The organism is Pseudomonas sp. CFBP 8772, assembly GCF_014841665.1.
Classification (GTDB): domain Bacteria; phylum Pseudomonadota; class Gammaproteobacteria; order Pseudomonadales; family Pseudomonadaceae; genus Aquipseudomonas; species Aquipseudomonas graminis_B.
Genome location: NZ_JACYUI010000002.1, coordinates 1 through 230,686, shown reverse-complemented (window position 1 = coordinate 230,686; position 230,686 = coordinate 1). Strand labels below are relative to the sequence as shown.

Below are 230,686 nucleotides of genomic sequence, written 5' to 3'. Positions count from 1 at the left end.
GGTTCTGCTCGCGAGTCGTTTCGCCCGTCATCAGGTTTTCAGATTGGGTCAGCGACAACACGTGCAGCTGGGGACCGGTTGCGCCGGCCAGAATCAGGGTGGTGTCGCTCGCATTCAGACTGACGTGCTCGATCGCCCGCCTCCCTTCGTCCAGCACCAGCGGCGTCTCGCCGTAGGGATAGGTAATCGTGGGGGTGATGGTTTTTTTGCTGTCGGGATAGCTGATCGGGTAAGCGTGCTTGAACACCAGCACCTGGCCGTTGGACAGGCCAACCGCGATCAAAGGCTTGCCGGGCTGATCCTGCGCCACCGACGTCACTTTCGCGCCAGCAGGGATCGGCAAAGCCACTCGGGAAATCTCGCCGCCGTCCTTGAGGTGGAAAAACAGCGCTTCGCCCTTGTCGGACACGCGCATGGCGACCTGATTCTGCTCTTCGATGGCCAATACCATCGGCTTGCCGGCATCCTGCAGCCAGGCAGGCGTTTGAGCATCGCTGCGCGTCAGTTTCGCCCCTTGGAACAACGGCGCAACGACGTAAGCCAGATAGAAGAAAATCAACGTGATGGCGGCCAACACGGCAAGACCGCCGACTAAGACGTACCAACGCGTCAGACGGTCTTTGAGCGCACGGATCCTGCGCTTGCGTTGCAGCTCGGGCGCATTGAAATCGATGCGCTCGGGACGGGGGTTTTCGGTCATTGATGAATTGGCCAAATCATTCATGCGCACACCGTAGCCGCTGTGTATGACAAATACATGACAGCGAGGTGACGCAAAAAAGCCCGCCGCCCCTGAATCGGGGCAACGGACTGTTCAGTGTTCTGCGAGCCTCGTTCCATAAGGCCTTTGTCGTTTGTGGCGGGACGAACCTGTCACCCCGCTTCAGGGTTGTCTGGGCAGCGTGCTCGCTACCGTTCTTGTAGCCCCAGATCAGCCAAGGCTTTGCTAGCGACCTTGGCTGGTAACGGAATGTACCCGTCTTTCATGACAACTTCCTGACCTTGTTTTGACAGGATCAATTTGACGAACTCGGCTTCAAGCGGATTCAACGGTTTGTTCGGCGCTTTGTTGACGTAGACATAAAGGAAGCGCGCCAGTGGGTAGGTGCCATTCAGCGCGTTGGCTTCGTTGTCTTCGACGAACTCGCCGCCTTCTTTTTTCGCCAGGGGCACGGTGCGCACGCTGGATGTTTTATAACCAATTCCTGAATAGCCAATGCCGTTCAGCGAATTGCTGATGGAGCTGACCACTGACGCTGAGCCGGGCTGTTCGTTGACGTTGGGTTTGAAGTCGCCCTTGCACAGCGCCACTTCCTTGAAATAACCGTAGGTGCCGGAAACCGAATTACGCCCGAACAACTGGATGGCCTTGCCGGCCAGATCCCCCGTCACGCCCACATCGCCCCAGGTTTTTGCATCGGGTCTGGCGCCGCACAGCCGGGTGGCGGAAAAGATCGCGTCGACCTGCTGCAGCGTCAGGCCCTTGATCGGGTTGTCCTTGTGAACGAACACTGCCAACGCATCCACCGCCACGGGAATCGCCGTCGGTTTGTAGCCGTGCTTCTGCTCGAAGGCCGACAATTCGCCGTCTTTCATCTTGCGGCTCATGGGGCCCAGGGTCGCAGTGCCCTCAGTCAGTGCGGGCGGCGCTGTCGAAGAGCCGGCGGCCTGAATCTGGATGTTCACGCTTGGGTATTCTTTCTTGTAGGCCTCGGCCCACATCGTCATCAGGTTGGCCAGTGTGTCGGAGCCCACGCTGGACAGATTCCCGGAGACCCCACTGGTTTTGACATAGGGCTTGATTGCCGGGTCGACGGCGGCACACGCATTGCCGACAGTCACGCCAGCCGCCACGAAAGTCAGCGCCGTCATCAAACGTTTGAAGGTCATGCATTGCTCCTAGATGTCCAAATTGGCCGTACGAATCGCCCCTGACGGCCTAAAGATATGACTATATTGTGACAAAAAAATGAACAAATCGAGTTCCCTCCTTCTCTCAGGCCTTCGACGGTTTAACCACAGCGTAAGTGAATTGCTCACCCCACATTATTCGAAATAAAAAAATCCACATTACTTCGAAAACATCTAACTCCCCGGCAACCACTATCTACTATAGAAAGTGCAGGGTTTCTTCCAGACGCCAATACCAATTTAAGGAATTCACCATGAACAAGGGAACTTTCAGTAAAACTCAATTGAGATCAACAATATGGCGAGATAAATTTATCAATCGAAATGCTCTAGCCAACTACGAGCAAGATCCTACAATTCCTTTGCTTAAGCACGATGAGACGTTTGGCAATAAGGGAACATTGGTACTTAGCTCAGCCGGGCATCCACTCACAATAGCCTCAAGCATCGTGCCTACAGCCAAAGACAGCTTTTGGGTAACCGCTTATGAAGAAGCCTCATCCGCAGCAGACACGCCCAATTACGCTGCCGTTGCACGCATCACCGCGGATGGGAAACTGGATTTGAGCTTCGGTCCGGAAAAGAATGGCTTCGGGCAAATTAACTTTGACGATGCACACTATACCCGTCTCCGCTCATCGCATGAAACATCTGATGGAGGTTTAATTGTAGTAGGCGACCTTATAAGTCTAGGAGGCGCCCGCTTTAACAAACCCATGATTACCCGGCTTCTGCCCAGCGGGATTAAAGACTCCAGCTACGGAACTCAAGGCGTCGTAGATGTCCGCGAAGTCATCAACGAAATAAGGACTCATGTGCGGGCTGTTCCTGCCATCGAGTATGCAGTGCAAGCAGATGGAGGGGTTTTTATCCTGGCATCGGTCCAGAGACAACGAGGTAAGCTTACTAAACAAGATGCTTTCCTATTTCATATCACGAAAGAAGGCAGCGCAGATCTAAAATTTCACGGGTACGGGTATGTGATGTTTCGTAAGGATGGAAGGAGCGTTGATCCAATTGATATTGATGTAGATACTGATTCTGGAAGAGTGCTCATCACTTGCCAATACGAAAGCGTGAACATGGAAATTATCCCGTACCTTACGTGCCTGACAAATGAGGGTGAATTAGCACAATTTGGAGATTCAGGTTACCTCGACCTGTCGAACGATTTCGAAACCATAAACAGCTGCACGTTTTCGCAGGACAGTAGCCACATCGTTGTTTGCGGGCAACAGTATTCTGCCGACTATGCAACCGCTTATGCGGCATTGGCAAATTACAAGGAAAACGGTTCGCCTGAAATAATCTTTAATTATGGAGACCCTGTTTTTGTGAGCCTTTCAGAAAATAATAATTTGAGCGTTTTCATGAGTGGACAGCAACTGGCTGCCCCCCTCCATACCACCACAGTTAGAGGCGAGTACGGTCATAGTAGCGACTATAAATTCCATCCAGTGATGGCCCGTTTTCTGTCCAACGGATTGCCAGATCCCAGCTTTGGGGGAGAACGAGGAATAGCCGCGCCCCATAGTGGTGAATTGTTTAGTTATGAGAAAAGCAGTTTCACGACGAACGCCTCCGGGACGTTATTGATCGTCGGCGGGTCTAGAGGTAAGGCATCGATTTTCGCCTACAAGGACAAATTCTAAAGGCAACACATGTGTCATGGCTTCTCGCAGTAAACACCGCTATTGGCCACCTTGCTAAATCAAGCGAACATGACGGGCCAGGTTGGCTGGCCCGCCGTCAATCCGAAGACTACATCCCTCAATTACGTCTGAATTCCCGGTTTCTTCTTCAACAAATACACCCCGATTCCCATTCCCAACACACACAAAATCGCCACGTACCACGCCGGCCCCATCGGGTTGGCAGCGAACATCAGGCTGACGACCATAGGCGTTAAACCGCCAAAGATGGCGTACGCCAGGTTGTAGGAAAACGACAGCCCGGAGAAGCGAACCACCGGCGGGAAGGCCTTGACCATCACGAAGGGCACGGCACCGATAGTGCCGACAAACAAACCAGTGATGGCATAGAGCGGATACAGCAGATCCGGGTGCGTGCCGATCATGTGGTAGAAGGTCCACGAACTCACCAGCAGACCAAGCGAGCCGAACAGGAACACCAGGCCCGCGCCAACTCGATCCGCCAGCGCGCCAGCCCCGATACACCCCAGACTCAGCAAGACAATGGCGAGGCTGTTGGCTTTCAGGGTATCGGCAGGTGCGAAACCATAGGCCTTTTGCAGCAGGGTCGGGGTCATCAGGATAACCACCACCACACCGGCAGAGAGCAGCCAGGTCAGGAGCATCGACAGCACAACGGCGCCACGGTGATCGCGCAGGACTGCCTTGAGCGGCACTTCGTCAGCCAGCTGCTTGCGCAGCTGAAGCTCGGCAAATACCGGGGTTTCGTGCAGCCAGCGGCGCAGGTAAACCGACATCAGACCGAAGACACCACCGAGCAGGAAAGGAATCCGCCAGGCGTAGTCCGATACTTCAACGGGCGAGTACACGCTGTTGATCCAGGTAGCGACCAGCGAGCCGAGCAAAATCCCGGCCGTCAGGCCGGACGTGAGGGTACCGCAGGCGTAACCGACGTTACGGGCGGGAACGTGTTCGGAAACGAATACCCACGCGCCAGGCACTTCGCCACCAATCGCGGCGCCTTGAATCACGCGCATCAGCAGCAGCAACATCGGCGCCCAGATGCCGATCTGCGCGTACGTTGGCAGCAGGCCCATGATCAGCGTCGGCACGGCCATCAGGAAAATGCTCAGGGTGAACATTTTCTTGCGGCCCAACAGGTCACCAAAGTGCGCCATGACGATGCCGCCCAGCGGCCGAGCCAGATAACCGGCGGCAAAAATGCCAAACGTTTGCATCAAACGTAGCCATTCGGGCATATCTACGGGGAAAAACAGCTTGCCTACTACTGCTGCAAAGAACACGAAAATGATGAAGTCGTAGAACTCCAACGCTCCGCCCAGGGCAGACAGTGAAAGGGTTTTGTAATCGTTACGGTTCAGCGGGCGCGAAGGCTGTGTGGCGCTTAAAGGCACAGAGGACATGACAATGGCTTCTCTTTTGAGGCTCTCTTTGGGCGAAAAATCAACGGTGACTCAACCGTGGGTAACGGCTTCACACGCGATTTCTCGACTCGAAAAGTTAATCGGGCATCAAAATTGCGTGCCAAAAATGGCGTAGTGCGCCAGGTCGGTCCGGCACGATAGCAAATTGCGTACAAATGCACATGGATTGCAATGACGCGAAGGCATCATGAAAAAGCGGCGGTCGTGTCAAGACGGCGCGCTCGATATACTTGCCGGCCGCGACTCAACCGGGCTCTTCAGGGAAGTTGTGCGAAGCCATTTGCCCAAGTCGTTTTCGCAGAGTTTCCCTTTAAACAAAATGAAGACTTAGTAGAGTCATGGGTCAGAGGGACCCAATAATGATTGAGCTCGAACAAGAAGATCCGATACCGCAGGGCGATCTTGCCCTGCAGATTACCGCCCTGCCCCGCGAAACCAACGGCTTCGGCGATATTTTCGGCGGCTGGCTGGTTTCCCAGATGGACCTCGCCGGTACTGCCATGGCGAGCAAGGTGGCCGGAGGACGTGTGGCGACTGTAGCCATCGACCGCATGGCGTTCCTGGTGCCCGTCGCGGTGGGGGCGCAGTTGTCGTTCTATACCCAGACCCTGGAAATCGGCCGCAGCTCGATTCAGATGATGGTCGAGGTGTGGAGCGATGATCCACTGTCCAGCGAATGGCGCAAGGTGACCGAAGCGGTGTTCGTTTTTGTCGCCATCGACGGCAGCGGCCGTACCCGCTCGGTGCCTGCCCGACGCTGATCCTTAAGCCCGGGTGGGCCGATGTGCCCGCCCTTGGCTTTGCGCAACAAACTCATCAAGCTTGGCGCAGTCTGATTCAGTCACTGTCCTTCGAGTGAGAACCCCTATGCCTACGTCAAACGTCGAATCCTTCCAGCTCGGTGAGCTTAACTGCTGGCGCATCCGCCACGGCCAGGCCGAGCTGGTGATCGCCCAGCAAGGCGCTCATATCATCAGTTACCAGGTGGACGGCGATAAGCCGCTGATCTGGTCCAACCCGGGGGCGTTGTTCAAATCGGGTAAGCCTATTCGCGGCGGGATGCCCATCTGCTGGCCGTGGTTTGGCAATTTGCAGCGCAATCCACAAAGCGTGCAGGCCATGCGCGAGAGCGACGAACAGGCAAAGGCCCACGGTGAAGTCCGGGCGATCGGCTGGGAGTTGATGGGCGTGGGTGAGGACGGCGACGCATTGATCGTCGAATTCATCCAGCCCCAGGCCGAAGGGCATTTGCCGGGCTGGCCGCACGCCGTTGGCCTGAAGCTGCACATCCGCCTGGATGCCGCGCTGAATGTCAGTCTGGTGAGCTTCAACGCTGGAGCAGAAGACGTCACGCTCAGCCAGGCGCTGCACAGTTATTTCGCGGTGAGCGACGTGGCCCAGATCAGCATCGAAGGGCTGGATGGCGTCGAGTACCTGAACACACTGGAGAGCTGGGACACCCAGAACGTCCAGGTGGGTGACATTACGTTCACTGGCGAGACGGACCGGATTTATCAGGACACGCCTAACCTGATCTCAGTGGTCGACCCGACATGGGAACGCCGTATTCAGATTCAGACGGCGGGTTCGCAATCGGCCATCGTCTGGAACCCGTGGATCGACAAGACCCTGACCTTCGACGATATGCAGGCTGATGGCTGGAAGAGCATGGTATGCGTTGAGACAGCCAACGTCATGACTGACGTCGTGACGCTCAAACCGGGTGATATGCACGCGCTGAGCGTCAGCATCTGGGCCGAGCCGTTGGCAGAAGCCTGACGGTAAGCGCTACAGCCAGTCTCACTGAAGGCACGCAGTCTACAAGGACCGGCATTAGCCTGGAAGGGGCCGGTTTGAGCACCATCAATTTTGTGGTGCAACACCCGACGTCTTCCCGGCTAAAGCCAGTCCTACAGTGCGTCGAGCCGGTCCCATCGGGATCTGTGCGCGGCGCCAGTCCCTACAAATCCGCCTCAACCACCACACGCACTTTCGATGCATCCAGCGCGTAGGCGGCGTCGGCGAGATCATTGCTGACCTTCTCGACCTTTAAGGTGCCGACGACCCACAACGGTGTGTAAATGTCGGAGATTTTCAGGCCTTTCGGATAGCGCACCAGCACCAGCTGATTCGGCGGCGGTGGCGGCACGTGGATGCAGGCGCCCGGGTACGGGACGAGGAAGAACAGCGTGCTGTGGCCTTTCGCATCAGTCTCCAGCGGCACCGGATAGCCACCCAGGCGGATGGTTTTGTCGTTCATCGACGCGACGGTTTTGGTGGAGTACATGACGGCAGGCAAGCCCTTGCTCTGCTTCAACCCGCCCTTGCTGTCGAACGTTCCCTGACCTTCCGGCGAGTTGTGGTCGATTTCGGGCATGGATTCGAGGGCTTTCTGATCCGACTTCGGCATCAGTTCGAGCCAGTCGGTTTCGGGTAATTCAGCGGCGCGTACCAGTCCGCAGACCAGCAGCAGTGAAACGAAAAGGAGATGACGCATTGGAGATGCTCGGCGGGAGGAGTTGAGTGCCGGGCATTCTAGCCCTCCGCGCAGCAATAGCGCAGAGGGCCAGCGGTGCTTAACGCTTTTTAATCATGCCGTAGATCACCAGCAGGATGATCGCGCCGACGAGCGCACCGAGGAAACCTGCACCCTCACCTGCGCGATAGATACCCAGCGCCTGACCACCATAAGTGGCGGCCAGCGAGCCACAGATGCCGAGCAGGATGGTCATGATCCAGCCCATGCTGTCGTCGCCTGGCTTCAGGAAGCGCGCCAGCAGACCTACGATCAAGCCGATGAAGATGGTTCCGATGATTCCCATGCCATGTCCCTCTGTTTGAATGAATATGCCAATAGCCTAGCTAGCTATCGGCAACACGCTATGAGAGGGGCAGCGGTGGCGAATGGTTCAACAGGATGTGCAGGACACCGCTGTGATCAGTTTTTGATCAAGGCTTCGACCCGTTTCACCTGACGATCCAGCGTTGCGCGATCTTTGCTGCGCACGGTGGCGTGGCCGACCTTGCGCCCGGCCTTGAAGGCTTTGCCGTAGTGGTGCAGATGGCAATCTTCGACGGCGATGACCTGATCCACTGCCGGCACTTCACCGATGAAATTGAGCATCGCGCTTTCGCCGACCTTGGCCGTCGAACCCAACGGCAGACCGGCAACAGCGCGCAGATGGTTCTCGAACTGGCTGCACTCGGCGCCTTCGGTGGTCCAGTGGCCCGAGTTGTGGACGCGCGGGGCGATCTCGTTGGCTTTCAGGCCGCCATCGACTTCGAAGAACTCAAAGGCCAGCACCCCTACATAATCCAGCTGCTTGAGCACGCGACCGGCGTAATCCTCAGCCAGCACCTGCAGCGGGTGATCGGTGCTGGCGATGGACAGGCGCAGAATGCCGCTGTCATGGGTGTTGTGAACCAACGGATAGAACCGGGTTTCGCCATCACGGGCGCGTACGGTGATCAGCGAGACTTCGCCGGTGAACGGCACAAAGCCCTCCAGCAGGCACGGCACGCTGCCCAGTTCGGCGAAGGTGCCGCTCACGTCTTCAGGGGTGCGCAGGACTTTCTGGCCCTTGCCGTCATAACCCAGCGTGCGGGTTTTCAACACGGCCGGCAGACCGATGCTGGCCACCGCAGCGTCCAGATCCGCCTGGGACTGGATGTCAGCGAACGCTGGCGTCGGGATGCCGAGGTCCTTGAACATGCTTTTTTCAAACCAGCGATCGCGGGCGATCCGCAGTGCTTCGGCACTCGGGTAAACCGGCACGAACTGCGACAGGAAAGCGACGGTTTCAGCCGGCACGCTTTCAAATTCGAAGGTGACCAGATCAACGTCATTCGCCAGCAGGCGCAGGTGTTCCTGATCGCCGTAATCGGCGAGCAGGTGTTCGCCAAGGGCAGCGGCGCAGGCGTCCGGTGCAGGGTCAAGGAAGGCGAAGTTCATCCCCAGCGGAGTGCCCGCCAGTGCCAACATGCGACCCAACTGGCCGCCACCGATTACGCCGATCTTCATGAAAACCTCAGGCCTCGCGTGGGTCTGGATTGTCCAGAACGCTGTCTGTCTGCTCAGCGCGGAATGTCTTCAGCACTGCGTGGAAGTGTGGGTGCTTGGCGCCCAGAATACTGGCCGACAACAGCGCAGCGTTGATCGCGCCTGCTTTGCCGATGGCCAGGGTCGCGACCGGAATGCCGGCAGGCATCTGCACGATGGAGAGCAATGAATCGACGCCCGACAGCATGGAAGACTGAACCGGGACACCCAGAACGGGCAGATGAGTCTTGGCAGCGCACATGCCTGGCAGGTGAGCGGCGCCACCGGCGCCGGCGATGATCACCTCGATGCCACGGCCTTCGGCTTCTTCAGCGTACTTGAACAGCAGATCGGGCGTGCGGTGCGCCGAAACCACTTTGATTTCGTACGGAATGCCGAGCTTTTCAAGCATGTCGGCGGTGTGGCTAAGGGTGGACCAATCGGACTTGGAGCCCATGATCACGCCAACCAGTGCGCTCATCGTCGTGCCTCTCATCGGGCGCCCGCAGGCGCGGCTAAAAACAACAAGCCACGCGGGAGGACCGGCGTGGCTTGTTGTACAAATGATGACCAGTCGAACCGGCCGAAGGCCGCGGAGTATACCGCAAAGATCCTCGTTTGACAGACTGCCGGCGACCTCCCGTCAGCCAACCAGAACGGCCCGTACAAGCCCGGATTTGCTGACTTCGAGGTCAAGCGGCAGGCGAGGTGCCGCCGGCTTCAAGTTTGCGCCACAACAGCCGGACATTGGCCTTGCGAACCAAGGCGCAGCGGTACAGCCGAATCTCCAGCGGGACGTGCCACTGAGTGCCGCCGCAGATCACCAGCTCTCCCCGTTCGAGCTCCGCCGTCACGCTCAGCCTTGGCACCCATGCGATCCCCAACCCCTGCAACGCCATGCCCTTGAGGCTGTCGGCCATTGCCGTTTCGTAAATCGTCGTGAAGCGCACGCTGCGCTGGCGCAACAGCAGGTTCACCGAGCGACCCAGAAACGCACCTGCGCTGTACGCCAGCAGCGGCACGCTCTGCTCCCCTTCCAGGTCGAACAGCGGCCGTCCCTCTTCGTCCGTCGAGCAGACCGGCAGCATTTCGGTCACGCCCAGATGCAACGACGGGAAGATCTCGGCGTCCATTTGCAGCGCCGCGTCGGGGTCGTAGAACGCCAGCATCAGATCGCAGCCGCCTTCGCGCAGCGCGTGCACCGCGTCACCGACGTTGGTGGCGACCAGGCGTGTGGCAATGTTCAGCCCTTCGTTGCGCAATTGCGCGATCCAGCGGGGAAAAAAACTCAGTGCCAGCGAGTGCGCCGCAGCGATCTGCATGACCTCGCCCTGCCCGCTCTCCAGATGGTGCAAATGACGCAGCACTTCGCCGAGCTGGTCGACCACCGTGCGCGCGGTGACGAGGAATAACTGCCCCGCCGCTGTCAGTTCGATCGGCGTGCGCGAGCGATTGACGAGCGTCAGCCCCAAGGCTGCTTCGAGGCTGCGAATGCGCCGGCTGAAAGCCGGTTGCGTGACGAACCGACGCTCCGCTGCCTGGGAAAAACTGCGGGTCGCGGCCAGCGCACTGAAGTCTTCCAGCCATTTGCTTTCCAGGTTCATCGTTTCTCCAACCTAAAAGAAGTTACGCATACGCAGGCGCAAACGGGAGCGTCATACACTGATTCACACGCTTGCAACAATCCCCACGTCACCACGGCATTATGCCGATTGCGCATAGGGCAGCGTTTTACAGCATTGGTCCAGAATAGCCTACAGGCCTAGTATCAAGGGCGTTCCGGCTTAGTCCGTGCCCATCTTGAGACTTTCTCTATCATGTCCTCCGCTGCATCATTTCGCATCGAAAAAGACTTGCTTGGCGTTCTCGAAGTACCCGCTGAAGCGTATTACGGCATCCAGACCCTGCGCGCAGTGCATAACTTCCGCCTCTCTGGCGTTCCGCTTTCGCACTACCCAAAGCTGGTCGTAGCGCTGGCGATGGTCAAGCAGGCAGCAGCGGACGCAAACCATCAGCTGGGCCATTTGAGCAACGAGAAACATGCGGGCATCAGCGAAGCCTGCGCGCGACTGATCCGCGGTGATTTCCACGATCAGTTCGTCGTCGACATGATTCAAGGCGGCGCCGGCACCTCCACCAACATGAACGCCAACGAAGTCATCGCCAACATCGCGCTCGAAGCGATGGGCCATGCCAAAGGCGAATACACATTCCTGCACCCGAACAACGACGTGAACATGGCGCAGTCCACCAACGACGCCTACCCGACGGCCATTCGCCTGGGTCTGCTGTTGGGCCACGACGCGCTGCTCGCCAGCCTCGACAGCCTGATTCAGGCGTTCGCGGCCAAAGGCCACGAGTTCAACCACGTGTTGAAAATGGGTCGTACCCAACTGCAAGACGCGGTGCCAATGACCCTGGGTCAGGAATTCCGCGCCTTCGCCACCACCTTGACAGAAGACCTCAACCGCCTGCGCAGCCTGGCCCCTGAGCTGCTGACCGAAGTTAACCTCGGCGGCACTGCCATCGGTACCGGCATCAACGCCGACCCTGGTTATCAGCACCTGGCCGTTCAGCGTCTGGCGACCATCAGCGGCCAGCCGCTGGTGCCGGCTGCGGACCTGATCGAAGCCACGTCCGACATGGGTGCTTTCGTGCTGTTCTCCGGGATGCTCAAGCGCACCGCGGTCAAGCTGTCGAAGATCTGCAACGACCTGCGCCTGCTCTCCAGCGGCCCGCGCACCGGCATCAACGAAATCAACCTCCCTGCCCGTCAGCCAGGCAGCTCGATCATGCCGGGCAAGGTGAATCCGGTGATTCCGGAGGCGGTGAACATGTGCGCCTTTGAAATCATGGGCAACGACCTGGCGCTGACCATCGCGGCCGAAGGCGGTCAATTGCAGTTGAACGTGATGGAGCCGTTGATCGCCTACAAGATCTTCGACTCGATTCGCCTGCTGCAGCGCGCCATGGACATGCTGCGCGAGCACTGCATCGTCGGCATTACCGCCAACGAAGTGCGCTGCCGTGAGCTGGTCGAGCACTCGATCGGCCTCGTCACTGCGCTGAACCCGTACATCGGCTACGAAAACGCCACTCGCATTGCCCGTATCGCGCTCGAAACAGGCCGTGGCGTGCTGGAGCTGGTGCGTGAAGAGGGCTTGCTGGACGACGTCATGCTGGCGGACATCCTGCGCCCCGAGAACATGATTGCGCCGCGGCTCGTGCCCTTGAAGGCTTGATCGTCCGGCTCTGCAGCACTTGCAACATGATCACCAGGCTGAGGGTCTAGACACCCCTCACCCTTTTGAGGGCCGGGAGCACACGCTTCCAGGCCCTTTTTTTTGCCCAGTGTCATATGGGCTTGATGCAAACCGGATAAAGACTCCAATAACGCGCGCCGGTATAGTGCGCACCCTCTAAGAAAGCGAGGAAACACCAATGCTTGAAGTCATCAACGACTTCCTCTCGGGAAAAGTACTGATCGTGCTCATTGTTGGGCTCGGTGGATATTTCACGATTCGCTCGCGTTTCGTTCAGTTCCGTCACTTCTTTCACATGTTCGCGGTGTTCCGCGACAGTCTGCGCAGCAGCGCGGGCCAGTTGAGTTCATTTCAGGCCTTGATGCTGAGCCTTGCCGGCCGTGTTGGCGCCGGCAACATCGCAGGCGTCGGCATTGCCGTGACCCTGGGTGGCCCCGGCGCAGTGTTCTGGATGTGGGTCACTGCCCTTGTCGGCATGGCGAGCAGCTTTTTCGAATGCTCCCTCGGCCAACTGTACAAACGCTGCGACGCCGAAGGCCAGTTCCGCGGCGGTCCGTCGTATTACATTCAGCACGGGCTGGGCAAACGCTGGCTGGGCATGATCATGGCGGTGTTGTTGCTGGTGACCTTCGGTTTTGCCTTCAACGGCCTGCAATCCCACGCCGTGACCCACTCGCTCAACGACGCCTTCAAGATCTCGCCAGGCTACGCCGGCGTCGGTCTGGCGATTCTGCTGGGTCTGGTGTTCGTCGGCGGGATCAAGCGCATCGCCAAGGTCGCCGACCTGCTGGTGCCGATCAAGACGCTGGTCTATATCGCCGTCACGCTGTATGTCATCGGCGTGCAGTTCGAACACGTTCCGCACATGCTGATGACCATTGTCAAAAGCGCGTTCGGCATGGATGAAGTGTTTGGTGGCCTGATCGGCAGCGCCATTGTCATGGGCGTCAAACGTGGCGTCTTCGCCAACGAAGCCGGGCTGGGCAGTGCGCCCAACGTTGCAGCGGTCGCTCAGGTCGAGCACCCGGTTGCACAGGGTGTGGTTCAGGCGTTCAGCGTATTCCTCGACACTTTCGTCATCTGCACCTGCACCGCGCTGCTGATCCTGCTGTCGGGTTTCTACACGCCTGGCTTCGAAGGCGATGGTATTGCCCTGACGCAGAACTCCCTCGCCGCCGTCGTCGGTGACTGGGGCAGACTGTTCATCAGCGTGGCGCTGGCGCTGTTCGTGTTCACCTCCATCCTCTACAACTACTACCTGGGCGAAAACAGCCTGCGCTTCCTGCTGGGCGAGAACCGCAAGGCGATCTTCTTCTATCGCGTATTGGTCCTTGCGCTGATTCTGTGGGGCGCCGTTGAAGATCTGGGCACGGTGTTCGCCTTCGCCGACATCACCATGACGCTGCTGGCCTTCGTCAACCTGATCGCGTTGGCGATGCTGTTCAAAATCGCGCTGCGGGTGTTGAACGACTACGATGCCCAGCGTAAAGCCGGCATCAAGACGCCAGTCTTCGACTCCAGCCAGTTCCCCGATCTGGACCTGGACCTGAAAGCCTGGCCAAAGCCTGATGCCGCTCAGCCTGCGGCCCACGCGCAAGCGATCAGCGGCAAACCCGTCGCGGACCCGCGTTGATCATTTGAACGTTAATCCAGGGAGACAGGCATGAACCGCGAAAACCACGCATCAGCCCGCCAGGTGATGGTGCTGTATACCGGTGGAACTATCGGCATGCAGGCCAGCGAAAACGGGCTGGCACCCGCTTCCGGCTTTGAAGCGCGCATGGCTGAGCAACTGGCTGCACTGCCCGAAATGGTCGTGCCGCAGTGGACGTTCCGCGAAATGTCTCCCCTGATCGACAGCGCCAACATGACGCCCGCCTACTGGCAGCGCTTGCGTGAGGCGGTGGTCGAGGCAATTGAAGCGCAAGGTTGCGATGCCGTGCTGATCCTGCACGGCACCGACACCCTGGCCTACAGCGCAGCGGCCATGAGCTTTCAACTGTTGGGCCTGAATGCCCCTGTGGTGTTCACCGGCTCCATGCTGCCAGCGGGGGTTCCCGACAGCGATGCCTGGGAAAACGTCAACGGCGCCTTGCAGGCGTTGGGTCACGGGCTCGCCTCGGGGGTGCATCTGTACTTCCACGGCGAGCTGCTCGAGCCCACTCGTTGCGCGAAGATCCGCAGCTTCGGCCGTAATCCGTTCGCGGCACTTAATCGCGCTCGGGGTGGTGAGGCCGCATCGGCGTTGCCAGCGGCACTGGATTATCGTCAGCCCAGGCAACTGGCGAACGTCGCCGTGCTGCCCCTGTTTCCCGGCATTGGCGCCGCTCAGCTCGACGGTCTGATCGACAGCGGTATTCAGGGTCTTGTGTTGGAATGCTTCGGCAGCGGCACGGGCCCCAGCGATAACGCCGACTTTCTTGCCAGCCTGCGGCGTGCGCACCGGCAAGGCGTCGTCGTCGTGGCGATTACCCAATGCCACGAAGGCGGCGTCGAACTGGATGTGTATGAGGCCGGCAGTCGTCTGCGCGGTGTCGGCGTGCTGTCCGGCGGCGGCATGACCCGCGAAGCTGCGTTCGGCAAGCTGCATGCACTGTTGGGGGCTGGACTAAATGGGGATGACGTGCGGCGGTTGGTGGAGCTGGATGTGTGTGGGGAATTGCGCTGAGCGACTAGCGCCGCTCAGATGATGGACTGCAGGCCTTTGTCGGCGATGACATTCAGCAATTTCAACGCAGGTCCTGCAGGACGGCTATCGCCCTGTTCCCATTTGCGTACCGTTGAAGCTGTAGTGTTAAGGTGCAGCGCGAATACAGGCTGGCTGAAATTCAACGCCAGCCTCAAGTTCCGTATATCCCCAGGGCTAAGCTCCCGGACGGGTGCTGGGCATATCGACTCAAACTCGCGCAGGGTGATCTTGCCCACAGCGCCTTCCGCATAAAGCTCGGCGATATCTGCCCGTAGCGCCTCAATGATTTTACTGGTCACAGTGAACCTCCTCTAACGTTCCAGCCCGCAAAGCCAACACCATTGCATCCTCGGGCAGGCCGAGAAAAACTTTGCCCGCATAGCGCAGAGCCTTCTTTTCCTCAGCCGTAATATTTGCTCGGGCGCTTTTCGCAAAACCGATCAGAAACACGTAGCTGTCTCCCGACCTCGCGGATAGCAGGGTACGATAACCGCTGCTCTTCCCTCCGCCGGACCGGGCGACTCGCTTCTTGTACAAGCTTCCTCCCAAATCCGCGTCGACCAAACCCTCTTCCATCTCTGCAACTGCATCGCAGAGCGCGTTGTCGGAAAGATTTTCGCCAGCTTGCCACTTTGCGAAATCCCTTCGCTTCAGCACCATCATCCGATCACCTGATTCTGAGTGTATACCCGTTACGGGTATGATTTATGTCGATAGGGCCATGACTCCGCCCAACGGCTTTAACCATAGTCAACATAGATCAGCAGCACGGGGATAAACGTCACCAGGTGATACAGCTCGCCGACGTCTTACGCCATTTCACATCCGGTAGCGGCTCGCTAATTCAAAACGTCCCACGCTATGTAGCATTTAATGCTGACCTCGCAGAGCCGGGACGCAGGGAATATCTAGATCTACGAATAAGCCACTTCAACCGGCCGCTTATCCATCGCGTCCTGCAGCATCGAATTCAGATTGCCGGAGATGTTTTCGCACAGCGCTTTCATCTGGATCTCGTGCTCGGAGGCTTTGAACGGGCTTTGCAGGTCGGTGCCGATTTTCTCGATTGCCAGCAGCATGAAGCCCACCACGGTGGACGCCAGCGGCGTGAACCATCCCAGCGTGTCTACCAGGCCGATCGGCACAATGATGCAGAACAGCGTGATGAACAGGCGCGGAAACGTCACGTAGGGGTAAGGCAACGGCGTATTGGCGATGCGCTCCATTCCGCCCTGATTATTGGAAATTTCCACCAGCGTCGCTTCGAGGCGCTCCAGACGGATGCTGTCCAGGCGGCCGGCCTTGTATTCCTGCGCGATGATCGCGGCAGACTCATTGAGAATCGCGTTGGGGAAGTTGTTGGTGCGGGTACGGCGCTCGTACTCTTCCCGGGAAATCATCGCGGTCACCTGCTCGGCGCAATCGCTGCCCTTCAAATGGGCCGAGAGGCATTCGACGTAAGCCACGTGACGGCGCAGCAGTGTGGCCTTGACCGGGTTCAGGCCGTCCTCGTCATCAATGAACGTCAGCACCTGCCGGGCGAAACTGCGGGAGTTATTCACCAGCGCGCCCCATAACGTGCGCGCTTCCCACCAGCGGTTGTATGCGCTCGTGTTGCGGAAGCTGGTCAGCACCACCAGCGCAGAACCCAGCAGAGTCAGTGGCATCGATGGCAGGGTGATCTTGCGATCCAGAAACAGCATGAAGTCGGCGGTGACGACAACGTCCCAGATCAGCAGCCAGAACAAGGACCAACCGATGTAGGTAAACGTCCGGATCATTGTCCGGTACTTCTTGACGATAAATTCCTGCAAAAGCCACCCCCGTCGCAATACGTTGAATCAGTCGGCAAAGGCTCGACCCACAGCTTCGAATACCTGCAGGCAAGTTCGTTCGTTACGACCACAGGCTAAATGTAACCAATTACTCTAGGAAAGCTGAATCGGTTCTCCCCCGAGCCGGCTGACAGATTGTTCATGGAACGATAACGCCCTCCCTGTGCTCAACACCTATCTGGATGTTTCAGCTACCCGTCACGAGGAGAACGTTAATGAGCTCGTCTGCCAATACTCCCTCCACCGAACGATCAGGCGCTGCGCGCACGTTCACGCCGCACACCGACCGCGACCAACTGACCATCAATACCATTCGCACCCTGGCCATGGATGCCGTGCAGAAAGCCAATTCCGGCCACCCCGGCACGCCTATGGCGCTGGCACCTGTCGGCTACACGCTGTGGAAAGATTTCCTGCGTTATCACCCGGAACACCCTGACTGGCCAAACCGGGACCGCTTTGTGCTATCGGTCGGCCACGCTTCGATGCTGCTTTATTCGCTGCTGCACCTGGCAGGTGTGATCGAGATCGACGAGCACGGCAAACCATCGGGCAAGCCTGCGGTGAGCCTCGAGGACATCAAGCAGTTTCGTCAGATGGACTCCAAAACTCCGGGCCATCCTGAATACCGCATGACCACCGGCGTAGAGACCACCACTGGCCCGCTGGGCCAAGGCTGCGCCAACAGCGTCGGCATGGCGATGGGCGAGCGCTGGCTGGGCGAGCACTTCAACAAGCCCGGCGCTACGCTGTTCGATTACAGCGTTTACGTGCTGTGCGGCGATGGCGACATGATGGAAGGCGTCACCGCAGAAGCGGCTTCACTTGCCGGACATTTGAAGCTGTCGAACCTGTGCTGGATCTACGACAACAACACCATCAGCATCGAAGGCCATACCGAGCTGGCTTACAGCGACGATGTGCAGAAGCGTTTCGAGGGCTACGGCTGGAAAACCCTGCACGTCAAAGACGCCAACGACGCCAACGCCCTGGCAAAAGCGCTGCAGACCTTTCAGCAAACCAGCGATGCACCGACCTTGATCGTGGTTGACAGCATCATTGGCTTCGGTTCTCCCAATAAGCACAACACGTCTGCCGCCCACGGCGAACCGCTGGGCGATGACGAAATCAAGCTGACGAAAAAAGCCTACGGCTGGGATGAAAACAGCAGCTTCCTGGTGCCGGAAGATGCCCGCCATTGCCTGCGTGATGCATTGCTGGAGCGCGGCGGCAGCGATTACGACGCCTGGCTGGCGACCTTCAACCAGTTTGAAAAGGACCAGCCCGACCTCGCTGATCAGCTCAAGCGCATGCGTGCCGGTGAAATGCCCGAAGGCTGGCAGGACAAGGAGATGCGTTTTGAAGCGGACGCCAAAGGCATCGCCTCGCGCGCTTCCGGTGGCAAGGTGCTGAATGCATTTGCCGAGCAAATCCCTTGGCTGATCGGTGGCTCGGCCGACCTTTCGCCGTCGACCAAAACCAACCTGACGTTTGATGGGGCAGGCAGCTTCGAAGCAGGCAATTACGGCGGTCGAAACCTACACTTCGGTATCCGCGAACATGCCATGGGTTCCATTGCCAACGGTCTGGCTCTGTCATACATCCGCCCGTATACCTCGACCTTTCTGGTGTTCAGCGATTACATGAAGCCACCGATCCGTCTGGCGTCGATCATGGAATTGCCGGTTATCTTCGTATTTACCCATGACTCCATTGGCGTCGGCGAGGACGGCCCGACCCACCAGCCTATCGAGCAACTGACTCAGCTGCGTGCGACACCGGGTGTGCTGACGATTCGTCCGGGCGATGCCAACGAAACGGCCCAAGCCTGGAAAATTGCACTGGCGCAAACCAGCAGGCCGTCGTGCCTGGTGCTGTCGCGTCAGCCGCTGCCAACCCTTGATCGCTCGAAATACGCGAGCGCCGAGGGCTTAACCAAAGGCGCTTATGTGCTGGCCGATGCGGTGGAAGGCAAAGTGGACGTCATCCTGATCGCCACCGGCAGCGAGGTCGGCATGACCGTCGAGGCGTTCGAGAAGCTCAAAGCCGAGGGGGTCGCGGCGCGAGTGGTGTCGATGCCGAGCTGGGAACTGTTCGAGGATCAGGACAAGGCCTATCGCGACGGCGTGCTGCCGCCGGACGTTAAAGCCCGGGTGGTGGTGGAGCAGGCAGGGCCGGTGGGCTGGGATCGGTATGTCGGTCAGACCGGCGCGAAGATCGTGATGAACACCTTCGGTGCGTCGGCTCCCATCGACAAACTGCAGGCCAAATACGGATTCACGGCGGAAAACATCGCCAAGCGGGCGAAAGAGCAAATCGCCGGTTAAATCCTGCTTAAGAGCGCTTGCCCGCAATCGCGGGCAAGCGCCCTCCTTCATTTAGATCACTCGATCAGCATCCGGTCAATACAGCGGGCCGACGCTCACCCGCAAAGAAGAACGGCCGAATCCTCACGCCCACTGCGTTGCCTGCGAAGGCAGCGACCAGCCAAAGCCAGCCGTGCAGGCTGCCTGAGGCGATGCCGCTGAAGTACGCGCCGATGTTGCAGCCGTACGCCAGGCGCGAGCCGTAGCCCAGCAACAGTCCGCCAATCACTGCCGCGATCAACGAGCGTGTCGGGATTTTCAGACTCGGGGCGAATCGTCCTGCAAGACCCGCCGCCACTGCCGCACCCAGCATGATGCCGATGTCCATGACGGTGGTGATGTCCTCCCACACCGGCGCGGCCAACGCCTTGGCGTTTGCCGGCATCTGCCAAAACGGCCAGCTGCCCACATCCACGCCCAAACCACCGGCGACCTTTGCGCCCCACAGCGCGAAAGCCGAGGTGATTCCCCAGGGACGACCTGCCAATGCCAGCGTGGCGTAATTGAGCAGCGCCAACCCTACCGCGCCCCACACCAGCGGCCAGGGGCCACGGAGGAAACGGCGCAAGCCAACGTGCTCACTGGTGACGGCCGCTTCCAGCTCCCCATGCCGACGCTTTTCCAGCGTGACGGTCACAAGGGCGATGACCGCGAACAGGGCCAGGCTCGTGAGCAGCGCGGGCATCACACCGAAGCTTTTGACGATGGAGGTGGCAGGAAACGACGGCAGCGAGAACCACCAATCGACGTGATGGGTGGCGATCAGCGAGCCAATGATGAAGAACAGCAGGGTCACGAGCATCCTCGCATTGCCGCCGCCGACGGTGAACAGCGTGCCAGACGCACAGCCGCCGCCCATTTGCATGCCGATGCCGAAGATGAAGGCGCCGAAGACTACGGACACACCGGCCGGGGCCACGAGGCCGGTGACCGGCGTGCCGAACAGCGTACCGGCACCCAGCGCGGGGAAAAACAGCACCACCGCGACGGCCAGCATCACCATTTGCGCGCGTAAACCGGCACCGCGTCGCTCGTTGATAAATACCCGCCAGGCCGAGGTGAAGCCGAACGCAGCGTGATAGAGCGTCAGGCCCAGCGCGGCGCCAACGATCAGTAATAGCACTTGCCTGCCGCCAACGGCCGATTGCAGGAAAAGAGCGCCGACCACCAACAAGAGGAAGGCGATCAGCGGCGCGCCAAGCTTGCGCTGCGGCGCCGCAGAGAGAAGAAGACTCATGGGCGTATCTCGGAGAAGGATTGCGATGGGCGCGAGTATACGCCGGTGCCTGCGGGATGACGCGCCGACGCCGCCACCGGCTTCAGCACCCTCAAACCCGCCAGACGCTTCGCAACCGCGCCAGCGCCGAGGCGATGTCGGCCTCGGGCACCGCCGCAAATCCCAACACCAGCCCGGCCCGATCATCCATCGGCGTTTCTGACTCCGGCAGCCAGTACTCACTCAACGGCGCGACCTCGACCCCGACACTTTCCGCTTTGGTCACCAGTTCGGTCTCACGCTCTAACGTGTCCACCGCGACCGTGACATGCAGCCCTGCAACCGGCTTGATCATCGGGCTGCAACCCGCAAGTTCATGGGGCCAGTCGGCCAGTAATGCGTCACGTCGACTCAAGGCAGCCCGGCGCATGCGACGGATGTGCCGCTGAAAGTGACCCGCCGCGATGAACTCGGCCATGACCACTTGCGTGCCGACCTCGGAATGACGCATGTCCACGGCCCGTCGCCGGCTGAACGGCTCTACCAGGTTGCGCGGCAACACCAGATAACCCAGACGCAGGGCCGGAAACGCGACCTTGCCGAAGGTCCCGACATACAGCACGCGACCGCTACGATCCAGCGCTGCCAACGGCGCCAGCGGGGCACCGCTGTAGCGGTATTCGCCGTCGTAGTCGTCTTCGACGATCCAGCCCTGATTGCGCTCGGCCCACGCGAGCAGTTCCAGCCGCCGCGCCAGACTCATGGTCACGCCCATCGGGTATTGATGAGAGGGCGTCACGTACGCCAACTTGCAGCCTGAGTCGTCGCGCCCCGGACTGCGCATGCCCTCGACGTCAACCGCCATGCCCTGCAACTGGGCGCCAGCCACTCCGAAGGCATGACCGGCTGCGCGGTACCCCGGATTTTCGATGGCCACTACGTCGCCCGGCTCCAGCAGCAGCTGTGCACAAAGGGTTATCGCCTGCTGCGCGCCATTGGTGATCACAATTTGCTCAGGTGCGCAGCGAAGATCGCGGGACGTCCTCAAGTAAGCCGCGATCAGCTCCCGCAAACGCCATTCGCCGGCCGGATCGCCATAGCCTAGATGTTGCAAGCCCGGCTTACGCCAGAAAGCCGCGTGCAGCTTGCCCCACGTGTCAAAAGGGAACAGATCGAATGCCGGAACCCCTGTTCGAAACGCCTTCGGCAGGCCGCTTTTCGGGGGTCGTAAATGATGCTGTTCCAGCGTGTTCATCGCCGTGCTGTGGATAAGATTGTTTGGCAATTCGGCCGATACCGTCGGCCATTTTGTGGATAAACCTGTTGATAAGCTTGGTGATAACCCTGTGGACAGGTGTGTGGATAGTTTTTTTGCGGCTGACGGTTTCTCCCTCAATTGCGCGACATAGGTGCCGTCCCCAACGCGGGTCTCGGTAAAGCCTTCAGCGTAAAGCTGCTCATAAGCGCGCATCACGCTGTTGCGCGAGATGCCGAGGGACAACGCCAGATCCCGGCTTGCGGGCAAGCGCGTGCCCCCGGACAAGCGACCGTCGAGGATACGCTCGCGCAGGGTCTGATAGAGCTGGCGGCTGAGGCCATGGCGGCGGTTCAGCGCGATGCCGGCGAAATCGAAGGTCAGCGCCGGCGTGGGTACGTGCATGGGATTGGCCCTATGAGATTGACCATAAATGGCTCTTACAACGAACCATTAGGCTGCCTAGGATTGGCCCAGCCGCCAAGGAAAATCTCATGTACACGCCCAGCTATTTCAAACTCGAGGACCTCGCCAGCCTGCACCGGCAGATAGAAGCCACGCGCCTGGCGACACTGGTCACTTTTGACGAGACCGGTGTGCAAGCGAGCCATATACCCTTGTTGCTCGAACCCACTCAGGGTCCACACGGCACGCTGTATGGGCATCTGGCCAAGGCCAATCCGCAGTGGAAAGCCCTGGAGACCGGCGCGCAAGCACTGCTGATTTTCCAGGGCGCAGACGCCTACATCAGCCCTTCTTTTTATGCCGCTAAGGCCGAGCACGGCAAAGTGGTGCCCACCTGGAATTATCTGGCGGTGCATGCCTATGGCCGTGCTGACGTGTTCACTGATCCCGCGCGACTGTTGCGGATAGTCACCGGCCTGACCGACAAGCACGAAGCCAGCCGCGCCGAGCCCTGGGCGGTCAGCGACGCACCCGCCGATTACATCGAGAAGATGCTCAACGGCATCGTCGGCTTCGCGATCCCCGTCGAGCGGCTGGAAGGCAAGCGCAAGCTTAACCAGAACCGCAGCGCCGCAGACATCGCGGGGGTAAGCAAAGGCCTGGCACTCAGCCAGGACCCATCCGATCAGAAAATCGCTCAATTGATGAACCAGGGAGCACCGCGTGTCTGACCTCCACATCCGTCCCGTCACCGCCGAAGACCAAGAAGCCTGGTTGCCGTTATGGCATGCCTATCTGAGCTTCTACAAAACCACACTGGCTGACGCGGTCACACAGAGCACTTGGCAACGGTTTCTGGACAGCAGCGAGCCCACCAACGCCGCCCTCGCCTGGCAGGACGGCAAGGCGGTGGGCATGGTGCATTTCATTTATCACCGATCCAACTGGAGCATCGGCAATGCCTGCTACCTGCAGGATTTGCTGGTGGTGCCGGAACAGCGCGGCACGGGCGTTGGCCGCCAACTGATCGAGTACGTTTACGCGACCGCCAAACGGGACGGCGCCGACAAAGTCCATTGGCTCACCCACGAGACCAACGCAACCGCCATTCAGCTCTACGAGCGCCTCGCGGAGCGCCCGGGCTATATTCAATTTCGCAAACCGTTGTAAGACCAGGAAATCTCGATATGTCGGATCTCACTCAGTGGCAACCGGCCAGACTGCCGAACACGCGCACGCTGCAAGGACGCTTCATCCGTCTCGAAAAACTCAACGCCGCCCAGCATGGCGATGGCCTGTGGGAGGCACTGGAAGGCCCGGCCGCTGACCGAAAATTGTGGGATTACCTGTTTGTGGGCCCGTTTCCAGAGCGCGGAGCATTCGATGACTATCTCGCAGGCCTGGAAGGCTCGACCGATCCGTGGTTCTACACCGTCATTGATCAACAGACCGGCGCCATCGACGGCTTTCTGGGCTTGATGTCCATCTTCCCGAGCGCGGGCCGCATCGAAATTGGCCATGTGACCTTCGGCGCGTCGATGCAACGCACGCCCAAGGCAACGGAAGCGGTGTACCTGCTGGCGAGGGAATCCTTTGCGCTGGGCAATCGCCGCCTGGAATGGAAATGCAACGCCAACAATTCCCGCTCCAAGCGCGCGGCCGAACGCTTCGGGTTCAGCTTCGAAGGCACATTCCGCCAACACGCGGTGTTCAAGGGGCAGAATCGGGACACCGCCTGGTACTCGATCATCGACAGCGAGTGGCCGGCAATACGGGAGGCGTTCGAAGCATGGCTGGCTGTGGATAACTTTAAGGATGGCCAGCAAATCAGGCCGCTGGAGCAACTGCGCGGCAAGTGAGCGCGTTGATACGAAACAGCCGAAGGCGCCCAGCTTCAGGCAAAAAAAGAGGAGCCACGAGAGCTCCCCCAGAGGTAATCGTTCAGCCTGCCGCGTCTGTGCGCGGCAGTCCGTCAATCTTGCAGCGGCTGTGTCAGCCCTCGATTTCGATCAAAATCTCGCCCGGGTTGACGCGATCGCCTTTCGCGACATGGATGGCCACGACCTTGCCGGCCACTGCCGCCTGAACTTCGGTCTCCATCTTCATCGCTTCGGTGATCAGCACCGCCTGACCGGCGCGAACGTCATCGCCCTCCTTCACCAGCACATCGACGATATTGCCCGGCATGGAAGTGCTGACATGGCCCGGCTTGCTGGCTTGCGCACGCTTGCCGATGCCGCTGCCAACGAACTCATTGAGCGGCTCGAACACCACTTCTTCCGGCATGCCGTCGATGGACAGATAGAAGTGGCGCTTGCCCTCGGCCTTGACGCCCACGCCAGTGATATCGACGCGGTAGCTTTCGCCGTGAACATCGATCACGAATTCGGTCGGAACGCCCTCGCCGCCTGCTTTAGCGACTGCGCCCGGCTCTGGAATCGGCAGCAAAGGCTCTGGCGCCAGCGTGCCCGCAGCACGTTCTTCGAGAAACTTGCGGCCGATGTCCGGGAACATGGCATAGGTCAGCACGTCCTCTTCGGTGGTGGCCAACGCGCCGATTTCGCCGCGCAGCTTGGTCATTTCAGGCTTCAGCAGGTCGGCCGGACGCACATCGATCAGCTCTTCACTGCCGATGGCTTGACGGCGCAGGGTCTCGTCCACTTGCCCTGGCGCCTTGCCGTAGCCGCCAGTCAGGTAAAGCTTCACTTCGTTGGTGATGGTTTTGTAGCGCTCACCGGCCAGCACGTTGAAAAACGCCTGGGTGCCGACGATCTGTGAAGTGGGAGTCACCAACGGCGGATAGCCCAAGTCTTTGCGCACCCGCGGAATCTCGGCCAGCACTTCGCCCATGCGGTTCAACGCGCCCTGCTCTTTGAGTTGGTTGGCGAGATTGGAGATCATGCCGCCCGGGACTTGATTGACCTGGACGCGGGTATCGACCGCCGTGAATTCGCTCTCAAACTGGTGATACTTCTTACGCACCGCGTAGAAATACAGACCGATTTCCTGCAGCAGCTCCAAGTCCAGGCCGGTGTCGAATTCGCTGCCTTTGAGGGCCCCGACCATCGACTCGGTGCCCGGGTGGCTGGTGCCCCAGGCGAAGCTGGAGATCGCGGTGTCGATGTGGTCGGCACCGTTTTCGATGGCCTTGAGCTGGCACATCGCGGCCAGGCCCGCGGTGTCGTGGGAGTGAATGAACACCGGCAGCGATTGCTCGGCCTTCAGCGCCTTGACCAGCTCGCCCGTGGCATAGGGGGTCAGCAGACCGGCCATGTCCTTGATCGCGACGGAATCACAGCCCATCGCTTCCATTTCTTTGGCTTGCGCCACAAACGCGCCAATGGTGTGCACCGGGCTGGTGGTGTACGCAATGGTGCCTTGAGCATGTTTCCCGGCAGCCTTCACCGCTTCGACCGCGACGCGCAGATTGCGCACGTCGTTCATGGCATCGAAGATCCGGAACACGTCGATACCGTTGTCCGCTGCCTTGGCGACGAATGCCTTGACCACGTCATCGCTGTAGTGTCGATAGCCCAGCAGGTTCTGACCGCGAAGCAGCATTTGCAGACGGGTGTTGGGCAGCGCCGCGCGCAGTTGGCGAAGGCGCTCCCACGGGTCTTCCTTCAGAAAGCGCACGCAGGCGTCGAAGGTCGCACCGCCCCACACTTCCAGCGACCAGTAGCCGACTTTATCGAGCTTGTCGCAGATCGGCAGCATGTCCTCGGTGCGCATGCGGGTCGCCAACAGAGACTGGTGGGCGTCGCGCAGAATAGTGTCGGTGACGAAGATTTTCTTGGACATGTTCGGATCTCCTTTTAGCTTCAAGCGGCAAGCTACAAGCGGCAAGTCACAGCGGATCGGCTTCAACTTGCAGCTTGCGGCTTAGCGCTTGCAGCTGGCTTTTTTATAAGCCCGCATGGGCAGCGATGGCGGCGGCGATGGCCAGGGCCAGCTCTTCGGGTTTGCGCTTGATCGAGTAATGGGTCAGCTCGGGATGGCTCTCAACGAAGCTGGTGTTGAACTGGCCGCTGCGGAATTCCGGATTGCGCAGGATTTCCTGGTAGTACGCGGCCGTTGTCTTCACCCCTTGCAGACGCATGTCGTCCAGCGCGCGCAAGCCGCGGTCCATAGCCTCTTCCCAGGTCAGCGCCCAGACGATCAGCTTCAGGCACATGGAGTCGTAATACGGCGGAATGGTGTAGCCGGTGTAGATCGCCGTGTCGGTGCGCACGCCGGGGCCGCCGGGCGCGTAATAACGGGTGATCTTGCCGAAGCTCGGCAGAAAGTTGTTCTTCGGGTCTTCCGCGTTGATGCGGAACTGCAACGCGAAACCGCGATGGATGATGTCTTCCTGCTTGACCGACAGTGGCAGCCCCGACGCAATGCGGATCTGCTCCCGCACGATGTCGATCCCGGTGATTTCCTCGGTGATCGTGTGCTCGACCTGTACGCGGGTGTTCATTTCCATGAAGTACACCTCGCCCTCGGCCAGCAAGAACTCCACGGTGCCGGCGTTCTCGTAGCCCACAGCCTTGGCGGCCCGCACGGACAGGTCGCCGATGTAGGCGCGCTGTTCCGGCGTCAGTTGCGGGCTTGGGGCGATTTCGATGAGCTTCTGGTTGCGGCGCTGGATCGAGCAATCACGCTCGAACAGGTGCACGACATTGCCGAAGCTGTCGCCGAGGATCTGCGCTTCGATGTGCTTGGGATTGACGATGCACTTTTCGAGAAAAACTTCAGCCTTGCCGAACGCCTTGGTGGCCTCGGAAATGACCCGGGGGAACGCCTGCTCCAGTTCTTCCCGGCTGTTGCAGCGACGAATGCCGCGACCGCCGCCGCCGGAAGTGGCCTTGAGCATGACGGGGTAACCGATGCGATCGCCTTCGACCAGTGCTTCGGCGATGTCGGCCACATTGCCCTCCGTGCCGGGCGTCACCGGTACGCCGGCCTTGATCATGCTGCGGCGGGCCTCGGTTTTGTCGCCCATGCGGCGGATCACTTCAGCGGACGGGCCGATGAACTTGATACCCCGTTCGGCGCAGATATCCGCCAGCTCTGCGTTTTCCGACAGAAACCCGTAACCGGGGTGCAATGCGTCGCAGCCGGTTTCAACGGCGAGATTCACCAGCTTGCGAGGGTTCAGATAGCCTTCGAGGGGCTCCGAGCCGATGCCGTAGGCTTCGTCGGCACGCTTGACGTGCAGCGCGTGACGGTCCGCATCGGAATAGATCGCCACCGAGCGGATGCCCATTTCGGCGCAGGCGCGCACGATTCGGACAGCAATTTCCCCACGGTTGGCGATCAGGATTTTTCTTATCACTGGTATCTCCTCGACCGATTAGCAGACGGACCAGATGACTGGCCAATACCGCGCGACATTCCGTAACTGCATGTTGCTCGCAGGTGAAGCCACCCTATGACGAATCAGCAATTAACAAAAATGAGTAAATATTTGGTGAACCATAAGTAAAACCTTATAGTTGCCAGTATCAGTTAGCCGATTAAGGGCAGAAGGATGCGTAAGTCACTGATGCGCATGACATTGCGTCAACTGCGTATTTTCAACGAGGTCTGTGATTTGCGTTCTTACAGTCGAGCGGCTGAGGAAATGTCGCTGACCCAGCCGGCGGTGAGCCTGCAGATGCGTCAGTTGGAAGAGTTGGTCGGCCAGCCGCTGTTCGAATACGTGGGTAAAAAGCTCTATCTCACGGAGGCCGCGGAGGCGCTGCAGCTCGCCAGTCGCGACATTTTCGGTCGGCTGGAGAACCTCGACATGCAGCTGTCCGACATGCAGGGCTCGCTGCAGGGGCAGCTCAAACTGGCGATCGAATCCAGTGCCAAGTATTTCGTCCCCCACCTGTTCGCAGCCTTCAAGCGCAAATATCCGGAGGTGATGCTCAACCTCACGGTCGTCAATCGGGCGCAGGTGATTCGGCGACTCTCGGATAACCGCGATGATCTGGTGGTGATGTCGATGGTCCCCCAGGACATGGGGCTGGAGTTCTTGCCCTTTCTGAATAACCCGATTGTGGCCGTCGCGCCGCCGGATCATCCGTTGACCTTGCTCGCCAATCCGACGCTGAAGGACCTGGAGGCGGCAACGCTGGTGGTACGCGAACAGGGCTCGGGGACGCGCAAGGCCTGCGAGGAGTATTTCAAGGAGAAACGCGTTCACTTCGAGCACACGCTGGAGGTGTCCTCGGCGGAAGCGCAGCGTGAATGCGTGGTGGCGGGGCTCGGCGTCGCACTGCTGACGCGCCATGCACTGAGCCTGGAACTTGCCACTGGCACGCTGATTGAGCTGCCAGTGGCCGAATTGCCGCTGTACCGAAGCTGGTGCGTCGTACAGGCACGGGACAAACGTCTGTCGCCGGTGGCTCACGCGTTCCTGTCATTCATTCGGACAGAGCGTACGCAGATCAGCGAGCTGGTCGCGCGCTTTGATGGACACCTTCCGAAGCGCTAGCGCTCTGCCAGAAATGGGCGCTGGCGCTGTCCAGGTAGCTCGAGAGTTCCTGGTTCAGGCGACGCTCTTCGGAATGGCTTTCGATCGCACGCCGGAACGCCATGCGGCGCTGGTCTTCCTGCTGACGGCGGGTCTTGGTGCTGGAGGTGCTGTGCTGCTGCGAGTCATCGTAGTGCCGAGGCATATCCTGTCTCCCATTCGTGTGCGGGAGTACAGAGTGGCGGGATGCGGTGACGATCAGACGTCGGAAGCGTTACAGCTTGGTGAAGGTTTCAGCATTGCGCCGGTTCAGCTCAATCTTCGGACGATTTGATCGATTTCGGCGACAACCGCAGGCTGCGCAAGCTGCGCTTCACGCTTTTCAGGTGGTTGACCAGGCTCGGACCGCGCGCCATCGCGACGCCCATCGCCAGGACATCGATGACCACCAAGTGCGCGATACGTGAGGTCAACGGCGTGTAGATTTCGGTGTCTTCGTGCACGTCAATGGCGAGATTGACCGTGGACAGCTCGGCCAATGGCGTCTGACTCGGGCACAGGGTGATCAGGTTGGCGCCGCTTTCGCGCACCAGGTTGGCCGTGATCAGCAGGTCCTTGGAGCGACCGGACTGCGAGATACACACCGCGACGTCAGTGGGCTTGAGCGTCACAGCCGACATCGCCTGCATGTGCGGATCGGAGTACGAAGCTGCCGTCAGTAACAGACGGAAGAATTTGTGCTGGGCGTCAGCCGCAACCGCACCCGATGCGCCGAAACCGTAGAACTCGACCCGATGCGCCGCCGCCATGACCGTCACCGCTGCCTGCAAGGCATGGGGGTCGAGCTTTTCGCGCACTTCTATCAGCGTGTGCAGCGTGGTGTCGAAAATCTTCAGGCTGTAATCGGCGACGGAATCGTCTTCGTGGATAGCGAACTGCCCAAAGCTCGCGCCGGCGGCGAGGCTTTGCGCCAGCTTGAGTTTCAGATCCTGAAACCCGGTGCAGCCAATGGCGCGGCAGAAACGCACGATGGTTGGCTCACTGATCCCGACCGCATGCGCCAGGTCGGCCATGGAGCTGTGCATCACGGCCGCCGGATCGAGCAGCACGTGATCGGCTACTTTCAGCTCCGACTTGCGCAAGAGATGGCGTGACTGGGCGATGTGCTGCAACAGATTCAAAGGACAGGACTCAAGTGAAGGATGGGCCGGGCTGTAGCTTTCTTGTAGTTATACTACATGACCTGCAAACCGCACAGTTAAACGATCTTCCCGTGGTCAACCGATCGGTGTTGAGGGTCAGGTCGCTTTGTAGTGTAGGGCTTTTCGCACAGGACTCCAGGCTTCAGCCAGACAACTGCGCAGGATGCCGCCCATGACGCTGGCCTCCACCGGGCGACTGATCAAGTAGCCTTGAACCTCGTCGCAACCATGAGCCCTGAGAAACTCCAGTTGCTCGCAATCTTCCACGCCCTCGGCCACAACCCTGAGGTCAAGACTGTGGGCCATCGCAATGATTGCCCGTGTAATCGCCGCGTCTTCCGCCCCTTCGTTCAAACCGCGGATGAAGGCCTGGTCGATCTTCACGCAATGCACTGGAAATCGCTTCAGATAGCTCAACGATGAATAGCCGGTGCCGAAATCGTCGATGGCCAATTTCACGCCGAGTGCGCGCAGTTGCTGGAACGTGGTGATGATGTGCTCGACGCTCTCCAGCAACTGACTCTCGGTGAGCTCAAGCTCCAGGTATTCCGGCTTGAGCCCGGTTTCTTCCAGCACTTGCCTCACGAGGCTGACCAGCTTGCCCTGGCGCATCTGATGCACCGAGAGATTGACTGACACCCTGATCGGCGCGAGCCCCTCCCGCTGCCATTCACAGGCCTGATGGCAGGCTTTGCGCAGCACGAACTCCCCGATGTTGGCGATCAGACCGGTCTCCTCCGCCAGTCCGATGAACTCGCCGGGCGAAATCAGACCGCGCTCGGGATGACGCCAGCGCACCAGTGCTTCTGCCGAGTTCAGGCGCCCGCTTTCCAGCTCCAGCTTCGGCTGATAAAACACTTCCAGCTGCCCTTCTGCGATCGCGCGACGCAGTTGGATTTCCAGCTGCAAACGACCGGGCGTGCCCGCCTCAAGGCTTTCGGTGTAGAACTGAAAATTGTCGCCGCCCAGGTGCTTGGCATGTTGCATGGCCATGTTCGCCTGGCTGACCAGCGCGGCGATGTCTCGAGCGGAACCCGGCAGCAACGCAATGCCGATAGAGGCACTGACCACCAGCTCATGGCCGGACACCGATATCGGCGAGCGCAGCTTGGCCAGCAGACGCGTCGTGATCCGCGCCATTGTGGTCAGGTTGCCGTGGCTGTCGAATAGCACGGCAAACTCGTCCGCCGACAAACGCGCGACGGTATCGGCGTCCGCTACGTGGGCGTTCAGCCGGCGCGCGACGAGGCGCAGCAACTGGTCAGCGATGTCGTGACCCAAGCTGTCATTGAGCAATTTGAAGCGATCAAGGTTGATGTGCAGCAGGGCCAGCGTTCGCCCGCCATGACGCGCACGCTGATTGGCCTCGCGCAGCCGCTCGTTGAACAACGCCCGATTGGCCAGGCCGGTCAGCTCATCGTAATGGGTCAGATAGCGTGTACGCTCTTCGTACTGGCGCGTCAGCTCGCGATTCAGCTCGTCACTTTTGGCCTGGGCCTGTTGAAGGTGCTCGATGAGCGCCACGTTCTGAAACCGCCGGATCAGGCCCCGCTCGATCAAACGGTTGACCTGCGCGGCCACCACGATCAGCGCCAGCAGCAGAATCAGGCCGAGCCAGCCCCAGCCATGGCATTGTGGGTCGCCGGTCCAGAACAGATAGAAGATGGGCGGCAGCAGGCACGGCAGCGTGAAGGTGAGGAATGCCGGAATGCTCACCGCATAGGCCACACTGGCAGACAGCGTCGCGGCGCCGATCAGGCCGAACACCCAGGCCTGTTGCGACAGGCTTTGCGCGGGCATCAGCACCAGCGCGGCGCTGGACAAAGTGAAACCGCTGACACAGGCGCCGGCCAGAAACATGCGATTCCAGATTGGCTGTGAACGACGATCCATTGATGCCGACCTGAACGCTGCGACCTGCAGCACGCGCAGACTGACCAGCGCTGACAGCCATCCCAGCCAGACGCCAACCAGCACGTAACGCTCGGGGCTCCAGAGCAGCCATGCGCAGAGCAAACCATTGATGAACATGAACAGGGTCGGCAGGAGCGATCCCTGATAGAGAAGGCGGGTGCGCTCGGCGGCAAGCTGGGTCGCGAACTGCTTGCAGATGACACGGCGTGTCGCCACGGAGTCGGCCGGGGCTTCGGAGCTTAAGGTCATGGCGTTTCTTATAATTGGTGGCCTTGAACGTTCGCGGAGGATACACAAGGGACCGTCGAGACCAAACAGTCATCAATTAAAATCTACAGACGGCAAAATGCGACCGACAACATCACGACCGGCCAGCGTTAGGGTTTGCCCATGCCCTCACGGCACCCTAGAATGCCCCGATGCGCGATGACCTCTCCCTTCTGCTTAACTCCCTCAACGATGCCCAACGCCAGGCCGTAGCTGCCTCCGTGGGTCGTCAGTTGGTCCTGGCCGGCGCTGGTTCCGGCAAAACCCGTGTGCTGGTGCACCGTATCGCCTGGTTGATCCAGGTCGAGAACACCTCGCCGCACTCGATCCTGTCGGTGACGTTCACCAACAAGGCCGCTGCCGAGATGCGCCATCGCATCGAGCAACTGATGGGTATCAACCCGGCCGGCATGTGGGTGGGCACCTTCCACGGCCTGGCGCACCGTCTGCTGCGGGCGCACTGGCAGGAAGCGGGTCTGAACCAGAGCTTCCAGATCCTCGACAGCGATGACCAGCAACGACTGGTCAAGCGCGTCATGCGCGAGCTGAATCTGGATGAGCAGCGCTGGCCGGCACGGCAGGCGCAGTGGTTCATCAACGGGCAGAAGGACGAAGGGCTGCGTCCCAAACACATTCAAGCCTCGGGCGATCTCTTTCTGACGACCATGAAGTCGGTCTACGAGGCCTATGAAGCGGCCTGTCAGCGCGCCGGCGTTATCGACTTCTCCGAGCTGCTGCTTCGCGCGCTGGACCTGTGGCGCGATAACCCGAGCCTGCTTGCGCACTATCAGCGCCGTTTCCGTCACGTGCTGGTGGACGAATTCCAGGACACCAACGCCGTTCAATACGCCTGGCTGCGCCTGCTCGCCCAGGGTGGCGACAGCCTGATGGTGGTCGGCGACGACGACCAGTCCATCTATGGCTGGCGCGGGGCGAAGATCGAGAATATTCATCAGTATTCCGAAGATTTCCCCGACACCGAGACCATTCGCCTGGAGCAGAACTACCGCTCCACCGCGAGCATCCTCAAGGCCGCCAACGGCTTGATCGTCAACAACACAGGGCGTCTGGGCAAAGAGCTGTGGACGGACGTCGGTGATGGCGAGCTGATCAATCTCTATGCCGCGTTCAACGAACACGACGAAGCGCGCTACGTGGTCGAGACCATCGAAAGCGCAATCAAGACCGGTCTGGCGCGCAGCGATATCGCCATTCTGTATCGCTCCAACGCCCAGTCGCGGGTCCTCGAAGAGGCCTTGCTGCGCGAGCGCATCCCGTACCGTATCTACGGCGGCCAGCGATTCTTCGAGCGCGCCGAAATCAAGAACGCCATGGCGTATATGCGTCTGCTGGACGGGCGTGGTAATGATTCGGCGCTGGAGCGGGTCATCAACGTCCCGCCCCGCGGTATTGGCGAGAAAACCGTCGAAGCGATTCGCGAGCATGCGCGCCATGCCGACGTTTCCATGTGGGAAGCCATGCGCCTGCTGGTCGCCAACAAAGGCTTGACCGGTCGTGCAGCGGGCGCGCTGGGCGCGTTCATCGAACTGATCGAAAACCTCGCCGCCAAGGCTGCGGACATGCCGCTGCATCTGATGACCCAAACGGTGATCGAGCAGTCCGGCCTGATCACGTACCACAAGGAAGAGAAAGGCGAGAAAGGCCAGGCCCGGGTGGAAAACCTTGAGGAACTGGTCAGCGCCGCGCGCGCCTTCGAGAACAGCGACGAAGAGGAAGACCTGACGCCACTGGCTGCCTTCCTCGGCCATGCCTCGCTGGAGGCCGGCGATACGCAGGCGGACGAGCACGAAGACAGCATTCAGCTGATGACGCTGCACAGCGCCAAAGGTCTGGAGTTTCCGTACGTGTTTCTGGTGGGCATGGAAGAAGGCCTGTTTCCACACAAGATGAGCCTGGAAGAGCCGGGGCGTCTGGAAGAAGAGCGTCGCCTGGCTTACGTGGGCATCACCCGCGCCATGCAGCATCTGGTGATGACCTACGCAGAAACCCGACGCTTGTACGGAAGCGAAACCTACAACAAGGTCTCGCGCTTCGTACGGGAGGTGCCGGCCAATCTGATTCAGGAAGTGCGGTTGTCCAACAGCGTGACCCGGCCGTTCGGCGGTTCCAAAACCATGGCCCCGAGCCGCTTGTTCGATGGCGAAGCCATTCCGCAGAGCCAGTTCTCCCTGGGTCAGCACGTGCAGCACGCGGTGTTTGGTGAAGGCGTGATCCTCAACTTCGAGGGTTCAGGCGCTCAGGCACGGGTCCAGGTGAATTTCTCGGAAGGCAGCAAGTGGCTGATGCTGGGGTACGCGAAGCTCGAGCCGGTGTGATCGGCAACTGCCGATGCGTTGATGCCCCACTTGCATTCCCACATCCACCCCCCATCTTTCCTACAGAACTTTCTTCACCTGCCTACAACCCAAGTGGGACAGGCAGGTGAGGATCCACGCAAAAGCCGGAAACATATGGCCGCTGGTCATCCCCATGTGTCCTGTGCAACATGGCGCGCGTGCAATCCACAAACGGGAATTCCCTTATGCAACGTTTTCTTAGCATCGCTCTGGCAATGATTATCGGGCTCACCATGAGCCTCGATGTCAACGCTGCGCGTTTCGGTGGTGGCAAGAGCATGGGCTCGGCGCCAAGTCACCAGGCGCGTCAAACAGCTCCTTCTACTCCTGCCGCAGCACCTAATGCCGCCGGCCGTCCTGCGCCTGCTGCGGGCGGTGCTTCCAAATGGCTGGGCCCATTGGCCGGTCTCGCCGCCGGTGGTCTTCTGGCCTCCATGTTCATGGGCGGTGGCTTCCAGGGCATGCAGTTCTTCGACATTCTGATCATGGCGATCATCGCCTTCGTGATCTTCCGCTTCATCGCGGCGCGTCGACGCAAACAGCAGCCACAGATGGCTCCCGCCGGTGCTCCTTACCAGCGTGAAACCTTCGAACAGCCACAACCGGCCCAGAATTCGATCTTCGGCGGTTCCGCTCCAGCAGCGGCAGCCCGTCCGGTGATCAACGCACCGGCCTGGTTCAACGAAGAACGCTTCATCGAGGCTGCGCGCAGCCACTTCCAGTCGCTGCAACAGCACTGGGACGCGAACGAGATGGACAAAATCTCCGAGTTCGTGACCCCGCAGATGCTGCAGTTCCTGAAGAAGGAACGCGCCGATCTGGGCGACGGTTTCCAGTCCACGTTCATCGACAACCTCAACGTGCAACTTGACGGTCTGGACGATCGTGCCGACAAGACGATTGCCACGCTGACGTTCAATGGTGTGTCGAAAACGTCGCGCTTCGACCAGGGCGAGGTCTTCAGCGAAAGCTGGAACATGGAACGCGCTCAGGGTGACAACCAGCCTTGGCTGGTGGCAGGTATCCGCCAGAACGGCTAATACCGCTGAGCTGCTTCAAATGAACCCCGGACTTGTTCCGGGGTTCTGTTTTTAGAGAAGCCAAGTTAATTTGGCGATGCCTTTGAGCTACTGTATAACCCGCGCAAATCGTTAGAGGATCCACGTCGTGGAAGAAGTCATTGAACAACTCCGTGAAGCCAATGAACCGGTCCCTGTCCCGCTTGAGCTGCCTGATGAAGATCAACTGGTCGAGGTTGAGGAGCAACTGTTCATCAATATCCCCTTCGTCTTCAAAGAGTTCTTGCTGACCGTCAGCGACGTGGTCTACGGCAGCCTTGAGCCCGTCACCGTCACTGACCCGGGCTCGCACACGTACCTGCCGGAAGTGGCGGCGACCGCGTGGGACATCGGCGTGCCGCGCGAGCTGATCCCGATCTGTCAGGACGGCGAGGATTACTACTGCGTTGAAGAAGACGGCACTGTGGTGCTGTGGTCTGGCGAAGAAGAACTGGTCACCGAAGAAAGCTGGGAATCCGTCTGGCACTGGGCGCGCGACGTCTGGCTGGAAAGCTGAGAAGCACAGCCGCCCTCCTCAGTCAGCCTTGAGGCACGAACCTCAAGGCTGATTCAGCGCTCATGACTCAGGGTGATTGCCCAAGGTTTCAAGCAACGCGATCTGCATGCGCGTATGCACCCGGATGAACCAGCGCCACAACACGGCAGCCACCACGGCCGCCACGACCACAATCAGCATCAGCCATTCGCGCGTCGGCAGCATGCTGGATGACAGCAATGCGATGAGCAGAAAAATCACCATCAATGACAGCAGCGGGATCACTTCGGCGATCACCCGACGGACACGCGCGGTGTGCCTGCCCGCCATCTCCGGCTTCACGCTCATCTCTGCCAGCAGCATGGACAGCGCCTTGAGCTTGCGATAAGCCGCGATCAGGAACGGCAGGGAAAGCAGCAAGCACCCACCCCAGATCCAGGCTTTTTGCTGCCCGACATCGCTGACCCAATCGCTGAAATAGACGCCAATACGCTTCGCGAAGAATGCGCCGGTGAAGAAGATGGCGATCACCAAAGCCAGATTGATCCCGACTTGCAGCAGGATCTTGCGGATCATCGCTGCCAGCACGGCGCCTTGCCCCTGCGGCTGAATGCTGCGCAACCACTCTCCGTATAGGCCAAACACCCGCGCCATGCGTGCAGGAACAATAGCGCCCAGTGTGTGGGACAACGGGTCTGCTGCCCGGATGAGGTAAGGCGTCAAGAGCGTCGTTATGGCAGACACCGCCACGGCGACCGGGTAGAGAAAATCGCTGGTAACCTGCAGCGTCATCCCCAGCGCTGCGATGATGAAGGAAAATTCGCCAATCTGTGACAGCCCCATGCCCACCCGCAGCGAGGTCTTGCCATCATTGCCCGCGATAAAAGCACCCAGCCCGCAGGAAATCATCTTGCCCAGCACCACGGCAACGGTGATCACGGCGATGGGCCAGGCGTAATCGAGCAGGATTTTCGGATCGATCATCAAGCCGATTGCGACGAAAAAGATCGCGCTGAACATGTCACGGATGGGCTCGACCAGGTGCTCGATCTTCGCCAGTTGCCTGGATTCAGCCATGATCGCGCCGATGAGAAACGCCCCCAGTACCATGCTGTATTCGAGTTTGACCACCAGCAGGCAAAACCCGAAGCACATGCCCAGCACCGTGATCAGCAGCATCTCGTTGCTGTCGAACTTCGCCACATAAGCCAGCAATCGCGGCACAACCAGAATGCCGATGACCAGCGCGACGATCATGAACAGCGACAGTTTGCCGACCGTTGAAAACACCTCGCCGGAACTGACCGTGCCGCTCACGGCGATGCCTGATAACAGCGCGATGATGCCAATGCCGAGGATGTCTTCGACGATGAGCACGCCGAAGATCAGCTGGGCGAAGCGCCGGTTTTTCATCTTTAGGTCGTTGAGCGCTTTGACGATGATGGTGGTGGACGAGATCGCCAGAATGGCACCGAGGAACAGAGAATCCATGGTATTCCAGGCGAAGAACTGGCCGATTTCGTAACCGATCCAGATCATCAGCATGATTTCGAGAAACGCGGCGATAAACGCCGTCGCACCCACCTTGAACAGTTTGCGCAGGCTGAATTCCAGGCCAAGACAAAACATCAGAAAGATTACGCCGAGTTCGGCGAGGGTCTTGATGGTGTCTTCGTCGTGGATGAGGCCAAAAGGCGGGGTGTGCGGGCCGATGATAAAGCCGGCGACAATGTAGCCGAGTACGACGGGTTGCTTGAGCCGATGAAACACCACCGTTACGACGCCAGCGACGAGCATGATCACAGCCAGGTCTTGAATGAAACTGATGGCATGCATGGGCGCTGCTCCTGCTGGCAATCGGCGAAATATGCGTATCTGCCTGAAAGAGGGACGACTGCTGTACGAAAACTCGCCAACGAGGTCCGATTATTCTGACTGAGACGCAGGATTTACCCCATCCAAGGGCTTCCGCAGGTTAACACCGCACAAAAGCGCGAGAAGCCAGTGCAATATATGGAAACAGATGGGTGCAGGGCGTGACGGCGGAGCGGCCGTTGGCGTCCCGGTATCGATGGTTTTGTAGCCAATCTGCAATTCGAGCACCTGAGCAAGGTGCCTTCTGACCCTTTTAGACCGTGAGCACGCTATGGAACCCGGAAACGCCCAGCTGTCGATGACTGTATTGATGACCCCGGACATGGCCAACTTCTCCGGCAACGTGCACGGCGGGACGCTGCTGAAGTACCTCGATGAAGTGGCTTACGCGTGCGCGAGCCGTTATGCGGGACGCTATGTCGTGACGCTGTCGGTGGATCAGGTGATTTTCCGTGAGCCGATTCACGTCGGCGAGCTGGTCACGTTCCTGGCATCGGTCAACTACACCGGCAATACGTCGATGGAAGTGGGCATCAAGGTGGTGACCGAAAACATCCGCGAACGCTCGGTTCGTCACACCAACAGTTGCTTCTTCACCATGGTGGCGGTGGACGACCAGCGCAAACCTGCCGGCGTACCACCGCTGACGCCGACCAACAGCGAAGACAAGCGCCGTTACGTGCAGGCACAACAACGCCGCCAGATCCGTCAGGAACTGGAGAAGCGTTATCGTGAAATCAAGGATGAGCCCGTTTAAGCCAGCGCCGGGATTCGCTCTACAACCGGACGGCTTCGAACTTGACGCGCGGGTGAGCGATTCGGTCCTGCGCGCGCACCAGCTCCAGCTCGTAGCTGCCGCAGGCCTGGGTTTCCAGCAGCACCTCATGCACTGCTGAGGCCGCGAATTCGAAGGCGCTGCGCAGGTCGTCACCCAGCAGAATCCGGGACAGGAACAGCCCGGACGTCAGGTCGCCCACACCGACCGGCTGCCGAGGGAATGCCAGCAGCGGTCGGCGCAGGTGCCAGGTTTCGTGTTCGGTCACGAGCAGCATCTCAAAGCCGTCTGCAGGTTTCTCCGGATAGGCCAAGTGTTTGACGACCACCGCCTTCGGACCTCGGGCCAGCAACGCCCACGCCATGGCCACGCAGTCGAGCAACGATTCGGGTTTGCGGCCGGAGAAGCTGTCCAGCTCCAGCTGATTGGGGCACAGAAAGTCGGCGACTGCAGCGGCCTCGTCCAGCAGGAAATCGCTGACCTCTTGGGGCACGATGCAACCCTTCTCCGGGTGCCCCATCACCGGATCACACAGATACAGCGCGCGCGGGTTGGCACGTTTGATCTGCGCAACGGCGCTCAGAATCGCCCGCCCCTGCGCTGCGCTGCCCAGATAACCCGACAGCACCGCGTCGCAATTCCCCAACTCGCCTATCGCGGCAATCCCCTCGACCAGCGCCGGAATCTGCTGCGGCGCCAAGACTTCCCCCGCCCAGTGGCCATACTGGGTGTGGTTGGAGAACTGAACGGTATTCAACGGCCAGACATTGATGCCGATACGCTGCATAGGGAACACGGCTGCGCTGTTGCCGGCGTGACCAAACACGACGTGCGACTGGATGGCGAGTAGATGGGGCGTGCGTTTCATGACAGGTTCCTGAGACCGGGAAGGCACAGTAGTGGCGATGCAGGACGAAGTGAAGCGAAATTAAACTTTCGGGCTATGGCTGTCTGTCACCCGACGCAGTTAAGCTGCAAGTCTTCTGTTGGAGTTCCTTTTCCATGCTGACCCTGGGCAACATTTTCGTCCTCATGCTGCTGGCGACCGCCGGCGCCTGGCTGTGGCACGCCCATGGCCTGCGTGAACGGGCGCTCGAACGCGTCAAACAGCACTGCGCCAAACTCGAGCTCGAACTGCTCGACGGCAACGTCGCGCTGAAGAAACTCGCTTTCAAGCGCGACAATGAGGGCCGCAAGCGCCTGGCACGGGTGTATAACTTCGAGTTCACCGTCACCGGTGAACATCGGCATCCCGGCACGATCACCATGTTTGGTGCCCATGCGGCGCAGATCGAACTGGCGCCCTACCCGTTCGAGATCAAAGACCCCAAGCCCACGGCCGAAATTATCCAGCTGAGCCAGTGGCGTCAGGAACACAACAAGTGGAAACAGTGATCCGCTGTGGATAACTCGCTTTAAAGCAGACAGGCCGCCAGTGCTGTCTGCAAAGCGGCCTCGTCCTGGGGCTTCTCGAAGATCAGCTCAAGGCGAGAGTCTCTGCGCCACTCACTCGACGTCCATTCCAGCGAACTCCCGTTTAGCGCATTGCCTGAGATCCACCCCTTCTCGCTGTGGATAACCAGCTTGGCGCGCCGCCAGCCCAAGGGTTGCAGCCAGCCTTGCACCTTTGCCGCATCGAATACCCGCTCAGGGTGCCAGCGCCAGCCAATGCTCCAGCCCTCCGCCTGTTGCTGGCTCAGGCACACCGGCGCCATCGGGTCCGACCACGTTGCGGGGAGTTGCGCCAATGACCGGGGGATGGCCGGATTGTCGGAGCCAGCGTGAGCGTTGACGTCGATGCCGGGCAACGCATTCAGAGACAACGCGCCGTGATCAGTCCAGCGCAGCGGCCGAACAGGCAGTCCATCTGTAATCGCCGTTCGCGTCGACGCGTCCAGTCCATCAGACTTGTTCAACACCAACAGGCCCGCCTGCGCCAGGGCGTCTTGCTGGGTGTCAGGCAGCGTTTTGCCCTGGGCGAGCGCCTGGGCGTCGAGCACCATGACACTGGGCTGGATCGCCAGCACGCCGATCCAGGGCGTTTCATGTAGTTGCTTGATCAACTGAACCGGATGCCCCAGCCCGGAGGGCTCGATGAGCAGGCGGTCCGGTCGGGCCTTGCGCAACAACCGGCCGAGCCCCACCTGAAAAGGCGCGCCGTTGACGCAGCACAGGCAACCGCCAGCCACCTCACCAAGTGCGATACCATCGTCGCCGGTCGTCAGCAGTGCCGCATCCAGGCCTATCTGGCCGAACTCATTGATCAGCACAGCCCAGCGCTCGTGCGCAGGTTTCTGCTTGAGAAGATGCCTGATCAGGCTCGTCTTGCCAGCACCTAAAGGGCCTGCAATGACATGAGTGGGGATGTTCTGCAGCATGTCGGCCATTCTTGAGTTCGCTCCTGAAGTGAGCGCTGACGGAGGTAATTGATGCGAATAATCAGGCTGCCCATAGGGCTGGCGTGGGCGCTGCTGGCGATGACGTCGGCGCAGGTCTGGGCCGAGTCGTGCGTTGTACACAGCCAAGGCGACCGAGTGGATGTCAAGGTCTGTCAGGAAAACCTGAACATTCCGCCAGACCTGTTCCATGACGGCTTCTGCAAACCCCAGCTCAAGGATCAGAAAACCGAGGTCACGTATTCGGAACAGTGCCCTTCCGGTTCATTTGGCCAGTGCAGCAACGCGCAGGTGGCCAATATGCCTTATCGGCAGAACATTCACTATTACGGCGTGGCCAGCGACGCGGCGTTTCTCAAACCGTTCTGCGAGCAGCAGAGCAAAGGCATCTGGAAAACGCAGTAAGTCGGACGGGTTTTAGGCCGCGTCGCCATACCAGTCGCCGAACGGATCAGGCATCGAGCGCCAGCACGCGACGCCGGCCGCCATCTCGGCGTCGGTCAGCAAGCATTCATCCAACTCGGCAGCCAGCCGACCGAAGTCGATGTTCTGACCGATGAACACCAGTTCCTGACGGCAATCACCGGTCTCCGCCTCCCAGCTGCGCATGATCACCTGCGTGCTTTCGTCATCCTGCGGCCACTGCGCTTTGGGCACGAAGCGCCACCAACGACCGGCGAAACCATGACGCATCAAGCCGCCGGCCTGGGACCAACTGCCGGCGTCCTCGTGCTTGCTGGCGAGCCAGAAAAACCCCTTCGAGCGCAGCAGACGGCCGTTTTCCCACGGCGCATTCAGGAAGTCGAAAAAGCGTTGGGGGTGAAAGGGCCGACGCGCCCGATAAGCCGTGGATGCGATGCCATACTCTTCAGTCTCCGGCACGTGTTCGCCACGCAATTCCTTGAGCCAGCCCGGTGCCTGCGCCGCACGCTCGAAGTCGAAACGGCCCGTGTCGAGAATCTTACCGAGGGGCACGGCGCCCATGACCATGGGCAGAATCTCCGCCTGGCTGTTGAGGCGACGCAAAATGGCCATCAGTTCCCGGCGATCGGTAGAGCTGATCAGGTCGATCTTGCTGATCAGGATCACGTCGGCGAACTCGACCTGCTCAATCAGCAGATCAGTGATCGCCCGCTCGTCCTCCTCGCCCAGGGTCTCGCCACGTGTAGCCAGGCTTTCTGCAGCGTTGAAGTCCTGCAGAAAATTCAGGCCATCGACCACCGTCACCATCGTGTCGAGACGGGCAACATCGGCCAGGCTCCGGCCCTGTTCATCACGGAAGGTAAAGGTCTCCGCCACGGGAAGCGGCTCGGAAATGCCCGTGGACTCGATCAGCAGATAGTCAAAGCGGCCTTCATGGGCCAGCCGGCTGACCTCTTCCAGCAAATCTTCGCGCAGGGTGCAGCAAATGCAGCCGTTGCTCATCTCTACCAGTTTTTCTTCCGCCCGATTGAGGCTGACGTCCCGCTGAACTTCGCTCCCGTCGATGTTGATCTCGCTCATGTCGTTGACGATCACCGCGACGCGCAGGTTTTCGCGGTTGCGCAGAATGTGGTTCAGCAGCGTGCTTTTGCCCGCGCCAAGAAAGCCGGACAGAACGGTAACGGGAAGGCGGTTCATGAAGGTTTCACCAGAGTACGGTTGTGATCGCTTTTTACGTTATAGTATAACGATACAAAGGCGCTAATCTTTTTTGAAGGCAGCTTCATGACGCGGTGGTTTGGGTTGTTGGCAGGGTGTTCGCTGGTGCTGAGTACGCAGGCGTTCGCCCTGCCACCCTCGCCCAGGCTGGACAAGTCGTTGTGCACGCGCACTGCGACGCTGTTGGCCTGCACCGATGCCGACGACAACACGTACAGCGTGGCGGTGGCAGGGAAGACGATGTTCGTGCGCGGCTTCGAAAGCGTGGGCAAGCGCCGCTGGGCGCAGACCAACAGCCGTTATGGCTCGCTGACGTTTTTTACCGGGCTGGCATCGGACGGCGAGACGTGGGTGGGTTATACCCGGAAAGTGGGGTGGACGACGATCAGTCGGGTGTCCAGTTCAAGCGGGAGCCGGACCAAGATTACCTGCGACCGAGTGATGGGCTGTCGGTGACCCCGATTCCTCGGCGCTCCCACAATGGGTGTTCAGCCAGGTGCATCTGCAGTGGTGTCAAGTTTGATGAGAGCGAACTTGCACATTCTGCCTCATGATTTAGTCCGTCAGACCAACGCCTCATTCGCCTTTTGCGCTTGGCGCCAAGCCACATATGACCCTGCTGGCGGATTGCGCTCGAAGTAGCGCTTCATGCCATCAAACAAACCATCGGCCACGGCCTGCTGATGACGCGCGGTGACGAGGCGCTGACTGTCACGGCTGTTGGAGATGAAGCCGGTCTCGACCAGAATCGATGGGACATCCGGTGATTTCAGCACCGCAAAACCGGCCTGTTCCACGCGCTTTTGGTGCAGCGTCGTGATCCCTTCCAGGCTGCCCAGTACGGTGTGACCCAGATCCAGACTCGCGGCGATCGTGGCGTTCATCGACATGTCGAGAATCACACCGGCCAGCATCGGATCCTTGTCTTTCAGGTTCAACAGGCTGTTCGCGCCGATCAGGTCGGCGCCGTTTTCACGCTGGGCCATGAAGCGCGCTGTCGCGGAGGTCGCGCCGTTCTCCGACAAGGCAAACACCGACGCGCCGGAAGCCGTCAAACGGGGCGCTGCGTCGGCATGGACCGAAATGAACATGTCAGCGTTGTATTTGCGCGCGACGTCCACGCGCTTGCGCAGCGGAACGAAGAAGTCGTCATTGCGAACCAGGCGCACATCAAAACCCTTTTCGCGCTTCAAACGCTTGGCGAGCAACTGCGCGATGGACAGCACGACGTCTTTCTCCCGCTCACCCTTCGAGCCGACGGCGCCAGGGTCTTTGCCGCCGTGGCCTGCGTCGACGACCACCATGATGTCGCGCTTGGAACGGTCCCTTCCCGCGGACTGAGCGAGAGGCTCCTTCGCTAACGGTGCGGCTGCAGCCAACTGCACCGGCGGACGGGCAAGTACGTCATGCCCCAGATCAAGAACCAGCCGGTTGCCTTGCGCGCCATCGGGACCCAGCAGGAAGCTGTTGATCTGCACGGGGGATGTCAGGTCGAGCACGATGCGCGTATCGCTCTGACCGAAGTGGCCGGAACGAATGGACTTGATCGGCGTGTTTTCCAGCGCCAGCTGACTGAAGTTGCCCTCAAGCCGCGCGCCGCTGACATCAATGATGATCCGCTCGGGCGCGCTGAGCGTGAAGGTCTTGTACTGCACCGGGCCACTCAGGTCGAACACCAGACGCAGCTTGCTATCGGAACGCCACAGTCGAGCGTTTCGGATCTGCGTCGCGTTGACTGAGAATGGAAGCGCAAAGGCGGCGCTGGCCAAAAGCATGTTGAGCAGCATTTGACGTCGGTGCATGGCACGTTCCGATGGCGTTGAGCATCCCGGCTCAGAGATGGAGGGCGATAGTTACAATATAACAGCCGGGCTATCGGACGAAGATGAAGCTTTTTATAAGATCGGCGGGGTTTTAGTGAGCCTCATCAACGCCTAAGGCGGAAAAGCTCATGTGAAACAACACCATGTTCCACGTGGAACACGACCCGCTGTCTGCACCAACAAAAACGCCCTGACAAGTCAGGGCGCTTATGGAACATTGTGAATCAGGTTCTCGGTTTTACCGTTCCGCATTGCTGGCCCAGCCAAACAGCTCGGGTGTCCATGCTGCCGTTCTGCTGCTGCCCTGTAGCGTTGAAGGAGCCAATGACGTGGGTATTGAACTCACGGTCACTCAGGAACTGTGCAGTGCCGGTGCCTTGAGCGCGAGGGCAGCTGAACTTGAATTTCCAGGTAGCGCCGGTACGTTCGGTGATCTGCTGGGTGCAGCCCGACTTCGGATCGGTCAGCGGGATCTGCTCATTCTTGACCTGCTCTTGGGTCAGGCAAATACGTACGCCCTTACCACCCAGAGTAACGCCTTGTTTTTCCAGCATTTGCTCCATGGCAGCGCGCTGCTGCGGCGCCATCATTTGCAGCTGGGACAGCATCACCTGCAGGTCCGGCATCTGCTGACCGTCGACCTGCATGTTGCTAGAACTCAACTCCCACAGCCCCGGCTGCAACACCTGCGCCTGGGCGAAGGGGGCAGTCAGACAAACCATCAACGCCAGTACGCGCTTTTTCATGAATCGGGTTCCTTTATTACTCTTGGGCATCTTGATGCGGCCTGCTTGCAAGCCACTGAACGATGACGGTTAGACGGCAGATCGGGTAGCCAGTTGCACCCGCAATAAAATAGCGACAATCCTGGTGCAGTGTGGTCTGTTAGACACCAATAAGCTTCTAGCACAAGGTTGCGCATGGATTACCACAGCCCGTATTTCTTTGGCTATTTGCTGGGTTTCACTCACCTGCTGGGCATTGTCGCAGCAATCCACGCCTTACTCACCGTACGTACTGCTCAGGGCTCTATTGCCTGGGCGATGCCCCTCATTTTCATCCCTTATGTCGCCCTCCTCCCGTACCTTGTCTTCGGGCGGAGTACGTTCGATGCCTACATCAAAGCACGGCGTCAGGCGAACACCGAGATGCGCACAGCGATCGCCGACTTCAACTGGAAGCCATGGATTGAAGAGGCGGTGGCCGCGCGGCGCTCGGACGCTTATCGCTCGCTGCGCGCGATGCCAAAACTGGGCCGCATGCCGTGTCTGGCGAATAACGAAGTGAAGCTGTTGATCAACGGGGATGAAACATTCGGTGCGATTTTCGAGGCCATCAAAAGCGCCCGGGAAGTGGTGTTCGTGCAGTTTTTCATCATCCATGACGATGATCTCGGTCGCCGACTGCAAGGGCTGTTGCTGGAAAAAGCCGCTGAAGGCGTAGCGATTCATGTGCTCTACGACCGCATCGGCAGCCATGCGTTACCGGCGCGCTACATCGACAAACTGCGTGCCGGTGGCGTTCAGATCAAGGCCTTTGCCACACGGGGCGGCTGGCTGACGCGCTTCCAGATCAACTTCCGTAACCACCGCAAGATCGTCGTGGTGGATGGCATCAAAGGCTTCGTTGGCGGGCACAACGTGGGCGATGAGTACCTCGGCCTCAAGCCGCCGCTGGCGCCATGGCGCGACACTCACGTTAGCGTTGTCGGACCTGTCGTGGCGTGCTTGCAGGAATCGTTCGCCGAGGACTGGTTCTGGGCGACTCGTGAAATCCCCCCGCTGATCCTGCCCGACAGCTACCCGGAAGACGGCGTACTGTGCCAGTTACTTGCGAGCGGCCCGGCCGATGCGCAGGAAACCTGCTCGCTGTTCTTCGTCGAAGCCATTCATGCGGCAACCGAACGGGTGTGGATCACCACACCCTATTTCATTCCCGATGAAGCAGTGTCGGCGGCGCTGAGATTGGCGGTCCTGCGCGGCGTGGATGTGCGCCTGCTGCTGCCGTCGCGTCCAGATCACTACACGGTCTATGCCGCCTCCAGCTTGTTTGCGTTTGAAGCCGTCCGCGCAGGCGTTCGCATCTTTCGCTACAAACCCGGCTTCCTGCACCAGAAGGTGGTGCTGGTGGATAACGCGATCTCGGCGATCGGCAGCGCCAACCTGGACAATCGTTCGTTTCGGCTCAACTTCGAACTCATGCTCTTGACCGTGGATGAGGATTTCGCACGCGAGGTCGAAACCATGTTGATCGACGACTTCGCCCTCTCCCACGAAATCTCCAGTGAAGAGAGCAAAGAGACCCATCACCTTCAGCAGTTGGGAATGCGCGTTGCCAGGCTGATTTCGCCGATTCTGTAGATGTGATTGAGCAGTACGCCAAGTGTGGGAGTGAGCCTGCTCACGAAGACGGTATTTCAACCGCCGATGATTCGATGGATGTACCGACGTCTTCGCGAGCAAGCTCGCTCCCACAAGTTTTAGCAATTACGCGTAGATATCGTCCCTGGTCAGCGGCAAATTATGGCTGCCATCCGCATGCGGCTTGACCGCCAGAATCTGGTGCAGATTGATCCAGCCCTTGGAAAAGGCATACGCACAACCAGCCAGGTACAACCGGAAGATCCTCAGTGCCTGCTCCGGCACCATCGCAGCGGCGAGGTCGAGCTTCTCCTCCAGACGGGCGCTCCAGTGCTCCAGCGTCCTGGCGTAGTGCAGGCGCAGGCTTTCCACATCGACCACCTCCAGCCCGGCCTCGCTGATGAATCCGGTGATCATCGACAGGTGCGGCAGCTCACCATTGGGAAACACATAGCGATCAATAAAATCTCCCGCGCCGCGCCCGACAGGTCGCCCGTCGGTGTGCTTGGCGGTGATGCCGTGGTTGATCACCAGACCGCCCTCCTTCACCGCACCGAACAAACACTTTGCGTACAGCTCGAGATTGGCGTGGCCGACATGCTCGAACATGCCGACGCTGACGACCTTGTCGAAGCGGCCGTCCCTGGGCAGATCCCGGTAGTCGAGCAGCTGCAGTTCGACACGGTCCTGCAGACCGTCCGCGCGCACCCGCTCCTGGGCAAGCGCCAGTTGCTCACGGCTTAACGTGATGCCGAACACCCGGACGCCGTACTCACTCGCGGCAAAGCGGGAAAGCCCTCCCCAGCCACAACCCACGTCGAGAAGGTACTCCCCCGGTTTGAGGCGCAGCTTGCGGCACAGGTGATGAAACTTGTTCTGCTGCGCCTGATCGAGCGTCTCGTTGCCGGACTTGAAGTAGGCGCAGGAGTAGACCATCTCCCGGTCCAGCCACAAGCGGTAGAAGTCGTTGGAGAGGTCGTAGTGGTAGGAAATCGACGCGGCGTCGGTGGCCTTGTCGTGCTCGGTGCGCACCGGGAGATTGTCATCGCCCTCGTCTACCAGCGCTTTGGTCAGCTCGTCGCACACCCGGACCACTTCGCTGATTGACCCTTCCAGCTCAAGCCGGCCTTCAACGAAGGCGCTGCCCAGAAGGCCCAGACTCGGGTGGGTGAAATCGGAAACAAGGGACGGGTCCTTAACCACGATCGTGACGCGGGGATCATTCCCCAAGTCGAGCTCGTTGCCGTCCCAGAGCTTGAGACGTAGCGGCAAATGAAGGTTCTGTAACGCCGGTGGAAGTTGCGCGAGCATATGAAATCCCCCTGATCCAGCTACATGGAAAAGGGTAGTCCATAACCGGCTCCAGACCAGGAGCCGTCAGGCGATCGGCTTGTTTGAACGACGACGAATCTACAACGGGTACAACCTCGTGCCCCAGAATTCGAGCCAATGTGACGCCTGCAAATGGAGCACCCCGAACAAGACTGAACTTAATTTGTAACAGAGTTCTTCAAAGCTCAAGCGAATTTTAATACTTAGGAGAGCCCTCTAACCCGGCGCTTTCGATGCAGGCGCCGGGGAATATGGCTTAGGAAGGATTGTGAAACTTCGCGATGGGCTCGTGGAAACGCAGCAGTCGCCCAGCATTACCCAGCACTAGCAGCGTGCTGAGGTTATGCAAAACCGCCGCGATCATGGCGCCTGCGGCACCCAGCACACCGAAAGCCGCCATGGCGACAATGGCCAGCGTCCAGCCCAGTCCAATGATCACGTTCACTTGCAGGGTGTGGCGACACTGACGGCTCAGCCGCACACAGGTGCCCAGCCGGCGCAGATCACTGCCGATCAACACGATGTCGGCGGAGGCCAGCGCGATATCCGCACCGCCCGCGCCCATCGCCACGCCAACCACCCCGGCCTTGAGCGCCAGGGAGTCGTTGATGCCATCGCCGACGACCATCGGGCGAAAGCCTTTTTTGATTTCGCTCAGCACCCGACTCAGCTTGTCCTCGGGCAACGCCTGAGCGTGGATATCACTGATGCCGACCTCCTGACCGAGGCTGTCGGCGACACTCTGGCGATCCCCCGTCAGCAGTAACTGCCGACCCATGCCCAGTTCGCGCAGTTCACTGAGCGCCTGACGCGCCTCGGGCTTGAGGCTGTCGGCCAGCAGCAGCCAGGCCAGGAAGTGGCCATTGACCGCGAGCCCGGCAATCGGGCCATCGTGATCGGGGATCGGCGAGGTCGCGATGCCCATCTGCGCGAACAGCTCAGGCCGCCCCAAGGCGGCTTCACCCCGCGCGGTCTGCGCAACGACGCCCAGCCCTTGGCGCTCTCGAATGTCGTCCAGTGGGAGCAGATGATCCTTGTCCACCAACGTGGCCAGCGCGCGACTGACCGGGTGACTGCTCGCCGAACCCAGGCTTGCCGCCAGCTTAATGACGTCGTCGCCCGCGCCCTCCTCGGCTTGAACCGATTGCAGACGCAAACTGCCGTAGGTCAGCGTGCCGGTCTTGTCGACGACCAGTGAAGTGAGGTCGGCCAGTTCTTCAAGGAAAGCCGAACTGCGGATCAAAATGCCGTGACGCGCGGCGACTGCAATACCGGCGATGGCTGTCGCCGGCGCTGACAGCACCAGCGCGCAAGGGCAGGCAGCGACCAATACCGCCAGCATGGCCTGGGCGTTATTGGTGATGAACCAGGTCACGGCCGCAATCAGCAGCACCAGCACCATGTAGCTGCCCGCGTACTTTTCCAACAGGCGAGTGATGGGCGGTTTGGAGCGCTCAGCGCTTTGCATCAGCGCGATGACCTTGCCCAAGGTCGACTCGTTGCCAATGCGCGTCACTTCGATGCGCAGCAGCCCGTCGAGGTTGATCGCACCGCCGAAGACTTCCATGCCGGCGCGCGCTTCGAGCGGAACCGACTCTCCGGTGATGGGCGCCGTATCGAGGCTGGCCTGCCCCGAGACCACCAAGCCGTCGGCCGGGACACGGTCACCGGCGCGCACTTCGACGCGATCACCGGCCACCAGCGTACCGTTGTCGACTTCGCGAATGGAGCCATCCTTATCGATCAGCCGAGCGTGGCTGCGAGTCAGACGGCCCAATGCCTGAATGGCTTCCTGGGAGCCGATCACGCTGCGCTCTTCCAGCACGTGGCCGAAAATCATGATGATCGGCAGCAACGCGGCGGTCATCAAATCGCCCGTCGCCCACGCGCCCAGCATGGCCAGTGCGATCAATTGGTCAGTAATGCCGTGCAGGCTGGGGTACCGCAAGCTGTGCCAGCCGGCGCTGACCACCGGGATGGCGACCAACAGCGAGGCGGCGCCCAACAGCAACTGGCTGACGCCGACTTGCTCGGGCGAGAAAAATCGCCACACCAGCCCCAGCGCGAGCAGGCCGAGGGCAAGCATCGCCAGCGTCAACTGTCGGGCTGCGCTGCGCTGTTCACGGCTGGTGAGCATGCTGCCGGGCGCGTCGGGCTCGGCATGCGGGTGAGCAGGGTCGTGGGAATGGTTGTGTACGGCTTCGCCACTCATTTGTCAGCTCCCTGAATGATCAGGCGGGAATCGTCGCGGGGGTCGACCGTGGTCACTGAACCCGCCTGTTTCAGGATGGCCGGCACCCGCTCGCGGTAGATCCGCAATAGCAATCCGGGATCGCTCTTGTTTTGGATCGACATCGCCAGGCCGGTCACTGCTGCGGTGTCGGTCTGCGCCTTGGCCAGCCGTTCAGACGCTTGGGCGTGGGCGACCTGCAGCGTGCGGTCGGCCTGCTGATTAGCGGTCTGGTTGAGTTTCTCTGCGTCCGTGCGCGCGTTCGCCACGGCCTGATCGGCTTGCTGGCTGGCAGTCAGCACCGCGTTGAACGCATTCACCGCCGCAGCCGGCAGACTGGACTGCACGTCGACACGCACGACTTCAACGCCCAGACCCACGCCAGTGGCCGTAAGCTCGCCAAGCCGCGTATTGATGCCCTGCACCAGATCGCCGCGCAGGCGTTCGCGACGCTCGGCAGACTGGCTATCAGAGCCCACCAGCTCGGGACGCGCCACCAGAATGGTGTCCAGATCCCGCGCCGCCGTGAGGCTGACGGCGCTGCGATTGACCAGACGGTCCAGTGCCGGCAGCACGTGTTCGCCTTGGAGCACGAACTCCCGTGGGTCCGTCACTTTGTAGTACGCCGTCACGTCGAGTTGTACGACACCGGCGTCGCCCGTAAGCAGATAACCCGAACCTGCCAGTGCGTCGCTCATCGGCGTCGCAAAACTGGTGATCTTGTCGGCCGCCAACGCAGTGGGTGAACGCATCAGTGTTTCGACATGGCGCTCAATCACGCGGTCAGCAGAAGGCAACAGCACCACTTGCTCAAACGGCTGCGGCCAGGCCAGCAGCAAACCGGCGTTCTGCACGCGGTCCATCTCACCGAAGCGAAACACCACGGCGCGGTTCTGTGGGTCGATTTCCCGCACATTGGAGACAGCCCAGCCGAGCGCTGCCAGCAGGGTCACGACATACAGCCCCAAAAACGCCAGCCGGCTGGCCTGCAGCCATGGACTGTTCACCACCGGCCGCTCGATATGCGCCGCGTCTTGCTCGGTCATGGCTGCGTTCCAGCCTTGCCATCCAGGGTCGGCGGGCCGTCCACGAGGACACGGAACGGCGCGGCATCGGTGCGCAGAATCAGTTTGGTGCTCGGCCCCACCACGGTGCCGAGGGTGTCCAGCGAGCGCAGCAAGTTATACAGCTGCGGTGAACCGGCGTAGGCGCGACCGTAAATCTGCGCCGCTTCAACTCGGGATTGCGCTTCGATGTCGGCGGCTTTCACGGTTGCGTCGGCCTCGACAATCCGCGCGTCGCGTTCGGCGGCAGAGCGGATCTGCGCCGCCTCGCGTTTGCCGATGGCGGTGCGCTCGGTGGCGATGGTCTCGCGCTCGGCGCGCATGCGGTCGACCGTCGCGTTGAGGGTTACCGACGGCAACGTAAGACGTTCAACCCCCACTTGCAGGACGCGGACCCCGTAGGTGGTCAGCAGTTGCTTATCGATCTGCTGACGCAGCTGGTTTTCGAAATCGGCGATGCGCACCTGATTGGCGTCAGTGTTGATCAGGCTCGACAGATCAAAACTCGCGGCGGTGGTTTCCAGCGCCGAGCCGACGAAGGTGCGGATCTGCCGGGCTGCTTCGTCCGGCTGGTTTTGCACGGCGCGCATGAAGCGCTTCACGTTGTCCGGATCGCCCTGCACCTGCCAGGCCACGTACGCCTGAACGATGATGCGCAGGCCGTCACGGGTACCGACGTCTTGCAAGCCACTTGAGGTGGTGCGCAAACGCAGGTCGACGGGGATCGCTGCTTCGAATGGCGCCGGCCAGCGCCAGCTCAGGCCGGGATCGAGCAGCACCCGCGCCGGATTGCCGAAGCGCGTGATGACCGTCGCCTCGCCGGAGCGCACCTGCACCAGACTCGCCGCCGCGACCGCGAAGGCAATCAGCACCGCTGCCAACGCAGCACGACGCCACGGAAAGACAGCAGGGCCGGAGGCTTGGCCATGGTGATGACCGTGATGGTGGCCGCCATGACCATGGCCTGCGTGGTCGTGACCGGAATGGTCGTGGTGATCGTGGGAATGAAACAGACTCAAGAGACGACTCCTTATTCAGCCGAGGGCTGTTCAGCTGACGGGGTCGACGCTGCGGGGTCGACCGGGAGGATAAAGGAACGCAGATCGATGGTCGGTGCGCTGGTGCCACCGAGCCGATGATCCAGCACCAGCAATTTGGCGTGGGTCAGCCCCTGGGTCAGCTGAGTGAAGTACTGCTCCAGAAGAAACGCCTGGCCCGCTTTGGCGTAGCCCTGTCGTTCGGCGCTGAAACGCAAGTCAGCACCTTGCGCCGTTGCCATGACTTCCCGCGAACTCGCGGCCGCCTGGTCAAGGGCCATGCTGGCGTGCAATTGCGCCACATTGGCCTGATCGGCCGCCGCGCCACGCTCCCGGGCAATGAGTGCCTGGGCGCTGATCTGTGCGGCCTGGACCGCGTGATAGGCATTGGCTGCGCCGGCCGGTGGATGAATCGACTCGACCACGGTCGCGAGAATTTCCACGCCGCTGTCGAGTTTTTTCAGGTCCCGCTGTACGGCATCGCCGATGTCAGCCGCCAGATCATTGCGCTGCTCACCGAGCAATTCATCGAGGGTGCGCGAGGCGAAATCGTGCACCAGCACACGGCTGGCGGTGCTGCGAATCAGACTGGGGATGTCGGCGCTGTTGTACGTTGCGGCCAGTGCAGCCTCGTCCGTCAAACCGATGCGATACACAAAGCGTACGTCCATGTTGACGATCTGGAAGCTCTGCTTGGCACCGGAGCCGCTGGCGATCACTTGCGACTTGTCATTGATATGCGTGGCGTCCCATAACCGGTTGGCAATGGCAGGCGGCGGGCCCTCGGCAGGGTCAAGGGTCAGCTCTGCGCCCGCCCCCTCCGCGACGCTGGTCGCCAGCTCGTGGACCACACCGTTTTCCACTGCCAGTACTGTTCCGAACGGCCAGGGCAAACCGGCATGCAGACCGGGCTCCAGGACTTCAACCGGTTTGCCAAACCGCTCGTAAACGCCACGGCCCTGCATGGGAATTTCGTGAACACCGCTCAGCAACCAGCCCAAACCGACGATGACCGCCATCACCGGCAGAAAGGCGCGGCGCATGTAGGTAAACGCCCAGATCTGCCGCAGGTCGATGCCGAAACGGTTGTGCAATTCGTTTTGCAGCGCCAGCAGTGGGCGTGGTGGCCAGCGCAACAGACCGGCGACGAAGCTGCTGGCGATCAAGCGCGGCTCTAGACGCTCATTGCGCGGGCTGAAGACGGACAAGAACGCGCGGATGAGTAACTCGATGGCGACCAGCCCAGGCAACAGGCCAATCAACACCGCAAGCCGGGCGGGCCATACGCGATCGACGGAGGAGAAAAACAGGCAGAACGCCGTGATCAGCAGCGTACCGATGGCGACCTTGGTGATCTGCGCCAACTGCTCGGCTTCTGGCCAACCTGCCTCGGACTCATTGCTGAATTGCCGCTCCAGCACCAGCAGCGCAAACCCGATCAACAGCAGCAGGCCGCCGACCACGTTGCCGACAAGGCCGACATTGCTGCCTGCCAAAGCAAGGTTCCAGATAAGACCAATACTGATCAGCGACAGCAACGTCCAGCCCGCCAGCCAGAACACCGGCAATCCAACCTGGCCGACCATTGAGGTGCCGGCGCCGCTGATGCGGCCGAGCACGCGGTCGTACCAGCCCTGCTCTTCGGTGTGAAGCAGCGCTTCATCGTCAGAAGCCGCTGCGGAAGGGGGTGCGATGACGTCGGCGCGCCACTGGCTGACCACGTGCGCCGACTGCAATGCCGCCGCCAGCACGAGCAGGCTCGCGGCACTGTTGGTCAGCACTGCCGTCCACAGCGAGTTGGGAGAAAAGAGGTCAACAAAAAGCGACACCACCAGGCCGATGACGCCCACCGCTCCTGTCAGATACGTCAGCCGTGAAAGACGCCGCGATTGCACAGCCGCTCGCTGAAACCGTGGCAGGCTTGACGGTGCAGCGCCCTCATCATCCAGATCAACCCGCATTGAAACTCCAAAGCCCGTTTAACGCTGTAATCATCACCCCTCCCGCCCGCTCGCAGGCGTTGCGTGGCACTGCTTACAGCCACGCTGACACATGGCGTTACGATATAACAGAAGTCGTGAAATTTTCGTCTGATTATTCATTTGCGCAGCCCTGAATGCGGGGTCAGACAGCCAGCAGACAGGTGAACATTCACTGCAGTCGCATTGGCTCACATCCCCGACCAAACCGAAGGCGCCTTCCCCGCTAAGCCGGTCCTGCGAGATGCGCGAGGAATAGCGCCGGGGCCACGCACTTGACTTTGAAGTGCCCGGGGAGAAATATTACAGCCATCATTTAAGCCTTCCAAGTGACGCACGACATTTGTCCAGACACGGCTACGCTTCCCTCCATTGCTAGATTCCTCGAGGAGTACGTTCATGAGTCACTACGACGTTGTCATCATCGGCGGCGGCCCCGGCGGCTACAACGCGGCGATCCATGCGGGCCAGAAAGGCCTGAAAGTGGCGTGCATCGAAGGCCGTGAAACGCTGGGCGGCACATGCCTGAACGTAGGATGCATTCCTTCCAAATCGTTGCTCCACGCCTCGGAGCTGTATGAGGCGGCGACGGGCGAGGAATTCAAGAAGCTCGGCATCGAGGTCACGCCGACACTGAACCTGACCCGGATGATGGCGCAAAAGGCTGAAAGCGTGACAGGCCTGACCAAGGGCATCGAGTTTCTGTTTCGCAAGTACAAGGCTGAGTGGATCAAGGGTTGGGGCCGCCTCGCCGGGCCCGGCAAGGTCATCGTCACCGATGCTGCAGGTGTCGAAACCGAGCTGACCGCCAAGGACATCATCATTGCCACCGGCTCCGAGCCGACGCCCCTGCCAGGCGTGACCATCGACAACAAACGTATTCTCGATTCCACCGGCGCGCTGTCGTTGAGCGAAGTGCCCAGGCATCTGGTGGTGATTGGCGCGGGGGTCATCGGTCTCGAGCTGGGCTCGGTCTGGCGGCGGTTGGGGGCGAAGGTGACGGTGGTCGAATTTCTCGACCATGTCGCCCACGGCACCGACCTTGAGGCGGGCAAGACGCTGCATCGCTCACTGTCGCGTCAGGGGATGGCGTTCAAACTCGGCTCGAAGGTCACCTCTGCCGTCGCCGCGGAAACCGGCGTCACCCTGACCGTGGAACCCGCCGCCGGAGGCGAAGCCGAACAGATCGAAGCGGACTACGTGCTGGTGTCCATCGGCCGTCGCCCGGTGACGAAAGGACTGAGCCTGGAAACCGTCGGGCTGGAAGTAGACAAGCGCGGCGTCCTGCCCAACACGGGGCATCGCACGGCGGTGGAGGGCATCTGGGTGATTGGCGACGTCACGTCCGGCGCGATGCTTGCGCACAAGGCGGAGGACGAAGCCGGCGTGTGTGTCGAGCGCATTGTTGGCAAGAAGGGTGAGCTGAATTACAACCTGATCCCCAATGTCATCTACACCCAGCCCGAACTGGCCAGCGTCGGCAAGACGGAAGAGCAACTGAAGGAGGAAGGTCGCGCTTACAAAGTCGGCAAATTCCCGTTCAGCGCCAACAGCCGCGCCAGGGTCAATCACGAAACGGACGGCTTCGCGAAAGTGCTGGCGGATGAGCGCACTGACGAGATTCTTGGCGTACACCTCGTCGGCCCAAGCGTCAGCGAGATGATCGCCGAGTACTGCGTGGCGATGGAGTTCGCGGCCTCTGCTGAAGACATCGCCCTGACCTGCCACCCCCATCCGACAAGGTCCGAGGCGCTGCGCCAAGCGGCAATGGCCGTAGGGGGACATACCACGCAGGCTTGAAGTACGCGGCCAAAATCGGCCGCGCGAGCAAGACGCTGAAGCAAAACAGGTTGTGCCCTGAAACGATTTTTTTCCCCGTTGCGCGAACAAGATGCCGAGATTGTTATCTGTTTGTTGGTAATTTGCGTTCAGCAAGGATTGGGAAAGCGCACTTTTTTGTGCAGGAAGGCACAGCATCTTCAGAGGCTTCACCATATGAATCGCAGGAATCTCTTGAAAGCGTCCATGGCGCTGGCAGCCTATAGCGCGCTGCCCGCCTCAGGTCTTTATGCGGCACGCGCGCTGGCTGCGGCGGCCGATGGCGACATCGAACACTTTGACTTCAAGACCTTGCAGGACAACGCCAAACAGATGGCCGGCAAGCCTTACGTCAGCACCAAGCAGAACCTGCCGCCTACCCTGGCGAACATGACGCCTCAGCAGTTCAATGCGATCAAGTACGACGCCGGTCACTCACTGTGGAACGACGTGAAAGGCCAACTGGACGTGCATTTCTTCCACGTCGGCGCAGGGTTCAAGACGCCGGTGCGCATGTACAGCGTCGACCCGGAGACCCAGCAGGCGCGTGAAGTGCATTTCCGCCCTGAGCTGTTCAACTACGAAGCCAGTCGCATCGACCAGAGTCAGCTCAAGGGCGACTTGGGCTTTGCCGGGTTCAAGCTGTTCAAAGCCCCCGAGATCGCCATCAACGACGTTCTGTCATTCCTGGGCGCCAGTTACTTCCGCGCCATCGACAGCAACAAGCAATACGGTCTTTCCGCCCGGGGTCTGGCGATCGACACCTACGCCCATCGCCCCGAAGAATTCCCTGACTTCACGCAATTCTGGTTCGAGAAACCGACCAAAGACGCCACTCGCTTTGTGGTCTACGCGCTGCTGGACTCTCCCAGCGCGACGGGCGCGTACCGCTTCGACATCGATTGCCAGGCCGACCGCGTGGTGATGGACATCGATGCGCACATCAATGCCCGAGCCGACATCGAGCAGTTGGGCATTGCGACCATGACCAGCATGTTCAGCTGCGGCACACACGAGCGCCGCATGTGCGACACCCTTCACCCGGAAATCCACGACTCCGACCGGCTGGCGATGTGGCGCGGCAATGGCGAATGGATCTGCCGCCCGCTCAATAATCCGGCCAAGATCCAGTTCAACGCGTTCGCCGACAAAGACCCGAAAGGCTTTGGCCTGGTGCAGACCGACCATGACTTCAAGACCTACCAGGACACCGTGGACTGGTACCACCGCAGGCCGAGCCTGTGGGTCGAACCGACGACGGCCTGGGGCGAGGGCTCAATCGATTTGCTGGAACTGCCGACCACGGGTGAAACCCTGGATAACATCGTCGCGTTCTGGAACCCGAAAGTGCCGGTCAAGGCCGGCATGTCGATGAATTATGGCTACAAGCTTTACTGGAGCCCGCTGCCTCCGGTCAGCACACCACTGGCTCAAGTGCACGCGACGCGTTCAGGCATGGGCGGGTTCATCGAAGGCTGGGCGCCGGGCGAACACTACCCGGAAGTCTGGGCGCGGCGCTTTGCCGTGGACTTCAACGGCGGCGGGCTGGACCGACTGCCGGAAGGTTCGGGCATCGAGCCGGTGGTCACCGTGTCCCACGGCAAAATCCAGGATTTCAATGTGCTGGTACTGCCCGACATCAAGGGTTTCCGCGTGACGTTCGACTGGTACCCGACCAGCGACTCCGTGGAGCCGGTGGAGATGCGCATGTTCATCAAAACCGGTGACCGCACGCTGAGTGAAACCTGGCTGTATCAGTATTTCCCTCCCGCACCGGACAAGCGCCGCTACACCTGAGTGTGATCAGCTGATGGCGTAGCGGCATTCAGCTTGCTCGCAAGACGGCGTATTCGCCGCTGAATATTCAGCGGTGAATGCGTCGCACTTGTAACGAAAATGAGTCATAGAAAGCCGTCGTCATACCGGGATTTCTTCTCTTTTTAACAGCGTCAATTTTCTATCCGCTATAAGAATCAATGGCTTACGATTTATGATATTTAGCCACCACTAAATATGTCCGTAAATTTGACTAATTGATTGACAGCCCCCCGATCTGCGGCTGATATATCCCTGTCGTGCCGTTTGCGAGGGGACCGAAACGCCCTTCTCCTCCCCCGCTGCGACCCCCAAATATCATCGCGATTGCATGCCATCGACGGCCATTGCGCTCCTCTGGGCAGTAGCTTTTCCGCCCGGCGGCCTGCTCGCACGCTGACGCTTATCACACGTACAAATGCTCCCGAGGGGCTGCACATGATGTCGACTTCCCCCGCTTACGTTGAAAAACCTTCTTTGCTGTCATTCGATAAATCCACGGCGATCGTGCTGGTTGCGATCAGCCTGATGCTGGTCGAGACCTTCAACGGGGCTCTGCGTTTCTATCTGGATCAGGCAGGCATTTCCGTATTGCTCTATGCCCCGAAGGTCGCGTGTCTGCTGTTCTTCGCACTGGAGCTGCGCAGCTTCAAAGCCGGGCCGGGGGTCTGGCTGAGCCTGCTGGTGCTGTTGCTGTCGGCGGGATGGGCAGCGCTGAATGGCGCCCAGGCCGGGAACTTCGCATTTGCGCTGTACGGGATCAGCCCGCTGCTGTTCGGGATCGCCTGCGGTGACCAGATCATCCGCCACAAGCGCCTGTTCATGTGGGCGATTGCCTTGTGCCTGCTGGCTTCGCTGGGCGGGATTGCCCTCGACCGGTACGTCAGTCTGCCGTGGAAGGGCTACAGCTACACCGTCGGCGGCACCGAGCTGAGCGCCAACACCGCATGGACCTCCGAAGACATGGACCGCCCGGCTGGATTCGCGCGAATCTCCAGCTCACTGGCCATCATCATCTCGGTTCTCAGCCTGTACCTGATGGCGACCATGCGCTCGAAGTTGCTCGGGTTGGCAGTCTGCGTGATCGGCCTCGCCGGCGTGATATTGACCACCAGCAAGGCGCCAGCGTTGGCGTTCATTGGCGGTACCGGCCTGCTGCTGATGTTGCGGTTTCGCTGGACAGCACGGGCGACCATCGTTGTCGCGGTCGTAATCGGCATGTCCCTGCCCTTCGTGGCGATGATGACCGACTTCGATGCCAACAAAATTTCGGCCACCAGTTCGCTGGCATCTATCTATGACCGGTTGATCAACACTTGGCCCAACGTGATTCGGACGCTGATGGACGATGATCGAACGCTCACCGGTGTTGGCTTCGGGCTGGTTGGCAGTGCCGTGGCCGCCTTCCCGGTGCCCGGCGCCGACATCTTCATGGTTACCGACAGCACCGTGGTTTACCTGTGGGCGACGTTTGGGCTGGTCGGGCTGTTTCTCTACGCCCTGCACCTCCCGTTGTTTTTCATCCTGGCCGACAGCGTCAGCCGTTACGGCCAGGCGTTGCTGGTGACGGGTTTTTGCATCTGCATTGTCAGCTGGACGACCGATACGCTGGAAGTTACCCTCGCCAACATGTTCCTGGGCATGGCAATCGGCCATGCGCTGGCCATGAAATCGCGGGTTAGACAACCGGCCCCAAAGTCCCATGAGTTGCCCACGTGGAATGGCCTGCCGGGCCTGAGTTGACTGAGGCACTCCTATGAGCTTTCGCAGCATCGGCCTGAGCGGCCTGGCACTGATGGCCGCCCTGTGCGCTGCCAATGTCGCCACGGCCGAGCCTTTTATCGTAGGCGTTGCCACCCATTCGATGAATAACACCGGGCAACCGCTGCGCAGTCTTCAGATGGCGAAAGCGGCTGGCGTCACGTCCATTCGCGATGACGCCTTCTGGTCTACGGCCGAACCTGTACGGGGTCAGATGCAGATCATTGCGCCGTGGCGCGCATGGCTGAGCACTGCCAAGGGGCTGAATCTTGCCCCGATGGTCATTCTCGGCTACGGCAGCTCGTATCAGGGCGGCGCCAAGCCCCGCAAGCCTGAGGTCAAGATTCCGTACCTGAAATACGTGGACTACCTCACTCGCCAGTTGGGCAATCCGGTCAGGTTCTATGAGGTCTGGAACGAGTGGGACCTGGACGGCCCGGCCGATCCGCGCTTGAGCAATGACTACGTGACGCTGGTCAGGGACGCGGCACCGATCATTCGCAAGAATAATCCCCAGGCGCTCGTACTCGCCGGTGCCGTAACGAGCATGGGCATCAAGAGTGGGTTCGTTGACCGCATCCTGGCTGCAGGGGTGATGAAGTACGCCGATGGCCTCTCGCTGCACCCGTATGTGCACTGCGAAGGCAGCTACCGCAACACGCCGGAGAGCTGGGTCGGCTGGATGCGAGATCTGGACCGTCGAATCAGCGCCAAGGTCGGCAGGCCGGTGCCGCTGTATCTGACCGAGATGAGCTGGCCGAGCCACAATGGCAATTGCGGCGTCAGCGCCGAGCGCCAGTCTGCGTACCTGGCGCGTGCGTACTTCCTCATTCGCACGCTGCCGAACGTCAAAGGCATGTGGTGGTATGACCTGATCAACGATGGCACCAACCGCACCGAGCAGGAGCACAACTTCGGCCTGCTTGATGCCGATCTTCGCGCTAAACCGGCTTATTCGGTGCTCAAGGCCATCAGCCCTTATCTGCCTGATTTCAACTACGAGCCGGCAAACAGCCTCCAGTCCGACGGCGTCTTCCAACTGGCATTCAGCAATGGCCGCGAGCGGATTATGGTGGCGTGGGTCAGCGGTCGCGAACACGAAGTCAGCATCAGCGCCGCGGCCATGAAAAATAAACCGGTGCGCATCCTCGATACGCAAACGCCGGATAAAGGCATGACCGACTCCGCGCAGCAGTGGGTGTGCGATGCCCAGCGTTGCTCGGCCCGACTGACGCTGACGGAGTTTCCGAAAGTCATTCGCCTAAGTCCAGACGCCTGACGACCGCACCTGTGCAAACCCGCCTGACCTGTCAGCGCGGGTTTTTTATGTGCTGCAGATCCAGATAGTGGCAATACGACATTTACTGGACATGTCTTACTGCTATTTTACGACCTTGGGCAGACACACTGCCGGAGGAACGTATGGGGCTTCGAGGAAGATTCATCGTTGGCGGGTTGCTTGGGCTGCTCATGCTGCCAGCAGTGGCTGAACCGTACGTCGCGGGCGGAGCTCAGTCGAAGCCGTATGCCTATAAAGACAAGGACGGTCACCTGGAAGGGATCTCCATCGACATCTCGCGGCGCGTGATGAAACTGGCAAACATTGACGTTACCTTCGTGATCTACCCGGTCAACCGCCTGCAGGCGATGCTGCGCAAGGGCGAGATCGATATCAACTTTGCTGACGCGCTGATCTGGAACAGCCCCGAGGAGCAACGTCGATACGTGTTCTCCAAGCCCTATTCCACGGTCAAAGAGCACCTGTACTTTCTGGCCAATCACCCTGCCCGCGGCCAGACCATCGCACAACTGGAGCACCTCACGATCGGCATGGTTCGGGGCTACAACTATCGGGCACTGGACCCGGCGATCGAGGAGCGCCGTTTGAGCCGGCTGGAAACATCGCAAGATGAGGCGCTGATCAAGTTGCTCCAGAGCAGGCGCGTGGATGCCATCGCCATGGTCGACGACATCTTTGATGAAGTAACTTCGGCCCATGACCTGGATCCCGGCCAGTTCGTCCAGGGCGCACGACTCAGCGAAGCGCCGCTGGTCTTCAAGCTCCAGCCGCAATACGCCTCGTGGTTGCCGCAGATCAACAGCGCGATCGACAGTCTGAACAAATCGGGCGAGCTGGAGCGGATTCGACGCAAGTATTTGCCTGGGGCGAAGGCGGCGAAGTGAAAGCAGCCCGATCAATGAGCCAGCAATTTTGTAACCGTGGAACAGTAGGCAGCGCGCATCCCAGAGCTCGAAAGTACAATGCCGACCTCAAAAAAAACCCCACCGTGAGGTGGGGTTCTTGTTACTTCGTCTGTCCTCGGGGGGAGGTGCATGCACCCGCGTATCCCGTGGCTAGTGAAAAAACTATATGGACATGGGTTTATTGAATCAAGGCCTCTTTTCACGGTTAGTCGCTGTTACTGCGAAGACGGCGCTCAAACTATTGCCCTGACTTCCACATTCAACCCCAACATCTCGCGGGCGGTTCGGTCGGCGTCGACGAAGGCCCGGGAGTAGCTGCCCGAGGACGGGACGTAGTGGTTGTAATAAGTAGAGCCTTCGACAAGAGGGCCGGTTATCCACAGATTGGGCTGTGCTTTGCCTTCGCTGTCGACCAGCACGCCCTCACCGTTCTCGCTCAGGCTGTGGATAATTCCGTTGCGTTTTAACGAGCGAAGGATCGTTGGCAGCGACGATACGTCACAGGGGGTACTGACGTGGGCCTTGATAATTCTGTTTAAGGGAACAGTCAGATTGCCAGCGAGAAGCACTGCGGTCCGTGCTCCGTCATCACTGTGGATAACTTGAGAATGTCGCACCCAGTGGACAACCCCCGCGTCGGCCAAGGCTAGCAGCTCCTGATGACGTTCCTTCTGCGGCCCGGCCACCATTCTATTGACATGGGGCGCATACTTTTCGAAGAAGACACTGCGTGAAATGCTGGTCAGCCCGCGGTTATCCACAACCCGACGCAGCTGCTCACGACAACTCCTCCACACTTCAATCGCGGCTTTGATAGGGCTTGCATCAAGCCCTAAACAGCTCTGCGCAATGTCGCTTTCAATAAATGCGCGCATGACCTGGGGATAATCCAATGCGTCAATGCTCGGCACATGGGGGTTATACACAGCATCGTCCAGTGGCGGCGCTTGAAAACGTGATGCCATTTCAGCGGACACCGCTTCAAGCTGGCCTGAGTCATACGCTCGCGCAATTTCCGCCTTGATCCTTACTGCCGATTCGCTCTTTTGAGAGGCGATCATTCCGAAGTATTCCGCGACCATTTCAGCTTTGATCAACGGAAGGACCTGCTGCTCGAAATCCAGTCCGGCAGGGTTTTCCGTTCGCAGATCAGCGACAGCCGACAGTGTAAAAATCAGCGCCGCATTAGAAGTCCGATGGGGCACGATGTCCGGTCGTGTGCGGTACGGCAGACCGCTGCGCGAGAACAAATAGATACGCGGCTCTTTTCCACTGGGCTCGTAGTGCAAGCCTTGCGCCCGTTTGCTGAATTGGCCTCCGCGTCCGACCGTCAGACCGGCCACAACGTCCATGGCGGTCAAGCCTACTCCTTCGATGCCAACCGCTTCTGTGGATAACTCAACACCGCGCGAATCAGAGTGTCGGTCTGTGGGCAGCTCTCTATGCTCATCCCGCAACTGACGCGCATGTCCTACTGTGATCGCCAACCAATCCACAGAGCGCTCTGCCTCGGCTGTGGACAGAACAAACCGGCCCATATCTGTATGTTCAATGTTATCCACAGCGTGAGGATGGTGAATGACGCGCACGTTTGTCGGCAGACTGCGAATAACTTCCTTGTAAGTCCACGCCAGATATTCCCCCAGCCAGCTCCGTGGCAGGAACTCATTGGGCTGTACGTTGCGTGCTGCAGATTTATAACGCAGACACCATTCGTAGAAGTCGGGTCCTTGGCGTCCCACTTTTCCGTCCAGTGCGGCCGTGTCCGGAAACATCGAGATCTGCGAGGCAACGGTGTTGAGCATCAGGTATTCAGGTTGATCGACGGCATGTAAGCCCGGCCCCGGGGGGTGGGGGTCAAATACGTTTACTTCGATGCGCCGGGCCGTATTGACCGCCAGCGCACAGATACGCTCCAGCACCGTAAGGCCGCGTGAGCCACACCCGACGATACCGATGCTGATACCAGGCTTTTCCGCACCTGGGGATAACTTTTCGGCCGCCAGCGCTGCGCTCAGTTCCATCTCAGGGTTTCTCCGAAGAACGATTCAATAGCCACGCCACGGGAGTCAGCCAGCGCGGTGTCAACGATGAATTTGCTCAGCGCCAGGTCGAGTACGCCCAAGCCGAACGGCGAGAAAATCGAGGGCTTTGCGGGATCAAGCTCGACCTCGCCGCGGATGAGGCCAGCCAGCGTGCCGTTCATGAAAGCGCGTCCGCCGGTGAGTTGCTCAGCCAGGTGCGGCGACGTATTGGCCTTCATACAGTGCTCGATGTCGTCACAGAGGTTGTTCGCCTCCAGCAGCAACTGCGGCGCGATGTCCCGCAACGAAATGTTCAGCACGACCTGCCCGGCGCGAAACGCCATTGGCGGTTTGACGTAGGGCTCGCCAGCCGTCGTGGCGAAGATCACCAGATTTGCCGCGAGCGCTTCCTCCAATGACCCGGTGCGGGCTGTGCATAAGTCGGTATTTTCGATGAAGCCAGTCAGAGCATCCGCAGACGCTAGGTCGAAATCATGCACAACGGCGTGGCCGATGTCCCACCCTTCGACGCAGAGCATTCGGGCGATGTTGCGGGCAATCACTCCGGCACCGATAAATCCTACGGACGCGGCCTTGCGTGACTGACCGTTGAGCCAGTAAGCGCCTGACACCGCCGACGCTGCCGTGCGCACCGCGCTGATTTGTGCCCCTTCCAGGCACGCATAGGGATAGCCGGTGTTAGGGTCGTTGAGGATGACCACGGCTGATGCCCTCGGTTTCTGCTGCGCGACGTTGCCGGGGAAGCTGGAGATCCACTTGATCCCGGCCACGGCGTCCTCTCCCTCCAGCGCCGCTGGCAGCGCGATGATCCGGTTGGCAGGTTGTTGAGGGAAACGCAGAAAGTAGCTGTCCGGGTTGAGCGTCTGGCCGTCATGGTGCTGCAGATACACCTGCTCGATGCGCCGCACCATGTCGTGGGCGTGGCTGTCGAGGATGTCTTTGATGACAGCGCCGGGGATCACATGGAAGTCAGACATTCAGCGCTTCTCCCTCGAAGGTGTGAACGTACTGCTTCAGATACCGAGTGATCGGCTGCGAAGCCAGCGCGGTCAACTCTGCGCGCCCGAACTTCTGCATGACCCACTCATCGTTGTAGATGGTCTCCAGATAGCGCTCGCCGGCGTCCGGTGATATCGCCACGACAACGGCGTCTTTGGGAATTCCCAGCGAGGGTGCTGCCAGCCCGGCCACCACGGTCCCGGTAGAACCGCCCGCCAGCACGCCATTGGATTTCGCCAGCCAGCGACACATGGCGACGGTGGCGCGCTCATCCACCACTTGCTGCTTGTGCAGGTGGTGGGCGCGGAAGATCGGCGGCGTCTGGCTGGAGCCGAGTCCTGGAATGAAGCGCGGGCCGGTCGCCTGACCGAAAGTCACCGAACCAACGCTGTCTACCGCGATGATCTTGGTGCGCGGCGAATGCTTGCGGAAATACTGCACACAGCCCATCAAGGTGCCGGTCGTTCCGGCGCCGACCACCAAGTAATCCAATGCCGGAAAGGCGATATGAATCGACCGCGCCGTGGTGTGTTCATGGGTCTTGGCGTTGGCAGGATTGCTGTACTGGTTAAGCCACAGATGCCGGGGATCGCGGGCTACGGCATCGCGAATGTAACGAATGCGCGTGCCCAGATAGCCGTCGTTGTCATCGCGCTCGGTGACGATAACGATCTGCGCACCAAAGGCTTCCATCATCTTGATGTTGTGCAGGTTGGTGTTGGGGTCAACGACACAGCAGAAGGTGTAGCCGCGCTCGGCGCAGATCATTGCCAGCGCCACGCCGAGATTTCCGGACGAAGACTCGATCAGCACCGTGTCCTTGTGGATAAGTCGGCGCTCGGTAAAGGAGTCGATCAGGCCGATGGCTGTCTTCATCTTGATTGAGCCGGCTGGGTTGCAGGACTCGAGCTTTAGATGCAGGTTTTCAAAACCCAGGCCTTTTACCCTGACGAAGTTCGAATCGCCGATGATGTGGGAGATGAAATTCATGGCCGTGCCTCGACCGGTGCGGGCCGGGTGTAGCCCGGCATGGTCACCCGCGGCGCGTGCTGCCAGGGTTGGGTCGCCAGCAGCGCATCGGTCAGGTGCTGCGCCCGTAAGGCAACCATGGAAAACGACTGGGCGTCGCTGATGCCGTGGGTTCTTTCCGATGTGCCGTTCGCCAAAATCTGCACGCCCTCGCTGTGCTGCAGGGCAACCCGGTAATAACGGTCGACCGCCAGCGTGCCGTCCTCATCGCGGACCAGCCAGGGTTGCAGCAGGGTCAGCAGCGGTGGCACGGCGAGCTGCTCGTAGCCGGTACCCAGGACAATGCCGTCGACATACAGCACAGTTTCAACGCCGGTATTGCTGTCACGCAGCACCACCGAATAGGCATCGCCCACTTTTTCCACCGAGGCCACTTCGGACCACGCATGCAGATTCAGGCGTCGGTGTCCCGTCACCTCGCCTTCGTACAGGAAGGAGTAAAGCGCCTGACTCTCGTCGACATCGATGCCTGCGTAATTGGTCGACCGGATCTCTTCGAATACCCGGCTGCGTCTGCCGGGCTCAAGGTCGTGGAAATAGTCGATGTGCTCTGGCAGGAAGGCCATGTTGGGAAACTGCCCGAGCTGTCCCACCTTGAAACCCACGCCGCGGTGCACCGAATGCACCTGCGTGGTGGGCGCGGCGCCGAGCAGGTGGGTGACCGCCTCCCCCGCGCTTTGACCCGAGCCCAGCACCAGCCACCGCTGCGCGATGGGACCGCCGCCGAGGTGGATGTTTTTCAGGTACCGGGACGTGTGGAAGACACGACCGCCTAGATGCGCGCTGAACGGCTCCGGTATCCGGGGCAGGCTGCCGTGGGAAAGCACCAGCCGTTTGGTGCGATAAGTGCCTTTTGCAGTGACGACATCAACGCCCTTCAGGATGCCCTTTTCCGCCACCGGCAACACGTCGAGCACGCCTTCGTCGTAGGCAACGTAGTCCTTGAGTTGTGCGGCGACCCAGGCGATGTAGTCAGACCATTCCACCCGGCTGGCCGGACGCCCGAGCAAGCCGAATTTATGCAGACGACCCTTTTCCTTCAGGTACATGGCGAAGGAAAAGCGGCTGCGCGGATTGCGCGGCGTCACCAAGTCTCGAAAGACATGGTGGTTGATGTCGGTGCCCGCCAGCAGAAACGCACCATGCCAGGTTGAATCACGCCCTTTTTCGAAGAAGCGCACGCGCTGGAAAGGCTTTCGGCCGCAATCTTCCGCCTCATCCTCCAGCGCACAGGCCAGTGCGATACCGGCCGGGCCGAAGCCGATCGAGACGACGTCCAGCGTTTCACGCACACCTTCGATTTCATACTGAGTCATGGTCATTCTTCCTGAAAGTTGCAAAAGATGTGGCGAGCTTTTGGGCAGGACGCTTCAACACAGCAGCCGCCGCTCATGGACATGCTCGTCGGTGTAGACCCACAGCGACACCCGGGCGTAATCGTTCTCCCCGTCGCTGAAACTGACCGGGCCGGCAGGAGTGGCAAAGTGATCAAGGCGCAGTGCGTCCAGCAGTCCGCGCTGATCAGCGGCGGCTCGGTCCACCAGGGCAAACGCTGCAAGCGTCTCGACGGCGTATACCGGCGCCTGTTCGAAGTAGATCTGTTGATAAGTCGCATCGAATGACTGCGCCTCGGCCAAGTCGCCCGCGATCGGAAAGCTGATGACGTACACCGTGCCGGTTTGCGCCATTCCATCCACCAGCGCAGGAGACGCGGCATCGTCGGTGAAGAAGATCGGTAACCCACAGCCAGCAGCACGGTTATGCAAAAGGAACTGGCGGCTTGCTTTCAATCGCCCGCAGAAGACCAGGGCGTCGGCGTTATTCACATCGCCCACCAGATTGACTGTGGATAACGTCGCCGCTGCGTGAAGTTCATGCATCTGCTGGCGCCCGTGCAGGCTCGGATCAGTAAGCACAGCGAGGCGGCGCAGCCCTTCAGATTCGGCGAATTCGATCAGGCGCGTTGCCAAGAGTCGATCAGAGGCACAAAGGCGAAACGTGGTTTTCCCAACGCCGGTCAACGCTGCACAGGTGGATGCTGGCAAGATCAGCGGAATGCCGGCCTGTGCATAACTTTCTGCCGCAGCGGCGGCAGAGTCCGAGGCGAAGTGACCAATCACAGCATCCACCTTCGCGTCGATGAAATGCCTTGCCGCCGCACGGCCGCCCTCCGCGCTCGCGCCGTCATCAAAGTAAAAATGTCGCGCGCGTCGCACATGGGGGAACAGGTGGCTGGACAGGTACACGCTGCGCAAGAAACCGCGCGCGTGCAACGTGGTGCCAACGTAGAGTGCCGCGCAGATACCCAGGCGCATCATGACAACGCCACCTCGGCGAACCGCGAAGGGCGGAACGCTTCCATGACCGATCGGTAAGCCTCGTCCATCGACACACCGGACATCAAACCACCCAGCTCGAGCGCCAGCAGCTCGGCAACATTCGGTGCCATTTTGAAGCCGATGCCGCAAAACCCGGTGGCGAGAAACAGGTGGCTCTTAGCGCTGGAACGGCCAATCACGGGGCGGCCGTCTTCGGTGTACGCGTCCCAGCCCACCTGCGTGACCACCGGCAGACTGTGGTGCCTGTCGTAGCCGAGACGAGACACTCGGTCCATGACGTCTTGCTCGTTATCCAGCGGCGCCATGTTCAGCTGATCCGCATGTTCTGCGCGCTGGCGCCGCTGGCCGCCCACTTGCACGAGATTGCGTCCCAGCGGGAGCAGGTAGGTATTCAGGTGGTGAGTAATGATCGGCATGCTCGGGGCCTGGTCGCAGCCGAAGCGCGTGAACGGAATCGTCCGCGCGTGCACGGCGTTGTGCGGCCGGGGCATCGGGCCACTGGCACCGCAGGCATCGACGACCCATGTCGCTTCCAGGCACAGCTTGCCGGCATGAACCTGAACATAGCCGTCCAGTTCGACGCAGCGGTCGACGGCCAGGTGATCGAGGTACGTCGCTTTTTCACTGACGTAGCGGCATAGATTCGACACCGCGACGCGAGCATCGACCGTGCCGCCATTGCGTTCAATAAGCAGGCATTCGCCGACACAAAACGGCGAGAAACGCCCGTTATCCAGTGCATCGACAGACGCGTGCAGCTCAATGCTTTCGCAGCCATCGCTGTCCACCGCTTCCAGGTATTGCCCACACACTTCGGCGCTGGCGATGTAAGCGACGCCACTGCGATTCAGCGCGCTCTCATAGAGGCCGTGGACGATGCCTGGATTGCCGTAAAGTGATCCGCGGCGAGTCAAGGGACGCAACGTGGCGTCCAGCTCCAGACCGCGAACGATGCCGCCCGTGTCCCGCGTTGCGCCTTGGGCGCCAGCGATGCCTTTCTCCATCAGCGCCACATCGAGGCCGCTTTCAACCAGTGCCGCGGCGATCGAAGCGCCCATGATGCCGGCTCCGATCACGATCACATCAAATGAAGTTTTCATCGTCGTCGCCCGTTTCTCGGTCAGATTTCGTACTCGACCGCACTGACATACACCAGCTGCTGCAGGACTTCGTTTTCAGTAAAACGGCAATAGCGCAGGATCTGTTTCGCCAAGTCCGGGAACACGGGTGCGCCGATGGCACCGATCAGGGCCATGTACGGCAGAATCCGCTTGCCGAGGGTCTGCCGATCACGGGCGGCGTTGATGATGTCCGACAGCAGCACCGCGAGGCCCTTCATGCTGAAGTGATCCGCCGACGTCACTTCGAACCAGCGCGCAACCAGAATCTTGAGGGCCGCCGCGTCCGCCGCACTGACTTTCAGGCTGTCGCCGTCCACCCGTTCGCGCTCGGCCTGGGCGGCCAGCTTGACCAGCACCTCGTTGAAGGTTTGCTCACGCCAGGCGGAGAACTTCTCGACATCGAAATCATCCGTGTCCTGCTCCGGCGCGATCAGCGCCAGATAGAAGCGTGCGCTGTCGGTGCAGGCGTCTGCCACCAGGTCCCGCGCCCAGATCGCATAGTTGCGACTGGTGGAAAGGTTCTTGCCGTTCAAGGTCAGAAACTGGTTGGTGTAGAAGGTCTGGCGCAGGCGATAGCCGTGCATGGTCTGCAGCAGCGAGGGGTAAACCATCATGTGGCTAAAGGCGCAGTCGTAACCCAGAAAGTGCACCAGCCGGCCTTTGCCGGAGCGGCAGTATTCGTCGTACTCCCACGGCGCAAGCTTGTGTTCATTGAGGTATTCGCGGAAGGCCGCCAGGTAACCGCACAGGCCCATGACCCAGGTGTGTATGCGCCGGCTGCCATCGGGCTTGAGATCCAGTCCGCCGTCGTAGGGACAGGTTATGCCCCAGTCCGCCGGGCCGATGTCGAATTCTTCCTCCAGAAAGCGGCGAATGAAAGGCCGCAGCGGCGCATGTTCGAATGTGCTTTTGAGGTGGTTACGGAAGTTCGACAGCGCCAGAAACTCACGCTCTATCGGCCGCCAGATCATAGGCGCCGCGCATAATTTGCAGCGGAAGTTGCTCATCTTCGAGGCATTGGGGGTATGGGCGCATTCTTCGCACTGGCTGGCATCCGAGTCTGAGCCACAGTGATCACAATTGCCCCGCCCGAAGGCTTCGTAGCCCCACTTATCACAGTGCTCGCAATACGGTTCCGGGCTGACTTTTTTGTAAATGGCCCCCGCCTTCACCGCGTACTCGTACATCTCCTCCACGGCGTTCTTGAAGTAACTGTTGCCGAACGGGCGCATCCAGAAATCCACCTGGATGCCCATCTTCTCAAGCGTGTCGTTGATTTTGTCAGTGTTCTCCAGCGCCAGTGTTTGAGGCGCCTGGTCCAGCTCGATTCCTCGCCGCAGCATGTAGGATTGATAGTCATCGGAGTATGAGACGAGGGTGCAATCGTGACCGCGTTGGCGTTGGGCCCGGGTATAGATGTCCGCTGCCAGAAAAGGCCCCGCCATATGACCAATGTGTAAATCACCATTGGGGGTCGGCGGCGTGATCGTAACCAGCAACTTGCCCATCACGACGCCCTCTGATCGGACACGTCATGAACCGTCGCTTTGTGCAGGGCGAACTCATTGGCGGCCACGGCCTGCCGGGCGTCTTCATCGAGGAAGCGATTGGCGGATTCGCGATCCCACCATACGACGTAGAAGTGGAAGTCTTCGTCAGTGTCGTTGAATACATAGTGATCGGTGTGTTTGGGAATGGCAGCAATGTCGCCCATGGTGAACGGGTACGTTCGATCCCCGACGATCAACTGTGCGGTCCCTTTGATGCCGATAAAGAATTCCTGGTCTATCTGCGTGTGGGACAAGGATTTGGTGTGGGGCCGCACGACACACCAGCCGCCGCCGATGGGCGTCGGATATCCATTCCACGGCAGCAGCCTTGCGCCATCCAGGTCATATTCATGAACCAGTTTGTCCCACGCCATGGGACGAAAAATATCGAAATCAGTCATGGGGTTTTCCTTCAGCCGGAGCATCCTGCTCGCTGTTTTATCGGCGCCAGGCTGAGCTGACGGGCGCGTATTAGCTAAGGAATAAACTGAAGAAAAGTAAGTGGCGGGGCAAACTAGAAATCCGCAATCAGCGGTTAAGTCTGACTTAACGGGTCTCGGCTTAATTGTTTTTATAATCAACACGTTGATCAGTTTTACCCGTATGGGTGCATCACCCACGGACACTGAAGCAGGACTTAACTGCTCTGATAAGTAATCAACACTGTGTCGGGAACGTGAACGCAAACTATCGCGTGGTGAATTCACGCTGACTGACGGTGGCCTGGGACACTAGCCAGTCACGAAACTGCTTGCTGGACTTGGGGAGAATGGCTGTCTCGTCGTAAACCAGGTAATAGGCAATCGGCGTGTCGATCGTCGCGCGAAACGGCACCACCAGTCGGCCGGACGCCAGCTCTTCTCGAATCAGCGAACGGCGCACCAGCGCAATGCCCATTCCCGCCAGTGCAGCCTCGATGACGCCGTTGGAATCCACGAAAACCGAGCCCTTGTGAACGGCGGCCTCGCCGTCTTCGATACCCACCGCACGGAGCCATAACGCCCAGTCTTCGCGGTGTTCGTCGTGCAACAGGGTGTAGCTTTTCAGGTCAATGGGGGACGACAGGTACCGGGAGTCCGGCAGCAAGGAAGGGCTGCAGACCGGCTGCAGTCGGTCGTTGATCAGCATCTCCACTTCCAGACCGGGATAACGGCCGAGGCCATGGCGCACGGCGAAGTCAACGCCGTCGCCGAGCAAATCAACCAGCCGATTGGTGGTGCTGATCAGCACCTCGATGCCGGGGCAGATGGCCTGGAAATCAGGCAGCCGGGGCAGCAGCCACTGCATGGCAAAGCCGCTGGTGCAGCTAACGGTGATCGTATTGGGGCCGTTGTCGCTCATCAGACGCTGGGTGGCGTCGGATATCTGCCCGAGCGCGGGACGAATGGCCCGCAGGTAGATCTTGCCCTCGGCAGTCAGCTCCAGGCGTTTGGTGTTGCGGATGAACAGCGTGACGCCAACGGCTTTTTCGAGCTTGGCGATCTGTTGGCTAATGGCCGCAGGGGTCACAAACAGCTCACCGGCCGCGCCTTTCATGCTGGCGTGGCGCCCCGTCGCTTCAAAACACAACAGCGCGTGCAGGGGCGGGAATTTCATGCCTGACCTCGGTTAAGAAAATCTAATGTGCTTAAGAAAAGCTCGCTTGAGCCCCACTTCAGACACTGCTCAAATCATCACACCCGAACTCGACGAGCGTCAATCAACAACGTTTCGGTCGGCGTATCAGTGATAGGGATCAAGAAAGGAAACACGATGAAAGTGTCCGACTGTGTTCGACTGATTGTTCTGGCCGCCATCTGGGGCGCCAGTTTTCTCTTCATGCGCGTTGCCGCCCCGGTACTGGGTGCGTTGCCGACCGCCTTCTTTCGGGTGTTGCTTGGCGCCATCGGGTTAATGGTTATTCTGAGCATCTTCAGAACCCGCCATGAGTTCAACGGCAAGTTCAAATCCACCTTGATCCTCGGCATTATCAATTCCGGCATTCCCTTTTTGATGTACAGCATGGCGGCCCTGTTATTACCCGCGGGTTATTCCGCCATCCTGAACGCGACCACGCCATTGATGGGCGTGTTAATTGGCGCTGTGTTTTTCAATGATTCGTTGACGCCTAAAAAAGCCGTCGGCGTGTTTCTCGGTTTGCTGGGGATAACGTTACTGACCACGACAGGCCCGGTGACTTTCACCACGTCGGTGGTCATGGGCGCACTCGCTTGCTTGGTCGCGACCAGTTGCTATGGCGCCGCAGGATTCATGACCCGTCGGTGGATCGGCGACCGGGGAGGACTGGACGCCAAGCTCGTAGCCTTCGGCAGCCAGATCGGTGCAACGCTGTTCCTGCTGCCCTTCTTCGCCGTCTCCGCGACGGTCAACCCGCCGGCCACGTGGGGCGACTCGACCGTTTGGCTGTCCCTGGCAGCCGTTGGTTTCGTGTGCACGGCGTGCGCTTACATTCTGTACTTCCGTCTGATCGCCGATATCGGCCCGGTGCGTTCGCTGACCGTCACCTTCCTCATTCCGCCGTTCGGCGTTCTGTGGGGAGTGATGTTCCTCGGTGAAAAGGTTTCTGCGGGACACCTTTACGGCGGCGGCCTCATCTGCCTGGCAGTCTGGTTCGTGCTGAGTCAAAGCAGGCCGAAGCCGGCACCGGTCGCTCGGGACAGTGCCGCAACCACCTGAAAACACGTTATCCACAACTGACTTCCACGCCGGGTATGCACCCGCCCCGGCCCGGCTGCGCCTGACAATATCCAATGCCGGGTGATAAACACCCTTTTGGGATTCATCCGATGGCAACTTTAGGACGCTTTTCCGTCACCTGGCGCACGGGCAGCATTCTCACGACGAGGTATGCAGGATGAGCAGAGCGATCCCGTTGATAGCCCTCCGCACGTTCGTTGAGGTGTGCAAGGCCGGAAGCATGAAACGTGCAGCGGATCAGCTGTGCGTGTCACCGGCGGCCATCAGTCAGCAGATCAAAGGGCTGGAAGACCAGATTGGCAGGCGCCTGTTCGAGCGAGACGCCAAGGGCATCCAGCTCACCCCTTGCGGACGCAGTCTGTTTGACGAACTCGCCGGCACTTTCGACGTGATCGAAAAAGCCTGGTCGCGCGCTGCACTCAAGGCGCCACGTCAGACGCGTCTGGTCATCAGCACAACGTCCACCATCGCAAGTTCGTGGCTGATCCCGGCACTGAGCGGCTTCAAGGAGCGCTGCCCCAACGTCGAAATCTCGATTCAGATCTGTAATGGTCTTTCCGAGCTCAAGCACGGCCACGTGGACATCTGCATTCAGCGTGAAACGGCAGCCAGTTGCGAAAACCACGCCACGCATTTGTGGTCGTCCTACCTGATACCCGTGTGCAGCCCACGCCTGCTCAGCACCCAGCGCAACATCGAGAGCCCGCAGGATTGCCTGACCTTCCCGCTGCTGCAGGACACCGAGCGCAACTACTGGAAGGTCTGGATGAACGCGTTCGGCATGAGCAATCGCAAGATGATTCAGGGCTCCAGTTATGGCGATGAGTCCCTGTTGATCAGTGCGGCCTGTGCGGGTCAAGGCATTGCACTCGTCAACAGCGTCTTTGCCTCCGAAGCCCTGCAAAGTAAACGCCTGGTGCAAGTCACCAACGCGACGGCGGAGCTCAAGTTCGACTATTTCGTGTACTGCGCGAAAGAACGGCGCGAAGAGTGGGCGATTGCGGAATTCATGAAGTGGGCCGTGCAGCAGGCGGGCAAGACCGCGAAGGGGCATGCGCGGGAGATTGAAAGCGCGGGCCAGGTGGCTTGATTCGGTTCGAGCAACCCTTTGAAAACATCTTTCAAATAAGCATGCGGCTCATGCCCACTGAGTCGCGCGATGGGACATTGGCCGAGGGGTTGCCCATGCGACGCTGACTTCCGCTGCGAAAGCACCTTGAACGTTCGTTACGGACATCATAGAACAGCTGTGTGGCCTGCTCGCCAGTCAGAGTCCCTTCTGTCCGTCCCTGCTCGATCCGAGTGAGCAGCGCGTCACACTCATCTTCCAGTCTGGGCCGGTCGACCTTATGCAGATCGTTTATGGATTGCTTGAGAGCATCGAGCACAAGGATCACCTGGATCGCGCATTAACTTGGGGTCATTGAGACGTGCAGACACGACCCATTGCAAGAGTAATTACTGGCCGGCTTGACCCGAGAACTGCTCAACGGCAACCACGACACTGTTGGCACCTTGCTGAATGTCCTTGATCACCTCGTCCGCCTCACTGGCCAGATCCAGCGCCGCCCCGGCCTGCTGCTTGCTTTTGCCAATCAAGGTCACCGCACTGGACGCCAGAACCTGGTTGTTTTTCACGACCTCGAAGATTTCCGCCGTCGCTTTAGTGGTTCGAAGGGCCAGGTTCCTGACCTCGTCGGCGACCACAGCGAATCCCCTGCCTTGCTCCCCGGCACGTGCCGCTTCGATCGCCGCGTTCAAGGCCAACAGATTGGTCTGGTCCGCGATGCTGCCGATGGTTTTGACAATGGTGCCGATTTCCTGGCTCTGGGCATCCAGTGCTTCGATGCCATGGGCCGCATCCTCCATCAAGGCAGAAAGCGTATTGAGGGTCGTGACGGTGTTCTGAATGACTTCGCGACCTTGCTGTGCGCTGGTATTGGTTCGAACCGAGGTGCCGTGGGCCATGCCGGCTGCCTCGGAGACAGCGCGCTCGCGGATGACCTGGTCGGTAATAACGGTGGCTAACTTGGCAATTTTGTACAGCTTGCCATTGGCATCCACGATTGGGTTGTAGGAAGCCTCCAGCCATACCTCGTTGCCGAATTTATCCACTCGGCAGAACCTGCCGGCGACATAGGATGCCTGTCTAAGGGTCTGCCAAAACCGATCGTATTCCTCTGACTGAGCGTCGGATGGCACGCAAAAGATTCGGTGGTGCTTGCCCAGGATTTGGGGAAGCGTATAGCCCATAGCGCTCAGAAAATTCTGATTGGCTGTCAGCACGACTCCGTCCAGGGAGAACTCGATAACGGCAGTGGAGCGCATCAACGCTCCCACCAGCGCTTCGTTCTCCCTTGAGGCTTCAATGGTTCTTGTGAGCACGCTGGAATACATAACGATCCGTTCGACACGCCCACTCTCACCCGCGAAAGGTATAACCATTGCTCGTAGCCAGACGTGTCGACCGTCGTGGCTGCACAGGCGCAAGGTACCGCTGTAATGCTTGCCTTCGGCGATTGCATCCAATGCGCGCCGCTGATGGACGTCGCCCTGCAGTTCAGAGGGACTGAACTCACGCAGGGTACGCCCGGACAATTCAGCCTGGGTGAATCCCAACTCTTTCTCGAACTGAGCATTCACCTCCAGGATGACGCCTCCTGCATCCAGAGTGACGGACACGGTTTCGAGATCCAGAGTTGCCTTTACCTGCTCCAGGGCTCCCAGCTGTTTTTCCAATTGCTGGATTCTATTTTTCAACCGGGTATTGAACATGAGGGGCGCTCGCATTGACTTGAGAAGCTATCGACGCGGCGAGGGAAACCTTGAGCCTCATGGAGCGTAGGAGGCCAGGGTGGGTGCAAAAGGGGTGCAGTTGACCTCAGCAAGGATGTAGGCAGGACGACCGAAGGCAAATTAAAAGCCGTGCTCATTAAGCCCACTAACCTATCCACTCAACCTCAAAATCAACTAGTTGAGCATGAAGCTCTGCCTCATGCTCGAACCAATAATCAAAATTTTCAATATCACTTTTCTTCAAGTAAAGATAATAGCCGCCAGTGTCGCCATCACGGTCGTTGCCATCGCAGCCGTGGTTGCTACTGTTTTGCAAAGGTTTGAAATCGAGGCCGGTTTTCTCGTTAAGGGTTTGGAGGGACAGTTGCTCGCCGAGCTTGCCATCATTTACCAGAGAGCCGTTCTTCCAATTGGGAAGATGTGACAACGGGATACTCTCAAACGTCTGCCCAAACAGGTCTTCAACTGAGCTGAGTTTGGGGGGCTTATAGCATCAGGGTAACCTGGCCCGGCCCTTTTGCACCAAGTGAACTGCTATTCAGCCACATCAACATCTACGAAAAACGTGGTCTGTCCCCTATCGTTTATCAGGGTCAGTTCCCGATTGTTCTATCTGTGCTTTAGCTGAAGAAATTTCTATAGGCCGTCTCAACCCTTACAGAAACGTCATCAGGCTTGAAAGCCAGATTCTCCAATGCAGCCACTTCAATAGATAACAAGGGATTCGCAACTGCAAGTGACTTCAACCCGCACTGTTGGCGAACCTTAAAAATTGCGAAAACTTCCAAAGGCAGCAAATCAAAAGGTGGATTTTTGAACTCAGGGTCCCAAGCCCCGCCCTGATCTTCGGAGTTAGCTAAGTGATATTGGCATACTTCGTCCAGTACACCGGCAAGCGTTTTCTCATCTGCCCAACTGTCTATCACTTTCTTGTAAATGCCGAGATCCACAGACTCAATCAGGGCAGGTGCACTCCCACCCGAATAGACAGAATAGAGCCACAGCATGAAAGGTTCGAATCGACGCTCTTTGAGATAGCCGGGATCAACAGCTCCATCAACAGTTAACATCCCGACAAGCACATCGGCGACCGACTCTGCTAGATCATGCCTATCCGCAGCAATGAAACCCGCAAGTAAGCAACCTGCATTGCTCAACTGATTAGTCAGATTCGGGGCGTTTCTAATGCCTTGAAGAAAGCTCGTATTAGAAAAGGTCTTAGCTCTGAGCATTAGCGCCCAATAGCGGTAAATCATCGCGCGGGATACTTCCTCCCAGCCAGAAATATCACCGGCACAAATAGAAACTTCTCCCTGTATACCGTGACAAACTGCAAGTATCCCCAATGAATCAGATACATTGCCCAACCCCTCCAAGGATTCACAGGCAAGATCCTCTTCAAGGTACTCAAGCTCTTGAGCCACCATCCCATCCGACTGAGACAGCCAGTGCCGATGCTGCTCTAGGATTCCTTCTATTTTTTTCATTCTGGTACGCCCCATCAGTCAATTACGCGCCCAAGGTGAGACCCGCAATACTTCACCCTGTAGGTCAACGCCGATCAAATTACCACTCACATTTTCAGGGGCACGCCTGAACTCCCGAAGCATCTGCCTAGCCTGCTGCTGCTCTGCCACGCTGATGCTCTTGTAACGACCTTGTCGACTAGCTGCCTGACCCAGAACATCCTCGATGAAGGTTGTCATGTTCTGCTGTCGTACAGAAAGATCTCCCACATTCCCCGTTCGCGAAGTTTTTACTTCAGTGAACGCGAGGCGGCCATCCGGTGTACGGCTGACAATGTCGATACCGTTACCACTGCGGTTCTGCACAGCGAAGATGTCAGTGTGGTTGTTGTCACGCAAGAAGACCTTGGAGATATCTTCACCTAGGTCACCAACCTGCTGATTGGTTAGCTTCGAAAGATCTTTACCTCGGGTGGCTGAAAACAGATCAAGTGTCGTACTCGAAGTAACGGCTCCACCTGTCTGACCTAGCCCTTTTGCACCTGTAAAGCTCGCATCATTAGACGCTGGTGTACCGTCACCTACTACTTTTGTTTCACCCGATGGCAAATCGATTGCCGGTCCTTTTGCACCTCCAAAATCCGCATCGTTAGCAGCAGCTTTACCGGTATCTACAAAGCCAGTTTCTCCAGAAACCAAACCTGAAGGGGTTGCTTTCGCACCCGCCAGCTCTGCCTTGGCAGCAACCTTAGCCGTAACTTTTTCCGCCAGCAAGGCCCCCCCCTTCAACGCGCCACCACCGACTGAAAGAACCGCAGCCATATCACTGATCAGTCTTCCAGTTTCGGCTCCAGCCTCAAATGCACCACTGGCCCCGGCCTCCTCATACTGCGCTTGCAAGTGATCGATACGGTCGACGTACGACTGCTTGACCGAGTCCCAAACACCACCGCTCTCAACTACCGCTTTCAGCGCCGTATAAGTCTCCGTGAGATTACCCGCCGTGCGCACGATGCCATCAACGGTGTCGTTTAGCTCCAGAACAGCACCTTTGGCTATGCCTGCTGTAAAAACGGCATCCTGGGCGATATCAATCGCTGTCCATTTGGTAGCAGTGCCTGTCCTGCACACCACACTCGGACACCCTTCCATCTCCTTATCTCGCTGGGCTTTCTGCGCTTTGCTCAGGTAGTTGTTCTGAACAGCATTTGTCCCCGCCTGCGCCCCCGTCACCGCACCGCTCAGATCACCACCAGCAATCCCCCCAGCCAGCCCTGCCGCCAAGCCCGACAGCGCTGAGACCGTTTCTTTTTGCTGCTGCGTCAGATCCGCCGTTGCCGTGCCCGGATAGAGTTGGCGCGCGATGAGCTCGCCTGTCGCAGCTCCCGCAGCCCCCGCTCCCGCAGAATTGCCTTGTGCCTGCGCCACCACCGCGCCCAATACGGCATGGGCCATGATATTGAGCGCGGTGTTATCGCCAGTCGATTTCTTGATGACCTGTGCCAGGTAAGGCGCCGATGCGCCCGCAATGGCTGAGCCGATATCGCCCCCCACCAGCCCTTGCAATGCCGCTGTCACCGCCTGTGCGACACGTGGGTAATTGCCGCCGACCCCGTAGTCAGCCATGATCCGTTGATAAGCATCAGTGGCAATCAGTTGTTTTTGGTAGGCTTCGACCTCCTCTTCTTTGGCATCTTTTCCAGGCTCCTTGACCCCACGCTTATCAAGTTCAGCACGCGCCTCTTTATCGGCATCGATCTGACCTTGGGTCCGCACGATGTCTACTGTCTGAGTGCCAATATCCGCAATCAACTGCACCTGCCGCAGACGCTTCTGCTCTTTCTCCTTATCGAAGATGGGGCTGATGCTGTCGTTGGCGTGTTCAACATCGTGGCTCAGCGTTGCGACGTCCTGCTGCTGTTTGGCAGGGTCGCGAATGTCGAGAGTGCCGTTGGAAATGGCCGATGAGGTCGTGCCGCTGGCACTGTCGCCATGGTTGAAGGCGATCAACGTGCCGGTGGGCATATTGCTGATGAAACCATTGGTGCCATCGCTGCCATTGCTGAGGCTCGCGCTCTGCAACTGGCTCGTGTAGTCAGCCTTGTTTTTTAGGACGCTCCACCCGAGCGTGCCCGTGCTCAGGCGGTTCTTGTCCGGCGACGCAGTGCTGGCAATCACGCTGCCATCAAGTTGGGTATGGTTGCCCGCATCGATCTGGTAACCGCCCTTGCCGCCGAACAGGCCGGTCTGCTCTTGCACACTCTTATAGTTGGAGTCGATCTTGCTTTTGCTGACGCTCAGGTTTGCGCTACCACCGCTGCCGATGATTGCGAAGCTGATGCCCCCGCTGACATCCGTCTGTTTGGACTTGTAGTCATCGGTGTCTTGCAGACTTTGCAGCGTGAGGTCGCGACCTACGGTGGCTTTAATCTGGTATGCACTGACCTGAGCACCTTTGAGGACGGTATCTCGCCCGCTGACCAAGCTGATCTGCTTGCCCGCATCTAGCGTCGTTTCTGTCCAGGTCGTGCCGGTGCCCTTTTCGTTTCCGGTGCCCTTGTTCGCATTGGCGAAAACGCTCAGGCCACCGCCTTCGGAGCCCACGCCAAGGCTGATGCCAAGCGCTCCCCCGCTGCTGTTGTTTTTCCCATCGAGCTTTTGATTGTTAGCCGCAGCTTCCAGGCGAATATCGCGCGCGGCAGCCAGCTGCATCTCATTGCTAGCCTGAAGCTTGCTGCCTTGAACATGGATATCACCCGCTTCGCCAGGCGTACCATTACCGTCCGCCACGATGGTGAGATTATTGCCGGCCGTCAGGCTGCTGCCCTGGCTAAGGGTTTGCTCTTGGGTCTGTTTGGATTCGGACTTTTGCGAGCCCACGGAGAGGCTGATACCTACGAACTGCGCAGCGTTGTCCCCGGTCATTCCGCCGTCTTGCTGCGCTGCTTGCCAGGCCTGTACGCCGGTCAACCCTGCTTTAACACCTTGCAGCGCCGAGAGGCGGCTGTCGTCCTCGTTCTTGGCTTGCTTGGCGGTCTGGTAAGCGGCGTCCACTGCGCCACCCACGGTGCCGGATAACGCCAGAGTCAGACCGCTGGATTTGCTTTTAGCCGTCTGCTCACTGCGGTTGTTGTTCTCAGAAGCCAGGACGCTGACATTTTGCCCAATCAGGCTGATGTCTTTACCGGCAACCACGTCAGAGCCGCGAATGGTCAGGTCTTTACCCGCCTGTACATCCACGCTGCCCAGCACACTGCCGATGTTGCTGGCCCGGGTGGTTTCGGTGCTGCTGGTGAACGTGTTTTTGTTGCTGCTTGAGCCCAACGTGACGCCGATGCCGCCAGTGCTCAGCAGGCCTGATTTTTTGGTTGAGGACGAATGGCTTTGTTCAAAGGTTTCCGTCGCGCCGTCGATCACCACATTGCGCCCGGCAATCAGGCTGGTGGCGTTGGTAGAAACCACGGCACTGGCCGCAGTGCCGATGTCTCGACCGGCACGTACGACGACGGTGTCCGCACTGACTGAAGAGCCCTGCTGGCTGATCTGGTTACTGCTGTCGATACGCGTTTTCGAGCTGCTGGACAACAACCCGCTGCTGGTTTTGGTTTTCCGGTAATAGCTGTAGTCGCTGTTCTGCGCGGCGTTCAGCGCCAGATCATTACCTGCGTATAGGTAGGCTTCCTTACCCGCACTCGCGCGGCTGGCGCTGAGGGCGAGGTCGTTGCCTGCGCTCAGGGAAAGGTTGTCACCGGCCACAAGCGATGTGCCCACTTGCTGAACATGGTCTTCCTGTTGGGTGATCTTCTTGGAGTTGGAGGCCGAATGCTGTTCATTCGCCGCCGACGCCAGGTTCAAATTCCCATTGGCCACCATCGCCAGATCACGCGTTGCATTCAACTGGCTGCCAATCGCACTGATGTCCCGCGCAGCCACAACCTGGAAGTCTCGCCCCGCCTCCACAACGGTGCCGTACTGGGCCACGCTGCTACTGCGTGAGCGAGTGCCGACGCTATTGGCAGTGCGCTGTTCGGCGGTAGCCAGATTTACGTCGCGCCCGGCTTGTATGCGGGTGTCGGCGCCGCTTTTCAGCGCGCCGCCGGTGCTGTTGACGTCACGCCCGGCTTGGAGAGTCAGGGTGTTGGCGGCTTCGATGCGCCCGGCGTTGTCGACAAAGTCGGTGCGTTCGGTGCGGTAGCCGCTGCTGCTCTGGTGGCTGGTTACGCTGCGTTCGTTGAGCACGTCACCGTTGATGGCACCCACGCTGACGTCGCGCCCGGCGATGATGCCGCCAGCGCGGTTGGTCAGGCTGTTGCCGGCGAGCAGGTCGAGTCGGTTGCCGGCTTCGGTGAGGCCGCTGTTGACCATGTTGCGCCCGGCGCTGGCGGCAAGGTTGTTGGTCGCGCGCAGGGTGCCGACGTTGTTGAGGTCGGTGCCGGACACCAGATTGAGATCGCTGCCGGTGATCAATGCGCCGTTTGGCGCCAGGCGGTTGTTGGCCTGGGCCAGGTAGAGCACCGGCACCAAAACTTGCTGGCCGGCAACGGTGGCGTTTTCCATCCACACAATGTCGTGGGTCAGGGCGGCGACCTGTTCGGCGGTGAGGCTCACGCCCACCGACAGATTAAGCGCCTGCTTGCTGCCGATCGCGTTGTCCATCAGGTACTGGAACATCGCCGTATCGCTGGTAATACCGTCGATGAAGCGCTGACCGGTGCGGGCGATGATCGCCTGTTGGATCAGGCGTTGTTCATAGAAACCATCACCCAGGCGTTTCTGCGCCTGGTCCGGGTCATAGCCCAGTTTGGACAGCAGGTAATCGGAACTGAGGAACTGACCGAGGTTGGTCAGTGCAGGGTTGGTTTCGATCAGGTATTTCTGCGGGTTGGAGACGAACTGGCTGTCCGGCAGGCCTTGCACGCGATTGATGACTACACCGTCAGCCGAGGTGCCGCTGCCAGGTACGATCGGGCCACTGGCCGGCGCACGGTCAACGGTGCCGCCACTCAGGGTCCAGCCCTGAGGGCCGGTGCTGGCAGGCGCGCTGGCGCTTTCACCGCTGAGGCGGAAAAGGCCGCCCTGCCCGCTGGGCAAGGTAAAGCCGGGCAAGCTCAGCGGGTTGATCTGCTGCTGGGCCAGGTCAGGAGGTAATTGCTGGTTAAGGGTGATGCGGGTCGAGTAACCGGTAGCGCCGCTGGCGCCTGTAGCATCGGTACCGGTTTTGGCGCCCGCGCCCACGTAGGTATAGCCCGGGCGCACCACGGTGTTATCGATGTTGTTCTGGGTGATGACAGTGGCCGCGCCGCCGGCCTGGATGATGCCGGCGTAACGTTGGTCGCCCGTAGCAATATTGGTGACACGGCGCAGCGAGACGCTTTCCTTTTCAGTGGTGCCGGTAGGCAAGCAGCCAAGATGAAGATAAAGGAGGCAGACTCATTCGAGTTGTAAAGGGCTTAACACTCAACTAAATCCGCCAGCTTCTCGCTGAAACTTTACGTATTAAACAAAACTTTCCTCAGCAAGGCCTGCCTCTCAGCCTGAGCCCCTACGGCTGAAGTGAAGCACTGATCATAGGCAGCGATTTTCAAAACTCCACCCAAATCTTCTACTTCAAAGCAGTCGACATCCATTAACGTCTTTTCGTCCACACCCTCTACCTGAAGCAAGGATTTATTTACCCACATGACAGCGCCAACTGCCTCAATATAGCCGCTTTTTAAAACCCAGCGCCCAAGATTTTTTGATATATCTACGATCTCTTGGGTCAACGGAAAAGGAAGCCCGTTACTTCTCTTGGGCAGATGAGCATGCTCAGCGCACTCAACTTCAAAGAGCGTAAGACTCTCGGCATTCTGCCAACGCTCATACTCAGCGTCGTAAATTCGCGCCTGAACAAATCCGGACTCATCGATCAACCCTTCCATCAAGGATTGGGCCACCTCAATCGAGTTAGCCAAGTGCTTCATATCAAGCCGATAAATCGCTTTATCTGCCACATACGAAAACTCAACAGAACCGTTTGCCAGTTCAATAAAAAACTTCGACACTTATTTTTTATCAAGTAATCCGAGACGTCCGTCAACAATAATCTCTTGCCCGAGAATCCATCAGTGACGGCACTTTCATTAATTTTTCTGAGCGGCTGGATCAGGCTTCCCCACACATCTGAAGTGCAATCACGTAACCTCTCGTTAAAAACAACTTCAATTTCAACCATATGATTAGCCACAAAATCGTTTAGTGATCACGCTAATATTATGTTGCTTTCCGTACTCTATTACCTTGCTCGCGTCCGCCAACCCACCCCGCTGGAACCCAATGGGCAAAATCTTCGTTTACGGCGAAAACAGGGGTCAGACCACTGTTATCTTCCAAGACCTTGTAATTTACCGCCTGCACTCAATAAAATATTTCGGGAAGGGCCAATACGATAGCAGCCCCGTCATTAGCGCCCCTCCAAAGAAAGCAATCGAAGCAGGAAACATGCTGTTCACAACGCTCAAACTGAAACTATTACGACGTAAATGAGAATCCGCCAAAAACATATATAAAGAAGCAACTACAGCCCCGAAAATCGAAACACTCCTGCAAACTTTTAAAGTTCCAGTCGGCTTAACAATGTTTATACAGCATGCAAATGCAAGGGAAGGCAAAAAACTAGCTCCGCAATAAATGGAGCAGTCAACAGAATTGAAAACGCGTCCCCCCCCTCACTTTCCCTGGCTAACCAGCGTTGCTAAAACAGTCCTACAAGCATGACTATTAGAGAAATTGGTTCTATGAGCAGACCTGCGAAAAAAGGGCAAAATAAAAATATGAAGAATATTTTCATTGCTAGGTATTTTTTTTAATTTCATTGCGCGCACCTTGGGCTCGCTCAATAACCCAGCAACTTACATCCGAATTTAAATCTTGGCTTACAAGCCAAATATCAACGCCACCCTCTATGCGCTGAGTTTCCACAAAACGTATATATATCGTAAAGCTATCGACCCAATCCTAGCAAAAATTGGCCGAACCACCTCACCACTAATCAAGCAACTAAGTAACAGTTTCTTGATCACCAATGACTGAGTCAAACAGGACGCCGACGATGCCAGCCGCGATCAACCGCTGCCTCACTTCCTCACTAACTATAATAGCGCCCAAATACTTTTTTAGTCTAAAAATATGACTTGCACCTACCTTATCCAGATCGATTACTAAATTGTAGAAAGCACGGTAATTGCCAGCCATATCAGGCCTGACAGGATCATCAACTTCAAACTTTTTGAAGCGCGAGCATTTTTCATCTACACAATCAATTTGCGTCTCAATGATCATCAGGAAATAGTTCTGGCAAACTTCTTTATTACTTATTTCAACTGGCGCAAAAATGACATCTCGATAAGGCTCATCAACTTCTCGCAAGCCGACTAGCGAATTCCGTGCTTTTTCGCTTAAGACTGGAACACCTGCGTATCCAGCGAGGGAATAATCAACCTCTCTACCGTCGAACTTGACATCAAGCGTATACGTACCTGGCTCCATGAAATTAACTGGAGGATCACTAAAATGCCAGTTATTTACATGCTTTACGTCGCCAAGCACCCACTTATCGCAGACAGTTACGTCTTGCCGCATTAAATAATATTTCATCTCAGTCCCTCGTAAGCCACTTATTAACTTCACTACCCACGATTACTGCCTCCTTCTTAATCCCCTCTAATGTTCTCGTCACAGCTGATTGATAAGCTTGGGTCCCTGGCTCTAATCCTCGAGTAGCCTGCTCCAAGCTACCAAATACATACTGATGGTACTCGATAGGATGAGGCCCTCTGTGTCCTGGCACCGCAACCAAATTTTCCGTGGCGCTGTTAATATTAAGATTAGCTCCATCAAAGAATTGCTGGTATTCCTTTGTCCACGCAATCTGCCCATTCGCTCCAGAGGTACATTTATTAGTGCAAATATGGTGTATGGGTATGGATTCATAATTTACGGGTGCAGGAACACTAGCCCGACCGCCATCCAATGTAACATAGCCGCCACTGTTATCTCGGTACACTGGCTTTCCTTCTGCAGTATAACGCCCAGTTGAGTTATACACTCCACCTCTAGGTCCTGTGACCGTGGCCGTGCCGTCTGCATTCCGACTCAGATGATAGTCTACTGGTACGTTGAACTCAGGTGAAGCTAGGGCTAAAGGCTTGCCTGATGGTACCTCTCCAACTGCTTTCAAGTTGCCCGTTGACAGTTCTTTCGAAAGCCCCTCTACCAAATCTGCAGACTCGGCGACCTTACCTTCCAGATAAAGTTTTTTAGCTTTCCCTAAGATTTTCTGGGCTGCATCGCCGGCGCCCGGGATCAGCCCAACACTCGCCACTGCATAGTCAAACGGATCCTCAGCCTCATAAAAGCCCTTCGCATCGCCGTAAACCGGAATGAAGTCTGATCCAAATTCAGCGAGCTGCTTAGCCAGTCGCTCTGTCTGAGCAAGGGCAATCGGGCTATCTACTTGCCTAATGCTTCGAAGCTCCGCCTCAATGGAATACGCCGCAAGCTCCTTATTTTGATCAATTTGCTTAGCCTGCTCTTTAGCCTCAGGACCGAATCTCGCAACCACCAGGCTTCTAGCAGCCGCGGATGCTTCTTGCCGTAAAAAACGACAGGTAGTACCAGCACCATTCGCAGTGCAGGCCGTGGTTAGCGCCAAATCTCGATTTTTATCTAGAGCATCCAGAGCGTCAGCACGCCCGCACGCAGCGCTATCTCCGCCCTGGCATTTTTTCTTGGCAGCCCAGCGCTCTTGATTTTCTTCATGATTTAGATAGTTGTACTGTGTCGAATTTCCCGCAACCCATGCTCCGGTTTGCAAACTCTCACCGTCAGCATCGCTGTCAACCGAGGCCGCCAACACGCCAATCAACTGCGAACTCATCACCAGCAAACTTTTTCTCTTATCCTCAGGCATGCTGGCGTACTGTTTGGAGAGGCTATCCACCAAAGCCTCATTCACACCGGCTGCCAATGCGCCGGTGCGGAAATCGCCGCCAGCCGCTTCAGCTGCCAGCCCGCCCATCAACGCGTGCAGTCCAATCTTGGTGATGCCGCCGTCGGCAAATCGATTCTTGGAGACGTCACCAATCATGTTGAAGCCATAAGCAGCAAATGCATTGGCAAGGCTGCTTTGCAATGCGTCCCCAAGGCTGGCCTCCCCTCCCAGCGCCTTAGTCAGGATGGCCGATGTGCCATTTTGCAGAACCTGATTCGCAGTGAATTGACCAACACCTTGCCAAGTACTCAGTGGGCTAGCAGAGGCTACTGCGCCTGAGTTAGGCAGCGCGGTAGTAGTGCCCGTCTGCGTGCTGGTCCAGTCGTCATACAATCCTGCGGTTAGCCCTGCAGTAACACCGGATGCAACATAGCCTCGCATCGCATCGCTGGAGGTTACGTCCTTAAACACTGCGCCTAAATTGCCACGGTTATTGATCGTACTGATCGCACCATTACTGGCCATGCCGCCAAGAACGACGCTGCCCGCAGCATTGGCCCAGCCTGCCGCAGACGTGGCGGTGGCAGCAGCCGTCGCACCAGCCATCGACGTGCCCGTTCCAGCAGCGGCGATTGCACCCGTGGCAGCCCCCATCGTGAAGTAGGTAACAATGATCGCTATGACAATTTGCGCGCCGGCACCCAGGCCTGAGTTGCTGTATTTGAAGCTGTCGTGCAGCTCTTTGACCTCACGCCAGTCAACATCGCCGCGCTGCTCCATTTGCTTGATCCAGGCGAGGCTTGGGTCCGCTTGGACCATCGCGTCAATGGTCTGGCTTACGGTGTTCTGGTTAACCTGCCTTACATCAATCCTTAAGCCGTCCACGGCCTTGATCGCCAACTCGCCCTGCGCCTTCAACTCACTCTGACGCAACGTCTCGTCGGTATTACCCTTACCCTTGGCGCTCGTCCAGGCTAGGTCACCCTTGCTTTTCTCGTGGCTCTCTTGATGCAAGTCTTTAACCGCTTCGAACGTCACCGCGCCGTCGCTGGCAATCGTCAGGTCATTAGCGCTGTCGAGCTTGGCGCGCTGATACAACTGGTCGCCGCCACTGACAAGCGATAAGTCGCTCCCCGTCTTGATCTCAGTGCCGACATTGGTAACGCGGGTTACCTCATCGCGCTGGGTCTTTTTGGAGCCCCAGCCGCTGTTTTTCTTCATGTCGTAGAGGGTGTGCGTGCTGTTCTCAGCCGCCAACAAACTCAACTTATCCCCGCTGTACAGATAAGCCTCATTCCCCGCGCTGATCTTGCTCGCCACAATCGTCGTATCGCGCCCGGCCTGGCTCACAAAGTCCCCGCCTGCCGTCAACACGCTAGCCACTTGGGTAGTCTGGTCATCCGAGGTCTTGATGCGTTCCTTGCCGTGTTTTTCCTTGCCCTCGACGTTGTGCATCTCGCTGACCGACGCCACGTTGAAGTCGCGCCCGGCCTGAATATTCAGGTCTTTGCCGGCTGTGGCCGTGCTGCCGATGATGTTGACGTCCTGCCCGGCTTTCATATTGAGGTTGCCGCCTGCCGCGACGCTGGCGGCGAGGTTTTTGACGTCGGTGGTGATGCTGGATTTTTCGCCGCCGTCGCGGGTCTCGTGCTTGACGCGGGTGTCGCTGGCGGCGATCAGGTTGAGGTCGCGGCCGGCGGTCAGGTTGGCGTCTTTGCCGGCGGTGAGTGCGCCTCGGTTGGTGAGGTCGCGCCCGGCGTCGATGGCGAGGTTTTCGCGGGCGACGATGGTGCTCGCGCTGGTGTCGGTGAGGGTGCGCATGCCGGCGCCGTCACGTACCTGGATCGCGGTGTTGTCGTTGGTGATGTCGCCCTTGAGGGCGGCGAGGCTGACTTGGTTGCCGCGAATTTCGCCGGCCATGGCGTTGCGGATGCTGTCCTGGGCCAGCAGGCTCAGGTTGTTGCCGGCTTCCATCAGGCCGCCGGTGTAAATGCTGCCGCTGCTGACGGCGGAGAGGTTGTTGCTGGCGCGCAGGGTGCCGACGTTGATCAGGTCGCCGCCGGTGACCAAGTTGAGATCGCGGCCCTGGATCAGGCTGTTGCCGCGTACGTTGCGTGATTCGGCCTGGGCCAGGTAGAGCACCGGCACGAGGACGGTCTGGCCGTCGACCACGCGGTTTTCCATCCACACGATGTCGTGGGTCAGGGCGCCGACTTGCTGGCTGGTGAGCGTCACGCCGAGGCTCAGGCGCAGGGCGTCTTTGCTGGCGAGGGCGTTGTCCATCAGGTAGCGGAATTGGTCGGCGTCGCTGTAGAGGCCGCCGGCGAGGAAGCGTTGGCCGGTTTGCGCGAGGACGGCGTCGCGGATCAGACGGCTCTCGTATTGGCCATCGCCCAGGCGGCGCCAGGCGTTGTCATCGGTTAACCCGAGTTTGCCGAGCATGTAATCGGAGCTGAAAAAGCCCGTGGTGGTGGCAAATTCCGGGTTGGTCTCGATCAGGTAATGGCTGGTCGGGTCGGGGTTTTTGACGAACAGGCCGTACTCGCCCTTGGGCGTCTGGAAGTTCGGCGCGGTGGTGGGGTCGACCGGCGCGAACGGCGTGCCGGTGTAGTCCACGGGTACGAAGCCGCCGCCGGGGGCGACGCTGGCAACCGGCAACAGGCTACCGGCGGCTTGAGCGCTTGGGTCGTTGGCGTGTTTGCTCAGGTTGATATTGATGCCGCCGACGGGGATCCCGGTCTGGTCGTCGCCCAGGGTGCCGGTCAACTGCGCCAGAGTGTTGTTATGCAGCGTGCCGTTTTGCAGGGTGCGCGCGACGTTGAGGTTGACGGTGCCGCCGGCTTGTATCGTGGCCGCGTAGCCTGGGCCGCCGTTGTCGGTCCAAGTGGTGACGTCGCTTGAGTGGGCGAAAGGCTGGCTATCGGGTGAGCGGTTTTTCAGTTCTTCGAAGCGCGCCTTATCGAAATGCCCAGCCGCCGTGGCCGCATTGAACGCTGGAACGTCGACATATTGCATGCGTTCAAACAAATCGTCGGAAACGTGACCTGGCGTGCTGACGACAATCTTGCGCTCCCCTGTGCGTGTCGCGGCGCCCTGATTCAGCAGGTCACCGGCGGTGATACTCAGGTCGCCGTTGGCTGCCATCAGGCTGTAGCGGTTCTGCACATTGTCGCCTTGCACCAGCATGTTTTTGCCAGCCACCAGGCGCGCCGCTACCGAATCCTTGGTCGCCGCCTCAAGGTACGTCTCGTAGATGGTGATCTCGCCACGTTCCCAGCTGTCTTTCTCGCCGCAGTGCTGGTAACAGATCCAACTCAGGCTGCCGGTGGTCAACGTCTGCCCGAGTTCGAACTCGTCTTTGGCGTTTTCGATAAAGCCTGCATTGATGCCGATGGAGCCTTCGCTTTCCACGGTGCCGGAGCGGTTGCTGAACAGCGCCGCCTTGCCGCCATCCGCCGCTGCAAAACTCAGGTCGCCCTTGCTGTAAACGTCGCCATACAGGTTGCTGAAACCATTACCGCGCAGCGTCATGTCGCCGCCGCTGAACAACAGCGTGTCTGCCGCGTTGTTGATACCGTTGACGGCCGTCAGGTTCACCGCGCCTTGAGCACCAAGGGTGCCCCGGTTATTGATCTGCGTCGCTGCGATGTCCAGCTGCTGACGCGCGGTGAGTAAACCGAGGTTGTCCAGAGTCCCGCCCAGCTTGACCTGGGTATTGAGGCCTGCGAGACGGCCGCCGTTCTGGCTGAGGTTATTCGCCGCCACACTCAGTGTTTGCAGGGCTGACACCCGGCCGCTGTTGGTCATGTCGCCGGTGGTGGTGATGCTTAGGTCACCGTCGCTGAGCAGTTCTCCGCCGTTGTTCAGGCTGGCTACGTCGAGGATCAAACCCTTGCCGCTGGCCATGCGATCGCCCGCCTTCAGGGTCAGGCCTTGGGTGCTTTTATAGGTGAGGACTTCGTTTAGTTGCACGCTCCCCAGGCCATCGACGGTGCCGAATGCCCAGTCGGCGCTGCCCATGCCGTTGATAGTGCCTTGGCTACCGGTGAGGCTGGCGGTATTGATGTGGAACGCGCCCAAGCCCGCATGCTGCAACAGGCCAGACGTGTTGTTCAGGCTGGCAGCATCGAGGTTGAAAGCCGTGCTGCCGAATTCGAGGGTGCCGTTCTGGTTGTTGAGTGCGCCGCTGAGGTTGAGGCTACTACTGGCACCGGCCAGTGCACGCAGCTGGCCGCCGGCGCTATTGTCGAGGTTGCCGCCCGTGAAGGTCAGACCCTGGTTGGCCTCGATCAGGCCGCCGTTGTTGGTGAGCGTGTCGCGTGAAGTCAGGTTGATCAGGTTGCCGCTGATCTGGCCATCTGCGCTGTTGTCGAGGCTGGCGCCGCTGACGGTGGCCTGTTCTTTGGCGAACAGTTTGCCGCCGCGATTGGCCAGGGCTTCGACGGTCAGCTGCAAGTTGCCGAGCAAGCTTGCCATCAGGCCGCCGTCGCCGTTGTCCGCCGCGTTGGCGGTGACGGTCAGGGTATCGCCCTGCACGGTGCCACCGCTGTTGTTCAGGCTGCCGGTATCCAGCTGGGTGTGCGCGCCTGCGCTGAGGATCAGGCCTTTACGATTGGACACATCGCTGCCGCTATAGCTCAGGCCTTGATCGCCAGCCAGCAGTTGGCCGCCGCCGTCGTTGTTCAGGTGTTGGGCGGTGATGTCCACGCGCTTGCCGCGTAAAGTGCCGCCGATGTTATCGAGGGTAGTGAGGGCCTTGACCAGAATGCTGCGCTCACCCGCATCAAGGGTGCCGCCAGCGTTGGTCAGCAGGTCGCTGACGTTGAAGGTGATGTCGCCGCCGTCGCTGACCAGGGCACCTTTATTGCTGTTGGTGAAGGTCGGCGCAGTCACTTCGACCGACTGGCCGAGCAGGATGCCCGCGCTGTTGTCGAGGCGCTCGCCGTCCAGCTGCAACAGGCCTTCGCTTTGAATGCGGCCTTGGGCGTTGAGCAATTGGCCCGGTCCTTTGAGCAGCAGGCTCACCCCTTGCGCACCACCGGCCAGCAGGCCAGCGTCACGGTTGTCCAGGCTGGACGCGCGTACGTCGAGTTGATCACCCAGCACACGCCCGGCGCGGTTGTCGATGTCACCGCCACTGGCGTCGAGCAGCAGCTGCTTGCCGACGATCACGCCGCTCTGGTTATTGAGTTTCGCAGCGTGAAGCTCCACGTTGCCCTGCCCGGATTGCAAGCGGCCCTGAGCGTTATTGAGCTGCTGGGCGGTTACCACGGTCAACTTGCCGGTATTGGCGCTAAGTACGCCATTGGCGTTGCTGCTAACGCTGCCTACGTTGAGATTCAGGTCGGTGCCGGCCTGGGCAAAACCCTGGCTGTTATTCAAGGCATTGGCGACGGAGAGGTTCAGCGCGCCGTTGTCGGCCTGGATCAGGCCCTTTTGGCTGTTGTCGAGGTCGCCGGCGTTCACCGTCAGCGCACCGGCGACCAGCACGCCGTTCTGGTTGTTGAGGCTGGCTGCGTTGACCGTCAGGTCGTTGGCGACGATTTGCCCGCCACTGTTGTTCAGGGCGGCACTGCTGAGCACCAGGCTGCCGCCGGCCATTTCAATGCGGCCCTGGCGGTTATCCAGGGAGGCCGTGTCGAGCGTCGTGGCCTGGCCTTCACCGAAGCGAATCAAGCCGCCCAGGTTGGCAATGGCAGGTGCGCTGATTGCCAGGTTTTGCTCGCCGAAGATGCGTGCGGTGGCGCCCTGATTGGTCAGGTTGCTCGTATTGACGCTGACGGTTTTGGCCTGGACGATGCTGCCCTGGTTGGTCAGCGCCTGCGCGGCGGTGATCGCCAAGGCGCGGCTGGCCAGCAGGTCGCCACTGGTGTTGACGGTTTGCGCGTTCACCACCAGGTCGCCGGTGGCGTTGCGGCTGTTGTCCGCTGCCACGCCCGCTTCTATGATGCCGGCGTTGGTCACGCTGGCCGCGTTCAGTTCAATGCGTTGGCCGGCGGCCACGCTCTTCTGGTTGACCAGGGCTTGAGCGCTGGTGATGTTTACGTTGCCGGTGGCGTAAACCTTGTCAGTCAGGTTAACGCTCTGCGCCGTAACCCTTACGTTACCGGTGGCCGCCGCCTGAGCCATGCTCAGGCGCCCATTGGCATCCAGTTGAATATCCCCGCCACTGGCCGCCAGCGTGCCGTCGAGCTTCACGCCCACACCGGCCTCGGTGCCCACCAGTTTGATCGCGCCGGCGTACATCCCGCCCAGGGCCGACGAGTCAATCGCCAGCTCGGGCTTGGTGCTGCCATCGTCTGCGCGGGGTGTGGCTGTCAGGCTTTGGGCGTCCACATCGTTGCGACCGGCGATCACATTCAGTTCGCGCGCATTGATCTGCGCGTTGATCTTGGCCGAGCGGGTGATGATGTCGAAGCGGTCGACGTTGCTGGCGTTCAAGCCTTCCCCGTCGATGGTCACGGCGCCGCCGTCGACCTGGTAGCTTTTCAGTTGGCCGTTCGCGTCGAGCACCGGCTTGCCGGTGGTGAGGGTGACGTTCGGTGTGTTGATGAAGCCGCAGCCGCTGCAGGTAACACCGTACGGGTTGGCAACGATGACTTTGGCCGACTGCCCCGCCACTTCGGTGTAGCCGCGCAATTGGCTGGGGTTGCTGCCGGTGACTTCGTTGAGGATAACGTTGGCCGCGCCGCCCTTGAGGTTGGGGTTGCCGACGATATAGCCGCCCAACTGGGTGTTGGCCACAATGCCGGTGGCGTTGTTGAGGATCACGCCGTTGGGGCCGACGTTGTAGTCCTGGAACTTGTTATGGGACAGGCCGCTGCCGTTCGGCGTGGCGATGTTCACCACGGGCACGCCGTTGCCCGCCTGGCCTACGGTGGTGCCCGGGGCACTGACCACGATGCCTTCGGCCTGAGCCAGCAGTGGCTGCCAGAACAGCGCATTGATCAGGATCAGCACCAGGCCGCGCTTGGGCAGGCCGAAGAACGAGTCCCGCGGCTTCAGCGCAGAAGAAGGTTGGCGAGCGAGGAAGGCAAACTGGCGAACGTCCATTGTCAGATTCTCGATGTAACGGGGCGTTGAATTACAGGAAGAAATCCATACGGAAGTAGATCGGCGCTTCGCGCTCGGTGACTGCTCCCGGTCTTTCTAAAGAATGGGCAAAGGTCACGCTGGTGCTGACGTACTTGCCCCGAGCGAACAGCTCCAGGGAATTGCTGGACACTCGACCATGCACGTCGCCGTTGTAGCGGTCGTTGCTGATCACGCCCTGGTCGTAGCCGACGCTGGTGCCGTACTCGGCAAAGGCCGGGCGCATCCAATCCAGCGTTACCGGGCGTGCCCAGCGCACTTCGTTGCGCCAGTAACCGCCGCTGTCGCCGGTAAGCTGCTGGTCCTTGAGGCCGCGTACCGAGGCCGAGCCACCCAGGCTCATGCGTTGCGGGCTGAAGAGGATGTCTTCGCTACGCTGACCGGTGGCCAGGCTGGTAAAGCTGAACGACTCGCCCCACAGCGTGAACGGCTGCAGGTAGCTGACGGTGCCGGTGTATTTGCGGTAGCGCGAATTGGCCTGCCGGTTGCCGAACTCATCGCGTTCTTCTTCAGACTGGGCATCGAGCAGGCCGATGCCGTTCTGCATGCCGAGGTCAAGGTTGACGAACGCATTGCCGATGCGCCGACCGTGGTTGAGGCCGAGTTGGAGTTCGCTGAGGCGGTTACTGCTCGGCTCGGTGCGCACGTCGAGCACGTAGTTGTTGGTACGCAGATGGGCCAGGCCGACGTTCACCGAGGTCTTGCTCACGTCATCGCGATGGATCACCCGCTCGGCGCGCAGCTGGTGGTTCTCGTTATCGCCATTGAGCTTGAATTCGCTGCTGTCGGTCTGGCCGTAGGTGCGATAGTCGCTTTCGCTGTACGTGTAGCTGAAGTTCCACCAGCCCCACGGCACGTTGTAATACAGCATGTTGTTTTTCGAGGTTTCCTGGTGGTCACTGACAGCGTCGTGGCCGCTGCGCAGTATCAATTGGTCGCCCAGGCCCAGCGGACTGTCCCATTCCAGGCCCGCGTCCCATTGCTGTTCACCGGTGCTTTCCTGGCCGTCGTTGTTACGCGACAGGCTGGCGCGCCAGGGCTTCTGCGGGATGTTCCTGACCACTACGTCACTGCCGCCGATTTGCTGGCCCGGGGTCAATTGCATTTGCGCCTGCCTGGAGGGCAAGCGGTTGAGTTGGTCCACCAGTTGCTCGATCTCGCGCAGGTCGAGCGCCTCGCCGACTTTGCCTGGAAAGGCCATAGCCAGTTCGCGGTCCGTCACGGTGCTGCCCTCGGCGGCTTTCAACGCTTCGAGTTTGCCTTCGACCACCAGCACCTGCAGGTGACCGCTGGAGAGGTCTTGTTGCGGCAAGTAGGCACGGCTGGTGACGCGACCCTTGTCGATGTAGTAGTCGGTGATGACCTTGAGCAGTTCGTTGAGCTGCGTCACGCCCAGGCATTGGCCGATGTAAGGTTTGAGCAGGCGCGTGCGGTCGGTGGCGGACAGGCTGTCGGCCCCCTTGAGTTCGATGTCCTGGATCGGGAAGCAGCGGCTGTCGGCCGGCGTGGCCGGGGCCTCGGGCTTGGCCTGTTTGCCGGGCAAGTCCTGAAGCTCTTGCAGGCGGCGGCTTTGCTCTTCGAGCAGGCGGTTCTGCCGGTCGCGGATCAGGTCTTGATCGCCGGGCGTGGGGGCAGCGGTGGCGCTGTTCAGGCTCACACACGTGAGCAGGAAGGTGCACAGCAGTAACCGAATCCGTGGCAATGACAAGGGAATGTTCGATCCGTCGAAAAATCAAGGGGCGGCAAATTAACATCGAACCCCCCGGTGATCCAAAGCGTTGGATCAGATGGGCGTTCTTGACAAATAATTCTGCAAGTCTTTGATTGGTATAGGAATAAAGTACAAAAAAGAGTTACAGCCTGTTACCGGCGTGGTTGTTCCGACAAGCGGCAGCCGTTTGGTAACAGAGCGGCGAAGTTTACCGAGATGCTATTAATTAGCCATCAAGCTACTGCCGAGACACCTTAGTACCGAGGAATGCAGGAAAGTTCGCACGAGGTTTGTGAACTGGATCCCAATTATCAAACTGCCGCGCCAACTCAGAGGGTAGATCCACGCGCTGAGGTCTGTGCTTATCTCACCGGCAGGTTAACGCGCACTAAACTGCGCTTTAAACGGCATAAAAGCTCACCGGAGTGAGCTTTACGCTTAACGCGTCGAGGGCTTCGATTCCCTAATTCGCTGGGACGGTGGCGACCTCGGCCAATGCCCTGTGGATAACTTATTCCACCGTTACAGACTTCGCCAAGTTACGCGGCTGATCCACGTCCGTCCCCTTCAGCACTGCCACGTAATACGAAAGCAGTTGCAGCGGGATGGTGTAGAGAATCGGCGTCAGTGCATCGAGGATATGGGGCATGGAAACCACATGGGTGCCCTCTCCGTTGACCAGCCCGGCCTGTTCGTCCGCGAAGACGATCAGCTCGCCGCCCCGGGCCCGCACTTCCTGCAGGTTGGATTTCAGCTTCTCCAGCAGCTCGTTGTTTGGTGCCACGGTGACAACAGGCATGTCGCTGTCCACCAAAGCCAACGGGCCGTGTTTCAGTTCGCCGGCCGGATAGGCCTCGGCGTGGATGTAGGAGATTTCCTTGAGCTTTAACGCCCCTTCCATCGCCACCGGGAATTGCGCGCCACGCCCCAGGAACAGGGTGTGATTCTTCTCGGCGAACAGTTCGGCAATTTTCTCCACCGTTGTGTCCATCGCCAGCGCTTCACCCAGGCGGGTCGGCAGGCGGCGCAGTTCTTCCACCAGTTCTGCTTCCACGCCAGCGCCCAGCGTGCCTTTGACCTGACCCAGGGACAGCGTCAGCAGCATCAGCGCGACCAACTGGGTGGTGAACGCTTTGGTCGACGCGACGCCGATTTCCGGGCCGGCCTGAGTGAGCAGGGTCAGATCGGACTCACGCACCAGCGAACTGATGCCCACGTTGCAGATCGCCAAGCTGGCAAGAAAACCCAGTTCCTTAGCATTGCGCAGCGCGGCCAAGGTGTCAGCCGTCTCGCCGGACTGGGAGATCGAAACGAACAGCGTGTCCGGCTGGACCACGACTTTGCGGTAGCGGAATTCGCTGGCCACCTCGACCTGGCAGGGAATACCAGCCAGGCCTTCGAGCCAGTAACGCGCGACCATGCCGGCGTGATAGCTGGTGCCGCAGGCGACGATTTGCACGTTGCGCACTTTAGCGAACAGCTCCGCCGCTTGCGGCCCGAATGCCTGCACCAGAACCTGCTGCTGACCGAGGCGGCCTTCCAGGGTGCGCTGCACGACTTTTGGCTGCTCGTGGATTTCCTTGAGCATAAAGTGGCGGTACTCGCCTTTGTCCGCCGCTTCTGCGCCCTCGTGGTACTGAACGGTCTCCCGCTCGACGGGCAGGCCGGAGGCGTCCCAGATCTGCACGCTGTCGCGGCGGATCTCGGCGATGTCGCCCTCTTCCAGGTACATGAAGCGATCGGTGACCTGACGCAATGCCAGTTGATCGGAGGCGAGGAAGTTTTCCCCAAGGCCCAGGCCCACCACCAGCGGACTGCCACTGCGAGCGGCAATCAGGCGATCCGGTTGCTGTGCGCTGATGACCGCAAGACCATACGCGCCGTGCAGTTCTTTGACCGTAGCCTTCAAGGCAGCGGCCAGGTCAGGGGTGTCCCGCAGTTTGTGGTGCAGCAGGTGGACAATGACCTCGGTGTCCGTGTCAGACGTGAACACGTAACCCAGACCCTTCAAGCGCTCGCGAAGCGGCTCATGGTTTTCGATGATGCCGTTGTGGACCACCGCCAATTGCTCGTTGGAGAAATGCGGGTGCGCGTTGTGCTCCAGCGGTGCGCCATGGGTCGCCCAACGGGTGTGGGCAATGCCGAGGCGTCCTGTCACCGGTTCGCCGGCAAGAGCCCGCTCCAGTTCGTTCACCTTGCCGACTCGACGACGACGCTCGAGCACGCCGGCGTTGTTGAATAACGCTACGCCAGCGCTGTCGTAGCCCCGGTATTCCAGGCGCTTGAGACCCTCCAGCAGGATCGCAGTCACATTCCGTTCAGCAACAGCGCCGACAATTCCACACATGGTCTTCTCCTAGGAAACAGCAGCGCAAATCAAGGTTACGCCGCGAGCCTGAATTTGTTCGCGTGCCTCTTGAGGCAGGCGATCATCGGTAATGAGGGTATGGACGCTGCTCCAGGGCAGCTCCAGATTGGGAATCTTGCGCCCGACCTTGTCAGCCTCGACCATCACGATCACTTCCCGGGCGACTTCGGCCATCACCCGGCTGAGGCCGAGCAGTTCGTTGAATGTGGTTGTGCCGCGAGTCAGATCAATGCCATCGGCACCGATAAACAGCTGATCAAAATCGTAGGAACGCAGCACCTGCTCTGCCACCTGGCCCTGAAACGACTCTGAATGCGGGTCCCACGTGCCGCCGGTCATCAGCAGGACCGGTTCGTGCTCCAGCTCACCCAGCGCGTTGGCGACATGCAGTGAATTGGTCATCACCACGAGGCCCGGCTGCAACCCCAGCTCCGGGATCATCGCAGCCGTTGTACTGCCGCTGTCGATGATGATCCGTGCGTGTTCCCGAATGCGGGCAACCGCCGCGCGTGCGATGGCTTGTTTGAACCTGGAAACGGGCTGGCCGGGTTCGCCGATCAATTCCTGGGGCATGGGGATGGCGCCGCCGTAACGACGAAGCAGCAACCCGTTGCTTTCGAGCGCAGCCAGATCCTTCCGGACCGTCACCTCGGAGGTCTCAAAGCGCTTGGCCAACTCATCCACACTTACCTCGCACCGCTCATTGAGCAAAGCAAGGATGTTATGGCGGCGCTGGGGCGTATTACGTTTCGACATGATGATCTTAAGTTTCGATTCGAAAGTTAACGATCACAATGAAAGCTCATCGAAAGATATACGTCAAGGGGAGAGAGGCGTTTCTAGAGAAGGAATCAGGGATTTGCTTGAACGGATGCCATCCAAAACCCGGCATCGGCTGCTTGTCTGGCAAGCAGCCGAACAGACCTGTGGATAACTTAGTCTTTCTTGATTTTCACCGGACGCCTCCAGCCTTCTATGTTGCGTTGACGCGCACGGGCGACCGCAAGCTGTTCGGCGGGTACATCCTGATTGATGGCAGAGCCGGCGGCAGTGCTCGCGCCCGACGCGATATGCACAGGGGCCACCAGCGAGTTGTTCGAGCCAATGAATACGTCTTCGCCCATCACCGTCTTGTGCTTGTTCGCGCCATCGTAGTTGCACGTAATGGTGCCTGCCCCGATGTTGGTACGCGCGCCGATGACCGCGTCACCCAGGTAGGTCAGATGACCCGCCTTGGCACCCTCGCCCAGATGAGCATTCTTCAATTCTACGAAGTTACCCACGTGGGCGCGGGCGTCGAGCACACTGCCTGGGCGCAGACGAGCGAAAGGCCCCGCATCCGCGCCTTCGCCCACGATTGCGCCTTCCAGGTGACTGTTTGCCTTGATGATTGCGCCTTTGCGCAAGGTGCTGTCCTTGATCACGCAGTTTGGCCCAATCGAAACGTCGTCTTCGATCACCACTCGGCCTTCAAGGATGACGTTCACGTCGATCATCACGTCGCGGCCCGTGGTGACGTCGCCACGAACGTCGAAACGCGCCGGGTCCCGAAGGGTGACGCCCAACGCCATGAGTCGGCGGGCTTCGCGCTGCTGGTAATGACGCTCGAGCTCGGCAAGCTGTTTACGATCATTGGCGCCCTGCACTTCCATCGCATCTTCAGGCTGTGCGGTGGCGACTACCAAGCCATCGCTGACGGCCATCGCGATAACATCGGTCAAGTAATACTCACCTTGAGCATTGTTATTGGAAAGGCGGCCCAGCCAGTCGGCCAGGTGCTTGCCCGGTACTGCGAGTATTCCGGTGTTCCCTTCCTTGATAGCCTTCTGCGCTTCCGTTGCATCCTTGTGCTCGACGATGGCAGTGACGCGGTGCTCCGTGTCACGAACAATCCGACCGTAGCCGGTTGGGTCATCCAGGGTGACTGTCAGCAGGCCCAGTTGCTGATGGTTTACCAGGGCAAGCAAGCGGTGCAAGGTCTCCACTTTTATGAGCGGGACGTCGCCGTAAAGAATCAGGACGGTTTCGGCGGTCAATACCGGCAGCGCTTGCGCGACTGCATGGCCTGTCCCCAATTGTTTGTCCTGCAGAACAAAACTCAGATCATCGCTGGCCAGTTGCTCGCGGACCCGCTCGGCGCCATGCCCGATAACCACATGAATGCCTTGGGGTGAAAGCTGCCGTGCGCTATGGATAACATGACCGAGCATCGATTTACCGGCCACAGGATGCAACACCTTGGGCAGAGCAGAACGCATGCGAGTGCCCTGACCCGCAGCAAGAATGACGATATCGAGAGACATGAAGGGATTCCAGACGAGCAGGCCACATTAGCCAAGCTGATGATTCGGGCGAGAAAGCCGAAAAAAGAAAAAGGGTAGCCGAGGCTACCCTTTTACTCAATCGCGCAACGAGACGTCGGGGTTAGCCGCCGAACTTCTTGCGAATTTGCTGAACGGTGCGCAGCTGAGCCGCGGCCTCCGCCAGACGTGCAGCAGCAGATCCGTAATCGAAATCTGCGCCTTTTTCATTCAGAGCACGCTCGGCAGCCTTGACGGCTTCCTGAGCTGAGGCTTCGTCCAGATCAGCAGCGCGTTGCACGGTATCGGCAAGCACTTTGACCATGTTCGGTTGAACCTCAAGGAAACCACCGGAGATGTAAAACACCTCGGCTTCGCCACCCTGCTTGATCAGACGGATCGGACCTGGCTTCAGATCGGTGATCAACGGTGCGTGACCTGGAGCAATACCGATATCACCCAGGTTACCGTGTGCAATCACCATCTCGACCAGACCGGAGAAAATCTCTCCTTCCGCGCTGACGATATCGCAATGGACTGTCATAGCCATTTGCCTGCCTCAACCTGATTAGCGCCCGTTGCCGGGCGCCTGGATTACAGTTTCTTGGCTTTCTCGATCGCTTCTTCGATGCCGCCGACCATGTAAAACGCCTGTTCAGGCAGATGGTCGTAGTCACCGGCGAGGATGCCTTTGAAGCCAGCAATGGTGTCTTTCAGGGAAACGTATTTACCCGAGGCACCGGTGAAGACTTCAGCCACGAAGAACGGCTGCGACAGGAAGCGCTGAATCTTACGAGCGCGGGATACCAACTGCTTGTCGGTTTCCGACAGCTCGTCCATACCCAGGATCGCGATGATGTCTTTCAGCTCTTTGTAACGCTGCAGAACATACTGAACGCCGCGAGCGGTGTCGTAATGCTCCTGACCGATGACGTTCGGGTCCAGCTGGCGCGAAGTCGAGTCCAGTGGATCGACCGCTGGGTAGATACCCAGGGATGCGATGTCACGGGACAGAACGACAGTGGCGTCCAAGTGAGCAAACGTTGTAGCTGGCGATGGGTCAGTCAAGTCATCCGCCGGTACGTATACCGCCTGGATCGAAGTGATCGAGCCTTCCTTGGTCGAAGTGATGCGCTCTTGAAGCACGCCCATCTCTTCAGCCAGCGTCGGCTGGTAACCTACTGCAGACGGCATACGGCCCAGCAGTGCGGATACTTCAGTACCGGCCAGTGTGTAACGGTAGATGTTGTCGACAAACAACAGAACGTCGTTACCTTCGTCACGGAACTTCTCAGCCATGGTCAGGCCAGTCAGGGCGACGCGCAGACGGTTACCCGGCGGCTCGTTCATCTGACCGTAGACCAGCGCTACTTTGTCCAGAACGTTGGAGTCCTTCATCTCGTGGTAGAAGTCGTTACCCTCACGGGTACGCTCGCCCACACCGGCGAACACGGAATAACCGCTGTGCTCGATGGCGATGTTACGGATCAGTTCCATCATGTTTACGGTCTTGCCGACACCGGCACCACCGAACAGACCGACTTTACCGCCTTTGGCAAACGGGCAAACCAGGTCGATGACCTTGATGCCGGTTTCCAGGAGGTCGTTGCCGCCAGCCTGATCAGCGAACGAAGGCGCAGGACGGTGAATGCCCCAGCGCTCTTCGGTCTCGATCGGGCCCGCTTCATCGATCGGGTTGCCCAGTACGTCCATGATCCGGCCCAGCGTCGCTTTACCGACCGGTACGGAGATAGCTGCGCCGCTGTCGATAACGTCCAGACCGCGCTTCAAGCCTTCGGTGGAACCCATCGCAATGGTACGAACTACGCCGTCGCCCAGCTGCTGCTGAACTTCCAGAGTAGTTTCCGCGCCTTGTACTTTCAGCGCGTTGTAGATGCTCGGTACGCTGTCGCGTGGAAATTCCACGTCGATCACGGCGCCGATGATTTGAACGATACGTCCGCTACTCATTAGCTGGATCCTCTGAATATTTGAACCGTTAAACCGCGGCAGCGCCGCCGACGATTTCCGAGATCTCTTGGGTGATCGCTGCCTGACGCGCCTTGTTGTAGATCAGCTGCAAATCGCTGATCAGATCACCGGCGTTGTCAGTGGCGTTCTTCATCGCGATCATCCGCGCAGCCTGTTCAGCCGCGTTGTTCTCGACCACCGCCTGATAGACCTGTGACTCCACGTAACGGACCATCAAGCCGTCCAGCAGCTCTTTGGCGTCGGGTTCGTACAGGTAATCCCAGTGGTGCTTGAGTTCTTGATCCTGGGTCGCGACCAACGGAATCAACTGCTCGACCGTTGGCTGCTGAGTCATGGTGTTGATGAACTTGTTGGACACCACGGACAGGCGATCAATACGGCCCTCCAGGTAGGCATCCAGCATCACCTTGACGCTGCCGATCAAATCGTTGATCGACGGCTCTTCGCCCAAGTGGCTGATCGCAGCGACGACGTTACCGCCGAAGTTGCGGAAAAACGCCGCACCTTTGCTGCCGACCACGCACAGATCGATCTCTACGCCGTTTTCACGGTTCTTCGCCATGTCCTTGACCAAAGCCTTGAACAGGTTGGTATTCAAGCCACCACACAGACCACGGTCACTGCTCACCACGACGTAACCGACGCGCTTTACTTCGCGCTCGATCATGAAGGGATGACGGTATTCCGGGTTAGCGTTGGCGAGATGACCAATCACCTGGCGGATGCGCTCCGCGTAAGGACGGCTAGCAGCCATGCGCATTTGAGCCTTGCGCATTTTACTGACCGCCACTTTTTCCATGGCGCTGGTGATCTTTTGCGTGCTTTTGATGCTCGCAATCTTGCTGCGAATCTCTTTTGCGCCTGCCATGTAACACCTATCAGGTTAGCAAGCGGGAACCTCGCGGCTCCCGCTGCGGCTTACCAGGTTTGGGTGGCCTTGAACTTCTCGATACCGGCTTTCAGGCCAGAATCGATTTCGTCATTGAAGTCACCCTTCACGTTGATCTTCGCCATCAAATCGGCGTGATCTCGGTTGAAGTAAGCAATCAGCGCTTGTTCAAAGCTGCCAACCTTGGCGATTTCGACGTCAGTCAGGAACCCACGCTCAGCGGCATACAGCGACAGCGACATGTCAGCGATCGACATTGGCGCATATTGCTTCTGCTTCATCAGCTCGGTCACGCGCTGACCATGCTCAAGTTGCTTACGGGTCGCTTCGTCCAGATCAGAGGCGAACTGGGCAAATGCTGCCAGTTCACGGTACTGAGCCAGAGCGGTACGGATACCACCGGAGAGCTTCTTGATGATCTTGGTCTGAGCGGCACCACCCACACGGGATACCGAAACACCGGCGTTCACTGCCGGGCGGATGCCGGAGTTGAACATGGCCGATTCCAGGAAGATCTGACCGTCAGTGATGGAAATCACGTTGGTCGGAACGAACGCGGAAACGTCGCCAGCCTGGGTTTCGATAATCGGCAATGCGGTCAGGGAACCGGTTTTGCCGGTCACTGCGCCATTGGTGAACTTCTCTACGTACTCTTCCGAAACGCGGGATGCACGCTCCAGCAGACGGGAGTGGAGATAGAACACGTCGCCTGGGTAAGCTTCACGGCCTGGTGGACGGCGCAGGAGCAGGGATATCTGGCGATAAGCCACGGCCTGCTTGGACAGATCGTCATAAACGATCAGTGCGTCTTCACCGCGGTCGCGGAAGTACTCGCCCATGGTGCAACCGGCATACGGAGCCAGGAATTGCAGCGCAGGAGATTCCGAAGCACTGGCCGCCACGATGATCGTGTTGGCCAGAGCGCCGTTTTCTTCCAGCTTGCGAACAACGTTGGCGATGGTCGATTGCTTCTGACCGATTGCTACGTAGACGCAGAAAATGCCGCTGTTCTTCTGGTTGATGATCGCGTCGATCGCCAGAGCGGTTTTACCGATCTGACGGTCGCCGATGATCAGCTCACGCTGGCCACGGCCGACGGGGATCATCGCATCGACAGCCTTGTAGCCAGTCTGTACAGGCTGGTCTACCGACTTACGCCAGATCACGCCTGGAGCAACTTTCTCGACCGCATCGGTCTCGGTGTTGTTCAGCGGACCTTTGCCGTCGACAGGGTTGCCCAGTGCGTCGACCACGCGACCCAGGAGTTCCTTACCAACCGGAACTTCCAGGATGCGGCCGGTGCACTTGGCACTCATGCCTTCAGCCAGAGAGGTGTAAGCGCCCAGTACGACAGCACCCACGGAGTCTTGCTCCAGGTTCAGTGCCATACCGTAAACGCCGCCCGGGAACTCGATCATTTCGCCGTACATAGCGTCGGCGAGACCGTGAATCCGCACGATACCGTCAGACACGCTGACGACAGTGCCTTCGTTTCGGGCTTGGGAGGCTACATCGAGGTTCTCGATGCGGCCCTTGATGATTTCACTTATTTCGGAAGGATTGAGTTGCTGCATTGCTCTGCTGCCCCTTCAAACTCAAGATTTCAATGCTTCGGCTAGTTGCGCGAGTTTGCCGCGAACTGAGCCATCGATAACCAGGTCGCCGGCGCGGATGATGACACCACCTATCAGGGCAGCATCCTCCGCAGCGTGCAGGCGCACTTCCCGGCCGAGCCGTGCACTGAGAACCTTGGCGAGTTTGTCTTGCTGTTCTTGGTTCAATGCGAAGGCACTAGTTACATCCACATCTACCGATTTTTCCTGTTCGGCCTTGTAAAGCTCGAACAGTTCGGAGATCTCCGGCAGAAGCTGAAGACGGTCGTTTTCAGCAACGACGTGAATGAAATTCTGTGCCTTGGCATCGAACTTGTCGCCGCACACTTCAATAAAAGTGGCGGCCTTGTCTGCGCTCGTCAGTCGCGGGGCCTTGAGCATGCGCTGCATCGTGTCGTCTTGCGACACTGCAGCAGCCAGGCCGAGCATGGCTGACCAATTGGCCAGTTGCTGGTGCGCCTGTGCATGCTCGAAGGCTGCCTTAGCGTAAGGTCGGGCCAACGTGGTCAGTTCTGCCATGATCGCCCTCGCTTAAATTTCAGCAGCCAGTTTGTTTACCAGCTCCGCGTGCGCGTTTTGATCGATTGTGGCACCCAGGATCTTCTCTGCGCCGTTGACTGCCAGGCTACCCAGTTGGGCGCGCAGCGCGTCTTTGACGCCGTTCAGTTCCTGTTCGATCTCGGCCTGAGCCTGAGCCTTGATGCGGTCAGCTTCGACGCGAGCCTGTTCACGGGCTTCGTCGACAATCTGGGTACCGCGTTTCTTGGCTTGCTCAATGATCTCAGCTGCCTGAGCCTTAGCTTCGCGCAGTTGCTGACCCACTTTATCTTGGGCCAGCTCCAGGTCGCGAGCTGCTCGTGTAGCAGCGTCCAGTCCATCCGCAATCTTCTTCTGACGTTCGTGCAAAGCCGCGATGACCGGAGGCCACACGAACTTCATGCAGAACAGCACAAAAATGAAGAACGCAACGGACTGGCCAATCAGGGTTGCATTAATGTTCACGCCAACACCTCGCTCGTTCGTTGTCCATCACACCAATCAACTCGAAAATTCGAGTGATCAGCCAGCGAGTTGACCAACGAAGGGGTTCGCAAAAGTGAAGAACAGAGCGATACCAACACCGATCATGGTCACGGCGTCGAGCAGACCAGCCACGATGAACATTTTAACTTGCAGCATTGGAACCATTTCCGGTTGACGCGCAGCGCCTTCCAGGAATTTACCGCCCAGCAGGCCGAAACCGATTGCAGTACCCAGTGCGCCCAGGCCGATCAGCAGTGCAACAGCGATAGCAGTTAGACCAACTACAGTTTCCATCTTTCCTCCCGACTTTTACGTCGTATTGGTTAGGTTTTCTTAGATTAAAGCGGTAAAGCAAAATCGTTTCTTACATCAAGCCCTCGCGGGCACCCCCTTACCGAAGCAAGGGGATCATCAGACTCGCCAGGCGGGTCTCAATGGTTATCTTCGTGAGCCATCGACAGGTACACGATGGTCAGCATCATGAAGATGAACGCTTGCAGGGTGATGATCAGGATGTGGAACACAGCCCACGCCCATTGCAGGACCACGCCCAGACCGCTGAGCCACAGCAGGCCGCTGCCGAACATGACCGCGATCAGAATGAACACCAGCTCACCCGCGTACATGTTGCCGAACAGTCGCAGTGCCAGGGAGATCGGCTTGGCCACCAGAGTCACGAATTCAAGCAGGAAGTTCACCGGAATCAACAGAGCCTGAACGAAAATGTTCTTGCTGCCGAACGGGTGCAGGGTCAATTCGCCGATGAAGCCGCCGATACCCTTGATCTTGATGCTGTAAAAAATGATCAGCGCGAATACGGAGAGTGCCATACCCAGCGTCGCGTTAGGATCGGTTGTCGAGACGGCGCGGAAAGGAATGTGGTGATCACCGGTGACCATGATTGCCAATTGCGGGATCCAGTCGACAGGAATCAAGTCGACGGCGTTCATCAGGAACACCCAGGCAAAGATGGTCAATGCCAGAGGTGCGATCACGGCACTACGGCCATGGAAGCTGTCTCGAACGCTGCCATCGACAAACTCGACGAGGACTTCAACGAAGTTTTGCAATGCGCCCGGCTGGCCGGAAGTCGCCTTTTTTGCGGCCATACGGAAGATAAGGACGAAAATCAGACCCAGTGCGACAGACCAGCCGAGGGTATCGACGTGGAAAGCCCAAAAGCCCATTTCTTTTGCTTCCGCCGCAGAATGCGCGAAGCCCCAACTGCCGTCAGGCAAATGACCAAAGGTCAAATTCTGCAAGTGGTGCTGGATATAGCCCGAAGCTGTCTGCTCTGCCATGGTTGCCTCAAACGCCCTAAGGTCTCGAAAGTCTTGTTTTCAGTAGCAGGGGCGCAAACCAGCTGACCAGCTGGGTCAGTATGAATACGCCGAAAACCGCCAGCGGAGCCAGCGGCTTTACTCCTGCAAACGTCAGTGCAAAAAGCACTGCCGTAAAAATCAGCTTGCCTGCCTCGCCGGCGTAGAACGACCGAACGATGGCCTGCGCTGCCCTGGCCCCGGAGTACCGGAATGCCTTATGAGCAAAGTACAAATTCGGCAGCCAGGCTATCAGGCCTCCGCAAAGCCCTGAATACCCGGCCACGACACCGTGCCACTGCCAAAGCGCCAGCGCAGCCCCGAGAAGGACAATCAACTGAGCCAGCAAAATCGGGAAAACAGCCAGGCGATGGAATGGCAAGCGGTTTGGCGTGCGTGTCTCCATCACATGGGCTCCTCGTGAGCCGGCCGCCAAAATCAATAACTTGGCATAAATTGTGCCGACAAAATGCGCGCAGAGTATAGGGGCGGTTCAGCCCCTATTCAACTGCCAGGTAGTGATTTCCGACTACGCGCTACGCATGATTTGTTTCAGCGAATGTGGGCGAGCACACCCTGCAGCTCATCCAGAGAGTTATAACGGATAACCAACTGACCTTTGCCCTTCTGTCCATGGCGGATTTGCACCGCGGAGCCCAGCCGCTCGGCGAGGCGCTGCTCCAGACGTGTGATGTCAGGATCGGCCTTCACTGGCTCCGCAGCGTCCTGCTTCCCGCTGAGCCACTGGCGAACCAGTGCCTCGGTCTGACGCACAGTCAGACCGCGTGCGACAACGTGTCGCGCCCCATCAACCTGCTGATCTTCGGGTAGACCCAGCAGCGCACGGGCGTGGCCCATCTCCAGATCACCATGGGAGAGCATTGTCTTGATCGCTTCCGGCAATGCGATCAGGCGCAGCAGATTCGCGACGCTGACTCGCGATTTACCCACCGCCTCGGCCACTTGCTGTTGGGTCAGCTGAAATTCCTGCTGCAGACGCTGCAGTGCAATCGCTTCCTCGATCGGATTCAAGTCTTCGCGCTGAATGTTCTCGATCAGCGCCATCGCGATGGCCGCTTCATCAGGCACGTCGCGCACCATGGCAGGGATGGTTTCGATCCCTGCCTGCTGGCTCGCGCGCCAGCGGCGCTCTCCTGCGATGATTTCGAAGCGGTTGTCAGCAATCGGACGGACCACGATCGGCTGCATCACCCCTTGCGCCTTGATCGAGTTCGCCAGTTCTTCCAATGCCTGGGGATCCATATCACGACGCGGCTGATATTTGCCTCGTTGAATAAGGTCCAGCGGAATGTGCTGAAGCTCGCGCTCACTGGCCTTAACCGCCTGTTCTTCCAGGGCGGTGACGGTGGGGCTGCTCAGCAGTGCGTCCAGCCCACGTCCGAGTCCACGTTTCTTGACGGCCATGGAATTTCCTTAAGTGGGCTGGGCCGCGGCACGACTGCCGCGACGTTGGCGACGGACCATCTCGCCCGCAAGCGCCAGGTAAGCCAGCGCGCCGCGAGATGTCTTGTCGTACGCCAATGCCGGCATGCCGAAGCTGGGCGCCTCAGCCAGTCGAATATTGCGCGGGATAACGGTGTCGTACAGCTGGTCGCCAAAGTGCTCTTTTAGCTGCGCCGAAACATCGTTGATCAGGCTGAGCCGCGGGTCGTACATGGTCCGTAGCAAGCCTTCGATCTTGAGTTGAGGGTTGAGTAACTCACCGATGCGCTTGATGTTATCCACAAGGTCGCTCAAACCTTCGAGCGCGAAATACTCGCACTGCATGGGGATAATGACGCCATCGGCCGCAACCAGCGCATTCAGCGTCAGCATCGAAAGCGATGGAGGGCAGTCGATGAGGATGTAATCGTAATTCTCGCGGATGGGCGCCAGTGCCGAACGCAGACGCGATTCCTTCATCTGCATTTCGAGCAGGACCACCTCGGCAGCCGTCAAATCACGGTTTGCCGGCAGCAGCTGATAGCCCCCGTGTTCGGAAAAGTGCATGGCCTGATTCAGGTCGCATTCGCCAATCAGCAAATCGTAGACCGAATGCTCGAGCGCATGCTTATCCACACCGCTGCCCATGGTGGCATTGCCTTGCGGATCGAGATCGATCAACAGCACCCGACGCTTGGTAGCCACCAGCGAAGCCGCGAGGTTGATGCAGGTTGTGGTCTTACCCACCCCCCCTTTTTGGTTCGCTATCGCGAATACCTTAGCCATTCTTGCGTGTGTTCCCTGTCATGCCGTGCGGCGCAGTATCAGCAGATGCCGTTGACCTTGGCAACCGGGTACGGCCAAGGCTTGCGCGCTTTCCAGATGAAAATCTGCGGGCAATGCTACCAGTTCATCCACCGGATGCAGACCCTTCATTGCCAACCAGCGCGTTTCACCGTCGCCCATGTGCCGAGTCCACTGGGTAAAGTCTTCCAGGCTGCTGAAAGCGCGGGAGATAATCCCGTTGAACGGCAGCTCAGGCTGGAATGCTTCGGCACGGCTGTGGATAACTTCAAGATTGGCCAGCGCCAGCTCGAGTTTGACCTGCGTCAGAAACCGAGTCTTTTTGCCGTTGCTGTCCAGCACGGTGACTTTCATCTCTGGAAACAGGATGGCCAGCGGGATACCCGGCATCCCGCCGCCACTGCCGACATCCAGCTGACGCTCACCTTCGATGAAACGCACCACGCTCAAGCTGTCCAGCAGATGGCGAGAGACCATCTCATCCGGATCACGAACTGCGGTCAGGTTGTAGGCCTTGTTCCACTTGATCAGCAAGGCCAGATACGCCAGCAACTGACTATGTTGGCTCTCGCTCAAATCGACGCCGAGCTCTCGAGCGCCGAGCGTCAGCTCTTCTGCGTGCTGCGGGGAAACCATCGAATTCAAGCGCTTTGCTCCAACTGACGGCCCGCGCCGCGTTTTTTCAAATGAATCATCAACAGAGAAATCGCCGCCGGGGTAACGCCGGGAATCCGCGAGGCTTGGCCTAGGGTTTCCGGACGAGTTATCCCCAGCTTGCTCTGGATTTCTTTGGACAGACCGGAAATCCCGGTGTAGTCGATGTCAGCAGGGAGTCGAGTATTTTCGCTGGCACGCAGACGGGTGATTTCATCTTGCTGACGGTCGATGTAACCGGCGTACTTGGTCTTGATTTCGACCTGTTCAGCGACCTGCGGGTCAGGCGAGCCGTGGCCGGTCAGCGCAACCAGGCTGGCGTAATCCACTTCGGGGCGGCTCAGCAGATTCAGCAGATTGTATTCGTGGGTCAATGGCGTGCCGAAGTGCGCCGAGACCGCATCACCCTGCTCGGTACCCGGACGAATCCAGGTGGACTTCAGGCGTTGTTCTTCCAGCTCGATGCCCTCACGCTTGGCACAGAACGCCGCCCAGCGGGCGTCGTCGACCAACCCCAGCGCCCGACCCTGTTCAGTCAGACGCAAGTCCGCGTTGTCTTCGCGCAAAATCAGCCGGTATTCGGCGCGCGAGGTGAACATCCGGTACGGCTCTTGTGTGCCCAGCGTAATCAGGTCATCCACCAGCACGCCGATGTAAGCTTCATCGCGACGCGGACACCAGCTGTCCTTGCCTTGAGCCCTGAGGGCCGCGTTGGCACCGGCGAGCAAACCTTGCGCACCGGCTTCTTCGTAACCGGTCGTGCCGTTGATCTGGCCTGCAAAGAACAAACCACCGATAACCTTGGTTTCCAGGCTGTACTTCAGGTCGCGCGGGTCGAAGTAGTCGTACTCGATGGCATAGCCAGGCCGGACAATGTGGGCGTTTTCCATCCCGCGAATAGACCGGACGATCTGGAGCTGTACATCGAACGGCAGCGAGGTCGATATACCGTTTGGATAAAGCTCATGGGTCGTCAAACCTTCCGGTTCGATAAACACCTGATGGCTTTCCTTGTCGGCAAAACGATGGATCTTGTCCTCAATCGACGGGCAATAGCGCGGGCCGACCCCTTCGATCTCCCCGGCAGCAGAATACATCGGCGACCGATCCAGATTCGCAGCGATGATTTCGTGGGTCCGGGCGTTGGTGTGGGTAATCCAGCAACTGACTTGGCTCGGGTGCTGGGCCTTGGAGCCCATGAACGACATCACGGGGATCGGCGTATCGCCCGGCTGTTCTGTCATCACCGAGAAATCCACAGATCGGCCATCGATGCGCGGAGGTGTGCCCGTTTTCAGACGGCCCACTCTGAGCGGGAGCTCACGGAGCCTGCGTGCAAGCGCAATGGATGGCGGATCACCGGCGCGACCGCCTGAATAGTTCTGTAGACCAATGTGGATAAGTCCGCCCAGAAAGGTACCCGTGGTGAGAACCACGGAGTCGGCCATAAATCGCAGGCCCATCTGAGTCACTACGCCGCGCACCTGGTCTTGCTCAACGATCAGGTCGTCGCATGCCTGCTGGAATACCCAGAGGTTGGGCTGGTTTTCAATAATTTCTCTGACCGCCGCCTTGTACAACACCCGGTCAGCCTGGGCACGCGTTGCCCGGACAGCTGGGCCTTTGCGGCTATTGAGCACGCGGAACTGGATACCACTTTTGTCAGTGGCCGTTGCCATTGCTCCGCCAAGCGCATCGATCTCTTTGACCAGATGACTCTTACCGATGCCACCAATGGCCGGGTTGCAACTCATTTGGCCGAGGGTTTCCACGTTGTGCGTAAGCAGCAGGGTGGTAGCACCCATACGTGCGGACGCCAGTGCTGCCTCGGTACCGGCATGACCGCCGCCGATGACGATCACTTGAAAACGGGAAGGGAAATCCACCACGCACCTCGTGCCTGTTGATTGGGGGGAATAGGAATGGCGGCAAGTATAGGGACTTACCCCCCCTTAAGAAACCCGTTGCGCAAAATCTAACCAGCTGTGGATGAATAGCGGTTATAGAAATTAAAAAGAAAGAAATTTATAAGATCTTTGTTTTTATGTTTATTTCTACTGAGCACCCTTTCTGTGGATAAAGTCATGCGGGCCTTTATCTACGTGCTGTACAGAGAATCAAAACCCTGTGTCCATGTGACCAAGAGACCCTTGGATAACGGGTCTAATCCTGTGGATTAAATGACCAGTTGTCCACAGGCACGATTATCCTCAGGTCAGACGCCTGTTTATCAACCGAGCTCAGTTGCGGTTATGCACAGGGCTTATCCGAGCATTCAGGTGCTGAACGGTTAAATTCGAGGTGCACTTATCCGCCGGTACGCTGATCGGAAGTCACGAAAAATGGGATGAGTGAATCGATATGAGGCAGGTCCGGAGAGATTGACCTGCCTGGGGATAGGGCGTGATGCTATTTGCCGATGCAAAAGCTGGAGAAAATCCGCCCCAATAAGTCGTCCGAGCTGAAGGCGCCGGTAATTTCGCCAAGGGACTGCTGGGCTTGGCGCAGGTCCTCGGCAAGTAGCTCACCCGCGCCGGCTAAGGTCAGCTGCGAGCGTCCATGCTCCAGAGAAGCACTTGCCGTGTGCAACGCCTCAAGATGGCGCCGGCGTGCACTGAAGCTTCCCTCGGCTGTTTGCTGATACCCCATGCACGCCTTCAGATGCTCGCGCAAAAGCTCCACACCTTCCCCACCGGCCTTCGCACTCAGGCTGATGGTCACGTGGCCATCGACGCTGGTCACCAGTTCCACTGGTTCGTCGCTCAAGTCCACCTTGTTACGAATCAGCGTGACATGGGCCGGGTCAGGCCGTTGATCGAGGAACTCTGGCCACAGTGCAAAGGGATCGCTCGCCTCGGGCGCCGTTGCATCGACCACCAACAAAATGCGATCTGCCTGGCCTATCGCCTGAAGCGCGCGTTGAACGCCTATCTTCTCCACCTGATCGTCGGTATCACGTAGACCGGCAGTGTCCACAACATGAAGAGGCATCCCGTCAATGTGGATATGTTCACGGAGAACATCCCGGGTTGTGCCGGCAATCTCAGTTACGATCGCCGCTTCTTTACCCGCCAGTGCATTCAGGAGACTGGATTTACCGGCATTGGGCCTGCCGGCGATAACCACATTCATGCCATCCCTGAGTAACGCTCCCTGATTGGCCTCATGCAACACTGTGGATAACTGATTGCGTACGTTATCCAACATGGTCAGCACGTGACCGTCCGCGAGAAAGTCGATTTCCTCCTCTGGAAAGTCGATGGCCGCTTCAACGTAAATGCGCAGACTGATGAGTTTCTCAGTGAGCTCATGCACTCGCTGGGAAAATGCACCCTGCAGCGACCTCAAGGCGTTACGCGCAGCTTGCGCAGAACTCGCCTCAATTAGGTCCGCAATCGCCTCGGCTTGGGCCAGATCAAGCTTGTCATTGAGAAATGCGCGTTCGCTGAATTCACCCGGCCGTGCCAGGCGGCACCCCAGCTGCACACAACGCTGCAACAGCATATCCAGAACCACAGGCCCACCATGCCCCTGAAGCTCGAGCACATCCTCCCCGGTGAACGAGTGGGGTCCTGAAAAATAAAGACCAATACCCTCGTCAATCACTTCGCCGCTTTCTCCCTTGAAAGCGCCGTAATGTGCGTAACGAGGCTGTGGCAATTTGCCAAGAATCATCTCGGCGCATTTGCAAGCTTTCGGGCCGGAAATACGGACGATACCCACGCCTCCTCGTCCTGGAGCCGTTGCAATGGCCGCGATGGTTTCTGACAGAACATTCATGGACCGACTCCTGGACAACCGACGGATAGCAAAACGCCCCACTAGGGGGCGTTTTGAATAACTTGTTAACAGGGTAGATCAGGCTTCAGCTTTCTTGGCTTTCGCTTCGATGCTGCGGGTGATGTACCACTGCTGGGTAATGGACAAGGTGTTGTTCACAACCCAGTACAGCACCAGACCAGCCGGGAACCACAGGAAGAAGAACGTGAAGATGATTGGCATCAGCTTCATGACCTTGGCCTGCATCGGGTCCGGCGGTGTCGGGTTCAAACGCTGCTGGATGAACATGGTAGCGCCCATGATGATCGGCAGAATAAAGAACGGGTCTTTGATCGACAGGTCGGTTATCCACAGCAGCCACGGCGCCTGGCGCATCTCGACGCTTTCAAGCAGTACCCAGTACAGCGACAGGAACACCGGCATCTGTACCAGAATCGGCAAGCATCCACCCAACGGGTTGATCTTCTCTTTCTTGTACAGCTCCATCATCGACTGAGAAAGCTTCTGACGATCGTCGCCATGCTGCTCTTTCAACGCGGCCAAGCGCGGAGCGACTGCACGCATGCGTGCCATCGACTTGTAACTGGCCGCCGACAGAGGGAAGAAAAGCCCTTTGATCAGCATGGTCAGGAAGATGATCGACCAGCCCCAGTTGCCCACGATGCTGTGGATATGTTGCAGAAGCCAGAAAATAGGCTGGGCAATAAACCACAGAATCCCGTAATCCACCGTCAATTCCAGACCTGGGGACAACTCCTTCAGGACTGCCTGACTCTTCGGCCCGGCGTAAAGCGTTGTAGTGGTCTCGGCTTTTGCGCCAGGTGCGACTGTCAGTGCCGGGCCGGTGAAGCCGATGATGTAATTGCCGGCACTGTCCTTACGGGTGGTGACGGTGTTGCTATCAGTTTTGTTCGGAATCCAGGCGGTCACGAAGTAATGCTGCAACCAGGCAACCCAACCACCCTGGACCGTGTCCTTCACCGAACCTTTGTCGATGTCCTTCATGGAAACCTTTTTGTAAGGTTCCGAAGGAGTCCACATCGCAGCACCCAGATAGGTGGCCGTGCCAGTGGCAGTCGTCGAGGATGGGTCAGCGCTCGAATCACGTTTCAGCTGTGCGAACAGGTTACCGTTCCAAGGCTGGGCGCTCTGGTTGTCAATCACGTAAGAAACGGTCAGGTCATACAGACCGCGTTTGAACGTAAAGCGCTTGATGTAGTTGACGCCGCCGTCGCTGAATTTCAGGTCGACGACCAAGTCGTTCTGACCATCAGCCAACTGGTAACTTTTTTGCGTAGCCGAGTAGACCGGGCGACCAGTGGCTCGGGCATCAGGGCCGTTTGCGCCAGTCAGACCGCTCTGAGCGAGAAAGATCCGTTCGCCGCCGTTATCGAACAGCTGGAAAGGAATCTCGGGATGATCCTGACGGCGTGGATAAAGTGGCAAACGAAGCTGCACCACGTCGCCGCCGACCGGATCGATTTCCAGATTAAGGACGTCTGTCTTCACCTGGATCAGATCTTTGTTGGTAGCCACCGGCATTTCCGCCGGCGCAGCCACTTCGCCGGTAGCGCTAGGAACGTCTGCATTTGCAGTCGCTGAACCTTGCGGAGCATCAGGAATAGCGGATGTATTGGTGTTGGCAGCAACATTCTGAGTCGGCAAGGCAGCCTGACCGTAGTCCTGGTTCCATTTCAGGACACCGACATAGGTCACGATTGCCAGGGCGACGATCAGGATCGTGCGTTTAATATCCATGATTACTCGGCCATCGAAGAGGAACGGGAGGTGGGAGCAGGTGGAACCGGGTCATAACCACCGGGATTCCACGGATGACACCGACCTAAGCGACGTAAGGTCAGCCAGCCACCGCGCACCAGACCATAATTCTCAATGGCCTCGTACGCGTAGCAGGAGCAACTGGGGTAGAAACGACAGTGACTGGCCATCAGAGGACTGATGGCATAGCGGTAAAACTGGATCGGAACGAGCGCCAGTTTACGCATCAGTACTGTCTACCCCCGCAGTTTCGGTTTTAAGTTCGGGATCGGGCCGGCTGCGCGCCAGACGTTTCCAGAGCTTGCCGAAATGCTGAATCAATTCGGGGTTTTCGATATCACCCAAGCCTTTGCGTGCAACGACGACGATATCCCATCCGACCAGGTTGTCCTGGTGAAGGCGAAACGACTCACGCATCAGGCGTTTCAAACGGTTGCGCTCGACGGAGAGCTTCACGCTCTTCTTCCCGATCACCAGCCCTAGACGGGGATGATCAAGGTCGTTGTTGCGCACAAGGAGCAGGAGATTTTTTCCCGGAACCTTGCCGGTGGGGGAGTCAAAGACTGCCTTGAAATGCCGGGGTGTCAGCAAACGCTTTTCCCGACTGAAGTCCTGACTCACCACCTGTGCCGATTAATCAAACTGCCAGACGCTTACGGCCTTTGGCACGACGACGCGAAAGAACTGCGCGACCGTTTTTGGTGGCCATACGAGCACGGAAACCGTGGGTGCGAGCGCGCTTGATAGTGCTGGGTTGGAAAGTACGTTTCATGGCGTGTTACCTGGTTCGTCCACAACGGGCCGGAATGGCCCCCGTTTTAAGAGACCGGGGATTCTAGAGAAAGCGGGCTCGCAGGTCAATTTCCAACCAATGTTTCTTGCATTTAGTTCCTGGGTCCATTTCGTCGACAGCGATCTATCCGTCGGTACATTCTTGGGACGTAGATATAGAAATAAAGAAGGAAGGTATTTAAAGCTTCTTTATAAAGCTTATAAAAGCTTAGGGAAAGGATTTCTGTGGATAAAACGCTGCAGACCACGTACTGCTTGATGTACAGAGGGATGAAAGTCTGTCCACAAGCAGTGCCGCGGCTGTGCGACAGCTGGCGACAAGCTGTGCATAGAAGGGTTGCTTATCCACAGGCGCTTTATCCACAGACTTCAGCCCCTCGTTATGCAGAGAGCTAACCCTCGGTTATCCACAGAGCTTAACTATCCACCGGCTGTCGTCTTTTTAGGCGCTTTGTGCAGGCTTTCGTGCGCTGGGGCTCTACCTTCGTGTGGATAAGTCAGCTACGGGTGGTTACAATGGCCGCTTGTTTTTGCCACGCCGGCTTCAGAATCTAGGGGATATTTGTGTCAGTGGAACTTTGGCAGCAATGCGTTGAGCTTTTGCGCGATGAGCTGCCTGCCCAGCAATTCAACACCTGGATCCGACCTTTACAAGTTGAAGCTGAAGGCGACGAATTGCGCGTGTATGCGCCCAACCGGTTTGTGCTGGACTGGGTGAATGAAAAGTACCTGGGTCGATTGCTCGAGTTGCTGGGCGAGCATGGCCAGGGAATTGCGCCGGCGCTGTCCTTATTAATAGGCAGCAAGCGCAGCTCTGCTCCACGCGCGGCTCCGAACGCTCCGCTTGCAGCAGCGGCTGCCGCTTCTCAGGCCGCCGAGTTGGCAGCCACCAGCGAAGCACCGGCTGCAGCACGAGCGCCGCAGTCCGTAGCAACGCCTGCTCCGATGATTCAGACCTCATTGAATGTCGAGGATGAGCCTTCCAGGGCGAGCTTCGATCCAATGGCTGGCGCCAGCTCTCAGCAAGCTCCTGCGCGCGCCGAGCAGCGTAATGTTCAGGTTGAGGGAGCGCTGAAGCACACCAGCTATCTGAACAGGACCTTCACGTTCGAGAACTTTGTCGAAGGTAAATCGAACCAACTGGCGCGGGCTGCTGCCTGGCAGGTAGCGGACAATCCCAAGCATGGGTACAACCCGCTCTTCCTTTATGGAGGTGTGGGTCTGGGTAAAACCCACTTGATGCATGCTGTGGGTAACCACCTGCTCAAGAAGAATCCGAACGCCAAAGTCGTGTATCTGCACTCCGAGCGATTCGTGGCGGATATGGTCAAGGCGCTACAGCTCAATGCCATTAATGAGTTCAAACGCTTCTATCGCTCCGTCGACGCACTATTGATTGATGACATTCAATTTTTTGCGCGCAAGGAACGTTCTCAGGAAGAGTTTTTCCACACCTTCAACGCCCTTCTCGAAGGCGGTCAGCAGGTTATTCTCACGAGTGACCGCTACCCCAAGGAAATCGAAGGCCTTGAAGAGCGGCTCAAGTCACGCTTCGGCTGGGGTCTGACGGTGGCAGTCGAGCCACCGGAACTTGAAACACGCGTGGCGATTTTGATGAAGAAGGCGGATCAGGCGAAAGTCGATCTGCCTCACGACGCCGCATTTTTTATCGCGCAGCGAATCCGCTCCAATGTGCGTGAGCTTGAGGGTGCGCTGAAGCGCGTCATCGCTCACTCACACTTCATGGGTCGGGACATCACGATCGAGCTCATCCGTGAATCGCTGAAAGATTTGCTCGCGCTGCAGGACAAACTGGTGAGTGTGGATAACATTCAGCGGACTGTTGCTGAGTACTACAAGATAAAGATCTCCGACCTGCTTTCCAAACGCCGCTCCAGGTCTGTTGCGCGACCGCGGCAAGTGGCGATGGCATTGTCAAAGGAGCTGACCAATCACAGCCTTCCTGAAATCGGCGATGTGTTTGGCGGCCGGGACCACACAACGGTCTTGCACGCATGCCGGAAGATCAATGAGCTTAAAGAATCCGATGCGGACATCCGCGAGGACTACAAGAACCTGCTGCGGACTTTGACAACGTGATGCCGACGCAGCTTATCAAGGCAAGGGACTAGACCATGCATTTCACCATTCAACGCGAAGCCCTGTTGAAACCCCTGCAACTGGTCGCGGGCGTCGTTGAACGCCGTCAGACCTTGCCGGTTCTGTCGAACGTGCTACTGGTCGTGGAGGGCCAGCAGCTGTCTTTGACTGGTACTGACCTCGAAGTCGAGCTGGTCGGCCGTGTGCAGTTGGAAGAGCCTGCAGAGCCTGGCGAGATCACGGTTCCTGCGCGCAAGCTGATGGACATCTGCAAAAGTATTCCGAATGATGCGCTCATCGACATCAAGCTCGACGAGCAGAAGCTGATCGTCAAAGCGGGCCGCAGCCGTTTCACGCTTTCGACCCTGCCTGCCAACGACTTTCCTACCGTCGAAGAAGGCCCGGGTTCGCTTACATTCAGCCTCGTTCAGAGCAAATTGCGCCGGTTAATCGAGCGCACCAGCTTTGCAATGGCCCAGCAAGACGTTCGCTACTACCTTAACGGTATGCTGCTTGAGGTTCAGTCGGGCATTCTGCGCGCGGTTGCAACCGACGGGCACCGTCTTGCGATGTGTTCCATGGCCGCCGAGATCGAGCAGGCTGACCGTCATCAGGTGATCGTGCCGCGTAAGGGCATCTTGGAACTGGCCCGGTTACTGACCGAGCAAGATGGCTTGGTCAGTATCGTATTGGGTCAACATCACATTCGTGCAACCACGGGTGAGTTCACGTTCACGTCCAAGCTGGTCGACGGCAAATTCCCGGACTATGAGCGAGTGCTTCCCAAGGGCGGCGACAAGCTGGTGGTGGGTGATCGTCAGGCACTGCGGGAAGCGTTCAGCCGTACCGCGATTCTCTCGAACGAGAAGTACCGGGGCATTCGCCTACAACTGGCCAACGGTCAGTTGAAGATTCAAGCGAATAACCCGGAGCAGGAAGAGGCCGAGGAAGAAATCAGCGTCGACTACAATGGCAGCTCTCTCGAGATCGGATTCAACGTGAGCTATCTGCTCGACGTACTGGGTGTCATGACCACGGAGCAAGTCCGTCTGATCCTCTCTGATTCCAACAGCAGTGCTTTGGTGCAGGAATCCGGTAATGACGACTCGGCCTATGTCGTTATGCCGATGCGTCTGTAACAGCAGTTGATCAATGTCTCTTAGCCGCGTCTCGGTCACCGGGGTGCGCAATCTGCACCCGGTGACCTTCTCTCCTTCTCCCCGCATCAACATCCTGTATGGCGCTAACGGCAGTGGGAAAACCAGTGTCCTTGAAGCGATTTACCTTCTCGGCTTGGCGCGCTCATTCCGCAGTGTACGGCTGCAGCCGGTCATTCAATATGAGCAACCTGCGTGCACAGTCTTTGGCCAGGTAGAACTCGCCGAAGGCGGCCACAGCAGCCTTGGCATTTCCCGCGATCGCCAGGGAGATTTCCAGATTCGGATCGACGGCCAAAACGCCAAAAGCGCCGCGCAACTTGCCGAGACTCTGCCGCTGCAACTGATCAACCCCGACAGCTTTCGGCTCCTTGAAGGTGCTCCTAAAATTCGTCGTCAGTTCCTGGATTGGGGAGTGTTCCACGTGGAACCTCGTTTCATGTCGACTTGGCAGCGGCTCCAGAAGGCCCTGAGGCAGCGGAACTCGTGGCTTCGGCATGGTACACTTGACGCCGCTTCGCAGGCCGCTTGGGACCGTGAGCTGTGTCTTGCTAGCGATGAAATTGATGAGTTTCGGCGCGCTTATATCAAAGCGTTGAAACCTGTGTTCGAGCAAACCCTGAGTGAGCTTGTTCAGATCGATGGGCTGGCGCTTAGTTACTATCGAGGATGGGACAAGGAAAAAAACCTGAGTGACGTGCTGGCATCTTCCCTTTACCGCGATCAGCAGATGGGTCACACGCAAGCGGGACCCCAACGTGCAGATCTACGCCTACGGCTAGGCGGACACAACGCGGCGGATATCCTTTCCCGTGGGCAGCAGAAACTCGTGGTCTGCGCCCTTCGCATTGCGCAGGGACATTTAGTCAGCACGGCCCGTCGTGGCCAATGTATTTACCTCGTCGACGATCTGCCATCGGAGCTCGATGAGAATCACCGCGGTGCGCTATGTCGCCTGCTGGAAGAATTACGCTGCCAGGTATTTATCACCTGCGTAGATCATGAATTGTTGAGGGAAGGCTGGCAGACGGAAACGCCAGTTGCTTTGTTCCACGTGGAACACGGCAATATCACCCAGACCCACGACCACCGGGAGTGAAGGCATGAGCGAAAACCAAACGTACGACTCGACCAGCATCAAAGTGCTGAAAGGGCTCGATGCCGTACGCAAGCGTCCTGGTATGTATATCGGCGACACAGACGATGGCAGCGGCCTCCACCATATGGTGTTTGAGGTTGTAGACAACTCGATCGATGAGGCATTGGCCGGTCACTGTGACGACATCAGCATCATCATTCACCCGGATGAATCGATCACTGTTCGCGATAACGGTCGTGGCATTCCGGTCGATGTGCATAAAGAAGAAGGCGTTTCCGCAGCCGAAGTCATCATGACTGTGTTGCACGCCGGCGGTAAGTTTGACGATAACTCGTACAAAGTATCCGGCGGTCTGCACGGTGTGGGCGTTTCAGTGGTGAACGCGCTGTCTGAGGTGTTGAACCTGACTGTTCGGCGCAGTGGAAAAGTCTGGGAACAGACGTACGTCCACGGTGTTCCACAAGAACCAATGCAAATCGTTGGTGAAAGCGATACCACGGGGACAGAGATTCACTTCAAGCCCTCCTCTGAAACCTTCAAGAACATTCACTTTAGCTGGGACATTCTCGCCAAGCGCATTCGTGAGCTGTCGTTCCTCAACTCCGGTGTGGGTATCGTTCTTAAGGACGAGCGCAGCGGCAAAGAAGAGCTGTTCAAGTATGAAGGCGGTCTGCGCGCATTCGTCGAGTACCTGAATACCAACAAGACGCCTGTGAATCAGGTCTTCCACTTCAACATCCAGCGTGAAGATGGCATAGGCGTTGAAATTGCCCTGCAGTGGAATGACAGCTTCAACGAGAACCTGTTGTGCTTCACCAACAACATTCCACAGCGCGACGGTGGTACCCACCTCGTCGGCTTCCGCTCTGCGCTGACTCGGAACCTGAACAACTACATTGAGCAGGAAGGTCTGGCCAAGAAGCATAAGGTCGCCACCACCGGTGACGATGCGCGTGAAGGCCTGACAGCGATCATTTCCGTCAAAGTCCCCGACCCTAAGTTCAGCTCCCAAACGAAAGACAAGCTGGTGTCTTCAGAAGTGAAGACTGCGGTTGAGCAGGAGATGGGCAAGTATTTCTCTGACTTCTTGCTCGAGAACCCGAACGAAGCAAAAGCCGTCGTCGGCAAGATGATCGATGCAGCGCGTGCCCGTGAAGCTGCCCGTAAAGCACGTGAAATGACCCGTCGCAAGGGCGCGCTGGATATCGCAGGCTTGCCCGGCAAACTGGCCGACTGCCAGGAAAAGGACCCTGCCCTTTCCGAGTTGTACCTCGTGGAAGGTGACTCTGCTGGCGGTTCCGCCAAGCAGGGACGTAACCGTAAGACCCAAGCCATCCTGCCACTCAAGGGCAAGATCCTGAACGTGGAGAAGGCGCGCTTCGACAAGATGATCTCATCTCAGGAAGTGGGCACGTTGATCACGGCGCTGGGCTGCGGTATTGGCCGTGACGAGTACAACATCGAAAAGCTGCGCTACCACAACATCATCATCATGACCGATGCTGACGTCGACGGTTCGCACATCCGTACCCTGTTGCTGACTTTCTTCTTCCGTCAGTTGCCGGAGCTGGTTGAACGCGGTTACATCTACATTGCTCAACCGCCGTTGTACAAGGTGAAGAAAGGCAAGCAAGAGCAGTACATCAAAGACGACGATGCCATGGAAGAGTACATGACTCAGTCGGCCCTTGAAGATGCGAGCCTGCACCTGAACGAATCGGCGCCTGGCATTTCCGGCGCAGCGTTGGAGAAACTGGTTCACGACTTCCGCATGGTCATGAAGACCTTGAAGCGCCTGTCCCGTTTGTACCCGCAAGAGCTGACCGAGCACTTCGTTTATCTGCCGGCTGTGCCAATGGAGCAGTTGTCGGATCACGCGGCCATGCAAGAGTGGCTGGCGAAGTTTGATGAGCGCCTGCGGGTGGGTGAGAAGTCCGGGTTGGTCTACAAGGCCAGCTTGCGTGAAGACCGCGAGCGTAACGTATGGCTGCCAGAGGTCGAGCTGATCTCCCACGGCCTGTCCAACTACGTGACGTTCAACCGCGATTTCTTCGGCAGCAATGACTACAAGACAGTCACTGCACTCGGTGCTCAGATCAGCACGTTGCTGGAAGAAGGCGCTTACGTTCAACGTGGTGAACGCAAGAAAGCGGTTACCGAGTTCAAGGAAGCACTGGCCTGGTTAATGGCAGAGAGCACCAAGCGCCATACCATTCAGCGCTATAAAGGTCTCGGTGAGATGAACCCTGATCAGTTGTGGGAAACCACGATGGACCCAAGCGTGCGACGCATGCTCAAGGTGACGATCGAAGACGCCATCGGCGCTGATCAGATTTTCAACACACTGATGGGTGACGCCGTCGAACCGCGCCGTGACTTCATCGAAGCCAACGCATTGGCAGTGTCGAACCTGGACTTCTAAGGTTCACCCGTAAATAAAACAGCCCCAACGATGTGAATCGATTGGGGCTGTTTTCGTTTAGGCATTCAGCTCACTGTTTTAATCGGACTGATCGGCGCTGGGTTCCGCCCTCTCCTGCTCAACCGTTTGCCCCATTCGATACCGCGCAGTTCAATGAACCGATGGCTGATAGCGGATATACCCACGATGACGATTAACAGACCGATGAGCACGGAGTTGTCAGCTGCTGCATTGTGAAAGGAAAGCAGTGGACCTGGGGCGGCAGCAGCATAAGTCACGATCGTGAAGCCGGTGACTTTCCCTATTAGAAGCATGGCGAGGGTGAAGGCGAAAAGAACCATCGCATGAGTCATGTAGATCGAGTACGACAGCGTGCCCAATTTCTCGAATGGGCTAGCCTTCAGCAACGTCGAGATCACCCCTCCCTCAAAAGAGAAAATCAACATAAGCACGCAGAACACCACCATCAGGATGATCTGCTTATGATCAATGTCACTCACCAGCAAGCTCACTGCCAAACAGATGCCGACAAGTTCCAGGACGGTGTGCAGCCAGCGGGCCATGGTTTTGTTGTGGATAACTTGGTAGAGCTGGTAAGTCATCACACCTGCAAAGAAACAAGACAGCCCCTGCAGTGCGGGCTCCATCAGATAGGCAAGTCCCAGCGACAAGCACACAGTAGCGATCAATGAAGTCATGAGAAATATCGCCGTGGCGAAGCGCGGGGTACACAGGAGTATCCCCGCGAATATCATGTAGATGTAGTACTCGACACTGATGCTCCACGCCGGAAAGTTGAACGACTGGGGGTTGAATCCCGGCCACCAGGATTGCAACAGCAGCAGATTGGGGATGATTTCCTGAGGCGCTCGCTGCCCGGTGAAGCTGGCTTGATTGAACGTTATACCGGCATGCTCGGCGCCCATCTTCACGACCTCCAATGCGATGGCAAACAGGAGCACGAAGACGTGCAGTGGATACAGGCGGAAGGTGCGAGTAATGAAGAACTGCCTGAACTGATCGGTCGTGGCCAGTCGCTGGCCGTAGGTGTGGACCATGACAAAGCCGCTCAGGACGAAGAAGAAGCTCACCAGGTAATGAGCATTTCTGAAGAACGCCCATTCGCCAAAGCTCAGTGGCATGTGGATGTGATAGACCGCAACGCTGAGTGCACAGATGCCCCTGAATCCGTCCAGCACTTGAAATCTCTTCATCGCCAACTCCCTGTTGAATCCATGCCGAATGCGTTTAGATCCGCCCTCTGGGCGTAGGTCATCATGCGTTACCTTTCCCGGTCGTGTTCCAACGAGTTTTTATGTGTTCCCAGCGACTGCCTAAGCGCTTGGCAAGCTCACGGCGCCGGGCCATGGATGGCCTTTCGATGAAGTGCCAAGAGAATATGGCCGCCAGTAACACCAGTGGGAAGGCGAGCAGCATCAGACTGCCAGGGCCGAGGCCTTTGAACAGGTGGGCAATTATTTCCTGAATCGGGAAGGCATAGATATAAACCCCGTACGAGTAATCGCCCAGCTGGTTGTAACGGTCTATCGCGGGCTGGGTTGCATACCCGAGGTAGAAGATCAGATACGTCCAGGCCAGCACAAAGCACTCGAAGAAATATCCTGTGCGCCACGTGCAGGCGGCTAATACGACAAAAGGCAGGAGGCCGATAAATCGATGCTCGATGTGCTGACGATAGCGGTAGAAGGACATGCCGAGCACAAACGGCAAGCTCCACGTGAAGAAAGATTCGGTGCCGTAGAAGTCACTGACCAAAGCGCTGTTCAGCATCAAGGCTTTGAACGAGACGTAAAGGGCGGCATAAGACATGACAAAGCCGGTGAATTTCCGGCCTTCACTGAAGAAGGAGACTGTCCCAAGCGCGCCGACCAGAAGGTAGAGGGCCACCTCATAAAAGAGTGTCCACAGCGAACCGTTGATGCCGGGCCAAGGGTTGTTCTGGAACAGACCAGGCAGCTGAAACTTCATGCTGAACAGCGTCAGGTTGTGGGCGAGATAGCCGTATGTTTCCCCTGACCTGAAATATTCTGACGCACTCAGTGTCGTAAGCAGGGGGCCGATCAGAAATACGCTCAGCAGCAGCACAAGTATCAATCCAGGAAAGATGCGCAGAAACCGGGCGGTGAAAAAATCCATCGTGCTGTCCGCCCGATCGCGGCTAAGCGAAATAAAAAAGCCGGAGATGCAGAAGAACGTAATCACCGCCACGTCACCAAGGGACAGTCCGATCCAGTCAGAGAGCGGCTCAACCGCATCATGCCCAAGTGCAAGAGGGTAACTGTGGGAAATCAATACCGCCGTGGCGGCAAGCATTCTGATCAGGTTGAAGTGGTTGTTTCGTCTGGACGCCAGGTCACCCAACGTATTCATACTGCCTCCGCGCGCGGTCAGGGTCGTACCGGTTCGATCCATTCACCGCTGTGACGCTCACGCCGTCGGGGACGCGCGATACCGAGAGGGTTGGAAATGGTTTTTGAGCTTGAACGATACACTGGGGGCGCTGCACGTCTAATTGGCATCTCCAATCGGGACGCGGATTACCTGCATGCCTTGTCAGCCAATAATTTGGCCATGAAACTCGATCGATAGCTTTTGTTGGGCGAGACTGTGTCGTTGCGCGCTAATTGACCGATGACTGCCCAAAATACCCGGATACCTATCGATCAAACCGTTGCATCAGGACAGATGTAAGACAAAGGAGCCTCATTCATATGTCGATTCGTAAATACCAAAGAGTGCTGGCTATCCCTCGAGTGTTGCCTGCCACATTGTTCATGTTCGTCGCAGGCCTGCCGCTGACCATCATGGGCCTCACCCTGAGCCTGCATGTGCTCAACGAAATGGGTGGCAGTTATTTTGATGCAGGCGTGGTGGGGACGGCGACCGCACTTGGCTTCGCGGTGGGCTCTCCCCTCCTCGGTCGAATGATTGACCGTCACGGCCTGCGCCCGGTGGTGGCCGTATGCGGAACACTGTCGACTCTCGCCTGGATACTGCTGCCCATGGTGAGCTATTGGCTTTACGTGCTTCTGGCGTTTGTGGCCGGGCTGTTTACCGTGCCGACAGGATCGCTAGCCCGGCAGTTCGTCGCCAGCCTGGTTCCGGAAGATCAGCGCCGGCCTGCGTACTCGCTCAACATGATGCTTATGGAGCTTTCATTCGTCATCGGGCCCGCCAGCGGTATTCTTTTGATCACTACCTATTCGGCGACAGCCACTCTGGCGGGCATAGGCCTTTGGCGAGCGCTCTCCTACGTCGTGCTCTATGTGTTGAATTGGCCCACGCGCAATGTGGACGAGGTTGCAGCGAATCCGGATCGTGTCCGACCCAAACTCCGCACATGGATGAGCGGCCGCTTATTGGCCGTCATGTTTGTCAGTGCGGGGGCGTTATTCGTGCTGTATGGCACCGAGTTGGCACTCATTGCTGTGCTGCGCGCCAGCGATCAGCTCGCCTTTACCGGGTATGTCATCGCCGCAATGTCTATCGCGTCCATCGTGGGCGGGTATGTCCACGGTGTCGTCCACCGGTCGTGGTCACAGATGAAACTTGCCCTGGCAATGAGCCTGCTGCTGCTTCCCGTGGTGTTCTTTGATGACGTCTGGTGGTGGCTGATGCTCGCGCTGTTGCCCACTAATCTGCTGTGCACGCCGACGCTGGCTGCAGGCTCGGAAGCGGTTGCCAAGCTGGCGCCTTCCAGCGTGAGAGGTGAAGTGATGGGGCTGCACGATTCGGCTTATCGAATAGGCCAGACACTGTCCGCGCCGATGGTGGGATTCGCGATCGACAGCGTTTCCCCCGCCATGGGATTCGTCGCAGCCGCGTGCGGAGGGATTGTATTGGTGGGTATGGGGGCGCTCTGCAACCTGAGAATATCGGCGCCGGCCAGAACGGCTTGATTCACACCACGGTCTTGGCTGCACAGGCTCAAGACCGGGTTTTTTTAGTCAGTGGGGAACGGTAAGGAAAAACTTATGCACGCATCGGCCGCGCTAAGTGCTGGAAGAAATAAGTATTTAAATTAACGAGTTAGCGCCGAATTTTTCGAATTTCGATTTATTCGTGCACAGGTTATCCACAATTCATGCCGGTGATTTCTCTGGGGTTGGCGCAGGTACTGCCGGCGACCCCAAATCGCGCTGGGTTTGCTCGTTCCACGCCGACACGCGATCGTTCAGCGCAGCGATTGCGCGTGGGCCAGTGCCCTCTGCGTACATCGGTTTGCCAATCACGACTTCAATGGTGCCCGGCTTCTTACCCCACCCCTCTTTCGGCCAATAGCGGCCGGCATTATGGGAGATAGGCAGGACGGGCAAGTCCGCGTTTACTGCCAACGCCGAACCGCTGCGCGAGAACTTGCCGATCTGGCCGTAAGGTACGCGTGTGCCTTCAGGGAAGATCAGCACCCAGACCCGATCTTTAAGCAGCTCATCGCCTTTCTTCGCGACAACCTTCAGCGCCGCCTTGGGATTGTTGCGATCAATGGCGATGGGACGCAGCATCGCCATGGCCCAGCCGAAGAACGGCACGTACAGCAGCTCCCGCTTGAGCACCTGGCTCAAAGGCTGAAAGTGGGCCGAGAGAAAAAACGTCTCCCACGTGCTCTGGTGATTAGAGACGATCACGCAGGGTGTGCCGGGGATGTTTTCCTGGCCGGTGATGCTGACCTTGATGTTGAGGAACACGCGAGTCAGCCATAGGGCGCAGCGGCACCAGTAAACATTGATGAAACGATAGCGGAGACGGAACGGCAGGAAAGGTGCAATAAAGAAACTCAGCGAACACCACAGCAGGGCGGTAGTGCCCAGCAGCAGGTAAAAGAAGAAAATCCTGATGGCCTGCACAATCGACATAGCTGCTTTTACCGTTACGGGGCAATTGCCCGAATTGAGCGAGCCGTTGAAGAGCTGTTAGCCGTTCAACGGGGCGCTGTTGTGAATAAGTTCTGCGGCAACCGCCGCCAGATCGTCAAAAACCAACGTGCCTGCGGGTAATGCACCGCTTCGCGTCTTCTGACCTTTGCCGGTCATGACCAGAACAGGTTGTGAATCGACGGCCACCGCCGCCTCCAGGTCACCCTTGCTGTCGCCCACAAACCAAACGCCGCGTAAATCCACGGCGTAATGGCGGGCAATGGTCTTCAGCATGCCCGGTTTTGGCTTGCGGCAATCGCAGCCCGCGTCCGGGCCGTGAGGGCAATAAACAACCAGTCCGACCTCGCCGCCCTCCTCCGCCACGAGTTCACGCAAGCGTGCGTGCATGGCATCGAGGGTGGCCAGATCGTAGTAACCGCGAGCGATGCCGGACTGGTTGGTGGCCACTGCCACCGTCCAGCCGGCTTTGCTCAGTTGCGCAATAGCCTCGATAGAGCCAGGAATCGGAACCCACTCTTCGACCGACTTGATGTAGGCGTCGGAATCCTGGTTGATCACCCCGTCCCTATCGAGAATCAGCAACTTCACTGGCATGCGCTCCGCCGTCAGCTCAACAAGGAGATGTCGGCAACGCCGAGGAAGAGATTGCGCAGACGGGCGAGCAAGGCGTAACGGTTGGCTCGCACGCCAGCGTCTTCCGCATTGACCATCACTGCCTCGAAAAAGGCATCTACAGGCTCGCGAAGTGCCGCAAGACGCGTCAGCGCTTCGTTGTACTGACGGCTCGCAGACATCGGCGCTACCGCCTGATCTGCCTGCTGAATGGCCGAGTACAGCGAGAACTCGTTGGCGTTATCGAAGTACTTCGGTTCGACGGTCTGGGCGATGTTGCCGTCCGCCTTGCTCAGCAGATTCGAAACCCGCTTGTTCACGGCGGCCAGTGCTGCAGCCTCAGGCAATTTGCGGAAGGCCTGGACAGCCTGAACACGTTGATCGAAGTCCAGAGCCGAAGCGGGCTGCAAGGCGCGCACCGACAGGTAGACGGAAACGTCGACACCTTCGTCTTCATAGCGCGCACGCAGACGATCAAAGATGAATTCGAGCACCTGCTCTGGTAGGCCAGCAGGTTTGATCTTCACACCAAACTGAGCGACGGCGAACTGCACGGTTTTGACCAGATCGAGATCCAGCTTCTTCTCGATCAGGATGCGCAGGATGCCGAGGGCAGCGCGGCGCAGTGCGTACGGGTCTTTGCTGCCGGTCGGCAGCATGCCGATGCCGAAGATGCCCACAAGTGTGTCGAGCTTGTCAGCGATGGCAACTGCGGCGCCGGTCAACGTGCCTGGCAATTCAGCGCCAGCGCCGCGCGGCATGTATTGCTCGTTCAACGCCAGTGCGACGTCTTCGGGTTCGCCGTCGGCCAAGGCGTAGTAGTAGCCTGCAACGCCCTGCATCTCCGGGAACTCGCCGACCATCTCGGTCGCCAGGTCGCACTTGGACAGCAAACCTGCACGCGCGGCGCGCTGGGCATCGCCGCCAATGCGGGGCGCGATGAACGCGGCCAACTTGGAAACGCGCTCGGCCTTGTCGAACACCGTGCCCAATTGCGCCTGGAACACCACGTTCTGCAGGCGCTGGTTGAAGGTCTCCAGCTTTTGCTTCTTGTCCTGCTTGAAGAAGAACTCGGCGTCGGTCAGACGCGGGCGAACGACCTTCTCGTTACCGTGGACGATCTGGGACGGGTCCTTGCTGTCGATGTTAGCGACCGTAATGAAGCGCGGCAGCAGCTTGCCGTCGGCATCCAGCAGGCAGAAGTACTTCTGGTTGTCCTGCATCGTGGTGATGAGCGCTTCCTGCGGCACTTCAAGGAAACGTTCCTCGAACGAGCACACCAGCGGCACCGGCCACTCGACCAGCGCAGTCACTTCATCAAGCAATGCCGGCGGCACGATGGCGGTGCCTTCGTGTTGCGTGGCGAGCTCTTCGACGCGCTTGCTGATCAACTGACGACGCTCGTTGAAATCCGCGAGCACGTGGGCCGCGCGCAAGTCGCTGGCGTAATTGGCCGGGGACGAAATGCGCACGTTGTCCGGATGATGGAAGCGATGGCCACGGGACTCACGGCCGGACGTCTGGGCAAGAATGGTGCAGTCGACGACTTGATCGCCGAACAGCATCACCAGCCACTGGGTCGGACGCACGAACTCTTCCTTGCGCGCGCCCCAGCGCATGCGCTTCGGAATCGGCAGGTCGTTCAGCGAATCTTCAATGATCGTCGGCAGCAGGCTCAACGTTGGCTTGCCAGGGATGCTCTGGCTGTAGCGCAGCTTCGGGCCGCTCTGATCGATTTCGCTCAGGTCAACGCCGCACTTCTTGGCGAAACCCAAGGCAGCCTGGGTCGGATTGCCTTCGGCATCGAACGCTGCCTGGCGTGGCGGGCCGTCCAGGTTGACGCTGCGATCCGGCTGCTCGGTGGCGAGCTGAGTGATCAAAACTGCCAGGCGGCGTGGCGCGGCATAGACCTGCTTGGCGCTGTAGGTCAGACCGGCAGCCTGCAGGCCTTTTTCGATACCGGCCATGAACGCATCGGCCAGGGTATTCAATGCTTTGGGTGGCAGTTCTTCAGTGCCCAGTTCAACCAGAAAATCTTGAGCACTCATTGCGCAGCCTCCAGCTTGGCCAACACTTCATCGCGAATATCGGGTGCGGCCATCGGGAAGCCGAGCTTGGCCCGGGCCATCAGGTACGCCTGGGCCACGGAGCGAGCCAGGGTGCGGACGCGCAGAATGTACTGCTGACGCGCCGTCACGGAAATCGCGCGACGGGCATCCAGCAAGTTAAAGGTGTGAGAGGCTTTGAGGACCATTTCGTAGCTCGGCAATGGCAGCTCCACTTCGATCAGGCGCACGGCTTCGCTTTCATAGAAATCGAACAGCTCGAACAGTTTGTCGACGTTGGCGTGCTCGAAGTTGTAGGTCGATTGCTCCACTTCGTTCTGATGGAACACATCGCCGTAGGTGACTTTGCCGAACGGGCCGTCAGTCCAGACCAGGTCGTAGACCGACTCGACGCCTTGGAGGTACATCGCCAAACGCTCGAGGCCGTAGGTGATTTCACCCGTGACCGGGTAGCACTCGATGCCGCCGACCTGTTGGAAATAGGTGAATTGCGACACTTCCATGCCGTTCAGCCAGATCTCCCAACCCAGGCCCCAGGCGCCGAGGGTGGGTGACTCCCAGTTGTCTTCGACAAAGCGGACGTCGTGCACGAGCGGGTCAAGACCCACGTGCTTCAGCGAGCCAAGGTACAGCTCCTGGAAGTTGTCCGGGTTGGGCTTGAGGACGACCTGGAATTGATAGTAGTGCTGCAGGCGATTCGGGTTCTCGCCATAACGGCCATCGGTAGGACGACGGCTCGGTTGTACGTAGGCGGCGTTCCAGGTTTCCGGGCCGATGGCGCGCAGAAATGTAGCGGTGTGGAAAGTGCCGGCGCCCACTTCCATATCGTAGGGCTGAAGTACCACACAACCTTGCTCAGCCCAGTATTGCTGGAGGGCGAGGATCAAGTCTTGGAAGGTACGCACGGCTGGCGTAGGCTGGCTCACGAAATTCACCTGTACTGGGGGGCTGCGATTTAAAGAGCGGGAGTATACCCGATTCGGCCGCGCCTCCACCCTTGGGAGCCCTATGCCACGCTGCTTTTGGTGCAACGAAGATCCGCTTTACATGGACTACCACGATCAAGAGTGGGGTGTGCCGTTGCGCGATGCGCAGATGCTGTTCGAGTTCCTGTTGCTCGAAGGGTTCCAGGCCGGACTGTCGTGGATCACCATCCTGAAAAAGCGTGAGCGCTACCGCGAAGTGATGTTCGGCTTCGACGTCCAGCGCATCGCTTCGATGACCGATGCTGAAGTCGAAGCGCTGATGCTGGAGCCCGGCATTGTGCGCAATCGCCTCAAACTTAACGCTGCGCGCAAAAACGCCCAAGCCTGGCTGCGGCTGGAAGACCCGGTTGCGTTCGTCTGGTCATTCGTCGGCGGCAAGCCAAAGGTCAATCACTTCAAGGACCGCAGCGAAGTCCCGGCCATTACGCCCGAGGCCGAAGCGATGAGCAAAGCGCTGAAGAAAGCCGGCTTCACCTTCGTCGGCCCGACGATCTGTTACGCCTACATGCAGGCCACCGGAATGGTGATGGACCATACGATTGACTGCGATCGATACGCCGAGCTGGCGGGTGGTGTGGATAATCGGCTCCCATGAACGGTTACAATGGCCGCCTCATGTATTCGGGAGTGATCTGTGGATAAGTTCAAAGGCGCCTTGATGGTTGGGGCATTGCGCCTGTTTGCCCTGTTGCCGTGGCGCGCAGTGCAATGGGTCGGCACCTGCATTGGCTGGCTGATGTGGAAGTTGCCTAACCGGTCTCGCGACGTCGCGCGCATCAACCTGTCCAAGTGCTTCCCCGAACTAAGCCCTGAAGAGCTCGAAGCACTGGTCGGCCGCAGTCTGATGGACATCGGCAAGACCCTGACCGAGAGCGCCTGCGCGTGGATCTGGCCGGCGCAGAAGTCAATCAATCTGGTTCGCGAAGTCGAAGGGCTTCAGGTGTTGAAAGATGCCCTGGCGTCGGGCAAGGGCGTCGTCGGTATCACCAGCCATCTGGGCAACTGGGAAGTGCTCAACCACTTCTACTGCAGCCAGTGCAAACCGATCATTTTCTACCGGCCACCCAAGCTCAAGGCCGTGGACGATCTGCTGCGCAAGCAGCGCGTCCAGTTGGGTAACCGCGTTGCAGCCTCGACCAAGGAAGGCATTCTCAGCGTCATCAAGGAAGTGCGCAAAGGCGGCGCCGTCGGCATTCCGGCGGACCCGGAACCCGCTGAGTCGGCAGGCATATTTGTGCCCTTCTGCGGAACAATGGCGCTGACCAGCAAGTTCGTACCGAACATGCTGGCGGGCGGCAAAGCCGTTGGCGTGTTCCTCCATGCGATGCGTCTGGAGGATGGTTCTGGCTACAAAGTCGTACTCGAAGCCGCGCCGGACGACATGTACAGCACCGACACCGCAACGTCGGCAGCTGCCATGAGCAAGGTGGTTGAAAAGTACGTGCGAGCCTACCCAAGCCAATACATGTGGACCATGAAGCGATTCAAGAAACGCCCCGAAGGTGAGAAGCGCTGGTATTGAGCTTCTAGAAAAAGCTCAAGCCCACCTGAAACAGCCGCTCCACGTCGCGGATGTACTTTTTATCCACAAGGAACATGACCACGTGGTCGCCCGATTCGATCACTGTGCTGTCATGGGCGATGATCACTTGGTCGGCGCGTGTGATGGCGCCGATGGTCGTGCCGGGCGGCAAGTTGATGTGCATGATGGCTTTGCCAATCACCTTGCTGGATTTGGCATCGCCGTGGGCGACGATCTCGATGGCTTCCGCCGCGCCCCGACGCAATGAATGCACACTGACGATATCGCCGCGCCGCACGTGGGCCAGCAACGTACCGATGGTGGCGAGCTGAGGGCTGACGGCGATATCAATCTCTCCCCCTTGCACCAGATCGACATACGCCGGGTTGTTGATGATCGTCATCACCTTCTTCGCGCCGAGACGTTTGGCCAGCAACGACGACATGATGTTTGCCTCGTCGTCGTTGGTCAGCGCCAGAAACAGGTCGGCGTTATCGATGTTCTCTTCCACGAGCAGGTCGCGATCCGAAGAGCTGCCTTGCAGGATGACCGTGTTGTTCAGCGTGTCTGAGAGGTGACGGCATCGGGCGGGGTTCATCTCGATGATCTTGACTTGGTAGCGGTTCTCGATGGCTTCCGCCAGCCGCTCGCCAATCTGACCGCCGCCGGCAATCACGATGCGCTTGTAGCTCACATCCAGGCGACGCATCTCGCCCATGACGGCGCGAATATCCGCCTTGGCAGCGATGAAAAAGACCTCGTCGTCAGCCTCGATAACCGTATCGCCCTGGGGAATGATCGGGCGGTCGCGACGGAAAATAGCCGCGACGCGAGTCTCCACATTCGGCATGTGCGTGCGCAGTTGACGCAGCTGCTGGCCCACCAGAGGCCCGCCGTAGTACGCCTTGACCGCCACCATCTGCACCTTGCCGCCGGCGAAGTCGATGACTTGCAGGGCACTGGGGTATTCGATGAGCCGTTTGATGTAATGGGTCACCACTTGCTCAGGGCTGATCAGCACGTCCACGGGAATGGCGCCGTTGGCGAACAGGCCTGAGCGGGTCAGGTACGCCGACTCGCGAACACGGGCAATCTTGGTCGGGGTCTGAAACAGCGTGTAGGCGACTTGGCAGGCGACCATGTTGGTCTCGTCGCTGCTGGTCACGGCCACCAGCATGTCGGCGTCATCGGCGCCGGCCTGACGCAGTACGGTCGGGAACGAGCCGCGACCATGGACGGTACGGATATCGAGACGATCACCCAACGCTCGCAGACGATCCTGATCGGTGTCCACGACGGTGATGTCGTTGGCTTCGCTCGCCAGGTGCTCAGCCAGCGTACCGCCGACCTGCCCTGCGCCGAGAATGATGATCTTCAATCAGTCTCTCCTTGAAATGATGATTCCGTCATACCGGGCAATCGTCTTCACGCCGCCGCAATCTTGATCAGTTTGGCGTAGTAAAACCCGTCATGCCCGCTTTCCTGCGCCAGCAACTGACGGCCGTGGGGCTGTTTCAGACCGGGCGATGGATTGCCTTGCTGACCAGCAATGTCCAGCTCCCGAGCACCCGACGTACGCGCCAGAAATGCAGCGATGACTTCGGTGTTTTCAGTGGGCAGCGTCGAGCATGTGGCGTACAGCAAGATCCCGCCAACCTGCAGCGTCGGCCACAGCGCGTCGAGCAATTCGCCTTGCAGCGTTGCGAGGGCGGGAATGTCATCCGCCTGACGGGTCAGCTTGATGTCGGGGTGGCGACGAATCACGCCGGTTGCCGAGCACGGCGCGTCGAGCAGAATGCGCTGGAACGGTTTGCCGTCCCACCATAGGTCGGTGGCGCGGGCATCGGCGGCGATGAGTTCGGCACTCAGGCCCAGGCGATCAAGGTTCTCTTTGACCCGCACCATGCGCTTGGCTTCAAGATCCACTGCGACCACGCCCGCCAGGCCCGGTTGTACTTCCAGCAGGTGGCAAGTTTTGCCACCCGGCGCGCAACAGGCGTCCAGCACACGTTGACCCGGCGCCAGCTCCAGCAAGTCGGCGGCCAGTTGCGCTGCCTCATCCTGAACGCTGATCCAGCCCTCGGCGAAACCCGGCAGTGAGCGAACATCGCCCGGTTCGGTGAGCACGATGCCGTCCTGGCTGAACGTGCTGGGCGTTGCGCCAATGCCTGCGTCCAGCAACAGCTGAAGGTACTGCTCACGGGTTTTATGCCGGCGGTTGACCCGCAAAATCATCGGCGGGTGGGCGTTATTCGCCGCACAAATCGCTTCCCAATGCTCAGGCCACGCGGCTTTCAACGCTTTTTGCAGCCAGCGTGGATGAGCAGTACGCACCACCGGATCGTGTTCCAGCTCCGTCAGCAATGCCTCGCCTTCCCGTTGAGCACGACGCAGCACAGCGTTGAGCAACGCTTTTGCCCACGGTTTTTTCAGCTTGTCAGCGCAGCCCACGGTTTCGCCGATAGCGGCGTGGGCAGGAATTCGCGAATAGAACAGCTGATACAGACCCACCAGCAATAAAGCCTGCACGTCGTTATCAGCGGTTTTGAATGGTTTCTGCAGCAGCTTGGCCGCCAGCGCGGACAGCCTTGGCTCCCAGCGCGCGGTGCCAAATGCCAGGTCCTGAGTCAGGCCGCGGTCGCGGTCTTCAACCTTGTCCAGTTGCGTGGGCAGAGAGCTGTTCAGAGATGCCTTGCCGCTCAGTACGGCAGCCAGTGCCTTGGCCGCGGCCAGACGCGGGTTCATTGCGCATCCACCGCTTGGCCGAGAACGGTGCTGACGGCGAACTTCTCGCGGCGGCTGTTGAACAGGTCAGCGAAGCCCAGAGGTTTGCCGCCCGGTAGTTGCAGACGGGTCAGACGCAGCGCGCCTTCACCGCACGCGACCAGCAGGCCGTCTCTGCTTGCGTCGATGATGCTGCCGGGCGTGCCCTCCCCGTCGGCGATCTGCGCGGCCAGCACTTTCAGTGATTCGCCCTTGAGCGTGGTGTGGCAGATCGGCCATGGGTTGAAGGCGCGTACCAGTCGCTCCAGCTCAACGGCCGGGCGGGTCCAGTCGATGCGTGCTTCGTCTTTGTTCAGTTTGTGCGCGTAAGTGGCGAGGCTGTCGTTCTGCACTTCGCCAACCAGCGTGCCGTCCGCCAGCCCTGCAATGGCTTGAATCACTGCAGGTGGGCCGAGCTCGGCAAGTCGATCGTGCAGCGTACCGCCGGTGTCGTCGCCTGTGATCGGGGTCGTCACCTTGAGCAGCATCGGGCCGGTGTCCAGGCCCGCTTCCATGCGCATGACCGTCACGCCGCTTTCGGCATCGCCCGCCTGCACCGCGCGCTGAATCGGCGCAGCACCACGCCAGCGTGGCAGCAACGAGGCGTGACTGTTGATGCAGCCCAGACGCGGGATATCCAGCACGGTCTGCGGCAGGATCAAGCCATAGGCGACTACGACCAGCAGGTCCGGCTTTAACCCAGCCAGCTCGGCCTGGGCTTCGGGTGCGCGCAAGGTAGGCGGCTGCATGACAGGAATATTGTGCTGGAGGGCAAGCTGCTTGACCGGGCTGGGCATCAGCTTCTGACCACGACCGGCCGGGCGATCTGGCTGGGTGTACACCGCAATGACGTCATGGGGACTGTCGAGCAGGGCTTTCAAATGCTCGGCGGCGAATTCCGGGGTGCCGGCGAACACGATGCGCAGTGGCTCAGTCATGGGCTTCTCTTGAAGTAAGGCTGTAGAAACGTACTTGCCCGCGATGGCGTGGTGTCGGCCGACAAATGCGGCGGAGGACAGGTCGCTATCGCGGGCACTCGGGCTCCTACGGTAGAAAGGAGGATGGCGGGATCAGGCGTTTTGCTTGTGGAGTTTTTCCAGCTTTTTCTTGATCCGGTCGCGCTTGAGATTGGACAGGTAATCAACGAAGAGCTTGCCGTTCAGGTGGTCGCATTCGTGCTGGATGCACACGGCGAGCAGGCCCTCGGCGATGAATTCATAGGGCTGGCCATCACGGTCCAGCGCCTTGACCTTGACCCGTTGCGGGCGATCCACGTTCTCGTAGAAACCTGGAACAGACAGACAGCCTTCCTGGTACTGGTCCATCTCGTCGGTCAGCGGCTCGATCTCGGGGTTGATGAACACCCGCGGCTCGCTGCGATCTTCGGAGAGATCCATCACCACCACGCGCTTGTGTACGTTAACCTGCGACGCGGCCAGACCGATGCCGGGGGCTTCGTACATGGTTTCAAACATGTCGTCGACCAACTGGCGAATGCCGTCGTCCACTTCAGCCACCGGCTTGGCGATGGTGCGCAGGCGCGAATCGGGAAATTCGAGGATGTTTAGAATGGCCATATGCGTAAGGGATGCACTGTAGGGTAAAGTCAAAATCGGCTGCTAGGCTTGGGACGTCACAAGCTGCAGCCCTAGTAAAACGGGAAGTCTCGCAAGACTCAGCGTTTCACGCGAAGCCAACATGATAAAGGGATTCACCGCATGAGGAAATCACTACTCGCCCTGCTGCTGTTGGCCGCGACCGGCCTTGTCCAGGCGCAAGTACAGCTCAGGGATGGCCATCCACAGAGTTACACCGTCGTCGCCGGTGACACACTTTGGGACATTTCCGGAAAATTTCTCAATCAGCCCTGGAAGTGGCCGCAGCTCTGGCGCGCCAATCCACAGGTTCACGACCCTGATCTGATCTACCCCGGCGATACGCTCAATCTGATTTACGTCGATGGTCAGCCACGCATCGTGGTCAATCGCGGCGCGTCCCGGGGCACCATCAAATTGTCCCCGCGTGTGCGCAGTACGCCGATTGCCGAGGCGATTCCGACCATACCGCTGGGCGCAATCAATGCCTTTCTGCTGAACAACCGGATCATCGATAACGCCAGCCAGTTCGAAGCCGCGCCCCATGTCGTGGCCGGTCCTGGCGAGCGGGTGCTCAGTGGCGCGGGTGACCGCATCTATGCGCGCGGACAGTTCGAGCCGAGCCATGTGGCGTACGGCATCTATCGCAAGGGCAAGACCTACGTCGATCCGGTCACCGGCGTGGTGCTGGGCATCAATGCCGATGACATCGGCAGCGGCGAAGTCATCGCCACGGAAGGTGATGTGGCGACGTTGCAAATGCAGCGTTCGACCCAGGAAGTGCGCCTTGGCGACCGCCTCTTTGTCAGCGAAGAGCGCCGAATCAATTCCACTTTTGTCCCCAGCGAACCTCAGCAGCCAGTCGACGGCAACATCATCGACGTGCCTCGGGGCGTGACCCAGATCGGCGAGTTCGACGTGGTCACCATCGACCGTGGACGGCTCGATGGCTTGGCCGAAGGCAACGTGTTGGCGATCTACAAGACCGGTGAGACGGTGCGCGACCGGGTCAACGGTGATCAAGTCAAAATTCCCGACGAGCGTTCCGGACTGCTGATGGTCTTTCGCACGTACGAGCGACTGAGCTATGGCATGGTGCTGCACGCAACTCGATCTCTGGCGGTGCAGGACAAAGTCCGCAATCCGTAATGCTATGTATCAGCTGTAACTCACTTTTCTCCACCGGCATGCTTCACTTATCAAATTGTTGTTAACAGACTTATCCACAGCTTGGTTCACTGAATAGGGTGGACCACGGATCAAGGAAGATCACATGCCGTTGTTCGAAAAGGCCGGTCAGTCGCCGGCCGAGCTGGAAGCACGCTTGCGTTTGCATCGGCTGCCGGAAGTCGGCCCAAAACGTTTCCACACCCTCATCGATGCGTTCGGCAGCGCCGGCGCGGCATTGAGTGCGCCGGCTTCAGCGTGGCGATCTTTACGTCTGCCGGCGGCCAGTGCCGAGGCCCGTCGCAGCCCCGAAGTACGCGACGGCGCCAGCGCGGCACTGGCCTGGTTAGAGCGCCCGGGCCAGCATTTGCTGATGTGGGACGACCCTGACTACCCCGCGTTGCTGGCAGAAATCCCTGATCCGCCGCCCCTGCTTTTCATCGCCGGAAACCGCGCTTTGCTTGATCGTCCGCAGTTGGGAATGGTGGGCAGTCGACGCGCGTCCAAGCCCGGACTCGACACCGCTGCAGCGTTCGCGCGGAGCCTGGCAGGTGCCGGTTTTGTCATCACCAGCGGGTTGGCGCTGGGTATCGATGGCGCCGCGCATCAAGGTGCGCTGGACGTAAAAGGCGGGACAATCGGCGTGCTGGGCACGGGCATCGAAAAACTTTATCCACAGCGGCATCGCCAGCTTGCAGCGCGCATGGTGGCCGACGGCGGCGCGGTGATCTCCGAGCTGCCACTGGACGCAGGTCCCCACGCCAGCAACTTTCCCCGGCGCAATCGAATCATCAGCGGTTTGTCCCTGGGTGTGCTGGTGGTCGAGGCCAGCGTCGCCAGCGGATCGCTGATCACGGCACGTCTTGCCGCCGAACAGGGTCGTGAGGTCTACGCCATTCCCGGCTCGATCCATCATCCGGGCGCCAGGGGGTGTCACCAGTTGATCCGTGAAGGGGCGGTGCTGGTGGAAACCATCGACCATATTCTTGAGGCGCTGCAGGGCTGGAAAAACATTGCGCCGAGCCATGAGGTCGTTGATAAGCCGTCGACGCCGCTCCATCCGCTTCTCGCCCTCTTGCACGCAGCGCCGCAAACCGGCGAGGCGCTGGCCCACAACAGCGGTTGGCCTTTGCCAAAAGTCCTGGCGGCGCTGACCGAGCTGGAACTCGACAGCAGCGTGGCTTGCGAAGCCGGGCGATGGTTTGCCCGGGCACGCTGAGGTTAAACTGCCCGCCTGCGTAATTTGGGAGAACGGACGATGGTCAGCAGTTGGCGAGTGCAGCAAGCCGCACGAGAAATTCGGGCCGGGGCGGTGATTGCCTATCCAACCGAAGCGGTGTGGGGGTTGGGCTGTGACCCTTGGGATGCGGAGGCGGTGTATCGCCTGCTGGCAATCAAGGCGCGGCCGGTTGATAAGGGCTTGATCCTGATCGCAGACAACATCCGTCAGTTTGATTTCCTCTTCGAGGATTTCCCTGAGCTGTGGATCGATCGCATGGCCAGCACCTGGCCGGGACCGAATACGTGGCTGGTTCCCCATCAAGGCCTGTTGCCGGACTGGATCACCGGAAAGCACGACACCGTCGCCCTTCGCGTCAGCGATCACCCCATCGTCCGGGAGCTGTGCGCGTTGACCGGCCCGCTGGTGTCGACTTCCGCGAACCCCACCGGCCGCCCTGCCGCCCGCTCCCGGCTGCGGGTCGAGCAGTATTTCCACGAGCAGTTGGACTTGGTTCTGGGGGGAAGTCTCGGCGGGCGCCGCAATCCGAGTGTGATACGGGATCTGGTCACGGCTGAGGTGGTAAGGGCGGGGTAATGCCCTTCCACCGTCTGGCCGGGTGTGATCAAGGCACCAGAATGATCGACCCCACCGTTCTGCGACCGGAGAGTTCGGTGTGGGCCTTCGCGGCATCCTTGAGGGCAAACTTCTGGATGTCGTCGACCTTCACCTTGCCGGTGGCGACCATTTCGAACACTTCATCGGCCATTGCCTGCAAGGCTTCCGGGGTGTTCGCGTAGGAGCCCAATGTCGGGCGCGTGACGTAGAGCGAGCCTTTCTGAGCGAGAACCCCCAGGTTCACGCCGGTCACTGCGCCTGACGCATTGCCGAAGCTGACCAGCAGGCCGCGTAATTCCAGGCAATTCAGAGAGGTTTCCCACGTGTCTTTGCCCACGCCGTCATAGACCACCGGGACCTTCTTGCCATCGGTCAATTCCAGTACACGTTGAACGACGTCCTCCTTGCTGTAATCGATCACCTCCCATGCGCCGTGGGCCTTAGCGTGTGCGGCCTTTTCTGCCGAGCTGACCGTGCCGATGAGCTTGACGCCCAAGGCGTTGGCCCACTGGCAGGCGATCGATCCCACCCCGCCGGCAGCGGCGTGAAACAGGATGGTTTCTTCAGGACGGATTTCGTAGGTCTGGCGAAACAGGTACTGCACGGTCAGGCCCTTGAGCATGACGGCGGCGCCCTGCTCGAAGCTAATGCCGTCAGGCAGTTTGGCGATGTTAGCGGCCGGCGTTACATGAACGTCCCCGTATGCACCCAGCGGGCCTGTGCCGTACACCACCCGGTCGCCGACTTTGACGTGGGTGACTTCGCTGCCGACCGCTTCAACCAGGCCAGCGCCTTCGTTACCCAACCCCGATGGGAACGAAGGCGCCGGGTACAGGCCGCTGCGAAAGTAGGTCTCGATGAAGTTGACGCCAATCGCCTTGTTACGCACGAGCACGTCTTTCGGGCCTGGCGCCGCGGGTTCGAAGTCCACGTACTCAAGCACTTCGGGACCGCCATAAGCCTTGAACTGGATACGTTTTGCCATTTGCTTTCTCCGTCATGGATCGGACTTGCAGAGTATGACTGTCGATGCGAAAGGGCTCTATCGGACTCCTTCGTCGTCGCTTCGTCAACTGCGGCATCCGCCAAGCCGGTGATATGCTACGGGCCGAATTTCGCCGACGGGATTTGCTCAGCGAGGCGTGTCATTAACGCCAAGGCCGATCCAATCCCGCCCCCGACGCACGTTTCAGTTTATGCAGGTACCGCCATGTCCTTTCGCACCGATGCCGTCAAAGCCTACTTGCTCGATCTTCAAGACCGCATTTGCGCCGCCCTGGAAACCGAAGATGGCAGCGCCCGTTTCGTCGAAGACGCCTGGGAACGGCCTGCGGGCGGGGGCGGAAGAACCCGGGTGATCGAGAACGGCCACATCCTCGAAAAAGGCGGCGTTAACTTTTCCCATGTCTTCGGCGCCGGCCTCCCACCGTCGGCCAGCGCACATCGACCGGAACTGGCAGGGCGTGGTTTCGAAGCCCTCGGCGTGTCGCTGGTGATGCACCCGCACAACCCTCACGTGCCAACTGCCCACGCCAATGTGCGGTTCTTCATCGCAGAGAAAGAAGGCGAAGAACCGGTGTGGTGGTTCGGCGGCGGCTTTGACCTGACGCCTTACTACGGTGTCGAGGAAGACTGCGTTCATTGGCACCGCGTCGCCGAACAGGCCTGCGCGCCGTTCGGGGCTGACGTCTATCCCCGCTACAAGGCGTGGTGCGATCGCTACTTCCATATCAAGCACCGTAATGAGCCGCGCGGCGTCGGCGGACTGTTTTTCGACGACTTGAACGAGTGGGATTTCGACACCAGCTTCGCGTTCATCCGTGCCATCGGAGATGCGTTCGTCGAGGCGTATCTGCCCATCGTTCAGCGCCGCAAGGACGCGCCGTACACGCCGCAGCAGCGTGAGTTTCAGGAGTTCCGCCGTGGGCGTTACGTGGAATTCAATCTGGTGTACGACCGCGGCACCTTGTTTGGGCTGCAATCGGGTGGCCGCACTGAATCGATCCTCATGTCGCTGCCGCCGCAAGTGCGCTGGGGGTATGACTGGAAAGCCGAGCCGGGCAGTGAGGAAGCACGCCTGACGGAATATTTTCTGCAGGATCGCGACTGGCTGGCTGAGGCGGCCCAGTGATGACTGACCAGTACGTTGTCTTCGGCAATCCCATTGGCCACAGCAAATCCCCGCTGATCCATCGCCTGTTCGCCGAGCAGACCGGTCAGGCGCTCGACTACCAGACCTCACTCGCGCCGCTGGACGGCTTCACCGCCTTCGCCAGGGCGTTTTTCGAGACAGGCCGTGGCGCCAACGTCACCGTGCCCTTCAAGGAAGAAGCGTACCGGATGGCCGATCAGTTGACCGAGCGCGGCCGTCGTGCCGGCGCGGTCAATACCCTCGCCGTTCAAGCGGATGGCAGCCTGCTCGGCGACAACACGGACGGAGCAGGCCTGGTTCGGGACCTGAAGGTCAGTCATGGCGTCACGCTCAAGGACAAACGCATTCTCGTGCTAGGGGCTGGCGGTGCAGTGCGTGGCGCACTTGAGCCCTTGCTGGCGGAAGATCCCTACGTGCTGGTGGTCGCCAACCGCACCGTGGAAAAGGCTGAACAGCTGGCTCAGGAATTCGCCGACGTCGGTCCGGTGCTGCCCGCAGGCTACGACTGGCTGGAGGAACCGGTGGACATCATCATCAATGCCACGTCGGCCAGCCTTTCGGGGGAAGTACCGCCGATTTCGCCCAGTCTGATTCAGCCGGGCGTGACATTCTGCTACGACATGATGTACGCCAAGGAGCCAACCGCATTCTGCCGCTGGGCCTCTGAACACAGCGCCGGGCAGGCAGTGGATGGGTTGGGGATGTTGGTCGAGCAGGCTGCCGAGGCGTTTTACCTGTGGCGCGGCGTGCGACCGGAATCGGCGCCAGTGCTGGCGGAACTGCGACGGCTGATGGCGCAGAACGAATAAAGCTCCACTCCTACAGACTGATATTAGCCCTGTAGGAGTGTGCTTCTCGTCGGCGCTTACAACTTGGCTTTCACCGCTGGCAGCGCATCTTTGTCGTCAACGGTTTTCACGCCGCTCAGCCATTTGTCCAGCACCGCCGGGTTGGCTTTCAGCCACGCTTTCACCGCTTCGGTGTTGCTGACCTTCTTATCCACCACGGTTTGCATGATCGAGTTTTCCATGTCCTGGGTGAAGACCAGGTTGGAAAGCAGCTTGGCCACGTTCGGGCAGGCGTCGGCGTAACCTTTGCGGGTCACGGTGTAGACGCTGCCGGTATCGCCGAAGTATTTCTCGCCGCCTTTGAGGTAGTGCATGCCTTTGACCTGCACGTTCATCGGGTGCGGCGTCCAGCCGAGGAATACCACGAACTCCCCCTTCTTCACGTTGCGCTGCACTTCGGCCAGCATCGCCTGCTCGCTGGACTCCACCAGCTTCCAGTCCCCCAGTTCGAACTCGTTCTTTTTGATGATTTCCTGAATCGACGCGTTGGCCGGAGCCCCCGAACCGATGCCGTAGATTTTCTTGTGGAATTTGTCGGCGAATTTGTTGAGGTCGGCGAAGTTGTGGACGCCTGCGTCATACACGTAATCAGGGACGGCGAGGGTGAACTCCGTGCCTTCCAGATTTTTCGCGTATTGCGTCACGTCACCCGTGGCGATGAACTTGTCGTAGAAACCCTGCTGCGCCGGCATCCAGTTGCCCAGGAAAACGTCGAGTTGCCCATCCTTCAGGCCGCCATAGGCGATCGGCACCGCGAGGGTGTCGATCTTGGTTTTGTAGCCCATGCCATCGAGCAAAAAGCCTGCAGTGGCGTTGGTCGCGGCGATATCGCTCCAGCCTGGATCGGCCATCCGCACGGTGCTGCAGCTAGCGTCGGCGGCATAGGCCACGACGCTGCTCAAACTCAAGACCCCAACCGCCAGCGTGGTGAACAGCTTATTCATGGTGTGCCCCTTTTTGGTTTTCTAAGTGTTGGCAGGGTTCAAGGTTGCGGATAACGGGCCTTGCGCTCCAGATCGTCCAGATCAATATGGTTGCGCATGTACTGCTGACTGGCGTCGACCAGCGGCTGGTGATCCCAACTCTTCAGCTTGCCGATGGCCAGCGACTCGGCGACGAAACGCCGACGACGCTGGCTGGCGAGCACCTGGTGGTGTATCGCCGGAATGTCCCACTTGGCCTTTGCTTCGGCCAGGAACGCAGCGAACAGGTCGCGATGAGCCTCGGATCGACTCAGCTCTTCCTGCTCCTTCGGATCGTTGCGCACGTCATACAGCAGACAGGGGTCCCGTTCCGAATAAATAAATTTGTACGCGCCGCGACGAATCATCATCAGCGGACTGTTGGTGCCCTCGGCCATGTACTCGCCGAAGACCTCGTCGTGACCACCCTCGCCTTGCAGATGCGGCAGCAGTGAGCGCCCATCGAGCGGCAAGCCAGCGTCCAGCTGACCATCCGCCAACGCAACAAACGTCGGCAACAGGTCGGCGGTGGACACTGCAGCCTGCACGCGGCCGGCCTTGAACTGCCCCGGAGCGTAGACCAGCAGCGGCACCCGCGCCGACATCTCGAACCAGTGCATTTTGTACCAGAGCCCGCGCTCACCCAGCATGTCGCCATGGTCGCCGGAGAACACGATGATGGTGTCGTCGGCCAGGCCGGTTTCCTCCAGGGTTTTCAGCAGTTTGCCGACGTTGTCATCAATGTAGCTGCAGGCACCGAAATAGGCGCGGCGCGCATCACGAATCTTTTGCTCGGGCAGCGGTTTGTCCCACAGGTCATAGACCTTCAGCAGGCGCTGGGAATGGGGGTCCAGTTCGGACTGGGCCAACGGCGCATGGGGCATCGGGATTTCTTCGTCGCTGTACAGATTCCAGTAAGGCTTGGGGATTGTGTACGGATCGTGGGGATGGGTCATCGACACCGTCAGGCAAAACGGCTGATCGCCGTCTTCGCGCACATGGTCGAACAGATACTGCTGAGCCTTGAACACCACTTCTTCGTCGAAATCGAGCTGATTGGTGCGTACGCAAGGTCCCGCTTGCAACACCGATGACATGTTGTGGTACCAGGTCGGGCGCACGTCCGGTTCGTCCCAGTTCACGGCCCAACCGTAGTCGGCCGGATAGATGTCGCTGGTCAGGCGTTCTTCGTAGCCGTGCAATTGATCAGGCCCGCAGAAATGCATCTTGCCGGACAGTGCGGTGCGATAGCCAAGACGCCGCAGGTAGTGGGCGTAGGTCGGCACATCAGCGGGGAAATCAGCCGCATTGTCATAGGCGCCGATCTTGCTCGGCAACTGACCGCTCACCAGAGTGAAGCGTGACGGTGCGCAGAGCGGGCTGTTGCAGTAGGCGGCGTCGAACACCACGCCTTCAGCAGCGAGGCGACTCAAGTGGGGCATCTTGATGGGAGAAGAGGCGTACATCGGCAACATGGGCGCGGCCATCTGATCGGCCATGATGAAAAGAATGTTCTTGCGCTTCATGTATTCGCGGCATCCCATAGTCATTATTTATGCGAAAGTGCTCCGACCGAGGATGGTGCCCATGCCGTCTGCGGTAAAGCCCATGAGAGGCAATGCCTAGGATAAGTACAGCTTATGTTTGAAGCCCTTGGTGTCATGTCGCTGGATTTACTTCGCGGCTTCGAAGCCGCCGCACGGTTGCGCAGCTTTACCGCTGCGGCCATCGAGCTCGGCACCACTCAGCCGGCCATCAGCCAGCAAATCAAGCGGCTGGAGGAGCAACTGGCGACGCGGCTGTTTGATCGCATCTACCGCGGCATCGAGCTGACGGACGCCGGGCAGATCCTGTTTAATCACGTACAGACCGGGCTGGAGTCGATGGACGCTGGCCTCAGCGCGATCACCGAGCAGCATCAGCACGAGGTGCTGCAAGTGGCGACTGACTTCGCCTTCGCCGCCTATTGGCTGATGCCGCGCCTGCACCGTTTCCACAAGGACAACCCCGACGTCGACGTCAGCCTGGTCACCAGCGAACGCAGTCACAGCATGCTGCGCGCGGATATCGATGTGGCCGTGTTGTTCGGTGACGGGCGATTCAAGCAGGGTGAAAGCCACTGGTTATTCAGCGAGGAGGTGTTCCCGGTGTGCAGTCCGCAATTGCTGAAGGGGCGCGACCTGCCCCTGCCCACTGAGGCGCTGAAAGACTTCGCGCTGCTGCACCTTCGTGGCGAAGGCGGCAACAACTGGTTTGACTGGAGTGGCGTGTTCCGCGCCCTGAATATCCTCCAGGCACCCGCGCCGGGACAGCTGCGATTCGACAACTACACGCTGATGATTCAAGCGGCGATCGGCGGCCAGGGCGTGGCCATCGGCTGGCGACACCTGGTGGATGATTTGCTGGAGCAGGGCTTGTTGTGCCGCCCGATCGAAGCCAGCGCCGTCTCCGGATACGGTTATTACATCGTCCTGCCGCAACGCAAACGCCGCGTGCAGATCGTCCAAAGATTTGTGGATTGGTTAAGAAGTGAGCAGGCGTTGAGCGGGGATTTGCTGAAGGGCAAGGCCCTGCCGTCGATTGCGGTTTAAAGGCGTTATCAGAAACATACCGACACCGGTTTGGTGGCGGATCATTGCGGGGCCGTTGGCCTCCCAGAATTTATTTTCATTCCAGAAGATTCCTACAGACTTGTCGGACTCGGTGAGGTTTACAACTGCAGTCACTTAAGATTATTTCCTACATGCAACTGGGGTATGGCAATCGGGATCACTGCATCCACTTTTGTCAAAGCTAATTGTCATGCAGGAGTTCACCATGCTAATCCGGCTTACGAAGATGCTGATAAATGCAAGGGTGAACTTGATAGCGACTTGGCGATGGCTTGGCGAGCGCTTGAACAGAAAGCTTATTATTGTCTGTCTTAACGTATGCAGGGCAGTTTTGATTGCTTATTTCCTGCTTTTCTTTTTCAGATACTACAGCTTTGGCTGGTTAATATGACTGTCACACATTTAATGGGTTGGACTGAATAATGCCTGCGCAGCTGAATAAAAATGATATTGATAGGCTGAATATATTGCTTAAACACGAATCCCCTAAACTTATGTATGGGGCACTTCAATCCTATGGCTATAAATATGCAGCACTTGCTGGAGGTATTATTGACCCCCATTCGCCATCGGGCTCGGCGGCGGTTAGCTTTCTACGGCTAACTGCGTAGCGCGACGGCGCCCGATTTACGGAAAATTCGATTCGCTTTGTCTATGACAGAATGGCTCAAGCTTACTTGGATGTGCTCAACGCACAGTACAAAAGTCAAGGCGTAGTCAATAGAGATATAAATCATCAAGAGGCATGGGAGAGCCACAACAAGGTTTTAGCGTACCTCGGCTATTCCGCGGATGCTTGGACGCTGAATTCAGTTTTCATGGTCATGGCAAATGATGAAGTAAGGGAGCGGTATTGGACTGAAATTCTTGAATCCGCTGGTAACCCGGTCACAGAAGCTTTAATTATGATGAAAACAGAGACCTTTATGGCAACTGCTTCTGTCATCGGCAATGAGCATATGAAGGCTGTTGCTAACGGATGGCGATCGCGAGTGGATGCGGCATCAACAATTGCAGCTGTTGGAAGCGGTGCGACCGGTATGATCGCCGATCGAATCGGAAATCTTTTTAACGATATTACCAATAGCATTTTGGGGCCCGTGCCAGCGGGTACGATTATACCGACATGGACACCCGCACCCGCAGCAACTCCACTGCCAGTGCCAAATGCCGCTACTACGCCCCCGCCTCCGATACCCGCGCCGCCGCGAGTACCAGTCAATCCAGTACGCAAACCTCGCAGGAGGCCACGCCTTCCCCCGCCGACGACCCATAGGGGTCATCCCGGAAGTGGATATGAACAAACAGGTAGAGGGGGGGCGTGGGCCAGTTTTCTGGCTAGAGTGATATGACTAACTACTGATCCCTATTTAGAGTGCGCTTGCCTGCTAAATGCATGGGGCATTGCGATTTGCACTGCTGACACAACGCATTCGCGGGCAAGCGCGCTCCTACAGATTTTGCGTCCATCTCACGTGCATGGACGGACGCGATTCGGAGGAGCCTTAATTCAGCACGCCATCCAGGATTTCATAAACAATTCCGCTGCCGATTGCGATCAGCACAACGTCCGGGCCCAGGCGGCGCCATTCGTAGCCATCGTATTGCGGCAGGTATTGCAGCGAGCGTTGGTCCAGTCGACGGCCATAACCGCGTGGCAGCGGGTGGCCTTTGACGATGTGGACGCCGGGAGGCAGTGGCTGACCGCGACCGATGACTTCCCGGTGCTCGGTGATGGTCCGGCGCACGTCGCCGAAGTCGGCAGGAGGACGCCCGCCACGCTGGTTGTTGCCACGGTTATCGGTGCGCGGTTCGTTGCGATGGTCGTTGCCGTTGCCGTTGCCGTTGTTATTGCCGTTGCCGCGATCGCCCTGCGGACCGCCCTGCGGACCATTGGGTTGGCCGTGGTCCTGATGCTGGCCGGGGCCATTGTCATCGCCGCCGCGTTGATCCGGTGGTGCAGCCTGAACCAGCGCGCTGGCGCTGAGCATCAACACACCCAACCCGGCGATCAAACGATTCGAGACTTTCATGTAGCGCGCTCCTGAGCCAATACGGGCAGCAAAAAGGGGTTCAGAACGTGGTCCTGAACCCCTTCGCTGTACGGCTTAGTGTGCTGCCAGAGAACGAGATTCCTCTGTATCAGAAACTTTACCTTCGGCTACGCGGGCTTTACGCACCCCTTCCGACAACTGCGCGCACAAATCCAGCACGCCGCTGACTGCTTGTTCTGGCGAAGACGCATTGGCGATCTGGTCGATCAATGCCGAGCCGACAACAACACCGTCGGCCACGCGCGCAATGGCTGCTGCTTGCTCAGCCGTGCGAATCCCGAAGCCGACACTGATTGGCAGATCGGTATGGCGGCGCAGGCGTTGCACAGCATCCTTGACGTGATCAATGGTTGCCGAGCCCGCACCCGTCACACCCGCTACCGACACGTAGTAGACGAAACCTGAGCTACCGTTGAGCACCGTAGGCAAACGAACGTCATCGGTGGTCGGTGTGGTCAGACGAATGAAGTCCAGGCCAGCGTCCTGCGCAGGGTCGCACAGCTCGGCGTTGTGCTCTGGCGGCAGATCCACCACGATCAATCCGTCAACGCCCGAGGTATGGGCTTCGGAGATGAAGCGCTCAATCCCGTAATTATGAATCGGGTTGTAGTAACCCATCAGTACCAGTGGCGTTGTGCTGTCCTCTTCGCGAAACTCACGCACCATCTGCAGCGTTTTTGCGAGATTTTGCTTGGCGTTGAGTGCGCGAATATTGGCCAGCTGAATCGCCGGGCCGTCGGCCATCGGGTCAGTGAATGGCATGCCCAGTTCGATCACATCGGCACCTGCCTTCGGCAATCCCTTGAGAATAGCCAGCGAGGTGTCATAGCCCGGATCGCCTGCGGTGACGAAGGTCACCAAGGCTGCGCGATTTTGTTCTTTCAGTTCGGCAAAACGTGTTTGCAGGCGGCTCATCAGTGTTTCTCCTGCTGGGACAAATCAAGGTGGTGCATCACGGTTTGCATGTCTTTGTCACCACGACCGGACAGATTGACCACCATCAGGTGATCCTTTGGCAGCGATGGTGCGCGTTTGAAGACTTCAGCCAGGGCGTGAGCGGTTTCCAGCGCCGGGATGATGCCCTCGAGGCGGCAGCATCGGTGGAAGGCAGCCAGCGCTTCGTCGTCAGTGACGGAGGTGTATTCGACCCGGCCAACGTCGTGCAACCAGGCGTGCTCAGGACCAATGCCTGGGTAATCGAGGCCGGCTGAAATCGAGTGGGCGTCGGTGATCTGGCCATCGTCGTCCTGCAGCAGGAAAGTACGGTTGCCATGCAGCACGCCCGGAACGCCGCCGTTCAGGCTGGCGGCGTGCTTGCCGGTTTCGATGCCGTGACCAGCCGCCTCCACGCCGATGATGCGCACACTCTTGTCATCCAGAAACGGGTAAAACAGGCCCATGGCATTGGAGCCACCGCCAACGCACGCCACCAGACTGTCCGGCAGGCGACCTTCATGCTCCTGCATCTGTACACGTGTTTCCTTGCCGATGACGGCCTGGAAATCGCGGACCATGGCCGGGTAAGGATGCGGCCCGGCGACGGTGCCGATCAGGTAGAAGGTGCTGTCGACATTGGTGACCCAGTCACGCAGCGCCTCGTTCATGGCGTCTTTCAGCGTGCCGGTGCCGGAGACCACCGGAATGATCGTGGCACCCAGCAGCTTCATGCGAAATACGTTGGCCTGCTGACGTTCGATGTCAGTGGTGCCCATGTAGATGACGCATTCCAGCCCGAAGCGCGCGGCGACCGTCGCCGTTGCAACGCCGTGCATGCCGGCACCGGTCTCGGCAATGATGCGTTTTTTGCCCATGCGCCGCGCCAGCAGAATCTGGCCGATGCAATTGTTGATCTTATGCGCGCCGGTGTGGTTGAGCTCTTCGCGCTTCAAGTAAATCTTCGCGCCGCCACAGTATTCGGTCAGGCGTTCGGCGAAATACAGCGGGTTGGGACGGCCCACGTAGTCGCGCTGGAAGTAGGCAATATCGTTGAGAAATGATGGATCAGTCTTCGCGATTTCATACTCGCGGCTCAGATCAAGAATCAGCGGCATCAGCGTTTCAGCGACATATCGGCCGCCGAACCCGCCAAACATACCGCGGTCGTCCGGGCCGCTGCTGTAGGCATTTTGTGTCTGGGTCTGGGTCATGTGGACCTCCGGGGATGCGAATTGGATGAGCCGTCAGGCAGTGATCACACTCTAACCAGCGCCAGCGACGATGAAAACCGATAAGATCGGCGCAACCTGTCAGGAAAACTCACCTATCCCATGAGCCGAGATCTTCCGCCCCTCAACGCCCTGCGTGCGTTTGAAGCCACCGCCCGGCTGAACAGCGTCAGTCAGGCGGCCGAGCAATTGCACGTAACCCATGGTGCCGTGAGTCGTCAGCTGAAAGTGCTGGAAGAGCACTTGGGCGTTGGCCTGTTCATCAAGGAAGGTCGTGGCCTGAAACTCACAGATGCAGGGATCCGTCTGCGCGACGCGAGCGCTGAAGCGTTCGACCGTCTGCGCACCGTCTGTGCCGAGCTTAGCCAGGGCAGCGCAGATGCGCCGTTCGTACTGGGTTGTTCAGGAAGCTTGCTGGCGCGCTGGTTCATCCCGCGGCTGGGGCGCCTGAATGCCGACCTCCCCGACCTGCGCCTGCATTTGTCCGCGGGAGAAGGAGACCTCGACCCACGGCGCCCGGGGCTGGACGCGTTGCTGATATTCGCCGAGCCGCCGTGGCCTGCGGACATGCAGGTCTTCGAGCTTGCCAGCGAGCGCATCGGGCCGGTGATGAGTCCACGATTCGCACGGTTCGACGAGCTACGGCACGCACCGGTCCACGCGCTGTTGGGTGAGCCCTTGCTACAGACCACATCGCGGCTGCAAGCCTGGCCGACATGGGCGACGCAAAACGGCATCGAGCCCGACGCGCTGAGCTACGGACAGGATTTCGAGCATTTGTATTATTTACTGGAGGCGGCCGTCGCGGGCCTGGGGGTTGCGATCGCACCAGAGCCATTGGTGGCTGAGGATTTGAAGGCCGGACGCCTGGCTGCGCCATGGGGATTCAGTGAAACCCCGGCGCAGCTGGCGTTATGGGTACCAAAGCGCGCTGCCGATGGGCGCGCTCAGCACCTGGCTCGATGGCTCAAGCAGGAACTCGAGCGATCGGGGCGGGCTTGATCAGCCGCGCTTGCACAGCAGGTAGGCTGCCAGCAGGCCGATTGCGCCGACGGCGACGCCTGCGGTGGTCCAAGGGTGCTCTTGGGCGTAATCACGGGTCGCAACGCTGGTTTCGCGAGTTTTGACTTTGACGTCTTCGTAGACATCGCTCAACAGGCTGCGCGAATGGCTCAGCGCGCTTTCAGCGTTGGCTTTCAGGTTTTTCAGGGTCTTGCGCGACTCGTCGGAAGCGTCGGACTTCAAGCCTTCCAGCGACTTGAGCAGACTCTCGATCTCGGCTTCCATGCTTTGCAACGACGCTTTACGGGATGACGTGAATGCCATGATTTGACTCTCCTGCTGTGATGAGTGGCGTGTGTTGTTTCCGACTACAGGGTTTCGAGAAAGTGCAGTGCGTGATGTGAAGTACCGTTTCTTCTGAACTTTTAGGGCGCATTTCGGCACAGAGGTAGTGAACACAATCACTGCGGCGCTGCCACCGCGCAACACCCTTCAGGAGAACTGCCATGTCTGATCATCACACTTACAAAATGCTGGAACTGGTTGGCTCATCGACTGTGAGCACCGACGACGCGATTCAGAACGCAATCGCCCAGGCGGCCAAATCCGTGAAACTCATGGAATGGTTCGAAGTACTGGAAACCCGCGGTCACATTGAAGATGGCAAAGTGGGCCACTTCCAGGTCACCATCAAGGTCGGCTTCCGCATCGACAACAGCTAAGTCGCTGAACTTTTGCAGTGGCCGAGTGCCACAACCTTCGCTATACATACCGCGCAGTCGTGACTTTTCCAAGGTGACGACGCAGGTTCATGTAGTCAGGCCGCTCGATTGGAGCGGCCTTGTTGATCCTAAAATTGCGCCTGACGAGGGGACGTACCGATGAAAAAAGTTCTGTTGGCCATAGGCTTGTTGAGCATCGCGGGCACTACCATGGCCGCTGGCAAATCGTGCGATGACGTGAAAGCCGATATCGACGCGAAGATCAAAGCCAAAGGCGTTTCCTCCTACACGCTGGAAGCCGTTGAAAAAGGCAGCTCGGCGGACGGCAAAGTCGTCGGCACCTGCGAAGGCGGCAGCATGGAAATCGTTTACAAGCGCGGCTGATACCGGCCCGCTGACATAAAAAAACCGACGCATCTGGCGTCGGTTTTTTTTGGCAGACCGTTTTAGCGCGTGGCCCTGTATCAGCCCCTCGCTGCTTGCGCCAGGATCTCGTAAGAGCGAAGGCGATCGGCATGTTCGTACATGTCGCAGGTGAAGATCAGCTCGTCCGCGTCGGTCTGTTCAAGCAGCACGTCCAGCTTCGCGTGAATCTTCTCCGGGCCGCCGACGACCGCCAGCCCCAGGAAATCCATCACTGCGTCGCGTTCATGGGGCAGCCACAGGCCATTCATGCTCTCGACGGGCGGCTTCTGCATCAAGCTCTGCCCACGCATCAGGCTCAGAATTCGTTGATACACCGACGTCACCAGATACTCGGCTTGCTCGTCGGTTTCTGCGGCGGCCAGCGGCACGCCGAGCATCACGTAGGGCTTGTCGAGCACCTCGGAAGGTTTGAAGTGGCTGCGGTAGACGCGAATCGCTTCGTGCATGAAACGCGGCGCGAAGTGCGACGCGAATGCATACGGCAGCCCTCGCTCACCGGCCAGTTGAGCGCTGAACAGGCTCGAACCCAGCAACCAGATCGGCACGTTGGTGTTGGTCCCCGGCACAGCGAGAACCCGCTGATGAGGCTGACGCGGTCCGAGGTAGTTGACCAGTTCAGTCACGTCATCCGGGAAATCATCGGAACTGCCGGAGCGCTCGCGACGCAGGGCGCGGGCGGTCATCTGATCGGAACCTGGCGCGCGGCCGAGGCCAAGGTCGATACGCCCCGGGAACAAGCTTTCCAGCGTGCCGAACTGCTCGGCGACCACCAGCGGCGCGTGGTTGGGCAGCATGATCCCGCCCGACCCAACCCGGATGGTCGATGTCCCACCGGCCAGGTAGGCCAGCAGAACAGAAGTCGCCGAACTGGCGATGCCGTCCATGTTGTGGTGCTCGGCCACCCAGAAACGGTTGTAGCCCCATTTCTCGACGTGTTGCGCCAGATCCAGCGCGTTACGCAGCGATTCCGCCGGGCCTTTGTCTTCGCGGACGGGCACCAGATCGAGCGTCGAAATCTTCACATCAGCTAATCGTTTCATAGGCCGTTGTTGATCCTCTTGAGGCTTGAATCGGCGCATCCGTCGGGGGACATCACGCGAGCAAACCGGCATTAAGACTAAATATTTGCGTTAAGCCATAGGATAAGGGCGGATTTCAGAGTTGCAATGGGGAATGCGAAATTTCCTACTAATTTGGTCGGATTTTAACGGTGCGAGCGTCCGCAAAAAAGCACGTGCGGCACAAGCGTTGAACTAAGTCCCGCCTACACTCCTCAGAACTTTGGTCCGCGTGCGAGCGAAATCGCACTTTTTCATGAGGAGACACCATGAGCATCGTCAAGAAAGCATCCGCCCACTGGGAAGGTGACCTGAAGTCGGGTATCGGCAGCATCTCTACTGAAACCGGCGTCCTGCGCGAAGCGCCGTACGGCTTCAAGGCCCGTTTTGAAGGCGGCAAGGGCACCAATCCGGAGGAACTGATCGGCGCAGCCCACGCTGGCTGCTTCTCGATGGCCCTGTCGATGATCCTCGGCAATGCCAACCTGAAAGCTGACAGCATCGACACCACTGCTGACGTCACCCTGGATCAAGTCGATGGCGGTTTCGCAATCACCGCAGTGCACCTGACACTGAAAGCCAAGATCCCTGGCGCGACTCAGGAGCAGTTCGAAAAGCTGACCAACGATGCGAAGGAAGGCTGCCCGGTTTCGAAAGTGCTGAACGCCAAAATCACGCTCGATGCCACGCTCGTGAGCTGATTTGCTTCACCGCTGTACTCGATGGCCCGCAATTGCGGGCCATCTTCGTTATGGACGCGCGCCAGAACCGGCGTGCGCCCCCACGGTCACATGCAAGGCCGATGCGTATCGCACGGTGTCGAAGGAGTCGATCATGAAACGTATCGCCGCAATACTGATTCTCGGTGCACTGACCACCAGTGCCTTCGCAGCGCCCAAGCCCTGCGATGAGCTCAAGGACGAAATCGAGGCCAAAATCCAGGCTCAGAATGTCAGCTCTTACACGCTGGAAGTAGTGACCAATGAAGAGGTCCATGACCAGAACATGGTCGTCGGCACCTGCGAAAACGGCACGAAAAAGATCATCTATCAGAACAACGATCGGTAGCTCGGGCGTTGAGCGAAGTGTTTCGTGAGCCTTGAATGAGCGAGTCCCTGTGCGCGTTGCCGTCGCGATCACGGGTCACGGAATTCAGCAGCGTCGTGGGACACAGAAGCCTTATGGAATACAGAAGATGTCCCCCTCCTCCGCGAGCACGTTGCGTTGCTCGTCCCGCAACTGTGCGTCGATGCTGTTGGTGATATTGCGCACATCCAGACGGTAGCGGTGGCCGGCCTCGAAGCGGTCGTAGTTGATCGTCACGTAGCAGGTTCGCTCGTTGTAGATGTCCATCGACAAGCCCATCGCGCCGGGCGCGTAGTCGTAGTCGTAACGCACTTCGAGCTTGTGTTTGCCGGGCGTCACCTGAAAGAAGCGACCATCGTAGGTGCGCACGCCGTCCAGTTTGTCGGCCATCAGGGTTTTGCCGGTGAAGGTGTGCAGGTCGACCCACGCCTGTTGGGGATCGACCGCAGGCAGCGGTCCCGCGCATCCAGCCAGAAGACTCAGGGCAACGAGGAACAGAGGCGAGCGCATGATGAACTCCGCAGCAGGACAAATGGCGATGATGGTTGCGTCAGCGGCGGGCTGTCCGGCATAACGCTGGTGTTTGGACTTCATGAATATCGACGTTAAGGCTGCTGCATGATTCGATCGAAAAAGGCCTGGCTGCAACGCGGCCTGCCGGTGCTGGCGACTTTACTCCTCAGCGGCTGTTCCAGTCTTTCCTATTACTCACAGCTGGCCAGCGGTCAGATGGCCCTGTTGCGGGCGCGTGAACCGGTTGCGGACGTCATCGCTGACCCGAAGCGCGACCCTACGCTGCGGGATCATCTGCGCACATCTCAGCAGGCCCGTGCGTTTGCGACCGAGCATCTGCACCTGCCGGATAACCGCAGCTATCGCCTTTACGCCGACATCCATCGCGCGTATGTCGTCTGGAACGTCTTCGCGACCGGCGAATTTTCCCTTGATCCTGTCACCCATTGCTTCCCCATCGCCGGGTGCGTGGCCTATCGCGGCTATTACACCCAGGGCGCAGCGCGCGGGGATGCGGCCGTTCAGAAGCTTGCGGGCAAGGACGTGTATGTCAGCGGCGTTGAGGCGTATTCGACGCTCGGCTGGTTCGATGACCCGATCATGAGCTCGATGATGAACTGGGGCGATGAGCGACTGGCCACGCTGATCTTCCACGAGCTGGCGCACCAGCGGTTTTACGTGAAGGACGACAGTGAATTCAACGAGTCCTACGCCAGTTTCGTGGAGCAGGAAGGCACGCGTCAGTGGCGCGCGGCGCGGGGATTGCCTGCCGAAGGTGGGTCTTCGGAAGCGCGGCGACGGGATCAGCTGACTCAACTGGCCCTCGACACCCGGGATCGGCTGAAAGCGCTGTACGCCGAGCCGCTGAGCCCCCAGGTGATGCGCGAACGCAAGGCCGCTGAGTTCGAGCGTCTGCGCAGGGAGTATCGGCAGTTGCGCGACAGCCAGTGGGGCGGCGACAAGCGTTTCGACGGCTGGGTGTACGCACCGATGAACAACGCACGCCTGCTGCCCATCGGTTTGTACGATCAGTGGGTGCCGGCGTTCGAGGCGTTGTTCAGGCAGGTCAACGGCGATTGGCCCGCGTTCTATTCAGCGGTGGAAAAGCTGGGCAAATTGCCCATGGAGGAACGCAAGGTGGCGCTGCAGCGGCTGGCCCAAAAAGCCTGAGCGGCATGATCGTTCCTACAGATTGACTGGCCTCAGGTATCGAGAAACGCCTGATGCAGCGCGCTGACAGACTCAAAGCGATACGTCGGCGCCTCGGCTTCCAGCTCGTCACGACTGCCAAACCCGTACCCCACCGCTGCCACGTCCAAGCCGTTGCGCTTGCCGCCAATCAAATCGTGTTTGCGGTCCCCGATCATCAGCGTCTGTTTTGGGTCGAGCTGCTCTTCGTCCAGCAAGTGCCGGATCAGCTCGACCTTGTCAGTGCGGGTGCCGTCCAGCTCGCTGCCGTAGATCACCTTGAAATGGCGCGCGAAGTCGAAATGCCGGGCGATTTCATGGGCGAATACCCAAGGCTTGGATGTCGCGATGTACAGCGTACGGCCCTGATCCGAGAGCATGTCGAGCAGTTCGAAGATGCCGTCGAACACCAGATTCTCGTACAGGCCCGTCACCTTGAAACGCTCGCGGTAAAAGCCCACCGCGTCCCAGGCCTTCGCTTCGTCGAAATCGTAGGCGCGCATGAATTGCTGCAACAGCGGCGGGCCGATGAAATGCTCGAGCCGGGTGATGTCGGGTTCGTCGATACCCAGCTTGCTCAAGGCAAACTGGATGGACCGGGTGATGCCTTCGCGCGGATCGGTCAGGGTGCCGTCCAGGTCGAACAAAATATTCTGGTAATGCATGTGTGCTCTCAGCAGGGTTTGTCGAAGCCTTCGGCCAGGTGCTGGTCTTTCAACTTCACGTAATTGGTCGCGCTGTAGGGGAAGAAAGCGATCTCTTTCTCGGTCAGCGGGCGCATCTGCTTCACCGGACGCCCGACGTAGAGAAACCCGCTCTCCAGGCGTTTGCCGGGCGGCACCAGACTGCCCGCGCCGATGATCACCTCGTCCTCCACCACCGCACCGTCCATGATCGTGGTGCCCATGCCGATCAGAATGCGATTGCCGACGGCGCATCCGTGCAGCATGACCTTGTGGCCGATGGTGACTTCATCGCCGATCAACAGCGGGAAACCGTCGGGGTTGAACGGCCCGGCATGGGTGATGTGCAGCACACTGCCGTCCTGCACGCTGGTGCGCGCGCCGATGCGGATGCGGTGCATGTCGCCGCGGATGACCGTCAGCGGCCAGACCGAACTGTCGGCGCCGATTTCGACATCGCCGATCACAACCGCCGAATGGTCGACAAACGCCCGCTCGCCAAGGGCCGGGGTGTGGTTCTGGAACGTGCGAATGGCCACGATAGGCTCCTTCTCTGGCGCCGATAGCTGCGGTCGGCGCCGATTCTAATTAAGATGCGTGGGTGTTTCTTTTAGCCAAGGTGCCAAACCGTGAGCGCGAACAACCCTCTGTTGCAATCCTACGACCTGCCACCTTTCTCGGCGATTCGTGCCGAGCATGTAAAACCTGCCATCGAACAGATTCTCGCCGACAATCGCGCCGCGATTGCCGACATCCTCGCCAAGCAAGGTTCGCAGCCTACATGGGCTGGCCTGGTGCTGGCGATGGACGAACTCAACGATCGCCTGGGCGCCGCCTGGAGCCCGGTCAGTCACCTTAACGCCGTGTGCAACAGCGCGGAACTGCGCGAAGCCTATGAGTCTTGTCTGCCGGCCCTGAGCGCCTATTCGACAGAAATGGGCCAGAACCGCGAGCTGTTCCAGGCCTTCGAAGCCTTGGCCAACAGCCCGGAAGCGGCGAATTTCGACGTCGCCCAGAAGACCATTCTCGAGCAATCGCTGCGCGACTTCCGCCTGTCGGGCATTGATCTGCCGCCGGAGCAGCAAAAACGCTACGCCGAGGTGCAGAGCAAGCTGTCCGAGCTGGGCAGCCAGTTCTCCAACCAATTGCTCGACGCGACTCAAGCCTGGAGCAAGCACGTCACTGATGACGCCGCCCTCGCCGGCCTGACAGATTCGGCCAAAGCCCAAATGGCCGTCGCTGCCCAGGCAAAAGACCTGGAAGGCTACCTGATCACCCTCGAGTTCCCGAGCTACCACGCCGTCATGACCTATGCCGAAGACCGTGCGCTGCGTGAAGAAGTCTACGCGGCGTATTGCACCCGCGCGTCTGACCAGGGGCCGAACGCAGGCAAAAACGACAACGGTCCGATCATGGAGCAGATTCTCGATCTGCGTCAGGAACTGGCCAAACTGCTGGGTTTCGCCAGCTTCTCCGAGCTGAGTCTGGCCACCAAGATGGCTGAGTCGAGCGATCACGTTCTTAGCTTCCTCCGTGATCTGGCCAAGCGCAGCAAGCCGTTTGCCGTTCAGGATTTGCAGCAGTTGAAAGCCTATGCCGCCGAGCAAGGCTGCCCGGACCTGCAAAGCTGGGACAGCGGTTTCTATGGCGAGAAACTGCGTGAACAGCGCTACAGCGTTTCTCAGGAAGCCCTGCGCGCCTATTTCCCGGTCGACAAAGTGCTGACCGGCCTGTTCGCGATCGTACAAAAACTGTACGGCATTGAAATCGCCGAACAGAAGGGCTTCGACACCTGGCACCCGGACGTTCGCCTGTTCGAAATAAAGGAAAACGGCCAGCACGTCGGCCGCTTCTTCTTTGATCTCTACGCCCGCGCCAACAAGCGTGGCGGCGCATGGATGGACGGCGCCCGCGATCGTCGTCGCACCGCTGAAGGCACACTGCAAAGCCCGGTGGCCAATCTGGTCTGTAACTTCACCCCGGCGGTCAGCGGCAAGCCTGCGCTGCTTACCCACGATGAAGTCACCACCCTGTTCCACGAATTTGGCCACGGCCTGCATCACCTGCTGACCCGCGTCGAGCATGCGGGCGCGTCGGGCATCAATGGCGTGGCGTGGGATGCGGTCGAACTGCCTAGCCAGTTCATGGAAAACTGGTGTTGGGAGCCGGACGGCCTGGCGCTGATCTCCGGTCATTACGAAACCGGTGAACCGCTGCCTCAGGACCTGCTGGAAAAAATGCTCGCGGCGAAGAATTTTCAGTCCGGGCTGATGATGGTTCGCCAACTGGAATTCTCACTGTTCGACTTCGAGCTGCACGCTACCCACGGCGACGGCCGCACCACGCTGCAAGTGCTCGAAGCCGTGCGTGACGAGGTGTCGGTCATGCGTCCGCCCGCGTACAACCGCTTCCCGAACAGCTTCGCACACATCTTTGCCGGCGGTTATGCGGCGGGCTATTACAGCTACAAGTGGGCCGAAGTGCTATCTGCCGATGCGTTCTCCAAGTTCGAGGAAGAAGGCGTATTCAACGAGCAGACCGGCCGGGCTTTCCGTGAGGCCATCCTGGCGCGGGGCGGGTCCCAGGCGCCGATGGTGCTGTTCGTCGACTTCCGCGGACGCGAGCCTTCGATTGACGCACTCTTGCGCCATTCGGGCTTGAGTGAGGAAGCGGCAGCATGACCGAGACACCGCAGGTGATTACCAAGAAACGCTTCATCGCCGGGGCTGTCTGCCCGGCGTGCAGCGAGCCTGACAAGTTGATGATGTGGAACGAAGACGACGTGCCGCACCGTCAATGCGTGCACTGCGGTTATTCCGACACTCTTAATGCCCAGGGGCAATCGATCCCGACAGAACTTGGCACGCGAGTGAACAAGCCTGTGGTGAAGCCGGCCGATCCCAAGGTGCAGGGCGTGCAGTTCTTCCCGAATCCGAAGCTGAAGAAGCCGGTTGATCCGAGTTGACGTGATCTCTGATAAAGAAAGGGATACCTGTAATGGGTATCCCTTTTTTTTGCGTTTGCGGATTACCGGGCGCCGTTGATATAGGCGAAGGAGATTTTGCCACCGACGGCCTTGGTGTAATTCGTGACTTTAATATCGGCGTTTGAATAGCTGCTGTTGAACCCCGGGATGACTACAGGAAGAGTAATGTCGCGCAGGACCTCCACCGTCGTGCGACCCTCGTTGAAATTGCCTTGGGGATGGCCCGTGAGCGTGAAAGACGTACCCGCTTTGGCTTTGATGATGCGCGCCGACTTGATTTCGTCGTTGGAGCAGCCAAAGCTGTTGCTCTTCATCTTCATGGTGTAGCTCGAACTGAAAGGAATCACGCAGTCCAGATTCTGACTGGCGTTAGTGCCCTCGTAGAACGCCACGGATGCGTCCGAAAAGTCGGTGGGGGTCCGGCCAATGACAATGCGTGAAGTCTTGCCATCAAGCCCGTTGTTGCGGTTATAAACTGCCTGAAAGTTGCTGTTGCTCGCGTCGGACTCGAAGCTCGGGATGACCACACGCTCGCCAATTCCGATGTTGCGCTTCACGTCGATGGTGATGTGGTCGTCCTGGGTATTGCCACTGCCACTGTCGAACAACTGAATGCGGGTTCCACTGGCAACACCCGACAAGGACATCGACCTTGCCTCATCATTCTCACAACCATGAACCTTGCGATTAACCACCCCGGGGCGAACGGGAATCACGCAGACAATGTCCTGGGACCGACTGGCATTTGGACCTTCATGCAGAAAGATGCCGCCGTTGTTGAGCGCAGCGGTATAACGCTCCGCCTCACCGCTCTTGTAATTGTTGATACCAACGTAGTTGGGGACAACACCACAGTTGTCCTGGCGGCGCTTGAGGTAGGTCAGATTGTTGTCGTAGCTGGCCGAATCGAAGACGGTCGATGTGCCCGGGTGAAACTGGTTCATGAGGAACAACCGTTTCCACTGCTTGCCCGTCGAGGTGGCAACCTTTGCGGTGTTGAGGGGTAAACCGCCCCATCGCGTTGGACATGCCCAGTCATGAGTACTTTCGATGCTGCTGGCGATGTTCCCCAAGGTGTCCCAATGGTTCTGCAGCATCCAGTCCTGATCAAACATGACCGTGATCTTTTTGCCCTGAACCCAGTAGTCGCCTGCGACCTCGCGTTTGTCCGTAAACAGGAGCAAGCGGTTATTGCGTGCCGCCATCTGGTTGATCGTCGGCCAACGGTCCGCCGCGAAGTTTGCAGGGTCGAATGAAACACTCGCCAGTTCCGGCAACGTATTGAACACCTCCTGCAAATGCTCCCGCTTAACGTACGTTTCAAGGAACAGCGTCACCACCTCCCCTGGATTCCTCTGGAGGAAAGGCAGGAACTCTTTTTTTAAATGGGCAGATAACGGTCCATAGCAGGCAATTTGCTGATGGCACACTTTGATACGTTCTTCGGGGCGAGGGTTTGAACCTTCCACATAGAGATCAAGCATGAAACCCCGGACACCATCATTGAGCTGGGCCGGCATCTCCTTCAGGTTCTGGTTGATCTTTTCATAGGAATTGTGGGTGGTGACCCAGCTGTATTCGTTGAATGGTTTGTTTCGTGAGTCGAGCGTCGTCGCGTATGCGTCAAGTGTGCCGATGCTCAAGAGCGTCGCCAGCGCGCACGTCGAGTAATTAAATGTCATTGTCGAAATCCTTTTCGATAGGGTGTTTCCGGTAAGCGTTGATTGCCTCCATGCCGTGATTGGCACCTGCTGAGTAGTAGTTGTGTTTTGCGTCAGTGCAAACGTTGCGCTGTTCAGGTGTATTGCAAGATGCAAAGGCGTTGAGAGCAATCAGGCACCGTTGATTGCCAACGGAGGGGGCATACCCTTAGTTGATCATGCCCACTTTGTGAGACAACCCTTTGATGGCACAAAGGGCAAATACGCTCGTGCTGCACGCACCGCTGTCCATCGCTGACTTCAACGCCGCCACGTCGACAGTGTTGATGTAGGCAATTCCCCGCTTGAGGCTGTCTTGGTCGCCGTAGCCGCCGTGTTGCATCTCATCGAGGGCTGCCTGCTTGCTCCAGCCCTGAGCAACGATGCGGTACATCGCTGCCACCAGACCGGTCCGGTCCAGGCCATGCTTGCAGTGAATCAGTACCGGCCCTTTTTGCTGCGCGGCCTGGATAGCCCTCAGGCTTTCAATCACATCGGCATCGTCGATGTGCACCACCTGCAGCGGAATCTGCACCTGCTCGACGGACGTGTCGGATAGCCATTTACTGTCACTTTCCTTGAGGAAGTTGATCACTGTGTGCACGCCAAGCTGCTGCAGAAGCGGCTGTACTGCAGCGTCCGGCTGGCGACTGCGATAAAGCGTTGGCGTGATCTGGTAGAGGTTGTAGTGCGCATCCACGAGTTGCGCCCACTGCGCCGGGCGTGATGATTGCGCCGGTGAAGAATCGTCGGCTCGAGCGAGGGAGGCAGATGACACCGCCAGTAGCAGGGCGAGTTGAGCAGCAAGCGGGCGAAGGCGCATGGAAGACGTACCGTGGAAACCAGCCATTTATCGATGGGGCAAGTTTTCGCTGCTTTGGGTCAAGGCGCTGTGAGGCGCGTGTCAAAAGTTGGTGAAAGCCGTTGATCGGTGCCGGGGTTTTTTTCAGGGTCTGAGCGTGAGGGAAATAGGTATTTCGCGATACTGTATGCATAACCAGTTATCAAGGAGCCGTCATGTCCATTCAGTTGCCCCCACGCGGGCGCGGCACCGCGACCAACCCGCATAACCGCTTCGCGCCCAACCGATCCGTGGTCGAAGACGACGGCTGGTATCAGGAAGTGCCGCTGACCCAGGGCACCACCGTTACGATGGAAACCGCCAAGAGCATCATCGCGCGCAACTCATCGCCCGACATCCCTTTCGACCGCTCGATCAATCCGTATCGGGGATGTGAACACGGTTGTATTTACTGCTACGCCCGGCCGAGCCACGCCTACTGGGACATGTCGCCGGGGCTGGACTTCGAAACCAGACTGATCGCCAAAACCAATGCGGCTGCCCTGCTGGAGCAGCAGCTGTCCAAGCCAGGCTATAGCGTCGCACCGATCACCCTGGGCGCGAATACCGATCCGTATCAGCCCATCGAGCGCGAATACACATTGAGCCGGGCGACGCTGGAAGTGCTGCTGCGCTATCGCCATCCGGTGACGATCATCACCAAGGGCTCGCTGATTCTGCGGGATCTGGACCTGCTGGCCGAGCTGGCGAAGCTGCGGCTGGTATCAGTGTTCATCAGCCTCACGACGCTGGACGATGAGCTCAAGCGCATCCTTGAACCCCGTGCTGCGGCACCCAGGGCCAGGCTGCGGGCGATTCGGGTCTTGCGCGACGCCGGTATTCCGGTGGGCGTCTTGCTGGCGCCGATGATCCCGATGATCAATGACATGGAGCTGGAGAAGTTGATGGCCGAGGCCAAGGCCGCCGGTGCATTGAGTGCGAGCTACGTGATGCTGCGCCTGCCGATGGAGGTTGCGCCGCTGTTCGAAGAGTGGCTCCAGGCGCATTATCCGCAGAGGGCCGAGCATGTAATGAGTCTGGTACGGCAGAGCCGCGGCGGGGAGGTGTACGACAGCCGCTTTGGCTCGCGAATGCGCGGTGAGGGGGTGTTCGCTGAACTGCTGGCCCAGCGTTACAGTCTCGCGATCAAGAAGCACGGCTTGAACCGGCGGGAAAGTTTTCAGCTGGACTGCACCGCGTTTTGCCCGCCTGGCGGTCAGATGTCGCTGTTGTGACTTGAGCGGCGTCTTAAGGGTGTTGCGCCACGACAGGCGCTTGCGCTTTAGATTTTCTAACGCAAGAGCCCCGATCTAGAGCCACGCATTCAGTTTCAATTAAGTTTGCGTCGTTAAGGTGAGTCGGAAGTGACCGATTGGTCTTGTAGGAAAATTAACGCAAGAAGACCAGAAAAAAGTGGGTCATCCACAGGATTCGCCGGAAAATCCACTTAAATCCGTCAGAGAGGATGAAACATGAGTGACCAGGATAAGCAGCCTCAGGCTGCGACGACAGGCGTAACGCCTCAGGTGGAAACCGCCGAAATGGCGTTGAAGCAGATCGTTGATGGCTTCAAGCATTTCCGTCATGACGTCTTCCCTCAGCAGGAAGAACTGTTCAAGAAACTCGCCACCGCCCAACATCCCCGGGCCATGTTCATCACCTGCGCCGACTCGCGCATCGTCCCGGAACTCATCACCCAAAGCTCCCCGGGCGACCTGTTCGTCACCCGTAACGTGGGCAACGTCGTCCCGCCGTACGGCCCCATGAATGGCGGCGTTTCTACCGCTATCGAATACGCCGTACTGGCTTTGGGCGTGCAGCACATCATTGTCTGCGGCCACTCCGATTGCGGGGCCATGCGCGCCGTTCTCAACCCCGACACGCTGGAAAAAATGCCGACGGTCAAAGCCTGGCTGCGCCATGCGGAGGTCGCCAAGACCGTTGTGCAGGACAACTGCAATTGCACTGGTGAGCATGAAACCATGCACGTGCTCACCGAAGAAAACGTCATCGCGCAGCTGCAACACTTGCGCACGCACCCCTCCGTGGCGTCCAAGCTGGCCAGCGGTCAGTTGTTCATCCATGGCTGGGTCTACGACATCGAAACCAGCGAAATCCGCGCTTACGATGCCGAGCAGGACTGCTTCCTGGCGCTGGATGGCGACCACCCGGTGCCCATGGCGTCGATCCCCCGCGGGCGATATTGATCGCCGGCTGACCCGCTGCGCCTGAGCGCAGCGGCGTTGGCCCTGACGGTTCCACCTCATACAAGCTCGTAGCGGCCGCACATAGCGCGTGCCGCCGGGCGTCGTCACGTCTGAATTCCGGAGAGTCGTCATGGCTACTACTGATCTGAAAGCGTTGTTACCACGGGAGCTGCTGGCTTCCGTGGTGGTTTTTCTGGTGGCCCTGCCTTTGTGCATGGGAATCGCCATCGCGTCCGGCATGCCGCCGTCAAAAGGTTTGATCACCGGCATCATTGGCGGCTTGGTAGTGGGGTGGCTGGCCGGTTCGCCGCTTCAGGTCAGCGGCCCGGCGGCAGGTCTGGCAGTGCTGGTGTTCGAGCTGGTCCGTGAACACGGTATGGCCATGCTCGGGCCGATTCTGCTGCTCGCCGGTGCGCTGCAATTGCTGGCTGGACGCTTGAAGCTCGGTTGCTGGTTTCGTGTGACGGCGCCTGCGGTGGTGTACGGCATGCTCGCGGGCATCGGCGTGCTGATCGTGCTCTCCCAGGTCCACGTTATGTTCGACAGTGGTCCCAAGCCTTCCGGGCTCGATAATCTCGTGGCGTTCCCGCAGACCCTCATGGGTGCGATGGGAATGGGCAGCGCCATGCAGGCCGGCCTGCTCGGGCTGGGCACCATCGCCGTGATGTGGCTGTGGGAAAAGCGTCGGCCCCATGCACTTCGGTTCGTACCGGGCGCGTTGCTCGGCGTCGGCATTGCGACGGTGGTGAGTCTGGTGATGAGCTTGCAGGTCAAGCGCGTCGAGGTTCCAGCCAATCTTGCAGAGGCCATCGACTGGCTGCGCCCCGCAGACCTGCTGAACCTGGCTGACCCTGCCATCCTGATCGCGGCGATTGCCGTGGCTTTCATTGCCAGCGCTGAAACCCTGTTGTCGGCAGCGGCGGTGGATCGGATGCATGACGGCCAGCGGTCGGACTTCGACAAAGAGCTCAGCGCCCAGGGTGTGGGTAACATGTTGTGCGGTCTGGTCGGCGCGCTGCCGATGACGGGCGTGATCGTGCGCAGTTCGGCCAACGTTCAGGCCGGTGCCAAGACGCGGCTGTCGGCAATGTTCCACGGTTTGTGGCTGCTGGCATTCGTGCTGTTGCTGTCCAGTGTGCTGCAAAGTATTCCTGTGGCGAGCCTGGCAGGCGTGCTGGTCTACACCGGCGTGAAGCTGGTGAATGTTCAAGCGCTCAAGGGGCTGGGGCGCTATGGCCGCATGCCGATGTTCATCTATGGCGCGACCGCCGGCGCGATTGTCCTGACCGACCTGCTGACGGGTGTGTTGATCGGCTTTGGCCTGACCCTGGTGAAGCTGGCGCTGAATGCATCGCGATTGAAGATCAATCTCGTCGATCTGCCAGCCGAGGGGGAGATGGAGCTGCGCCTGAATGGTTCGGCCACGTTCCTCAAGGTGCCGGCCCTGACCCAGACGCTGGAAACCGTGCCCCCTGGCACCACGTTGCATGTGCCGCTGGGCAACCTGACCTACATCGACCATTCCTGCCTGGAACTGCTGGAGGAGTGGGGTCGCGCCAATGCAGCGCAGGGCTCGCGTTTATTGCTGGAGCAGCGGCTGCTCAAGCGTCGCGTGGAGGGAAGGATCCGCACGTCGATTGGAGGAACAGCGCTGCATTAAGGTCCGCGCGAGGGGCGTGCGGGATCAGTCTTTCCCGCACTCCATCTCCAGCCCCACGCCCAACTGGCGTGACAGGCTGGGCCAGCGTTTCCATGCTGCTTCGGTGTCCGGGCTGGCGAGGCGCTCGCGGTAGGCTTCCACCGACTCCAGGGAGAAGCTGTCGTCGTCGAGCATCTCGTCGATGGCGTGATGCACCACTTCGTCGAGCTGATTGGCGAAGGCCTCGCCGATCAGCTGGTGGGCGATGACGCTGGCCACGGTGGTATTCATGGGTATCAGCGGCTGGCCGAAGTGCTTGATGTACAGATCGTTCACTTCTTCCACCAGCCGGTGGGCCAGGTAAGCTTCGTCCAGCAACCCATCCAGCCCTTCGTGGCCCGCCATGATGGCCGGCGGCGCCGTGAAGAATTGCTCGGCGATTTTCAGGACCGGTCTGATCTGGCTATCGATTCCGGCCTGCAACGCGACGTCATGGGCAGCGTCCAGCAGGTCCGGAACCTGACCAATGTAGGCAATGACAAAGCGCGTCAGTACGCCTCGCGCGTCTACGTCAGGCAGGTGAATGGACGGGTGGAGATGAGGAAGTTGCGACTCCAACTGGCGCGAAAGCTGACCGGATTGGGCTTCGTGTTCCTGAGCTCGGGTGATCTGCTCGCGCAATGCGGCGGTGTTCATGGATGCTCCATAGGCAGTGAAACCAGGCGGTCATTATAGGGAATTCATACATTAGCCTGCTCACGAATGGCCCTAAGACGTAATTGTCATAACAGCTTCATGCTTATGTGCATAATCGCGCGCTCGTGGACTATCAATGTGCTGAACTCATGACCCGAACCCAACAAACCGTTTTCATCCTTGCCGCCATCGTGGCGCTGGTGCTGGGTCTGACCGTCTTCCGGGTGTTGTCCGGCACGGATCAGGGCGATCAGACCGCGCTTAACGACGCGGGCATCATCCTTCTCCCGCAGAGCCGCACTGTGCCTGATCTCTCGTTCACCGATCAGGACGGTCAACCCTTTCCATTGAGCCAGTTGAAGGGTCAATGGACGGTGCTGTTCTTCGGCTACACCTTCTGCCCGGACATCTGCCCGACCACCCTCGCCCAGCTTCGTCAGATCAAAAGCGAGCTGCCCCCTGAGACCGTCGACAAGCTGCGCATCGTGCTGGTCAGCGTTGATCCTGATCGCGACACGCCGCAACAGCTCAAGCAATACCTGGGTTATTTCGACAAGGGGTTCGTCGGCTTGAGGGCGCCGGTCGATACGCTGAAGAACCTGGCGAATGCGGTGAGCATCCCGTACATCCCGGCGGACACCAGTAAGCCGGGCTATACGGTCGACCACAGCGGCAACCTGGCCCTCCTCGGCCCTGACGGCACCCAGCGCGGGTTCATCCGCGCGCCGCTGAACAGCCAGAAGCTGGTAGCGCAGTTGCCGGGGCTGGTTGAGAGGAAGTAAGGACTGATCTCGGCGTTGCGCCGAGATCATGGGCGTGTGGCGATCAGAATGCCGGGACCACGGCGCCTTTGTACTTCTCAACGATGAACGCCTTGGTTTCCGGGCTGTGCAGCGCGGCGACCAGTTTCTGGATGGCCGGGGCATCCTTGTTGTCCTCGCGGGTCACCAGGATGTTCGCGTAAGGCGACTCCGCCCCTTCGATGATCAGCGCATCCTTGGTCGGATCAAGTTTGGCAGTCAGGGCGTAGTTGGTGTTGATCAGCGCCAGGTCCACCTGCGTCAGTACGCGTGGCAGGGTCGCCGCTTCCAGCTCGCGGAACTTCAGGTTCTTCGGGTTCTGCTGCACGTCGCTTGGCTTGGCGGTGATGCTGGTCGGATCCTTCAGGGTGATCAGACCGGCCTTGACCAGCAGTAACAAGGCACGGCCCTCGTTGGTGGCGTCATTCGGGATGGCCACGTTAGCGCCATCCGGCAGCTCGGCCAGACTCTTGAGCTTGTCCGAGTAAGCGCCAAACGGCTCGATGTGAACCTTGGCCACACTCACCAGATGGGTACCCTTGCCCTTGTTGAACTCATCCAGATACGGCTGATGCTGGAAGAAGTTGGCGTCCATGCGGTTCTGATCGACCTGCACGTTTGGCTGAATGTAATCGTTGAAGACCTTCACGTTCAGCGTCACGCCCTCTTTCGCCAGCATCGGCTTCACGAACTCGAGAATCTCGGCATGGGGCACGGCGGAGGCCGCAACGGTCAAGGTCTCATCGGCATGGGCAGACAGCGCCGCCACGGCAGCGAATACAGCCAACAACTTCTTCATTTCTACTACTCCTGAAATGCACGCGCAGTCGCATGCATCTGCCGGTCAGTGACCGGCGAATTCGGTTAACGGTGTGAAAAATGCGCGACCATTCTGTCGCCGACGGTTTGCAGGATCTGCACAAGCACCAGCAGCAATACGACCGTTACAAACATCACATCGTTCTGGAAGCGTTGGTAACCATAGCGAATCGCCAGATCGCCCAGGCCACCGGCACCGACCGCACCGGCCATGGCCGTGAACGACACCAGCGCAATTGCGGTCACGGTGATTGCCGCGAGGATGCCCGGCCGTGCTTCAGGCAACAGCGCCTTGATCACGATCTGCCGGGTCGTCGCGCCCATCGCCTGAGTGGCCTCGATGATGCCGCGGTCCACTTCCCGCAGCGCGGTTTCCACCAGGCGCGCGAAGAATGGCGTGGCGCCTGCGATCAACGGTGGCAGCGTGCCAAGAATGCCCAGCGAGGTGCCGGTGATGATTTCCGTCAGCGGCATCATCACGATCAGCAGGATGATGAACGGCAACGCCCGCAGCATGTTCACGATCAAGCCGACGGTGGTGTAGACCGGCTTGTTCTCGAGCAACTGACGCGGCGAGGTCAGGAACATCAGCACGCCCAGCGGCAAGCCCAGCAGAACAGTGAAGGCGAGCGAGACGCCAAGCATGATCAGGGTGTCGCCGGTCGCCAGCCAGATTTCGTACCAGTCGACGTTGGAAAACAGGTTGAGAAAAGTGTCCATCAGCGCAGGACCTCCATATGAACGTCGGCTGCGGTGAAGCGGGCAAACGCGGCGTCCATGTCACCACCGGTGATGGCCAGCGTCAGTTGCCCGTAAGGCGTGTCTTTGATGCGGTCGATACGACCGGCCAGAATGCTGTAGTCCACGCCGGTTTCCCGCGCGACCGTTCCCAGCAATGGCGCGTAGGTCGCTTCGCCCTGAAACGTCAGGCGCACGATGCGGCCCTGAACATGGGCGAAATCACTGTTCACCTGGTTTTCGTCGACCTCTTCGTCTTCCTGGACAAAGCGGCGCGTGGTCGGGTGCTTGGGGTGCAGAAACACATCGGCCACGGCGCCCTGTTCGACGATCACGCCCGCATCCATGACGGCCACCTGATCGCAGACGCGACGGATCACGTCCATTTCGTGGGTGATCAGCACGATGGTCAGCTTCAGTTCGCGATTGATCTCGGCCAACAGCTGCAACACCGAGGCCGTGGTTTGCGGGTCCAGGGCGCTGGTGGCCTCGTCGCACAGCAGAATCTTCGGCTTGGTTGCCAGCGCGCGGGCGATGCCAACGCGTTGCTTCTGACCGCCGGACAATTGCGCTGGGTACTTTTTGGCGTGATCGGAAAGACCCACGCGGGCGAGCAACTCGGCCACGCGCTGATCGATCTGCGCGCGGGACATGTCCCCGGCCAGCGTCAGCGGCATGGCGACGTTGTCGGCGACCGTCTTGGACGACAGCAGATTGAAGTGCTGGAAGATCATGCCGACCTGACGGCGGAAGCCGCGCAGACCCTCGGCGTCCAGTGCGGTGACGTCGACGTCATCGACCAGAATCTGGCCGCCACTCGGCGCTTCAAGGCGGTTGATCAAGCGCAGCATGGTGCTTTTACCGGCGCCGGAGTGGCCAATCAGGCCAAACACCTGGCCATTTTCGATGCGCAGGCTGGTGGGGTGCAGCGCGGGAATTTCCCGGTCGGCGACCCGATAGGTTTTGTGGACGTTCTGGAACTCGATCACGGAGCGAACCTTGTGGGGCGCGTTGAAAAATCAGCGTGGAGACTTATGCCTTCATCACGCTGCTGAGCGATGCCATTTCGGCTTCGGCTGGGTAAACCGGGCGCGCATTTTAGCCTGTCGAATCCGGATTGGGCCCAGCCTTCTTATCATTTATTTCACACTGCACCTGCCGAACGGTCATATGCACAGCCGACTGTCGGGCTGACGAAGGAAATCGATGAATCCGAAAAACAAACGGAACGGCTGATTTCATCGTCAGTCACTTACTTAGCGCCTGAATAATGCCTGACCTCGTGTCAGGTGTTGCCGCCTGCGAGCTCCTGCTGCCTCCACACCATGGAACGCCGAACAGGGAGCCGTCCGAACCGAGGAGTTTTGTCTGATGAGTAAGAACACCAATCCGCCTGTCAGCGCCACCGCCAACAGTGAACTGGCTGGCACTGACACGCTGGATCGTGGCAATACCAACGCCAAGATCGAAAGCCTTGAAACCTTCCGCTCCGACGCCACCGGCGAGGCTTTGCGTACCAATCAGGGCGTAAAGATCTCCGACAACCAAAACACGCTGAAAGTCGGCTCGCGCGGCCCGTCGCTGCTTGAAGACTTCATCATGCGCGAGAAGATTACCCACTTCGACCACGAACGTATCCCGGAGCGTATCGTCCACGCGCGCGGTACTGCGGCTCACGGTTACTTCCAGACCTATGAAAACCATTCGGCGCTTTCCAAAGCCGAATTCCTTCGTGACCCGGGCAAGAAAACCCCGGTCTTCGTACGCTTCTCCACGGTTCAAGGCCCACGCGGCTCCGGCGATACCGTGCGTGACGTACGTGGTTTCGCGGTCAAGTTCTACACCGGCGAAGGTAACTACGACCTGGTCGGTAACAACATGCCGGTGTTCTTCATTCAAGACGCCATCAAGTTCCCCGATTTCGTACACGCGGTGAAGCCAGAGCCACACAACGAAATCCCTACGGGCGGCTCGGCCCACGACACCTTCTGGGACTTCGTATCCCTAGTGCCGGAATCCGCGCACATGGTGCTGTGGACCATGTCCGACCGTGCGATTCCGAAAAGCCTGCGCTCTATGCAGGGTTTCGGCATTCACACGTTCCGCATGATCAACACCGAAGGTAAATCCACGTTCGTTAAATTCCACTGGAAGCCTAAGTACGGTACTTGCTCCCTGGTGTGGGATGAGGCCCAGAAGCTCGCGGGCAAGGACACCGACTTCCACCGCCGCGACCTGTGGGAGTCCATCGAGATGGGCGACTACCCGGAATGGGAACTGGGCGTTCAGATCGTTGCCGAGGAAGACGAGCACAAGTTCGACTTTGACATTCTGGACCCGACCAAAATCATTCCGGAAGAGCTGGTGCCGGTAACACCGCTGGGCAAGATGGTGCTCAACCGTAACCCGGACAACTACTTCGCCGAGACCGAGCAGGTTGCGTTCTGCCCAGGCCACGTCGTGCCGGGTATCGACTTCTCCAATGATCCGCTGCTGCAAGGTCGGCTGTTTTCCTATACCGATACGCAGATCAGCCGACTGGGTGGGCCGAACTTCCACGAGATCCCGATCAACCGTCCGGTCTCGCCGAACCACAACAACCAGCGTGATGCTCAGCATCGCACTACCATCGACAAGGGTCGCGCTTCCTACGAGCCGAACTCCATCGACGGCGGCTGGCCGAAAGAAACCCCTGCAGGTCGGGAGGATGGCGGTTTCGAGACGTATCCAGAACGCATCGAAGCGCACAAAGTGCGTGAGCGCAGCCCGTCGTTTGGCGATCACTTCACCCAAGCCACGCTGTTCTTCAACAGCATGAGCGAGCACGAGAAAGAGCACATCATCGCGGCGTACAGCTTCGAGTTGGGCAAGGTGGAGCGTGAGCACATTCGCGCCCGTCAGGTGAACGAGATTCTCGCGAATATCGACCTCACCCTGGCCGCACGTGTGGCTGAAAATCTTGGCTTGCCGGCGCCGAAAGCCGCTACCGTCAAGGCGCAAGGCAACGGCAAGTTGAGCGTCGACAGCTCGCCTCTGCTGAGCCAGGCGAACCTGCTGCCTGCTGACATTGCTTCGCGCAAAGTCGCTATCCTCGTCGCGAACGGTGTTGACGACAAAGCTGTAGCGACGATGAAATCGGCGCTGGAAGCCAAAGGCGCACACGCCAAGGTGCTGGGTCCTACCTCCGCGCCGGTCAAAACCGCGAGTGGCGCGTCCCTGGCAGTGGATGCTTCGATGGAAGGTTTGCCATCGGTCGCGTTCGACGCTGTGTTCATCCCGGGCGGCGAAGCTTCGATCAAGGCCCTGAGCGGCGATGGCGTGGCACTGCACTACGTGCTTGAGGCGTACAAGCACCTCAAAGCCATCGCCTACGCGGGCGACGCGCAGAAATTGATCGACCTGCTGCGACTGGAAGCCGATGCCGGCTTGCTGACCGTTTCAGACAGCGCCTCGTTCAAGGCGTTCTTCGATGCGATTCAGCAGCACCGCGTTTGGGCTCGTGAGCCGAAAGCGAAGGCAATTCCTGCGTAATTTGCAGGAGTAGCGCGTAACAAAAAGGCGTTGCCCGCGAGGGCGACGCCTTTTCTTTTGATCAAAAATCGATCAGAGCTGAGCGGGTTTCAACACGATCTTCGCGGGTTCGGTGCGCTCGATTTCGCGCTGCATCTGCAACTCGAAATCGGGGTTGATCTTCGTGACACGTTTTAGTGCGTGCCCCGGCGGTATTGCCAGCTTAACTCGAAGAGGGTTTTCCCTTTGGTTCCTCAGGCAAGCTATCGCTGCTGAAACTCGAAGTGCTCCGCCATTATAGTTATGGCAGTTCTAGTGTTTTTACCCATGAACCCGAGCACTTCGATGAACCATGATAATGATTCCCCTAAACTACCAACTTTGTCTTCATCAATTGATAGCAAGCAAATTGCCAGTCTGGCCATTAATACTTGGGGATCCCTCAGCTCCCTACTTTCTCCTCGAGAGTCGATGTAGCTCCACCACGCGATGGCTTCAGCTCTACACTGCTCGCTTGTGCACCTTCCAGCGATATAGCCTTCAACAAAGTGCACCGGGTTTCTTTCCCATCCGGCATACTCGATTTCTAAAGAACTCAGGACTTTAATCATGTAAGAAACGTAGTGCCTTTGTGCAGCCAAATTATCTTTGGGCCAAATAATAGAATTAATTGATAGACTCATTCACCAACTCCGAAATAGCCCAAAAGTTCGCGACACGAGCCACACGCTTTTTTGGGCGTTTTGTGTCCTTCTCCAGACACTCCAATGTTCACTGGTCGACTACTTGCCAGATTAAAGGGGTTTTTCCCCTTAGAGTCCCAGGGGGGGCGTGCAACTTACTACTATCTATCGATATTCAAAATATTTTATCATCATGTCATTTGGTATTTTCGTATCCACCTCCAAGAACTCAAGCACCTCAAAGAACCATGACAGATTATCTCCTAGCTCCGAACTATTGGTCTCGTCGTAATAAAGAAGACAGATAGCAAGTCTTGCCATTAATACATTGCGCTCCCGGAAGTCACGCACTGCTGCTGGAGTATCAATGATTGACCACCAAGCTGGAGCATTAGCCGTGAGCTTTTCAACAGGGATGCTGTCTTCAATGTAGTCCTTTATCAACTGCAGCGGATTGTTTTCGCCGTCGGGAAAAGAGATTCCCAATGCTTCCAAAACGCTGACAAAAAAACCAAGCTGATGCTTAAATGCATCAATATCGTCGGTAGGTCGAACAATCGAGTTGGTGCTGTATTTTTTTAAATTTTCGCGGTTCATATTTTAACTTCGAAGTTTGCTCGTGCTGTGCCAAGAGATAAAGGGGCAGCGTCTTTTTTGCCCTGACAGCCTTCTACCCCTTCAACATCAATCTAACAGTCTTTTAAAAAAACCTACCAATGCGGGACACACTTCTGGATCTATCTTCTTTAAAAGATAGAGATACAGCAACAGGGGCGTCTGATCACCTGAATCCTCCTCAATCCATTTTTGCTCTGTACTGAAGCAGAGAATTGAACACCGAGCGAAGCGTGACAGATCCGGACTCAACGTCCGATACTGCCCTTCAATGGTCCACAGTTCGCCGATAACTTTAACCAACTCATCAGAATCCCTATTAATCCGTGCGGTGGCAGCAGCGTCTTTTAGATAAAGTGCCAGGGCTTCCAAGTCTTTTTCATCTGTATCTGGATAGCGCTTTTTGTCCAGCATATCAAGCAATAAAATCGCGTAATGCCTTCTAAGCTGATCATATGAAATAGCTTGCTCAAGCAACATACTTTCCAAGTTATCGATATCAAGAACATCTTGATCGCTGATCATTTAGAGACTCCATCTTTAATGCCGAGGATGCTCATCACCTGAGCACATGAAGAGCTAAAGGGGGCCGTCCCCTTTAACTATTTTTATCGCACTAATAGCTCCTCGGACAGAACAATAGCGCCGCCCCTCAACCAATCAGCCCTTTTTTGCATCCAAAAGTCCTCTAAAAAACATTATGAACTGTTGCGGGATATCCGGAGCGCATCTTGCCAACAGGAACAGATAATAGTCGAGAGGCGTAGGTTCTCCAGAATCCGATTCTATCCATTCTTTCTCTGTTGCAAAGCACATGATCACGCATCTTGCTAGTCTTGAGCCCGTTTCGTTTTGCGCCTCTCTCCTCTCTTCGATCTCCCATAGTTCCGAGATATGTTTTTTCGTTGAGCAGTCGGCTTTATCAATTGTTTCCCGAGCAATTGCGCTATTCAGGCATGAATCTATTATTTTCATCGTATCATTGGACACATCTCTAAAAATCCCACTATTTACGAGCTTTAGCAGAAATCTCGCATAGCAACGTCTCAGCTGGTCTATTGACACTCCGCGTAGGACCAATAATTCTTCAAGACAGTCAATTTCCCGGGCGTCCTTATCACTTATCATTATAAAACTCCGTCCCTTATACCGAGGGTATTCATAACTGGAGAGCACGAATCGCAAAAAGTCAGCGGTTTGCCATCATTCCGGAGGGTGGTAAAGGTGGCGCCTTCAACAAGGACCCGCAATTCTCCAACATTCTGGACGTCATTCTCGCGCGCGATCTTGCTGAGCACGTCGGCCTCTCCACAATCGCCGTGAAATATTTTAGAACGTTTATCGGGTGGCACCGAATCATATAGCGCCCTCACTACAGGGTGCTCCGCCCCGGTGCCGCCGGCTCGCTTGCTGTAACCAACTTCCGGTGCTGGAAGTGGCCCCTTTTCACCAGTTGTACGGGCGCCCTGATTATTGGGTGTAATCCCCTTTAGACGAGCAAGTCCCAGCGGGTCAGACCACCCCGTCGGATTCGGTACGTATTGATAGAGGTTTAGCCCACCACTGTAGCCAATCGGGTCCTTGCTGATAAACCGCCCGACCCTTGGATCATAGTACCGATGCCGGTTGTAGTGCAGGCCGGTTTCGTGGTCGTGGTACTGGCCTTGGAATCTGATCGGATTGGTCAGGCCGACTTGCTGTGCGAATTCGGAGCGCTGTTCGGTTGCGTCGCCCCAAGCTTTGTATTGCGCGCTCCAGGCGGTGTTGCCGTTCTGGTCGGTGATTTCCTGCGGGGTGCCGAGGTGGTCGCATTGATACCAGGCCAGTGCGTCGATCGGCAGCGCGAGTGGTTTGTAGTTCCAGAGCGGGTCTTCTTTGAAGTTATAGCGCCCGGTGTAAGTCGGCTGGCTGACGAGGCGAATGGTTTCGTGGCGGATGCCCTGGGCCACGGGCACGAAAGTGCCGGGTTCGTGGATGTAATGCACCGTCCGGCCGAGGGCGCCAGCATATGGCGGCGGGCTGCTTTCCCAGGCGAGGTTATCTCCGTCCCAGCCGTACAAGGTGAATCCGCAGCCGAGTTCGCGTTCTTTGCGGGCGTGTTCGTTTTCGTTCCAGCCGGTGCCGGCTTCAGGACGCGGGCGGTAGTGGGCTTTTGAGAACTTGTAGAGGCGCCGTCCGAGGGGGTCGTAGCCAAAGTCGACAGTCAGGCGCGAATCTCGGAAATGCGCGAGGCGATCGAAGAGGTCCCAGTGCAGTTCGCTTCGCAGTCCGTTGGTCCAGCGGACTGTCTGGTTGCCGCGTTCGTCGTATTCGTAGTGGTTGCCGCCGTAGTCACGCAGCAGGTTGTCGACGAGTTTGTTTTGAGTCGGCTCGGGGTCGAGTGGACGGCGGACGGGTGTTGCGCTGTCGTCGAGCAGATTACTGGCCGGATCGAAGGCGAAGGTTTCTGTACCCAGGCGACTCGTGGCGCTGAGCAAGCGACTGACTGGGTCGTAGCGGTAACTTAACGGGCCGCGACGGCTGTCGTGGATGTCGGTGAGCTGGCCGGCGGCGTCGTAGGTGTAGGCGCGTTTGATGAACGTGGATTTGTCGTCGCTGCGTCCTAGCAGTTGTTCGTGCAGACGCCCCGCTGGGTCCCAGCTTTGGGTTTGCAGCAAGCTATTGCCTTGATGCCGGGCGACTTCGCGATGCAGGTCATCGCGTTCGTAACTGAGTAGTTCGTGCTCGTCGAGCTTCAGACCGATCAGATGACCGCTGCCATAGGTCAGCCAGCTGACGCGATGCCCGTCCGGGCGGATGGTCGCGACCCGATTATTAAGGGCGTCGTATTCGTGCTGCCAGACGGCAACCAGGGGTTTATCCAGATTCGAGTAATGCTGGTGCTCGCGCAGCAAATTGCCAGCCGGGTCGTGAAACCATTGCAGGCGGCTGGCGGCGTTGGTCGCCATGACCAGATGGCCATTGCCGTCATAGGCAAAGGTTTCGCTTTGGGACTTTTCACCGAGGATGGCGCGGCGTTCGGTCAGGCGGCCCATCGGATCGAAAGTCAGTGCGATCGTGCGCTGGCCGTTAACCGTATAAGCGAGCCGTCCCGTTTCCGGGTCGTACTGATAGCGAGTCGAGCGATTGTCGAAGCCGCGTTCTTCCAGCAGCCGGCCGACCGGGTCGTAGTGAAAATGGGCGCGGCGTTCGTTTTCGTTTTCCAGCGCAACGAGACGGCCGAGTTTGTCCCAGCGATAGCGCAGGGTTTGCTCGGCGGCGTCGACGCGCTCGGCGATGAAGCCCGCAGCGGTGTAGCGCCACGTCGTGCAGCGTTCCAGACCATCGGAGTAGGCGAGCAAACGGCCTTCGGCGTCGCGGCTAAAACGTTCTTCGGTTTTGTCCGGGTGTTTTATCAGGACCAACTGGCCTGACTTGTATTCATACGTAGTCGCGTGGCCAGCAGGGTCGGTGAAGCGGACCATCTGGCCGCGCTCGTCGTACTCCCACGCACTTACCTTGCCCGAGCAGTCGGTGTACTTAACGAGCTGTCCGGCTTCGTTGTAGGCCAACGCTTTGGTATTGCCGTTAGCGTCTTTGATCGCTGTAGGAAGACCAAACTTGTTGTAGGCGTATTCGGTAACGTTCTCTAGCGGATCGATCGCCTCAGTCAAATTGCCGCGGTGGTCGTAGTCCCGTTTCCACAAGCCGCCCTCGCCATCGCTGATCTTGATCAGATGGCTTTTATCGTCGTATGCGTAATTCATCACGCTGTGGTCAGCGCGAATGTGTTCTGTGAGGTTGCTCAGTTTGTCGTAGCGATAACGATCGGTGCTGCCGTCGGTGTGGACATGCCGAATGATGTTTTTCGCCGCATCACGGAAGAACCACTCCGAGCGGCCGTCGGCGTGGCAAATGCGGTAGGTGTAGCCCAGGCTGTCGTAGTAGTGCCGGGTTTCATGACCGAGAGCATCGGTGACATAGGTCAGACGAATGTTTTCATCCCACGCCAGACGAGTATCAAAACTCCCGTCATCGGCCCATTCGCGCACGGCCTTGGCATCGGGACCGGAGCCCTGCCATTGCAAGTTCAAACCGCGATTGGTGCGGTCGGTATAGCGCGTGATCAGGTGGTCTTGATACTGATAACGCCAGGCAGCGCCGTTCTCGTCCTGAGCCAGAACAAGATCGCCGAAATCATCGTACTGATACGCGCAGAGTTGGCGTTTGACGTCGCCGTCCCGGACTTCCCAAAGCCCCGTCAACCGCCCCCGATCATCAGTCAGAGTGCCAAGTCGCAGATGGACTTTGTTGGCATCTTTCTCCGAGTAAGTCACCAACTCTGAGAGCACCAACCGCCCATCATGACGATGCTCATGATGCAGCATGACCCCGGCGCCGTTAGGCAGCATCTTGTTGATCAGAACAAAGCGCTTGCCCCGCCGAACATAGGTTTCCCTGTGCTCAAGCCCCCGCATCAGCAACAGCCGATCCTTGCTAAGGCGGATGACGGTCAGATTTTCGATGGCATTGAAATGGAACAGCTTGACCTTGGGCAGAGGAAATTCGTGGGAGCGGCCATCGGCGTCATGAAACACCATCACCGACGAGATCAAACCGCGTGGTAAACGGCGTGATCCAGCGTGCGCCGATAACGTCCTGATCGTAAGCATCCAGACTCGAACAGTAAGTCCGGGTCCACTCAATGGGAAACGGCCCCGGCAAACTGAAATCGGTATGACTGACGGACTCCGAGCCCATCGCAAAACTGATGCTGTGGCCCGTATAAGCACAGGCACAATTTATCTTCGGGTTGGGCTGGCCCTTGGCAGGCGTCTCATGCTGAACCTTCTCAAGCTTGCCTTCCCCGGCCCTGCGCTTGGCCTGATTAGTCACCCCAGGCTTGATGTTGAACGATTGACCATGCCCGTTGCGCGACCGCCAGCTTGAGACTGCGCCGTCCAGCGTCAGCAGCAAAGAACCAAGCGAGTTCTGAACCCCAGGATCTGCCAGACCTTTAATCTGGGTCCGAAGCTCCGGCCCCATGGCACGCAACAATTTGGCCTGTCTGACCACCTCATCTTTAACTGCTTCAGGTACAAGGTGTTCGACGGCGCCATTCACCGCACCCTTGCCCGCCGCAACGCAAACCTCCGCAGCCGCCGCAAAAATATTCCCAATCGCCGCCTTAGGGTCGTAAGCCCAGAGATCCCCAGCGGCATGGACCAACTGCTCCGCTTCCAGAAAATCAGCCTTGGCGTTGAGGTCCGGCTTAACCAGCCTTTCAAGGCCAGCAGCGATCTCAAACAGCACGCCTTCCCCAAGCTTCCCCGCATCTTCAAGAATCCCGGGAAGCTTGGCCTGCGCCTGACTCACAAAGTCATCAAGGGTCCCGACGATGGTTGCATTCAGGTGCCCGATCAGAACCTCGATCAGCGCATCCCCCAGCACCATCTTCCCCGCCTGGCGCATCTCCTGACGCACCAGAAACAGCATCGGCCGCAAGGTCATCCGCGCTGCCGCCATGCCCGGCGGAATAGGGATCATGCCGATCAGGTTGATGCCCAGACTCACCCAGTCCAGCGGATCGCGCTTGTCACTGGTCGCCAGCCGAACGATGTCATTCAGCGCATCAACCAGCGCCATGATGTTACCGACCACCGGCAGCCCGCCGGCCACCGTCTTGATCCGCTCAAGCGTGATAACCCCGCCGCTGATCTCCCGCAGCCAGGCATCGACATTGGCCGCACCAAGACCAACGTCTTCGACCTGGATCAGATCAAGCGGAACAACCGCCACTTGAGGTTCGCGTTTGTCGTCGCTGCCGGGTGTAATTGCGGGGCTTGCCAAGGATGCTCTCCGTGCTTAAAAAACCATCCGAAATGACGTGAATGCCAATCCGGGGGCCACGGAGATATCAAGGGCTGTGCCAGCTACAAATTAGCCAAACAAAAACAACAGCTTAAGAAATAAAACGACAGGTTTTAGCGAACGCTAAACCCGAAACCCTATAAAAAGTGCGCAAGGAGTTGCGCACCCCTGCGCAACGTCTTGCGCACTCGCGTACAGACCACAAACGACGTGGCCTGCAGAGCACTATCCCCCCAATTTTCAACAAATGAGTGCGCAACTTCTTGCGCAGTTGTATCGCTGCGGCCCTTTCCGAAGCCATGAAAGGAGCGCAAACAAAAAAGGCGTTGCCCGCGAGGGCAACGCCTTTTCTTTTGATCAAAGACCGATCAGGGCTGAGCGGGCTTCAACACGATCTTCGCAGGTTCGGTCCGCTCGATTTCACGCTGCATCTGCAACTCGAAATCCGGGTTGATCTTCGTCACTCGCTTGGTCAGCAGCGTTGCCAGCCAAGGGTAGTCGTCTGTGCGCGGCACCTGCACCGTGACGTCGCAGTTGAAGGCAGTGACGTCTTCAGCGATGTCACTCAACTGACGGCGCAGCTGTTTCATGTCACTGAGCTTCAACTCGATGGTCGTGCTCTCGGCGCTCGGGTCAATCACTTTCGCCTTGCGCCTGGCTTCCGCAGCCCGCAGATCAGCCTCGGCCTTTTCCAGCTCGGCCTTACGCGCGTGGGCGATAGCGCCGTTGACGCCACTGGTCAGCGCCGGAGCCTTTGGCATCAGGGCACGAGCACGACTGAGCGCGGTCGCGGCGGCATTCATGTCGCCTTTTTGCAGCACGATCTGACTGCGGCTCAAATAAGCCTCAGCCAACTGACGCTGGTATTGCTCGAGTCGAGGATCGTCCGGGGATTTGCCTTGCAGCGCGGCGAGTTGATCTTCCGCGGTGGCCAACTCGCTGCTGGCAATGTTCTGCTCCAGCTGCTGATAGGCATCGGGCGGCGCAACAGGCACCGGCTGCTCTACGGGCTTGCTCTGGCAAGCGCTCAACAGAACGGAAAATGCAGCAAGCAGCAGATAACGGGATGCGAACGGCTTCATTCCTGCGATTCTCTATTTGCGCAAAAAACGAGCAAGTCTACACACAAGTGGCTTGCCCCGAAAATAACTGATCACTATCGGTAGGCGGGCAAAGAGTCATTGCACATTGCCGCCATCCGATTATTGCGGAGTATGACTCTACCCGCCACCCAAGGTTCTACCGCTTGGGCAAAAGGAAGCTGAGCAGAAACAGTGCCGCCGCCGAGACCACGATGGACGGGCCTGCCGGGGTGTCTTTGAACCAGGACAACGCCAGTCCCGCGCATACCGCGATGACGCCAATGATGCTCGCACCCAGGGCCATTTGCTCCGGCGAGCGTGCGTGACGTTGTGCCGCAGCGGCGGGAATGATCAGCAGCGAGGTGATCAGCAACACGCCGACGATCTTCATGGCCACCGCAATGACCACTGCGATCAGCAGCATCAACGTCATCCGCAATGTCGCCACCGGCAGCCCTTCGACCGTCGCCAGCTCTTCATGCACAGTGATCGCCAGCAGCGGCCGCCACAGCGCGCAGATCAACACCAGCACCAACGCGCTGCCTGCGAGGATCCACGCCAGATCGTTCGGGCTGATGGCCAGCAGGTCGCCGAACAGATAGCCCATCAAATCAATGCGCACGTCCCGCATGAAGCTCAGCACTACCAGCCCGAGTGACAAGGTGCTTGGCGCGAGAATACCCAGCAGTGTGTCGGACGCCAGCGGTTGACGTTGCTGCAGGGTTACCAGCAACACCGCCAGCAGCAGGCAGCCCACGGTCACGGCGATCGTCGGGCTGATGTCCAGCAGAAAGCCCAGCGCCACGCCGAGCAACGCGGCGTGGGACAGCGTGTCGCCAAAATAAGCCATGCGCCGCCAGACCACGAAAGACCCCAAAGGGCCTGCAACTACCGCTAACGCGAGGCCTGCGAGCAAGGCGTAAAGAAGAAAATCAGCCATGCTTGCAGCTGTCCCCGTGGTCGTGATTGTGGGTATGGACGTGATCGTGGACGGGCGCGGGTTGGCAGACTTCGCCATGCAGGTCGTGCGCATGATCGTGATGATGGTGGTAGATCGCCAGGCTCGGCGCGTTCAGGCCGAACAGCTCCACGAAGGCAGGATCGTTGCTGACCTGCTCGGGATGACCGGAGCAGCACACGTGGCGATTGAGGCAGACCACCTGATCGGTGGTGCTCATGACCAGATGCAGGTCATGGGAAACCATCAGCACGCCGCATTGATGCCGGTTGCGCAGCTGAGTGATCAGCGCGTACAGCTCGGCCTGTCCGGCGACATCGACGCCCTGCACCGGCTCGTCGAGCACCAGCAGCTCCGGCTTGCGCAACAGCGCTCGCGCCAGCAACACGCGCTGCATCTCGCCACCGGAAATCCCTTGCAGCGGGCTGTCGATGACCTTTTCGGCGCCGACCTCGACCAGCGCCGCCCGCGCGGTATCGCGATCGACGCCGGGCACCAGACGCAGGAAACGCAGGACCGACAACGGCAGCGTGGCATCAATGTGCAGCTTCTGCGGCATATAACCAACGCGCAGTTTCGGCTTGCGCCAGATTTCGCCCGAATCAGCCTTCAGCAGCCCGAGCACGGCGCGCACCAGCGTGGTCTTGCCCGCCCCATTGGGGCCGATCAGGGTGACAATTTCACCTGAACTGACGCTCAGCTGGATGTTTTCCAGCACGCTCTGGCCGGCGCGGGTCACGCTGACGTCCTTCAGGCGGATCAGTGCATCGCTCATCAGGCGGCCTTGCACCCGGCACACACGCCAACGACTTCGACGGTCTGGGCTTCAACGTCAAAGCCCACCTCGTTGGCAGCGTCGACGATGGCGGCGCTGATGGTGGCGTGCTGCAACTCGATGGCGGCGTGGCACTCGCGACAGATCAGGAACTGGCCCTGATGCGCGTGGGTGGGGTGGTTGCAGCCGGCGAAGGCGTTCAGCGACGCGATGCGGTGAACCAGACCGTTTTCCAGCAGGAAGTCCAGCGCGCGGTACACCGTGGGCGGTGCGGCGCGGCGGCCGTCTTCTTCGCTGAGCACGGCGAGGATGTCATAGGCGCCCAGCGGCTTGTGGCTCTGCCAGACCAGTTCCAGCACGCGACGACGCAGGGCCGTCAGCCGCAAGCCTTTGCCCGCGCACAGCGAGTCGGCTTCAGTGAGCGCGCTGTGCACGCAGTGGGAGTGATCGTGGGGGCGACTGGCCAGGGGTGTTTTGGACATGAGCGGCGACGGCCTTTGAGAGAGACGTTATTATGTTACCCGTTCCTGCCCCCATGAGTGGTTATCGTGTCCCGACTTTTTTTACTTTTTGTCGTATTTATGACTGGTTTTTTAACCGCCAATGCCGCCGATGCCAGCGTGCGAATACTGACCAGCATAAAGCCGCTGCAGCTGATCGCCGCGGCTGTGCAGGACGGAATCGCGGTGCCGGAAGTCCTGCTTCCGCCGGGCGCATCCCCTCATAACTACGCGCTACGGCCGTCCGACGTACGGCGCGCGCAGGAAGCCGATCTGCTCTACTGGATCGGCCCGGACATGGAGACATTCCTGCCCCGCGTACTGTCCGGGCGCAGTAAGTCTTCTGTCCCGGTTGAGTCGTTGCCGGGTATGCACCTGCGTCATTTCACCGCCAGCGCCGAGCACCACGATGATGACGAAGACGAGCATGATCACGACCACCGCCCGGGCAGCGTCGATGCGCATTTATGGCTGTCGTCAATCAATGCGCGGGTGATTGCGGCGAAGATGGCCGCTGACTTGAGCCAGGCCGATCCCGCCAATGCCGCGCGTTATGAGAGCAACGTTCAAGCCTTCGACACACGCCTTGACGCGTTGGACGCCAAAATCAAACAGCGGGTCGCCGGGATTTCGAGCAAGCAGTATTTCGTGTTCCACGAGGCGTTTGATTATTTCGAAGAGGCATATGGGTTGAGGCATGCCGGCGTGTTTGCCGTCAGCAGCGAGGTTCAGCCGGGTGCCCAGCACGTCGCCGCCATGCGCGCGCGGTTGACCGAATTCGGCAAGACCTGCGTGTTTAGCGAGCCGCCTCTTCGCCCGCGGCTGGCCGACACGTTGAGTGCGGGTCTGCCGGTCAAACTGGCGGAGCTGGACGGATTGGGCGGCTATACACCCGCCACCGCCGAGGGTTATGAGCAATTGCTGAGCAAACTGGCGGATGATCTGGCGGGGTGTCTGGAAGGTTTGTAAGTGCTGGGCCGATGCCTTCGCGAGCAAGCTCACTCCTACAGTTGAACGCGGTCCCTGTGAGAGTGAGCTTGCTCACGAAGCTTTTATGAGGCCTACAACGCAAACGGCAACGGGATGTGGGTTTCTTGCCGCTGTTCCAGGCGTTTGCGGAATTCGTCCGGATCATGGATCAGCACGTCCTGGCCGGCGAAGGTTTCGGCGGCAATGAGGCGTGACAGCCAGAAGCGTACGCAACCCACGCGCAACATCGTCGACCACAGCTCGGCTTCGGCGGCGGTGAACGGCCTCAGCGCGGCATAGGCACCCAGAAACGCCCGGGCTCGCGGCCCATCGATGGTGCCATCCTCAAACGAGCACCAGTCATTCACGGCAATCGCCACGTCGTACAGCATCGGCCCGGAACAGGCATTGTAGAAATCGATCACGCCCGTCAGGTGAGTGCCTTCGAACAGCGTGTTGTCGCGGAACAGGTCGGCGTGCAGATTGGCCCGCGGCAGCGCCATGATGGCAGCCTTGCGCCGCTGGATTTCCTCGACCGCCTTGGTCAGCAGCGCGCCCTGGGCCTCGTCCAGGTGAGAGATGAAATTACCGCCCTCCTCCAGCATCCAGTCCAGACCACGATCTGTTTTGCGCTCGATAGTCTCGCTGCGCGTGGCCATGTGCATGTGCGCCATGAATTCGCCGATCTGCACGCAGTGCTGGGTGTTGGGCTGGGCCGGGTGCTTGCCGGACAGACGCGGTTGCAGCAGCGCCGGTTTGCCTTTCAGCTCGCGCAGGGCCTGCCCGTCGGTGGTGCGCAGCGCGTAGGGTACGGGCAAGTTGGCGTCGTGGAGAACGTCCAGCAGTTCGATGAAGAACGGCATCTCCTGAACCGGACCGCGCTCGACCAGGGTCAGCACGAATTCGCCCTGCTCCAGGCTGATGAAGAAATTGGTGTTTTCACTTCCAGCGGCAATGCCCTGAAAATCACGCAGGGCGCCAAGCCCGTACGGGGCGAGAAAAGCTTCCAGCTCAGGCCGAGCCAGGGGAGTAAAAACGGACATAGAAGACTGCCAGCAAGAGAGTGAATGTAGGGCGTTACCAGCTGAATAGTACCCATTGGGGTATCAGCATGTCCGGTTGATCCGAACGGATGAATTGACCACTTGTGCCATCGGCGCGCACCAGATAATACGGCTTGCCGTGTTTGGGCGTGATCTTCACGGCGTACACGAATCCGTTCGCACGATACTCCTTGATGAAGCCGTCGCTGTCCTGACGAATCGTCACATCAGGCTCTGCCGACGGCGCTTCATCGTCCGCCGCGACCGCCAGCCACGGACAGGCGATCAACCCGCCGAGCAGTAACAGGCGATTCAGCGCGCGCATGATAACCTTGTGCCTTTGTCGTCAACGGTCCGCGCATTCTAGCGCCGACCCCGCCGAAAAGGTTGATCTTGCACATGAGTCTTGCGCCCCTCGTCCTGGTGGACGGTTCTTCTTATCTATACCGCGCGTTCCATGCGCTGCCGCCGCTCATGACCTCCAAAGGCCTGCCCACCGGTGCGGTCAAGGGCGTACTGAACATGCTCAAAAGCCTGCGCAGGCAGTACCCCGAAAGCCCGTTTGCCGTGGTTTTCGATGCCAAGGGCGGAACGTTCCGCGACGCGCTGTACGGCGAATACAAAGCCAACCGCCCCAGCATGCCGGACGACATGCGCGTGCAGATCGACTTCCTGCACAACTGCGTGCGAGGCCTCGGCTATCCGCTGTTGTGCGTTGAGGGCGTGGAGGCCGATGACGTGATCGGCACCTTGGCGCGCAGCAGCGCGGCCGCCGACCGTCCGGTGGTCATCTCTACCGGTGACAAGGACATGGCGCAGCTGGTCGATGGCCACATCACGCTGGTCAACACCATGACCGGCAGTGTGCTGGACGTCGCCGGCGTGAAGGAGAAGTTCGGTGTTGGCCCGGAACACATCATCGATTACCTGGCGCTGATGGGCGACAAGGTCGACAACATCCCCGGCGTACCCGGTGTCGGTGAGAAAACCGCAGCGGGCCTGTTGGTGGGCATCAACGGTGGCCTGAAAGAGCTTTACGCGAACCTCGATAAAGTGGCAGCGCTGCCGCTTCGGGGCGCTAAATCCCTGCCGGCCAAGCTCGAAGAACACAAGGAAATGGCCTTCCTGTCCTACGAGCTGGCGACCATCAAGATCGACGTGCCGCTAGACATCGAGCTCGACGCCCTGCACTGCGGCGAGCCTGACCGTGAGGCGCTGATGGCGCTCTACACCGAGCTGGAATTCAAGAGCTGGATCACTGATCTGCAGCGTGACGCTCGCCAGGAAGGCGCGGAAGTCGTCCCTGCTGCCGAGCCGGCGCCTGTCATCGAGGCCAACTACGAACTCATTCTCGAGCAAACCCAATTCGACGACTGGCTGAAAAAGCTGAAAGCCGCTCAGTTGTTCGCTTTTGTGGTGCAGAGCAACGGTACCGATGCCCAACGCGCGCAAGTCGTCGGCCTGTCGTTTGCGATCAAGACCCACGAAGCCTGTTACATCCCGCTCACCCATTCCTATATGGGCGTGCAGCAGCAACTGGATCGCGACGCGGTACTGAAATCGGTCAAGCCCATGCTGGAGGACGCGAGCAAAATCAAGGTCGGCCAGCACGCCAAGTTTGCGATCAACCTGCTGGCCAACTGCGCCATTGATGGTGACCAGAGCCAGGGCATCAACGTGCAGGGCGTCAAGTTCGACACGATGCTCGAATCCTACGTGCTCGACTCCACTGCGACGCGTCACGACCGTGACAGCCTGGTCGCCAAGTACCTGGATCACACACCTGTCAATTTTCAGGACATCGCGGGCAAGGGCGCAAAACAGCTGACTTTCGACCAGATCGCGCTGGAGCAGGCGGGTACGTATGCGGCTGAAGAGGCTGACCTGACGCTGCGTCTGCACGAGGTGCTGCAGGACAGATTGGCCAAGACCCCGAGTCTGGCGCCAGTGCTGAACGACATCGAGATGCCACTTATGCCTGTGCTGGCGCGTATCGAGCGTCAAGGCGCTCTGGTCGATGCCAATCTTCTGGGCAATCAGAGCGTCGAGCTGGGCAACAAAATGACAGAGCTTGAGCGCGAAGCGTTCGCCATCGCCGGTGAAGAATTCAATCTCGGATCGCCCAAGCAGCTCGGGGTGATTCTCTACGAAAAGCTCGGCATGCCGATCATCAGCAAGACCGCCACCGGCCAGCCGTCCACGGCTGAAGCGGTGCTCGCGGAACTGGCCGAGCAGGAATATCCGCTGCCGAAAGTGCTGATGCAGTACCGCTCGATGAGCAAGCTGAAGAGCACGTACACCGACCGCCTGCCGGAGCAGATCAACCCGCGCACCGGGCGAATTCACACCTCCTACCATCAGGCGGTGGCGGTGACCGGGCGTCTGTCCTCCAGCGACCCGAACCTGCAGAACATCCCGATCCGGACCGCCGAGGGTCGTCGCATTCGTCAGGCGTTTGTTGCCCCCCAGGGCTACAAACTGCTGGCGGCGGACTACTCGCAGATCGAACTGCGGATCATGGCGCATCTGGCCAAAGACGAAGGCTTGTTGCACGCCTTCCGTAATGACCTGGACGTCCACCGTGCAACGGCGGGCGAGGTGTTCGGTGTGGAACTGACGGACGTGACCAATGACATGCGCCGCAGCGCCAAGGCGATCAACTTCGGTCTGATCTACGGCATGAGCGCATTCGGGCTGGCCAAGCAGATCGGTGTCGATCGCAAGCAATCCCAGGCGTACGTGGATCGCTATTTCGCGCGCTATCCGGGCGTGCTGGATTACATGGAGCGCACCCGTGCTCAGGCGGCGGAACAAGGGTACGTGGAGACCATCTTCGGTCGTCGCCTTTACCTGCCGGACATCAACGCGAAGAACCAGGCGCTGCGCAAAGGTGCCGAACGCATGGCGATCAACGCGCCGATGCAAGGTACGGCGGCGGACATCATTAAGCGAGCGATGGTAGCGGTGAATGGCTGGCTGGAAGCGTCAGGGCTGGATGCTCGCGTCATCCTGCAGGTTCACGATGAACTGGTGCTGGAAGTGCGTGAAGATCTGGTCGAACAGATCAGCAAGGACATCCGCGTGCACATGAGCGGCGCAGCCGAGCTGGATGTTCCGCTGCTGGTCGAAGTGGGTGTGGGGAATAACTGGGACGAGGCGCATTAATACGGCCTTGTCATTCCGATTCTGTTCGGAATCGGAACTGCGGCATCCATAAAATTTCCGCCGCTTTTGAACTTCGGCGGACAAACTCCGGTCTGAGTTTGCGAATGGCTGACGTAGCCATTCATGCTCCTATGTTGTGTTAAGTGTTGGCAGATATCCGGATCCCTCCCGAGAGGTCTGGACTTGGACCCCGAACTTCCCCTCCCCACATGAAGTCCGGGGTTTTTTTTGCCTGCGATTCAGGCCGCCGGTGCCTTGTCTTCCAGCTCCATCCAGTCGGCCAGCACGGTATAAGCCTCTTCCAGGCCCATGCGCTTGGGTGCCGAAAACAGCTGGATGGTAATGGCGTCACCCCAACCCCGATGGATTTCCGACTGGACCTTGAGCAGGGTGTTCTTCGCCGCGCCGAAGGTCAGCTTGTCGGCTTTGGTCAGCAAAATGTGCATCGGCATGCCGCTGGCGATGGCCCAGTCCAGCATCAGCAGATCGAAGTCCGTCATCGGGTGGCGGATGTCCATCATCAGGATCAACCCCTTCAGACTTTCACGGCCGCCCAGATAGGCTTCCAGGTGGCGCTGCCAGTGCAACTTCAGCGGAATCGGCACCTTCGCGTAACCGTAGCCCGGCAAGTCGACCAGGCGGCGGTCGTCATCCAGGCTAAAGAAGTTCAGCAACTGGGTACGCCCCGGGGTTTTCGAGGTGCGCGCCAGACTTGCATGGGTCAGGGTGTTCAACGCGCTGGATTTGCCAGCGTTGGAGCGGCCGGCGAAGGCGACTTCAAAGCCTTCGTCATCCGGGCATTGGTCGACTTTGGCAGCGCTGAGCATGAACTTGGCTTGTTGGCACAGGCCGAGAATTGGGTTCTTGAGTTGCATGGGATATCCGGTGAGGGCGTTGCGGCGTGCGCGGCAACGGGGTGTCGTTTTCCGTTCAATGGGCGCGAGTATATAATGCCGCAGATTTCATGTGTGCCTTGTCCGACCCCGGCGAGGGCATTGCCGAAGCGAAACCCCCATGGCGCGTAACCTCAGACCCACAAATACAGGCCGCCCCCCCCCAAGACAGTTAGCCCTGAAGGCGACCCTCTCAGCCGCATCGGATCAACCCATGAACGCATTTCTCTCGAGTATGCTGTTGACCCTGAGCCTGAATGGCTTGGCGCAGGCCGCTGACTCGCCAGTGGGCGACCCGGTCGCCGGGCAAGCAAAGACGGCTGTCTGCGGCGCTTGTCACGGACCCGATGGCAATAGCCTGGTGCCCATCTTCCCGAAGCTCGCCAGCCAGGGCGAGCGGTATCTGCTCAAGCAACTGCACGACATCAAGGACGGGAAGCGGGTTGTGCTGGAAATGACCGGCCAGCTGAACCCGCTCACCGATCAGGACCTGGCCGACATCGCCGCTTATTACGCCGGCCAGAAAGGCAGCGTCGGCACTGCCGATCCCGATCTCGTCGCGCCTGGTGAAGCGCTGTTTCGCGGCGGCAAGCTCGATCAGGGCATGCCGGCCTGCATCGGCTGCCATTCACCAAACGGCGCGGGCATTGCAACGGCAGGCTTTCCGCACCTGAGCGGGCAGCACGCCGAGTACATCAAGAAACAGCTCACAGCGTTCCGCAAAGGTGACCGCATCAATGACGGCGACACCCTGGTCATGCGCACCATCGCCGCAAAGCTGAACGATAAGGATATCGAGGCGCTGGCGGCGTACATTCAAGGGCTGCATTGAGCGTCTGGCGCGCGATCCTGACGGACACGGGTGGTAAAACAAATTGCCGGCAGACCTGCCCGGACGGGCCAAAAAGGGTAGCGAACGGCTGCCCTTTTTTGTGGCCGCAGGCGTTACACTTGCGAACTCATATCACCTCGGCCGGTCGAACCGCGGCCACCGAAGTGACCTTCCATGCCCAGGAGTTAAGCATGCGTAATCTGATTCTCAGCGCCGCTCTGATTTTTACCAGCCTGTTCGGTTTGACCGCTCAAGCAGCAGAGCCCATCGAAGCCGGCAAGCAATACGTCGAGCTGAAAAGCGCTGTTCCTGTTTCCGAGCCGGGCAAGATCGAAGTCGTCGAAATGTTCTGGTACGGCTGCCCGCACTGCTACGCCTTCGAGCCCGTCATCAATCCATGGGCTGAAAAACTTCCCGCTGACGTGCACTTCATCCGCGTCCCCGCCATGTTCGGCGGCCCTTGGGACGCTCATGGCCAGCTATTCATTACCCTCGACACCATGGGCGTAGAGAAGAAAGTCCACACCGCCGTGTTCGACGCCATTCAGAAAGGCGGCAAGCGTCTGACCGACCCGAATGACATGGCCGAGTTCGTCGCCACCCAGGGCGTCGACAAGACCAAGTTCCTCGAAACCTTCAACTCGTTCGCTGTGAAGGGCAAGATCGCCCAATACAAGGAACTGGCCAAGAAGTACGAAATCACGGGCGTCCCGACCATGATCGTCAACGGCAAGTACCGCTTTGACCTCGGCACTGCCGGTGGTCCGGAGCAGGCGCTGCAAGTGGCCGATCAGCTGATCGCCAAAGAACGCGCGACGCTGACCGCCAAGTAAGGGCTGACCATGGCGCGCTGGGGAACTACTGAACGGGTCGTTGCCCGGCACACGCCGAAGGTCAACGAGCATCATCTTCACGAGACGGGCCTGCCGGCCGACGGTCGGCTTCGCCTGCTCAGCTTCAACATCCAGGTGGGCAACAGCACCGAACGCTACCGGCACTACCTGACCCGGGGCTGGCAGCATCTGCTGCCCCACAACGGTCGAGCCGGGAACCTGCAGAAAATCGGCGATCTGCTGCGTGACTATGATCTGGTCGCGTTGCAGGAAGCCGATGGTGGCAGCCTGCGCTCGGGCTACATCAATCAGGTCGAACACCTCGCCCAGCTCGGTTCGTTTCCGTACTGGCACCAGCAACTCAATCGAAACCTCGGGCGCCTCGCCCAGCACAGCAATGGCGTGCTCAGCCGTTTGCGTCCGTGGGACATCGAAGACCATCCGCTACCGGGCCCGGCCGGGCGTGGCGCCATTCTCGTTCGTTTCGGCGAAGGCCCGGATGCACTGGTCGTGGTGGTGATGCATCTGGCACTGGGCGCACGGACCCGCACACGGCAGCTGGCGTACATTCGCGAGCTGATTGGCGGCTATCGGCATCAGGTGCTGATGGGCGACATGAACACCCACGCCAATGACCTGCTGCAAACCTCGCCACTGCGCGATCTCGGCTTGCTTGCACCCCAGGTTGAGGCGACTTTCCCCAGCTGGCGTCCCCAACGATGCCTGGACCACATCCTCCTGAGCCCGACCCTGACCCTTGAAAAAGTGCAGGTGCTGGCCCAGCCCATTTCCGATCATCTGCCCGTCGCGGTGGAGATTCGCTTGCCGGCCTCATTATTCGGTGACTCGCTGCCGATAACAAGCACATCTCCTCGCGGACCTGTGGAATGACCGACGAAGCGCAGCGCTGGAAAGAAAAGTACCTCAAGAGCATCGAGCAGCAAGACAAACTGGAGCGGCGCTGGAATGCGCGGCTCGACTTGCTGCGTCGAGGCCTCGTGCGCAGCAGCCTGGCGGCCGAAGGTGCCGACAAGGCCGTTGATGCATGCATGAAGGAAATGCGTGAGATTGTTCGCAAGGACGACATGGACGCAGGCCTGGCCGCCTTGATTCCGCGCCTGGAAAAAGCGGTGCTGGAATCCGAGCAGCGTCGCGAGCAGCGCGTCGAGCAAATGGGCACGGCGTTGACGTCGTTGGTCGCGCAACTGCAGGCATTGCCGTTGCCGAAGGACGTCAGCAAGCCGCTCAAGCGATTCGCCAAGGGCCTGGAAGATCGCATCAATCAGGCCCGTGAGCTGCCGCTGCTGTTAAGCGAGTTGAGCGGACTTCAAGGGCAGGCGCTGTCGCAGATCGAACACCCGGATGAAGCGTCCCGTCCGGGTTTTCTGCAGCGATTGTTCGGCAGTCACCGTGAGGCTGGCAGCGAAGGTGATGATTCAGCCCCGTTGGCCCATCCAGTTAACGAACCGGCCGAGTTGACGCTGCGGGCTTCTGACGATGCGCCGCAGCATTCAGCCGCCATGCCGGAGGTTGCCCCAGACAACACCGAACTGGAGGCGGAACTTCGCAGCACCGTCCCGCCGGTTCCCCAGCCTGTCGCCCAAGAGCCTGAGTGCGCCATCCCGACGCCCCACCCGGAAGTTGCTGCCCAGCCGGTAATGTCCGAGCCCGAGCCCGAGCCGGCCCAGCCAGACGAAGAACCCGAGGCGCCGCTCCACGCCGCTGACGTCCCGCAGCCCTCCGCCGCCGAGTCTTCACACGAAGAAGCTTCCGAGCCTGCGGCTGAAGCGCCCGCTCCGGACCCTGACGAGACTGCTGAAGTCATCGTCATTGCCGACGACATCGATATCCTCGCTGAAGACGACGAGCCTGATGAGACCGCCGCCGAAGAAGACAGCCCCTACGCGTTGCCCTCCTCGCCCGAGCCAAGTTACAGCTCGGTCGCCGCCCACATCGAAGAAACGCTACTGGGCCTGCTCGACGAACTGACGCTGCCCGAACACCATCGTGCGCAAGCCGATGCCATGCGCGCCCGGCTTGAGCATGGGCTGAACTGGTACGAACTGCTGCCGATCCTCGACGACCTTGCTGTGCTGATGCTCGCCGTCACTGACAGCGGCCAGCATGAATTCGAGGCCTATCTCAAACAGCTCAATGAGCGGCTTGAGTCGTTCCAGAGTGGCTTGCTGGCAGCCAGCGAAAACCATGCCGATCAGCAATCGGCGTCACGGCAACTGGACCATCAACTGCGCGAGCACGTCGATGACCTGCAAATCAGCGTGCAGCAGGCGGCCGATCTCGACAGCTTGAAGCAGGTGCTGGAGAGGCGCCTCGAAGGGCTGATTGGCACCATGGATCATCATCAGCAGCAACGCGATCAACGCGAGCAGGAAGTCGCTACCCGCCTGCAAGCGCTCTCCAGTCGCGTGGCCACCATGGAGCAGGAGGCGCTGGGCTTCCGGGTTCATCTGGAAGAGCAACGGCAAAAGGCCCTGATCGATACGTTGACAGGCCTGCCAAACCGCGCGGCATGGAACGAGCGGCTGGAGCAAGAGATCGACCAGCTGCAGCGTAAGCAATCAAGCCTGCTGCTCGGCATCCTCGACCTGGATCACTTCAAGCGTATCAACGACGGCTACGGGCATCTGGCGGGTGACAAGGTGCTGAAGATCATCGCCGGGCAACTGCGAAAGCGATTGCGGGCTTCGGACTTCATTGCGCGATTTGGCGGGGAAGAGTTCGTGCTCCTGCTGCCGACCACGCCGATGGATGAGGGGTTGGCGCTGCTGGAGCGTCTGCGCGAAGGCATCGAACAGTGCCCGTTTCACTTCAAGGGCGAGCGGGTGACGGTCACGGTGTCCATGGGCATCACGGCGTTCTCCCAGGGTGAGCGCAGTGATGTTGTGCTCAAGCGTGCTGACCAGGCGCTGTACCGCGCCAAGGACGAGGGGCGAAACCGCATCGAGCAGGGCTGAGACGGTTCGTCTGGTTGGCTGCGTGGGGATGATGCATTTTTGAATGCGTCACCGACGTTACGTTACACTGTTGCATTATTTGCCTACACGTCGTGCCCCCATGAAGTCTATTTCTGCCCTGTTTCTGTTGTTGCTGCTGAGCGCTTGCAGCAGCGGTCCGAAGATCGATACCAGCCATCCTTCCGTCAATTTCGACAGTCGCGTGCAGTTTGTGGTGGTCCATTACACCTCTGCCTCCCTCGATCGGTCGTTGGCATTACTGACCCACGGTGAGGTCAGCGCGCATTACCTGATCGGCGACGGTCCAGCCACCACCTACAAGCTGGTCGACGAATCCCAGCGCGCGTGGCATGCCGGCGAAAGCGAATGGGACGGGCGCACCTGGCTCAACTCAAGCAGCATCGGCATCGAGATCGTCAATCCGGGCTACCGCGACACGCCCACCGGCCGGCTTTGGTATCCCTATAGCGAGGCGCAGATTCAAGCGCTGATCGTGCTGCTCAAAGACATCGTCAAACGCAATCACATCGAACCGCGCCACGTCATTGGCCACAGTGACATCGCGCCGCTGCGCAAGCTCGATCCGGGCCCGTTGTTCCCTTGGAAGCGGCTGGCCCGGGAAGGTCTGGGAATCTGGCCGGATGAACAGCAAGTCGCACAGCGTCAGACGCAGCTGATGGGCGTCGTGCCAAATATCGTGTGGTTTCAGCAGCAATTGGCGCTGCTGGGTTACCCGACGCCGCAGACCGGAGAGCTGGACATTGCGACACGTCACACGCTGGCTGCGTTCCAGATGCACTACCGACCACAGAAATTTGACGGTGAGCCGGATCTGCAAAGTGCGGCTATTCTGCAAGTACTTAACTTCAAGCACTAAATTCCGCTAATGTCGCTTTTTTCCGGGCTATTGCTGCGCTTGTTGCTATACCTCAGTGGTTATGGAAATCCCACCCTCTGGATGACTGTCGATGCTCACGGCGACGCCGCGACTGCGCTCTTTCCTTTATCGTCCCTGGCTTCTGGCATTAATGGCCGCGCTGTTAAGCGCGGCCATCCTGCTGGCGGGCAGCTTCGGGCTGGCGATGCATCAGGCCCGGCAGGACGAACGTGCGCAGATGAATGCTCAGGGCGAGCGCTTTCTGGTGCGGCTGGAGCAGTTGTTTGGCCAGTTGAGGGCCGGGCTCGATCAGCTTGAAGCGCAATCGTTGCGCGGATGCAGCCCTGAGATGATCGGGCAGTTGCGTCAGGTGAACTCGCGCTACCGTTTTATCTACGAAGCGGCGTACGTCAGCGAAAGCCAGTTCTGCTCCAGCTGGACGCGGCAGAGCCTGATTGGCAAGCCCAGGCCACCGGACATTCGCGGCCCTACCTACGACTACTGGCTCAACACCTCCACCCAGCCTGACGACAACCTGGCTTCATTGATGCTTGGGCGCGGGGAGTTTCGTGTGTCCACCTCCCGCGGCCATTTGACTGACGTCGTCGACCTGCCGGCGGGCGGCAGTCTGGTGGTGGTGCTCGATCGCGGGTCCAAAGCAGTCCCGGTCCTGGGCCCCGCTCAGGCATGGCCGCCCACACCGGAATGGTCGCCGACCTCCACCGAAACGCTGATGACCACTCAGGACAAACTCGTCTACCGGATGCCGACCCAGAGCCCGGAGTATCAACTGGTCCTGATAACGCCGCGCAGTGCCTTGCAACAGAAGATCACCGGTGCGTGGTGGCTGCTGGTCCCGGCCAGTCTGTTGATTTCATTGTTCATCGGCATTCTCGTTCTGCAACTGGTGCGTCAGCGTCAGTCGCTGGGCGGTGAGCTGCATGGAGCACTGCGCCGCGGCGAGCTGAAGGTTTTGTATCAGCCCATTTTCGACCTCAATACCCGGCTGTGCGTGGGCGCTGAGGCCCTGGTGCGCTGGCGTCGACCGGACGGCACGCTGACCAGCCCTGACCTCTTTATCCCGCTGGCGGAAAACACCGGGCAGATCCGCCAGATCACCGACTTCGTGCTTCAGCAGTTGCTTGAACAGTTGGGCCATCTGTTACGCGCCAATCCGCACCTGTACGTATCGGTCAATCTGGCGGCGTGCGACGTCATGGCCCCACGCATCGGTCGGGTGACGGCGAAGCTTCTGGCGTTGCACCGGGTAGCGCCTCGGCAGATCGCGTTTGAAGTCACCGAGCGCGGTTTGGTGGACGTGGTGGTCGCCCGCAACCATCTACAGGCGCTGCGTGATCGGGGCCATCAGGTGCTGATCGATGATTTCGGCACCGGCTATTGCAGCCTGGCCTATCTGCAGACATTGCCGGTGGATTGCCTGAAAATCGACAAAGCGTTCATTGACGCCCTCGGTCACGATGCCGCCAGCAGTGGCGTGGCGCCGCACATCATTCGCATGGCCCATGCGCTGCAACTGCGGGTGATCGCCGAAGGCATCGAGTTTGAGTCCCAGGCGATGCTGCTGAAAAGCGAAGGGGTGATTTACGGCCAAGGCTGGCTGTTCGCACGGCCGCTGAGCGCGACCAAGTTCACCGAACTGGTCACCGGGGGCAGGCGCAGCGCCGGGCGTCGTGCGGATGATGTGGCCTAGTCCAGCGAGACCGTATTACAGCGGCAGCGCCATGTAAAACTGCGTGCTTTGCCCCGGTCGGGAGTAAACGCCCATGCGTCCGCCGTGCAACTGAACGATTTCCTTGCACAACGCCAGCCCCAGGCCTGCGCCGCCTTTCTTGCGTCCAACCTGAACGAACGGCTCGAAGATCCGGGCCTGCTGGCCGTAGGCAATGCCCTCGCCGTTGTCTTCCACGCTGATGATCAAGCGCTCCCCATGACGCCTTGCCTGCAGGCGGATCAGGCCGGATTTCGGGGTATGGCGCAGGGCGTTATCAAGCAGATTATCGAGCACCCGGTCGAGCTGCGATTTGTCCGCCTGTACCCGTGGCAGCGGCTCTTGGGTTTCCAATAGCACCATGACGTCCTGGTCGTGGGCGGTGTCGGCGAAGCGCTGACGCGCCGACTCGAGCAATTCACTGATATCACAGGGCTCGAGTGCCAGCTTTTGCAGACCGTTCTGATAGCGCGAGAAGTTGAGCAGGTCGTTGATCAGCTGCATCAGCCGCTGCATTTCTTCGTTAACGGTGTCGAGCAGGTCCTTCTCGCGCGAGTCCGGCGGGAAATGCACGCGTTCCTGAAGCAGGCCGAAGGCCATGTGCATGCCGGTGACGGGCGTGCGCAACTCATGGGAGGCCCGTAGCACGAACTCACTGCGCACGCGCTCGAACGCCCGCTGTTCGGTGACGTCGTGCAGCACCATCACGGCGCCGACGATGTGCCCTTTGGTGTGGCTGACCGGCGTGAGGCTATAGGTGAGCAGACGAACTTCGCCGTCGATCTCGATGGATAGGTCATCGGGCGCCCGTTCCAGCGTGCCACCGCGCAATACCAGGTAAAGCTGTTCGTCCAGTTCGGGACGTTGCAGCGCTTCGCCAAGACCCTGGCCCAGACGACTTTCTTCCCAGCCCAACTGCCGTTGCGCAACCGGGTTCAGGTGTTCAAGCCGCCCCTGGCGGTCGATCATCAGCAAGCCGTCGTCGATGCTGTCCAGCACCGCCTGCAGACGCTGCTGACCGGCGAGCAACTCATCGACGTTGGTTTTCTGATGTTGGCGCAGGGCGTCGGCCATCATGCCGAAACGGTGAGTGAGCAGATTCATTTCGTCAGATGAGGACGTGGGCAGCGTGACGTCGAAATCACCCTGGGCAATCCGGTCCGCCGCCTTGGCCAACTGCTCGATGGGGCCGCCGAAACGCCGGGCGATGCCGTGGGCGGTGACGAAACCGATAACCAGCACTGCCAGCCCCACCAATCCCAGCAACGCCGAGACCCAGAGCGCTCGCGATCTTGAGGCGCTTTCTGCCTGGCTGATGTTCTCAAGCGCCTGGCGGTGGGCGTCTAGCAGACCATTGCGCAACGTGTTAAACGCCTCGGTCACAGCCTCATCGTCGCGGATCGCGTCACCATGTGCGCTGGACTGCTCGATGGTTTTGACGAAGCGGGCGTAGTTCACCCGGGCGGTTTCGAACCCGCTGGGAACGCCGGTTTGCTGATCATGTTCGATGCCCTGATCAAGCAGGTTCTGGAACTGCTCCTGATTGCGCTTGATATCCGCCTGATCAGGGCTTTCCTGAAGCAGCAGGACCAACTGATCGCCCAGGTTCTGTCGCAGCTTCAGGCCGATATCGAGTGTGGTGAAGTTGTGCCGAATCGACGATTCCTGAGATTTGGCCATCTGCATAACGCTGACGAGCCCCAGCACCAACCCTAAGAGGGCGACGGTGATGAGGGCCGAAATACTCAGAAAGAGTCGGGTGCGCAACTTCATCGCAAACATCATCGGCGCCCTGTCACAGGTTGTACTGCTTACGTTTTCGGTACAGCGTCGATGCGTCGATGCCCAGTGTGCGTGCGGCTTGATCCAGCGTATCGCTGGTGGCCAGTACCGCGCCGATGTGGGCTTTCTCCAGCTCATCAAGGCTCAACGCTGCGCCGACGCGCGGGGCATTGTTGGCTGGCTGTTCGGCCATGCCGAGGTGGGTGATTTCGACTTTTTCCTGCGGGCAGATAATGCTCGCCCGCTCGATCACGTTGCGCAGCTCGCGGATGTTGCCGGGCCAGCGGTAGTTGAGCAGCGCGCTGCGGGCCTGCTCGCTGAAGCCGCGCGCCGGGCGGCTGTATTCCTTGACGAAGCGCGCCAGGAAGCGGTCTGCCAGCGTCAGGATGTCTTCGCTTCGCTCGCGCAAAGGGGGCAGATTCAGGGTAATCACGTTCAGGCGATACAACAGATCCTCGCGGAAGCGCCCTTCGCGGACCATGTCTTCGAGGTTCAGGTTAGTCGCCGCCAAAATGCGCACGTCAGCGCGACGGGTCACCGGGTCACCGACGCGTTCATATTCCTTGTCCTGAATGAAACGCAGCAATTTTGGCTGCAGCGTGAGCGGGAAGTCGCCGATTTCATCAAGGAACAATGTGCCGCCGTCTGCCTGATTCACCCGACCGAGTGTGCTCTCGCTGGCACCGGTGAAGGCGCCGCGGCTATGGCCGAACAGCTCGCTTTCCATCAGCTCGGCGGTGAGGGATGGGCAGTTGATGGTCACGCAGGCCTTTTTGGCGCGCTTGCTCCAGCCGTGAATCGCCCGGGCCAATTCGCCCTTACCCGTACCGGATTCACCGAGAATAAGGATGTTGGCGTCGGTGTTGGCGACCTGGCGGGCGGTTTCGAGGATCGCCATCATCGACGGGCTGTGGGAATCCAGGCCGTCTTTTGGTTTGCGAACTTCGCCTTCAAGGGCTTCAAGTCGCGCGGACAACTGGCGGACTTCGAGCTGCTTGGCGGTGGCGAGGCGCAGTTGATCCGGACTGCAGGGCTTGACCAGATAATCGGCAGCGCCGGCCTGGATCGCATCCACGGCGGTGTCGACGGCCGAGTGCGCGGTGACAATCACCACGCGCATCCAGGGCGCCTGCACGCGCATTTGCGCCAGAACATCCAGCCCGTTGTCCTCACCCAGACGCAGGTCGAGGAAACATACGTCGAATACCTGACGCTGCAACAGCGATTCCGCCTGCGCCGCGCTGTTGGCGGTGGCTACGCTGTAGCCTTCATCTTCCAGGCAATAACGGAAGGTGCGAAGGATGGCGGACTCATCATCCACGAGCAGAATACGGCCCTGATTCTCAGCGGCTGCTTCCATGTTTCCTACGCTCCTCAATGAATAGTCTGTGTTAGTCCCGGAAACATCGGGCAAGTTGCATGGTTCATTCTGATTGATTCTTTGCGCTGCATGGTAGCGATCTTCTGAAAAAGCCGTCATGCGCTGATCCATGACAGCTCATGTCCCCAGTGGTCAACACGGATCCTTGTTCAGGCAAAATCAGGCCACGCCGAACATCTGGGCGAAAGACCAGTCTGTCCAGGGGTACCTTTTTGCAATTGTCTGGAGATTCCCATGCCCACGTTGAAGAAGATCGCCCTGGCCATTACCACTGCCAGCCTGCTCGGACTGACGCCCGTCATCGCCCACGCAGCAGCCGCCGATCTGCAGACCCAGCTGGCCGAGGCGCGCCAGGAGGGTTCGATCTGGACCGCCTTTGCCCTTAACCGGCATTTGAGCCCGTTCAAGATCAGCGTGGACGTGGAACAAGGCACTGCGATCCTCAAGGGAAAGGTCGAGAACCAGGTCGACAAGGATCTGGCGGCGCAGATAGCGGGCGACATTCAGGGAATCAACAAGGTCGATAACCAGCTTGAGATCGACCCGCAGGTCGCTGCCGATCCGGGCACCAAAGCCACCATGGCTCAGCGCTTCGACGACGCGACGCTGACTGCAACCATCAAATCCAAGCTGCTGTGGAACAGCGTGACGGAGGCGTTGAATATCGACGTCAGCGCCGCCCAGGGGGTCGTCACCCTCAAGGGCCAGGCGAAAGACGCGGAGGCCAAGCTGTTGGCCGGAAGCCTGGCCACCAACACGGACGGCGTGACGGAGGTGAACAACCTTATCAGCGTCAGCGCGCGGGATACTCAGGCGATCAAGGAGCAAAGCGAGCAGCAGGCCAACAGTGTTCGCGAAGAGTTCAGCGACGCATGGATCACCAGCAAGGTGAAATCCAGTCTTATATATAGCCGCACTCTCGACGGTTTGAACATCAAGGTTGAGACCAAAAACGGTGTAGTGACGCTGGACGGTGTGGTGGCTAACTACGCCGAGAAGGAATTGGCGGTCGAGATCGCGCGCAACATCCGCGGGGTCAAAGGCGTAGACGCCGACACTCTGCGCGTGACAGCGCGCAGTGCGGGTTAGAGCGTTGCACGGCGGCCGAACGACGGATGTCAGAACATAATTCGCATCCGGAATGAATTCGGTCGCACACGTGGTGTCGGGACATTCGTGCATTCCGCACGATGGCAAATGTTCAATCGTGCAGCTTGCGTGTACGACACTTCTGAGTAGGCAATTTAACTCATTGATTTATAAGGATTAATTGATTATCTGAAAGCTGGCACACAGCGTGCAATATCCCTGATAACAAAGGCCCGGACAGACGGCCGACAAGATTGCCAGGAGTCAGCTGAATGAACGCTCAACATCTCGCCAACAAACTGCGTATCTCCCCTCTGCATTTGCAGCAAGGTCTGTTTGCCAGTCTGGCGTTGATGATTACGCTCATTGTTGTGCAGCAGTTCAATCACTGGAATCAGAATCATGAAGTGACTCAAGCGCACTACTCCCACGCCTACACCGCACCCTTTGCCAAGGCAAGTGCGTTGAAGGCCTCGGATGTGGCCCTGAGCATGCAAGTTGATGACGCGGCCGCTACTACTGATGAAGCGCCACGTCAGCAAAGCTGGGTTTTCTGATCCTCCGGGTCGAAGACGCGATCTACCCCGAGGGTCATCCCGACGCCTCGACGTAGCAAAAAATCAATAAACAGTAAGGAGATTCACCATGTTGAGTTGGGCAATCACATTTCTGATCATCGCTATCGTTGCAGCCGTCCTTGGTTTTGGTGGTATCGCAGGTACTGCTACCGGTATTGCCAAGATCCTGTTCGTGGTCTTCCTGGTTATGTTCGTGGTGTCGTTCTTCTTTGGCCGTCGCGGCCGAGGCTAAATATGGGCTTCAAGCATTTCCATGCACTAATACTGGCGCTCCTTGGGAGCGCCAGCGTTACAGCTATGGCGGCCAACGACGGTCAATCTCGGGTGAACGAGCTTTTGAGCTCGGATTCCGAGTACCGCGAAACGTGGTCGAGCGTAGTGAAGAAGGAAGAGCGACTGCCCGATTGGGTGATCAATCTCTCCGGTTCCGCTGAGCAGATGAATGCCGTGACCGAAGACGGCGACAAGTACTTGGTAGGGCCGCTCTGCGAAACCCAGGACACTTGCCGCACCAAGCGACTCATCGTGGCGTTCAGCCTGAACAAGTCCCATGCGTACGCGATGTTGGTCGAAGTGCCTGCGGGACTTCCCGCGGACAAATCACCCACGCGCCATGCGGACTACCGGTTTTTGGGCAAGCCGGATGAAGGCATGCAAGGCCTTCTGAAAGAACAGCTCAAGAAAGATCCGAACTGGTATTGATTCGAATGACGGGAGACCTGTCCCTGACAGACCTTCCTGATAGACGCGCAGCCCGAAGACGGTGCGCGTATGACCAAGGGGCCGGGGCGTTACGATCAACGGAGTGATTGAAGCGTCCTAGGTGTACAAGGAGTACTCCCACGCGTGGGCCGGGTCAGGCAAGCCGCAACACAGGTCCATCGTCCGATACGGTCTTAGCCTCTATCGACCGTGGACTTGTGAGGCGCAAACGATCGCTATTCCCTCCAAAGTCGCCCGCCCTCAAGCGTCCTACATAGCCTCTTCCACGTTTCCTACGACCGTATATCGCCCGGAAATCCCTCTTTTGAACGGCTGTCTGCCGTCCGTGCGCAATCCCTACCCTCGCCACAAAACCGTAAGCGAATCCGCTGCAGGCGACGTATTAGCCACTTCTCAGCATTCCTGTGTCAGGCAAATCCGCCCTCTTTTGGCGCAATGCAGCGTAAGTGATTGATTTTCATCATGCCGATTCGGCATGGGGTAGTCGTTTACGGCATTAGACGATGGCGGTCACCGTGGGAATAGTTGCGCCTTTTTCGCCTGCTCAGAGCTCGGATGCTCGCCTGCGGCCACTCACGAGACAGTCCTGACGGCGACCGCGGCGTCGCGCTTGCTGGCAAGCGCAATGATGAACGTGTGGTTGGGGGATGTCCCGGCATCGACAACAAGGTAATGACATGAAGAAGGCAAAACTGAGCCTCGCCTGGCAGATCCTCATCGGCCTGGTACTCGGCATCGCCATTGGCGCCGTTCTGAACCATTTCAGCACCGAGAAAGCCTGGTGGATCAGCAACGTGCTGCAGCCAGCGGGCGACATCTTTATCCGCCTGATCAAGATGATCGTTATCCCGATTGTGATCTCATCCCTGGTCGTCGGCATCGCAGGCGTTGGCGACGCCAAGAAGCTCGGCCGTATCGGTCTGAAGACCATTCTCTATTTTGAAATCGTCACCACGATTGCCATTGTCGTCGGTTTGCTGCTGGCCAACGTCTTCCATCCCGGCACTGGCATCGACATGAGCACCCTGGGCACGGTGGACATCTCGCAGTACCAGAAGACCACCGCTGAAGTGCAGCATGACCATGCCTTCGTTGCGACGATCCTCAACCTCATTCCGTCGAACATTTTCGCGGCGGTTGCCCGTGGCGACATGCTGCCGATCATCTTCTTCTCGGTGTTCTTCGGGCTGGGTCTGTCGAGCCTGAATGCCGAAGTGCGGGATCCGCTGGTGAAGGTCTTCCAGGGTGTTTCGGAGACCATGTTCAAGGTCACCCACATGATCATGAACTACGCGCCAATCGGCGTATTCGCGCTGATCGCCGTGACCGTCGCCAACTTTGGCTTCGCCTCGCTGCTGCCGTTGGCCAAGCTGGTGATTCTGGTGTACGTCGCCATCGCCTTCTTTGCCTTCGTGGTGCTGGGCCTGATTGCGCGCCTGTTCGGCTTCTCGGTGCTCAAGCTGATGCGCATCTTCAAAGACGAACTGGTGCTGGCCTACTCCACCGCCAGCTCCGAAACCGTGCTGCCGCGCGTGATCGAGAAGATGGAGGCGTACGGCGCGCCCAAAGCCATCAGCAGCTTCGTGGTGCCCACCGGCTACTCGTTCAACCTCGACGGTTCGACGCTGTATCAAAGCATCGCAGCGCTGTTCATCGCGCAGCTGTACGGCATTGATCTGTCGATCGGCCAGCAATTGATGCTCGTCCTGACCCTGATGGTGACCTCCAAAGGCATCGCCGGTGTGCCGGGCGTATCGTTTGTCGTGCTCCTGGCAACCCTGGGTAGCGTGGGCATTCCGCTGGAAGGCCTGGCGTTCATTGCCGGCGTCGACCGCATCATGGACATGGCGCGCACAGCGCTGAACGTGATCGGCAACGCACTGGCTGTGTTGGTGATCTCGCGCTGGGAAGGCATGTACGACGACGCCAAAGGCGAGCGCTACTGGAACTCCCTGCCACACTGGCGTGGCAAGGACCCTCTGCCGGCGGGTCAATCGACGGTCGAGTAATCACTGTCTGGCGTGAATCATCAAACCCTGGCCCCGGCCGGGGTTTGTTGTTTCTGCCCCCGCCGTTATCATCGCCGCATCTTGCGAGGGGATTTGTATGCTGAACGGCCTATGGCTTGGGTTTTTCGTGGTCGCGGCGATATCTGCGCTGGCGCAATGGCTGGTCGGGGGCAATGCCGGCGTTTTTGCCGCCATGGTCGAGAGCATCTTCGCCATGGCCAAGTTGTCGGTGGAAGTCATGGTGCTGTTGTTCGGCACCCTGACCCTGTGGCTGGGCTTTCTCAACATCGCCGAAAAGGCCGGGATCGTCGACTGGCTGGGCAAGGTTCTGGCGCCGCTGTTTCATCGCCTGATGCCCGAAGTGCCGCGCGGCCACCCGGCGCTGGGCCTGATCACCCTCAACTTCGCCGCCAACGCGCTGGGTCTGGACAACGCCGCCACGCCCATCGGCCTCAAGGCCATGCGCTCGCTGCAAGAGCTCAATCCCAGCAAGACCATCGCCAGCAATGCGCAGATCCTCTTTCTGGTGCTCAACGCCTCTTCGCTGACGCTGCTGCCCGTGACCATCTTCATGTACCGCGCTCAGCAAGGCGCGGCTGACCCCACCATGGTGTTCTTGCCGATCCTGCTCGCCACCAGCGCCTCGACGCTGGTCGGTCTGCTGTCAGTGGCGTTCATGCAGCGCCTCAAGTTGTGGGACCCGGTGGTGCTCGCCTACCTGATCCCCGGCGCGTTGCTGCTGGGCGGCTTCATGGCCGTACTGGCCGGGTTGTCTGCCGCTGCGCTGTCGAGCCTGTCGTCGGTGCTGGGCAACGTGACGCTGTTCGGCATCATCATGCTGTTCCTGGTGGTTGGCGCGCTTCGCAAGGTGAAGGTGTACGAAACCTTCGTTGAGGGCGCGAAGGAAGGCTTCGACGTCGCCAAGAACCTGCTGCCCTATCTGGTCGCGATGCTCTGCGCCGTCGGCGTGCTGCGCGCATCGGGCGCGCTGGATTTGATTCTTGAGGGGATTCGTCACGGAATTCAATGGATGGGCATGGACACCCGATTCGTCGATGCGCTGCCCACCGCTCTGGTCAAGCCGTTCTCCGGCAGTGCGGCACGGGCGATGCTGATCGAGACCATGAAAACCCAAGGTGTCGACAGCTTCCCGGCCCTCGTCGCGGCGACCATTCAAGGCAGCACGGAAACCACGTTCTATGTGCTGGCGGTGTATTTCGGCGCGGTGGGCATCCAGCGCGCGCGACACGCTGTGGGCTGCGCGCTGCTGGCGGAATTCGCCGGTGTGGTCGCTGCGATTGCCGTCTGCTATTGGTTCTTCGGCTCGGCGGTGTAACGCCTCTCGCCCTGCTCGACGGTCCACTGCAACACTTGGGCGGCCAGGGTATCGCTGGCCTGGCCGAACGCCGAGACCACCGCCGGCACCTGCTTGTCGGCCACCGGCTGATGCACTTCAAAACGCCGGCTCGCCACAATCCGCTGGCGATCGTCGGCCAGCCGCGCATCAAGGCGAATTACCACTTCAATGGCGGCCCTGCGATACTCGCTCTGAAATGCCTGCAGCTCCCCGCCCAATTCATAATCAGCCTGCAGATTGCTGTCGTCAGTGCTGATCGACAGCACTCGCCCATCGCGATAGAAAGCATCGGTCAGTCGGTTGCGCAACAGGACCGGCGCCGGATCACTCCAGCGCGCGCCCTTGTAGCTGCTGATCACATTGCCCTGGGGGATGACGGCGATGCGCGGGCTGTCCAGTGTCTCGCTGGACTTGGGCCGTACCACCCGCAAGGACCACGCCACGGGGGAGGTCCCTTTGCTGGCAGGCAATGCCGTTGGCAACCGGTAGACGTCTGAAGGCGCTTGCTCGGGGAGGATCGAGCAGGCGCCGAGCGACAACAGCGTTGCCGCCAACAACAGCCGAGTAATGGATTGACCGACACGCCTCATGGCTCGAACTCCTTATTCTTCTCGTTGCCCAGCAAGTAGCCGCTCGGGTTGGCATTCAGGCTGCGCGAAATGGTTTTCAAAGAGCCAAGGGTTTCACGCAGTTCGCGAATCGCCGGGCCCAGTTCGCCCAGCCCTTGCAGCCCCTCGTTCACCGAATTCTGGTTGTTCTTGAGCAACAAATTGATGGTATTGCTGCTCTGTTCGAGGGACTTCATCGCCTCTTGTGCGCTGGCGATGGTTTGCCTGCCATCGCTGGTCAGCAACTGGTTGGCGTTGCGCATCAGCGTAGAGGTTTGCTCCAGGGTCGCGCCGGCCTGCTTGCTCAGCAGCGTCATCTGCTTCAAGGCCTGACGAATGTCGTCGCGCTGATCTGAGATCGCTCCAGTGGTTTGCTCCAGATGCTGCAACGTGCGCGACAGCGTCTCCACGTTATTCGAAGAAAACATCGCGTTGGCGTTATGCAGCAATGTGTTGGTGCCGCTGAGCAAGTCGTCGCTGTCGTTCAACAGGCGGGAGATGGGCGACGGCGAGGCGATGATCACTGGCAGGTTGCCGCCCTCGCCTTTCAGCGCCTCGCTTTGCGGTGTGCCGCCGCTGAGCTGGATAAGCGATGTACCGGTGATGCCGGCCAGTGCCAGTTTTGCGTAGGTGTCACGCTTGATCGGGGTTTCCCCGGCAACACGGATCTGCGCCAGCACCCGGCGCGGGTCCTGGGGATCGAGGCGTAACTGCACGACGTCACCGACCTTGATACCGCTGTACTGCACCGGACTGCCGCGAGACAAACCGGTCACCGCCTCGTTGAAGACAACCTGATAGTCCTTGAAGGCCGAGTCGACGCTGGATTTCGCCAGCCACAGACCGAACAGCAGTGCGGCGGCGACCACGATGACCGTGAACAGACCGATCAGAACGTGATGGGCGCGGGTTTCCATCATGAGACCTCGTGTGGGTAAGTGGCCGCTGAATAGGCCGAGCGGCCGCGCGGGCCATGGAAGTATTCGTGAATCCACGGGTCTTTGGTCGCAGACACCCTGTCGATGCTGTCCGCGACCAGTACACGCTTCTGCGCCAGCACGGCGACGCGGTCGGTGATTGTATAAAGCGTGTCGAGGTCGTGGGTGACCATGAACACGCTCAGTCCCAAGGCGTCGCGCAGCGTCAGGATCAACTGGTCAAACGCGCCGGCGCCGATCGGATCGAGCCCGGCAGTGGGTTCGTCCAGAAACAGAATGTCCGGATCCAGCGCCAGTGCTCGCGCCAGCGCCGCGCGCTTGATCATGCCACCGGAGAGCGACGCGGGGTATTTATGAGCCGCTGACAGCGGCAGTCCGGCCAGCGCCATTTTGATCCCGGCCAGATGCTCGGCTTCCTCGCGGCTCAGCCCGGCGTGTTCAATCAGGGGCAGCGCGACGTTCTCGGTGATGGTCAGCGACGAGAACAGCGCGCCCTTCTGAAACAGCACACCGAAACGTCGTTCCACCTGTGAGCGCGCGTTGTCGGGCAGATTCAGCAAATCCTGACCCAGCACACGGACACGTCCTGCGTCGGGTCTCTGCAGCCCGACAATGCTGCGCAGTAACACCGACTTGCCGGCGCCGGAGCCGCCCACCACGCCAAGGATCTCTCCGCGATACAGATCCAGATCGAGGTTCTCGTGCACCACTTGCGGGCCGAAGCGATTGCTCAGGCCGCGAACCTCAATCACCGTCTCGACGGGTTGTACGCAGCGGCGGGTCACCAGCCAATCTCCATGCAGAACATCGCGACCAAGGCGTCCAGCACGATGACCACGAAAATGGACTGCACCACGCTCGAGGTCGTGTGAGCCCCGACCGATTCGGCGCTGCCCTCGACCTTGAAGCCTTCCAGGCACCCAATGGCGGCGATGAAGAACGCAAATATCGGCGCTTTGGCGATACCTACGAGGAAGTGCTGCACGCCGATGTCGGCCTGCATCAACGACAGAAACATCGCCGGCGAGATGCCCAGCGACAACGCGCAGACCACGCCGCCACCGACAATGCCGCAGATCATCGCGAGGAAGGTCAGCATGGGCAGCGAGATGAGCAACGCAAGCACGCGGGGCAGCACCAGAAGCTCTGTAGGACTCAGCCCCAGGGTTTGCAGCGCATCCAGCTCCTCGTTGGCTTTCATCGAGCCGATCTGCGCGGTGAATGCGCTGGCCGTACGACCGGCGAGCAGGATGGCGGTCAGCAACACGGCGAATTCCCGCAGGAATGAGAAGCCGATCAGGTCAACGGTGAAAATCGTCGCGCCAAAAGCCTTTAGCACCGTGGCGCCGAGAAAGGCCACCACGGCGCCAACCATGAACGTCAGCAGCGCCACAATGGGCGCTGCGTCCAGACCGATTTGCTCGATGTGGGCGATAACGGATGTGGTGCGCCAGCGCCGAGGGCGAAACAGCGTGGAAGCGAAGGTCTGCAGGATGAGCCCGATGAAGCCGAGCAGTTGCAGCGTATCCTTCCAGATCACCTCCACCGCCGCGCCAATTCGCGCCAGCAGCTGCATGCCCACGGCCGCCTCTGGCTCTCGGACGGGCCGGCAGTAGTCAGCCAGTGCGCTCTGGATGGTCTGCATCAGCGCGCGGCTGGACTCCGGCAGATTGGGCGCTTGCACGGCCAGCAAACGCAGGCGCTGCACGCCGAGGAGCTCTACCAGCAACGACGCGCCAGCGGTGTCTAGCGCGCCGAGCTCATCCATGTCCACGAGGGTGGTTGGGCCGAATCCGGCGCTTAATGCGTCGGTCTGGCGCTTGAGTTCGAGGTAATGCGCGAGCGTCCAGTCTCCGGCGATCCGCAGCTGAGCCGGATTGCTCGAAGTGTCCATCAACACGCGCCCTGGATCCTTGGGCGCGGAGGAAGCCTGCGTGGTCAGTGGGGTCATAGCGACGAGCTTAGTTGGTTTTGGCCGGGGCAGACGTGCTCTCGGCTGGCGCGCTGTCCGCGGGTTTTTTCGCGTCCGAGTCATCCGGAGCCGCAGCGTCGGTGCCTGGCTTCAGGCCTGCCGGCTTTATCTTGTTTCGAGTGACGGCCGGCTGGTCGCGCTCAGTGACGTCGAAGCGCAGCACACCGATCATCTGCCCGTCCTCAGTGAGCACCCTCACCTGCCATTTGCCGAGCACGTCCGGCGGGAAATTCTGCTTGTGCGTCCAGGCCCGATAGCCTTCCTCACGGCCGCCCTTGATGTCTAGAGCAATACGCTCCACTTCCTCGCCGTTGTGGCGCCACACGTGATAAATCCGTTCGTTCAGGCCGCGCGGGGCGTTGATCGATGTGTAGGCGTAGAGCCCGGCGCTGCGCAGCTGGTTGACGCCGATCTCCTGAATGCTCTCGCCAGGGGTTCGATTCTGGTTATCGAAGCGCGTGCTGATCGCCGCCTCGGTCAGCCATAGGGTCGCCGGCGGTACCCAGAATCGTGCCATCCAGCCTACCCCTCCGATCGCCAGCGTCATCGCCACCAGGCCAACGCCGCGTTTCCAGCTGTTGATCGGATAACCCGACGCCAGGCTCGGGAACGACAGCAGCATCGCAATACCCAGCGCCAGCTTGTAGCTCTCGGCGGTGGTCAGGTGAACGATGATCGGCAGCGCCGTGAGCAATGCGGCAAACAGCGTCAGGGTATGCAGCGCCATGAACGCCCAACGGCGCGGGGCCAGCCATTTGTAATACAGCGGGTCGATGATCGAAATCAGTCCTGCAGCCCCGAGCAGCCCCGTGAACGCCAGCTGTCCGCTGTACCACGTGGTCGTCACGAAAAAGAACGGCAGCACGAAAAACAGGCTTTCCTGGTGGATCATCTGGGTGGCGTAGCGCAACAGCGGCTGCGGTATCTCTCGCTTGAACATCTTCGCGAACAGGGCGACGGCGCTGTTTTCCACCATCAGCCAGATCCAGCTCACCAGCAGAATGACCGCAATCCATGTGGCCAGCTTCGCCTGTCGATCCACCAGAATGAAGCTGCCAATGCCTGAACAGAACCCGAAGAACGCAATCAGCCCGGGGTAGCGCTTGATGAACTCCAGCACGCGCTGGACCAGCGAGTGGTGAATGATTGCGTTAATGTCCGGCATCGTGGCGCGTCGCTCTTAGGTGTGGGTCTGGATCTGGGTGAATAAAAATAACCAAAATTGGACGGCGCCCACCGCGACGAAATCTTTGAGCGTCACGCGCCTCGCTTATAGTGGCCGCTTCTTGTAAACCCGCCACCGCCAGAGAATCAGCGGGGCCACTAGCGCCGTCAGCAGGCATCCGACAGCGTACAGCTCATCGTAGCTGAGCAGTGGCTCTTCAACGCGAAGATACCCGGGTTGCGCCAGCAGTTGACGCATCGCCTGATTGGCCAGATCCAGGCTTACACCACGGGTCCGCCTGGCCGGGTCCTGGAATCGACCATCGTCGTAATCATTCAACGCACCCCAGTAGTAGTCGGCCAGCGCGCTATTGCCCTGAACCGCCCAGGCCTGCCTGGCAATGGATGCCTGCTGCAGCCGCGCAAAGGTCGCCGGGTCCATGCCTTCCTTGCGCAGCCGCTGGAGCATCGAACGCACGGCGGCGGTGGCCGAATCGACGTCTTCGCGGTTCAGGTCGGCGTTGAGGCTGAGAAAACCGGTATCCCCGAACGCTTCGCGATCAGCCCATGGACCGTAGGAATAACCCTTGTCCAGACGCAGTTCGCTGTACAGCGCCCAGTCCAGATAAGCCTTCACCAGATCCCAGGTTTCATCGTGCTGCTCGCCCATGTCCGGCTCGGGGAACAGCAGATGCAGCTTCGCGCCATCGCCCAACGCGCCGCGGATCAGCGTCCGCTCAGGCTCGGCCTTTTCGGTCATCGAGCGAAGCGGCGGATGTTCGGTTGGATCGACCGCATTAAGCTGGCCGAAGGTGCGTTCCAGATACGCCGGCAGCAACTTGTCGAGTTCGCCCACGATGATCAGCGTCATGTTGTTGGAGGCGTACCAGTTGTCGTGGATATGCTCGACTTGCTCCAGCGTGAGGTGATCAACCTCGGCCCGCTCCGGGCATTTGAGGCCGAGCTCCACGGCAAGCTGGCTGCTAGCGCTGTGGCCCAGATCGCGTTTGTCCAGCCAGCGTTGCAAATGCGAATAATGGCCACCGTCTTCACGGGCGACGATGCGCTTGGCAGTGTCCAGATTGGCCTGATTGATTTGCGTGTGGGTCAGCAGATTGAGAAGAAGATCGAGCACCTTGCGCTGGTTTTGCGCCGGCGCCTCGATGACAAACGTGGTGTCGGTGTTGCTGGTGAACGCGTTCCACTCGCCGCCCAGTGCCTGCATCTGCTGCTCAAGGCCGCCCTCACCGCTGTTGTCGATCCCGCTGAAAAGCAGATGCTCAAGCAAGTGCGGCAACTCTTTGTCTTCGCATTTGAAGTCATCGAAGCCAATGCCCACAACGAGACGAATAGAGACGTGACCTTTGTCCGCAGGCTTGAGCAGCAACTGCAAACCGTTGGGCAGCACGTAGCCCTCGACCTGAAACCGGTCAAGGGCCATGGAAGAAAGGGATGTCAGAACCAGACAAACGAACAGCAGGCAACGCATAAAAACGGGCTTCCTTGCGGGCCGGTATGTGTAACAGACTTCGCAGCGGCCCCTGCGTTCACCACGATTAATCCGCGTTGCCCTCGCTGGACAAGGCGCCTGTGTCAGTGGTTTCAAGGACCGCGTAGGCGCTGCTGCAGAACAGCGAATTCAAGCGTTTCATGTCGGAAATCAGCTCCAGGTGCAGGGAACTGGTCTCGATGCTCTGCACGATCTTGCGTTGCAGCCTGCTGACATGGGCGTGGGCCAGGCGCCGCTCCTGTGCCCTGAAACGACGTTTCTCGCGCAACAACTGGCGCGCGCTTTCCGGGTCGCCGCTGAGGAAGACCGACAGGCCAAGACGCAGATTTGCCATCAGTTGCTCGTGCAGCCCGGACAGTTCTTCCAGGCCGACATCGGAAAACGACCGGCGCTGCGACGTCTTCTGCTGCTGGACCTTGCGCAGCATGCGCTCGATCAGCCCGCTGGCCAGCTCCAGGTTGATCGCAAGCTCGATGATCTCGGCCCAGCGGCGATTGTCCTGATCGCTGAGGTCGTCGCGGGGCATCTGCGCCAGGTACAACTTGATGGCGTTGTAGAGCACCTCGACATCATCGTTGAGCCGACGCACTTCCTGAGTGACCGCCGTCTGGTTGCCACGCAGCACCTCTTGCATGGCATTGAGCATGCTGTCGATCAGATCGCCCATGCGCAGGGTCTCGCGCACGGCATTGGCCAGCGCCAGGCTCGGCGTGGCGAGTGCGGTCAGGTCCAGATGGCGAGGCTTGGTCTGACCGTTGATCTCGGCCTGCTGCGGCAGAATCGACGCGCACAGGCGCCCCATCGGTCCCACCGTCGGCAGCATGATCAGGCAACGCAGCGAGTTGTAAATCACGTGGAAGCTGATGACCAGGCTCGACGGGCTGACGTTCAGCGTGTCCATCCAGGCCACCAGCGGGGTCAACACCGGAGTGATCAGCAACAGGCCGATCAGCTTGTACAACAGGCTGCCCAGCGCCACTTGCCGGCCGGCCACGTTTTGCATGCTGGTGCTGAGAAATGCCAACAGGCCGCTTCCGATGTTGGCGCCGATCACCAGGCCGATTGCCACCGGCAGGCTGATGATCTCCGCGCCTGCAAGCGTCGCGGTCAGCAGCACCGCCGCAAGGCTTGAATACGAGATCAGCGCGAACATGGCCCCGACCAGTGCGTCCAGCAGAAGGTCGCCCGTCAGTGACGCGAAAAGCACTTTCACCCCGGCGGCCTGGGTAATCGGCGCGGCGGCAGTAACGATCAACTGCAAGGCGAGAATGATCAGGCCCAGCCCGATGCCGACACGGCCCAGTTGGCCCACTCGGGTTTGTTTGCGCGACAGAAAGAAGACCACGCCCAGAAAGATCAGCAGTGGTGACAGCCACGACAGGTCGAATGTCAGGATTCGCGACATCACCGCAGTACCGACGTCGGCACCGAGCATGATGGCCAGCGCTGGCGTCAGGCCCATCAAGCCCTGGCCAACAAAGGACGTCACCAGCATCGCCGTGGCGTTACTGCTTTGCACCACGGCGGTGACCAAAATCCCCGCGACAAAGGCCAGCGGGCGTTTGGACATGTTCTGGCCAATGACCCGGCGCAGCTGCGAGCCATAGACGCGCAGAATGCCGGTCCGAACGATGTGTGTGCCCCAGATCAATAGCGCGACGGCGGAAAGCAAATCGAGCAGGGTCAGCATATGGAGAGCCCCCTGTAGGTTGCCCATCGGGCAAAGTTAAAAGGTCCAGCGTGTAGCGAGCGTAAGCGCTTGAGGTGCATCGACAGCGCGCTCAACTAAGCTTTAGTCGGCCTGTGGCCTTGATGCCAGCATGGCACAGCGGATTATTTCTTGAAACAAATCTGTCATAAATCAGGTGTTTGGACGCAGCACCTTCACGCCTTGCCAATAAAAAACGGGGCATTCACAGCCCCGTTGCTTTGACGTCTGTGCGGCGGACGTTATTGACCCGGCACGTCTTTGTGAAGTTTCACCGGGTCCTGCATCTTGCGCTTCTTCGCCATCGACGTGCGCATCTTGATGTTGATCGCTTCGACCGCCAGCGAGAACGCCATGGCGAAGTAGACGTAGCCCTTCGGCACATGCACATCGAACGACTCGGCAATCAGCACGGTACCCACGACGATCAGGAACGACAGCGCCAGCATCTTCAGCGATGGGTGCTTCTCGATGAAGTCGCTGATGACGCCCGCGCACAGCATCATGATCAGTACCGCCACGATGATCGCCGCGACCATCACCGGTACATGGGACACCATACCGACAGCGGTGATGACCGAATCCAGCGAGAATACGATGTCGATGATTGCAATCTGAAGGATGGTGTATAGGAACATGCCGCCCTTGCCTTTCGGCTCGTCCAGCGACTCTTCCTCGCCTTCCATGCCGTGATAGATCTCCTGCGAGCTCTTCCACAACAGAAACAGACCACCGAAGAACAGGATCAGGTCGCGTCCGGAAATGCCCTGCCCCCATACCACGAACAGGTCGTCGGTGAGGCGCATGACCCAGGTGATCGACAGCAGCAGCAGAATCCGCGTCACCATCGCCAGCGCCAGACCGAAGATACGGGTGCGCGGCTGCATCGCCTTGGGCATGCGGCTGACCAGGATCGAGATCATGATGATGTTGTCGATGCCCAGCACGATTTCCAGGGCAGTCAGCGTGAAGAAAGCAACCCAGATCTCAGGGTTGGTCAGCCATTCCATTACGTATTCCTTTAAGCGTTCGTATTCCCGCTGGCGCGGCGGCGCCAGAGGGAGCGTTGAGTTGCGTTATAGACTGCTGAAGAACGGGAAAATCCCCATCAGCAGCGCAGCGATCAGAATGCACACGCACACCAGCACGGCCCATTTGAGGGTAAAGCGCTGGTGGTCACCGAACTCGATGCCCGCCAGTGCCACCAGCAGATACGTCGACGGCACCAGCGGACTCAACAGGTGGACGGGCTGGCCGACGATCGAGGCACGTGCCATTTCCACCGGGCTGATGCCGTAATGCGAAGCAGCTTCGGCGAGGACCGGCAGCACGCCGTAGTAGAACGCATCATTGGACATGAAGAAGGTGAACGGCATGCTGACAACGGCAGTGATCACGGCCAGGTAAGGGCCCATCGCGTCCGGGATCACTGCCAGCAGGCTCTTCGACATCGCGTCCACCATTCCGGTGCCGGACAGGATACCGGTAAAGATCCCCGCAGCAAAAATCAGTCCGACCACCGCCAGCACGCTGCCGGCGTGGGCCGCTACGCGGTCTTTCTGCGCTTGCAGGCACGGGTAGTTGACGATCATGGCGATACTGAATGCGATCATGAACAGCACCGGCAGTGGCAGCAAGCCCATGATCAGCGCGACCATCAATACCAGCGTCAGAGCAGCGTTGAACCAGATCAGCTTGGGACGACGGGCTTCGGGAAACTGCGAAACGCTGATGTCGCTGTGGTCGACTTCGTCACCGGGCAGGTGCAGTTCACCCAGGCGCGCACGCTCGCGTTTGCCGTAGAAGTAGGCGATCACCAGGATTGCCACGACGCCCGCCAGCATTGCCGGGATCATGGGCACGAAGATGTCGGATGGATCGACATGCAGGGCGCTCGCCGCACGCGCGGTCGGGCCGCCCCATGGCGTCATGTTCATCACGCCGCCGGCCAGAATGATCAAGCCGGCCATGATGCGCGGGCTCATGCCCAGACGGCTGTACAGCGGCAACATGGCGGCCACGCAGATCATGTACGTCGTGGCGCCGTCACCGTCCAGCGAGACAACCAGCGCCAGCACCGCCGTACCGACCGACACTTTTACCGGGTCGCCCTTCACCAGCTTGAGGATCTTGCGCACGGCCGGGTCGAACAGCCCGGAGTCGATCATCAGTGCGAAATAAAGGATGGCGAACATCAGCATCACGCCCGTTGGCGCAAGCTTGGTGATGCCCGCAAGCATCATTGGGCCGATTTCCGAGGCGAAGCCTCCGAACAGGGCAAATACGATAGGAACGATGATCAAGGCAATCAGCGCTGACAGGCGCTTGCTCATGATCAGGTACATGAAGGCGACGACCATGGCGAAGCCGAGGAAGGTCAACATAGCAATACTCCAGCGTTACGCGGCGGGGAACAGACGAGACGAATCGATCAGCTCAAAACGAGCGGCGCGTGGAGTCGGGGATTACGGAGGGGGTACTGCAGGGCACATGCAAGCATCGGGAATCACCTAATTGTTGTTGTAGATGGGCCGGAGAACGTCAAGCGCGTTCGTCCTGGCCGACCGGTCTGTCGCCGGCGGTGAGGTGATGCTAAACGGGGAAGCTTTCAGCCAGCTTTCGCTGCACTTCGCGAGTTGACGATCGGGAATTTGAGTTATCGACCTCGGATGCGGTCAGACCCCTACATAACCTGGAGAATGCTCATGAGTGAATTGCATACCGGTGGATGCCATTGCGGCAATCTGCGTTACCAACTCGATGGCCCCGTGGATGACGTTGCCCACTGCCACTGTTCGATTTGTCGGCGCACGTCAGGCGGCATCGTGATGACGTGGACCAGCGTGCCGGTCGAAGCCTTCAAATGGCTGGCGGGCAGTCCCACTACTTATGATTCAGGTGCGACGTGTGTGAGGTATTTCTGCAATAACTGTGGGGCGCAGGTCGCACTGTTCAGCCGCAACAGTCCGGAGACCATGGACGTGACCATCGCGACTCTTGATCATCCGGAGCTGACGCCTGCCGATCGACACATCTGGACCGACAGCCGCCTGCCCTGGCTGCACCTGGACGAGCATTTGCCGGGTGAGCCCGGGGAAACTGCCTGAATCATTGCGGGCCGTGCCGCTGCGCAACGATCAAGGCAGCTCCAGCCCGCCCGATGCCTTGTGCAATGCCCGCAGGTGCTCGCCGACCTGCTTGAGGTTGTCTTCGGTCGCTGCAATCTCGGCGGCGCGGTCGGGATCAAGCAGCGCCCTCACCTCTGTGTCCAGATCGCCGCTGAGCCGTTGCAGCTGTTTCTGCCGCTGGCTGCTCTCGTTTTCCAGACGCTCCCACTCGCCTTCCTGCGGCAGACCGTAGCCGCCGCTGCCGAGCAATTCTGCGGGGCGACTCAAAAATCCGCTGTTGGCCAGAATGTCCTGCAGCGTGCCGGTCGCTTTGGACACGCCGTTGTCCTTCTGCTCCACGGCACTGAGGTATCGCTGCTTGACCTCATCCTGCGCCAGCAATAATTGACGACGCAGCCCGGCCTGCTCCAACAGCAACATTGCAGCGCTGGTGCGCAAATCGGCCTGCGCAAAGTAAGGGCGTCGCTCTTGCGGTGTCAGAGCCAGCCAGTCTTCCACTGTGGTTTGCTTGACGCTGGTGGTCTTGCGCAGCACATCGAACATCGCCTGATAACGGTCGCGGTACGAGTCGAAGCGGTAGCCCATGCGCAGCGCTTTCTTGGGATCGTCCAGCACGCTGGTGTCCGCCAGCCCCCTGCCCTTCAGCACTTCCAGAAGTCCGTTGGGCATGATGCTGTCCAGCCCGACAAGCCGCGGATCGTTAGTGCCACTGCGCAGCAACTTCAGGTTTTCCACCGCGCAGTTATTGGACAGGAACCAGTAATCCCCGTCATAGGCCCAGTGCATCTCCGCAGCGTGCTGAACCAGACCGTTGATCTCTTCACGGGACAGTTTCAGCGGGACCGAGGCCAGGCCGCGCAGTTCGGTCTTGGTGTACTCATCGATCACCTGACCCAGCGGCAGGACAAACAGGCGCGACGGATACTTGCCGGTCAGGCCGCTCCAGCTGGACAGTTGCAGGTCGTTGACAAAAGCGCGATACGACAGCACCAAATGCTGATCAAGGTCGAGTCGGCAGTCGGGGCCACGCGGGCGACCGGGCTTGCAGATCACCAGCCGCAACATGCTATGGCCCCAACGGCTCGCCAGATTCTGGTTGGCCTCGGCCAGCAGGTAATCGACTTCGTACACCCGCTCGGGGTCGAGCTTGCCCAACGGCTGTCGGGCGAAGTCGTTTCCGGCGTTGAGGTAAGGATAGGACGTCGGACACTGATCCTTCGTCGCGGGCGCCCAGTCGAAACGAGCCTTGTAATAGTCGTACAGCGCCGGACGGCGACAGGCGTAGGCGGGATCGAGGAGGAAATACTCCATGTTCACCGCAACGAATTCCAGCGGGCTGCTGATTTCGTAGATGTCCGGGCTGCGCGCGACCTGGCCGTTGCGCTCTTCCCTGTCTCCGCGGCGGCCGACGTATTGCGGCCATCCCGCCAGATCCAGAAGGCGCGGATCATCACTCAACGTGAAGCGTCGGTCGGTCTGTCCCCGGCAACTGTCACGCAGGCCGACTTTGCCCACGCTCTTGCCCTGCCGGGTACACGCGACAATCAGCTTGCGGTCTTCAGTGGACCAGAGCTGCGCGTGATCATAAATGTGGGTCAGCTCATGCAGCACCGTGGCGAGCATTTCTTCGCGCACGGTGCCATGAGGACGGTTGGTTCGGGTCGTTGCAGCACTGCCGTCGGTCAGGCCTGCGAGCAGGTGCTGATTCAGGTCCAGACGGTAAGGGCCGTCTGCACGACCGTAGGCATTGGACGGCATGTCGTCGGTCCAATGCACTTCGACCTTTCTATCAAGCTTGCTGACAAACAGTGGCGGCAGGTGCGCCATGGCTTCGTCGAGCAATGTCTGGCTGGCCTTTTGTTGAGCAGGACTGAGCCCGTCGGTATGCAGCGACAGGCTGAGGTCGGCGAAGGCGCTCGTGCAGATCAGCGAGAGCGCCGACGTCAGCAGCCAGACAGCGAGGTGTTTCACAGTGCGAGGATGGCCTCGGCGAGGTCCTGATCGCTGGCGTTGCGCGCTTCAGGCAAACGATCGCGCAATGTCATGAAGGCTGCGTCGAGCAGTGCGCCATGGATATCACCGTTGCTGGCGACGTAGCTGGCGGCGTCGTCACGGGCTTCAAGCACGAGTTTCCAGTTGCGCACGGATGAGGTGGTGTCGGAGGTGAAATCGATGCTGCGGCCGAGGGCGCGAACGACGATGTTACTGGTGGCCTTCAGGGTTTGCGCCTGTGCCATGTCAGTCAGCAAGAGCAGGCCGAGGGCGGCAGCGATCAACGGGGTACGCATGGAACGTCTCCAAAATACGGAAGTTACAAAAAAGTGACTATTGGACGAGGATTGCCTGCGCCAGTTCAAGGTCGCTTGCATGAAGTTTTGGATGGGATTGACGCAGGTACGCCAGCGCCGATTCCAGTCGTGCTCCTCGCAGTTGGCCGTCACTGGCGACAAACACTGCAGCATCATCCTGGGCGGCAATTATCAACTTGCTATCGAACGGCCCTGTCGTCACCTGGCTGGTGGCGTATCCGGTTTTGACCAGGCTCTGTGTGGTCACGTCAAACGCCAGAACCTGAGTGGAAATACTCAAGGTGGCGATGACAGCAAGCACTGGGCGAGACAACGGATGCATGGCTATTCAGGGCTGTTCGGGGTCTGCGGTATGGGTTGCAAGGCTAGCGCAACACCCGGGCCAGAGCTAGTGCAAAGGCCCGGGCGTGGGCTGGATAAATCTGTCGCGGTACTGAATCAGATGGCAAGAATCGCCTGCGCCAGCTGCGCATCCGACGCTTGCAGGCCCGGTGCAACCTCGCGGATGTGTTGCAAGGCGCCCTGAAGCTTCACGCCACGGATCTCGCCTTCGCTGGCAACGAAGCTTGCAGCGTCGTCGCGGGCGGCCAGGACGATCTTGTCGTCATGAAAGGAGGAGGAAATTTTTGACGTGGCATTGGACGAAGCATCGAGCGCACGGACAATGGTGTCGGTGGTGACCACGAAACTGGAAGCCTGGGCTCCAGTGGCGGCAACGATCAGGAAAGCGGCACTTAACAGACGAACGCGGGACATCATGTAGGCACTCCAAAATAACGGGATTCGAAAACCACTGACGCTTAAATCGGAAGCTCAGCGATAGCTGTCTCGCGAGTGCGTGCTCAAGGTGGCGCAAGATTAGCTTATAAGCGGGCGCGCGAACCATCCCGGCCTTATGCCAGTCGCCGCGATACGGCCCATACCCGCTAAAATCCCACGTAACTATTAGGCTGTATGGGTGTGTTGAAAAGGTTATGGAAACTGTACGGGTTGGGGTTGCCTGGCTATTTCTCCCGGCCTGAAGCGACAAAACCCGTCAGCAGTAACCTGCTGACGGGTTTTGTTTGAACAATTCAGGATGCTGGTGAGAGGCACGTAGCCTGCGACCAGCAGACGCTAGATTAGCGCCAGAACGGCTTGCTCAGCTCTTCGTAACGCTGGGATTCGCTGATACCGGCGTCAGCCAGCAAGCGTGCATCCAGACGAGCCAGCTGATGACGGCTGGACAGGCGACGCTGCCAAAGCATCAGGTTGGCGAACATGCGCAGCGGCAACGAGGCTTGTGCGGTTTTTGCGGTGTCTTCGTAGAACAGTTCGGAACTGACGGTGCGTTCCATGATGCTTCTTCCTTCCGCTTGTGGCGGGATTAGAGAGTGACTTGATTGGTGACAATATTCCTCTCATTACCCTTCTCTCTCTAGACACAGTTCATTTGTATTGTGCTGCTCCAGTTAACTGTTAAAGACCACTGTTTTGTTCGGAAGTGGGGCAACTGTACGGGTCTGCACCAGAAGTGTGCTTTTTGGATACTCGCACGGATGATTTGCGGTTTTACATCAGCCAAATCACCCGTACAGCAGTACAGTTTTTGCCGGATTTGCGTTCAGTTCGCGAACTGTGACGACGAAAGGTCGCCGCCACGTTGAAACTGTGTGTTCAGATCGCCAACATGCGGCCGGTTTCTTCCAGGTTCAGGTGCCAACTGAGTGCGTCGCGCAGAACGTGCGGAGTGTGACCGCCAATTGCGCAGGCGCGGCGGAAGTAGTCATTCAGCGCCTCGCGATAGGCCGGGTGCACACAGTTGTCGATGATGACCCGGGCGCGTTCGCGGGGCGCCAGGCCGCGCAGGTCTGCCAGTCCGATCTCTGTCACCAGAATGTCCACGTCGTGCTCGGTGTGGTCTACATGGCTGACCATAGGCACCACACTTGAGATCGCCCCGGCTTTGGCGATGGACTTGGTCACGAAAATGGCGAGATGGGCGTTACGCGCGAAATCCCCCGAACCCCCGATCCCGTTCATCATCCGCGTGCCACCCACGTGTGTGGAGTTGACGTTGCCGTACAGGTCGAACTCCAGGGCGGTGTTGATACCAATGATGCCCAAGCGGCGGACAACCTCTGGATGGTTCGAGATTTCCTGAGGCCGCAATAACAGTCTGGATCTGTACTGCTCGAGGTTTTCATAGACCGCAGCATGCTTACGTTCCGACAGCGTCATGGAGCAGCCCGAAGCAAAATCCAGCTTGCCCGCCTCGAACAGGTCGAACGTTGAGTCCTGCAGCACTTCCGAATACATGGTCATGCCATGAAAGGGCGAATCGATCAGCCCTGTCATGACGGCATTGGCGATCGTGCCTACCCCGGCCTGCAGCGGCATCAGCTGATTGGTCAGGCGGTTCAGCCGCACTTCGTTCTTGAAAAACTCGACCAAGTGGCCCGCGATAGCCTGAGTGTCGGTGTCTGCCGGCAATACCGTCGACGGCGAGTCCGGTTGATTGCTGATCACGATCCCCACGATCTTGGCCGGATCGATCTTCACGGCCTGGCTGCCGATTCGGGTGTCCGTCTTCAGCACCGGGATCGGCAGGCGTGTTGGTCGGTAAGTGGGTATATAGATGTCATGCAGTCCCTCGAGCTCCAGAGGCTGGGCGAGGTTGATCTCGATGATCACGTGTTCAGCAAGGATGGCGAAGCTCGCCGAGTTGCCAACGGACGTGCTGAGCACCAGGTGCCCTTCCTCGGTGATCGCCACACATTCAATCACGGCGATATCCACGGCCTTGATCTGGCGATTGCGCAACTGCTCGACGGTGTCCGACAGATGCTGGTCGATGAACATCACGGTGCCGTCGTTGATGGCCTTGCGCAGGGTGCTGTCGACCTGAAACGGCATGCGCCGGGAGAGCACGCCGGCTTCGGTGAGTTGCTTGTCCAAATCGTTGCCCAGGCTGGCGCCCGTCATCAGGCTGATCTTCAGCGGAACTGTCTTGGCGCGTTCAGCCAGCGCCTGGGGTACGGCCTTGGCTTCGCCGGCGCGGGTGAAGCCGCTCATGCCGACGGTCATGCCGTCCTTGATCAGGGAAGCGGCGTCGGCCGCGCTCATTATCTTGCTCATCAGCGAGGGCAGACGGATTCGTTCACGGTGCATGTTGTTTGATCTCATGACAAAGATGCGTGAGCGAAGTCTAGAGAGTTGAAGCTTGTTCGTCCCGCTACCAAGGTCGCAATAAAGGCTCTAATTAGCGCCTCTGCGCGAGAAACACTTTTACCCAGGCTGTAAAAAACCCTCGACCACTACCTGCGCCGAGGGTTGTTTTATTGCGGTTTGCAGCGGTTATTCGATCGCTTTGACCATGTCCTCGATAACCTTTTTGGCGTCACCAAAAACCATCATGGTTTTGTCCAGATAGAACAGTTCGTTATCCAGGCCTGCATAGCCGCTGGCCATGGAGCGCTTGTTGACGATGATGGTCTTGGCCTTGTACGCCTCAAGGATCGGCATGCCGGCAATCGGCGACTTTGGATCGTTCTTGGCCGCCGGATTGACCACATCGTTGGCGCCAAGCACCAGGACGACATCCGCCTGACCGAATTCGGAGTTGATGTCCTCCATCTCGAACACCTGATCGTAAGGCACCTCGGCCTCCGCCAGCAGTACGTTCATGTGCCCCGGCATCCGACCGGCCACCGGATGGATCGCGTACTTCACCGTGACGCCCGCGTGGGTCAGCTTTTCTGTCAACTCTTTAAGCGCGTGTTGGGCTCGAGCGACTGCCAGCCCGTATCCCGGCACGATGATCACGGTATCAGCGTTGGTCAGCAGGAAGGTCGCGTCGTCAGCCGATCCCGATTTGACCGGGCGGGCTTCCTTGGTGCCGCTCGCGGCACCGGCATCTGCTGCGCCACCAAAGCCGCCACCGATCACGTTGAAGAACGAGCGGTTCATCGCCTTGCACATGATGTACGACAGAATCGCACCGGAGGAGCCAACCAGCGAGCCGGCGATGATCAGCATCGAGTTGTTCAGCGAGAAGCCAATACCCGCTGCTGCCCAGCCTGAGTAACTGTTGAGCATCGACACCACGACGGGCATGTCTGCGCCACCAATCGGAATGATCAGCAGCACGCCGATCACGAACGCGAGGATCAGCATGATGCTGAACGCGAACAGGCTGCCCGTCAGCATGAACGTGATGCCGAACAGCAGTGTTGCCAAGCCCAGAATCAGATTGAGTTTGTGCTGACCGGCAAACTGCACCGGCGCGCCCTGAAACAAGCGGAACTTGTACTTGCCCGACAACTTGCCAAAGGCGATAACCGAACCCGAGAAAGTGATCGCGCCGATTGCCGCGCCAAGAAACAGCTCCAGGCGGTTGCCCGCAGGAATCGGATCGCCCAGGTGGTGAACGATGCCCAGCGACTGTGGCTCGACCACGGCAGCGATGGCGATAAACACGGCTGCCAGACCAATCATGCTGTGCATGAAGGCGACCAGCTCCGGCATCTTGGTCATCTCGACGCGCTTGGCCATGATCGAACCGGCAGTGCCACCGACCAGCAGACCGATAAGGATGTAGCCGATGCCTGCGCTGGCACCGTCGGTGGACAACGCGGCCAGTTTGAGCACGAGTCCGATCGTGGTGAGAACAGCCAGCCCCATACCGAGCATGCCGAACAGGTTGCCTCGACGCGATGTGGTCGGGTGAGACAAGCCCTTCAGCGCCTGGATGAAGCAGATGGCCGAGACCAGGTACAGCAATGTGACGAGGTTCATGCTCATTACTTGGCTACCTCGTCTTTAACCTTGGGCGCTTTCTTTTTGAACATCTCCAGCATCCGCCGGGTGACCAGAAAACCGCCGAAGACGTTAACGGCGGCCAGCGCGACCGCCAGTGTGCCCATGGTTTTGCCCAGTGGCGTTACTGTCAGCGCTGCGGCCAGCATGGCGCCGACGATGACGATGGCCGAGATAGCGTTAGTAACCGCCATCAACGGGGTATGCAGCGCAGGCGTCACGTTCCAGACCACGTGGTAGCCGACATAAATGGCCAGCACGAAAATGATCAGGTTGTAGATCCCGGGTGAGATGAACTCTTCCATTATTTTTATCCTCAGCCGTTCTTGCGGATGACTTGGCCATCGCGGCACATAAGGCACGCGGCAACGATGTCGTCTTCGAGGTTGATCTGGAACTGTCCTTCCTGGTTGAAGAGCAGCTTCATGAAGTCCAGCAGGTTGCGTGCATAAAGAGCAGACGCATCCGCCGCGACCATGGCAGGCAGATTCGTGTGGCCGACGATGGTTACGCCGTGCTCGACTACCACTTGGTCTGCCACTGTCAGCGGGCAGTTGCCGCCCTGCGCTGCAGCCAGATCAATCACCACCGAGCCGGGTTTCATCTGCGCGACCGTTTCAGCGCTCAACAGCACCGGCGCTTTGCGACCGGGAATCAGCGCCGTGGTGATCACGATGTCCGCCTGCCTGGCGCGCTCATGCACGGCCACTGCCTGACGCTGCATCCAACTGGCCGGCATCGGGCGGGCGTAACCGCCGACGCCCACGGCAGCCTCGCGCTCTTCGTCTGTCTCGTACGGCACGTCGACGAACTTGGCCCCTAGCGACTCGATCTGCTCCTTGACGGCCGGACGTACGTCGGAAGCCTCAATGACCGCACCCAGACGTTTGGCAGTGGCGATGGCCTGGAGCCCCGCAACGCCCGCGCCGAGAATCAGCACCCGGGCTGCTTTCACCGTACCGGCCGCTGTCATCAGCATGGGCATGAAGCGTGGGTAGTGATGCGCTGCCAACAGGACAGCCTTATAGCCGGCAATGTTGGCTTGGGAAGACAGCACGTCGAGGCTTTGCGCGCGCGAGGTGCGTGGCGCCGCTTCGAGGGCAAAGGCGGTGATCCCGCGCTCGGCCAGCCTGGTGATCATGTCGTTATTGAAAGGATTGAGCATCCCGACAACTACTGCGCCGCTTTTGATCAGCGGGAGTTCAGCGTCGCTGGGAGCGGAGACCTTGAGAATGAGTTCGGCACCGAATGCATCGGCGGCGCTGCCCACCAAGGCGCCTGCTGCCTCATAGGCACTGTCGGTCACGCTCGCCGCAATGCCCGCGCCGTTCTGAACAGTTACTGTGTGGCCTTGGGCGATGAGCTTTTTGATGGTCTCGGGAGTGGCGGCGACCCGGGTTTCACCAAGCTGGGTTTCGAGGGGGACTCCAATGTGCACGTCAAATCTCCTGCGTGATCTTATTGTCTTTAATGAGGCCAGCGCGCTACGGCCCGGGGGCTGGAATTGCGATCACTACGCCCGTTAAAGCAGCCGGGCGCGGCATTTTGCAGGGGATGTCAGAGGCCTTCAAGGGTTTCTGTAACTGAACGAAAAATGTACTACAAGTCACCCTGTGACCGATTGACGCACTAAATCGCACAAGTGCCTGATGCTAATGATCTTTTATGAATTTTGAGTCCGCAGATGGCTTCCGACGACGAGGTTATCAAATGACCTAAAAACAGGCTGGAGGGCTCTATTCGTATGACTATTGGGGCGTTAGGGTCTGAGCTGAGAAGTGTGTCGTAAATGCGACAAATCAGGATATCTGTAGGTTTTTAGGTGTGAGCACTACATGAAATCTTCAAGACGCAGATGAGCGTTTAAGGCAGCGAGTAAGTGTCGGCCTGTTGAATCAGCCAGTCGCGAAACGCTTTCAGGGACGCCGATTCCGTTTTGCGCTCCGGAATCATCAAGTAGTACGCCTTGGTGCTCGAGAGATGGTGCGGGTTGGCAATCACCAGGCGCTTCTCGGCCAGTTCATGCTGAATAAGAAACGGCGGGATGAGCGCCACACCCATGTCGTGCATGGCGGCCTGCGCGAGCATTGAGAATAGCTCGTAACGGGGGCCTGTCATGTCGCGGGCCACGCCCATGTCCAGCGAGTTGAACCATTGCCTCCAGGCGTACGGCCGAGTGGTCTGTTGCAGCAGCGGCATCTCAGCCAGTTCTTGAGCGCTGATGCTGTGGCGTCCCCCAAGCAGCACGGGGCTGCAGACTGGCATCGGGTTTTCGCCCATCAGTCTGTGGGATTCGGTACCGGACCAGTCAGCATCCCCAAAATAGATCGCCGCGTCGAATTCGGTGTCCGCGAACAAAAAGGGGCGCGTGCGGTTGGTCAGGTTGATAGTGACGTCAGAGTGTTTCTTCTGAAAATCTTTCAGGCGCGGCAGTAGCCATTGCGTGCCGAATGTAGGCACCACCGCGAGTTCGATCGCATTGACGCCCTGATGACCCATCACTGACAAGGTGTCGCGTTCAACGGCATCGAGTTGCGTCGCAATGCGTCGGCTGTAGGAAAGGCCCGCCTCTGTGAGCTTTACGCCCCGTCGCGAGCGTCGGAACAGGCCGACATTCAAGAACTCTTCCAGGCTGGCGATCTGTCGGCAGATCGCGCTCTGGGTCAGCGAAAGCTCTTCGGCCGCCTTGGTGAAGCTTTCGTGCCGCGCCGCTGCCTCGAAGCTTACCAACGCAGCGGTGCTAGGGATTTTACGGCGCATGTACCTTTGCCTCACACGGAAGGGCGGACAGACTGCTAATTGGTGTGCTTCGGAGTGAGAAATTAGCACAAGATGATGCGAAATTGTCGTTTGCTCCTTTGAAGGGTTCAGGCCTAGGCTCGCTCCATTACTTTTCCGGCAGGTCCGGAAGCGCATTGGGTGAGGAGAGAATCATGAGCGGCAAGGCAAGTTTCAGTTGGATCGATCCCCTGTTGCTGGACCAGCAACTCACCGAAGAAGAGCGCATGGTCCGCGACAGCGCCGAGCAGTTCGCCAGCGACAAACTGGCGCCGCGTGTGCTTGAGGCCTTCCGGCATGAAAAGACAGATCCAGCGATCTTCCGCGAGATGGGTGAGATAGGTCTTCTCGGAGCCACGATCCCGGAGCAGTACGGCGGTAGCGGTCTGAACTACGTGTGTTACGGCTTGATCGCTCGCGAGGTCGAGCGCGTTGATTCCGGCTACCGCTCGATGATGAGCGTGCAGTCCTCCCTGGTCATGGTGCCTATCAACGAATTCGGCACTGAAGCGCAAAAACAGAAGTACCTGCCAAAACTCGCCTCCGGTGAATGGATCGGTTGCTTCGGCCTCACCGAACCCAATCATGGTTCGGATCCGGGCGCGATGATCACCCGCGCGCGGACCGTCGAAGGCGGCTATCGACTGACCGGTAGCAAAATGTGGATCACCAATAGCCCGATCGCCGACGTGTTCGTTGTCTGGGGCAAAGATGACGCTGGGGACATCCGCGGCTTCGTATTGGAAAAAGGCTGGCAAGGCCTGACTGCTCCAGCGATTCACGGCAAAGTCGGCCTTCGCGCTTCGATCACCGGCGAGATCGTGATGGACAACGTGTTCGTGCCGGAAGAGAACATCTTCCCGGACGTCCGTGGTCTAAAAGGGCCTTTCACGTGCCTGAACTCCGCCCGCTACGGCATCTCTTGGGGCGCCTTGGGGGCTGCCGAGTTTTGCTGGCACACCGCGCGTCAATACACGCTGGACCGCCAACAGTTCGGCCGTCCGCTCGCAGCTAATCAGCTGATTCAGAAAAAGCTCGCAGACATGCAGACCGAGATCACGTTGGCGCTTCAAGGCTGCCTGCGTCTTGGCCGGATGAAGGACGAGGGCACCGCAGCCGTGGAAATCACCTCCATCATGAAACGCAACTCCTGCGGCAAGTCGCTGGACATCGCGCGTATGGCCCGTGACATGCTGGGCGGCAACGGCATTTCTGATGAGTTCGGTATCGCCAGGCATCTGGTCAACCTGGAAGTGGTCAATACCTACGAAGGTACTCATGATGTCCATGCGCTCATCCTGGGGCGCGCGCAGACCGGCATCCAGGCCTTCTATTAAGGAGCCTGCAATGGGCGCTTTATCGCATTTGCGTGTGCTGGACTTGTCTAGGGTGCTCGCCGGCCCGTGGGCAGGACAGATTCTGGCTGACCTGGGTGCGGAGGTGATCAAGGTCGAGCGCCCGGGCAATGGCGACGACACGCGCGCCTGGGGACCGCCCTTTCTGAAGGATCCGCGCGGAGAAAACACGTCCGAAGCTGCCTACTACCTGTCTGCCAACCGTAACAAACAGTCCGTCACCATAGACTTCACTCAGCCTGAAGGGCAGAGGCTGGTTAGGGAGCTGGCGGCGAGGTCCGATATCGTCATCGAGAACTTCAAGGTTGGCGGATTGAAGGCTTACGGTCTGGACTACGAATCGCTGCAGTTGGAAAATCCCAGGCTCATCTATTGCTCGATTACCGGGTTCGGTCAGACGGGGCCCTACGCCAAGCGGGCAGGTTACGACTTCATGATCCAAGGGCTCGGTGGGCTAATGAGCCTTACCGGCCGGGCCGAGGGTGAAGATGGCGGGGGGCCGGTCAAGGTCGGCGTGGCGCTGACGGATATTCTGACAGGGCTGTATTCGACCTCCGCGATTCTTGCTGCTCTGGCGCATCGGGATCAGGGAGGGGTTGGTCAGCACATCGATATGGCATTGCTGGATGTGCAGGTCGCCTGCCTCGCGAATCAGGCGATGAATTACCTGACGACAGGCGTCTCCCCAAGGCGACTGGGTAATGCTCATCCGAACATCGTGCCCTACCAGGATTTTCCCACTGCCGACGGCGATTTCATTCTCACGGTTGGGAACGACAGCCAGTTCCGCAAATTCGCAGAAGTGGCCGGGCAACCGCAGTGGGCCGTCGATCCGCGATTTGCGACTAATAAGCAGCGCGTGGCGCATCGTGCCGAGCTGATCCCGCTGATTCGGCAGGCCACCGTCTTCAAGACCACGGCCGAATGGGTCATGGCGTTGGAAGGGGCTGGCGTACCGTGTGGGCCTATCAATGATGTCGCCCAGGTATTCGCAGATCCGCAGGTGCAGTTCCGCGGTTTGCAGGTGCACTTGCCGCATGCGTTGGGCGGGACGGTTCCTCAAGTCGCCAGCCCTATCCGTTTATCAGCGACGCCTGTTGAATATCGGCGTGCGCCGCCGTTGTTGGGAGAGCATACGTGGGAGGTTCTCACCGGCGTACTGGGCTTATTAGACGCTGATGTGATGAAGCTGCGCGAAGCGGGTGTTGTTTAAGAGCTAATGCTCTGGCGGGTCTGATTGGCTGGTCTCTATATAAATAGAAGGAAGTACAGGATTTCATTGGAGTTTTAGCTTTTTCAGTAAAAGTTCAAATTAGGTGTTGACGCCCCTCTGGATCTGTCTATAATTCGCCCCACTTCCGGCGCAGACGAAACGGAAAACTCCTTGATAATCAAAGAGTTGGACGAAGTAAGCAGCGAGGAGTGCTTAGGTTCAGATGCTTGAGTCGACAGCGGTGAAAAAGGCAGTTGACAGCAGGTTGTAACGCTGTAGAATTCGCCTCCCGCTGACGTGAGACGCCAAGTCGAACGAAGCGCAAGTGGTTGAAGTTGATCAGGAAACTTTGAAAACTTCTTAAAATAACCGCTTGACAGAT

At 59.1% G+C, this 230,686-nt stretch carries 191 protein-coding genes and 7 pseudogenes (1 of these 198 cut by a window edge); 69 read left to right on the top strand and 129 right to left on the bottom strand.

Annotated elements, in window-relative coordinates; all coding sequences use genetic code 11:
* On the bottom strand, window positions 1–724 hold the 5' portion of the coding sequence (locus tag IFT99_RS04670; protein WP_192130643.1) for an ABC transporter permease subunit. It extends 1,562 nt beyond the left edge of the window; only the first 724 of its 2,286 coding nucleotides appear in the window; the start codon lies at window positions 722–724; the stop codon falls past the left edge of the window.
* Between the two features lie 185 nt (window positions 725–909).
* Window positions 910–1,890 (bottom strand): phosphate ABC transporter substrate-binding protein PstS family protein, encoded by a 981-nt coding sequence (locus tag IFT99_RS04665; RefSeq protein WP_192130642.1) that lies wholly within the window; start codon window positions 1,888–1,890, stop codon window positions 910–912.
* Window positions 1,891–2,165: 275 nt separating this feature from the next.
* Between IFT99_RS04665 and IFT99_RS04660 the strand changes: the two genes are divergently transcribed.
* A complete protein-coding gene (locus IFT99_RS04660) occupies window positions 2,166–3,563 on the top strand; it encodes a hypothetical protein (protein ID WP_192130641.1) in 1,398 nt (465 codons plus the stop codon).
* Window positions 3,564–3,685: 122 nt separating this feature from the next.
* Here the strand turns inward: IFT99_RS04660 and IFT99_RS04655 are convergent, their stop codons facing one another.
* Window positions 3,686–4,987, bottom strand: coding sequence for an MFS transporter (locus IFT99_RS04655; protein ID WP_192130640.1), 1,302 nt, complete (start codon window positions 4,985–4,987; stop codon window positions 3,686–3,688).
* Between the two features lie 380 nt (window positions 4,988–5,367).
* On the opposite strand from IFT99_RS04655, the gene IFT99_RS04650 reads away from it, so the two are divergent.
* Together IFT99_RS04650 and IFT99_RS04645 are read left to right on the top strand one after the other, a co-directional pair.
* Entirely contained in the window at window positions 5,368–5,769 is a 402-nt protein-coding gene (locus tag IFT99_RS04650) for an acyl-CoA thioesterase (RefSeq protein ID WP_037016781.1), read from the top strand.
* Window positions 5,770–5,875: 106 nt separating this feature from the next.
* The gene (locus tag IFT99_RS04645) at window positions 5,876–6,787 is read left to right on the top strand and encodes a D-hexose-6-phosphate mutarotase (RefSeq protein WP_192130639.1); all 912 of its coding nucleotides are present in this window, start codon (window positions 5,876–5,878) and stop codon (window positions 6,785–6,787) included.
* A gap of 181 nt (window positions 6,788–6,968) precedes the next feature.
* Here the strand turns inward: IFT99_RS04645 and IFT99_RS04640 are convergent, their stop codons facing one another.
* The 5 genes from IFT99_RS04640 to IFT99_RS04620 all read right to left on the bottom strand — a co-directional run bounded on the left by IFT99_RS04640 (window position 6,969) and on the right by IFT99_RS04620 (window position 10,651).
* Window positions 6,969–7,505 carry a DUF3299 domain-containing protein gene (locus IFT99_RS04640; protein WP_192130638.1) on the bottom strand — a complete coding sequence of 179 codons (537 nt, stop codon included), beginning with the start codon at window positions 7,503–7,505 and terminating at the stop codon, window positions 6,969–6,971.
* A gap of 79 nt (window positions 7,506–7,584) precedes the next feature.
* The gene (locus tag IFT99_RS04635) at window positions 7,585–7,830 is read right to left on the bottom strand and encodes a GlsB/YeaQ/YmgE family stress response membrane protein (protein ID WP_037016790.1); all 246 of its coding nucleotides are present in this window, start codon (window positions 7,828–7,830) and stop codon (window positions 7,585–7,587) included.
* Window positions 7,831–7,946: 116 nt separating this feature from the next.
* Window positions 7,947–9,029, bottom strand: coding sequence for a 5-(carboxyamino)imidazole ribonucleotide synthase (locus IFT99_RS04630; RefSeq protein WP_192130637.1), 1,083 nt, complete (start codon window positions 9,027–9,029; stop codon window positions 7,947–7,949).
* Window positions 9,030–9,036: 7 nt separating this feature from the next.
* Window positions 9,037–9,528, bottom strand: coding sequence for a 5-(carboxyamino)imidazole ribonucleotide mutase (purE, locus tag IFT99_RS04625; protein WP_192130636.1), 492 nt, complete (start codon window positions 9,526–9,528; stop codon window positions 9,037–9,039).
* A gap of 211 nt (window positions 9,529–9,739) precedes the next feature.
* Window positions 9,740–10,651, bottom strand: a complete 912-nt coding sequence (locus IFT99_RS04620) for a LysR substrate-binding domain-containing protein (protein WP_133773913.1) — start codon at window positions 10,649–10,651, stop codon at window positions 9,740–9,742.
* Between the two features lie 213 nt (window positions 10,652–10,864).
* On the opposite strand from IFT99_RS04620, the gene IFT99_RS04615 reads away from it, so the two are divergent.
* The 3 genes from IFT99_RS04615 to IFT99_RS04605 all read left to right on the top strand — a co-directional run bounded on the left by IFT99_RS04615 (window position 10,865) and on the right by IFT99_RS04605 (window position 14,978).
* Window positions 10,865–12,289: an aspartate ammonia-lyase gene (locus IFT99_RS04615; protein ID WP_065988176.1), complete on the top strand. Its 1,425-nt coding sequence runs from the start codon at window positions 10,865–10,867 to the stop codon at window positions 12,287–12,289.
* 199 nt (window positions 12,290–12,488) lie between these two features.
* Window positions 12,489–13,943, top strand: a complete 1,455-nt coding sequence (locus tag IFT99_RS04610) for an alanine/glycine:cation symporter family protein (protein ID WP_192130635.1) — start codon at window positions 12,489–12,491, stop codon at window positions 13,941–13,943.
* Between the two features lie 30 nt (window positions 13,944–13,973).
* Complete coding sequence (locus IFT99_RS04605) at window positions 13,974–14,978, top strand: asparaginase (protein ID WP_192130634.1); 1,005 nt, start codon at window positions 13,974–13,976, stop codon at window positions 14,976–14,978.
* Between the two features lie 14 nt (window positions 14,979–14,992).
* Here the strand turns inward: IFT99_RS04605 and IFT99_RS04600 are convergent, their stop codons facing one another.
* The 3 genes from IFT99_RS04600 to IFT99_RS04590 all read right to left on the bottom strand — a co-directional run bounded on the left by IFT99_RS04600 (window position 14,993) and on the right by IFT99_RS04590 (window position 16,780).
* Window positions 14,993–15,298, bottom strand: a complete 306-nt coding sequence (locus IFT99_RS04600; protein WP_192130633.1) for a helix-turn-helix domain-containing protein — start codon at window positions 15,296–15,298, stop codon at window positions 14,993–14,995.
* Entirely contained in the window at window positions 15,288–15,662 is a 375-nt protein-coding gene (locus IFT99_RS04595) for a type II toxin-antitoxin system RelE/ParE family toxin (RefSeq protein WP_192130632.1), read from the bottom strand. Before IFT99_RS04595 ends, IFT99_RS04600 begins: the two co-directional genes overlap by 11 nt.
* Before the next feature lie 251 nt (window positions 15,663–15,913).
* Window positions 15,914–16,780, bottom strand: coding sequence for a bestrophin family protein (locus IFT99_RS04590; protein WP_410928314.1), 867 nt, complete (start codon window positions 16,778–16,780; stop codon window positions 15,914–15,916).
* Window positions 16,781–17,049: 269 nt separating this feature from the next.
* On the opposite strand from IFT99_RS04590, the gene tkt reads away from it, so the two are divergent.
* Complete coding sequence (tkt, locus tag IFT99_RS04585) at window positions 17,050–19,161, top strand: transketolase (protein WP_192130631.1); 2,112 nt, start codon at window positions 17,050–17,052, stop codon at window positions 19,159–19,161.
* A gap of 64 nt (window positions 19,162–19,225) precedes the next feature.
* Here tkt and IFT99_RS04580 read toward each other — a convergent pair whose 3' ends face one another.
* Both IFT99_RS04580 and pdxR read right to left on the bottom strand, forming a co-directional pair.
* A complete protein-coding gene (locus IFT99_RS04580; protein ID WP_192130630.1) occupies window positions 19,226–20,437 on the bottom strand; it encodes a YeeE/YedE family protein in 1,212 nt (403 codons plus the stop codon).
* A 91-nt stretch (window positions 20,438–20,528) separates the two neighbouring features.
* On the bottom strand, window positions 20,529–22,076 hold the full coding sequence (gene pdxR, locus IFT99_RS04575) for a MocR-like pyridoxine biosynthesis transcription factor PdxR (RefSeq protein ID WP_192130629.1): 1,548 nt from the start codon (window positions 22,074–22,076) through the stop codon (window positions 20,529–20,531).
* Between the two features lie 89 nt (window positions 22,077–22,165).
* Here pdxR and IFT99_RS04570 point away from each other — a divergent pair, with 89 nt between their 5' ends.
* From IFT99_RS04570 to IFT99_RS04560, 3 genes are read left to right on the top strand one after another with little or no spacing between them, the layout of a single operon-like run.
* A complete protein-coding gene (locus tag IFT99_RS04570) occupies window positions 22,166–22,807 on the top strand; it encodes an FMN-binding negative transcriptional regulator (RefSeq protein ID WP_192130628.1) in 642 nt (213 codons plus the stop codon).
* Window positions 22,800–23,246, top strand: coding sequence for a GNAT family N-acetyltransferase (locus IFT99_RS04565; RefSeq protein WP_192130627.1), 447 nt, complete (start codon window positions 22,800–22,802; stop codon window positions 23,244–23,246). Before IFT99_RS04570 ends, IFT99_RS04565 begins: the two co-directional genes overlap by 8 nt.
* 17 nt (window positions 23,247–23,263) lie before the next feature.
* Complete coding sequence (locus tag IFT99_RS04560; protein ID WP_192130626.1) at window positions 23,264–23,935, top strand: GNAT family N-acetyltransferase; 672 nt, start codon at window positions 23,264–23,266, stop codon at window positions 23,933–23,935.
* A gap of 133 nt (window positions 23,936–24,068) precedes the next feature.
* On the opposite strand, the gene oadA is transcribed toward IFT99_RS04560, so the two are convergent.
* A complete protein-coding gene (gene oadA, locus IFT99_RS04555; RefSeq protein WP_192130625.1) occupies window positions 24,069–25,877 on the bottom strand; it encodes a sodium-extruding oxaloacetate decarboxylase subunit alpha in 1,809 nt (602 codons plus the stop codon).
* A gap of 103 nt (window positions 25,878–25,980) precedes the next feature.
* Entirely contained in the window at window positions 25,981–27,396 is a 1,416-nt protein-coding gene (locus IFT99_RS04550; protein ID WP_192130624.1) for an acetyl-CoA carboxylase biotin carboxylase subunit, read from the bottom strand.
* A 195-nt stretch (window positions 27,397–27,591) separates the two neighbouring features.
* On the opposite strand from IFT99_RS04550, the gene IFT99_RS04545 reads away from it, so the two are divergent.
* Window positions 27,592–28,542: a LysR family transcriptional regulator gene (locus IFT99_RS04545; protein ID WP_192130623.1), complete on the top strand. Its 951-nt coding sequence runs from the start codon at window positions 27,592–27,594 to the stop codon at window positions 28,540–28,542.
* On the opposite strand, the gene IFT99_RS04540 is transcribed toward IFT99_RS04545, so the two are convergent.
* The 3 genes from IFT99_RS04540 to IFT99_RS04530 all read right to left on the bottom strand — a co-directional run bounded on the left by IFT99_RS04540 (window position 28,496) and on the right by IFT99_RS04530 (window position 31,616).
* Window positions 28,496–28,726 (bottom strand): PA3496 family putative envelope integrity protein, encoded by a 231-nt coding sequence (locus tag IFT99_RS04540; RefSeq protein ID WP_192130622.1) that lies wholly within the window; start codon window positions 28,724–28,726, stop codon window positions 28,496–28,498. The two genes, IFT99_RS04545 and IFT99_RS04540, sit on opposite strands and share 47 nt — an antisense overlap.
* A gap of 109 nt (window positions 28,727–28,835) precedes the next feature.
* Window positions 28,836–29,702 carry a transcriptional regulator HexR gene (gene hexR, locus IFT99_RS04535; protein WP_065988147.1) on the bottom strand — a complete coding sequence of 289 codons (867 nt, stop codon included), beginning with the start codon at window positions 29,700–29,702 and terminating at the stop codon, window positions 28,836–28,838.
* A gap of 117 nt (window positions 29,703–29,819) precedes the next feature.
* Complete coding sequence (locus tag IFT99_RS04530; protein WP_410928360.1) at window positions 29,820–31,616, bottom strand: putative bifunctional diguanylate cyclase/phosphodiesterase; 1,797 nt, start codon at window positions 31,614–31,616, stop codon at window positions 29,820–29,822.
* Window positions 31,617–32,056: 440 nt separating this feature from the next.
* Between IFT99_RS04530 and uvrD the strand changes: the two genes are divergently transcribed.
* The 3 genes from uvrD (at window position 32,057) to IFT99_RS04515 (ending at window position 35,836) form a co-directional block, all read left to right on the top strand.
* A complete protein-coding gene (gene uvrD / locus IFT99_RS04525; protein WP_192130621.1) occupies window positions 32,057–34,240 on the top strand; it encodes a DNA helicase II in 2,184 nt (727 codons plus the stop codon).
* Window positions 34,241–34,446: 206 nt separating this feature from the next.
* Window positions 34,447–35,301 (top strand): Tim44 domain-containing protein, encoded by an 855-nt coding sequence (locus IFT99_RS04520; protein ID WP_192130620.1) that lies wholly within the window; start codon window positions 34,447–34,449, stop codon window positions 35,299–35,301.
* Window positions 35,302–35,428: 127 nt separating this feature from the next.
* Complete coding sequence (locus tag IFT99_RS04515) at window positions 35,429–35,836, top strand: SMI1/KNR4 family protein (protein ID WP_065988140.1); 408 nt, start codon at window positions 35,429–35,431, stop codon at window positions 35,834–35,836.
* A gap of 60 nt (window positions 35,837–35,896) precedes the next feature.
* Here the strand turns inward: IFT99_RS04515 and IFT99_RS04510 are convergent, their stop codons facing one another.
* Window positions 35,897–37,651 (bottom strand): cation:proton antiporter, encoded by a 1,755-nt coding sequence (locus IFT99_RS04510; protein ID WP_192130619.1) that lies wholly within the window; start codon window positions 37,649–37,651, stop codon window positions 35,897–35,899.
* 310 nt (window positions 37,652–37,961) lie between these two features.
* On the opposite strand from IFT99_RS04510, the gene IFT99_RS04505 reads away from it, so the two are divergent.
* Window positions 37,962–38,447, top strand: a complete 486-nt coding sequence (locus IFT99_RS04505; RefSeq protein ID WP_065988133.1) for an acyl-CoA thioesterase — start codon at window positions 37,962–37,964, stop codon at window positions 38,445–38,447.
* A gap of 19 nt (window positions 38,448–38,466) precedes the next feature.
* Here the strand turns inward: IFT99_RS04505 and pdxY are convergent, their stop codons facing one another.
* Window positions 38,467–39,333, bottom strand: a complete 867-nt coding sequence (pdxY, locus tag IFT99_RS04500) for a pyridoxal kinase PdxY (protein WP_192130618.1) — start codon at window positions 39,331–39,333, stop codon at window positions 38,467–38,469.
* Window positions 39,334–39,467: 134 nt separating this feature from the next.
* On the opposite strand from pdxY, the gene IFT99_RS04495 reads away from it, so the two are divergent.
* Window positions 39,468–39,860 carry a DUF3301 domain-containing protein gene (locus IFT99_RS04495; protein WP_192130617.1) on the top strand — a complete coding sequence of 131 codons (393 nt, stop codon included), beginning with the start codon at window positions 39,468–39,470 and terminating at the stop codon, window positions 39,858–39,860.
* 20 nt (window positions 39,861–39,880) lie between these two features.
* Here the strand turns inward: IFT99_RS04495 and IFT99_RS04490 are convergent, their stop codons facing one another.
* Window positions 39,881–40,843, bottom strand: coding sequence for a CobW family GTP-binding protein (locus IFT99_RS04490; protein ID WP_192131004.1), 963 nt, complete (start codon window positions 40,841–40,843; stop codon window positions 39,881–39,883).
* Window positions 40,844–40,894: 51 nt separating this feature from the next.
* Here IFT99_RS04490 and IFT99_RS04485 point away from each other — a divergent pair, with 51 nt between their 5' ends.
* A complete protein-coding gene (locus tag IFT99_RS04485; protein WP_192130616.1) occupies window positions 40,895–41,266 on the top strand; it encodes an NADH:ubiquinone oxidoreductase in 372 nt (123 codons plus the stop codon).
* Window positions 41,267–41,278: 12 nt separating this feature from the next.
* On the opposite strand, the gene zigA is transcribed toward IFT99_RS04485, so the two are convergent.
* A complete protein-coding gene (zigA, locus tag IFT99_RS04480) occupies window positions 41,279–42,481 on the bottom strand; it encodes a zinc metallochaperone GTPase ZigA (RefSeq protein WP_192130615.1) in 1,203 nt (400 codons plus the stop codon).
* Window positions 42,482–42,568: 87 nt separating this feature from the next.
* Between zigA and IFT99_RS04475 the strand changes: the two genes are divergently transcribed.
* Window positions 42,569–42,958 carry a glutamine synthetase gene (locus IFT99_RS04475; protein WP_065988119.1) on the top strand — a complete coding sequence of 130 codons (390 nt, stop codon included), beginning with the start codon at window positions 42,569–42,571 and terminating at the stop codon, window positions 42,956–42,958.
* 107 nt (window positions 42,959–43,065) lie between these two features.
* Here the strand turns inward: IFT99_RS04475 and IFT99_RS04470 are convergent, their stop codons facing one another.
* Together IFT99_RS04470 and IFT99_RS04465 are read right to left on the bottom strand one after the other, a co-directional pair.
* The gene (locus IFT99_RS04470; protein WP_192130614.1) at window positions 43,066–44,304 is read right to left on the bottom strand and encodes an N-acetylmuramoyl-L-alanine amidase; all 1,239 of its coding nucleotides are present in this window, start codon (window positions 44,302–44,304) and stop codon (window positions 43,066–43,068) included.
* A gap of 245 nt (window positions 44,305–44,549) precedes the next feature.
* The gene (locus tag IFT99_RS04465; RefSeq protein ID WP_065988113.1) at window positions 44,550–45,071 is read right to left on the bottom strand and encodes a DUF3617 domain-containing protein; all 522 of its coding nucleotides are present in this window, start codon (window positions 45,069–45,071) and stop codon (window positions 44,550–44,552) included.
* A gap of 174 nt (window positions 45,072–45,245) precedes the next feature.
* Here IFT99_RS04465 and cls point away from each other — a divergent pair, with 174 nt between their 5' ends.
* A complete protein-coding gene (gene cls / locus IFT99_RS04460) occupies window positions 45,246–46,685 on the top strand; it encodes a cardiolipin synthase (protein ID WP_065988111.1) in 1,440 nt (479 codons plus the stop codon).
* A gap of 126 nt (window positions 46,686–46,811) precedes the next feature.
* Here cls and cfaB read toward each other — a convergent pair whose 3' ends face one another.
* The 5 genes from cfaB to hflK all read right to left on the bottom strand — a co-directional run bounded on the left by cfaB (window position 46,812) and on the right by hflK (window position 54,309).
* On the bottom strand, window positions 46,812–47,996 hold the full coding sequence (gene cfaB / locus IFT99_RS04455) for a C17 cyclopropane fatty acid synthase CfaB (protein ID WP_192130613.1): 1,185 nt from the start codon (window positions 47,994–47,996) through the stop codon (window positions 46,812–46,814).
* 277 nt (window positions 47,997–48,273) lie between these two features.
* Entirely contained in the window at window positions 48,274–50,154 is a 1,881-nt protein-coding gene (locus tag IFT99_RS04450) for a cation-translocating P-type ATPase (protein WP_244656906.1), read from the bottom strand.
* 71 nt (window positions 50,155–50,225) lie between these two features.
* On the bottom strand, window positions 50,226–51,293 hold the full coding sequence (locus IFT99_RS04445) for an SPFH domain-containing protein (protein WP_192130611.1): 1,068 nt from the start codon (window positions 51,291–51,293) through the stop codon (window positions 50,226–50,228).
* Window positions 51,290–52,330, bottom strand: coding sequence for a protease modulator HflC (gene hflC, locus IFT99_RS04440; RefSeq protein WP_192130610.1), 1,041 nt, complete (start codon window positions 52,328–52,330; stop codon window positions 51,290–51,292). The genes IFT99_RS04445 and hflC overlap by 4 nt, the downstream gene beginning before the upstream one ends.
* Before the next feature lie 11 nt (window positions 52,331–52,341).
* Window positions 52,342–54,309 carry a protease modulator HflK gene (gene hflK / locus IFT99_RS04435; RefSeq protein ID WP_192130609.1) on the bottom strand — a complete coding sequence of 656 codons (1,968 nt, stop codon included), beginning with the start codon at window positions 54,307–54,309 and terminating at the stop codon, window positions 52,342–52,344.
* A gap of 417 nt (window positions 54,310–54,726) precedes the next feature.
* On the opposite strand from hflK, the gene lpdA reads away from it, so the two are divergent.
* The 5 genes from lpdA to IFT99_RS04410 all read left to right on the top strand — a co-directional run bounded on the left by lpdA (window position 54,727) and on the right by IFT99_RS04410 (window position 61,905).
* Complete coding sequence (lpdA, locus tag IFT99_RS04430) at window positions 54,727–56,127, top strand: dihydrolipoyl dehydrogenase (protein ID WP_065988096.1); 1,401 nt, start codon at window positions 54,727–54,729, stop codon at window positions 56,125–56,127.
* A 195-nt stretch (window positions 56,128–56,322) separates the two neighbouring features.
* A complete protein-coding gene (locus tag IFT99_RS04425; protein WP_192130608.1) occupies window positions 56,323–57,942 on the top strand; it encodes a glucan biosynthesis protein D in 1,620 nt (539 codons plus the stop codon).
* Window positions 57,943–58,398: 456 nt separating this feature from the next.
* Complete coding sequence (locus tag IFT99_RS04420; RefSeq protein WP_244656894.1) at window positions 58,399–59,703, top strand: O-antigen ligase family protein; 1,305 nt, start codon at window positions 58,399–58,401, stop codon at window positions 59,701–59,703.
* A gap of 13 nt (window positions 59,704–59,716) precedes the next feature.
* A complete protein-coding gene (locus IFT99_RS04415; RefSeq protein WP_192130607.1) occupies window positions 59,717–61,000 on the top strand; it encodes a hypothetical protein in 1,284 nt (427 codons plus the stop codon).
* A 143-nt stretch (window positions 61,001–61,143) separates the two neighbouring features.
* Window positions 61,144–61,905, top strand: coding sequence for a substrate-binding periplasmic protein (locus IFT99_RS04410; protein ID WP_192130606.1), 762 nt, complete (start codon window positions 61,144–61,146; stop codon window positions 61,903–61,905).
* Window positions 61,906–62,159: 254 nt separating this feature from the next.
* Here IFT99_RS04410 and IFT99_RS04405 read toward each other — a convergent pair whose 3' ends face one another.
* The 8 genes and pseudogenes from IFT99_RS04405 to gcvA all read right to left on the bottom strand — a co-directional run bounded on the left by IFT99_RS04405 (window position 62,160) and on the right by gcvA (window position 72,605).
* The gene (locus tag IFT99_RS04405; RefSeq protein WP_192130605.1) at window positions 62,160–63,950 is read right to left on the bottom strand and encodes an FAD/NAD(P)-binding protein; all 1,791 of its coding nucleotides are present in this window, start codon (window positions 63,948–63,950) and stop codon (window positions 62,160–62,162) included.
* Window positions 63,941–65,960: pseudogene (gene sbnA / locus IFT99_RS26655) on the bottom strand (2,3-diaminopropionate biosynthesis protein SbnA). Before sbnA ends, IFT99_RS04405 begins: the two are co-directional and overlap by 10 nt.
* Window positions 65,957–67,315: a SidA/IucD/PvdA family monooxygenase gene (locus IFT99_RS04395; protein ID WP_192130604.1), complete on the bottom strand. Its 1,359-nt coding sequence runs from the start codon at window positions 67,313–67,315 to the stop codon at window positions 65,957–65,959. Before IFT99_RS04395 ends, sbnA begins: the two are co-directional and overlap by 4 nt.
* 54 nt (window positions 67,316–67,369) lie before the next feature.
* A complete protein-coding gene (locus IFT99_RS04390) occupies window positions 67,370–68,317 on the bottom strand; it encodes an ABC transporter substrate-binding protein (protein ID WP_192130603.1) in 948 nt (315 codons plus the stop codon).
* Complete coding sequence (locus IFT99_RS04385; protein WP_065988080.1) at window positions 68,314–69,438, bottom strand: NAD(P)/FAD-dependent oxidoreductase; 1,125 nt, start codon at window positions 69,436–69,438, stop codon at window positions 68,314–68,316. The genes IFT99_RS04390 and IFT99_RS04385 overlap by 4 nt, the downstream gene beginning before the upstream one ends.
* Before the next feature lie 20 nt (window positions 69,439–69,458).
* Window positions 69,459–70,967 (bottom strand): methionine--tRNA ligase, encoded by a 1,509-nt coding sequence (locus IFT99_RS04380; protein WP_192130602.1) that lies wholly within the window; start codon window positions 70,965–70,967, stop codon window positions 69,459–69,461.
* Window positions 70,967–71,410: a cupin domain-containing protein gene (locus IFT99_RS04375; RefSeq protein WP_065988077.1), complete on the bottom strand. Its 444-nt coding sequence runs from the start codon at window positions 71,408–71,410 to the stop codon at window positions 70,967–70,969. The genes IFT99_RS04380 and IFT99_RS04375 overlap by 1 nt, the downstream gene beginning before the upstream one ends.
* 286 nt (window positions 71,411–71,696) lie before the next feature.
* Window positions 71,697–72,605, bottom strand: a complete 909-nt coding sequence (gene gcvA, locus IFT99_RS04370) for a transcriptional regulator GcvA (RefSeq protein WP_065988075.1) — start codon at window positions 72,603–72,605, stop codon at window positions 71,697–71,699.
* A 156-nt stretch (window positions 72,606–72,761) separates the two neighbouring features.
* On the opposite strand from gcvA, the gene IFT99_RS04365 reads away from it, so the two are divergent.
* Both IFT99_RS04365 and IFT99_RS04360 read left to right on the top strand, forming a co-directional pair.
* Window positions 72,762–73,685, top strand: a complete 924-nt coding sequence (locus tag IFT99_RS04365) for a DMT family transporter (protein WP_192130601.1) — start codon at window positions 72,762–72,764, stop codon at window positions 73,683–73,685.
* A 178-nt stretch (window positions 73,686–73,863) separates the two neighbouring features.
* Window positions 73,864–74,796: a LysR substrate-binding domain-containing protein gene (locus IFT99_RS04360; RefSeq protein ID WP_274605106.1), complete on the top strand. Its 933-nt coding sequence runs from the start codon at window positions 73,864–73,866 to the stop codon at window positions 74,794–74,796.
* Window positions 74,797–75,164: 368 nt separating this feature from the next.
* On the opposite strand, the pseudogene IFT99_RS26650 reads toward IFT99_RS04360, so the two are convergent.
* The 30 genes and pseudogenes from IFT99_RS26650 to rpmH all read right to left on the bottom strand — a co-directional run.
* Window positions 75,165–75,596: pseudogene (locus IFT99_RS26650) on the bottom strand (methyl-accepting chemotaxis protein); the annotation flags it as partial.
* 126 nt (window positions 75,597–75,722) lie between these two features.
* Window positions 75,723–76,481: pseudogene (locus IFT99_RS26645) on the bottom strand (PAS domain-containing protein); the annotation flags it as partial.
* 166 nt (window positions 76,482–76,647) lie between these two features.
* Window positions 76,648–76,929, bottom strand: a complete 282-nt coding sequence (locus IFT99_RS04350) for a hypothetical protein (protein ID WP_192131041.1) — start codon at window positions 76,927–76,929, stop codon at window positions 76,648–76,650.
* A 193-nt stretch (window positions 76,930–77,122) separates the two neighbouring features.
* The gene (locus IFT99_RS04345; protein ID WP_244656893.1) at window positions 77,123–77,989 is read right to left on the bottom strand and encodes a hypothetical protein; all 867 of its coding nucleotides are present in this window, start codon (window positions 77,987–77,989) and stop codon (window positions 77,123–77,125) included.
* An 18-nt stretch (window positions 77,990–78,007) separates the two neighbouring features.
* A complete protein-coding gene (locus IFT99_RS04340) occupies window positions 78,008–83,203 on the bottom strand; it encodes a hemagglutinin repeat-containing protein (protein ID WP_342214610.1) in 5,196 nt (1,731 codons plus the stop codon).
* Between the two features lie 254 nt (window positions 83,204–83,457).
* Window positions 83,458–84,012 (bottom strand): hypothetical protein, encoded by a 555-nt coding sequence (locus IFT99_RS04335; protein ID WP_244656892.1) that lies wholly within the window; start codon window positions 84,010–84,012, stop codon window positions 83,458–83,460.
* A 994-nt stretch (window positions 84,013–85,006) separates the two neighbouring features.
* Window positions 85,007–85,603 (bottom strand): imm11 family protein, encoded by a 597-nt coding sequence (locus IFT99_RS04330; RefSeq protein ID WP_192130598.1) that lies wholly within the window; start codon window positions 85,601–85,603, stop codon window positions 85,007–85,009.
* Window position 85,604: 1 nt separating this feature from the next.
* Window positions 85,605–93,992, bottom strand: a complete 8,388-nt coding sequence (locus IFT99_RS04325) for a two-partner secretion domain-containing protein (RefSeq protein WP_192130597.1) — start codon at window positions 93,990–93,992, stop codon at window positions 85,605–85,607.
* Window positions 93,993–94,023: 31 nt separating this feature from the next.
* Window positions 94,024–95,745, bottom strand: coding sequence for a ShlB/FhaC/HecB family hemolysin secretion/activation protein (locus IFT99_RS04320; protein WP_192131002.1), 1,722 nt, complete (start codon window positions 95,743–95,745; stop codon window positions 94,024–94,026).
* 508 nt (window positions 95,746–96,253) lie between these two features.
* Complete coding sequence (glmS, locus tag IFT99_RS04315; protein ID WP_065988065.1) at window positions 96,254–98,089, bottom strand: glutamine--fructose-6-phosphate transaminase (isomerizing); 1,836 nt, start codon at window positions 98,087–98,089, stop codon at window positions 96,254–96,256.
* Window positions 98,090–98,098: 9 nt separating this feature from the next.
* Complete coding sequence (locus IFT99_RS04310; RefSeq protein WP_192131000.1) at window positions 98,099–98,869, bottom strand: DeoR family transcriptional regulator; 771 nt, start codon at window positions 98,867–98,869, stop codon at window positions 98,099–98,101.
* Between the two features lie 176 nt (window positions 98,870–99,045).
* Window positions 99,046–100,413, bottom strand: coding sequence for a bifunctional UDP-N-acetylglucosamine diphosphorylase/glucosamine-1-phosphate N-acetyltransferase GlmU (glmU, locus tag IFT99_RS04305; RefSeq protein ID WP_192130596.1), 1,368 nt, complete (start codon window positions 100,411–100,413; stop codon window positions 99,046–99,048).
* Between the two features lie 121 nt (window positions 100,414–100,534).
* The gene (locus tag IFT99_RS04300) at window positions 100,535–100,960 is read right to left on the bottom strand and encodes a F0F1 ATP synthase subunit epsilon (protein WP_037016911.1); all 426 of its coding nucleotides are present in this window, start codon (window positions 100,958–100,960) and stop codon (window positions 100,535–100,537) included.
* A 44-nt stretch (window positions 100,961–101,004) separates the two neighbouring features.
* Window positions 101,005–102,381 carry a F0F1 ATP synthase subunit beta gene (atpD, locus tag IFT99_RS04295; RefSeq protein WP_065988059.1) on the bottom strand — a complete coding sequence of 459 codons (1,377 nt, stop codon included), beginning with the start codon at window positions 102,379–102,381 and terminating at the stop codon, window positions 101,005–101,007.
* A 28-nt stretch (window positions 102,382–102,409) separates the two neighbouring features.
* Entirely contained in the window at window positions 102,410–103,270 is an 861-nt protein-coding gene (gene atpG / locus IFT99_RS04290) for a F0F1 ATP synthase subunit gamma (RefSeq protein ID WP_037016916.1), read from the bottom strand.
* A gap of 50 nt (window positions 103,271–103,320) precedes the next feature.
* Window positions 103,321–104,865: a F0F1 ATP synthase subunit alpha gene (gene atpA / locus IFT99_RS04285; protein WP_065988057.1), complete on the bottom strand. Its 1,545-nt coding sequence runs from the start codon at window positions 104,863–104,865 to the stop codon at window positions 103,321–103,323.
* 21 nt (window positions 104,866–104,886) lie between these two features.
* Entirely contained in the window at window positions 104,887–105,423 is a 537-nt protein-coding gene (locus IFT99_RS04280) for a F0F1 ATP synthase subunit delta (RefSeq protein WP_037016920.1), read from the bottom strand.
* Between the two features lie 12 nt (window positions 105,424–105,435).
* Window positions 105,436–105,906, bottom strand: coding sequence for a F0F1 ATP synthase subunit B (locus tag IFT99_RS04275; RefSeq protein WP_065988056.1), 471 nt, complete (start codon window positions 105,904–105,906; stop codon window positions 105,436–105,438).
* Between the two features lie 57 nt (window positions 105,907–105,963).
* Window positions 105,964–106,221: a F0F1 ATP synthase subunit C gene (gene atpE / locus IFT99_RS04270; RefSeq protein WP_002555987.1), complete on the bottom strand. Its 258-nt coding sequence runs from the start codon at window positions 106,219–106,221 to the stop codon at window positions 105,964–105,966.
* A 137-nt stretch (window positions 106,222–106,358) separates the two neighbouring features.
* A complete protein-coding gene (gene atpB / locus IFT99_RS04265) occupies window positions 106,359–107,228 on the bottom strand; it encodes a F0F1 ATP synthase subunit A (protein ID WP_065988055.1) in 870 nt (289 codons plus the stop codon).
* A 16-nt stretch (window positions 107,229–107,244) separates the two neighbouring features.
* A complete protein-coding gene (locus IFT99_RS04260) occupies window positions 107,245–107,652 on the bottom strand; it encodes a F0F1 ATP synthase subunit I (RefSeq protein ID WP_065988054.1) in 408 nt (135 codons plus the stop codon).
* Between the two features lie 146 nt (window positions 107,653–107,798).
* Window positions 107,799–108,671: a ParB/RepB/Spo0J family partition protein gene (locus IFT99_RS04255; protein WP_065988052.1), complete on the bottom strand. Its 873-nt coding sequence runs from the start codon at window positions 108,669–108,671 to the stop codon at window positions 107,799–107,801.
* Between the two features lie 9 nt (window positions 108,672–108,680).
* Complete coding sequence (locus IFT99_RS04250; RefSeq protein WP_065988051.1) at window positions 108,681–109,475, bottom strand: ParA family protein; 795 nt, start codon at window positions 109,473–109,475, stop codon at window positions 108,681–108,683.
* Between the two features lie 18 nt (window positions 109,476–109,493).
* The gene (gene rsmG, locus IFT99_RS04245) at window positions 109,494–110,129 is read right to left on the bottom strand and encodes a 16S rRNA (guanine(527)-N(7))-methyltransferase RsmG (RefSeq protein ID WP_192130998.1); all 636 of its coding nucleotides are present in this window, start codon (window positions 110,127–110,129) and stop codon (window positions 109,494–109,496) included.
* A 5-nt stretch (window positions 110,130–110,134) separates the two neighbouring features.
* A complete protein-coding gene (gene mnmG, locus IFT99_RS04240; protein ID WP_192130595.1) occupies window positions 110,135–112,033 on the bottom strand; it encodes a tRNA uridine-5-carboxymethylaminomethyl(34) synthesis enzyme MnmG in 1,899 nt (632 codons plus the stop codon).
* Window positions 112,034–112,556: 523 nt separating this feature from the next.
* Window positions 112,557–113,927: a tRNA uridine-5-carboxymethylaminomethyl(34) synthesis GTPase MnmE gene (mnmE, locus tag IFT99_RS04235; RefSeq protein ID WP_192130594.1), complete on the bottom strand. Its 1,371-nt coding sequence runs from the start codon at window positions 113,925–113,927 to the stop codon at window positions 112,557–112,559.
* 78 nt (window positions 113,928–114,005) lie between these two features.
* Window positions 114,006–115,685 (bottom strand): membrane protein insertase YidC, encoded by a 1,680-nt coding sequence (gene yidC / locus IFT99_RS04230; protein ID WP_192130593.1) that lies wholly within the window; start codon window positions 115,683–115,685, stop codon window positions 114,006–114,008.
* A 2-nt stretch (window positions 115,686–115,687) separates the two neighbouring features.
* Window positions 115,688–115,933 (bottom strand): membrane protein insertion efficiency factor YidD, encoded by a 246-nt coding sequence (gene yidD / locus IFT99_RS04225; RefSeq protein WP_074886126.1) that lies wholly within the window; start codon window positions 115,931–115,933, stop codon window positions 115,688–115,690.
* Complete coding sequence (gene rnpA / locus IFT99_RS04220; protein WP_065988273.1) at window positions 115,926–116,327, bottom strand: ribonuclease P protein component; 402 nt, start codon at window positions 116,325–116,327, stop codon at window positions 115,926–115,928. The genes yidD and rnpA overlap by 8 nt, the downstream gene beginning before the upstream one ends.
* Window positions 116,328–116,343: 16 nt before the next feature.
* Window positions 116,344–116,478, bottom strand: coding sequence for a 50S ribosomal protein L34 (rpmH, locus tag IFT99_RS04215; protein ID WP_002551315.1), 135 nt, complete (start codon window positions 116,476–116,478; stop codon window positions 116,344–116,346).
* Window positions 116,479–117,062: 584 nt separating this feature from the next.
* Between rpmH and dnaA the strand changes: the two genes are divergently transcribed.
* The 4 genes from dnaA to gyrB are packed head-to-tail and all read left to right on the top strand — an operon-like array spanning window position 117,063 to window position 123,276.
* The gene (dnaA, locus tag IFT99_RS04210; RefSeq protein WP_192130592.1) at window positions 117,063–118,598 is read left to right on the top strand and encodes a chromosomal replication initiator protein DnaA; all 1,536 of its coding nucleotides are present in this window, start codon (window positions 117,063–117,065) and stop codon (window positions 118,596–118,598) included.
* A gap of 35 nt (window positions 118,599–118,633) precedes the next feature.
* The gene (gene dnaN / locus IFT99_RS04205; protein ID WP_065988045.1) at window positions 118,634–119,737 is read left to right on the top strand and encodes a DNA polymerase III subunit beta; all 1,104 of its coding nucleotides are present in this window, start codon (window positions 118,634–118,636) and stop codon (window positions 119,735–119,737) included.
* Window positions 119,738–119,750: 13 nt separating this feature from the next.
* Complete coding sequence (gene recF, locus IFT99_RS04200) at window positions 119,751–120,854, top strand: DNA replication/repair protein RecF (protein ID WP_192130591.1); 1,104 nt, start codon at window positions 119,751–119,753, stop codon at window positions 120,852–120,854.
* 4 nt (window positions 120,855–120,858) lie between these two features.
* Window positions 120,859–123,276: a DNA topoisomerase (ATP-hydrolyzing) subunit B gene (gene gyrB, locus IFT99_RS04195; protein WP_065988041.1), complete on the top strand. Its 2,418-nt coding sequence runs from the start codon at window positions 120,859–120,861 to the stop codon at window positions 123,274–123,276.
* Window positions 123,277–123,341: 65 nt separating this feature from the next.
* On the opposite strand, the gene IFT99_RS04190 is transcribed toward gyrB, so the two are convergent.
* Together IFT99_RS04190 and IFT99_RS04185 are read right to left on the bottom strand one after the other, a co-directional pair.
* Window positions 123,342–124,490: an acyltransferase family protein gene (locus IFT99_RS04190; protein ID WP_065988039.1), complete on the bottom strand. Its 1,149-nt coding sequence runs from the start codon at window positions 124,488–124,490 to the stop codon at window positions 123,342–123,344.
* Window positions 124,491–124,551: 61 nt separating this feature from the next.
* Window positions 124,552–125,667, bottom strand: a complete 1,116-nt coding sequence (locus tag IFT99_RS04185; RefSeq protein WP_192130590.1) for an acyltransferase family protein — start codon at window positions 125,665–125,667, stop codon at window positions 124,552–124,554.
* A gap of 341 nt (window positions 125,668–126,008) precedes the next feature.
* On the opposite strand from IFT99_RS04185, the gene IFT99_RS04180 reads away from it, so the two are divergent.
* Complete coding sequence (locus IFT99_RS04180) at window positions 126,009–127,196, top strand: MFS transporter (protein WP_065988037.1); 1,188 nt, start codon at window positions 126,009–126,011, stop codon at window positions 127,194–127,196.
* A gap of 183 nt (window positions 127,197–127,379) precedes the next feature.
* Here the strand turns inward: IFT99_RS04180 and IFT99_RS04175 are convergent, their stop codons facing one another.
* The 4 genes from IFT99_RS04175 to glyQ are packed head-to-tail and all read right to left on the bottom strand — an operon-like array spanning window position 127,380 to window position 131,775.
* Window positions 127,380–128,150, bottom strand: coding sequence for a lysophospholipid acyltransferase family protein (locus IFT99_RS04175; RefSeq protein WP_192130589.1), 771 nt, complete (start codon window positions 128,148–128,150; stop codon window positions 127,380–127,382).
* Window positions 128,151–128,207: 57 nt separating this feature from the next.
* Window positions 128,208–128,765, bottom strand: a complete 558-nt coding sequence (gene gmhB, locus IFT99_RS04170) for a D-glycero-beta-D-manno-heptose 1,7-bisphosphate 7-phosphatase (RefSeq protein WP_167355781.1) — start codon at window positions 128,763–128,765, stop codon at window positions 128,208–128,210.
* A gap of 11 nt (window positions 128,766–128,776) precedes the next feature.
* On the bottom strand, window positions 128,777–130,831 hold the full coding sequence (glyS, locus tag IFT99_RS04165) for a glycine--tRNA ligase subunit beta (RefSeq protein WP_192130588.1): 2,055 nt from the start codon (window positions 130,829–130,831) through the stop codon (window positions 128,777–128,779).
* On the bottom strand, window positions 130,828–131,775 hold the full coding sequence (gene glyQ / locus IFT99_RS04160; protein ID WP_065988033.1) for a glycine--tRNA ligase subunit alpha: 948 nt from the start codon (window positions 131,773–131,775) through the stop codon (window positions 130,828–130,830). The genes glyS and glyQ overlap by 4 nt, the downstream gene beginning before the upstream one ends.
* Before the next feature lie 82 nt (window positions 131,776–131,857).
* On the opposite strand from glyQ, the gene IFT99_RS04155 reads away from it, so the two are divergent.
* Together IFT99_RS04155 and IFT99_RS04150 are read left to right on the top strand one after the other, a co-directional pair.
* Window positions 131,858–132,430 carry a DNA-3-methyladenine glycosylase I gene (locus IFT99_RS04155; protein WP_192130587.1) on the top strand — a complete coding sequence of 191 codons (573 nt, stop codon included), beginning with the start codon at window positions 131,858–131,860 and terminating at the stop codon, window positions 132,428–132,430.
* Between the two features lie 39 nt (window positions 132,431–132,469).
* Window positions 132,470–133,357 (top strand): lysophospholipid acyltransferase, encoded by an 888-nt coding sequence (locus tag IFT99_RS04150; RefSeq protein ID WP_065988029.1) that lies wholly within the window; start codon window positions 132,470–132,472, stop codon window positions 133,355–133,357.
* A 4-nt stretch (window positions 133,358–133,361) separates the two neighbouring features.
* Here IFT99_RS04150 and trkA read toward each other — a convergent pair whose 3' ends face one another.
* The 4 genes from trkA to def all read right to left on the bottom strand — a co-directional run bounded on the left by trkA (window position 133,362) and on the right by def (window position 137,697).
* A complete protein-coding gene (gene trkA, locus IFT99_RS04145; protein WP_192130586.1) occupies window positions 133,362–134,735 on the bottom strand; it encodes a Trk system potassium transporter TrkA in 1,374 nt (457 codons plus the stop codon).
* 47 nt (window positions 134,736–134,782) lie between these two features.
* Window positions 134,783–136,102, bottom strand: coding sequence for a 16S rRNA (cytosine(967)-C(5))-methyltransferase RsmB (gene rsmB / locus IFT99_RS04140; RefSeq protein WP_192130585.1), 1,320 nt, complete (start codon window positions 136,100–136,102; stop codon window positions 134,783–134,785).
* On the bottom strand, window positions 136,099–137,058 hold the full coding sequence (gene fmt, locus IFT99_RS04135; RefSeq protein WP_192130584.1) for a methionyl-tRNA formyltransferase: 960 nt from the start codon (window positions 137,056–137,058) through the stop codon (window positions 136,099–136,101). Before fmt ends, rsmB begins: the two co-directional genes overlap by 4 nt.
* Before the next feature lie 132 nt (window positions 137,059–137,190).
* Window positions 137,191–137,697 carry a peptide deformylase gene (gene def / locus IFT99_RS04130; RefSeq protein WP_065988024.1) on the bottom strand — a complete coding sequence of 169 codons (507 nt, stop codon included), beginning with the start codon at window positions 137,695–137,697 and terminating at the stop codon, window positions 137,191–137,193.
* Window positions 137,698–137,838: 141 nt separating this feature from the next.
* Here def and IFT99_RS04125 point away from each other — a divergent pair, with 141 nt between their 5' ends.
* From IFT99_RS04125 to IFT99_RS04115, 3 genes are all read left to right on the top strand, one after another.
* On the top strand, window positions 137,839–138,864 hold the full coding sequence (locus IFT99_RS04125; protein WP_192130583.1) for a LysM peptidoglycan-binding domain-containing protein: 1,026 nt from the start codon (window positions 137,839–137,841) through the stop codon (window positions 138,862–138,864).
* Window positions 138,865–138,988: 124 nt separating this feature from the next.
* Entirely contained in the window at window positions 138,989–140,101 is a 1,113-nt protein-coding gene (dprA, locus tag IFT99_RS04120; RefSeq protein WP_065988021.1) for a DNA-processing protein DprA, read from the top strand.
* A 39-nt stretch (window positions 140,102–140,140) separates the two neighbouring features.
* A complete protein-coding gene (locus IFT99_RS04115; RefSeq protein ID WP_065988020.1) occupies window positions 140,141–140,698 on the top strand; it encodes an L-threonylcarbamoyladenylate synthase in 558 nt (185 codons plus the stop codon).
* A 28-nt stretch (window positions 140,699–140,726) separates the two neighbouring features.
* Here the strand turns inward: IFT99_RS04115 and IFT99_RS04110 are convergent, their stop codons facing one another.
* The gene (locus IFT99_RS04110; RefSeq protein WP_192130582.1) at window positions 140,727–141,704 is read right to left on the bottom strand and encodes an NADPH:quinone reductase; all 978 of its coding nucleotides are present in this window, start codon (window positions 141,702–141,704) and stop codon (window positions 140,727–140,729) included.
* A gap of 225 nt (window positions 141,705–141,929) precedes the next feature.
* Between IFT99_RS04110 and hemF the strand changes: the two genes are divergently transcribed.
* Both hemF and aroE read left to right on the top strand, forming a co-directional pair.
* Window positions 141,930–142,850, top strand: coding sequence for an oxygen-dependent coproporphyrinogen oxidase (gene hemF, locus IFT99_RS04105; RefSeq protein ID WP_192130581.1), 921 nt, complete (start codon window positions 141,930–141,932; stop codon window positions 142,848–142,850).
* Window positions 142,850–143,680 carry a shikimate dehydrogenase gene (gene aroE / locus IFT99_RS04100; protein ID WP_192130580.1) on the top strand — a complete coding sequence of 277 codons (831 nt, stop codon included), beginning with the start codon at window positions 142,850–142,852 and terminating at the stop codon, window positions 143,678–143,680. The genes hemF and aroE overlap by 1 nt, the downstream gene beginning before the upstream one ends.
* Before the next feature lie 56 nt (window positions 143,681–143,736).
* On the opposite strand, the gene choX is transcribed toward aroE, so the two are convergent.
* On the bottom strand, window positions 143,737–144,663 hold the full coding sequence (choX, locus tag IFT99_RS04095) for a choline ABC transporter substrate-binding protein (RefSeq protein WP_192130579.1): 927 nt from the start codon (window positions 144,661–144,663) through the stop codon (window positions 143,737–143,739).
* 38 nt (window positions 144,664–144,701) lie between these two features.
* The gene (gene betC / locus IFT99_RS04090) at window positions 144,702–146,207 is read right to left on the bottom strand and encodes a choline-sulfatase (RefSeq protein WP_192130578.1); all 1,506 of its coding nucleotides are present in this window, start codon (window positions 146,205–146,207) and stop codon (window positions 144,702–144,704) included.
* A 114-nt stretch (window positions 146,208–146,321) separates the two neighbouring features.
* Here betC and IFT99_RS04085 point away from each other — a divergent pair, with 114 nt between their 5' ends.
* Entirely contained in the window at window positions 146,322–147,272 is a 951-nt protein-coding gene (locus IFT99_RS04085) for a choline sulfate utilization transcriptional regulator (RefSeq protein ID WP_065988006.1), read from the top strand.
* Between the two features lie 1,526 nt (window positions 147,273–148,798).
* On the opposite strand, the gene IFT99_RS04080 is transcribed toward IFT99_RS04085, so the two are convergent.
* The 3 genes from IFT99_RS04080 to trpB form a co-directional block, all read right to left on the bottom strand.
* Window positions 148,799–149,326, bottom strand: coding sequence for an anti-virulence regulator CigR family protein (locus tag IFT99_RS04080; protein WP_192130577.1), 528 nt, complete (start codon window positions 149,324–149,326; stop codon window positions 148,799–148,801).
* A gap of 75 nt (window positions 149,327–149,401) precedes the next feature.
* On the bottom strand, window positions 149,402–150,262 hold the full coding sequence (trpA, locus tag IFT99_RS04075) for a tryptophan synthase subunit alpha (protein WP_192130576.1): 861 nt from the start codon (window positions 150,260–150,262) through the stop codon (window positions 149,402–149,404).
* A complete protein-coding gene (trpB, locus tag IFT99_RS04070) occupies window positions 150,262–151,494 on the bottom strand; it encodes a tryptophan synthase subunit beta (protein ID WP_192130575.1) in 1,233 nt (410 codons plus the stop codon). The genes trpA and trpB overlap by 1 nt, the downstream gene beginning before the upstream one ends.
* Window positions 151,495–151,614: 120 nt before the next feature.
* Between trpB and IFT99_RS04065 the strand changes: the two genes are divergently transcribed.
* Entirely contained in the window at window positions 151,615–152,514 is a 900-nt protein-coding gene (locus tag IFT99_RS04065) for a LysR family transcriptional regulator (protein ID WP_192130574.1), read from the top strand.
* Here IFT99_RS04065 and IFT99_RS04060 read toward each other — a convergent pair whose 3' ends face one another.
* Window positions 152,515–152,838: a DUF883 family protein gene (locus tag IFT99_RS04060; protein ID WP_037017008.1), complete on the bottom strand. Its 324-nt coding sequence runs from the start codon at window positions 152,836–152,838 to the stop codon at window positions 152,515–152,517.
* 182 nt (window positions 152,839–153,020) lie between these two features.
* Between IFT99_RS04060 and IFT99_RS04055 the strand changes: the two genes are divergently transcribed.
* Window positions 153,021–153,236, top strand: a complete 216-nt coding sequence (locus tag IFT99_RS04055; protein ID WP_065987998.1) for a dodecin — start codon at window positions 153,021–153,023, stop codon at window positions 153,234–153,236.
* A gap of 159 nt (window positions 153,237–153,395) precedes the next feature.
* Complete coding sequence (locus IFT99_RS04050; protein WP_122623653.1) at window positions 153,396–153,620, top strand: DUF1161 domain-containing protein; 225 nt, start codon at window positions 153,396–153,398, stop codon at window positions 153,618–153,620.
* A gap of 80 nt (window positions 153,621–153,700) precedes the next feature.
* On the opposite strand, the gene IFT99_RS04045 is transcribed toward IFT99_RS04050, so the two are convergent.
* Window positions 153,701–154,702, bottom strand: coding sequence for an LLM class flavin-dependent oxidoreductase (locus IFT99_RS04045; protein ID WP_065987991.1), 1,002 nt, complete (start codon window positions 154,700–154,702; stop codon window positions 153,701–153,703).
* 287 nt (window positions 154,703–154,989) lie between these two features.
* Between IFT99_RS04045 and IFT99_RS04040 the strand changes: the two genes are divergently transcribed.
* Together IFT99_RS04040 and IFT99_RS04035 are read left to right on the top strand one after the other, a co-directional pair.
* Window positions 154,990–155,421, top strand: coding sequence for an OsmC family protein (locus IFT99_RS04040; protein ID WP_037017022.1), 432 nt, complete (start codon window positions 154,990–154,992; stop codon window positions 155,419–155,421).
* Window positions 155,422–155,554: 133 nt separating this feature from the next.
* Window positions 155,555–155,788 (top strand): DUF1161 domain-containing protein, encoded by a 234-nt coding sequence (locus IFT99_RS04035; RefSeq protein WP_065987990.1) that lies wholly within the window; start codon window positions 155,555–155,557, stop codon window positions 155,786–155,788.
* A gap of 111 nt (window positions 155,789–155,899) precedes the next feature.
* Here IFT99_RS04035 and IFT99_RS04030 read toward each other — a convergent pair whose 3' ends face one another.
* Window positions 155,900–156,316, bottom strand: coding sequence for a PA0061/PA0062 family lipoprotein (locus IFT99_RS04030; protein WP_244656903.1), 417 nt, complete (start codon window positions 156,314–156,316; stop codon window positions 155,900–155,902).
* 108 nt (window positions 156,317–156,424) lie between these two features.
* Here IFT99_RS04030 and IFT99_RS04025 point away from each other — a divergent pair, with 108 nt between their 5' ends.
* Window positions 156,425–157,489, top strand: coding sequence for an aminopeptidase (locus IFT99_RS04025; protein ID WP_192130573.1), 1,065 nt, complete (start codon window positions 156,425–156,427; stop codon window positions 157,487–157,489).
* Between the two features lie 32 nt (window positions 157,490–157,521).
* Here IFT99_RS04025 and IFT99_RS04020 read toward each other — a convergent pair whose 3' ends face one another.
* A complete protein-coding gene (locus IFT99_RS04020) occupies window positions 157,522–158,172 on the bottom strand; it encodes an HAD family hydrolase (RefSeq protein WP_192130572.1) in 651 nt (216 codons plus the stop codon).
* A gap of 8 nt (window positions 158,173–158,180) precedes the next feature.
* Window positions 158,181–158,729 carry a gamma carbonic anhydrase family protein gene (locus tag IFT99_RS04015; protein WP_065987984.1) on the bottom strand — a complete coding sequence of 183 codons (549 nt, stop codon included), beginning with the start codon at window positions 158,727–158,729 and terminating at the stop codon, window positions 158,181–158,183.
* A gap of 90 nt (window positions 158,730–158,819) precedes the next feature.
* Between IFT99_RS04015 and prlC the strand changes: the two genes are divergently transcribed.
* On the top strand, window positions 158,820–160,871 hold the full coding sequence (gene prlC, locus IFT99_RS04010; RefSeq protein ID WP_192130571.1) for an oligopeptidase A: 2,052 nt from the start codon (window positions 158,820–158,822) through the stop codon (window positions 160,869–160,871).
* Entirely contained in the window at window positions 160,868–161,155 is a 288-nt protein-coding gene (locus IFT99_RS04005) for a YheV family putative zinc ribbon protein (protein WP_065987977.1), read from the top strand. Before prlC ends, IFT99_RS04005 begins: the two co-directional genes overlap by 4 nt.
* Before the next feature lie 62 nt (window positions 161,156–161,217).
* Here the strand turns inward: IFT99_RS04005 and IFT99_RS04000 are convergent, their stop codons facing one another.
* Complete coding sequence (locus IFT99_RS04000; RefSeq protein WP_192130570.1) at window positions 161,218–162,858, bottom strand: hypothetical protein; 1,641 nt, start codon at window positions 162,856–162,858, stop codon at window positions 161,218–161,220.
* Window positions 162,859–163,045: 187 nt separating this feature from the next.
* Entirely contained in the window at window positions 163,046–163,699 is a 654-nt protein-coding gene (locus IFT99_RS03995) for a dual specificity protein phosphatase family protein (protein WP_192130569.1), read from the bottom strand.
* A gap of 194 nt (window positions 163,700–163,893) precedes the next feature.
* Here IFT99_RS03995 and IFT99_RS03990 point away from each other — a divergent pair, with 194 nt between their 5' ends.
* From IFT99_RS03990 to IFT99_RS03980, 3 genes are all read left to right on the top strand, one after another.
* Window positions 163,894–164,952, top strand: coding sequence for a PA0069 family radical SAM protein (locus IFT99_RS03990; protein ID WP_192130568.1), 1,059 nt, complete (start codon window positions 163,894–163,896; stop codon window positions 164,950–164,952).
* Between the two features lie 306 nt (window positions 164,953–165,258).
* Window positions 165,259–165,924 (top strand): carbonic anhydrase, encoded by a 666-nt coding sequence (locus tag IFT99_RS03985; RefSeq protein ID WP_420793012.1) that lies wholly within the window; start codon window positions 165,259–165,261, stop codon window positions 165,922–165,924.
* 130 nt (window positions 165,925–166,054) lie between these two features.
* Entirely contained in the window at window positions 166,055–167,584 is a 1,530-nt protein-coding gene (locus tag IFT99_RS03980) for a SulP family inorganic anion transporter (RefSeq protein ID WP_192130567.1), read from the top strand.
* 24 nt (window positions 167,585–167,608) lie between these two features.
* On the opposite strand, the gene IFT99_RS03975 is transcribed toward IFT99_RS03980, so the two are convergent.
* Window positions 167,609–168,259, bottom strand: coding sequence for a hypothetical protein (locus IFT99_RS03975; protein WP_192130566.1), 651 nt, complete (start codon window positions 168,257–168,259; stop codon window positions 167,609–167,611).
* Window positions 168,260–168,408: 149 nt separating this feature from the next.
* Between IFT99_RS03975 and IFT99_RS03970 the strand changes: the two genes are divergently transcribed.
* Window positions 168,409–169,041 carry an SCO family protein gene (locus IFT99_RS03970; protein WP_192130565.1) on the top strand — a complete coding sequence of 211 codons (633 nt, stop codon included), beginning with the start codon at window positions 168,409–168,411 and terminating at the stop codon, window positions 169,039–169,041.
* Window positions 169,042–169,084: 43 nt separating this feature from the next.
* Here the strand turns inward: IFT99_RS03970 and IFT99_RS03965 are convergent, their stop codons facing one another.
* From IFT99_RS03965 to IFT99_RS03955, 3 genes are all read right to left on the bottom strand, one after another.
* Window positions 169,085–169,858: a MetQ/NlpA family ABC transporter substrate-binding protein gene (locus IFT99_RS03965; protein ID WP_065987962.1), complete on the bottom strand. Its 774-nt coding sequence runs from the start codon at window positions 169,856–169,858 to the stop codon at window positions 169,085–169,087.
* Window positions 169,859–169,923: 65 nt separating this feature from the next.
* The gene (locus IFT99_RS03960; protein WP_192130564.1) at window positions 169,924–170,598 is read right to left on the bottom strand and encodes a methionine ABC transporter permease; all 675 of its coding nucleotides are present in this window, start codon (window positions 170,596–170,598) and stop codon (window positions 169,924–169,926) included.
* Entirely contained in the window at window positions 170,598–171,605 is a 1,008-nt protein-coding gene (locus tag IFT99_RS03955; RefSeq protein ID WP_192130563.1) for a methionine ABC transporter ATP-binding protein, read from the bottom strand. Before IFT99_RS03955 ends, IFT99_RS03960 begins: the two co-directional genes overlap by 1 nt.
* A gap of 382 nt (window positions 171,606–171,987) precedes the next feature.
* Between IFT99_RS03955 and katE the strand changes: the two genes are divergently transcribed.
* Window positions 171,988–174,147 (top strand): catalase HPII, encoded by a 2,160-nt coding sequence (gene katE, locus IFT99_RS03950; RefSeq protein WP_192130562.1) that lies wholly within the window; start codon window positions 171,988–171,990, stop codon window positions 174,145–174,147.
* A 242-nt stretch (window positions 174,148–174,389) separates the two neighbouring features.
* On the opposite strand, the gene IFT99_RS03945 is transcribed toward katE, so the two are convergent.
* The 9 genes and pseudogenes from IFT99_RS03945 to IFT99_RS03905 all read right to left on the bottom strand — a co-directional run bounded on the left by IFT99_RS03945 (window position 174,390) and on the right by IFT99_RS03905 (window position 184,571).
* The gene (locus tag IFT99_RS03945) at window positions 174,390–174,809 is read right to left on the bottom strand and encodes a hypothetical protein (RefSeq protein WP_192130561.1); all 420 of its coding nucleotides are present in this window, start codon (window positions 174,807–174,809) and stop codon (window positions 174,390–174,392) included.
* Window positions 174,810–174,974: 165 nt separating this feature from the next.
* On the bottom strand, window positions 174,975–175,406 hold the full coding sequence (locus IFT99_RS03940) for a hypothetical protein (protein ID WP_192130560.1): 432 nt from the start codon (window positions 175,404–175,406) through the stop codon (window positions 174,975–174,977).
* Between the two features lie 87 nt (window positions 175,407–175,493).
* Window positions 175,494–175,949 carry a hypothetical protein gene (locus IFT99_RS03935; RefSeq protein WP_192130559.1) on the bottom strand — a complete coding sequence of 152 codons (456 nt, stop codon included), beginning with the start codon at window positions 175,947–175,949 and terminating at the stop codon, window positions 175,494–175,496.
* 135 nt (window positions 175,950–176,084) lie between these two features.
* A complete protein-coding gene (locus IFT99_RS03930) occupies window positions 176,085–176,552 on the bottom strand; it encodes a hypothetical protein (protein ID WP_192130558.1) in 468 nt (155 codons plus the stop codon).
* Window positions 176,552–181,238: pseudogene (locus IFT99_RS03925) on the bottom strand (RHS repeat-associated core domain-containing protein). Before IFT99_RS03925 ends, IFT99_RS03930 begins: the two are co-directional and overlap by 1 nt.
* A 404-nt stretch (window positions 181,239–181,642) precedes the next feature.
* Window positions 181,643–182,356 carry a PA5502 family lipoprotein gene (locus IFT99_RS03920; protein ID WP_192130557.1) on the bottom strand — a complete coding sequence of 238 codons (714 nt, stop codon included), beginning with the start codon at window positions 182,354–182,356 and terminating at the stop codon, window positions 181,643–181,645.
* Window positions 182,357–182,513: 157 nt separating this feature from the next.
* Window positions 182,514–183,296, bottom strand: coding sequence for a zinc ABC transporter permease subunit ZnuB (znuB, locus tag IFT99_RS03915; protein ID WP_172610143.1), 783 nt, complete (start codon window positions 183,294–183,296; stop codon window positions 182,514–182,516).
* Window positions 183,289–184,089 (bottom strand): zinc ABC transporter ATP-binding protein ZnuC, encoded by an 801-nt coding sequence (znuC, locus tag IFT99_RS03910; protein WP_192130556.1) that lies wholly within the window; start codon window positions 184,087–184,089, stop codon window positions 183,289–183,291. The genes znuB and znuC overlap by 8 nt, the downstream gene beginning before the upstream one ends.
* Entirely contained in the window at window positions 184,089–184,571 is a 483-nt protein-coding gene (locus IFT99_RS03905) for a Fur family transcriptional regulator (protein ID WP_192130555.1), read from the bottom strand. Before IFT99_RS03905 ends, znuC begins: the two co-directional genes overlap by 1 nt.
* A gap of 57 nt (window positions 184,572–184,628) precedes the next feature.
* Here IFT99_RS03905 and IFT99_RS03900 point away from each other — a divergent pair, with 57 nt between their 5' ends.
* Window positions 184,629–185,558 (top strand): metal ABC transporter solute-binding protein, Zn/Mn family, encoded by a 930-nt coding sequence (locus IFT99_RS03900; RefSeq protein WP_192130554.1) that lies wholly within the window; start codon window positions 184,629–184,631, stop codon window positions 185,556–185,558.
* A gap of 92 nt (window positions 185,559–185,650) precedes the next feature.
* Here the strand turns inward: IFT99_RS03900 and IFT99_RS03895 are convergent, their stop codons facing one another.
* Window positions 185,651–186,601, bottom strand: a complete 951-nt coding sequence (locus tag IFT99_RS03895) for a homoserine kinase (protein ID WP_192130553.1) — start codon at window positions 186,599–186,601, stop codon at window positions 185,651–185,653.
* A 34-nt stretch (window positions 186,602–186,635) separates the two neighbouring features.
* Window positions 186,636–186,926 carry a DUF2782 domain-containing protein gene (locus tag IFT99_RS03890; RefSeq protein ID WP_065987944.1) on the bottom strand — a complete coding sequence of 97 codons (291 nt, stop codon included), beginning with the start codon at window positions 186,924–186,926 and terminating at the stop codon, window positions 186,636–186,638.
* Between the two features lie 74 nt (window positions 186,927–187,000).
* Here IFT99_RS03890 and polA point away from each other — a divergent pair, with 74 nt between their 5' ends.
* Window positions 187,001–189,766: a DNA polymerase I gene (gene polA / locus IFT99_RS03885; protein WP_192130552.1), complete on the top strand. Its 2,766-nt coding sequence runs from the start codon at window positions 187,001–187,003 to the stop codon at window positions 189,764–189,766.
* A 239-nt stretch (window positions 189,767–190,005) separates the two neighbouring features.
* Here polA and yihA read toward each other — a convergent pair whose 3' ends face one another.
* Window positions 190,006–190,641, bottom strand: coding sequence for a ribosome biogenesis GTP-binding protein YihA/YsxC (gene yihA, locus IFT99_RS03880; protein WP_065987940.1), 636 nt, complete (start codon window positions 190,639–190,641; stop codon window positions 190,006–190,008).
* Window positions 190,642–190,873: 232 nt separating this feature from the next.
* Here yihA and IFT99_RS03875 point away from each other — a divergent pair, with 232 nt between their 5' ends.
* From IFT99_RS03875 to IFT99_RS03850, 6 genes are all read left to right on the top strand, one after another.
* Window positions 190,874–191,491 (top strand): c-type cytochrome, encoded by a 618-nt coding sequence (locus IFT99_RS03875; protein ID WP_192130551.1) that lies wholly within the window; start codon window positions 190,874–190,876, stop codon window positions 191,489–191,491.
* 191 nt (window positions 191,492–191,682) lie between these two features.
* A complete protein-coding gene (locus tag IFT99_RS03870; RefSeq protein WP_037017094.1) occupies window positions 191,683–192,324 on the top strand; it encodes a thiol:disulfide interchange protein DsbA/DsbL in 642 nt (213 codons plus the stop codon).
* Between the two features lie 9 nt (window positions 192,325–192,333).
* Window positions 192,334–193,215, top strand: a complete 882-nt coding sequence (locus IFT99_RS03865) for an endonuclease/exonuclease/phosphatase family protein (protein WP_192130550.1) — start codon at window positions 192,334–192,336, stop codon at window positions 193,213–193,215.
* Window positions 193,212–195,299, top strand: a complete 2,088-nt coding sequence (locus tag IFT99_RS03860; RefSeq protein ID WP_192130549.1) for a GGDEF domain-containing protein — start codon at window positions 193,212–193,214, stop codon at window positions 195,297–195,299. The genes IFT99_RS03865 and IFT99_RS03860 overlap by 4 nt, the downstream gene beginning before the upstream one ends.
* A gap of 100 nt (window positions 195,300–195,399) precedes the next feature.
* Window positions 195,400–196,176 (top strand): N-acetylmuramoyl-L-alanine amidase, encoded by a 777-nt coding sequence (locus IFT99_RS03855; protein WP_192130548.1) that lies wholly within the window; start codon window positions 195,400–195,402, stop codon window positions 196,174–196,176.
* Window positions 196,177–196,267: 91 nt separating this feature from the next.
* The gene (locus tag IFT99_RS03850; protein ID WP_192130547.1) at window positions 196,268–197,887 is read left to right on the top strand and encodes an EAL domain-containing protein; all 1,620 of its coding nucleotides are present in this window, start codon (window positions 196,268–196,270) and stop codon (window positions 197,885–197,887) included.
* A gap of 15 nt (window positions 197,888–197,902) precedes the next feature.
* On the opposite strand, the pseudogene IFT99_RS26640 reads toward IFT99_RS03850, so the two are convergent.
* The 3 genes and pseudogenes from IFT99_RS26640 to algB all read right to left on the bottom strand — a co-directional run.
* A pseudogene (locus IFT99_RS26640) lies at window positions 197,903–198,211 on the bottom strand (sensor histidine kinase); the annotation flags it as partial.
* 77 nt (window positions 198,212–198,288) lie between these two features.
* A pseudogene (locus IFT99_RS03845) lies at window positions 198,289–199,690 on the bottom strand (KinB sensor domain-containing domain); the annotation flags it as partial.
* A 10-nt stretch (window positions 199,691–199,700) separates the two neighbouring features.
* A complete protein-coding gene (algB, locus tag IFT99_RS03840) occupies window positions 199,701–201,047 on the bottom strand; it encodes a sigma-54-dependent response regulator transcription factor AlgB (protein ID WP_065987926.1) in 1,347 nt (448 codons plus the stop codon).
* Window positions 201,048–201,302: 255 nt separating this feature from the next.
* Between algB and IFT99_RS03835 the strand changes: the two genes are divergently transcribed.
* The 6 genes from IFT99_RS03835 to IFT99_RS03810 all read left to right on the top strand — a co-directional run bounded on the left by IFT99_RS03835 (window position 201,303) and on the right by IFT99_RS03810 (window position 206,803).
* The gene (locus tag IFT99_RS03835) at window positions 201,303–202,157 is read left to right on the top strand and encodes a BON domain-containing protein (protein WP_192130545.1); all 855 of its coding nucleotides are present in this window, start codon (window positions 201,303–201,305) and stop codon (window positions 202,155–202,157) included.
* 272 nt (window positions 202,158–202,429) lie between these two features.
* Complete coding sequence (locus IFT99_RS03830; RefSeq protein WP_192130544.1) at window positions 202,430–202,714, top strand: hypothetical protein; 285 nt, start codon at window positions 202,430–202,432, stop codon at window positions 202,712–202,714.
* Window positions 202,715–202,802: 88 nt separating this feature from the next.
* Window positions 202,803–202,967, top strand: a complete 165-nt coding sequence (locus IFT99_RS03825) for a DUF1328 domain-containing protein (protein WP_002555679.1) — start codon at window positions 202,803–202,805, stop codon at window positions 202,965–202,967.
* Window positions 202,968–202,969: 2 nt separating this feature from the next.
* Complete coding sequence (locus tag IFT99_RS03820) at window positions 202,970–203,437, top strand: inhibitor of vertebrate lysozyme family protein (RefSeq protein ID WP_192130543.1); 468 nt, start codon at window positions 202,970–202,972, stop codon at window positions 203,435–203,437.
* Between the two features lie 698 nt (window positions 203,438–204,135).
* Window positions 204,136–205,467 carry a glutamate/aspartate:proton symporter GltP gene (gltP, locus tag IFT99_RS03815; protein WP_065987919.1) on the top strand — a complete coding sequence of 444 codons (1,332 nt, stop codon included), beginning with the start codon at window positions 204,136–204,138 and terminating at the stop codon, window positions 205,465–205,467.
* Between the two features lie 97 nt (window positions 205,468–205,564).
* Window positions 205,565–206,803 carry a nucleoside recognition domain-containing protein gene (locus IFT99_RS03810; RefSeq protein WP_065987917.1) on the top strand — a complete coding sequence of 413 codons (1,239 nt, stop codon included), beginning with the start codon at window positions 205,565–205,567 and terminating at the stop codon, window positions 206,801–206,803.
* On the opposite strand, the gene IFT99_RS03805 is transcribed toward IFT99_RS03810, so the two are convergent.
* The 9 genes from IFT99_RS03805 to IFT99_RS03765 form a co-directional block, all read right to left on the bottom strand.
* Window positions 206,776–207,414 carry an ABC-type transport auxiliary lipoprotein family protein gene (locus IFT99_RS03805; RefSeq protein ID WP_192130542.1) on the bottom strand — a complete coding sequence of 213 codons (639 nt, stop codon included), beginning with the start codon at window positions 207,412–207,414 and terminating at the stop codon, window positions 206,776–206,778. The genes IFT99_RS03810 and IFT99_RS03805 overlap by 28 nt on opposite strands.
* Window positions 207,411–208,349 carry an MlaD family protein gene (locus IFT99_RS03800; RefSeq protein WP_192130994.1) on the bottom strand — a complete coding sequence of 313 codons (939 nt, stop codon included), beginning with the start codon at window positions 208,347–208,349 and terminating at the stop codon, window positions 207,411–207,413. The genes IFT99_RS03805 and IFT99_RS03800 overlap by 4 nt, the downstream gene beginning before the upstream one ends.
* Window positions 208,349–209,155, bottom strand: a complete 807-nt coding sequence (locus IFT99_RS03795; protein WP_192130541.1) for an ATP-binding cassette domain-containing protein — start codon at window positions 209,153–209,155, stop codon at window positions 208,349–208,351. Before IFT99_RS03795 ends, IFT99_RS03800 begins: the two co-directional genes overlap by 1 nt.
* Window positions 209,152–210,321 carry an MlaE family lipid ABC transporter permease subunit gene (locus tag IFT99_RS03790; protein ID WP_446731115.1) on the bottom strand — a complete coding sequence of 390 codons (1,170 nt, stop codon included), beginning with the start codon at window positions 210,319–210,321 and terminating at the stop codon, window positions 209,152–209,154. Before IFT99_RS03790 ends, IFT99_RS03795 begins: the two co-directional genes overlap by 4 nt.
* A 10-nt stretch (window positions 210,322–210,331) precedes the next feature.
* Window positions 210,332–211,507: a DUF5924 family protein gene (locus IFT99_RS03785; RefSeq protein WP_192130540.1), complete on the bottom strand. Its 1,176-nt coding sequence runs from the start codon at window positions 211,505–211,507 to the stop codon at window positions 210,332–210,334.
* Between the two features lie 105 nt (window positions 211,508–211,612).
* Complete coding sequence (locus tag IFT99_RS03780) at window positions 211,613–212,995, bottom strand: M16 family metallopeptidase (protein ID WP_192130539.1); 1,383 nt, start codon at window positions 212,993–212,995, stop codon at window positions 211,613–211,615.
* Window positions 212,996–213,062: 67 nt separating this feature from the next.
* Window positions 213,063–214,706 (bottom strand): Na/Pi cotransporter family protein, encoded by a 1,644-nt coding sequence (locus tag IFT99_RS03775; RefSeq protein ID WP_065987902.1) that lies wholly within the window; start codon window positions 214,704–214,706, stop codon window positions 213,063–213,065.
* Window positions 214,707–214,966: 260 nt separating this feature from the next.
* Window positions 214,967–215,734 (bottom strand): TerC family protein, encoded by a 768-nt coding sequence (locus IFT99_RS03770; RefSeq protein ID WP_065987900.1) that lies wholly within the window; start codon window positions 215,732–215,734, stop codon window positions 214,967–214,969.
* A gap of 66 nt (window positions 215,735–215,800) precedes the next feature.
* The gene (locus IFT99_RS03765) at window positions 215,801–217,108 is read right to left on the bottom strand and encodes a CitMHS family transporter (protein ID WP_065987898.1); all 1,308 of its coding nucleotides are present in this window, start codon (window positions 217,106–217,108) and stop codon (window positions 215,801–215,803) included.
* Between the two features lie 321 nt (window positions 217,109–217,429).
* Between IFT99_RS03765 and IFT99_RS03760 the strand changes: the two genes are divergently transcribed.
* Complete coding sequence (locus IFT99_RS03760) at window positions 217,430–217,831, top strand: GFA family protein (RefSeq protein WP_192130538.1); 402 nt, start codon at window positions 217,430–217,432, stop codon at window positions 217,829–217,831.
* Between the two features lie 30 nt (window positions 217,832–217,861).
* Here the strand turns inward: IFT99_RS03760 and IFT99_RS03755 are convergent, their stop codons facing one another.
* From IFT99_RS03755 to IFT99_RS03710, 10 genes are all read right to left on the bottom strand, one after another.
* Window positions 217,862–219,823 (bottom strand): DUF7844 domain-containing protein, encoded by a 1,962-nt coding sequence (locus tag IFT99_RS03755; RefSeq protein WP_192130537.1) that lies wholly within the window; start codon window positions 219,821–219,823, stop codon window positions 217,862–217,864.
* Window positions 219,820–220,140 (bottom strand): DUF2388 domain-containing protein, encoded by a 321-nt coding sequence (locus IFT99_RS03750; RefSeq protein ID WP_065987895.1) that lies wholly within the window; start codon window positions 220,138–220,140, stop codon window positions 219,820–219,822. The genes IFT99_RS03755 and IFT99_RS03750 overlap by 4 nt, the downstream gene beginning before the upstream one ends.
* 37 nt (window positions 220,141–220,177) lie before the next feature.
* The gene (locus IFT99_RS03745; RefSeq protein WP_192130536.1) at window positions 220,178–220,483 is read right to left on the bottom strand and encodes a DUF2388 domain-containing protein; all 306 of its coding nucleotides are present in this window, start codon (window positions 220,481–220,483) and stop codon (window positions 220,178–220,180) included.
* Window positions 220,484–220,599: 116 nt separating this feature from the next.
* Entirely contained in the window at window positions 220,600–220,917 is a 318-nt protein-coding gene (locus tag IFT99_RS03740; protein ID WP_133774179.1) for a DUF2388 domain-containing protein, read from the bottom strand.
* A gap of 365 nt (window positions 220,918–221,282) precedes the next feature.
* On the bottom strand, window positions 221,283–221,498 hold the full coding sequence (locus IFT99_RS03735) for a DUF1127 domain-containing protein (RefSeq protein ID WP_093466716.1): 216 nt from the start codon (window positions 221,496–221,498) through the stop codon (window positions 221,283–221,285).
* Window positions 221,499–221,817: 319 nt separating this feature from the next.
* Window positions 221,818–223,311 carry an acetyl-CoA hydrolase/transferase family protein gene (locus tag IFT99_RS03730; RefSeq protein ID WP_192130535.1) on the bottom strand — a complete coding sequence of 498 codons (1,494 nt, stop codon included), beginning with the start codon at window positions 223,309–223,311 and terminating at the stop codon, window positions 221,818–221,820.
* 186 nt (window positions 223,312–223,497) lie between these two features.
* A complete protein-coding gene (locus tag IFT99_RS03725) occupies window positions 223,498–224,943 on the bottom strand; it encodes an NAD(P)(+) transhydrogenase (Re/Si-specific) subunit beta (RefSeq protein ID WP_192130534.1) in 1,446 nt (481 codons plus the stop codon).
* Window positions 224,943–225,263 carry an NAD(P) transhydrogenase subunit alpha gene (locus IFT99_RS03720; protein WP_074892477.1) on the bottom strand — a complete coding sequence of 107 codons (321 nt, stop codon included), beginning with the start codon at window positions 225,261–225,263 and terminating at the stop codon, window positions 224,943–224,945. Before IFT99_RS03720 ends, IFT99_RS03725 begins: the two co-directional genes overlap by 1 nt.
* An 11-nt stretch (window positions 225,264–225,274) precedes the next feature.
* On the bottom strand, window positions 225,275–226,396 hold the full coding sequence (locus IFT99_RS03715; protein ID WP_192130533.1) for a Re/Si-specific NAD(P)(+) transhydrogenase subunit alpha: 1,122 nt from the start codon (window positions 226,394–226,396) through the stop codon (window positions 225,275–225,277).
* Window positions 226,397–226,821: 425 nt separating this feature from the next.
* A complete protein-coding gene (locus IFT99_RS03710; RefSeq protein ID WP_192130532.1) occupies window positions 226,822–227,718 on the bottom strand; it encodes a LysR family transcriptional regulator in 897 nt (298 codons plus the stop codon).
* Window positions 227,719–227,891: 173 nt separating this feature from the next.
* On the opposite strand from IFT99_RS03710, the gene IFT99_RS03705 reads away from it, so the two are divergent.
* The gene (locus IFT99_RS03705; protein WP_192130531.1) at window positions 227,892–229,073 is read left to right on the top strand and encodes an acyl-CoA dehydrogenase; all 1,182 of its coding nucleotides are present in this window, start codon (window positions 227,892–227,894) and stop codon (window positions 229,071–229,073) included.
* A 10-nt stretch (window positions 229,074–229,083) separates the two neighbouring features.
* Entirely contained in the window at window positions 229,084–230,304 is a 1,221-nt protein-coding gene (locus IFT99_RS03700; protein ID WP_192130530.1) for a CaiB/BaiF CoA transferase family protein, read from the top strand.
* Window positions 230,305–230,387: 83 nt separating this feature from the next.
* Here IFT99_RS03700 and IFT99_RS26080 read toward each other — a convergent pair.
* Window positions 230,388–230,686: pseudogene (locus IFT99_RS26080) on the bottom strand (hypothetical protein); the annotation flags it as partial.

Coding starts and splice junctions, on each gene's coding strand:
- IFT99_RS04665 (WP_192130642.1), bottom strand. CDS start 1,890: ATGACCTTCAAACGTTTGATGACGGCGCTGACTTTCGTGGCGGCTGGC.
- IFT99_RS04660 (WP_192130641.1), top strand. CDS start 2,166: ATGAACAAGGGAACTTTCAGTAAAACTCAATTGAGATCAACAATATGG.
- IFT99_RS04655 (WP_192130640.1), bottom strand. CDS start 4,987: ATGTCCTCTGTGCCTTTAAGCGCCACACAGCCTTCGCGCCCGCTGAAC.
- IFT99_RS04650 (WP_037016781.1), top strand. CDS start 5,368: ATGATTGAGCTCGAACAAGAAGATCCGATACCGCAGGGCGATCTTGCC.
- IFT99_RS04645 (WP_192130639.1), top strand. CDS start 5,876: ATGCCTACGTCAAACGTCGAATCCTTCCAGCTCGGTGAGCTTAACTGC.
- IFT99_RS04640 (WP_192130638.1), bottom strand. CDS start 7,505: ATGCGTCATCTCCTTTTCGTTTCACTGCTGCTGGTCTGCGGACTGGTA.
- IFT99_RS04635 (WP_037016790.1), bottom strand. CDS start 7,830: ATGGGAATCATCGGAACCATCTTCATCGGCTTGATCGTAGGTCTGCTG.
- IFT99_RS04630 (WP_192130637.1), bottom strand. CDS start 9,029: ATGAAGATCGGCGTAATCGGTGGCGGCCAGTTGGGTCGCATGTTGGCA.
- purE (WP_192130636.1), bottom strand. CDS start 9,528: ATGAGCGCACTGGTTGGCGTGATCATGGGCTCCAAGTCCGATTGGTCC.
- IFT99_RS04620 (WP_133773913.1), bottom strand. CDS start 10,651: ATGAACCTGGAAAGCAAATGGCTGGAAGACTTCAGTGCGCTGGCCGCG.
- IFT99_RS04615 (WP_065988176.1), top strand. CDS start 10,865: ATGTCCTCCGCTGCATCATTTCGCATCGAAAAAGACTTGCTTGGCGTT.
- IFT99_RS04610 (WP_192130635.1), top strand. CDS start 12,489: ATGCTTGAAGTCATCAACGACTTCCTCTCGGGAAAAGTACTGATCGTG.
- IFT99_RS04605 (WP_192130634.1), top strand. CDS start 13,974: ATGAACCGCGAAAACCACGCATCAGCCCGCCAGGTGATGGTGCTGTAT.
- IFT99_RS04595 (WP_192130632.1), bottom strand. CDS start 15,662: ATGATGGTGCTGAAGCGAAGGGATTTCGCAAAGTGGCAAGCTGGCGAA.
- IFT99_RS04590 (WP_410928314.1), bottom strand. CDS start 16,780: ATGATCCGGACGTTTACCTACATCGGTTGGTCCTTGTTCTGGCTGCTG.
- tkt (WP_192130631.1), top strand. CDS start 17,050: ATGAGCTCGTCTGCCAATACTCCCTCCACCGAACGATCAGGCGCTGCG.
- IFT99_RS04580 (WP_192130630.1), bottom strand. CDS start 20,437: ATGAGTCTTCTTCTCTCTGCGGCGCCGCAGCGCAAGCTTGGCGCGCCG.
- pdxR (WP_192130629.1), bottom strand. CDS start 22,076: ATGCACGTACCCACGCCGGCGCTGACCTTCGATTTCGCCGGCATCGCG.
- IFT99_RS04570 (WP_192130628.1), top strand. CDS start 22,166: ATGTACACGCCCAGCTATTTCAAACTCGAGGACCTCGCCAGCCTGCAC.
- IFT99_RS04560 (WP_192130626.1), top strand. CDS start 23,264: ATGTCGGATCTCACTCAGTGGCAACCGGCCAGACTGCCGAACACGCGC.
- oadA (WP_192130625.1), bottom strand. CDS start 25,877: ATGTCCAAGAAAATCTTCGTCACCGACACTATTCTGCGCGACGCCCAC.
- IFT99_RS04545 (WP_192130623.1), top strand. CDS start 27,592: ATGCGTAAGTCACTGATGCGCATGACATTGCGTCAACTGCGTATTTTC.
- IFT99_RS04540 (WP_192130622.1), bottom strand. CDS start 28,726: ATGCCTCGGCACTACGATGACTCGCAGCAGCACAGCACCTCCAGCACC.
- IFT99_RS04530 (WP_410928360.1), bottom strand. CDS start 31,616: ATGGATCGTCGTTCACAGCCAATCTGGAATCGCATGTTTCTGGCCGGC.
- uvrD (WP_192130621.1), top strand. CDS start 32,057: ATGCGCGATGACCTCTCCCTTCTGCTTAACTCCCTCAACGATGCCCAA.
- IFT99_RS04520 (WP_192130620.1), top strand. CDS start 34,447: ATGCAACGTTTTCTTAGCATCGCTCTGGCAATGATTATCGGGCTCACC.
- IFT99_RS04510 (WP_192130619.1), bottom strand. CDS start 37,651: ATGCATGCCATCAGTTTCATTCAAGACCTGGCTGTGATCATGCTCGTC.
- IFT99_RS04505 (WP_065988133.1), top strand. CDS start 37,962: ATGGAACCCGGAAACGCCCAGCTGTCGATGACTGTATTGATGACCCCG.
- pdxY (WP_192130618.1), bottom strand. CDS start 39,333: ATGAAACGCACGCCCCATCTACTCGCCATCCAGTCGCACGTCGTGTTT.
- IFT99_RS04495 (WP_192130617.1), top strand. CDS start 39,468: ATGCTGACCCTGGGCAACATTTTCGTCCTCATGCTGCTGGCGACCGCC.
- IFT99_RS04490 (WP_192131004.1), bottom strand. CDS start 40,843: ATGCTGCAGAACATCCCCACTCATGTCATTGCAGGCCCTTTAGGTGCT.
- IFT99_RS04485 (WP_192130616.1), top strand. CDS start 40,895: ATGCGAATAATCAGGCTGCCCATAGGGCTGGCGTGGGCGCTGCTGGCG.
- zigA (WP_192130615.1), bottom strand. CDS start 42,481: ATGAACCGCCTTCCCGTTACCGTTCTGTCCGGCTTTCTTGGCGCGGGC.
- IFT99_RS04475 (WP_065988119.1), top strand. CDS start 42,569: ATGACGCGGTGGTTTGGGTTGTTGGCAGGGTGTTCGCTGGTGCTGAGT.
- IFT99_RS04470 (WP_192130614.1), bottom strand. CDS start 44,304: ATGCACCGACGTCAAATGCTGCTCAACATGCTTTTGGCCAGCGCCGCC.
- IFT99_RS04465 (WP_065988113.1), bottom strand. CDS start 45,071: ATGAAAAAGCGCGTACTGGCGTTGATGGTTTGTCTGACTGCCCCCTTC.
- cls (WP_065988111.1), top strand. CDS start 45,246: ATGGATTACCACAGCCCGTATTTCTTTGGCTATTTGCTGGGTTTCACT.
- cfaB (WP_192130613.1), bottom strand. CDS start 47,996: ATGCTCGCGCAACTTCCACCGGCGTTACAGAACCTTCATTTGCCGCTA.
- IFT99_RS04450 (WP_244656906.1), bottom strand. CDS start 50,154: ATGCTCACCAGCCGTGAACAGCGCAGCGCAGCCCGACAGTTGACGCTG.
- IFT99_RS04445 (WP_192130611.1), bottom strand. CDS start 51,293: ATGACCGAGCAAGACGCGGCGCATATCGAGCGGCCGGTGGTGAACAGT.
- hflK (WP_192130609.1), bottom strand. CDS start 54,309: ATGCGGGTTGATCTGGATGATGAGGGCGCTGCACCGTCAAGCCTGCCA.
- lpdA (WP_065988096.1), top strand. CDS start 54,727: ATGAGTCACTACGACGTTGTCATCATCGGCGGCGGCCCCGGCGGCTAC.
- IFT99_RS04425 (WP_192130608.1), top strand. CDS start 56,323: ATGAATCGCAGGAATCTCTTGAAAGCGTCCATGGCGCTGGCAGCCTAT.
- IFT99_RS04420 (WP_244656894.1), top strand. CDS start 58,399: ATGATGTCGACTTCCCCCGCTTACGTTGAAAAACCTTCTTTGCTGTCA.
- IFT99_RS04415 (WP_192130607.1), top strand. CDS start 59,717: ATGAGCTTTCGCAGCATCGGCCTGAGCGGCCTGGCACTGATGGCCGCC.
- IFT99_RS04410 (WP_192130606.1), top strand. CDS start 61,144: ATGGGGCTTCGAGGAAGATTCATCGTTGGCGGGTTGCTTGGGCTGCTC.
- IFT99_RS04405 (WP_192130605.1), bottom strand. CDS start 63,950: ATGGAACTGAGCGCAGCGCTGGCGGCCGAAAAGTTATCCCCAGGTGCG.
- IFT99_RS04395 (WP_192130604.1), bottom strand. CDS start 67,315: ATGACTCAGTATGAAATCGAAGGTGTGCGTGAAACGCTGGACGTCGTC.
- IFT99_RS04390 (WP_192130603.1), bottom strand. CDS start 68,317: ATGATGCGCCTGGGTATCTGCGCGGCACTCTACGTTGGCACCACGTTG.
- IFT99_RS04385 (WP_065988080.1), bottom strand. CDS start 69,438: ATGAAAACTTCATTTGATGTGATCGTGATCGGAGCCGGCATCATGGGC.
- IFT99_RS04380 (WP_192130602.1), bottom strand. CDS start 70,967: ATGGGCAAGTTGCTGGTTACGATCACGCCGCCGACCCCCAATGGTGAT.
- IFT99_RS04375 (WP_065988077.1), bottom strand. CDS start 71,410: ATGACTGATTTCGATATTTTTCGTCCCATGGCGTGGGACAAACTGGTT.
- gcvA (WP_065988075.1), bottom strand. CDS start 72,605: ATGAAATTCCCGCCCCTGCACGCGCTGTTGTGTTTTGAAGCGACGGGG.
- IFT99_RS04365 (WP_192130601.1), top strand. CDS start 72,762: ATGAAAGTGTCCGACTGTGTTCGACTGATTGTTCTGGCCGCCATCTGG.
- IFT99_RS04360 (WP_274605106.1), top strand. CDS start 73,864: ATGAGCAGAGCGATCCCGTTGATAGCCCTCCGCACGTTCGTTGAGGTG.
- IFT99_RS04345 (WP_244656893.1), bottom strand. CDS start 77,989: ATGAAAAAAATAGAAGGAATCCTAGAGCAGCATCGGCACTGGCTGTCT.
- IFT99_RS04330 (WP_192130598.1), bottom strand. CDS start 85,603: ATGAAATATTATTTAATGCGGCAAGACGTAACTGTCTGCGATAAGTGG.
- IFT99_RS04325 (WP_192130597.1), bottom strand. CDS start 93,992: ATGGACGTTCGCCAGTTTGCCTTCCTCGCTCGCCAACCTTCTTCTGCG.
- glmS (WP_065988065.1), bottom strand. CDS start 98,089: ATGTGTGGAATTGTCGGCGCTGTTGCTGAACGGAATGTGACTGCGATC.
- glmU (WP_192130596.1), bottom strand. CDS start 100,413: ATGTCTCTCGATATCGTCATTCTTGCTGCGGGTCAGGGCACTCGCATG.
- IFT99_RS04300 (WP_037016911.1), bottom strand. CDS start 100,960: ATGGCTATGACAGTCCATTGCGATATCGTCAGCGCGGAAGGAGAGATT.
- atpD (WP_065988059.1), bottom strand. CDS start 102,381: ATGAGTAGCGGACGTATCGTTCAAATCATCGGCGCCGTGATCGACGTG.
- atpG (WP_037016916.1), bottom strand. CDS start 103,270: ATGGCAGGCGCAAAAGAGATTCGCAGCAAGATTGCGAGCATCAAAAGC.
- atpA (WP_065988057.1), bottom strand. CDS start 104,865: ATGCAGCAACTCAATCCTTCCGAAATAAGTGAAATCATCAAGGGCCGC.
- IFT99_RS04280 (WP_037016920.1), bottom strand. CDS start 105,423: ATGGCAGAACTGACCACGTTGGCCCGACCTTACGCTAAGGCAGCCTTC.
- atpE (WP_002555987.1), bottom strand. CDS start 106,221: ATGGAAACTGTAGTTGGTCTAACTGCTATCGCTGTTGCACTGCTGATC.
- atpB (WP_065988055.1), bottom strand. CDS start 107,228: ATGGCAGAGCAGACAGCTTCGGGCTATATCCAGCACCACTTGCAGAAT.
- IFT99_RS04260 (WP_065988054.1), bottom strand. CDS start 107,652: ATGGAGACACGCACGCCAAACCGCTTGCCATTCCATCGCCTGGCTGTT.
- IFT99_RS04255 (WP_065988052.1), bottom strand. CDS start 108,671: ATGGCCGTCAAGAAACGTGGACTCGGACGTGGGCTGGACGCACTGCTG.
- IFT99_RS04250 (WP_065988051.1), bottom strand. CDS start 109,475: ATGGCTAAGGTATTCGCGATAGCGAACCAAAAAGGGGGGGTGGGTAAG.
- rsmG (WP_192130998.1), bottom strand. CDS start 110,129: ATGGTTTCCCCGCAGCACGCAGAAGAGCTGACGCTCGGCGCTCGAGAG.
- mnmE (WP_192130594.1), bottom strand. CDS start 113,927: ATGAATGTTCTGTCAGAAACCATCGCGGCCATTGCAACGGCTCCAGGA.
- yidC (WP_192130593.1), bottom strand. CDS start 115,685: ATGGATATTAAACGCACGATCCTGATCGTCGCCCTGGCAATCGTGACC.
- yidD (WP_074886126.1), bottom strand. CDS start 115,933: ATGCGTAAACTGGCGCTCGTTCCGATCCAGTTTTACCGCTATGCCATC.
- rpmH (WP_002551315.1), bottom strand. CDS start 116,478: ATGAAACGTACTTTCCAACCCAGCACTATCAAGCGCGCTCGCACCCAC.
- dnaN (WP_065988045.1), top strand. CDS start 118,634: ATGCATTTCACCATTCAACGCGAAGCCCTGTTGAAACCCCTGCAACTG.
- recF (WP_192130591.1), top strand. CDS start 119,751: ATGTCTCTTAGCCGCGTCTCGGTCACCGGGGTGCGCAATCTGCACCCG.
- gyrB (WP_065988041.1), top strand. CDS start 120,859: ATGAGCGAAAACCAAACGTACGACTCGACCAGCATCAAAGTGCTGAAA.
- IFT99_RS04190 (WP_065988039.1), bottom strand. CDS start 124,490: ATGAAGAGATTTCAAGTGCTGGACGGATTCAGGGGCATCTGTGCACTC.
- IFT99_RS04185 (WP_192130590.1), bottom strand. CDS start 125,667: ATGAATACGTTGGGTGACCTGGCGTCCAGACGAAACAACCACTTCAAC.
- IFT99_RS04180 (WP_065988037.1), top strand. CDS start 126,009: ATGTCGATTCGTAAATACCAAAGAGTGCTGGCTATCCCTCGAGTGTTG.
- IFT99_RS04175 (WP_192130589.1), bottom strand. CDS start 128,150: ATGTCGATTGTGCAGGCCATCAGGATTTTCTTCTTTTACCTGCTGCTG.
- gmhB (WP_167355781.1), bottom strand. CDS start 128,765: ATGCCAGTGAAGTTGCTGATTCTCGATAGGGACGGGGTGATCAACCAG.
- glyS (WP_192130588.1), bottom strand. CDS start 130,831: ATGAGTGCTCAAGATTTTCTGGTTGAACTGGGCACTGAAGAACTGCCA.
- IFT99_RS04155 (WP_192130587.1), top strand. CDS start 131,858: ATGCCACGCTGCTTTTGGTGCAACGAAGATCCGCTTTACATGGACTAC.
- rsmB (WP_192130585.1), bottom strand. CDS start 136,102: ATGAACCCGCGTCTGGCCGCGGCCAAGGCACTGGCTGCCGTACTGAGC.
- fmt (WP_192130584.1), bottom strand. CDS start 137,058: ATGACTGAGCCACTGCGCATCGTGTTCGCCGGCACCCCGGAATTCGCC.
- def (WP_065988024.1), bottom strand. CDS start 137,697: ATGGCCATTCTAAACATCCTCGAATTTCCCGATTCGCGCCTGCGCACC.
- IFT99_RS04125 (WP_192130583.1), top strand. CDS start 137,839: ATGAGGAAATCACTACTCGCCCTGCTGCTGTTGGCCGCGACCGGCCTT.
- dprA (WP_065988021.1), top strand. CDS start 138,989: ATGCCGTTGTTCGAAAAGGCCGGTCAGTCGCCGGCCGAGCTGGAAGCA.
- IFT99_RS04115 (WP_065988020.1), top strand. CDS start 140,141: ATGGTCAGCAGTTGGCGAGTGCAGCAAGCCGCACGAGAAATTCGGGCC.
- IFT99_RS04110 (WP_192130582.1), bottom strand. CDS start 141,704: ATGGCAAAACGTATCCAGTTCAAGGCTTATGGCGGTCCCGAAGTGCTT.
- hemF (WP_192130581.1), top strand. CDS start 141,930: ATGTCCTTTCGCACCGATGCCGTCAAAGCCTACTTGCTCGATCTTCAA.
- aroE (WP_192130580.1), top strand. CDS start 142,850: ATGACTGACCAGTACGTTGTCTTCGGCAATCCCATTGGCCACAGCAAA.
- choX (WP_192130579.1), bottom strand. CDS start 144,663: ATGAATAAGCTGTTCACCACGCTGGCGGTTGGGGTCTTGAGTTTGAGC.
- betC (WP_192130578.1), bottom strand. CDS start 146,207: ATGAAGCGCAAGAACATTCTTTTCATCATGGCCGATCAGATGGCCGCG.
- IFT99_RS04085 (WP_065988006.1), top strand. CDS start 146,322: ATGTTTGAAGCCCTTGGTGTCATGTCGCTGGATTTACTTCGCGGCTTC.
- IFT99_RS04080 (WP_192130577.1), bottom strand. CDS start 149,326: ATGAAAGTCTCGAATCGTTTGATCGCCGGGTTGGGTGTGTTGATGCTC.
- trpA (WP_192130576.1), bottom strand. CDS start 150,262: ATGAGCCGCCTGCAAACACGTTTTGCCGAACTGAAAGAACAAAATCGC.
- trpB (WP_192130575.1), bottom strand. CDS start 151,494: ATGACCCAGACCCAGACACAAAATGCCTACAGCAGCGGCCCGGACGAC.
- IFT99_RS04065 (WP_192130574.1), top strand. CDS start 151,615: ATGAGCCGAGATCTTCCGCCCCTCAACGCCCTGCGTGCGTTTGAAGCC.
- IFT99_RS04060 (WP_037017008.1), bottom strand. CDS start 152,838: ATGGCATTCACGTCATCCCGTAAAGCGTCGTTGCAAAGCATGGAAGCC.
- IFT99_RS04055 (WP_065987998.1), top strand. CDS start 153,021: ATGTCTGATCATCACACTTACAAAATGCTGGAACTGGTTGGCTCATCG.
- IFT99_RS04050 (WP_122623653.1), top strand. CDS start 153,396: ATGAAAAAAGTTCTGTTGGCCATAGGCTTGTTGAGCATCGCGGGCACT.
- IFT99_RS04045 (WP_065987991.1), bottom strand. CDS start 154,702: ATGAAACGATTAGCTGATGTGAAGATTTCGACGCTCGATCTGGTGCCC.
- IFT99_RS04040 (WP_037017022.1), top strand. CDS start 154,990: ATGAGCATCGTCAAGAAAGCATCCGCCCACTGGGAAGGTGACCTGAAG.
- IFT99_RS04035 (WP_065987990.1), top strand. CDS start 155,555: ATGAAACGTATCGCCGCAATACTGATTCTCGGTGCACTGACCACCAGT.
- IFT99_RS04030 (WP_244656903.1), bottom strand. CDS start 156,316: ATGCGCTCGCCTCTGTTCCTCGTTGCCCTGAGTCTTCTGGCTGGATGC.
- IFT99_RS04025 (WP_192130573.1), top strand. CDS start 156,425: ATGATTCGATCGAAAAAGGCCTGGCTGCAACGCGGCCTGCCGGTGCTG.
- IFT99_RS04020 (WP_192130572.1), bottom strand. CDS start 158,172: ATGCATTACCAGAATATTTTGTTCGACCTGGACGGCACCCTGACCGAT.
- IFT99_RS04005 (WP_065987977.1), top strand. CDS start 160,868: ATGACCGAGACACCGCAGGTGATTACCAAGAAACGCTTCATCGCCGGG.
- IFT99_RS04000 (WP_192130570.1), bottom strand. CDS start 162,858: ATGACATTTAATTACTCGACGTGCGCGCTGGCGACGCTCTTGAGCATC.
- IFT99_RS03995 (WP_192130569.1), bottom strand. CDS start 163,699: ATGCGCCTTCGCCCGCTTGCTGCTCAACTCGCCCTGCTACTGGCGGTG.
- IFT99_RS03990 (WP_192130568.1), top strand. CDS start 163,894: ATGTCCATTCAGTTGCCCCCACGCGGGCGCGGCACCGCGACCAACCCG.
- IFT99_RS03985 (WP_420793012.1), top strand. CDS start 165,259: ATGGCGTTGAAGCAGATCGTTGATGGCTTCAAGCATTTCCGTCATGAC.
- IFT99_RS03980 (WP_192130567.1), top strand. CDS start 166,055: ATGGCTACTACTGATCTGAAAGCGTTGTTACCACGGGAGCTGCTGGCT.
- IFT99_RS03975 (WP_192130566.1), bottom strand. CDS start 168,259: ATGAACACCGCCGCATTGCGCGAGCAGATCACCCGAGCTCAGGAACAC.
- IFT99_RS03970 (WP_192130565.1), top strand. CDS start 168,409: ATGACCCGAACCCAACAAACCGTTTTCATCCTTGCCGCCATCGTGGCG.
- IFT99_RS03965 (WP_065987962.1), bottom strand. CDS start 169,858: ATGAAGAAGTTGTTGGCTGTATTCGCTGCCGTGGCGGCGCTGTCTGCC.
- IFT99_RS03960 (WP_192130564.1), bottom strand. CDS start 170,598: ATGGACACTTTTCTCAACCTGTTTTCCAACGTCGACTGGTACGAAATC.
- katE (WP_192130562.1), top strand. CDS start 171,988: ATGAGTAAGAACACCAATCCGCCTGTCAGCGCCACCGCCAACAGTGAA.
- IFT99_RS03945 (WP_192130561.1), bottom strand. CDS start 174,809: ATGAGTCTATCAATTAATTCTATTATTTGGCCCAAAGATAATTTGGCT.
- IFT99_RS03940 (WP_192130560.1), bottom strand. CDS start 175,406: ATGAACCGCGAAAATTTAAAAAAATACAGCACCAACTCGATTGTTCGA.
- IFT99_RS03935 (WP_192130559.1), bottom strand. CDS start 175,949: ATGATCAGCGATCAAGATGTTCTTGATATCGATAACTTGGAAAGTATG.
- IFT99_RS03930 (WP_192130558.1), bottom strand. CDS start 176,552: ATGATAAGTGATAAGGACGCCCGGGAAATTGACTGTCTTGAAGAATTA.
- IFT99_RS03920 (WP_192130557.1), bottom strand. CDS start 182,356: ATGAAGCCGTTCGCATCCCGTTATCTGCTGCTTGCTGCATTTTCCGTT.
- znuB (WP_172610143.1), bottom strand. CDS start 183,296: ATGGCTGATTTTCTTCTTTACGCCTTGCTCGCAGGCCTCGCGTTAGCG.
- znuC (WP_192130556.1), bottom strand. CDS start 184,089: ATGAGCGATGCACTGATCCGCCTGAAGGACGTCAGCGTGACCCGCGCC.
- IFT99_RS03905 (WP_192130555.1), bottom strand. CDS start 184,571: ATGTCCAAAACACCCCTGGCCAGTCGCCCCCACGATCACTCCCACTGC.
- IFT99_RS03895 (WP_192130553.1), bottom strand. CDS start 186,601: ATGTCCGTTTTTACTCCCCTGGCTCGGCCTGAGCTGGAAGCTTTTCTC.
- IFT99_RS03890 (WP_065987944.1), bottom strand. CDS start 186,926: ATGCGCGCGCTGAATCGCCTGTTACTGCTCGGCGGGTTGATCGCCTGT.
- polA (WP_192130552.1), top strand. CDS start 187,001: ATGAGTCTTGCGCCCCTCGTCCTGGTGGACGGTTCTTCTTATCTATAC.
- yihA (WP_065987940.1), bottom strand. CDS start 190,641: ATGCAACTCAAGAACCCAATTCTCGGCCTGTGCCAACAAGCCAAGTTC.
- IFT99_RS03875 (WP_192130551.1), top strand. CDS start 190,874: ATGAACGCATTTCTCTCGAGTATGCTGTTGACCCTGAGCCTGAATGGC.
- IFT99_RS03870 (WP_037017094.1), top strand. CDS start 191,683: ATGCGTAATCTGATTCTCAGCGCCGCTCTGATTTTTACCAGCCTGTTC.
- IFT99_RS03865 (WP_192130550.1), top strand. CDS start 192,334: ATGGCGCGCTGGGGAACTACTGAACGGGTCGTTGCCCGGCACACGCCG.
- IFT99_RS03860 (WP_192130549.1), top strand. CDS start 193,212: ATGACCGACGAAGCGCAGCGCTGGAAAGAAAAGTACCTCAAGAGCATC.
- IFT99_RS03855 (WP_192130548.1), top strand. CDS start 195,400: ATGAAGTCTATTTCTGCCCTGTTTCTGTTGTTGCTGCTGAGCGCTTGC.
- IFT99_RS03850 (WP_192130547.1), top strand. CDS start 196,268: ATGCTCACGGCGACGCCGCGACTGCGCTCTTTCCTTTATCGTCCCTGG.
- algB (WP_065987926.1), bottom strand. CDS start 201,047: ATGGAAGCAGCCGCTGAGAATCAGGGCCGTATTCTGCTCGTGGATGAT.
- IFT99_RS03835 (WP_192130545.1), top strand. CDS start 201,303: ATGCCCACGTTGAAGAAGATCGCCCTGGCCATTACCACTGCCAGCCTG.
- IFT99_RS03830 (WP_192130544.1), top strand. CDS start 202,430: ATGAACGCTCAACATCTCGCCAACAAACTGCGTATCTCCCCTCTGCAT.
- IFT99_RS03825 (WP_002555679.1), top strand. CDS start 202,803: ATGTTGAGTTGGGCAATCACATTTCTGATCATCGCTATCGTTGCAGCC.
- IFT99_RS03820 (WP_192130543.1), top strand. CDS start 202,970: ATGGGCTTCAAGCATTTCCATGCACTAATACTGGCGCTCCTTGGGAGC.
- gltP (WP_065987919.1), top strand. CDS start 204,136: ATGAAGAAGGCAAAACTGAGCCTCGCCTGGCAGATCCTCATCGGCCTG.
- IFT99_RS03810 (WP_065987917.1), top strand. CDS start 205,565: ATGCTGAACGGCCTATGGCTTGGGTTTTTCGTGGTCGCGGCGATATCT.
- IFT99_RS03805 (WP_192130542.1), bottom strand. CDS start 207,414: ATGAGGCGTGTCGGTCAATCCATTACTCGGCTGTTGTTGGCGGCAACG.
- IFT99_RS03800 (WP_192130994.1), bottom strand. CDS start 208,349: ATGGAAACCCGCGCCCATCACGTTCTGATCGGTCTGTTCACGGTCATC.
- IFT99_RS03790 (WP_446731115.1), bottom strand. CDS start 210,321: ATGACCCCACTGACCACGCAGGCTTCCTCCGCGCCCAAGGATCCAGGG.
- IFT99_RS03785 (WP_192130540.1), bottom strand. CDS start 211,507: ATGCCGGACATTAACGCAATCATTCACCACTCGCTGGTCCAGCGCGTG.
- IFT99_RS03780 (WP_192130539.1), bottom strand. CDS start 212,995: ATGCGTTGCCTGCTGTTCGTTTGTCTGGTTCTGACATCCCTTTCTTCC.
- IFT99_RS03775 (WP_065987902.1), bottom strand. CDS start 214,706: ATGCTGACCCTGCTCGATTTGCTTTCCGCCGTCGCGCTATTGATCTGG.
- IFT99_RS03770 (WP_065987900.1), bottom strand. CDS start 215,734: ATGGAATGGCTGACCAACCCTGAGATCTGGGTTGCTTTCTTCACGCTG.
- IFT99_RS03765 (WP_065987898.1), bottom strand. CDS start 217,108: ATGTTGACCTTCCTCGGCTTCGCCATGGTCGTCGCCTTCATGTACCTG.
- IFT99_RS03760 (WP_192130538.1), top strand. CDS start 217,430: ATGAGTGAATTGCATACCGGTGGATGCCATTGCGGCAATCTGCGTTAC.
- IFT99_RS03750 (WP_065987895.1), bottom strand. CDS start 220,140: ATGCGTACCCCGTTGATCGCTGCCGCCCTCGGCCTGCTCTTGCTGACT.
- IFT99_RS03745 (WP_192130536.1), bottom strand. CDS start 220,483: ATGCATCCGTTGTCTCGCCCAGTGCTTGCTGTCATCGCCACCTTGAGT.
- IFT99_RS03740 (WP_133774179.1), bottom strand. CDS start 220,917: ATGTCCCGCGTTCGTCTGTTAAGTGCCGCTTTCCTGATCGTTGCCGCC.
- IFT99_RS03735 (WP_093466716.1), bottom strand. CDS start 221,498: ATGGAACGCACCGTCAGTTCCGAACTGTTCTACGAAGACACCGCAAAA.
- IFT99_RS03730 (WP_192130535.1), bottom strand. CDS start 223,311: ATGCACCGTGAACGAATCCGTCTGCCCTCGCTGATGAGCAAGATAATG.
- IFT99_RS03725 (WP_192130534.1), bottom strand. CDS start 224,943: ATGAGCATGAACCTCGTCACATTGCTGTACCTGGTCTCGGCCATCTGC.
- IFT99_RS03720 (WP_074892477.1), bottom strand. CDS start 225,263: ATGGAAGAGTTCATCTCACCCGGGATCTACAACCTGATCATTTTCGTG.
- IFT99_RS03710 (WP_192130532.1), bottom strand. CDS start 227,718: ATGCGCCGTAAAATCCCTAGCACCGCTGCGTTGGTAAGCTTCGAGGCA.
- IFT99_RS03705 (WP_192130531.1), top strand. CDS start 227,892: ATGAGCGGCAAGGCAAGTTTCAGTTGGATCGATCCCCTGTTGCTGGAC.
- IFT99_RS03700 (WP_192130530.1), top strand. CDS start 229,084: ATGGGCGCTTTATCGCATTTGCGTGTGCTGGACTTGTCTAGGGTGCTC.